The 225,915-nt window shown below is 59.7% G+C and carries 213 protein-coding genes, 8 tRNA genes, 6 rRNA genes and 5 pseudogenes (2 of these 232 cut by a window edge); 89 read left to right on the top strand and 143 right to left on the bottom strand.

Features of this window, described 5'->3' with window-relative positions; all coding sequences use genetic code 11:
• On the bottom strand, positions 1-651 hold the start of the coding sequence (locus ACNQFG_RS05150; protein ID WP_423406235.1) for an elongation factor G. It extends 1,434 nt beyond the left edge of the window; only the first 651 of its 2,085 coding nucleotides appear in the window; it begins with the start codon at positions 649-651; the stop codon falls past the left edge of the window.
• Between the two features lie 332 nt (positions 652-983).
• A tRNA-Val gene (locus ACNQFG_RS05145) sits at positions 984-1,060 on the bottom strand.
• Between the two features lie 157 nt (positions 1,061-1,217).
• On the opposite strand from ACNQFG_RS05145, the gene ACNQFG_RS05140 reads away from it, so the two are divergent.
• On the top strand, positions 1,218-1,385 hold the full coding sequence (locus ACNQFG_RS05140; protein WP_097793070.1) for a FeoB-associated Cys-rich membrane protein: 168 nt from the start codon (positions 1,218-1,220) through the stop codon (positions 1,383-1,385).
• 65 nt (positions 1,386-1,450) lie between these two features.
• Here ACNQFG_RS05140 and ACNQFG_RS05135 read toward each other — a convergent pair whose 3' ends face one another.
• Both ACNQFG_RS05135 and ACNQFG_RS05130 read right to left on the bottom strand, forming a co-directional pair.
• Positions 1,451-1,744, bottom strand: a complete 294-nt coding sequence (locus ACNQFG_RS05135; RefSeq protein WP_423406234.1) for a SqdX protein — start codon at positions 1,742-1,744, stop codon at positions 1,451-1,453.
• A 6-nt stretch (positions 1,745-1,750) separates the two neighbouring features.
• The gene (locus ACNQFG_RS05130) at positions 1,751-1,966 is read right to left on the bottom strand and encodes a helix-turn-helix domain-containing protein (protein WP_207686131.1); all 216 of its coding nucleotides are present in this window, start codon (positions 1,964-1,966) and stop codon (positions 1,751-1,753) included.
• 118 nt (positions 1,967-2,084) lie between these two features.
• On the opposite strand from ACNQFG_RS05130, the gene tsaA reads away from it, so the two are divergent.
• Both tsaA and ACNQFG_RS05120 read left to right on the top strand, forming a co-directional pair.
• On the top strand, positions 2,085-2,786 hold the full coding sequence (tsaA, locus tag ACNQFG_RS05125; RefSeq protein WP_423406233.1) for a tRNA (N6-threonylcarbamoyladenosine(37)-N6)-methyltransferase TrmO: 702 nt from the start codon (positions 2,085-2,087) through the stop codon (positions 2,784-2,786).
• Positions 2,787-2,801: 15 nt separating this feature from the next.
• Positions 2,802-3,686 (top strand): LysR family transcriptional regulator, encoded by an 885-nt coding sequence (locus ACNQFG_RS05120; protein ID WP_423406232.1) that lies wholly within the window; start codon positions 2,802-2,804, stop codon positions 3,684-3,686.
• 56 nt (positions 3,687-3,742) lie between these two features.
• Here the strand turns inward: ACNQFG_RS05120 and ACNQFG_RS05115 are convergent, their stop codons facing one another.
• From ACNQFG_RS05115 to ACNQFG_RS05105, 3 genes are all read right to left on the bottom strand, one after another.
• Positions 3,743-5,059 (bottom strand): HlyC/CorC family transporter, encoded by a 1,317-nt coding sequence (locus ACNQFG_RS05115; RefSeq protein WP_423406231.1) that lies wholly within the window; start codon positions 5,057-5,059, stop codon positions 3,743-3,745.
• 209 nt (positions 5,060-5,268) lie between these two features.
• A complete protein-coding gene (gene clpB, locus ACNQFG_RS05110; RefSeq protein ID WP_423406230.1) occupies positions 5,269-7,881 on the bottom strand; it encodes an ATP-dependent chaperone ClpB in 2,613 nt (870 codons plus the stop codon).
• 323 nt (positions 7,882-8,204) lie between these two features.
• On the bottom strand, positions 8,205-9,074 hold the full coding sequence (locus ACNQFG_RS05105; protein WP_423406229.1) for a phosphoribosylaminoimidazolesuccinocarboxamide synthase: 870 nt from the start codon (positions 9,072-9,074) through the stop codon (positions 8,205-8,207).
• A gap of 441 nt (positions 9,075-9,515) precedes the next feature.
• On the opposite strand from ACNQFG_RS05105, the gene ACNQFG_RS05100 reads away from it, so the two are divergent.
• The 5 genes from ACNQFG_RS05100 to ACNQFG_RS05080 all read left to right on the top strand — a co-directional run bounded on the left by ACNQFG_RS05100 (position 9,516) and on the right by ACNQFG_RS05080 (position 16,380).
• Positions 9,516-10,949, top strand: a complete 1,434-nt coding sequence (locus tag ACNQFG_RS05100) for a 6-phospho-beta-glucosidase (protein ID WP_423406228.1) — start codon at positions 9,516-9,518, stop codon at positions 10,947-10,949.
• Positions 10,933-11,901 carry a glycerophosphodiester phosphodiesterase gene (locus ACNQFG_RS05095; protein WP_423406547.1) on the top strand — a complete coding sequence of 323 codons (969 nt, stop codon included), beginning with the start codon at positions 10,933-10,935 and terminating at the stop codon, positions 11,899-11,901. Before ACNQFG_RS05100 ends, ACNQFG_RS05095 begins: the two co-directional genes overlap by 17 nt.
• 192 nt (positions 11,902-12,093) lie before the next feature.
• Positions 12,094-12,573, top strand: a complete 480-nt coding sequence (locus ACNQFG_RS05090) for a MarR family winged helix-turn-helix transcriptional regulator (protein WP_423406227.1) — start codon at positions 12,094-12,096, stop codon at positions 12,571-12,573.
• A 133-nt stretch (positions 12,574-12,706) separates the two neighbouring features.
• On the top strand, positions 12,707-14,458 hold the full coding sequence (locus ACNQFG_RS05085; RefSeq protein ID WP_423406226.1) for an ABC transporter ATP-binding protein: 1,752 nt from the start codon (positions 12,707-12,709) through the stop codon (positions 14,456-14,458).
• Positions 14,458-16,380: an ABC transporter ATP-binding protein gene (locus tag ACNQFG_RS05080; protein WP_423406225.1), complete on the top strand. Its 1,923-nt coding sequence runs from the start codon at positions 14,458-14,460 to the stop codon at positions 16,378-16,380. The genes ACNQFG_RS05085 and ACNQFG_RS05080 overlap by 1 nt, the downstream gene beginning before the upstream one ends.
• A 53-nt stretch (positions 16,381-16,433) precedes the next feature.
• Here ACNQFG_RS05080 and ACNQFG_RS05075 read toward each other — a convergent pair whose 3' ends face one another.
• From ACNQFG_RS05075 to rsmD, 11 genes and pseudogenes are all read right to left on the bottom strand, one after another.
• On the bottom strand, positions 16,434-17,912 hold the full coding sequence (locus tag ACNQFG_RS05075) for a UDP-N-acetylmuramoyl-L-alanyl-D-glutamate--2,6-diaminopimelate ligase (RefSeq protein WP_423406224.1): 1,479 nt from the start codon (positions 17,910-17,912) through the stop codon (positions 16,434-16,436).
• Between the two features lie 17 nt (positions 17,913-17,929).
• Positions 17,930-19,495 carry an FtsQ-type POTRA domain-containing protein gene (locus tag ACNQFG_RS05070; RefSeq protein ID WP_423406223.1) on the bottom strand — a complete coding sequence of 522 codons (1,566 nt, stop codon included), beginning with the start codon at positions 19,493-19,495 and terminating at the stop codon, positions 17,930-17,932.
• 37 nt (positions 19,496-19,532) lie between these two features.
• Positions 19,533-20,660, bottom strand: coding sequence for an undecaprenyldiphospho-muramoylpentapeptide beta-N-acetylglucosaminyltransferase (gene murG, locus ACNQFG_RS05065; protein WP_423406222.1), 1,128 nt, complete (start codon positions 20,658-20,660; stop codon positions 19,533-19,535).
• Positions 20,661-20,672: 12 nt separating this feature from the next.
• Complete coding sequence (locus ACNQFG_RS05060; protein WP_423406221.1) at positions 20,673-21,965, bottom strand: FtsW/RodA/SpoVE family cell cycle protein; 1,293 nt, start codon at positions 21,963-21,965, stop codon at positions 20,673-20,675.
• Between the two features lie 12 nt (positions 21,966-21,977).
• Positions 21,978-23,030, bottom strand: coding sequence for a glycosyl transferase family 4 (locus tag ACNQFG_RS05055; protein WP_423406220.1), 1,053 nt, complete (start codon positions 23,028-23,030; stop codon positions 21,978-21,980).
• Between the two features lies 1 nt (position 23,031).
• The gene (locus ACNQFG_RS05050) at positions 23,032-24,402 is read right to left on the bottom strand and encodes a UDP-N-acetylmuramoyl-tripeptide--D-alanyl-D-alanine ligase (RefSeq protein ID WP_423406219.1); all 1,371 of its coding nucleotides are present in this window, start codon (positions 24,400-24,402) and stop codon (positions 23,032-23,034) included.
• A 151-nt stretch (positions 24,403-24,553) separates the two neighbouring features.
• The gene (locus ACNQFG_RS05045; protein WP_423406218.1) at positions 24,554-27,040 is read right to left on the bottom strand and encodes a penicillin-binding transpeptidase domain-containing protein; all 2,487 of its coding nucleotides are present in this window, start codon (positions 27,038-27,040) and stop codon (positions 24,554-24,556) included.
• Positions 27,041-27,102: 62 nt separating this feature from the next.
• Positions 27,103-27,591 (bottom strand): cell division protein FtsL, encoded by a 489-nt coding sequence (locus ACNQFG_RS05040; protein WP_423406217.1) that lies wholly within the window; start codon positions 27,589-27,591, stop codon positions 27,103-27,105.
• Positions 27,592-27,626: 35 nt separating this feature from the next.
• Entirely contained in the window at positions 27,627-28,595 is a 969-nt protein-coding gene (gene rsmH, locus ACNQFG_RS05035) for a 16S rRNA (cytosine(1402)-N(4))-methyltransferase RsmH (protein ID WP_423406216.1), read from the bottom strand.
• 263 nt (positions 28,596-28,858) lie between these two features.
• Positions 28,859-29,320 (bottom strand): ATPase, encoded by a 462-nt coding sequence (locus ACNQFG_RS05030; RefSeq protein ID WP_423406215.1) that lies wholly within the window; start codon positions 29,318-29,320, stop codon positions 28,859-28,861.
• Positions 29,317-29,895 (bottom strand): annotated as a pseudogene (gene rsmD, locus ACNQFG_RS05025) (16S rRNA (guanine(966)-N(2))-methyltransferase RsmD); the annotation flags it as partial. The gene ACNQFG_RS05030 and the pseudogene rsmD, both read right to left, overlap by 4 nt.
• Before the next feature lie 152 nt (positions 29,896-30,047).
• Here rsmD and ACNQFG_RS05020 point away from each other — a divergent pair.
• The 5 genes from ACNQFG_RS05020 (at position 30,048) to ACNQFG_RS05000 (ending at position 35,464) form a co-directional block, all read left to right on the top strand.
• A complete protein-coding gene (locus ACNQFG_RS05020) occupies positions 30,048-30,668 on the top strand; it encodes a flavodoxin family protein (RefSeq protein WP_423406214.1) in 621 nt (206 codons plus the stop codon).
• Positions 30,669-30,847: 179 nt separating this feature from the next.
• Positions 30,848-33,235: a glycoside hydrolase family 2 TIM barrel-domain containing protein gene (locus ACNQFG_RS05015; RefSeq protein ID WP_423406213.1), complete on the top strand. Its 2,388-nt coding sequence runs from the start codon at positions 30,848-30,850 to the stop codon at positions 33,233-33,235.
• 139 nt (positions 33,236-33,374) lie between these two features.
• Positions 33,375-33,770, top strand: a complete 396-nt coding sequence (locus ACNQFG_RS05010) for a hypothetical protein (protein WP_423406212.1) — start codon at positions 33,375-33,377, stop codon at positions 33,768-33,770.
• Positions 33,771-33,773: 3 nt separating this feature from the next.
• On the top strand, positions 33,774-34,616 hold the full coding sequence (locus tag ACNQFG_RS05005; protein ID WP_423406211.1) for a DUF5685 family protein: 843 nt from the start codon (positions 33,774-33,776) through the stop codon (positions 34,614-34,616).
• Between the two features lie 101 nt (positions 34,617-34,717).
• Positions 34,718-35,464, top strand: coding sequence for a J domain-containing protein (locus ACNQFG_RS05000; protein ID WP_423406210.1), 747 nt, complete (start codon positions 34,718-34,720; stop codon positions 35,462-35,464).
• Positions 35,465-35,536: 72 nt separating this feature from the next.
• Here the strand turns inward: ACNQFG_RS05000 and ACNQFG_RS04995 are convergent, their stop codons facing one another.
• Together ACNQFG_RS04995 and cysS are read right to left on the bottom strand one after the other, a co-directional pair.
• Positions 35,537-36,478 (bottom strand): hypothetical protein, encoded by a 942-nt coding sequence (locus ACNQFG_RS04995; RefSeq protein WP_423406209.1) that lies wholly within the window; start codon positions 36,476-36,478, stop codon positions 35,537-35,539.
• A gap of 190 nt (positions 36,479-36,668) precedes the next feature.
• Positions 36,669-38,066 (bottom strand): cysteine--tRNA ligase, encoded by a 1,398-nt coding sequence (cysS, locus tag ACNQFG_RS04990; protein WP_423406208.1) that lies wholly within the window; start codon positions 38,064-38,066, stop codon positions 36,669-36,671.
• An 815-nt stretch (positions 38,067-38,881) separates the two neighbouring features.
• Between cysS and asnA the strand changes: the two genes are divergently transcribed.
• The 3 genes from asnA (at position 38,882) to ACNQFG_RS04975 (ending at position 41,425) form a co-directional block, all read left to right on the top strand.
• Entirely contained in the window at positions 38,882-39,895 is a 1,014-nt protein-coding gene (asnA, locus tag ACNQFG_RS04985; RefSeq protein ID WP_005942692.1) for an aspartate--ammonia ligase, read from the top strand.
• Positions 39,896-40,048: 153 nt separating this feature from the next.
• Positions 40,049-40,606 (top strand): TetR/AcrR family transcriptional regulator, encoded by a 558-nt coding sequence (locus ACNQFG_RS04980; RefSeq protein WP_423406207.1) that lies wholly within the window; start codon positions 40,049-40,051, stop codon positions 40,604-40,606.
• A 144-nt stretch (positions 40,607-40,750) separates the two neighbouring features.
• Positions 40,751-41,425 (top strand): hypothetical protein, encoded by a 675-nt coding sequence (locus ACNQFG_RS04975; protein WP_423406206.1) that lies wholly within the window; start codon positions 40,751-40,753, stop codon positions 41,423-41,425.
• A gap of 81 nt (positions 41,426-41,506) precedes the next feature.
• Here ACNQFG_RS04975 and ACNQFG_RS04970 read toward each other — a convergent pair whose 3' ends face one another.
• The 47 genes from ACNQFG_RS04970 to ACNQFG_RS04740 form a co-directional block, all read right to left on the bottom strand.
• Positions 41,507-42,160 (bottom strand): hypothetical protein, encoded by a 654-nt coding sequence (locus tag ACNQFG_RS04970; protein ID WP_423406205.1) that lies wholly within the window; start codon positions 42,158-42,160, stop codon positions 41,507-41,509.
• A 16-nt stretch (positions 42,161-42,176) separates the two neighbouring features.
• The gene (gene pgsA, locus ACNQFG_RS04965; protein WP_423406204.1) at positions 42,177-42,776 is read right to left on the bottom strand and encodes a CDP-diacylglycerol--glycerol-3-phosphate 3-phosphatidyltransferase; all 600 of its coding nucleotides are present in this window, start codon (positions 42,774-42,776) and stop codon (positions 42,177-42,179) included.
• A gap of 18 nt (positions 42,777-42,794) precedes the next feature.
• A complete protein-coding gene (gene rimO / locus ACNQFG_RS04960) occupies positions 42,795-44,120 on the bottom strand; it encodes a 30S ribosomal protein S12 methylthiotransferase RimO (protein ID WP_423406203.1) in 1,326 nt (441 codons plus the stop codon).
• A 38-nt stretch (positions 44,121-44,158) separates the two neighbouring features.
• Entirely contained in the window at positions 44,159-44,668 is a 510-nt protein-coding gene (locus ACNQFG_RS04955) for a regulatory protein RecX (RefSeq protein WP_097774405.1), read from the bottom strand.
• Positions 44,669-45,847 (bottom strand): recombinase RecA, encoded by a 1,179-nt coding sequence (gene recA / locus ACNQFG_RS04950; protein WP_423406202.1) that lies wholly within the window; start codon positions 45,845-45,847, stop codon positions 44,669-44,671.
• 230 nt (positions 45,848-46,077) lie between these two features.
• Positions 46,078-46,935 carry a peptide chain release factor N(5)-glutamine methyltransferase gene (gene prmC / locus ACNQFG_RS04945; RefSeq protein ID WP_423406201.1) on the bottom strand — a complete coding sequence of 286 codons (858 nt, stop codon included), beginning with the start codon at positions 46,933-46,935 and terminating at the stop codon, positions 46,078-46,080.
• A complete protein-coding gene (locus ACNQFG_RS04940) occupies positions 46,929-47,876 on the bottom strand; it encodes a DUF1385 domain-containing protein (protein WP_005937952.1) in 948 nt (315 codons plus the stop codon). Before ACNQFG_RS04940 ends, prmC begins: the two co-directional genes overlap by 7 nt.
• A gap of 62 nt (positions 47,877-47,938) precedes the next feature.
• A complete protein-coding gene (locus tag ACNQFG_RS04935; protein WP_120079784.1) occupies positions 47,939-49,363 on the bottom strand; it encodes a sensor histidine kinase in 1,425 nt (474 codons plus the stop codon).
• Positions 49,360-50,067, bottom strand: coding sequence for a response regulator transcription factor (locus ACNQFG_RS04930; RefSeq protein ID WP_423406200.1), 708 nt, complete (start codon positions 50,065-50,067; stop codon positions 49,360-49,362). The genes ACNQFG_RS04935 and ACNQFG_RS04930 overlap by 4 nt, the downstream gene beginning before the upstream one ends.
• A 95-nt stretch (positions 50,068-50,162) precedes the next feature.
• Entirely contained in the window at positions 50,163-51,467 is a 1,305-nt protein-coding gene (locus ACNQFG_RS04925) for a hypothetical protein (protein WP_423406199.1), read from the bottom strand.
• 144 nt (positions 51,468-51,611) lie between these two features.
• Positions 51,612-51,953 carry a 50S ribosomal protein L17 gene (gene rplQ / locus ACNQFG_RS04920; RefSeq protein WP_005921819.1) on the bottom strand — a complete coding sequence of 114 codons (342 nt, stop codon included), beginning with the start codon at positions 51,951-51,953 and terminating at the stop codon, positions 51,612-51,614.
• 23 nt (positions 51,954-51,976) lie between these two features.
• Complete coding sequence (locus tag ACNQFG_RS04915; protein ID WP_044953267.1) at positions 51,977-52,936, bottom strand: DNA-directed RNA polymerase subunit alpha; 960 nt, start codon at positions 52,934-52,936, stop codon at positions 51,977-51,979.
• Positions 52,937-53,049: 113 nt separating this feature from the next.
• A complete protein-coding gene (rpsD, locus tag ACNQFG_RS04910) occupies positions 53,050-53,652 on the bottom strand; it encodes a 30S ribosomal protein S4 (protein WP_005937973.1) in 603 nt (200 codons plus the stop codon).
• 20 nt (positions 53,653-53,672) lie between these two features.
• Positions 53,673-54,083: a 30S ribosomal protein S11 gene (gene rpsK, locus ACNQFG_RS04905; protein ID WP_005934894.1), complete on the bottom strand. Its 411-nt coding sequence runs from the start codon at positions 54,081-54,083 to the stop codon at positions 53,673-53,675.
• Positions 54,084-54,097: 14 nt separating this feature from the next.
• On the bottom strand, positions 54,098-54,469 hold the full coding sequence (gene rpsM, locus ACNQFG_RS04900) for a 30S ribosomal protein S13 (RefSeq protein WP_005937976.1): 372 nt from the start codon (positions 54,467-54,469) through the stop codon (positions 54,098-54,100).
• An 82-nt stretch (positions 54,470-54,551) separates the two neighbouring features.
• The gene (rpmJ, locus tag ACNQFG_RS04895) at positions 54,552-54,665 is read right to left on the bottom strand and encodes a 50S ribosomal protein L36 (RefSeq protein WP_005921832.1); all 114 of its coding nucleotides are present in this window, start codon (positions 54,663-54,665) and stop codon (positions 54,552-54,554) included.
• Positions 54,666-54,700: 35 nt separating this feature from the next.
• Entirely contained in the window at positions 54,701-54,952 is a 252-nt protein-coding gene (infA, locus tag ACNQFG_RS04890) for a translation initiation factor IF-1 (protein WP_005937979.1), read from the bottom strand.
• A gap of 517 nt (positions 54,953-55,469) precedes the next feature.
• Entirely contained in the window at positions 55,470-56,261 is a 792-nt protein-coding gene (map, locus tag ACNQFG_RS04885) for a type I methionyl aminopeptidase (protein ID WP_097777145.1), read from the bottom strand.
• Positions 56,262-56,263: 2 nt separating this feature from the next.
• Positions 56,264-56,896 carry an adenylate kinase gene (locus ACNQFG_RS04880; RefSeq protein WP_005937991.1) on the bottom strand — a complete coding sequence of 211 codons (633 nt, stop codon included), beginning with the start codon at positions 56,894-56,896 and terminating at the stop codon, positions 56,264-56,266.
• Between the two features lie 119 nt (positions 56,897-57,015).
• The gene (secY, locus tag ACNQFG_RS04875; protein ID WP_005937994.1) at positions 57,016-58,311 is read right to left on the bottom strand and encodes a preprotein translocase subunit SecY; all 1,296 of its coding nucleotides are present in this window, start codon (positions 58,309-58,311) and stop codon (positions 57,016-57,018) included.
• Between the two features lies 1 nt (position 58,312).
• Positions 58,313-58,753 (bottom strand): 50S ribosomal protein L15, encoded by a 441-nt coding sequence (gene rplO / locus ACNQFG_RS04870; RefSeq protein WP_005934902.1) that lies wholly within the window; start codon positions 58,751-58,753, stop codon positions 58,313-58,315.
• 20 nt (positions 58,754-58,773) lie between these two features.
• Complete coding sequence (gene rpmD, locus ACNQFG_RS04865) at positions 58,774-58,959, bottom strand: 50S ribosomal protein L30 (RefSeq protein WP_005934904.1); 186 nt, start codon at positions 58,957-58,959, stop codon at positions 58,774-58,776.
• A gap of 14 nt (positions 58,960-58,973) precedes the next feature.
• Positions 58,974-59,474, bottom strand: a complete 501-nt coding sequence (gene rpsE / locus ACNQFG_RS04860; protein WP_005937997.1) for a 30S ribosomal protein S5 — start codon at positions 59,472-59,474, stop codon at positions 58,974-58,976.
• 19 nt (positions 59,475-59,493) lie between these two features.
• Positions 59,494-59,853 carry a 50S ribosomal protein L18 gene (gene rplR / locus ACNQFG_RS04855; protein ID WP_005938000.1) on the bottom strand — a complete coding sequence of 120 codons (360 nt, stop codon included), beginning with the start codon at positions 59,851-59,853 and terminating at the stop codon, positions 59,494-59,496.
• An 18-nt stretch (positions 59,854-59,871) separates the two neighbouring features.
• Positions 59,872-60,423, bottom strand: a complete 552-nt coding sequence (gene rplF, locus ACNQFG_RS04850; protein ID WP_005938003.1) for a 50S ribosomal protein L6 — start codon at positions 60,421-60,423, stop codon at positions 59,872-59,874.
• 17 nt (positions 60,424-60,440) lie between these two features.
• Complete coding sequence (gene rpsH, locus ACNQFG_RS04845; RefSeq protein WP_005938007.1) at positions 60,441-60,839, bottom strand: 30S ribosomal protein S8; 399 nt, start codon at positions 60,837-60,839, stop codon at positions 60,441-60,443.
• A gap of 110 nt (positions 60,840-60,949) precedes the next feature.
• Positions 60,950-61,135 carry a type Z 30S ribosomal protein S14 gene (locus ACNQFG_RS04840; protein WP_005921866.1) on the bottom strand — a complete coding sequence of 62 codons (186 nt, stop codon included), beginning with the start codon at positions 61,133-61,135 and terminating at the stop codon, positions 60,950-60,952.
• Between the two features lie 17 nt (positions 61,136-61,152).
• Entirely contained in the window at positions 61,153-61,698 is a 546-nt protein-coding gene (gene rplE, locus ACNQFG_RS04835) for a 50S ribosomal protein L5 (RefSeq protein ID WP_005938011.1), read from the bottom strand.
• A 17-nt stretch (positions 61,699-61,715) separates the two neighbouring features.
• Positions 61,716-62,030, bottom strand: a complete 315-nt coding sequence (rplX, locus tag ACNQFG_RS04830) for a 50S ribosomal protein L24 (RefSeq protein WP_005934911.1) — start codon at positions 62,028-62,030, stop codon at positions 61,716-61,718.
• Between the two features lie 13 nt (positions 62,031-62,043).
• Positions 62,044-62,412 (bottom strand): 50S ribosomal protein L14, encoded by a 369-nt coding sequence (gene rplN, locus ACNQFG_RS04825; RefSeq protein WP_005938014.1) that lies wholly within the window; start codon positions 62,410-62,412, stop codon positions 62,044-62,046.
• 41 nt (positions 62,413-62,453) lie between these two features.
• Positions 62,454-62,711 carry a 30S ribosomal protein S17 gene (gene rpsQ / locus ACNQFG_RS04820; RefSeq protein ID WP_005938017.1) on the bottom strand — a complete coding sequence of 86 codons (258 nt, stop codon included), beginning with the start codon at positions 62,709-62,711 and terminating at the stop codon, positions 62,454-62,456.
• A gap of 12 nt (positions 62,712-62,723) precedes the next feature.
• A complete protein-coding gene (rpmC, locus tag ACNQFG_RS04815; RefSeq protein ID WP_005921879.1) occupies positions 62,724-62,909 on the bottom strand; it encodes a 50S ribosomal protein L29 in 186 nt (61 codons plus the stop codon).
• Positions 62,899-63,339 (bottom strand): 50S ribosomal protein L16, encoded by a 441-nt coding sequence (gene rplP, locus ACNQFG_RS04810; protein WP_005938020.1) that lies wholly within the window; start codon positions 63,337-63,339, stop codon positions 62,899-62,901. The genes rpmC and rplP overlap by 11 nt, the downstream gene beginning before the upstream one ends.
• Positions 63,339-64,043: a 30S ribosomal protein S3 gene (rpsC, locus tag ACNQFG_RS04805; RefSeq protein WP_005938023.1), complete on the bottom strand. Its 705-nt coding sequence runs from the start codon at positions 64,041-64,043 to the stop codon at positions 63,339-63,341. Before rpsC ends, rplP begins: the two co-directional genes overlap by 1 nt.
• A 12-nt stretch (positions 64,044-64,055) precedes the next feature.
• The gene (rplV, locus tag ACNQFG_RS04800) at positions 64,056-64,391 is read right to left on the bottom strand and encodes a 50S ribosomal protein L22 (RefSeq protein WP_005921882.1); all 336 of its coding nucleotides are present in this window, start codon (positions 64,389-64,391) and stop codon (positions 64,056-64,058) included.
• Positions 64,392-64,409: 18 nt separating this feature from the next.
• Positions 64,410-64,676, bottom strand: a complete 267-nt coding sequence (gene rpsS, locus ACNQFG_RS04795; protein WP_005921883.1) for a 30S ribosomal protein S19 — start codon at positions 64,674-64,676, stop codon at positions 64,410-64,412.
• 17 nt (positions 64,677-64,693) lie between these two features.
• Positions 64,694-65,524 carry a 50S ribosomal protein L2 gene (gene rplB / locus ACNQFG_RS04790; protein WP_423406198.1) on the bottom strand — a complete coding sequence of 277 codons (831 nt, stop codon included), beginning with the start codon at positions 65,522-65,524 and terminating at the stop codon, positions 64,694-64,696.
• A 78-nt stretch (positions 65,525-65,602) separates the two neighbouring features.
• Positions 65,603-65,899 carry a 50S ribosomal protein L23 gene (gene rplW / locus ACNQFG_RS04785; RefSeq protein WP_005938030.1) on the bottom strand — a complete coding sequence of 99 codons (297 nt, stop codon included), beginning with the start codon at positions 65,897-65,899 and terminating at the stop codon, positions 65,603-65,605.
• Positions 65,899-66,522, bottom strand: coding sequence for a 50S ribosomal protein L4 (rplD, locus tag ACNQFG_RS04780; RefSeq protein ID WP_005938033.1), 624 nt, complete (start codon positions 66,520-66,522; stop codon positions 65,899-65,901). The genes rplW and rplD overlap by 1 nt, the downstream gene beginning before the upstream one ends.
• Before the next feature lie 14 nt (positions 66,523-66,536).
• Complete coding sequence (gene rplC, locus ACNQFG_RS04775; protein WP_005938036.1) at positions 66,537-67,169, bottom strand: 50S ribosomal protein L3; 633 nt, start codon at positions 67,167-67,169, stop codon at positions 66,537-66,539.
• Positions 67,170-67,266: 97 nt separating this feature from the next.
• The gene (gene rpsJ, locus ACNQFG_RS04770) at positions 67,267-67,578 is read right to left on the bottom strand and encodes a 30S ribosomal protein S10 (protein WP_005934923.1); all 312 of its coding nucleotides are present in this window, start codon (positions 67,576-67,578) and stop codon (positions 67,267-67,269) included.
• 693 nt (positions 67,579-68,271) lie between these two features.
• On the bottom strand, positions 68,272-70,026 hold the full coding sequence (locus ACNQFG_RS04765; RefSeq protein WP_423406197.1) for an Rqc2 family fibronectin-binding protein: 1,755 nt from the start codon (positions 70,024-70,026) through the stop codon (positions 68,272-68,274).
• 22 nt (positions 70,027-70,048) lie between these two features.
• Positions 70,049-70,825, bottom strand: a complete 777-nt coding sequence (locus tag ACNQFG_RS04760) for a Nif3-like dinuclear metal center hexameric protein (protein ID WP_423406196.1) — start codon at positions 70,823-70,825, stop codon at positions 70,049-70,051.
• A gap of 89 nt (positions 70,826-70,914) precedes the next feature.
• On the bottom strand, positions 70,915-71,622 hold the full coding sequence (locus ACNQFG_RS04755) for a class I SAM-dependent methyltransferase (protein ID WP_423406195.1): 708 nt from the start codon (positions 71,620-71,622) through the stop codon (positions 70,915-70,917).
• A 1-nt stretch (position 71,623) separates the two neighbouring features.
• Positions 71,624-71,887 (bottom strand): DUF1858 domain-containing protein, encoded by a 264-nt coding sequence (locus tag ACNQFG_RS04750; RefSeq protein ID WP_423406194.1) that lies wholly within the window; start codon positions 71,885-71,887, stop codon positions 71,624-71,626.
• A 194-nt stretch (positions 71,888-72,081) separates the two neighbouring features.
• On the bottom strand, positions 72,082-72,369 hold the full coding sequence (locus ACNQFG_RS04745) for a zinc-ribbon domain containing protein (protein ID WP_005921120.1): 288 nt from the start codon (positions 72,367-72,369) through the stop codon (positions 72,082-72,084).
• Positions 72,370-72,667: 298 nt separating this feature from the next.
• Positions 72,668-73,867, bottom strand: coding sequence for an acetate/propionate family kinase (locus ACNQFG_RS04740; RefSeq protein ID WP_423406193.1), 1,200 nt, complete (start codon positions 73,865-73,867; stop codon positions 72,668-72,670).
• Positions 73,868-74,182: 315 nt separating this feature from the next.
• Between ACNQFG_RS04740 and ACNQFG_RS04735 the strand changes: the two genes are divergently transcribed.
• The 6 genes from ACNQFG_RS04735 to ACNQFG_RS04710 all read left to right on the top strand — a co-directional run bounded on the left by ACNQFG_RS04735 (position 74,183) and on the right by ACNQFG_RS04710 (position 81,255).
• Positions 74,183-75,382: a nucleotidyltransferase family protein gene (locus ACNQFG_RS04735; RefSeq protein ID WP_423406192.1), complete on the top strand. Its 1,200-nt coding sequence runs from the start codon at positions 74,183-74,185 to the stop codon at positions 75,380-75,382.
• Between the two features lie 124 nt (positions 75,383-75,506).
• Positions 75,507-76,826 carry an NAD(P)-dependent oxidoreductase gene (locus tag ACNQFG_RS04730; protein WP_423406191.1) on the top strand — a complete coding sequence of 440 codons (1,320 nt, stop codon included), beginning with the start codon at positions 75,507-75,509 and terminating at the stop codon, positions 76,824-76,826.
• 199 nt (positions 76,827-77,025) lie between these two features.
• Entirely contained in the window at positions 77,026-78,579 is a 1,554-nt protein-coding gene (locus ACNQFG_RS04725; protein WP_423406190.1) for a DUF1538 domain-containing protein, read from the top strand.
• Positions 78,580-78,591: 12 nt separating this feature from the next.
• Positions 78,592-79,269: a P-II family nitrogen regulator gene (locus tag ACNQFG_RS04720; protein ID WP_423406189.1), complete on the top strand. Its 678-nt coding sequence runs from the start codon at positions 78,592-78,594 to the stop codon at positions 79,267-79,269.
• Between the two features lie 120 nt (positions 79,270-79,389).
• Positions 79,390-80,256: a YitT family protein gene (locus ACNQFG_RS04715; RefSeq protein WP_423406188.1), complete on the top strand. Its 867-nt coding sequence runs from the start codon at positions 79,390-79,392 to the stop codon at positions 80,254-80,256.
• A 21-nt stretch (positions 80,257-80,277) separates the two neighbouring features.
• On the top strand, positions 80,278-81,255 hold the full coding sequence (locus tag ACNQFG_RS04710) for an alpha/beta hydrolase (protein WP_423406187.1): 978 nt from the start codon (positions 80,278-80,280) through the stop codon (positions 81,253-81,255).
• A 54-nt stretch (positions 81,256-81,309) separates the two neighbouring features.
• Here the strand turns inward: ACNQFG_RS04710 and ACNQFG_RS04705 are convergent, their stop codons facing one another.
• Both ACNQFG_RS04705 and ACNQFG_RS04700 read right to left on the bottom strand, forming a co-directional pair.
• A complete protein-coding gene (locus ACNQFG_RS04705) occupies positions 81,310-82,929 on the bottom strand; it encodes a phospholipase D-like domain-containing protein (RefSeq protein ID WP_423406186.1) in 1,620 nt (539 codons plus the stop codon).
• A 6-nt stretch (positions 82,930-82,935) separates the two neighbouring features.
• Positions 82,936-83,553 carry a C39 family peptidase gene (locus ACNQFG_RS04700; RefSeq protein WP_423406185.1) on the bottom strand — a complete coding sequence of 206 codons (618 nt, stop codon included), beginning with the start codon at positions 83,551-83,553 and terminating at the stop codon, positions 82,936-82,938.
• A 141-nt stretch (positions 83,554-83,694) separates the two neighbouring features.
• On the opposite strand from ACNQFG_RS04700, the gene udk reads away from it, so the two are divergent.
• Positions 83,695-84,324, top strand: a complete 630-nt coding sequence (gene udk / locus ACNQFG_RS04695; RefSeq protein WP_423406184.1) for a uridine kinase — start codon at positions 83,695-83,697, stop codon at positions 84,322-84,324.
• Positions 84,325-84,388: 64 nt separating this feature from the next.
• Here udk and ACNQFG_RS04690 read toward each other — a convergent pair whose 3' ends face one another.
• The 8 genes from ACNQFG_RS04690 to ACNQFG_RS04655 form a co-directional block, all read right to left on the bottom strand.
• Positions 84,389-85,330: a histidine kinase dimerization/phospho-acceptor domain-containing protein gene (locus tag ACNQFG_RS04690; RefSeq protein ID WP_423406183.1), complete on the bottom strand. Its 942-nt coding sequence runs from the start codon at positions 85,328-85,330 to the stop codon at positions 84,389-84,391.
• Positions 85,312-85,986, bottom strand: coding sequence for a response regulator transcription factor (locus ACNQFG_RS04685; protein WP_423406182.1), 675 nt, complete (start codon positions 85,984-85,986; stop codon positions 85,312-85,314). The genes ACNQFG_RS04690 and ACNQFG_RS04685 overlap by 19 nt, the downstream gene beginning before the upstream one ends.
• A gap of 4 nt (positions 85,987-85,990) precedes the next feature.
• The gene (locus ACNQFG_RS04680) at positions 85,991-86,854 is read right to left on the bottom strand and encodes a TraX family protein (protein WP_423406181.1); all 864 of its coding nucleotides are present in this window, start codon (positions 86,852-86,854) and stop codon (positions 85,991-85,993) included.
• Between the two features lie 140 nt (positions 86,855-86,994).
• Positions 86,995-87,111: ribosomal RNA gene (gene rrf / locus ACNQFG_RS04675) — 5S ribosomal RNA — on the bottom strand.
• Positions 87,112-87,237: 126 nt separating this feature from the next.
• Positions 87,238-90,068 (bottom strand): 23S ribosomal RNA (locus ACNQFG_RS04670).
• Positions 90,069-90,274: 206 nt separating this feature from the next.
• Positions 90,275-90,351, bottom strand: a tRNA-Ile gene (locus ACNQFG_RS04665).
• Positions 90,352-90,354: 3 nt separating this feature from the next.
• Positions 90,355-90,430 (bottom strand) — tRNA-Ala (locus ACNQFG_RS04660).
• Positions 90,431-90,553: 123 nt separating this feature from the next.
• Positions 90,554-92,066 (bottom strand): 16S ribosomal RNA (locus ACNQFG_RS04655).
• Together the 16S, 23S and 5S rRNA genes with 2 tRNA genes alongside form the textbook arrangement of a ribosomal RNA operon.
• Before the next feature lie 737 nt (positions 92,067-92,803).
• Between ACNQFG_RS04655 and aroD the strand changes: the two genes are divergently transcribed.
• Positions 92,804-93,562, top strand: a complete 759-nt coding sequence (gene aroD / locus ACNQFG_RS04650) for a type I 3-dehydroquinate dehydratase (protein WP_423406180.1) — start codon at positions 92,804-92,806, stop codon at positions 93,560-93,562.
• 61 nt (positions 93,563-93,623) lie between these two features.
• On the opposite strand, the gene ACNQFG_RS04645 is transcribed toward aroD, so the two are convergent.
• From ACNQFG_RS04645 to ACNQFG_RS04635, 3 genes are all read right to left on the bottom strand, one after another.
• Positions 93,624-94,523, bottom strand: a complete 900-nt coding sequence (locus tag ACNQFG_RS04645; RefSeq protein WP_423406179.1) for a DegV family protein — start codon at positions 94,521-94,523, stop codon at positions 93,624-93,626.
• 45 nt (positions 94,524-94,568) lie between these two features.
• Positions 94,569-95,861, bottom strand: coding sequence for an adenylosuccinate synthase (locus tag ACNQFG_RS04640; protein ID WP_423406178.1), 1,293 nt, complete (start codon positions 95,859-95,861; stop codon positions 94,569-94,571).
• Between the two features lie 189 nt (positions 95,862-96,050).
• On the bottom strand, positions 96,051-96,254 hold the full coding sequence (locus ACNQFG_RS04635) for a DUF896 domain-containing protein (RefSeq protein ID WP_423406177.1): 204 nt from the start codon (positions 96,252-96,254) through the stop codon (positions 96,051-96,053).
• 241 nt (positions 96,255-96,495) lie between these two features.
• Here ACNQFG_RS04635 and ACNQFG_RS04630 point away from each other — a divergent pair, with 241 nt between their 5' ends.
• Positions 96,496-97,113, top strand: a complete 618-nt coding sequence (locus ACNQFG_RS04630; RefSeq protein WP_423406176.1) for an epoxyqueuosine reductase QueH — start codon at positions 96,496-96,498, stop codon at positions 97,111-97,113.
• Between the two features lie 69 nt (positions 97,114-97,182).
• Here ACNQFG_RS04630 and ACNQFG_RS04625 read toward each other — a convergent pair whose 3' ends face one another.
• A complete protein-coding gene (locus ACNQFG_RS04625) occupies positions 97,183-97,536 on the bottom strand; it encodes a cupin domain-containing protein (protein ID WP_423406175.1) in 354 nt (117 codons plus the stop codon).
• A 142-nt stretch (positions 97,537-97,678) separates the two neighbouring features.
• Between ACNQFG_RS04625 and ACNQFG_RS04620 the strand changes: the two genes are divergently transcribed.
• On the top strand, positions 97,679-98,005 hold the full coding sequence (locus ACNQFG_RS04620; RefSeq protein WP_097791860.1) for a winged helix-turn-helix transcriptional regulator: 327 nt from the start codon (positions 97,679-97,681) through the stop codon (positions 98,003-98,005).
• Positions 98,006-98,036: 31 nt separating this feature from the next.
• On the opposite strand, the gene ACNQFG_RS04615 is transcribed toward ACNQFG_RS04620, so the two are convergent.
• Positions 98,037-99,182, bottom strand: coding sequence for an MFS transporter (locus ACNQFG_RS04615; protein WP_423406174.1), 1,146 nt, complete (start codon positions 99,180-99,182; stop codon positions 98,037-98,039).
• 187 nt (positions 99,183-99,369) lie between these two features.
• Between ACNQFG_RS04615 and ACNQFG_RS04610 the strand changes: the two genes are divergently transcribed.
• Positions 99,370-99,445 (top strand) — tRNA-Pro (locus tag ACNQFG_RS04610).
• A gap of 229 nt (positions 99,446-99,674) precedes the next feature.
• Here the strand turns inward: ACNQFG_RS04610 and ACNQFG_RS04605 are convergent.
• The 3 genes from ACNQFG_RS04605 to ACNQFG_RS04595 all read right to left on the bottom strand — a co-directional run bounded on the left by ACNQFG_RS04605 (position 99,675) and on the right by ACNQFG_RS04595 (position 102,628).
• Positions 99,675-100,604 (bottom strand): alpha/beta fold hydrolase, encoded by a 930-nt coding sequence (locus ACNQFG_RS04605; protein WP_423406173.1) that lies wholly within the window; start codon positions 100,602-100,604, stop codon positions 99,675-99,677.
• Positions 100,605-100,632: 28 nt separating this feature from the next.
• On the bottom strand, positions 100,633-100,884 hold the full coding sequence (locus ACNQFG_RS04600; protein WP_097792916.1) for an AbrB/MazE/SpoVT family DNA-binding domain-containing protein: 252 nt from the start codon (positions 100,882-100,884) through the stop codon (positions 100,633-100,635).
• A gap of 250 nt (positions 100,885-101,134) precedes the next feature.
• Positions 101,135-102,628 (bottom strand): hypothetical protein, encoded by a 1,494-nt coding sequence (locus ACNQFG_RS04595; RefSeq protein WP_423406172.1) that lies wholly within the window; start codon positions 102,626-102,628, stop codon positions 101,135-101,137.
• 268 nt (positions 102,629-102,896) lie between these two features.
• On the opposite strand from ACNQFG_RS04595, the gene gltX reads away from it, so the two are divergent.
• The 4 genes from gltX to ACNQFG_RS04575 all read left to right on the top strand — a co-directional run bounded on the left by gltX (position 102,897) and on the right by ACNQFG_RS04575 (position 108,013).
• Positions 102,897-104,366 carry a glutamate--tRNA ligase gene (gene gltX / locus ACNQFG_RS04590; RefSeq protein ID WP_097774254.1) on the top strand — a complete coding sequence of 490 codons (1,470 nt, stop codon included), beginning with the start codon at positions 102,897-102,899 and terminating at the stop codon, positions 104,364-104,366.
• 183 nt (positions 104,367-104,549) lie between these two features.
• Positions 104,550-106,835, top strand: coding sequence for a SpoIIE family protein phosphatase (locus ACNQFG_RS04585; protein WP_423406171.1), 2,286 nt, complete (start codon positions 104,550-104,552; stop codon positions 106,833-106,835).
• Between the two features lie 57 nt (positions 106,836-106,892).
• Positions 106,893-107,861: a pectinesterase family protein gene (locus ACNQFG_RS04580; RefSeq protein WP_423406170.1), complete on the top strand. Its 969-nt coding sequence runs from the start codon at positions 106,893-106,895 to the stop codon at positions 107,859-107,861.
• A complete protein-coding gene (locus ACNQFG_RS04575) occupies positions 107,858-108,013 on the top strand; it encodes a hypothetical protein (protein ID WP_179859523.1) in 156 nt (51 codons plus the stop codon). The genes ACNQFG_RS04580 and ACNQFG_RS04575 overlap by 4 nt, the downstream gene beginning before the upstream one ends.
• A 35-nt stretch (positions 108,014-108,048) precedes the next feature.
• Here ACNQFG_RS04575 and ACNQFG_RS04570 read toward each other — a convergent pair whose 3' ends face one another.
• Together ACNQFG_RS04570 and ACNQFG_RS04565 are read right to left on the bottom strand one after the other, a co-directional pair.
• The gene (locus ACNQFG_RS04570) at positions 108,049-109,557 is read right to left on the bottom strand and encodes a sensor histidine kinase (RefSeq protein WP_423406169.1); all 1,509 of its coding nucleotides are present in this window, start codon (positions 109,555-109,557) and stop codon (positions 108,049-108,051) included.
• 18 nt (positions 109,558-109,575) lie between these two features.
• Positions 109,576-110,262, bottom strand: a complete 687-nt coding sequence (locus tag ACNQFG_RS04565; RefSeq protein WP_423406168.1) for a response regulator transcription factor — start codon at positions 110,260-110,262, stop codon at positions 109,576-109,578.
• 279 nt (positions 110,263-110,541) lie between these two features.
• Here ACNQFG_RS04565 and ACNQFG_RS04560 point away from each other — a divergent pair, with 279 nt between their 5' ends.
• The 6 genes from ACNQFG_RS04560 to ACNQFG_RS04535 all read left to right on the top strand — a co-directional run bounded on the left by ACNQFG_RS04560 (position 110,542) and on the right by ACNQFG_RS04535 (position 117,523).
• The gene (locus tag ACNQFG_RS04560; RefSeq protein WP_423406167.1) at positions 110,542-112,047 is read left to right on the top strand and encodes a lipopolysaccharide biosynthesis protein; all 1,506 of its coding nucleotides are present in this window, start codon (positions 110,542-110,544) and stop codon (positions 112,045-112,047) included.
• Positions 112,048-112,063: 16 nt separating this feature from the next.
• On the top strand, positions 112,064-112,819 hold the full coding sequence (locus ACNQFG_RS04555) for a glycosyltransferase family 32 protein (RefSeq protein ID WP_423406166.1): 756 nt from the start codon (positions 112,064-112,066) through the stop codon (positions 112,817-112,819).
• A gap of 151 nt (positions 112,820-112,970) precedes the next feature.
• Positions 112,971-114,263, top strand: a complete 1,293-nt coding sequence (locus tag ACNQFG_RS04550) for an SMP-30/gluconolactonase/LRE family protein (protein ID WP_423406165.1) — start codon at positions 112,971-112,973, stop codon at positions 114,261-114,263.
• Positions 114,264-114,375: 112 nt separating this feature from the next.
• Positions 114,376-114,936 carry a TIGR01440 family protein gene (locus ACNQFG_RS04545; protein ID WP_423406164.1) on the top strand — a complete coding sequence of 187 codons (561 nt, stop codon included), beginning with the start codon at positions 114,376-114,378 and terminating at the stop codon, positions 114,934-114,936.
• Between the two features lie 5 nt (positions 114,937-114,941).
• A complete protein-coding gene (locus tag ACNQFG_RS04540) occupies positions 114,942-115,661 on the top strand; it encodes a YggS family pyridoxal phosphate-dependent enzyme (protein WP_423406163.1) in 720 nt (239 codons plus the stop codon).
• A 62-nt stretch (positions 115,662-115,723) separates the two neighbouring features.
• Positions 115,724-117,523: an ABC transporter ATP-binding protein gene (locus ACNQFG_RS04535; protein WP_423406162.1), complete on the top strand. Its 1,800-nt coding sequence runs from the start codon at positions 115,724-115,726 to the stop codon at positions 117,521-117,523.
• A gap of 76 nt (positions 117,524-117,599) precedes the next feature.
• Here ACNQFG_RS04535 and ACNQFG_RS04530 read toward each other — a convergent pair whose 3' ends face one another.
• From ACNQFG_RS04530 to ACNQFG_RS04490, 9 genes are all read right to left on the bottom strand, one after another.
• The gene (locus ACNQFG_RS04530) at positions 117,600-118,550 is read right to left on the bottom strand and encodes an ROK family glucokinase (protein WP_423406161.1); all 951 of its coding nucleotides are present in this window, start codon (positions 118,548-118,550) and stop codon (positions 117,600-117,602) included.
• 209 nt (positions 118,551-118,759) lie between these two features.
• Entirely contained in the window at positions 118,760-119,572 is an 813-nt protein-coding gene (gene tatC / locus ACNQFG_RS04525; RefSeq protein ID WP_423406160.1) for a twin-arginine translocase subunit TatC, read from the bottom strand.
• Positions 119,573-119,574: 2 nt separating this feature from the next.
• Complete coding sequence (locus tag ACNQFG_RS04520; protein WP_097792935.1) at positions 119,575-119,781, bottom strand: Sec-independent protein translocase subunit TatA/TatB; 207 nt, start codon at positions 119,779-119,781, stop codon at positions 119,575-119,577.
• 97 nt (positions 119,782-119,878) lie between these two features.
• Positions 119,879-120,430 (bottom strand): Sec-independent protein translocase subunit TatA/TatB, encoded by a 552-nt coding sequence (locus ACNQFG_RS04515; protein WP_423406159.1) that lies wholly within the window; start codon positions 120,428-120,430, stop codon positions 119,879-119,881.
• Positions 120,431-120,701: 271 nt separating this feature from the next.
• On the bottom strand, positions 120,702-121,586 hold the full coding sequence (locus ACNQFG_RS04510; RefSeq protein ID WP_423406158.1) for a fumarylacetoacetate hydrolase family protein: 885 nt from the start codon (positions 121,584-121,586) through the stop codon (positions 120,702-120,704).
• Between the two features lie 15 nt (positions 121,587-121,601).
• Positions 121,602-122,153: a DJ-1 family glyoxalase III gene (locus ACNQFG_RS04505; RefSeq protein WP_423406157.1), complete on the bottom strand. Its 552-nt coding sequence runs from the start codon at positions 122,151-122,153 to the stop codon at positions 121,602-121,604.
• Between the two features lie 105 nt (positions 122,154-122,258).
• Positions 122,259-122,558 carry a YerC/YecD family TrpR-related protein gene (locus tag ACNQFG_RS04500; protein WP_423406156.1) on the bottom strand — a complete coding sequence of 100 codons (300 nt, stop codon included), beginning with the start codon at positions 122,556-122,558 and terminating at the stop codon, positions 122,259-122,261.
• Between the two features lie 106 nt (positions 122,559-122,664).
• On the bottom strand, positions 122,665-123,156 hold the full coding sequence (locus ACNQFG_RS04495) for a GNAT family N-acetyltransferase (protein WP_423406155.1): 492 nt from the start codon (positions 123,154-123,156) through the stop codon (positions 122,665-122,667).
• 151 nt (positions 123,157-123,307) lie between these two features.
• Entirely contained in the window at positions 123,308-123,490 is a 183-nt protein-coding gene (locus ACNQFG_RS04490) for a hypothetical protein (protein WP_223382546.1), read from the bottom strand.
• A 434-nt stretch (positions 123,491-123,924) separates the two neighbouring features.
• Here ACNQFG_RS04490 and ACNQFG_RS04485 point away from each other — a divergent pair, with 434 nt between their 5' ends.
• The 3 genes from ACNQFG_RS04485 to ACNQFG_RS04475 all read left to right on the top strand — a co-directional run bounded on the left by ACNQFG_RS04485 (position 123,925) and on the right by ACNQFG_RS04475 (position 126,301).
• A complete protein-coding gene (locus ACNQFG_RS04485) occupies positions 123,925-124,896 on the top strand; it encodes a hypothetical protein (protein WP_423406154.1) in 972 nt (323 codons plus the stop codon).
• 82 nt (positions 124,897-124,978) lie between these two features.
• Positions 124,979-125,566: an RICIN domain-containing protein gene (locus ACNQFG_RS04480; RefSeq protein WP_423406153.1), complete on the top strand. Its 588-nt coding sequence runs from the start codon at positions 124,979-124,981 to the stop codon at positions 125,564-125,566.
• Positions 125,567-125,779: 213 nt separating this feature from the next.
• Positions 125,780-126,301 carry an NUDIX hydrolase gene (locus tag ACNQFG_RS04475; protein WP_423406152.1) on the top strand — a complete coding sequence of 174 codons (522 nt, stop codon included), beginning with the start codon at positions 125,780-125,782 and terminating at the stop codon, positions 126,299-126,301.
• Positions 126,302-126,389: 88 nt separating this feature from the next.
• On the opposite strand, the pseudogene ACNQFG_RS04470 reads toward ACNQFG_RS04475, so the two are convergent.
• Positions 126,390-127,444, bottom strand: a pseudogene (locus tag ACNQFG_RS04470) (PTS transporter subunit IIC).
• A gap of 358 nt (positions 127,445-127,802) precedes the next feature.
• On the opposite strand from ACNQFG_RS04470, the gene ACNQFG_RS04465 reads away from it, so the two are divergent.
• Positions 127,803-129,386 (top strand): GH25 family lysozyme, encoded by a 1,584-nt coding sequence (locus ACNQFG_RS04465; protein WP_423406151.1) that lies wholly within the window; start codon positions 127,803-127,805, stop codon positions 129,384-129,386.
• Positions 129,387-129,453: 67 nt separating this feature from the next.
• On the opposite strand, the gene ACNQFG_RS04460 is transcribed toward ACNQFG_RS04465, so the two are convergent.
• The 8 genes from ACNQFG_RS04460 to ACNQFG_RS04425 form a co-directional block, all read right to left on the bottom strand.
• Positions 129,454-130,350 (bottom strand): IS3 family transposase, encoded by an 897-nt coding sequence (locus ACNQFG_RS04460; protein WP_423406546.1) that lies wholly within the window; start codon positions 130,348-130,350, stop codon positions 129,454-129,456.
• The gene (locus tag ACNQFG_RS04455) at positions 130,299-130,655 is read right to left on the bottom strand and encodes a helix-turn-helix domain-containing protein (RefSeq protein ID WP_173016547.1); all 357 of its coding nucleotides are present in this window, start codon (positions 130,653-130,655) and stop codon (positions 130,299-130,301) included. The genes ACNQFG_RS04460 and ACNQFG_RS04455 overlap by 52 nt, the downstream gene beginning before the upstream one ends.
• A gap of 94 nt (positions 130,656-130,749) precedes the next feature.
• Complete coding sequence (dnaJ, locus tag ACNQFG_RS04450; protein WP_423406150.1) at positions 130,750-131,931, bottom strand: molecular chaperone DnaJ; 1,182 nt, start codon at positions 131,929-131,931, stop codon at positions 130,750-130,752.
• Positions 131,932-132,089: 158 nt separating this feature from the next.
• Positions 132,090-133,919, bottom strand: coding sequence for a molecular chaperone DnaK (gene dnaK / locus ACNQFG_RS04445; RefSeq protein WP_005943578.1), 1,830 nt, complete (start codon positions 133,917-133,919; stop codon positions 132,090-132,092).
• Positions 133,920-134,020: 101 nt separating this feature from the next.
• Complete coding sequence (locus ACNQFG_RS04440; RefSeq protein WP_423406149.1) at positions 134,021-134,641, bottom strand: nucleotide exchange factor GrpE; 621 nt, start codon at positions 134,639-134,641, stop codon at positions 134,021-134,023.
• Positions 134,638-135,711 (bottom strand): heat-inducible transcriptional repressor HrcA, encoded by a 1,074-nt coding sequence (gene hrcA, locus ACNQFG_RS04435; protein ID WP_423406148.1) that lies wholly within the window; start codon positions 135,709-135,711, stop codon positions 134,638-134,640. Before hrcA ends, ACNQFG_RS04440 begins: the two co-directional genes overlap by 4 nt.
• A gap of 188 nt (positions 135,712-135,899) precedes the next feature.
• Entirely contained in the window at positions 135,900-136,442 is a 543-nt protein-coding gene (locus ACNQFG_RS04430; protein ID WP_423406147.1) for a stage V sporulation T C-terminal domain-containing protein, read from the bottom strand.
• 85 nt (positions 136,443-136,527) lie between these two features.
• A complete protein-coding gene (locus ACNQFG_RS04425) occupies positions 136,528-137,979 on the bottom strand; it encodes a GGDEF domain-containing protein (RefSeq protein ID WP_423406146.1) in 1,452 nt (483 codons plus the stop codon).
• A 294-nt stretch (positions 137,980-138,273) separates the two neighbouring features.
• On the opposite strand from ACNQFG_RS04425, the gene ACNQFG_RS04420 reads away from it, so the two are divergent.
• Entirely contained in the window at positions 138,274-139,458 is a 1,185-nt protein-coding gene (locus ACNQFG_RS04420) for an aminoacetone oxidase family FAD-binding enzyme (protein ID WP_423406145.1), read from the top strand.
• Positions 139,459-139,597: 139 nt separating this feature from the next.
• Here the strand turns inward: ACNQFG_RS04420 and ACNQFG_RS04415 are convergent, their stop codons facing one another.
• A complete protein-coding gene (locus tag ACNQFG_RS04415; protein WP_423406144.1) occupies positions 139,598-141,103 on the bottom strand; it encodes an alanine/glycine:cation symporter family protein in 1,506 nt (501 codons plus the stop codon).
• A 378-nt stretch (positions 141,104-141,481) separates the two neighbouring features.
• On the opposite strand from ACNQFG_RS04415, the gene ACNQFG_RS04410 reads away from it, so the two are divergent.
• Positions 141,482-142,399 (top strand): hypothetical protein, encoded by a 918-nt coding sequence (locus ACNQFG_RS04410; RefSeq protein ID WP_423406143.1) that lies wholly within the window; start codon positions 141,482-141,484, stop codon positions 142,397-142,399.
• On the opposite strand, the gene ACNQFG_RS04405 is transcribed toward ACNQFG_RS04410, so the two are convergent.
• Positions 142,306-143,748 (bottom strand): PLP-dependent aminotransferase family protein, encoded by a 1,443-nt coding sequence (locus ACNQFG_RS04405; RefSeq protein WP_423406142.1) that lies wholly within the window; start codon positions 143,746-143,748, stop codon positions 142,306-142,308. The two genes, ACNQFG_RS04410 and ACNQFG_RS04405, sit on opposite strands and share 94 nt — an antisense overlap.
• Positions 143,749-143,942: 194 nt before the next feature.
• Between ACNQFG_RS04405 and ACNQFG_RS04400 the strand changes: the two genes are divergently transcribed.
• Positions 143,943-144,599: an ECF transporter S component gene (locus tag ACNQFG_RS04400; RefSeq protein ID WP_423406141.1), complete on the top strand. Its 657-nt coding sequence runs from the start codon at positions 143,943-143,945 to the stop codon at positions 144,597-144,599.
• An 83-nt stretch (positions 144,600-144,682) separates the two neighbouring features.
• Here the strand turns inward: ACNQFG_RS04400 and ACNQFG_RS04395 are convergent, their stop codons facing one another.
• The 10 genes from ACNQFG_RS04395 to ACNQFG_RS04350 form a co-directional block, all read right to left on the bottom strand.
• Entirely contained in the window at positions 144,683-145,537 is an 855-nt protein-coding gene (locus tag ACNQFG_RS04395; RefSeq protein ID WP_423406140.1) for a putative RNA methyltransferase, read from the bottom strand.
• Complete coding sequence (locus ACNQFG_RS04390) at positions 145,512-147,452, bottom strand: DEAD/DEAH box helicase (RefSeq protein ID WP_423406139.1); 1,941 nt, start codon at positions 147,450-147,452, stop codon at positions 145,512-145,514. Before ACNQFG_RS04390 ends, ACNQFG_RS04395 begins: the two co-directional genes overlap by 26 nt.
• A gap of 67 nt (positions 147,453-147,519) precedes the next feature.
• Complete coding sequence (locus ACNQFG_RS04385; RefSeq protein ID WP_423406138.1) at positions 147,520-148,812, bottom strand: DUF1015 domain-containing protein; 1,293 nt, start codon at positions 148,810-148,812, stop codon at positions 147,520-147,522.
• Between the two features lie 44 nt (positions 148,813-148,856).
• Complete coding sequence (locus ACNQFG_RS04380) at positions 148,857-149,978, bottom strand: putative glycoside hydrolase (RefSeq protein WP_423406137.1); 1,122 nt, start codon at positions 149,976-149,978, stop codon at positions 148,857-148,859.
• Between the two features lie 26 nt (positions 149,979-150,004).
• Positions 150,005-150,613 carry an Rnf-Nqr domain containing protein gene (locus ACNQFG_RS04375; protein ID WP_423406136.1) on the bottom strand — a complete coding sequence of 203 codons (609 nt, stop codon included), beginning with the start codon at positions 150,611-150,613 and terminating at the stop codon, positions 150,005-150,007.
• On the bottom strand, positions 150,610-151,335 hold the full coding sequence (locus tag ACNQFG_RS04370; RefSeq protein ID WP_423406135.1) for an Rnf-Nqr domain containing protein: 726 nt from the start codon (positions 151,333-151,335) through the stop codon (positions 150,610-150,612). Before ACNQFG_RS04370 ends, ACNQFG_RS04375 begins: the two co-directional genes overlap by 4 nt.
• The gene (locus ACNQFG_RS04365) at positions 151,332-152,336 is read right to left on the bottom strand and encodes an RnfABCDGE type electron transport complex subunit D (protein ID WP_423406134.1); all 1,005 of its coding nucleotides are present in this window, start codon (positions 152,334-152,336) and stop codon (positions 151,332-151,334) included. Before ACNQFG_RS04365 ends, ACNQFG_RS04370 begins: the two co-directional genes overlap by 4 nt.
• Before the next feature lie 13 nt (positions 152,337-152,349).
• Positions 152,350-153,000, bottom strand: coding sequence for a ribulose-phosphate 3-epimerase (rpe, locus tag ACNQFG_RS04360; protein ID WP_423406133.1), 651 nt, complete (start codon positions 152,998-153,000; stop codon positions 152,350-152,352).
• A 242-nt stretch (positions 153,001-153,242) separates the two neighbouring features.
• Positions 153,243-154,757, bottom strand: coding sequence for a HAMP domain-containing sensor histidine kinase (locus tag ACNQFG_RS04355; RefSeq protein ID WP_423406132.1), 1,515 nt, complete (start codon positions 154,755-154,757; stop codon positions 153,243-153,245).
• Positions 154,757-155,455: a response regulator transcription factor gene (locus ACNQFG_RS04350; RefSeq protein ID WP_005938284.1), complete on the bottom strand. Its 699-nt coding sequence runs from the start codon at positions 155,453-155,455 to the stop codon at positions 154,757-154,759. The genes ACNQFG_RS04355 and ACNQFG_RS04350 overlap by 1 nt, the downstream gene beginning before the upstream one ends.
• A 336-nt stretch (positions 155,456-155,791) precedes the next feature.
• Here ACNQFG_RS04350 and ACNQFG_RS04345 point away from each other — a divergent pair, with 336 nt between their 5' ends.
• From ACNQFG_RS04345 to ACNQFG_RS04285, 13 genes are all read left to right on the top strand, one after another.
• Positions 155,792-156,985 (top strand): hypothetical protein, encoded by a 1,194-nt coding sequence (locus ACNQFG_RS04345; RefSeq protein WP_423406131.1) that lies wholly within the window; start codon positions 155,792-155,794, stop codon positions 156,983-156,985.
• A gap of 127 nt (positions 156,986-157,112) precedes the next feature.
• The gene (locus ACNQFG_RS04340) at positions 157,113-158,003 is read left to right on the top strand and encodes a Fic family protein (RefSeq protein ID WP_097792969.1); all 891 of its coding nucleotides are present in this window, start codon (positions 157,113-157,115) and stop codon (positions 158,001-158,003) included.
• A 296-nt stretch (positions 158,004-158,299) separates the two neighbouring features.
• Positions 158,300-158,812 carry a crossover junction endodeoxyribonuclease RuvC gene (ruvC, locus tag ACNQFG_RS04335; protein WP_005943476.1) on the top strand — a complete coding sequence of 171 codons (513 nt, stop codon included), beginning with the start codon at positions 158,300-158,302 and terminating at the stop codon, positions 158,810-158,812.
• Positions 158,813-158,919: 107 nt separating this feature from the next.
• Positions 158,920-159,531 carry a Holliday junction branch migration protein RuvA gene (ruvA, locus tag ACNQFG_RS04330; protein WP_097774244.1) on the top strand — a complete coding sequence of 204 codons (612 nt, stop codon included), beginning with the start codon at positions 158,920-158,922 and terminating at the stop codon, positions 159,529-159,531.
• A 3-nt stretch (positions 159,532-159,534) separates the two neighbouring features.
• Positions 159,535-160,590: a Holliday junction branch migration DNA helicase RuvB gene (gene ruvB / locus ACNQFG_RS04325; RefSeq protein WP_423406130.1), complete on the top strand. Its 1,056-nt coding sequence runs from the start codon at positions 159,535-159,537 to the stop codon at positions 160,588-160,590.
• A gap of 17 nt (positions 160,591-160,607) precedes the next feature.
• Complete coding sequence (locus ACNQFG_RS04320; protein ID WP_349935760.1) at positions 160,608-161,483, top strand: class I SAM-dependent methyltransferase; 876 nt, start codon at positions 160,608-160,610, stop codon at positions 161,481-161,483.
• 96 nt (positions 161,484-161,579) lie between these two features.
• Positions 161,580-162,419 carry an energy-coupling factor transporter ATPase gene (locus ACNQFG_RS04315; protein WP_423406129.1) on the top strand — a complete coding sequence of 280 codons (840 nt, stop codon included), beginning with the start codon at positions 161,580-161,582 and terminating at the stop codon, positions 162,417-162,419.
• 15 nt (positions 162,420-162,434) lie between these two features.
• Entirely contained in the window at positions 162,435-163,355 is a 921-nt protein-coding gene (locus ACNQFG_RS04310; RefSeq protein ID WP_423406128.1) for an energy-coupling factor transporter ATPase, read from the top strand.
• Positions 163,349-164,164 (top strand): energy-coupling factor transporter transmembrane component T family protein, encoded by an 816-nt coding sequence (locus ACNQFG_RS04305; RefSeq protein ID WP_423406127.1) that lies wholly within the window; start codon positions 163,349-163,351, stop codon positions 164,162-164,164. Before ACNQFG_RS04310 ends, ACNQFG_RS04305 begins: the two co-directional genes overlap by 7 nt.
• 122 nt (positions 164,165-164,286) lie before the next feature.
• Complete coding sequence (gene truA / locus ACNQFG_RS04300; RefSeq protein ID WP_423406126.1) at positions 164,287-165,051, top strand: tRNA pseudouridine(38-40) synthase TruA; 765 nt, start codon at positions 164,287-164,289, stop codon at positions 165,049-165,051.
• Positions 165,044-166,282, top strand: coding sequence for a DUF5711 family protein (locus tag ACNQFG_RS04295; RefSeq protein ID WP_423406125.1), 1,239 nt, complete (start codon positions 165,044-165,046; stop codon positions 166,280-166,282). Before truA ends, ACNQFG_RS04295 begins: the two co-directional genes overlap by 8 nt.
• Positions 166,283-166,363: 81 nt before the next feature.
• Positions 166,364-167,017 (top strand): hypothetical protein, encoded by a 654-nt coding sequence (locus ACNQFG_RS04290; RefSeq protein WP_423406124.1) that lies wholly within the window; start codon positions 166,364-166,366, stop codon positions 167,015-167,017.
• A gap of 25 nt (positions 167,018-167,042) precedes the next feature.
• Positions 167,043-169,349 carry an AAA family ATPase gene (locus tag ACNQFG_RS04285; RefSeq protein WP_423406123.1) on the top strand — a complete coding sequence of 769 codons (2,307 nt, stop codon included), beginning with the start codon at positions 167,043-167,045 and terminating at the stop codon, positions 169,347-169,349.
• Between the two features lie 69 nt (positions 169,350-169,418).
• Here ACNQFG_RS04285 and ACNQFG_RS04280 read toward each other — a convergent pair whose 3' ends face one another.
• A complete protein-coding gene (locus ACNQFG_RS04280) occupies positions 169,419-169,547 on the bottom strand; it encodes a hypothetical protein (protein WP_255535529.1) in 129 nt (42 codons plus the stop codon).
• 328 nt (positions 169,548-169,875) lie between these two features.
• Here ACNQFG_RS04280 and rsxC point away from each other — a divergent pair, with 328 nt between their 5' ends.
• From rsxC to ACNQFG_RS04250, 6 genes are read left to right on the top strand one after another with little or no spacing between them, the layout of a single operon-like run.
• A complete protein-coding gene (gene rsxC, locus ACNQFG_RS04275; RefSeq protein ID WP_423406122.1) occupies positions 169,876-171,192 on the top strand; it encodes an electron transport complex subunit RsxC in 1,317 nt (438 codons plus the stop codon).
• The gene (locus ACNQFG_RS04270; protein ID WP_097774296.1) at positions 171,192-172,151 is read left to right on the top strand and encodes an RnfABCDGE type electron transport complex subunit D; all 960 of its coding nucleotides are present in this window, start codon (positions 171,192-171,194) and stop codon (positions 172,149-172,151) included. The genes rsxC and ACNQFG_RS04270 overlap by 1 nt, the downstream gene beginning before the upstream one ends.
• Complete coding sequence (locus tag ACNQFG_RS04265; RefSeq protein ID WP_097777392.1) at positions 172,148-172,696, top strand: FMN-binding protein; 549 nt, start codon at positions 172,148-172,150, stop codon at positions 172,694-172,696. Before ACNQFG_RS04270 ends, ACNQFG_RS04265 begins: the two co-directional genes overlap by 4 nt.
• 16 nt (positions 172,697-172,712) lie before the next feature.
• Positions 172,713-173,378 (top strand): electron transport complex subunit RsxE, encoded by a 666-nt coding sequence (rsxE, locus tag ACNQFG_RS04260; RefSeq protein ID WP_005943886.1) that lies wholly within the window; start codon positions 172,713-172,715, stop codon positions 173,376-173,378.
• A gap of 1 nt (position 173,379) precedes the next feature.
• Positions 173,380-174,012: an electron transport complex protein RnfA gene (locus ACNQFG_RS04255; protein ID WP_005943888.1), complete on the top strand. Its 633-nt coding sequence runs from the start codon at positions 173,380-173,382 to the stop codon at positions 174,010-174,012.
• 14 nt (positions 174,013-174,026) lie between these two features.
• A complete protein-coding gene (locus ACNQFG_RS04250; protein ID WP_423406121.1) occupies positions 174,027-174,899 on the top strand; it encodes an RnfABCDGE type electron transport complex subunit B in 873 nt (290 codons plus the stop codon).
• Between the two features lie 94 nt (positions 174,900-174,993).
• On the opposite strand, the gene nifU is transcribed toward ACNQFG_RS04250, so the two are convergent.
• From nifU to ACNQFG_RS04230, 4 genes and pseudogenes are all read right to left on the bottom strand, one after another.
• The gene (nifU, locus tag ACNQFG_RS04245) at positions 174,994-175,437 is read right to left on the bottom strand and encodes a Fe-S cluster assembly scaffold protein NifU (protein ID WP_423406120.1); all 444 of its coding nucleotides are present in this window, start codon (positions 175,435-175,437) and stop codon (positions 174,994-174,996) included.
• Between the two features lie 2 nt (positions 175,438-175,439).
• Positions 175,440-176,661, bottom strand: a pseudogene (locus tag ACNQFG_RS04240) (cysteine desulfurase family protein).
• Between the two features lie 130 nt (positions 176,662-176,791).
• A complete protein-coding gene (locus tag ACNQFG_RS04235; RefSeq protein WP_423406119.1) occupies positions 176,792-177,226 on the bottom strand; it encodes a hypothetical protein in 435 nt (144 codons plus the stop codon).
• Between the two features lie 20 nt (positions 177,227-177,246).
• Positions 177,247-177,570, bottom strand: coding sequence for a rhodanese-like domain-containing protein (locus ACNQFG_RS04230; RefSeq protein WP_005937868.1), 324 nt, complete (start codon positions 177,568-177,570; stop codon positions 177,247-177,249).
• Positions 177,571-177,700: 130 nt separating this feature from the next.
• On the opposite strand from ACNQFG_RS04230, the gene ACNQFG_RS04225 reads away from it, so the two are divergent.
• From ACNQFG_RS04225 to ACNQFG_RS04205, 5 genes are all read left to right on the top strand, one after another.
• Positions 177,701-178,150, top strand: coding sequence for an RrF2 family transcriptional regulator (locus ACNQFG_RS04225; RefSeq protein ID WP_423406118.1), 450 nt, complete (start codon positions 177,701-177,703; stop codon positions 178,148-178,150).
• A gap of 71 nt (positions 178,151-178,221) precedes the next feature.
• Positions 178,222-178,297, top strand: a tRNA-Trp gene (locus ACNQFG_RS04220).
• A gap of 184 nt (positions 178,298-178,481) precedes the next feature.
• Positions 178,482-178,558: transfer RNA gene (locus tag ACNQFG_RS04215), tRNA-Asp, on the top strand.
• 3 nt (positions 178,559-178,561) lie between these two features.
• Positions 178,562-178,637: transfer RNA gene (locus ACNQFG_RS04210), tRNA-Thr, on the top strand.
• A gap of 194 nt (positions 178,638-178,831) precedes the next feature.
• Positions 178,832-180,049, top strand: a complete 1,218-nt coding sequence (locus ACNQFG_RS04205) for an iron-containing alcohol dehydrogenase (RefSeq protein ID WP_423406117.1) — start codon at positions 178,832-178,834, stop codon at positions 180,047-180,049.
• Positions 180,050-180,197: 148 nt separating this feature from the next.
• Here the strand turns inward: ACNQFG_RS04205 and ACNQFG_RS04200 are convergent.
• The 6 genes from ACNQFG_RS04200 to ACNQFG_RS04175 form a co-directional block, all read right to left on the bottom strand.
• Positions 180,198-180,273: transfer RNA gene (locus tag ACNQFG_RS04200), tRNA-Thr, on the bottom strand.
• 71 nt (positions 180,274-180,344) lie between these two features.
• Positions 180,345-180,512 (bottom strand): hypothetical protein, encoded by a 168-nt coding sequence (locus ACNQFG_RS04195; RefSeq protein WP_179859525.1) that lies wholly within the window; start codon positions 180,510-180,512, stop codon positions 180,345-180,347.
• Positions 180,513-180,592: 80 nt separating this feature from the next.
• Positions 180,593-181,969: a sigma-70 family RNA polymerase sigma factor gene (locus tag ACNQFG_RS04190; RefSeq protein ID WP_005937878.1), complete on the bottom strand. Its 1,377-nt coding sequence runs from the start codon at positions 181,967-181,969 to the stop codon at positions 180,593-180,595.
• A gap of 70 nt (positions 181,970-182,039) precedes the next feature.
• Positions 182,040-183,011 carry an elongation factor P 5-aminopentanone reductase gene (gene ymfI, locus ACNQFG_RS04185; RefSeq protein WP_423406116.1) on the bottom strand — a complete coding sequence of 324 codons (972 nt, stop codon included), beginning with the start codon at positions 183,009-183,011 and terminating at the stop codon, positions 182,040-182,042.
• Between the two features lie 247 nt (positions 183,012-183,258).
• Complete coding sequence (locus tag ACNQFG_RS04180) at positions 183,259-183,747, bottom strand: nucleoside deaminase (protein ID WP_423406115.1); 489 nt, start codon at positions 183,745-183,747, stop codon at positions 183,259-183,261.
• Positions 183,744-184,163 (bottom strand): CPBP family intramembrane glutamic endopeptidase, encoded by a 420-nt coding sequence (locus tag ACNQFG_RS04175; protein WP_270477808.1) that lies wholly within the window; start codon positions 184,161-184,163, stop codon positions 183,744-183,746. Before ACNQFG_RS04175 ends, ACNQFG_RS04180 begins: the two co-directional genes overlap by 4 nt.
• 192 nt (positions 184,164-184,355) lie before the next feature.
• Here ACNQFG_RS04175 and ACNQFG_RS04170 point away from each other — a divergent pair.
• Together ACNQFG_RS04170 and ACNQFG_RS04165 are read left to right on the top strand one after the other, a co-directional pair.
• Positions 184,356-184,952: pseudogene (locus tag ACNQFG_RS04170) on the top strand (DegV family protein); the annotation flags it as partial.
• Between the two features lie 116 nt (positions 184,953-185,068).
• Complete coding sequence (locus ACNQFG_RS04165; RefSeq protein ID WP_423406114.1) at positions 185,069-185,215, top strand: DegV family protein; 147 nt, start codon at positions 185,069-185,071, stop codon at positions 185,213-185,215.
• Between the two features lie 52 nt (positions 185,216-185,267).
• Here ACNQFG_RS04165 and ACNQFG_RS04160 read toward each other — a convergent pair whose 3' ends face one another.
• The 10 genes from ACNQFG_RS04160 to ACNQFG_RS04115 form a co-directional block, all read right to left on the bottom strand.
• On the bottom strand, positions 185,268-186,047 hold the full coding sequence (locus ACNQFG_RS04160; protein WP_423406113.1) for a TSUP family transporter: 780 nt from the start codon (positions 186,045-186,047) through the stop codon (positions 185,268-185,270).
• Positions 186,048-186,137: 90 nt separating this feature from the next.
• Positions 186,138-186,989 (bottom strand): serine hydrolase, encoded by an 852-nt coding sequence (locus ACNQFG_RS04155; protein WP_423406112.1) that lies wholly within the window; start codon positions 186,987-186,989, stop codon positions 186,138-186,140.
• A 22-nt stretch (positions 186,990-187,011) separates the two neighbouring features.
• Positions 187,012-188,013 carry a dipeptidase gene (locus ACNQFG_RS04150; protein WP_423406111.1) on the bottom strand — a complete coding sequence of 334 codons (1,002 nt, stop codon included), beginning with the start codon at positions 188,011-188,013 and terminating at the stop codon, positions 187,012-187,014.
• Between the two features lie 167 nt (positions 188,014-188,180).
• Entirely contained in the window at positions 188,181-189,164 is a 984-nt protein-coding gene (locus ACNQFG_RS04145) for a C40 family peptidase (protein ID WP_423406110.1), read from the bottom strand.
• On the bottom strand, positions 189,161-192,484 hold the full coding sequence (locus ACNQFG_RS04140) for an SNF2-related protein (RefSeq protein WP_423406109.1): 3,324 nt from the start codon (positions 192,482-192,484) through the stop codon (positions 189,161-189,163). The genes ACNQFG_RS04145 and ACNQFG_RS04140 overlap by 4 nt, the downstream gene beginning before the upstream one ends.
• Positions 192,485-192,609: 125 nt before the next feature.
• Positions 192,610-193,131 (bottom strand): GNAT family N-acetyltransferase, encoded by a 522-nt coding sequence (locus ACNQFG_RS04135; RefSeq protein WP_423406108.1) that lies wholly within the window; start codon positions 193,129-193,131, stop codon positions 192,610-192,612.
• Positions 193,132-193,893 (bottom strand): hypothetical protein, encoded by a 762-nt coding sequence (locus tag ACNQFG_RS04130; protein WP_423406107.1) that lies wholly within the window; start codon positions 193,891-193,893, stop codon positions 193,132-193,134.
• A 100-nt stretch (positions 193,894-193,993) separates the two neighbouring features.
• Positions 193,994-194,110: ribosomal RNA gene (gene rrf, locus ACNQFG_RS04125) — 5S ribosomal RNA — on the bottom strand.
• A 126-nt stretch (positions 194,111-194,236) separates the two neighbouring features.
• Positions 194,237-197,070, bottom strand: a 23S ribosomal RNA gene (locus ACNQFG_RS04120).
• Between the two features lie 269 nt (positions 197,071-197,339).
• A 16S ribosomal RNA gene (locus tag ACNQFG_RS04115) occupies positions 197,340-198,850 on the bottom strand.
• Positions 198,851-199,692: 842 nt separating this feature from the next.
• Here ACNQFG_RS04115 and nrdD point away from each other — a divergent pair.
• Complete coding sequence (gene nrdD, locus ACNQFG_RS04110; protein WP_005938935.1) at positions 199,693-201,864, top strand: anaerobic ribonucleoside-triphosphate reductase; 2,172 nt, start codon at positions 199,693-199,695, stop codon at positions 201,862-201,864.
• Positions 201,865-201,978: 114 nt separating this feature from the next.
• Positions 201,979-202,530 carry an anaerobic ribonucleoside-triphosphate reductase activating protein gene (nrdG, locus tag ACNQFG_RS04105; RefSeq protein WP_423406106.1) on the top strand — a complete coding sequence of 184 codons (552 nt, stop codon included), beginning with the start codon at positions 201,979-201,981 and terminating at the stop codon, positions 202,528-202,530.
• A 53-nt stretch (positions 202,531-202,583) separates the two neighbouring features.
• Here nrdG and ACNQFG_RS04100 read toward each other — a convergent pair whose 3' ends face one another.
• The gene (locus tag ACNQFG_RS04100; RefSeq protein ID WP_423406105.1) at positions 202,584-204,368 is read right to left on the bottom strand and encodes a glycoside hydrolase family 2 protein; all 1,785 of its coding nucleotides are present in this window, start codon (positions 204,366-204,368) and stop codon (positions 202,584-202,586) included.
• A 144-nt stretch (positions 204,369-204,512) separates the two neighbouring features.
• Here ACNQFG_RS04100 and ACNQFG_RS04095 point away from each other — a divergent pair, with 144 nt between their 5' ends.
• From ACNQFG_RS04095 to ACNQFG_RS04060, 8 genes and pseudogenes are all read left to right on the top strand, one after another.
• Positions 204,513-205,313, top strand: a complete 801-nt coding sequence (locus ACNQFG_RS04095) for a DUF4830 domain-containing protein (RefSeq protein WP_423406104.1) — start codon at positions 204,513-204,515, stop codon at positions 205,311-205,313.
• Between the two features lie 198 nt (positions 205,314-205,511).
• The gene (locus ACNQFG_RS04090) at positions 205,512-205,775 is read left to right on the top strand and encodes an HPr family phosphocarrier protein (protein ID WP_005937619.1); all 264 of its coding nucleotides are present in this window, start codon (positions 205,512-205,514) and stop codon (positions 205,773-205,775) included.
• Between the two features lie 106 nt (positions 205,776-205,881).
• Positions 205,882-207,527, top strand: a pseudogene (gene ptsP / locus ACNQFG_RS04085) (phosphoenolpyruvate--protein phosphotransferase).
• Between the two features lie 224 nt (positions 207,528-207,751).
• The gene (locus ACNQFG_RS04080) at positions 207,752-208,942 is read left to right on the top strand and encodes a cation diffusion facilitator family transporter (protein WP_423406103.1); all 1,191 of its coding nucleotides are present in this window, start codon (positions 207,752-207,754) and stop codon (positions 208,940-208,942) included.
• 21 nt (positions 208,943-208,963) lie between these two features.
• Positions 208,964-210,151 carry a pyridoxal phosphate-dependent aminotransferase gene (locus tag ACNQFG_RS04075; RefSeq protein WP_423406102.1) on the top strand — a complete coding sequence of 396 codons (1,188 nt, stop codon included), beginning with the start codon at positions 208,964-208,966 and terminating at the stop codon, positions 210,149-210,151.
• An 85-nt stretch (positions 210,152-210,236) separates the two neighbouring features.
• On the top strand, positions 210,237-211,445 hold the full coding sequence (locus ACNQFG_RS04070) for an NADP-dependent isocitrate dehydrogenase (RefSeq protein ID WP_423406101.1): 1,209 nt from the start codon (positions 210,237-210,239) through the stop codon (positions 211,443-211,445).
• 174 nt (positions 211,446-211,619) lie between these two features.
• The gene (ychF, locus tag ACNQFG_RS04065) at positions 211,620-212,753 is read left to right on the top strand and encodes a redox-regulated ATPase YchF (protein ID WP_097774170.1); all 1,134 of its coding nucleotides are present in this window, start codon (positions 211,620-211,622) and stop codon (positions 212,751-212,753) included.
• A gap of 231 nt (positions 212,754-212,984) precedes the next feature.
• On the top strand, positions 212,985-213,668 hold the full coding sequence (locus tag ACNQFG_RS04060; protein WP_423406100.1) for a 5'-methylthioadenosine/adenosylhomocysteine nucleosidase: 684 nt from the start codon (positions 212,985-212,987) through the stop codon (positions 213,666-213,668).
• A 16-nt stretch (positions 213,669-213,684) separates the two neighbouring features.
• Here ACNQFG_RS04060 and ACNQFG_RS04055 read toward each other — a convergent pair whose 3' ends face one another.
• From ACNQFG_RS04055 to malQ, 3 genes are all read right to left on the bottom strand, one after another.
• Positions 213,685-214,125 (bottom strand): hypothetical protein, encoded by a 441-nt coding sequence (locus tag ACNQFG_RS04055; protein ID WP_423406099.1) that lies wholly within the window; start codon positions 214,123-214,125, stop codon positions 213,685-213,687.
• A gap of 71 nt (positions 214,126-214,196) precedes the next feature.
• Positions 214,197-214,991, bottom strand: coding sequence for a diguanylate cyclase domain-containing protein (locus ACNQFG_RS04050; RefSeq protein ID WP_423406098.1), 795 nt, complete (start codon positions 214,989-214,991; stop codon positions 214,197-214,199).
• A gap of 193 nt (positions 214,992-215,184) precedes the next feature.
• On the bottom strand, positions 215,185-216,726 hold the full coding sequence (gene malQ, locus ACNQFG_RS04045; protein ID WP_423406097.1) for a 4-alpha-glucanotransferase: 1,542 nt from the start codon (positions 216,724-216,726) through the stop codon (positions 215,185-215,187).
• A 246-nt stretch (positions 216,727-216,972) separates the two neighbouring features.
• On the opposite strand from malQ, the gene ACNQFG_RS04040 reads away from it, so the two are divergent.
• The 4 genes from ACNQFG_RS04040 to ACNQFG_RS04025 are packed head-to-tail and all read left to right on the top strand — an operon-like array spanning position 216,973 to position 220,159.
• Positions 216,973-218,160: an alanyl-tRNA editing protein gene (locus ACNQFG_RS04040; protein WP_423406096.1), complete on the top strand. Its 1,188-nt coding sequence runs from the start codon at positions 216,973-216,975 to the stop codon at positions 218,158-218,160.
• On the top strand, positions 218,157-218,927 hold the full coding sequence (trmB, locus tag ACNQFG_RS04035; protein WP_423406095.1) for a tRNA (guanosine(46)-N7)-methyltransferase TrmB: 771 nt from the start codon (positions 218,157-218,159) through the stop codon (positions 218,925-218,927). Before ACNQFG_RS04040 ends, trmB begins: the two co-directional genes overlap by 4 nt.
• Positions 218,920-219,099 carry a DUF6472 family protein gene (locus tag ACNQFG_RS04030; protein WP_423406094.1) on the top strand — a complete coding sequence of 60 codons (180 nt, stop codon included), beginning with the start codon at positions 218,920-218,922 and terminating at the stop codon, positions 219,097-219,099. The genes trmB and ACNQFG_RS04030 overlap by 8 nt, the downstream gene beginning before the upstream one ends.
• A gap of 13 nt (positions 219,100-219,112) precedes the next feature.
• The gene (locus tag ACNQFG_RS04025; RefSeq protein WP_423406093.1) at positions 219,113-220,159 is read left to right on the top strand and encodes a putative ABC transporter permease; all 1,047 of its coding nucleotides are present in this window, start codon (positions 219,113-219,115) and stop codon (positions 220,157-220,159) included.
• A gap of 56 nt (positions 220,160-220,215) precedes the next feature.
• Here ACNQFG_RS04025 and ACNQFG_RS04020 read toward each other — a convergent pair whose 3' ends face one another.
• Entirely contained in the window at positions 220,216-221,136 is a 921-nt protein-coding gene (locus ACNQFG_RS04020; RefSeq protein ID WP_423406092.1) for a nucleotidyltransferase family protein, read from the bottom strand.
• A 165-nt stretch (positions 221,137-221,301) separates the two neighbouring features.
• Between ACNQFG_RS04020 and ACNQFG_RS04015 the strand changes: the two genes are divergently transcribed.
• The 5 genes from ACNQFG_RS04015 to ACNQFG_RS03995 all read left to right on the top strand — a co-directional run.
• Positions 221,302-222,294, top strand: a complete 993-nt coding sequence (locus tag ACNQFG_RS04015; protein ID WP_423406091.1) for an aldo/keto reductase — start codon at positions 221,302-221,304, stop codon at positions 222,292-222,294.
• 15 nt (positions 222,295-222,309) lie between these two features.
• The gene (locus tag ACNQFG_RS04010; protein ID WP_423406090.1) at positions 222,310-223,089 is read left to right on the top strand and encodes an SDR family NAD(P)-dependent oxidoreductase; all 780 of its coding nucleotides are present in this window, start codon (positions 222,310-222,312) and stop codon (positions 223,087-223,089) included.
• Positions 223,090-223,195: 106 nt separating this feature from the next.
• Positions 223,196-223,831, top strand: a complete 636-nt coding sequence (locus ACNQFG_RS04005; RefSeq protein WP_005938339.1) for an RpiB/LacA/LacB family sugar-phosphate isomerase — start codon at positions 223,196-223,198, stop codon at positions 223,829-223,831.
• Between the two features lie 21 nt (positions 223,832-223,852).
• The gene (locus ACNQFG_RS04000) at positions 223,853-224,221 is read left to right on the top strand and encodes a DUF1622 domain-containing protein (protein WP_097793029.1); all 369 of its coding nucleotides are present in this window, start codon (positions 223,853-223,855) and stop codon (positions 224,219-224,221) included.
• 334 nt (positions 224,222-224,555) lie between these two features.
• Positions 224,556-225,915, top strand: the 5' portion of a protein-coding gene (locus tag ACNQFG_RS03995; protein ID WP_423406089.1) for an ammonium transporter. Its footprint extends 386 nt past the window's final position; only the first 1,360 of its 1,746 coding nucleotides appear in the window; it begins with the start codon at positions 224,556-224,558; its stop codon lies beyond the right edge, outside the window.

Genomic DNA, 225,915 nt, shown 5'->3' with positions numbered 1-225,915 from the left:
ATCGTCGGTCTCGGCAATGGCTTCGCTCATGGCCTCGATCAGGCCCTGAAAACGGTGGCCGATGTCCGGCAGGTCCACCTGGATCTGCTTGCCGCCCTCGTACTTGAAGGCCTTCTGGCTGAACAGGTTGATGTACACGGGGGTGCCGTCGTCCAGCTTGGCGGGCACCACGCAGGGGCAGACGGTGGAGCCGAACTTGATCTTCATATCCTCAAGGATCTTGAAGTAGTTGGCATTCTCCAGATCGCACTTGGAGACGAACACCATGGTAGCCTTGCCATTCTTGCGGGCCAGCTGGAACGCCTTCTCCGCACCCACAGTCACGCCGCTGCGGCCGGACACCACCACCAGCACGCTCTCGGCTGCGCGGATGCCCTCGTACTCACCGGCCTCGAAGTCGAACAGGCCCGGCGCATCGATCAGGTTGTACTTGATGCCCTCGTACTCCACGGGGACGACCGATGCAGACAGGCTGGCCTTGCGCTTTGCTTCCTCGGGGTCAAAGTCCGAAACAGTAGTGCCGTCCTCGACCCGGCCCATACGCTCGGCAGCGCCCGAAAAATAGACCAGCGCCTCGGTGAGCGTGGTCTTGCCGCTGCCGGCATGACCGGCAATCAGGATATTGCGGATGTTGTTGCTTGCGTATTTCATATCGGTTTTTCCCTCATTTCCGCCGCACGGAGCATTCTCTCCGCTTTTGTGGCATATTTTACAAAGATAATACCACACTTCAAGCGATTTTCAAATAGATTGCTTGAAAATTTTGTTCCTTGACCCGCCAAACTTGCCGCCCTGCTTTTGTGCATTTTGACCGTCCGGCTCAAAAATCGACTGGAAACCGCGTAGAACGTTCTCGTAAGTGGAGTGCTGCCCGCTCACAACCACCGTGCACATCGACCGGTACACAGCCGTTCGGCTGCGTATGTGTAAATCGCTGGAAAAGAAAAAAGCCGCTTACCCTTGCAGGTAAACGGCCTTGCATTTGGTGGAGAATTAGGGACTCGAACCCCAGACCCCCTGCGTGTGATGCAGGTGCTCTAACCAGCTGAGCTAATCCTCCGAATCGGAACAAGAAGATTATAGCACAGCCTTGGTGGATTTGCAAGCCCCAATTTTCGATTTCGGCAAACTTTTTTGCGCTGCTGCCCGGTTGCTCTTTTGCGGAAAATGGTGTATACTAAAATTGTGCCTGTTGGCGCAAAAGAGAGGTCTTATTGATGCTGTTGTCCATTCGCGGAATCGTTACCGTCCTGGTGCTGGCGGCGTTGTTTACCCTCGCGGTCATCTGGATCTCCAAGCATGACGGCTGGGAAGGCAAAGGCTGCGGCGGAAATTGCTCCGCCTGCCATGAGCGCTGTAACCATCCGGAAAAGAAGAATCAGTGAATGCAGGGCTCCCGGCGTTTCGCATGGGGAGCCTTTTTTCATCGTTTCATGACCAGCTGTCTGCCTCACAGGGCACCGAACCGGGCGGCATAGACTGCCACCGTGCTCAAAAGGTCGCTCTGCGCCTTCTGGTAGGTGCTGCGGCCGATGTGCAGCCGCTCGATGGTGTCATCCTCGGTACGGCGCTCCAGATAGCGCAGCCGCAGCAGATCGGCGCGGAGCGGGTCTTCCTGCTCGTAATATTCGATCGTCCGCTCGATGGCCAGCCGCCAGCCTGCGTTGGCCGGGCAGGCCGCCCACTGGCGGGTGCCGTAGCGCCGCAGGGCGAGCTTGGTCTTTTCCCGCTGTTCCTTTGTCATCCGCGCTCACCTCCGGCCGCCGCAGAAAAAGCAGAGGTCCCGCTGGGGCGGCGTCAGCTCCAGCAGCGAAGAGAGGATGTCCGCCTCGCTGACCTTGAAATCCGTTTTTCCGGTGAGCTTGTTCTTCAATGTGGAGGTGCTGATGCCAAGCACCTGTGCCACATGGTTCATCTTCAGCTTCCGGTCCCAAATGTAGTATTCGATCTGTGCGCCATCTGTCATGCGTACTCTCCTTTCTGTTTTCCACAGGACTCGCGCTTCACAATCTTTAGTTGTATTATATAGCGAAATTCACTCATTGTCAACTACTCTTTTCCATTTTTATAAGGAGATGCCCCCTATGAACCAACCATCCAACGAGGCCATGACCCTGAAGGTCATTGCCCATATCCATACTGCCTTTCCCACCAAGTTCGGCATCCCGCGCCAGAGCGGCCTTGTGGACGAGCTGCGCGGCGAGGTGATCTTTACGCCCGAATACCGCAATGCCGATGCCGTGCGCGGTCTGGAAGATTTCAGTCACATCTGGCTGGTGTGGCAGTTCTCCGGCGCGGTGCGGGACAGCTGGTCCCCCACTGTACGCCCGCCGCGTCTGGGCGGCAACACCCGCATGGGCGTGTTCGCCACCCGGTCGCCCTTCCGTCCCAATCCTCTGGGCCTTTCCAGCGTGAAGCTGGAAGCCATTGAGGTTCGGCCGGAGGTTGGCCCGGTGCTCATCGTGCGCGGTGCCGACCTGATGGATGGCACCCCCATTTACGACATCAAGCCTTACATCCCCTATGCCGACTGCCACCCGGATGCCGCCGAGGGCTTTACCGGCCAGACGCAGTTCCACCATCTCGACGTTGCCTGCCCGGAGACGCTCTGGGCCAGGGTCCCCGCAGACCAGCGGGACGGCCTGCGGGGCGTGCTCGAAAACGACCCGCGCCCCTCCTACCAGCACGACCCGCAGCGGGTGTACGGCATGGAGTTTGCCGGGCTGGAAGTCCACTTCCAGGTGGACGGCAGCACACTGACCGTCACCGGCATCGACCGCCGCTGAGCCAAAGGAGACGCCATGGAACTGCGAACCGTCAACACCTTCCTGCACATCGCCGAGCTGCACAGCTTTTCCCGCACTGCGCGGCAGCTTGGCTATTCCCAGTCGGCGGTGTCCTCCCAGATCGCACAGCTGGAAGCAGAGCTGGGCGCACCGCTGTTCGACCGCGTGGGCAAGACCGTGCGGCTCACCGATGCGGGCCAGACCTTTTTGGGCTATGCACGCACCCTGCTGGCCACGGCCCAGCAGGCCAGAGCCGCGCTCCAGCCAGCACAGCAGGTCCGCGGCACCCTGCGGGTCGCACTGGCAAACTCGCTGTGCAGTGCATTCCTGCCCGGTCTGCTCAAACGCTACCACGCCCTGTGCCCGCAGGTGGAGCTGGTGCTGTGCACCGCCACTGCCGACGGGATGCTGCAGATGCTGGGCACAAATCAGATCGATCTGGCCTATACGCTGGATGAGCCGCTGGTCCAGCCCAGCCTTGTGCTGGCGCTGGATGTGCCGGAAGCCATCTGCTTCGTGGCCCCCGCCGGGCACCCGCTGGCCGCGCAGAAGCGCGTGTCTCTGGAAGAGCTGCCCCGGCAAGAATTTCTGCTCACTGAGCGCGGCATGAGCTACCGCGACGCGCTGGACCAGACCTTTGCCGCCCACCAGCTGGCCGTCAAACCCTATCTCGAACTGGGCAGCGCTGCGCTGCTGTGCCAGATGGTGGAGCAGGGCATGGGTCTTTCCTTCCTGCCGGAGTACATCGTCCGGGACGCCCTCGCCGCCGGGACACTGGCCCGTCTGCTTGTGCCGGACTGCACCGTGACCATGCGGCGGCAGCTCTTCTACCACCGTGACAAATGGCTGACCCCTCAGATGAAAGCCTTTATCGAGCTGGCACAGGAAAAGAACCGATAACAAAGACCCCCGGCCCTGCAATTTCATGCAAGGCCGGGGTCTTTTCTGCGGATGCGTCAGCGGTTCTCCCGCGCGGAAAGCCGGGGAAATCGTTTTTCCTTTTCGTCGTCCTTCTCCTCGGCGTCCACAGGCTCTGCGGGCGTGAGGCGCACCTCGGTCACGCGGCGCTTGGCCGTGCGGGTAACGACACCGTCGTACTCGCCCAGCGTGAACCGGTCGCCCACCTTGGGCAGATGGCAGGTTTTTTCCTGCACCAGACCGTTCACCGTATTGGAATCGATGTCTTCATCTTCGGGCAGCTCCAGCGTCTCGAACAGGTCATCCACGCTGGCGGAACCGGCCACCAGCCAGCTGCCGTCCGACTGCCTGCGGAAGTCCTCGGTCGCTTCGTCGTGCTCATCCCAGATCTCGCCTACCAGCTCTTCCAGAATATCTTCCAGCGTGATGATGCCCTCGGTGCCGCCGTACTCGTCCACCACCACCGCCATGTGATGGTGCTGCTCGCGCAGGGTGCGCAGCAGCTGGGAGATCTGGGTGGAGCCAGTGGTATAAAGGGTGGGGGCCACCAGATCGTCGATCTTGGTCTCCTTTTTCAGGCGGGCAATGTAGAAATCCTTTTCATGTACCACACCGATGATGTTGTCAATGGTGCCGTGGTAGACGGGCAGACGGGAATATCCCGATTCCGCAAAGGTCTGCGCCAGTTCCTCCAGCGGGATATCATCCGCCACCGCCACCACATCCACGCGGGGCGTGAGGATCTCCTCCACCTCCACATCGTCGAACTCAATGGCGCTGCGGATGAGCTGGCTTTCCCGGTCGGTCAGCTCGCCGTCGTTCTCGGCCTCGCTGACCATGGTCATCAGCTCACCCTCAGTGATGGTGTCGCTCTCGCTGCTGTGAACAAAATGGTTCAGCAACCGTTTCCACTGGCTGAACAGCCAGGTCAGCGGGGTAAACACCACCATCAGCAGGCTGAGCACCGGCGCAACTGCGGTGGCAACCGTCTCCGGCATCTCCTTTGCAAGGCTCTTGGGGGTCACCTCGCCAAAGATCAGAACCACAATGGTCAGCACGAAGGTGGACACCGTCGCGCCCCGCTCTGCACCCAGCATCTGGGTGAAAATGATAGTACCGATCGAGGCTGCGGCAATGTTGACGATATTGTTGCCCACCAGAATGGTGGACAGGAGCTTATCGTATTTTTCTGCCATTGCCAGCACACGGGCGGCCGTGCGGTCGCCATCGTCGGCGCGGCTTTTCAGGCGGATCTGGTTCAGGGAAGAAAATGCGGTCTCAGAGGCGGAGAAAAAGGCGGAAAATGCCACCAGAATGATCAGCGCCGCCAAAAGCGTAATACTGCCATCGTCCATAAAAAGGGAAATCACACTCCTATGTTGTCGTGAACCTCTCAGGCATTGCTTCGCAATGCCTGAGAGGTTCTGAATATTAAAAAATGCTTTTCACCGTTGCTCTCGACGATGAAAAGCACTTTGTTCAACGCTTATCATATCATATTCTGCACCCCCGCGCAAGTGTTACTGCTCACACGAAGGTACAGAACTGGTAAAATCAACGTGATTTATCGCAGGATCAGGGCGCTGCCGTCGTAATCCACCGTCAAAGTGGTACCCTCAGCGTAGTCGCCCCGGATGATGGCCTTGGCGATCAGGGTCTCCACGCGGCTCTGGATGAACCGCTTGATGGGACGTGCGCCATAGACGCTGTCGTAAGCAGAATCGATGATGAAGTCCTTGGCAGCGGTGGTGACCTCCAGCTTGAGGTGCTTGCCCTCGTCCATGCGCTTGCGCAGATCCTGCAGCTGCAGATCCACGATCCTGCGCATCTCGTCCTTGGTCAGGCTCTTGTAGTAGACGATCTCATCCAGACGGTTCAGGAACTCCGGACGGAACTTCGACTTGAGCAGCGCGTCGATCTGCTGGCGGGCCTCCGGGCTCAACTCGTTGGAACCGCTGGCGCGGGCACGCTCCAAATCGTTCAGGATGATGTCGCTGCCCAGATTGGAGGTGAGGATGATGACCGTGTTCTTGAAGTCCACGGTGCGGCCCTGACTGTCGGTGATGCGGCCATCGTCCAGCACCTGCAGCAGGATGTTGAACACATCGGGGTGGGCTTTTTCCACCTCATCGAACAGCACCACGCTGTAGGGCTTGCGGCGCACAGCCTCGGTCAGCTGGCCGCCCTCTTCGTAACCGACGTATCCCGGAGGCGCGCCGATCAGACGGCTGACGCTGAACTTCTCCATATACTCGGTCATATCGATTCGCACCATGTTGCGCTCGTCGTCAAACAAGGCCTGTGCCAGTGCCTTGGCCAGCTCAGTCTTGCCCACGCCGGTGGGGCCGAGGAACAGGAAGCTGCCGATGGGGCGGTTGGGGTTGGCGATACCGGCGCGGCTGCGCAGGATGGCCTCGCTCACCTTGGTCACAGCCTCGTCCTGACCGATGACCCGCTGGTGCAGCACATCGTCCAGATGCAGCAGCTTCTCGCGCTCACCCTCCACCAGTTTCTCCACCGGGATGCCGGTCCAGCGGGCCACGATGCGGGCGATCTCCTCATCGGTCACGCGGTCACGCAGCAGGCTGTCCTCCTTCTTGGCGGCGGCGATCTTCTCTTCCTCTTCCAGCTGTTTCTGCAGCTGAGGCAGCTTGCCATATTTCAGCTCAGCGGCCTTGTTCAGGTCGTACTCGCGCTGAGCCTTTTCAATGTCGGCATTGGTCTGCTCGATCTGCTCACGCAGGGATTGCACCTTGCCGATGGCGTTCTTCTCGTTCTCCCACTTTGCCTTCATGCTGCGGAACTTGTCCTGCAGCTCGGCCAGCTCCTTTTCCAGATCCTTCAGGCGGCTCTGGCTCAGGGCATCGGTCTCCTTTTTCAGGCTCACCTGCTCGATCTGCAGCTGGGTGATGCGGTGGGCCAGATCGTCCATCTCGCTGGGCATGCTGTCCATCTCGGTCTTGATCATGGCGCAGGCTTCATCCACAAGGTCGATGGCCTTATCCGGCAGGAAACGATCGGTGATATAGCGGTCGGAAAGGGTGGCAGCGGCGATCAGGGCGCTGTCGTTGATCTTCACGCCGTGGAACACCTCGTAGCGTTCCTTCAGGCCGCGCAGGATGGAGATCGTGTCCTCCACGGTGGGCTCATCCACCTGTACCGGCTGGAAGCGGCGCTCCAGAGCGGGGTCTTTCTCGATATACTGGCGGTACTCGTCCAGCGTGGTGGCACCGATGCAGTGCAACTCGCCCCGGGCCAGCATGGGCTTGAGCAGGTTGCCTGCGTCCATGGCACCATCGGTCTTGCCGGCACCCACGATGGTGTGCAGCTCATCGATGAAGAGGATGATCTTGCCCTCGCTCTTCTTCACCTCGTTCAGCACGCTCTTCAGGCGCTCCTCGAACTCGCCGCGGTACTTTGCACCGGCCACCAGAGCACCCATGTCCAGACTGAACACGATGCGGTCCTTCAGGTTTTCGGGCACATCGCCGCGCACGATCCGCTGTGCAAGACCCTCTGCAATGGCGGTCTTGCCAACGCCGGGCTCACCGATCAGGCAGGGGTTGTTCTTGGTCTTACGGGACAGGATGCGGATCACGTTGCGGATCTCCTGATCACGGCCGATGACGGGGTCCAGCTTCTGCTTGCGGGCAAGGTCTACCAGATCCTGACCATACTTCTGCAGGGCGTTGTAGGTCTCCTCGGGATTGTCGTTGGTGACGCGCTGGTTGCCGCGCACTGCCGTCAGCTGCTGTAAGAAGGCATCCTTCCGGATGTTGAACGCGCGGAACAGGTCTGCGGTGTTCTGGGTCTGCTCGTCCAGCAGACCAAGGAACACATGCTCCACGCTGATATAGTCGTCCTTCATGGCCTTGGCTTCTCGGGCGGCGGCGCTGAGCACCTTATCGGCAGCCTGCGAGATATAGACCTTGTCGGGGTCACGGCCGGAGCCGGAGACCCGGGGCAGAGCCGAAAGCTTTTCGGCCACGGCGGCAGCAAAGCTGCCGGGGTCAACATTCAGCTTCTGCAGCAGCTGCGGGATCAGGCCCTGCTCCTGCGAAGCGAGGGCGTGCAGCAGATGTTCAGGTTCCAATTGATTGTGCTGGTACTCCACAGCCAGCTGCTGCGCTGCCTGCAGAGCCTCCAGCGTTTTCTGCGTATATTGATTGGTATTCATAGAATCGACCTCCATTCGTACCGGATGTTGATTTAGCAGTCGTTCATTCGATATGCTATTTTGTTTTTAGCACTCTATCTGTTCGACTGCTAAAATTATATTCCAAACCCCCTATGATGTCAAGAGCGCAGGCCCCTGCTCCACGGAAATTCACAAAAAGTTTGCAAATATAGCAGTTTGCGTTTTTAATGCACAAGCAACATCCGCAAACTGCATATCGCAAAGATGCCGTGTTGATGGGCACTCTTTTTGAAAATTGCGATAAAAAAGTGCCCTGCCAAAAAAGCAGGGCACCGTTTCCATATTCGATCGAATGTCAGCGATCAGAGCTTTTTGCCCGTCAGCATCTCATAGGCTTCGAGGTATTTCTCGATGGTCTTGTCGATCACGTCCTGCGGCAGGTCGTAGTTGCTGTCGGGGTTGGCCTTGAGCCAGTCGCGCACGAACTGCTTATCGAAGGAAGGCTGGCTGTGGCCCGGCTCGTAGCCTTCCAGCGGCCAGAAGCGGGAGGAATCCGGGGTGAGCATCTCGTCGCCCAGCACCACGTTGCCGTTCTCATCCAGACCAAACTCAAACTTGGTGTCGGCAATGATGATGCCGCGGGAGAGCGCATACTCAGCACACTTCTTATACAGGGCAATGGTGTAGTCGCGCAGCTTGGTGGCGTACTCCTCGCCGTGACCGGGGAACTGCTTTTCCAGCACCTCGATGCTCTTTTCGTAGGAGATATTCTCGTCGTGGTCGCCGATCTCGGCCTTGGTGGAGGGAGTGTAGATAGGCTCGGGCAGCTTGTCGGACTCCTTCAGGCCCTCGGGCAGCTGAATGCCGCACACCTTGCCGGTCTTCTGGTAGCTGGCCCAGCCGCTGCCGGTAATGTAGCCGCGCACGATGCACTCGATGGGCAGCATGGTCAGCTTACGGCACATCATGCTGTTGCCGTCGAACTGGGGCTGCTGGAAGAACTCCGGCATATCCTTCACGTCCACGCTCAGCATGTGGTTGGGCAGCAGATCGCGGGTGTAATCGAACCAGAACTTGCTCATCTGGGTCAGAACGGTGCCCTTTTTGGTGACCTTGTTTTTCAGGATGACATCAAACGCGGAAATGCGGTCGGTAGCAACCATGATGAGGCTGTCACCGTTATCATAGATCTCACGAACCTTGCCTTCTTTGATAGGCTGGAACTCCTTCATCGCAAAACACTCCATTTTCCTTATTTCGATCTTCTACTGTTTCCTTTGTACAACCTCTCAGTCAATGCTACGCATTGCCAGCTCCCCTTGTAGGGGAGCCCTTGGCAGTCCTTGCAGAGTTTCTGGTTTCGCCAGAGTCTCCCCTACCAGGGGAGATGTCGCGTAAGCGACAGAGAGGTTGTACAGAGGAGCCATTCCCCTGTGCGGACAGGCCGAACGGCTTTTTCTTACGTATTCAGTCTATCATATTTTCTGTCCGTTGGGAAGAAACAGAATGGAAGGAAAATCTCCCGGTTTTTCAGATTTTCTCGTGAAAACTGCAAAAAATCACGCTCGATTTTCGTCAAAATGACGGAAATAGTCATACTTTCGTCCTTGAATGCCCGCCCGGAACATGATAAAATGAAGGCAGCAGAATTTTTGTTCAGGAGGTATTTTTTCATGGGCAGATTTCCGAAAAACTTTTTATGGGGCGGTGCCACCGCCGCCAACCAGTGCGAGGGTGCCTACAACGAAGGCGGGCGCGGGCTGGCCAATGTGGATGTCGTTCCCTTTGGCGAGGACCGCTTCCCGGTGATGTTCGGCAAGCTGAAGATGCTGGCATGCGATGACCAGCACTACTACCCCTCGCACGAAGCCATCGACATGTACCACCACTTCAAGGAGGACATCGCCCTCTTTGCCGAGATGGGTTTCAAGTGCTTCCGGCTGTCCATCGCATGGACCCGCATCCTGCCGAACGGTGACGATGCCCAGCCCAATGAAGAGGGGCTGGCTTTCTACGATGCGCTGTTCGATGAGTGCCACAAATACGGCATTGAACCGCTTGTGACCATCTGCCACTTCGATACCCCCATTGCCCTCATAAAAAAGTATGGCGGCTGGAAAGACCGCCGCATGGTGGATGCCTATGTGCACTACTGTGAAGTGCTGTTTGACCGCTACAAGGGGAAGGTGAAATACTGGCTCACCTTCAACGAGATCAACATGCTGCTGCACATGCCCTTCATGGGGGCGGGGCTGCTGTTTGAGCCCGGCGAGAACGTCGAACAGGTCAAGTATCAGGCGGCACATCATGAGCTGGTGGCCAGCGCAAAGGCGGTCAAGCTGGCCCATGAAAAGATGCCCGGTGCCATGGTGGGCTGTATGCTGGCGGCAGGCCAGTATTACCCGCGCACCTGTGCCCCGGCGGATGTGCAGGCCGCTGCCGAAGCGGACCGCGACAACTACTTCTTTACCGATGTGCAGGCCCGGGGAGCCTACCCGGTGTGGGCAAAAAAGCGGATGGAGAAGGCCGGCATCCAGCTGCGCACCGAGCCGGACGATGACCAGACCCTGCGCGAGGGCACCGTGGATTTTGTCTCCTTCAGCTACTATTCCAGCCGCTGCATCACGGTGGACCCGGAGCTGTTGGAGCAGGCCGACGGCAATGCCCTCGGCGCGGCGACCAGAAACCCGTACCTCAAGGCCAGCGAGTGGGGCTGGGCCATCGACCCGGTGGGCCTGCGCGTGACCCTGAACACCATCTACGACCGGTACGAAAAGCCCATGTTCATTGTGGAGAACGGCCTTGGCGCGGTGGATACCGTGGAAGCGGACGGCTCCATCCACGACAGCTACCGCATCGATTATCTGCGCGCCCACATCGAGCAGATGGAAAAGGCCGTCAACGAGGACGGCCTGCCGCTGATGGGCTACACCACATGGGGCCCTATCGACCTTGTGAGCGCATCCACCGGTGAGATGAAAAAGCGCTACGGCTTTATCTATGTGGATAAGGACAACGACGGCAACGGCACACTGGCCCGCAGCCGCAAGGACAGCTTCTACTGGTACAAAAAGGTCATTGCGACCGATGGTGAAGACCTTGCCTGAGATCATTGCACACCGCGGGTCCACCTATCTTGCCCCCGAAAACACCCTGTCCGCCTTCCGCAACGCCATCGACCTCGGTGCCGACGGCGTTGAGATGGACGTCCAGCAGACCCGCGACCATGGCCTCATCATCCACCACGACTACCTCATCGACATCGGCACCGAGCTCTCCGCCAAGATCTACGACCTGACCGTCGGTGAGCTGCGCTCCATCGACCTGACCAAATGGAACGGCGTCAGCCTCACCACCGAGAGACTGGCCACTCTGGACGAAGCGCTGGCCTGCTGCAAAGAAATGGAGGGCTGCACCGTCCAGCTGGAACTGAAGGCCCCCATCCTCCCCGACCCGGACTTCGTGCCCCATGTCGTGGACTGCATCCGTGCTTCCGGCATCGCAGACCGGCTGCTCCTCGTCTCGTTCCGTCACGACCTGCTTCAGCAGGCCAAGGCGCTGATGCCGGAACTGCGCATCGGCGTCCTGACCCTGGGCGACCTGCTCAGCATGATGCTCCCGCCGCCGGTGGTCTGGCAGGACCTGGGCCTTGTCAACAGCATGGACGAGCCGCTGGACGAGGAGAACTGCCCCGCCCTGAAAAAACAGGTGGGCATGGTCTCCAGTGTTATTTCGGACAAGCTGACCCTCATCGCGGCTCTTTACCCGCAGATGTCGGTCCGGCAGATCCTCGCCACCCTGTCCGCGCAGGCAGACCCCGCCGCCTATGTCCGGACGCTGGGTTTCCCGGTGGAGCTGGTCAGCTGCGAGTACCACACCGCCTTCGCCAACCCGGAGGTGGTCAACCAGCTCCACGACGCCGGCTGCAAGGCCGCGTTCTGGACCGTCAACACCGAGGATGTCGTCCGCTCTCTGGTGCCTCTCGGCCCGGACTGCTTTGTCACCGACCGCCCCGACGTCATCCGCGAATGGATCGAAAAAGCACAGACTGAAACGTAACAGAACCCCTCTCCGCTCCTGCCTTGCCATGCAGCTCCCCCTTTGGAAGCGCTGGCGCACGGCGAGACGGAGAGGGGTTTATTTTTTTATAAACGCTCTTGACATTCCGGGATGCAAGGGTTAGAATGGTATCGTATCAAACAGTTTTATTCAAAACAATCATCCATCCAACAATTCAAAGGACGAACCATCATGTGTGACGAAATCAACTCCAGCTGCCCGCCGGTAACGCCCCCCTGGGAGCCGCCGCAGGTCATCCCGGCGCAGATCCGCCGGGTGGACAACCTGATCTTCCGCAAGATCAACCAGTTTCACCGCGAAAATGAGGTCGAGGACGTGACCCCGATGCACGAGTGGATCCTGAGCTACCTGTTCTGGCACAGGGACGAACCCGTCTACCAGCGGGACATTGAGCGGGAGTTCTCTATCACCCGCTCCACCGTGACCAATATTTTGCAGCTCATGGAGCGCAAAGGCTACATCGAGCGTCAGAGCGTACCGCAGGATGCCCGGCTCAAGCAGCTGGTGCTCACCGAAAAGGGAGCCTGCATCCACGAAAAGACCATGCAGTCCCTGCACCAGACCGACGAATTTGTGGAGAGCCTGCTCACCCCGGAGGAGAACGCCGAGCTGCTCCGCCTGCTGAACAAGCTGCGCAAGGGCCTGCAGTGACCCCGCGAATCGTACGATTTTTGAGAGTTTCATAACTTTTTCAGGAACTTTGCAAAAACGCATTGACAATTAAAATGTTTTGTATAAAATTGTTCTTTGTCAAACAAAAAAGTAAAAAAGGGAGGATTACCAGATGATCAAAAAGTTAGTGTCGCATCTGGGCGAGTATAAACGCGCCGCAGTCCTGACACCGCTCTTTGCCGCTCTGGAAGCCGTGATGGATGTGCTTTTGCCCACCATCATGGCCTTTATCATCGATCAGGGCATTGAAAAGGGCGATATGAACGCCATCCTCAAGTACGGCCTGCTCACCTTTCTGGTGGCTGTGGTCGCGCTGGCGCTGGGCGTTCTGGCCGGCAAATACGCCGCCGAGGCATCCACCGGCTTTGCCGGAAATCTGCGCGATGCTATGTATGAGAACATCCAGCATTATTCTTTTTCCAACATTGATAAATTCTCCACCGCAGGCCTTGTCACCCGCATGACCACCGACGTGACCAACGTACAGAACGCATTCCAGATGATCGAGCGCATGTGCGTGCGCGCCCCGGTGCATCTGGTGTTCGCGCTTCTCATGGCTTCCGCCATCAGCGGCGCATTGTCGCTGGTGTTCGTGGTGGCCATCGTCTTTCTGGTGGCGGTGCTGGCAGGCATCATGGTGCCCACCTTCCACATCTTTGACCGGGTGTTCAAAAACTACGATGCCCTGAACGCTTCCGTGCAGGAAAACGTCTCCGCCATCCGCGTAGTGAAGAGCTTCGTGCGCGAGGGCTTTGAAAACGAGAAGTACACCAAAGCCTGCCAGAGCCTGTACGACCAGTTTGTGAACGCTGAGAGCCGCCTGAGCTTCAATAACCCTGCCATGCTCACCGCCGTTTACGGCTGCAACATCGCCCTGAGCTGGCTGGGTGCCAAGTACGTTCTGCACGGTGCCATTACCACCGGCCAGCTGAACGCTCTGTTCGGCTACATCATGAACATCCTCATGGCCCTGATGATGCTGAGCATGGCCTTTGTCATGATCTCCATGTCTGCCGCTTCCGCAAAGCGTATTGTGGAAGTGCTGGACGAGACCACCGACCTGCCCGCCCCCAAGGCTCCGGTGGACACCGTGGCCGACGGCAGCATCGCCTTCGAGCATGTCACCTTCAAGTATAAGCACGGCAGCGGCCAGCCGGTGCTGAATGATATCACCTTCAGCATCAAGCCCGGTGAGACCTTAGGTATCATCGGCGGCACTGGCAGCGCAAAATCCAGCCTTGTGCAGCTGATCCCCCGCCTGTATGATGCCGAGAGCGGCACCGTGCGCGTGGGCGGCGTGGATGTGCGCGACTACAACCTCGACGTGCTGCGCCGCGAGGTGTCCATGGTGCTGCAGAAGAACGTGCTGTTCAGCGGCACCATTCTCGATAACCTGCGCTGGGGCGATGAGAACGCCAGCGAGGAAGAGTGCATCCGTGTGGCAAAGCTTGCCTGCGCCGATGAGTTCATCGAGCGCTTCCCGGACAAATACAATACATGGATCGAGCAGGGCGGCTCCAATGTGTCCGGCGGCCAGAAGCAGCGCCTGACCATCGCCCGCGCCCTGCTGCGCAAGCCCAAGGTTCTGATTTTGGACGACTCCACCAGCGCCGTGGATACCGCTACTGATGCCAAGATCCGCAAGGCATTCCGGGAGGAGATCCCCGGCACCACCAAGATCATCATTGCACAGCGCATTTCCTCGGTGCAGGACGCCGACCGCATCCTTGTGCTGGATAACGGTAAGATCGATGGTCTGGGCACCCACGAAGAGCTGCTCAAGACCAACGCCATCTATCAGGAAGTTTACAACAGCCAGACCCAGGGCAGCGGCGACTTTGACAAACAGGGAGGTGAACAGTAATGGCTCAGGCAAAAGAAGTTCGCGGCCCCGGCCCGCGCGGCGCAGGCCAGCCCCGGCCCAAGGTGGAAAACCCGGGCAAGCTGCTGAAGCGCATCATGGATGAGGTATTCCGGCACTATCTGCCCCATTGCATCCTTGTACTTGTCTGCATCGTGGTCAGCGCGCTGGCAAACGTTCAGGCCAGTCTGTTCTTAAAGACCCTGATGGACGATTACATCGTACCCATGACCCAGCAGGCCACCCCCGATTTCGGCCCGCTGGCCGCAGCACTGGGCCGCATCGGCTGCGTTTACGCCGTCGGCATTCTGGCCGCATGGCTCAACGCCCGCATCATGGTCAACGTGACGCAGGGCACCCTGCGCAACCTGCGCACCCAGCTGTTCACCCACATGGAGAGCCTGCCCATCAAGTATTTTGACCAGCATCCCCACGGCGACATCATGTCCGTGTACACCAACGACGTGGATACCCTGCGCCAGATGCTCAGCCAGAGCATCCCGCAGCTGGTGTCCAGCGCCATTACCATTGTTTCCGTCCTCACCAGCATGGTGCTGATGAGCTGGCAGCTCACGATCGTGACCCTGTGCATGGTGGCTCTGATGCTCTTCTGCACCAAGAAGATCACCTCCATGAGCGGCAAGTACTTCATCGCCCAGCAGAAAGATCTGGGCAAGTTGAACGGCTATATCGAAGAGATGATGGAGGGCCAGAAGGTCGTCAAGGTGTTCACCCACGAACAGAAGGCGCTGGCCGGCTTCCGCCAGCTGAACGACCAGCTGAAGGACAGCGCCAACAAAGCCAACAGCTTTGCCAACATCATGATGCCGGTCAACGCCCAGCTGGGCAACATCAGCTATGCCGTCTGTGCGCTGGCAGGCGCAGCCATGGCCGTCGGCAATGTCGGCGGCATGACGCTGGGCACCGTCATGGCCTTCCTCTCCCTGAACAAGGGCTTCAACATGCCCATCAGTCAGGTGTCCATGCAGGCCAACAGCATCATCATGGCTCTGGCTGGTGCCGAGCGTATCTTCAAGATGATGGACGAAGAGAGCGAGACCGACGAGGGCTATGTCACGCTGGTCAACGCCAAGTACGACCGCAACGACCAGCTGGTGGAGACGGACGAGCGCACCGGCCTGTGGGCATGGAAGCACCCGCACCACGACGGCACTACCACCTACCACAAGCTGGAAGGCAACATCACCTTTACCGATGTAGACTTTGGCTATGTGCCGGAAAAAACCGTCCTGCACGATATCAACCTGTATGGCCGTCCGGGCCAGAAGATCGCCTTTGTCGGCTCTACCGGTGCCGGTAAGACCACCATCACCAACCTCATCAACCGGTTCTACGACATTCAGGACGGCAAGATCCGCTACGACGGCATCAACATCCACAAGATCAAAAAAGCCGATCTGCGCCGTTCTCTGGGCATCGTGCTGCAGGACACCCATCTGTTCACCGGCACGGTGATGGAGAACATCCGCTACGGCCGGCTGGATGCCACCGATGAAGAGTGCATCGCCGCCGCCCGCCTTGCCAACGCGGATGGCTTCATCAAGCGCCTGCCGGAAGGCTACAACACCATGCTCACCGGCGATGGTGCCAACCTCTCGCAGGGCCAGCGCCAGCTGCTGGCCATCGCCCGCGCCGCCGTGGCAGATCCCCCGGTGCTGATCCTGGACGAGGCCACCTCCTCCATCGATACCCGCACCGAAGCGCTGGTGCAGCGCGGCATGGACGGCCTGATGTACGGCCGCACCAGCTTTGTCATTGCGCACCGCCTGTCCACCGTCCGCAATGCAGACTGCATCGTGGTGCTGGAGCAGGGCCGCATCATCGAGCGCGGCAGCCACGACGAGCTGATCGCTAAAAAAGGCAAGTATTACCAGCTGTACACCGGCAATCTGGCCGAGAACTGAGCATAAAAAATACGGAGCATCGCTGCGGCGATGCTCCGTATTTTTTTGTCTGCTTATTCCAGCCCGATCTGCTGTGCATACTCTTCCAGCAGCTCCCGCTCCAGGAACGGGGTCTTGACACCCTCGCGGTCACGGTAGGTCTCGTGGCCCTTGCCAATGACGGCGATCAGGTCGCCCTCCTGCGCGTGATCCACTGCGTAGTGCAGCGCATCCAGACGGTCGGGGATCTCCACGAACTTTGCGTCCGGGTTGCCCTTGTTCATGCCCACGCGGATATCAGCAAGGATGTCCTCCACCTTTTCAAAGCGGTTGTTGTCCTCGGTAAGGATGGAGAAATCGGCCATCTTGGCGCAGATCTCGCCCATGCCGTAGCGGCGCAGCTTGGAGCGGTTGCCGCCGCAGCCGAACACCACCACCAGACGGTGGGGCTTGTAGGCCCGCAGAGTGGTGAGCAGGCTCTCTGTGGACACCTCGTTGTGGGCGTAGTCCAGCAGGATGGTGAACTTCTTGCTGATGGGCACCAGCTCCACCCGGCCCTTGACCACGCACTTGCCAAGGCCGTCGTGGATGGCCTGATCCGGCAGGCCCAGCACCTTGCCCACCGCCAGAGCTGCCAGCGCGTTGTACACGCTGAACTCACCGGGCATGTTCACCTTCACATCCATCTCGTCCTTGCCGGTCACATGGAACTTCACGCCCAGAAAATCGTGGGTGCGCAGCAGTTCAAAGCCGGTCTCGCGGTAGTCCGCCTGCTCAGCGCGGCCATAGGTGACAAGGCGGCAGGTGTGGCCTTCCAGCAGGGCTTCGGTATTCTCATCGTCAATGTTCACCACGCCCACATCGCAGCGCTTGAACAGCTGGCCCTTCCAGCTGCGGTACTCCTCAAAGGTCTTGTGCTCGCCGGGGCCGATGTGATCCGGCGAAAGGTTGGTGAACACGCCCACATTGTAGTGCACACCGGCCACGCGGTCCATCATCAGGCCCTGGCTGGAAACTTCCATCAGCGCGGTGTCGCAGCCTGCATCCAGAAATTCCCGAAAGGTCTTTTGCAGCTCGTAGCTTTCCGGAGTGGTGTTGGCAGTTTCCTTGTGGCGGCCCATATAATAAATGCCGTTGGTGCCGATCATGCCCACCTTGCGGCCTGCAGCTTCCAGCACGCTCTTGATCATGTGGGTGGTAGTGGTCTTGCCCTTGGTGCCGGTCACACCGATCATGGTCATCTGGCGGGACGGGTTGCCGAAGAGGTTCGCGCTCATCAGAGCCATGGCATAGCGGCTGCTTTCCACCTTGACCACGGTCACGCCCGGCATGGCGGAAAGGTCGATGTCGTGCTGGATGACCAGCACGCTCACGCCTTTGGCGGCGCAGTCGGCCGCGAAGGTGTGGCTGTCGCGCTGGGTACCCACGATGCAGACGAAGGCCTTGCCCTCGGCTGCCTTGCGGCTGTCGTAGATGATATCCGAGATCTCGGTGTCCAGACTGCCCTGCGCAAGGGTAAAGGGCACGCCTTCCAGTAACTGTTCCAGTTTCATACATGAACCTCGCTTTTTCAGTTTGCAGCTCCGGTGCCTGCCGTATCCTGTGCGGCGGGGGCCGGGTCTGTCTCTGTGGTCGGAGCCTGGGCATCGTCCGCAGGCTGTGCAGCGGCGTCCGCCGGGGGCGCTGCTTCATCGGCGGCACCCACTGCGGTGCTGTCCGCCGTTTCCTCTGCCGGGGCCTCCTCCGGTGTCGTCGGCTCCGGCACGACATAGCCGGACGGCAGCTCCGGCTCGCCCTGCGCAAAGGTGAACTTGCGGGTGCTGGACATGCTGATGTGGGTGAAGTCCAGCGTACCGGTGTCGGTGGCTGCGCAGCCCTTGCCGTCCTCATTGAGCAGAACATGCCGGGCCAGCTTGAGCTTGTAGTCCAGTTCGTTCAGGGTGCCCAGCCGGACGCTGATGCGGTCCTGATACAGGAACGCCATCTCCTCCGGGTCGGCAAACTCGATGCGGGTGACATCCCCGCGCATCCCGGCGGTATCCAGCGCCGTCAGCAGGGTGCTGAGGGCTTCCAACCGCTTATCGCCCGCCTCCTCTTCCACGGCAGCGGAGGCGCTGGCCGCGTCGGAGGCACTCTCCGAAGCGGTGCTGCTGTCTGCCGGTGTTTCCTCCTCGAAGCACAGCTGCTCGCCGGGGTCCGAGAAGACCGGCTCGCCGCCGTACAGCGTGGGCAGGCCGGTGGGTTGGGCGGAGTCCGCCGCCAGGATCTTCAGCCCGGCCGAGAGGGTCAGCCAGCCCTTTGCCGTCTGCATGGCGTAGGCGGGCTGGGCTTCCGTCACCCGCACGACCACGGTGCTGGGGTAGTCCCGCTCCACCCGGATGTCCTCCAGCATGGGGAAGACCTTTTCCAGCGCGGCGGCTTTGGCGGCGGGGTCAAAGCTGAAAATGTTCTCTTCGGTCTGCACACCCAGTGCCTGCAGGATCTGCTCGCTGGAGTAGCCGCCCGCTTCGCTCACCACGCCGTCCGCCGTCTGCACCTGAATGGTGCCGATCTTAAACAGCATGGTGACCGTCAAATAGATGCCTGCCGCGATGACGCAGAGCAGCATGGCCAGCGCGGTCAGGCGCTGGATGGCTCTGCGGCGTCGGAGGGCCTTGCGGGTCATCTTCCGTTTCTTTTTTCCTTCCCGGCGGGCGGGGTCCCGCAGGTTCGCCTGCGTAGGGCGGAGCCTCTGGCCGCTGGCCGGGCGCCGGGCGTTCGGGTTCTGAGGCCGGGCCTTTCCATTGCGGGGCCGCTGGCTCTGCGGTGCGCTTGTTCTCCGCTGGTTCTGGCGCGGCGCATTTGATGCCCGGTTCCGGGAGGGGTTCTGCTTCTGGACGGGGCGGCCTCCGGTGGGGAACTGGATGCTGTTGTCCGGGTAGCTGCCGGAGCCGGTATCCCGCGCCGCATAGCGGCTGGGCCGGGGCGCATCGGGGTCATAGTTCGGGTTGGTCACCGGGTGTCTGCCGGGCGTCGTGGAGCTTGGATAACCCACATTGCTCCGGTCTGCCGGGCGGCTGGGCCGGGTGTCCCGCGCCTGATCGTAGACCGGGCGGCGCTTCCCATTTTTCTTCCGGTTCTGGGGTCGGTCTGCCATTGGGCCGCACCTCCTTTCCTTTGGATTTCACGTTCTGTTACGGGGTCTTGACCAGCTGGAGCAGGGCATTGGCGATGCGGTCCAGGCTGTCGTCCACCGAGAGCTTCCGGGCGTTCTGGCCCATCTGCGCCAGCTTGCCCGGCTCGGCCAGCAGGTCGGCCACGGTGGCCACGAGTGCTTCGCCGGTCAGGTCTTTTTCCTCGATCACCACAGCGGCATCGGCCTTCTGCAGTTCCATGGCATTGAAGTACTGGTGGTTCTCAGCCACATTGGGGCTGGGGATGAGCACGGCTGCACGGCCAACAGCTTCCAGCTCGGCCAGCGTCAGCGCACCGGCGCGGCTGATGACAAGGTCTGCCGCAGCCAGCAGTTCCGGCATATTGTTGATGTATTCCTTCACCACAAGGCCGTCGCCGGGGGCAAAGCCCTTCTCTTTTTCGAGGTTCTGGAACAGCTGCACACCGTACTGGCCGGTAGCGTGGAGATGCAGCACCGGCTTCTGATTTTTCTGCTCCCAGGCGCAGAGGTCGGCCACGACCTCATTGACCCGCCGTGCTCCCAGACTGCCGCCGAAGGAAAGGATCACCGTGCGGTCGCCCGCGCCCAGCTCAGCGCGGATGGCATCGCGGTTCCCGGCCTGGGCAAACACCTCCGGGCGCACCGGATTGCCCACCACGATGGTCTTATCAGGTGCGCCCAGCTTTTCCACAGCAGCAGGCACGGCGGCAAACACGAGATCCACATCCGGTGCCAGCAGCTTGTTGGTCACGCCGGGGAAGGCGTTCTGCTCATGAATGGCGGTGTGGATGCCCATTTTGGCGGCACAGCGCACCACCGGGCCGGACACATAGCCGCCGCAGCCGATCACAAGATCGGGTTTGACCTCCTTCATAATGGCCTTTGCCTTGGGGCCAGAGAGGGCCAGATTCCACAGCGTAACGATGTTGCGCTTGATGTTGTTCAGCGACAGCCTGCGCTGGAAACCGGTGATCTCGATATGGTGGAAGGGATAGCCCGCCTGTCCTACCAGGCGGTACTCCATGCCCTCCTTGCGGCCGGCAAAGTGGATCTCGGCAGAAGGGTCTGCCTTTTTGATAGCACCTGCAATGGCAAGTGCCGGGTTGATATGGCCGGCAGTGCCGCCGGCAGCGATCAGAACTCGCATCTTGGTTCCTCCTTATGATTCGGTCCGCGCTCTGCGCGCGGTATCCAGCACGATGGTCTTTTCCCGGCGGCGGGCCTCCCGCTCCTCGTGGGCGCGGCAGCGCTCCTGACGGGTGCGCTCTCCGTTGCGCCCAATGTTCACCATCACGCCCATTTCTGCCAGCAGCAAGATCAGACTGGTGCCGCCGGACGAGAAAAACGGCAGGCTGATGCCGGTATTCGGGATGGTGTTGGTGACCACAGCGATGTTGCAGAACACCTGCCAGGCGATCTGCGCCATAATGCCAATCCCCACCATGGTGCAGAACTGGTTCTCGGCGTGGAAGGCCAGCCAGAACCCCTGCACGAGGAAGACCACGAACAGCACGATGACCAGCACGGCCCCCGCAAAGCCCAGCTCCTCGCAGACGACACTGAAGATGAAGTCGTTGGTGCTTTCCGGCAGCCAGAGCTGCTTTTCCACGCTGTTGCCAAGGCCAAGGCCCTTCAGTCCGCCGGAGCCGATGGCGTACAGACTTTGCAGGGTCTGGTCTGTCATCTTGGTCAGGTCCTGCGTCCAGCCGTCCAGACGGCTTTGCAGGTAAGGGATGGAGTCGATGTGCTGCAAGATCGTTTCCAGCAGAAAGATGCCGGCTGCACCGCCCACCCAGGTGATGACGCCGCCGTTGCCGCCCAGCAGCAGGATGGTGCCCACGATGGCGGTGGTCAGCAGGATGCCGGACATGTGCGGCTCCATCACAAGCAGCAGAATGACCGGCAGCAGCGGGAGCAGCGGCAGGAGCAGCTCCCGCACCAGCCGCTGCTGCAGCCAGGGCCCCACCGGCACCCGGCCTCTGCGGCTGGGGTCCAGTTTTTCCAGCCGGGGGGCCTTGGCCGCGATGTGGGCCGTGAGCAGGATCATCTCAAACTTCGCGATCTCCGAGACCTGCACCGTCATACCGGCCACGCGCAGCCAGCGCTTGCAGCCGTTCAGCGGGGTGCTGAACAGCACCAGCACCAGCAGCGCCAGCACAAGGAAATACCCTGGCCAGACCAGCCTGCGGAGCAGCCGGTGGTCTACATAGGAGAACAAAAACATGGCCACAAGGCCCAGCCCCAGGCAGAGCACCTGGGATTTGATGTAGTGCAGGCTGTCGCCCATGCGCAGGTAGCCGGTGGTGTAGCTTGCGCTGTACAGCATTACAAGGCCGAACACCATGATAATGGCCAGCGTTGCCAGCCAGTAAAGCAGAATGGGAGACCAGGGGCCGGGGTCCCGCTGCAGCAGCGCGAACGGCTCCGGCTTTTTTCGGCGGATGGTTGCCATCTGCACACCTCCTCAACTGATTTTTGCCCATTGCAGGGCCAGCGCGGCGCCCAGCAGGGCGAGCACACAGAATGTATAAAAGATCTGCACCGCACTGCTGCCGCGCACCTCCATCCAGCGGTGGAGCGGGGCCGTGCGGAAGAGCTGCTTTTTCCCATGCGTGGTTTGATAGACCACGATCTGCACCGCCACCATGCCGCCCTCCAGCCAGTAGGGCAGCCCCAGCGGGAGCGCAAGGTCCGGCCATCCGATGCACAGCGGCGCACAGCCCAGTGCTCCGGCCAGAAACAGGCTGCCCACGCTGCCCAGCCGCAGCCGGGCGGGCGGGAAGTTCCAGAGCAGGAACGCCATCAGCGCCCCGGCCAGCGCCGCCGGGAAGACGGCCAGCGGGAACCAGCCGAGGATGGTCATGCAGAGCATCAGGCCCAGCTGGGCCGCAAATGCGGTGCCGCAGCACAGGCCGTCGATGCCGTCCGCGATGCGGACGCTCTCGGCCAGCGCCACAAGGCCCGCTTCCCAGACCAGTGGGGCCAGAACGCCCAGCTCCACATAGCCCAGGCCCGGCAGGGCCAGCCCGGTGGCAAGGCAGCGGCTGGCCCCCAGCAGCAAGAGCACCACGGCACCGGCCCCCGCTTCCAGCAGCAGGCGGGTGCCCCGGCGCAGGCCCAGCGGGGCACGGCGGCGGATGCGGGCCAGATCATCGGCCAGGCCGACGCCGCCAAACAGCAGCGCCCCGAACAGGGCGATGAGCAGCCGGGTGGAGAGCAGGCCCTCCGTGCCCAGCAGCTGCGGTTCGGCCACGCAGGCGGCGGTCCAACCCACGCCCACGGCGGCCAGCACCCCCACCATCAGGCACAGCCCGCCCATCGTGGGCGGCTGGGCCGGGCGCTCCGGGTCTTCGTCCGGGTCCAGACCCGGCGCGGCGTCCGGCCGTTCCGGCTCCGGCGGGCGGGTGGGCTGCTGGCGGCTCTGGAAGGCCCGCAGCAGCGGCACCATCAGATTCCCCATCGCCGCCGTGAGGACGAACCCCAGTGTCGATGCGACGATCAAGGCAAAACGGATCATATCACTGCTGCTCCTTGTAGAAGAGTTCCAGCACTTTTTCCAGCGCCATGCCGCGGCTTGCCTTCACCAGCAGGGCATCGCCCGGCTGCATCAGCCGGAGCAGGGCGTCGGCGGCTTCGCGGTAGGTGTTGGCGTGCAGGGTGGTCAGGCCCTTGGCCGCAGCCACCACAGCCGTGCGTCGGGCCTGCTCGCCGTAGGTGATGAGGGTGTCGATGCCGCTTTCCGCCGCCTGACGGCCCACTTCCTCGTGGGCCTCACGGCTCAGGTCTCCCAGCTCCAGCATATCGCCCAGCAGGGCAAAGCGGCGCTTGCAGGGGAATTCCTTGAACATGGCAAGCGCGGCCTTCATGCTGTCGGGGTTTGCATTGTAGCAATCCTCAATGACAGTAACGCCCTTGCTGTGCACCATCTTCTGGCGCATCCCGGTCTGCTCAAAGTTGCTGATGCCCCGCAGCACCTTCCGGGCATTGAGGCCCAGCCGGGTGGCGGCGCAATAGGCGGCCAGCGCATTGGCCACGTTGTGGCGGCCCATCGCAGGGATATGCACCATAAAGGTGCCCTCTTCCTGATCTTCCAGCACAAAGCTCATGCCGTCGGTCTCCTGCTGGATGGACAGGGCGCAGACATCCGCGCCCTCGTCGCCCAGGCTGAACCAGACGGGCCGGACATGCTCCGGCAGCTCTGCCTTCCGCAGGAAGGGGTCGTCGCCGTTCAGCACCAGCGGTGCACCCTCCGGCAGGCCGTTGCAGATCTCCAGCTTTGCCTTGCAGATGTTCTCCTGACTACCCAGATTGCCGATGTGGGACACACCAATGCAGGTAATGATGCCCACATCCGGGCGGGCGCAGCGGCTCAGCCGCTCGATCTCGCCCAGGTGGCTCATGCCCATCTCGACGACGGCATATTCGGTCTCGTTCCCGATGCGGAACATCGTGCGGGGCATGCCCAGTTCATTGTTCTGGTTGCCCTCGGTCTTGATGGTCTCGCCAAAGCCTGCAAGGGCGGCGTAGGTCATCTGCTTGGTGGTGGTCTTGCCCACGCTGCCGGTCACACCCACCATCTTGGGGTGATACTGGCTGCGGTAGTTCGCACCCATCACCATCATGGCGTGGTAGCTGTCCGGGCAGAGGATGGCCTTTTCCGCAGGCACGCCCTCCACCGGGTGGTTCACCACCACACAGAAGGCCCCGGCTTCCAGTGCTTTGGCCGCAAAATCGTGGCCGTCAAATTTTTCACCCGGGAACGCTACAAAAATGCAGCCGGGCCGCACCTCGCGGCTGTCGGTGGTCACAAGGGACACTTCGGCGTCCCCGGCGTCAAAGCCTTCCGGCGCAAGGCCGTTCAGCAGAATGCTTGCTCTGATCTTTTCCATACGATACTCTCCCTTTTCCTGATATCACTCGATCGTCTTCCATACGAGATGCCGTTCCTCTTACCAACAGCCCCCAGCAGATTGGATCCTCACGACCCGGCTGCCAATGGCTCTCCCTTGGGGAGAGCTGGCGCGAAGCGCCTGAGAGGGTTTACCCGCAGGTAATGGTCACGACGGTGCCGCGCTGGACGCTGGCCCCCGCCGCCTCGCTCTGCTCCTGGACCAGGCCGTTCGCATCGCCGGCCACAATGCAGTTGAGCCCGGCTGCTGCCAACATCTGGCGGGCAAAGTCCGCGCTCTTGCCGGTCACATCCGGCACATCGGTATGGCTGCCCTCATAGGTATCGGTATACAGGTACACGGTGGTGCCGTAGGCCACCTTTGCACCCGCGTGCGGATACTGGTAGGTGACAGCTGCTGCCGCCTGACTGGTGGTGCTTTCGGCCAGCTGATGCCTGAGGCCCTTGATGTTCAGCTGCACCTGCGCACTGCTCCACTCGTTGCCGATGAGGTTGGGCACCTTGACGATGGTTCCGCTGCGGTCGGTGCCGTCGGCGGCAATGCCAAGGTAGGGTGCGATCTCGCTGATGATGTTGCCCACAACGGGCGCTGCCAGCAGGGACGAGTAGTCCGTTCTGGCGTTGTTGGGGTCATCCAGCATCACATAGACGATGATCTCCGGGTCGTCGGCGGGCAGGACAGCGGCAAAGGATGCCACCTTCTTGTAGTCGCCGTCGGCACGGCGGTCCATGTTCAACTGTTCGGAAGTGCCGGACTTGCCGCCGATACGGTAGCCGGACACATAGGCGCCGCCGCCGGTGCCGTTGCCCACCTCATATTCCATGATCTGGCGGATCACATTGCTGGTACTCTCGCTGATGACCTGACGGCGCACATTGGCACCGATCTCCTCGATCACGTTGCCATTTGCATCGGTGATCTTATCCACCACATGGGGCGTGACCAGATAGCCGCCGTTGACGGCAGCGGAGATGGCCGTGCAGACCTGCAGCGGCGTGACCGCCATGGCCTGACCGAAGGCCGACGAGGCCAGCTCGACTTCACCCAGGCGGCTCTTGCTGTAATACTGCATGAAGCCCGTCTCACTGGGCAGGTCCACGCCGGTGCGCTCGGTGAAGCCGAAAGCGTCGAAGTAATCATAGAACAGGCTGGAACCGATGCGCTGGCCCAGCTGGATATAGTAGATATTGCAGCTCTGACGCAGAGCTTCGGCCAGATTCTGGACGCCATGGGCCTTTTTGCCGGCGCAGTGATAGGTCTCCTTGGCGACACCGTAGGCACCGGAACAGTTCAGCGTGGTGTTGATGGTCGCCTTGCCGGAGTCCACGCCCATGGCCGAGGTGATCACCTTGAACACACTGCCGGGGTAGTACAACTCGGTGATGGCCTTGTTTTTCCACTGGATATCGCGGAAGTAGCCGGAGTAATCGCCCTCCGGGTCCAGCACCTTGTTGCCGTTCGCATCTGTGACAGAACTGCCGTCCTCATTCTTGAGGTAGATGCCGTAGAGTTCCGGTTCGGCGTGGACCAGCTCGTTGAGATAGGCCTCGTTGGCGGTGTAATCCAGCGCGTTATTGGGGTCAAAATCCGGCTTGGAAGCCATGGCAAGGATGGCACCGGTCTTGACGTTCATCACGATGGCGCAGCCGCGGTTCTCCACCGTGTTGGCTGCAATGGCTTCGTTCAGATACCGTTCCACGATCTCCTGCACATTCACATCCAGCGAAAGCACCAGATTGGAGCCATCCTTGGCTGCAAAGGTGGTGGCATTCTCGTCCGCAATGGCGTTGCCGTAGGCATTGCGCTGGGTAATGGTGCGGCCATCCACACCGGCCAGCGTGGACTGATAGGATTTTTCCAGACCGTAGGTGCCGTAGCCGTCGGCATCGCAGAAGCCCAGCACTGCCGCCGCAAACGCTCCGTAGGGGTAATTGCGCTGGAAGCTCTTGGTGGACGAGATGGAGATGCGGCCCTTGCGGATGCCCTTGTCGGCATCGGCCTTTTTGTGAGCCTTGTTATACGCGGTGACGTATTGTTCAATGGACAGCTTGACAGCGTTGTTCACCTTGGTGGCCAGCGTCTGGTAGGCCGAGTCACTCTTGGACAGAGCATCGTACACCGCCTGATACTGGGTCTGGTAGGCCGCCGAGGAGGTATCCACGCTGTCCAGGCTCTCGCCGTCGCCGGAAAGCAGGCGCAGGGTGATCTGGGTGCTGACCTCCTGCAATGCGGCAGGGTCGGCTGTCCTGGTCACCTCGCCGGTGTCATCGTTCTTGCTGCTGGTGAACAGGGCCGTGCTGTAGCTGGGGTCGGCCCAGATGGTCCACACCACGCTGGTGGAGGCCAGCGTGATGCCGGAGGTATCGTAGATCTCGCCGCGGGTGGCCTTGATGGTGGTATCCAGCAGCTGCTGCTGGGCCGCATACTGGCGGAAGGTCGCGCCGTTCTTGATCTGGATATTGTACAGGCTGTGGATGACGATGCCTGCCGCCGCCACGACGAACACCACCGCTGCGCCAAAACTGAAATGCCGCAGCCGTGCGCTCAGCCGCTCGTGCGGGTCGGCGCGGCGCAGCCGGTAAAGCCCTTTTTTGTTCTTGGAGGATGGTTCCTGCATGTTGGTTTGACTCCTGAGAAACCGAAAAAGCGTGCGCTGCCGCACGCTTTTCCTGTTTTATTTTAGTTTGCGCGGTTCACGCGGCCCATGACCATCATGGCACCGTCGTGCAGCAGGTCAGTCCACTGCCGCACAGCGGACTCCTTGCGGACGAGGACGCTGCCCTCGTCCAGGCGGATGTAGGTGATCTGGCTCTGATCAATTTTCATCAGGCCCAGCCTGCCGGCCGTCTCTTCCACGCTGGTAATGTTGGTGCGGTTGTTCAGTGCACTGTTGTAGTAGGTGTACTGGCTCTGCTCGCTGACGAGTTCCGCCTTGGCGTTCTGGATCTTGCTGTTCAGCTCCACCAGCTTGGACTCACTCCACAGCAGGCTGATGGCAAACCCCACCAGCAGCGCCGCCGAGAGCAGCTGCAATGCGTGCTGCATGGCAGCGCGCACCGGGTTCAGCCGGGGCTTGCCGCCTTTTTCCACCCGCAGCGGAACGTTCCGCTGCGTCTGGGGTGCTCTTCTGCGGCGCACCTCTGTCATATCATATGCTGCCTGACCCATGGTATGCTCTCCTCCTCACTGATACTCCGCGGTGGTTAAATTTTTTCAAGAACGCGGAGATGTGCCGACCGGCTGCGCCGGTTCTCTTCCAATTCCTGACTGTTTGCTTCAATGGGTTTGCGGGTAATCAGCTTCGCTTTGGCTTTGCCGCCGCATACGCACACCGGAAACTCCGGCGGGCAGGTGCACGCGGTGGACCAGCGGCGAAATTTGTTCTTCACCAGCCGGTCCTCCAGCGAGTGGAAGGTGATCACGCACAGCCGGCCGCCCGGCGCAAGGTGATCAAAAATGGTATCCAAGCCTTCTTCCAGCGCATCCAGTTCATGGTTCACTGCAATGCGCAGCGCCTGAAAGGTGCGGCGGGAAGGGTTCTTGTTTTTGCGGCGTTCCGCCGGGGGCATGGCGCTGGCCACGATATCTGCCAGCTGCAGGGTCGTTTCGATGGGAGAATTCTCCCTTGCCTCCACGATCCTGCCCGCGATCTGCCATGCGAAAGGTTCTTCGCCGTAATCCCGCAGAATGCGTGCCAGCTCTTCGCGGCTCTCGGTGTTCACAAGGTCCGCTGCCGTTTCGCCCTGCTGGCTCATCCGCATGTCCAGCGGTGCATCCGCACGGTAGGAAAAGCCGCGGGCCGCATCGTCCAGCTGATGGCTGGAAACGCCCAGATCCAGCAGCGCGCCGTTGACCTTGTCGATGCCAAGGCTTTCCAGAGCTTGTCCGGCATAGCGGAAGTTGATCTGCACCACCGTGGCAGGCAGGCCCGCAAGGCGGGCACGCGCGGTCTGCACCGCGTCCGGGTCCTGATCCAGCGAGATCAGCCTGCCGCCCTTTTCTGCATCCAGCCGCAAGGCGATCTGGCGGGAATGTCCCGCGCCGCCTGCAGTGCCGTCAAGGTAGGTGCCGGCCGGATCAATGGAAAGACCCTCCAGACACTCGTTCAGCAGAACGGGGATATGCTCAAACGAGGCCGGGTCAAAGGCTTGTCCGATCGTTTCACTGCCCATAGGGCCCAGCCTCCTTTCTGTCGTTTCAAGTTGCGTATCATCCGGCGTTTTCACGCTGTTTTTTCCGTTTTTCGCCGTGTTTTTCTGCCCGCAGGGGCACACTGCCCCAAGGCATCTCTCTGATACTGTTTTATTGTAACAAAACCGCCCTGCGAATGCAAGGCTTTTCGGGCTGGTTTTTCTCTCAAAATGTCACAAAAAAAGCCCCTGCAAGCCGTCAATTTTGCTTGCAGGGGCAAATGGGTTTTTCCGACAAATTCCGCTCACTGGGGTTTCCGGGGCGTCTGGCGCAGATTGGCGCGGACGTTCCGGACCTGCGCAGCGTTCTCTGCCATGGTCTCCTCGGTGTTCTTGAGCATGTTGTCGCAATAGTCGGTCACGGTCTGGCGCAGGGTGCGGGCCTCGTTCTGGGCGGCTGAGACGATCTCGGAGGCGCGCTGCTGGGCCGCCTTGACGATCTCCGCCTCGCTGACGAGGATGCGGGCGCGGTCCTCAGCCTTTTTCACAATGGCCTGCGCCTGTGCGTTGGCCGAATCAATGAGCTGGGCGCGGTCGCTGACGATGGACTGCGCCTGCCGCAGCTCGCCGGGCAGGTTTGCGCGGATCTCGTCCAGATAATCCCGGATCTGCTCCACATCCACGATCTTTTTGCCGCCGGAAAGGGGCACATTGGCACCTTCCTCCAGAGCATCCTCAATGGTATCCAAAAGTTCGTTCACGTTCATTCCGCATCTTCCTCTCCGGCAGGCTGCATGGGCTTTGTGTATTTCCACAGCAGCACCCTGCCGTACTTGTACTGTTTTTTCAGGGTCAGGCCGCCTGCCTCGGCCGGCAGCACGATGCCGGTCTCGCTCTCGCACAGCACGATGCCGCCGGGTGCCAGCACCTTTTCCACGCTGGGAAGGATCTTTTCCAGTGTACCATTGCGGAAGGGCGGGTCCAGCAGTACGATGTCGAACTGCTCGCGGCAGGCGGAAAGATACCGCGCAGCCTCACCGATATTGACGCGGCTGCGGTCGAACACGCCGCAGGCCTTGCAGTTGCGCATGATGATGTTCACCGCCTCGCGGTTCTCGTCCAGAAACACACACCGTGCTGCCCCGCGCGAGAGGGCCTCGATGCCAAGCTGGCCGCTGCCCGCATACAGGTCCAGCACCCGTGCGCCGGGCAGGTCGAACTGGACGATGCTGAACATCGCCTCCTTTACCTGGTCGAGGGTGGGGCGGGTGATATCGGTGCCGGGCAGGGCCTCCAGCCGTCTGCCCCGTGCGTCTCCTGCAATGACTCGCATGTGGTTGCCTCCTTTTGCATTCCGTTATATGTATCTTTATATTATTGTCAAGACACCGTACTTTGTCAAGGCCCGCGTTGCACTGCGGCCGCAAGTGTGCTAAAATCAGGGCAGCGCGCCCCCTGTTCCGGGGCGCATGGTCAAAAGGAGAGATTCAACGTATGAAAGTTCTGCTCATCAACGGCAGCCCGCACGAAAAAGGCTGCACCTATACCGCTCTGTCCCTCATCGCGGAGGAGCTGAACCGCGCCCACATCGAGACCGAGATCTTCAACGTCGGCACCCGGCCCGTGGGCGGCTGCATCGGCTGCGGCGGCTGTGCCGCAGGCAACGGCTGCGTGTTTGGCGGCGTGGTCAACGAGGCCATCGAGAAGGCCAAAACTGCCGATGGCTTCGTGTTCGGCAGCCCGGTGCACTATGCATCCGCATCCGGTAACATGACCAGCTTCATGGACCGCCTTGCCTACGCGGGCGGCAGATATCTGGCCTACAAGCCCGCCGCCATCTGCTGCTCGGCCCGCCGTGCAGGCACCACCACCACGCTGGACCAGCTGGTAAAGTACCCGCAGTTCTTCCACATGCCGCTGGTGAACGGCTCCTACTGGGCCATGGTGCACGGCTCCAACGCCGAGCAGGTGCTGCAGGATGCCGAGGGCTGCGCTGTAATGCAGGAGCTGGGCCGCAACATGGCATGGCTGCTGCACTGCATCGAAGCCGGCAAGGCCGCCGGCATCCGGCACCCGGAGAATCCCCGCCGCCCCATGACGAACTTCATCCGATAAGCAGCCACGCCCGCAAAGCCTGACCGGCACTGCCCGGCCGGGCTTTTCTGCTGCCATCCGCCGCTTTTATTCCAGAAAAAGTGAGAAATCCCGCAGAAACAGCGCCTGCATCCTTTTTTCGTTCATAACTTTGTGGTAACATGAAGATAAGTATTTTTTACCATGACGGAGAGCAGGCTATGGAACACTACGATTGGAACGAAGGCTGGACCTTCATCCCGGTATTCGACCCCGCCATCGTGCGGCCGGAATGTCCGGATCTGCCCCTGACCCCGGTGCGCATCCCGCACACAGTCAGGACGCTGCCCTACAATTACTGCAACGAAAATGAATACCAGTGCCTGTGCGGCTACCGGCGGGAGTTTTTTGCACCCAGAGAGTGGGCAGGCCGCACTGTTCTGCTCACCTTTGGTGCCGTTGCCCATGACGCGACCGTGTTCTGCAACGGCCGCCGGGTGTTTCATCATGGCTGCGGCTACACGGCCTTTACCGTGGACCTGACCGAATCCCTCCGCCTGGGGGAGCAGAACGTCGTGGCCGTCCGGTGCGACAGCCGTGAGGATCTGAACATTCCTCCCTTTGGCGGGCAGATCGATCACCTGACCTACGGCGGCATCTACCGTGCCGTCAGTCTGGACATCAAGGAACCCGCCTATCTGCGGGATGTGTTCATCGAGGCAAAGGCCGAGGGCGATTTCCGCATCTATACCTCCACCGTGGGTGAGACGGTAGGCTGCACCCTGCAGGCCGAGATCCGCAGCCCCGCCGGGAGCCGAGCGCTCTACAGCGGCGAGTTGTCGCTGCCCATCGTGGGCACCCTGAACGGTGTGCACCCGTGGAGCATCGAGCATCCCACCCTGTACACCCTCACCGTGCGGCTCATCCGTCCCGGCACCAGCGGCCTGCCCGATCGGGTGCTGGACGAAAAGACCATCCGCTTCGGCTTCCGCACCGTGCAGTTCGTGGCAGGCGGGCTGTACCTGAACGGTCAGCGCGTGGAGCTGCGGGGCCTGAACCGCCACCAGAGCTACGCCTATCAGGGCTATGCCATGCCGGACAGCATCCAGCGGCTGGATGCTCAGATCCTGAAAAAAGACCTTGGCTGCAACGCAGTGCGCACCAGCCATTCCCCCCAGAGCCAAGCCTTCCTCGACGCCTGCGACGAGCTGGGGCTTCTGGTCTTTGTGGAGATGCCCGGCTGGCGGTACATCGGCGACGAGAGCTGGAAGGCGCAGGCCTTGCAGAACTGCCGCGAAATGGTATGCCAGTGCCGCAACCACCCCAGCATCTTTTTGTGGGGTGCCCGTGTGAACGGCAGCGCCGACGACGAAGCGTTTTATAAGCGCACCAACGAGGCCATCCACCGGCTGGACCCCACCCGTCCCACCGGCGGTGCCCACATCCGCCGCAAAGACCAATTGCTGGAGGATGTTTACGCCTACAACGATTACTCCTACACCGGGCGGGGGGCTGGCTGCGAGAACCGCTCCGCCGTCACGCCTGACCTGCGCAAAGGCTACCTCATCAGCGAGTTCGGCGGGCAGCAGCTGCCCACCAAGCCCTTTGACGACGAGACCCACCGGCTGGCCCAGGCCCTCCACCACGCGGCCGTCCTGAACGATGCCATCGCACAGCAGGGTGTGGCCGGCAGCTTTGGCTGGTGCATGGCCGATTACAACACCCACCGGGAATTTGGCAGCGGCGACCGCATCTGCTACCACGGTGTGATGGATATGTTCCGCAACCCGAAGCTTTCGGCGGCGGTATATGCAAGCCAGAAAACGCCGCGTTCCCCCTCGGACATCGTGCTGGAAGTCTCTTCCGGCATGGCACTGGGCGACCTGCCCGGCGGCGTTCCCACAGCCTGCTGGGTGTTCACCAACGCCGAAAGCGTGCGGCTGTACCGCGGCAACGACTACATTGCCGAGTTCAGCCCGGACCGCCGGGGCCGGTTCGCGGCGCTGCCCCATCCGCCCATCGAGGTGCAGGATTTCGTCGGCTCCCTGCTCGAAAAGTATGAGGGGCTGGACCCCGTGGTCGCGCCGCAGGTGGCCGCTATCCTGAACGAGATGCGCCGGGACGCGCTGAGCCTTTCGCCCCTGAGCCGGGCGCGGATGCTTTCGCTGCGGCTGAGCTGGAATGACCTGCTCCGGATGTACTACAAGTACATCGGCGTCCTCGGCTCGCCCTCCAGCGTCTACCGGTTCGAGGCCGTGTGGCATGGCCGCACCGTGCGCACCGTGGTGCGGGAACCGGTGCAGAGCGTCCGGCTGGAATGCACTGTGCACAACCCCATCCTCACCGACGGCCCCACCTGGGACTGCGCCGCTGTCGGCCTGCGCGCCATCGACCAGAACGGCAGCCTGCTGCCCTACTGCGGCGAAGCCGTTCAGCTGAGCGTGGACGGCCCGCTGAAGATCATTGGTCCCAGCGTGGTGCCGCTGCGCGGCGGCATGGCGGGCACCTACCTTGCCACCACCGGCGAAGCGGGCCGCGCCGTGCTGCACTGCCGCATGGAGGGTGCGCTGGATACCGATGCCGTGCTCACAGTGCGCAAGCGTTCTTAAATCCCGTCCCTTCATGATAGATTTGCACTCTGTTCAAAATTTCATCATGGTTGACTGATATTCTATGGGTGTAAAGAGTTTATGGGACGGCTTCGGCCGTCCCCTTTTGAAGAGTTTGAGGACAAAGGACTGTACGATTATGAGAGAAAAACTTCGCCGCTTTATGATCGGCCGCTACGGTACCGATGGCCTGAACCAGTTTTTGAGCATCGCCTCTCTGGTTCTGCTGCTCATCGCCATCGTCAGCCGCATCAGCCTGTTCACATGGCTGGGTCTGGTGCTGCTGGGCTTCTGCTATTACCGCACCTTCAGCCGCAACATCTCGAAGCGGACCGAAGAGAATTACAAGTTCTACACCCTCAAAGACCGGGTGGACAACAAGTTCCGCGGTCTGAAGGATCAGTGGGCCAACCGCAAGCTCTACCACTACTACCGCTGCCCCAAGTGCCGCCAGAAGCTGCGTGTGCCCCGTGGCCGCGGCCGCATCCAGATCTCCTGCCCGCGCTGCGGCACCCAGTTCATCAAAAAGAGCTGAGCCATGTTCGGATATGTGATCCCGAATCAGGCTGCGCTTTCGCCGGAAGCGCAGGCGCGGTACCGCTCAGCCTACTGCGGGCTGTGCCGCCGCATCGACGCACTGCACGGCCTGCGGGGCCGCTTTACGCTGAGCTATGACCTCACCTTCCTGAACCTGCTGCTGTGCAGCCTGTACGAGGGCGAGACCGCGCTGCACACCGGCGCAGACCACTGCCCCATCCACCCCATCCGAAAGGTGGACTGGCGTTCCAGCGGGCCAACCGATTACTGCGCCGACCTGAGCGTTGCGCTCCACTACTACAACGCCGAGGATAAGTGGAAGGACGACCGCAGCCTGCTGGGGCTGGGGTTCGAGGCGCTGCTCGCCGCCCCCACTGCGGCAGCCGCCGAACGCTGGCCCCGTCAGTGCAGCGCCATCCGCACCTGTCTGGACAGGCTGACGCAGTACGAGGCCGAGGGCAGTGAAGACTTGGACGCCGTGTCCGGCTGCTTTGGCGAGCTGATGGCAGAGCTGTTCGACTACCGGCAGGATCACTGGTCGCCGGAGCTGCGCAGCATCGGCTTCCATCTGGGCAAGTTCATCTACCTGCTGGATGCCTATGACGACCTCGACCGCGACCTGAAAAAGGGAGCCTACAACCCGCTGCGCAGCCTGCACCAGCAGCCCGGCTATGAGGAAGAGATGAAAGAGATCTTTGAGCTGCTGCTGGCGCAGTGTGCCCAGAGCTTTGAACGCCTGCCCTGCGTGGAGGACGCAGACCTGCTGCGCAACATCCTTTACTCCGGCGTATGGCTCAAATACAACTGCAAACATGCAAAAAATCCCCCCAGAGCCGCCGAATGAGGCGGTTTCTCTTGATTTTTCAGGCGTTGTCCTGTACACTTAATTTTGTTCGTGCGGCAGCAAGGCCGCGCAAGTTCGTAGAGACGTGAGGAAGTATATCCATGAGAGACCCCTATGAGGTGCTGGGCGTTTCGCGCGGCGCAAGCGATGACGAGATCAAAAAAGCATACCGCGCCAAGTGCAAGCGCTGGCACCCGGACCTGAACCCCAACGATCCTACCGCCGAGGAGCACTTCAAGGAAGTGCAGGCGGCTTACGATGCCATTACCAAGGGCGAGACCGGCCCCCAGAACGGCGGCTACGGCAACCCCTACGGCCAGCAGCAGAGCTATGGTGGCTTCTACAGCGGCGGCTACCAGCAGGGCTACAGCCAGCAGGACGGCGACTGGGACTTCGGGTTCGACCCGTTCGGTTTCGGGTTTGGCTTTGGCGGCTACCAGCAGCAGAGTGGGCCGGGCTTCAGCAGCGCGGACACGCCCGAACTGCAGGCGGCGCGCAACTTCATCGTGAACCGCCGCTATGCGGAGGCCCGCCGCGTGCTGGACGGCATCGCGAACCGCACCGCCCGTTGGTATTACCTCTCGTCGCTGGCGAACCAGGGCCTGGGCAACAGCATCGACGCATTGCAGGACGCCCGCCGCGCCGCCCAGATGGAGCCGGGCAACACCGAATACCAGGTGCATCTGCGCAATCTGCAAAGCTCCGGCCGCACCTACCGCACCCAGACGACCTATGCCCAGCCGGGCGGCCTGATGCAGTGGTGCTGGAGCATGATCCTGCTGAACCTGCTTTGCAACTGCTGCTGCGGCGGCGGCTGGGGCTGGGGCTGGCGGTTCCGGGGCATCTGATGCTGATACACTGATACAAAAGATCCCTGCCATGCAGCTGCACGGCAGGGGTCTTTTCATCATCTGATTTTTTTACTGGATGACGATGGTGCGGGTGATCTTCTCGCAGGAGTAGTTGCCGCCCACGGTCGCGGTCTGGACATACTCGCCCGGCTGGGTGGGCAGGGTGTCGGATCTGCTGCCGAACCAGCCGTCCTTTTTATAGGTGTAGCTGATCTTGCCCTCCGGAACGGGCTGGCCGTCCACTTCCAGCACAGCGCTCAGGTCGTAGTTCTGTGCTTCCTCCACGGTCATCGTTTCGGGCACTTCCTGCGCCCAGTAGGTGCGGACGCCTTCCGTCTTCGGCTTGATGCGGAACATGGCCACACCGGCGGTGTTCACGTCGCCGGATTCCAGCGCCACTGCACCGGCCACATAGCTGCCGGACTCGGTCGGCTGCTCATCCACGTAGATGCGGCTGAAGGCGCCATCCGGCAGGAATTTTCGGATGAGATCCAGCGCCAGCTTCAGGCCGGTGGAAACGTCCTTGATGGTGGGCATATAGAATTGCAGCACATCCATCACCGAAACGACCTCGTCGGCCACCCGCAGCAGTACGCTCACGTCGTTGCCGTCAATGAGCTGCTTGATGTAGGCATAGAGGTTGAATTCTTCCTGCTGATCCGGCGTAGCGGACATCTTGCGCGGCAGCGGGATCAGCTTGAGCAGGGTGCGGATCTTGTCCGAGAGGACCAGCGTCACATAGCCCTTTGCCTCACCCTTGGTGCCGATGACCACGCCGATATACTGGGTGTCGGCGGGTTTGGTCACGACGCTGAGGGTGAACGGCGAACCATAAACCAACTCACCCGACGTGGTCAGGCGGATGGAAACGACATCATTGCTTTCCTCGACATCTGCACTTTCTGCGGCGGGCAGCAGATCCCCCGCCGACGCTGCAAACGCCGGGGTAACGGCCACGCTCAGCGTCAGAAGGACGGCGAGCAGCAGCGAGATCATCCTTTTGGTCTTCATATGGCAGACCTCCTGTTTGCATTTCAAAGGTTGCGGTCGTGCGGCGGGAAACTTCCCGCCGGGCCAAAAATTGCTTTGGACCAACTTTATTTTACCGCATCCTGCCCTTTGGGTCAATAACGGGATTCAAGTAACTCAAAATTTTGATATAAAAACTGCCGCGCAGACGCACGGCAGTTTCTTCCGCTCTTTACAGCTTGCTCAGCTGCGGGCCCTGTGCGGTGTCCTTGACCGCCCAGCCCAGTTCGGTCAGCTGTGCACGGATGGCATCGGCAGTGGCCCAGTCCTTGGCCTTCTTGGCGGCGGCACGCTTCTCTACCAGCTCAGTCACCTCGGCGGGCACCTCGTCCTTCTTGCGGTTGTACAGCAGGCCCAGTACGCCGGTGATCTCGTCGAACGCCTTGGCGGCAGCTTCAAGCGCTTCTTTGGTGGAAGAAGCGGACAGAGTGTTGATCTCCTTGACCAGATCGAACACGGCAGCCAGTGCATCCGGGGTGTTCAGGTCATCGTCCATGGCAGTGCAGAACTTGGTGCGGGCCTCGGCAGCCTTTTCCTTCAGGGTCTCGTCGGTGCCAAAGGTGTCCTTGGTCAGGGCAAAATCCAGATTCTCGCGGCAGGTGTACAGGCGCTCCAGGCTGTTCTTGCAGCTTTCAATGAGGTCCACGGTGTAGTTCAGGGGCATCCGGTAGCCTGCGGTCAGCATGAAATAGCGGATGGGTTCGTAGCCGTAGACATCCGCCACGTCCCGCACGGTGAAGAAGTTGTGCAGGCTCTTGGACATCTTCTGATTGTCCACGTTGATGAAGCCGTTGTGCATCCAGTAGCGGGCAAAGGTGCAGCCGTTGGCGCACTCGCTCTGTGCGATCTCATTCTCGTGGTGGGGGAAGATCAGGTCCTGACCGCCGCAGTGCAGATCAATGGTCTTGCCCAGATGGGTGCGGCTCATGGCGCTGCATTCGATATGCCAGCCCGGACGGCCCATGCCGTAGGGGCTTTCCCATGCAGGTTCACCGGGCTTTGCGGCCTTCCACACGGCAAAGTCTGCGGGGTCCTCCTTCAGGTCGTCGTCCATCTGGCTGCGCAGCTCACGGTTGCCGCTCTCCAAATCGTCCAGCTTCAAATGGCTCAGCTTGCCGTACTCGGGATCGCTCTTCACCCGGAAGTACACATCGCCGTTCTTGGCAACATAAGCGTGGCCGGAGTCGATCAGATCCTTCACGATATCCAGGATCTGCTGGATGTGCTCGGTAGCCCGGGGCTGCACGGTGGGCTTTTTGCAGTTGAGGCCGGCGGCATCCTTGAGGTACTCGGCCTCAAAGCGCTGAGCGACCTCCTTCATGGAGGTGCCCTCTTCCTGTCCCTTCTTAATGAGCTTATCGTCGATATCGGTGATGTTGGAAACATAGAACACCTTGTTGCCGCGGTACTCAAGGTAGCGGCGCAGGGTATCGAACACGATCAGCGGGCGGGCGTTGCCGATGTGGATATAGTTATAAACGGTAGGGCCGCAGACATAGATGCGGTATTCACCGGGCACCTGCGGCACGAATTCTTCTTTCTGGCGGGTCAGCGTATTGAAAATCTGCATAAAAAACTCTCCTTTTGTGTGGCAGACAGAAGCCGCAAAAACAAAAAAGCCCTCCTCGCTGTACCCTGGTACAGCAACGAAGGCGGTTCTCATTCCAAATCGCGGTTCCACTTCTGTTTGTCGCTCAAAGCCGGTAACGGCGGCCGCCGCACTGCGATACTGTCCTTCCCGCAGTGTGCTCTCCGGGCGCACTTCCCACAGTCCTCTGCAAACAGGCTCCCAGCCAACGGCCCGTTCTCTCTGTGCAGACGCTCCCTGCGCTACTCTGCCCGGATCAACGCATTTGTTCTGATACAGATTTATTATATCTGTCCGGCCTACGAAAGTCAAGGCGGCAAATCTTGATTTTATCTTGCGGAGCGTCGAATTTTATGGTATTTTGCTGACCTTGATCGTCACCACGGTACATGTAACATTCGATATCACATTTCGGATGCTGGAATCGCGAAAAGATAAAAACGACAAAAAGAAAAATGACCGCCCAACGTTCCCCAACGCACGGTCATTTTCTCTTTGACGTGTCAGTAAGGAGCTAGCCGTTTTGCCGGGTAGCGCCTTTTGCATCTTTATTATAGAGTTTTTTTATGATTTGTCAATCATTTTACGGAGGTCCTTCATGCAGCTTTTGACCGAACGGCTTTTTCTCATCCTGCTGCAGCCGGATGGGATGTGCACCCTGCCCGCCTGAGCGCAGCTTTTTCGGCATTCCCCTTTACATCTCCCTCAACTTGTGCCATAATTTACTATATTAAAGGGAAGCGTCTCCGGCTCCGGCAATTCGGCCGGTCTGGAGCGCAAGAGAGGGGTAAACTGCCATGAGCAAAACCATCATCCCGGCAAACTATACGCCCGCGCTGAACCTGTACGACACGCAGCGCGCCATTGGTACGGTCAAGCGTCTGTTTGCCGACACCCTGTGCGCCACACTGAACCTGTACCGCGTGTCTGCTCCGCTGTTTCTGGAAGCATCCACCGGTCTGAACGACGACCTGAACGGTGTCGAGCGCAAGGTCACCTTTGATATCAAGGAAAGCGGCATTGAGGCACAGGTGGTGCAGTCACTGGCAAAGTGGAAGCGCAAGGCCCTGAAGGACTACGATTTCCGTGTGGGCAAGGGCCTGTACTGCGATATGAACGCGATCCGCCGCGACGAAGATCTGGACAACCTGCACTCCATCTATGTGGACCAGTGGGACTGGGAAAAGGTGATCCGTCTGGAAGACCGCAACGAGGCTTACCTCAAGAGCGTGGTGCGCTCCATCGTGTCCGCTGTCTGCGCCACCGAGATGAACCTGCACGCCATGTTCCCCCAGCTGCAGGAGCTGCCGCTGCACAGCCCCAACGTCACCTTCATCACCACGCAGGAGCTGGAGGACCAGTACCCGGACCTGACCCCGAAGGAGCGTGAGAACGCCTTTGTGAAGGAGCACGGCACCACCTTCCTGATGAAGATCGGCGCTCCGCTGAAGAGCGGTAAGCCCCATGACGGCCGTGCCCCCGACTATGACGACTGGGATCTGAACGGCGATCTGCTGTTCTGGAACGACCCGCTGCAGTGCAGCTATGAGCTGAGCAGCATGGGCATCCGCGTCAGCCCTGAAAGCATGGACAAGCAGCTGACCATGGCTGGCTGCGACGACCGCCGCGCCCTGCCCTTCCACAAGGCCGTACTGAACGGTGAGCTGCCTTACTCCATCGGCGGCGGCATCGGCCAGAGCCGCCTGTGCATGCTGCTGCTGGGCAGCGCCCACATTGGCGAAGTGCAGGCCAGCGTCTGGGACGCAGCCACCCGCGAAGCCTGCGCCAAGGCAGGCATCCCGCTGCTGTAACGACCAGCGTTCTTTCAAAGGCTGTCCCATGGGTCTTCCCGCGGGGCAGCCTTTTTGCACTGTGCAAAAATTTCCAAAAACTTTTTTGCTTTTCCCCTTGACAGAACGCTGTGTCCTGCCTATAATGAACGCAGTTCATTTTGAGGTGATCGCATGAATCTTACCGCAACCTCCAAAGAGGATATCTTAAAAGCCAGTCGTGCCCTCATCCAGCAAAATGGATGGGCAGCGGTCAACATCCGCGCCGTGGCTGCGGCCTGCGGTGTGTCAGTGGGCTGCATCTACAACTACTTTGCATCCAAGACCGAGCTGGTGAGCGCCACGGTGGAAAGCATCTGGAACGATATCTTCCACCGCCCGGAGGACGCAGCCGTCTTCCGGGACACGCTGGCCTGTGTCCGCTGGATGTATCGGCAGCTGGAATACGGCTGCGCCCAGTATCCCGGCTTTTTCACCCATCACTCCCTTGGCTTTATGCACCAGGGCACGGCGGATGGAAAACAGCAGATGCAGCAGGCGTGGCAGCACATCCTGCGGCAGCTGTGTTTCGTCTTGCAGCAGGACCCCAACGTCCGGCCGGACGCCTTCAACGACCAGTTCACTGCCGAACGGTTTGCCGGGGTCCTGTTTTCCCAGATGCTTTCCGCGCTGGTGCAGCAGGATTTCGACCCGTCCATGGTGCTGGAGATCGTCCGGCGGGCCATCTATTAAAAAATTTCCCACGGTTTCGTGGGGATTTTTTATCCGTCAAAGTGAACATTGTTCAATTAAGGAGGTGAGGTTCCGTTCTCTCAGGCAGGACCCCGCTGCATTCCCCCATTCCACCCATTTCAGACAACAAAGGAGATTTTTACGATGCGTGCGATCTTTGAAACGCTTTTTGACATTTTTTACCTACTCACCGTCCTTTCCGTGGGCATCCGCATGATCCGGAACAGCAAAGGCTCCGCCCAGTTCCAGCTGTTTGGCTGGATGGCTGTGGTGCTGGGTGCCGGTGATTCCTTCCATCTGGTGCCCCGCGCACTGGCCCTGTGCACCACCGGCCTTGACAGTTACGCTTTCCAGCTGGGTCTGGGCAAGTGGATTACCTCGGTCACCATGACGGTATTCTATGTGCTGCTGTACTATGTCTGGCGTGAGCGCTACCACATCCAGGGCCAGAAGGCCGTGACCTGGGCCGTCTACGCGCTGTCGGCTGCCCGTGTTATCCTGTGCATGATGCCGCAGAACCAGTGGCTGAGCGCCGAATCTCCGCTGTCCTGGGGCATTTACCGTAACATTCCTTTTGCACTGATGGGCCTGCTGATCATCGTGTTGTTCTACCGCAGTGCCAAGGAGCATGACGACTCGGCTTTTCGCTGGATGTGGATGACCATCGTGCTGAGCTTCGGGTTCTATATCCCGGTGGTGCTGTGGGGCGATGTGATCCCGGTCATCGGCCTGCTGATGATCCCCAAGACCTGTGCCTATGTGTGGACCGTTCTCATCGGTTATTCTGCTATGAAGGCGGAATACAAGAAAGCAGACTGATCCGTCCCCCCTGCTTCACGCAAAAAGGGCCTGTTTTCCGGCGGCAGCTGCCGTCAGAAAACAGGCTCTTTTGGTTGCAGTTTATCGGCGTTTCCGGCTGTTGCCCCCCAGCCACCAGACCAGCGCTGCACAGATCAGGTTCCCGGCCAGGATGCACGCGCACCACAGCACCGTCTGCCGGGGCGTCTGCTCATACACCAGCAAAAAGGGGTAAGGCCCCGTCCACAGACGCTGGTAGTTGGCCCACAGGGCGATGCTTCCGTAGATCGCCGTCGGCACCAGCGCCAGCGGGATGTTCCGGGCCGGGAGCCGCGGCTCCCGTTCCAGAAAGACGAAGGAGACAAAAACGAGGACCGGGTTCAGCAGGTGGTGGTACAGCATGGAGCTTTCCGTCAGCAGGAACACCACACCGCCCTCATCGGGGTAGTAGGGTGCCAGCACGAAGACCACCGTCAGGAAGGTCAGGGTCAGGCAGCAGGCCGCAATGAACTTCAGCCGCTTGACCCAGCGGGGCAGCGCACGGCCGGACAGCAGCGCCCACAGCTGGCAGACTGCCACCAGCAGGCAGACCGCCGCCGAGAAGAGGTTGGAGTTTTCGGTGTAGAAGGTCAGGGACTGCTCGCCCACCGCTTCCCAGCTCATCCGGATGGCGATGGGCTCCATCCGCACCACGGCCAGGTTCAGCAGAATGGACAACACCCGCCGAAGCTGATCCAAAAGCGAATTTTGTTTCATTTTATTCCAGAATGGATTATTTTGCGGTGTTGATGAAGCTGCGGTTGTCCCACAGGTACTTGATGCCGGAAATGGCCGTCACGGCAGCCACCAGCCAGCACAGCCAGTAGGAGATGAGCCAGACGTTCAGATTGCCGAGGACGGTATTGCCATAGGTCAGCGAGATACCGAAGAAGTAGAAGATGATGCTCAGCATCTGCAGCACGGTCTTCACCTTGCCCCACATATTGGCGGCGATCACCTTGCCGTCCTTGGCACCGGCTGCCACCATGCGCAGACCGGACACCGCGAACTCGCGGGCCAGAATGATGCACAGCACCACCGGGCTGCATACGCCGTCCCGCATCATGTAAATGAAGGCCACCGTGGTGAGCAGTTTGTCGGCCAGCGGGTCGGCAAACTTGCCGAAGTCCGTTACCATGTTCCACTTGCGGGCCAGATGGCCGTCCAGAAAATCAGTAAAGCTGGCGGCAGCAAAGACGATGCCTGCGATCAGGTAATACGTCGGCTGGAAGGAGCCATCCGCAATGCCGTTCAGGCTGGTGAGGGACACAAAGACCATGAACACCGGTACCAGCAGGATGCGGGTCAAAGTGAGTTTATTGGGCAGATTCATACAGATTCCTCCAATTTGTTATTTTGCAACAGTACCATACAGATCGTAAAGGTCGCTGTCGTCCACCAGAACATCGTAGAACTGGCCGGGGTACAGCGGCTCCTCGCTGGAAACGCACACATTGCCGTCCACCTCAGGAGCATCGCCGGTGGTGCGGCACAGATACAGGCCGCTCTCCTCGTCGATGCCGTCGCAAAGTACATGCACGATCTGGCCCACCTTTTCGGCCTGCTTCTGGGCCATGATGCCGGTCTGGATCTGCATCACCAGTTCGGCGCGCTTGTCCTTGGTCTCCTGATCGATCTGGCCGTCCATCTTGGCAGCAACGGTGTTCTCCTCGGCAGAATAGGCAAAGCAGCCCAGACGGTCGAACTTTACTTCCTTGACAAAATTGCACAGATCCTCGAACTGCTCCTCGGTCTCGCCGGGGAAGCCTGCGATCAGAGTGGTGCGCAGGGTGATGCCGGGGATCTCGCGGCGCAGCTTGCCGATCACTTCCAGCAGCTCGGCGCGGTTGGAGCGGCGGTTCATATTCTTGAGGATGGTGTCATTGCAGTGCTGGATGGGCAGATCGAGGTAGGGCACCACCTTCTCATTGCGCTTCATGGCGGCAATGAACTCATCCGTGATGCGCTCCGGGTAAGCGTACATAATGCGGATCCACTCGAGGCCCGGCACCTTGTTCAGCTTATCCAGCAGCTCGCAGATGCTGCCGGGCTTGCCCCAGTCCTCGCCGTAAGCGGTGGGGTCCTGTGCGACCACGATCAGCTCTTTCACGCCCTCACCGGCCAGCCAGCGGGCTTCGGCCACGCAGTCGGCCATATCGCGGCTGTGCAGCGGGCCGCGGATGCCGGGGATGGCGCAGTAGTGGCAGCGGTTGTTGCAGCCTTCAGCGATCTTTAAGTACGCATAGTGGGCAGGCGTGCCGATGACACGCTTGCCGCCCAGCGGAAAGTCCTTTTTGGCACCGTAGCTTTCCAGATGGTCCTCACCATGGAACAGGCGGGCCACGATGGTGTCGATGGCCTTGTTGGAGGCACAGCCCACCACCGCGTCCACCTCAGGGATCTCTTCCTCGATCTGGCTGCGGTAGCGCTCGGCAAGACAGCCGGTGACGATGACCTTCAGCTCCGGGTTCTGCTGCTTGTAGGAGCAGGCTTCCAGAATGTTTTCAATGGCTTCGGTCTTGGCGCTCTCGATGAAGCCGCAGGTGTTCACAAGGATCACATCTGCTTCGGCCAGATCGGCCACGGTCTCGTGGCCGGCAGACAGCAGGATGTGCACCATCACATCCAGATCGACCTGATTCTTGGGGCAGCCAAGGGAAATACACGCAATTTTCATAGGGGATGATACTCTCTTTCTCTTTTGAGGGGTGCTTTTTATTCTTCTTCCGCTCTTTTTATCGCTTCTTTTATGACCGAATACGCAAAGCCGCGGCGCTGCAGGGCGGCCACCACAAGGTCGCGGCGGCCATCGGCCAGCTTTTTCATGTAGCGGCTGCGCACCAGAGCGGCGGCAGCTTCCAGCTCCGGGCTTTCGCCGTCTGCGTCCGGGGCATAGACGCTTTCCAGCGCCTGCTCGATCTGCGCGCCGGAAAGGCCCTTCTGCCGCAGGTTCTGGGCCGCCGCACGGCGGCTCTTGCGGGCGGCAAGCAGGCTGTGTGCCCGGGCTTCGGCATAGCGGTCATCGTTTACGTAATCCAGCTCCACCATCTCAGCCACAGCAGCCGCTGCAGCCTGCTCGGTAAAGCCATAGCACAGCCGTTCATACAGCTGTGCCGAGGACATCTCGCGCGAGGCCAGCGCATCCAGTGCGCGGGCGCGGGCCTTGGCCGGGTCGGCGCACTTTTCTTCTTCCTGCTTCGGGCGGCGGCGTTTATAAAAGGACATTTAGTCCTCCACCATGATATCCAGTTCGCTCTCGCTGCTGCGGGCAGGAGCCTTGACCACCGGCTCCTTGGCATCTGCAGCCTTGGCGGGTTCCTCGGCCTTGGCCGCAGCGCCCTTGCCTGCCGGGCGGCGGGATGCGTACAGCTTATCGGCATTGGCGCGGATCTGGCCCTCGATGTCGTTTGCGATCTCGGGATTGTCCTTCAGAAACTGCTTTGCGTTGTCGCGGCCCTGACCCAGACGGATATCGCCATAGTTGAACCATGCGCCGCTCTTCTGCACGATGCCCAGCTTCACGCCCACATCAATGAGTTCGCTCATCTTGGAAATGCCCTCGCCGAACATGATATCGAACTCTGCCTCACGGAACGGAGGTGCCACCTTATTCTTGACGATCTTGGCGCGGGTGTGGTTGCCGATGAACTGGCCGGAAGAGTCCTTCAGGCCCTCCACGCGGCGGATGTCGATGCGCACCGAGGCGTAATATTTCAGGGCGCGGCCGCCGGTGGTGACCTCCGGGTTGCCGTACATCACGCCCACTTTTTCACGCAGCTGGTTGATGAAGACGCAGACCGTGTTGGTCTTGCCGATGACCGAAGTCAGCTTGCGCATGGCCTGACTCATCAGGCGGGCCTGCAGGCCCACATGGCTGTCGCCCATTTCGCCCTCGATCTCAGCCCTCGGCACCATGGCGGCAACCGAGTCCACCACGATGGCATCGATGGCACCGGAGCGCACCAGTGCTTCGCAGATCTCCATGGCCTGCTCGCCGGTGTCCGGCTGGCTGACCAGCAGATTGTTGATGTCCACGCCCAGCGCTTCGGCATAGGTGGGGTCCAGTGCGTGCTCCACGTCAATGAAGGCTACTTCGCCGCCCTGCTTCTGGGCTTCGGCCAGGATGTGCAGAGCCAGCGTGGTCTTACCACTGGATTCCGGGCCGTACACCTCAATGATGCGGCCGCGGGGCACACCGCCCACGCCCAGAGCCAGATCCAGACCCAGACTGCCGGTGGAAATGGCATCCACCTGCATGGAGGCGTTATCACCCAGCTTCATCACGGCACCCTTGCCGAACTGCTTTTCGATCTGGGCCAGCGCAGTGGCCAGCGCATCCTTTTTGGCCTCCGGCTCGGTCTTCTGGGTCGCGGTGACGACCGTGTTCTGATTCTTTGCTGCCATAGTGTTCTCCTTTGCTGTCCTCTCCCGGCGCGGCTCGTTCCGCCGCCTGCGCGGGGCATTCCGATTCTTTCTCTAATAGTATATCACAAATCCAGAATATTACAACAGGAAGTTGTTTGCTTTTTCGATTATTTTTCCGCTCAAGCTGACCCGCAAGTCGGCGCAAAACCTCGCCCTTTGGCAGGCCGGGCAGGCCCACGCGTCTTGCGGCAGGCAGCCGGGCTTCGCGGTCACTTGCAGGGTTTTCTTGCGGTGACGGCCCGGTCGTTGCCGCCGTAGTCCTTCCGGCAGGCGATCCCGACCCAGCCGTTTGCTTCCAGCAGGGCCGTGACGGCTTCCCGCTGCTGCCAGCCGATCTCCAGCACCAGCGCTCCGCCGGGCCGCAGTGCATTCTGGTAATGCTCTGCAAGGGCACGGTAAAACACAAGGCCGTCCTTTCCTGCTTCCAGCGCCATGGCCGGTTCCTGCGCCACCTCCGGCTGCAGATGCCGCATCTCCTCGGCGGTGAGGTAGGGCGGGTTGGATACGATCAGATCAAGCTGCCCTTCCGGCAGAGTCTCCCAATAAGTGAACAGGTCTCCCTGCACCGGGGTCAGATGCAGCCCATTGGGCAGGCGGGCATTCCGGGTCAGATACGCAAACGCCGCCGGGCTTTTTTCCACGCAGGTCACCTGCGCCGTCGGGCAGAAGCGCTTGATGCCCAGCCCCAAACAGCCGGTCCCCGCGCAGAGATCCAGCACCTTCGGGTGCGGGACGCCCCGCAGCAGTTCAGCGGCGGCCTCGGCCACCACTTCGGTATCGGCACGGGGGCAGAGCACACCGGGCCCCACCGCCAGCTCAAAGTCGAGGAACGGCCAGCTGCCGCAGAGGTATTGCAGCGGCTCACGGTCAGCACGGCGGGCGGTCAGGGCTTCCAGCTGCGCCGCCTGTGCGGCGGTCAGCGGAGCCGTGGCCAGCCGGGCGTCTGCGCCCACCGCCAGCCGGAAGAGTTCGGCGGCATCAAAATCGGCATCGGGGCAGCCCGCCTCGGTGAGCCGGGCCTCCACCTGCCGCAGCGCCGCGCGGGGCAGGATGCCTTCGTTCACCATCTGCCATCCTCCGGGTCCTCGGGCAGCACAGGGGTCACGGCGGCAATAGCCACCTCGATCATGCTGTCGTCCGGTTCAAACACGGTCAGGTGCTGCACCCAGATACCGGGCTGGCGGATGATGCGGGTGGCAATGTTATCGGACCGGCCGCACCACTTGAGCAGCTCATAGCTGATGCCCATGACCAGCGGCAGAAGCAGCAGCTTGAACAGCACCCGCAGACCGATGCTGCCCCACGGCAGCACGCTGTAGAGGAACACGCTGACGATGACCACCAGAATGAGGAAGCTGGTGCCGCAGCGCGGATGGAACCGAGTGTACTTGCGCACATTCTCCACGGTCAGCTCATCACCGGCCTCATAGCAGGCAATGGTCTTGTGCTCGGCACCGTGGTACTCAAACACGCGGTGGATCTCCTTCATCTTGGAGATGGCCACCATATAGGTGAGGAAGATGCCAACTTTCAGCACCGCTTCCAGCACCACCTTGGCCCAGCGGCCCAATGTTACAAAGTGGTTCACGCCGCCCACGATGAGGGTGGGCAGCACGGTGAACAGCAAAATCGCCAGCAGTCCGCCCAGTACGGCGGCACAGGCCAGCAGTGCGTCCTCTGCCTTTTTGCCCAAGTGGTCGCCCACCCATTTTTCAAAGGCAGTCTCTTCCTCTTCGGGGTCGTAGTCGTCACCCATGCTCACCTGAGCCGAGTACATCATGTAGCGGTAGCCCACGATCAGGCTTTCGATCATGGAGATGGCACCGCGCACCAGCGGGATCTTTGTCCAGATGCCGTGGTTCTTCACAGGGTCGATCTTGGTCTCAATGGTGCCGTCCGGCTTGCGCACGGCGCAGCAGATGAGCTTCGGGCCGCGCATCATGATGCCTTCCATCAGCGCCTGCCCGCCGACGCTGGTCTTAAAACGTTCCTTTTTGGGTTGATTCATTGGGTTCTCCTATCGGATCATATTTTTCTCGACCATTTTACCACAGAATTGTGACAAAATCTTCACGCCTTATGGTACAGCGGCAAGCCCAGTGTGACCACTGTGCCGCGGCCCAGCGTGCTCTTGATGTCCATGGTGCCGTCCAGTGCAGTCATGATGGAATCCACCAGCGCAAGGCCGATGCCGCTGCCGCGCACCGAATTGCTGCCCTTGTAGAACTTGGTCTTGACATTCTCAAGGTCTTCCGGCGGGATGCCGCGGCCCTGATCGATGATCTCCGCAAAAGCCTTGTATTCGCCCGCCCACAGCTTGACCGTGATGCGCCCGCCGGGGGCCGAGTACTTGATGGCGTTGTCCATGATGTTGATGAACACCTGCCGCAGACGGTCCGGGTCGGCATAGACCGGGATCATCTCCTCCGGCTCGGTGTAGCTGAGCACAAGGCCCTCGCGCTGGATGCGTGCTTCACAGAACAGCACCGCATCGGTCAGCTCTGCCACAAGGTCCAGCGGGCGGCAGTCCATACGGATGCGGCCGTTCTGCAGACGGCTGAAATCCAGCAGCTCTTCCACCATGTTGTACAGGCGGCCCGTCTCATTGTTGATGATCTCAAGGCCCTTGCGGTAGTTCTCGTCTGCCGGGTCGTCCAGTGTGCGCAGGGTCTCCACCCAGCCCCGGATGGAGGTGAGCGGCGTGCGCAGCTCGTGAGAGACGGAACTGATGAACTCGTTCTTCATCTTCTCGGTCTCTTCCAGCCCTTCGGCCATCTGGTTGATGGTGCCGCGCAGGCGGTCCACCTCGTCGTGTTCGTTGCCGGTGACCGGCAGGCGCACATCCAGCTCACCCCGGGCGATGCTGGCTGCGGTGCGCTCCACCTGCCCCAGCGGCACCACGATGCTGCGGATGAAGTACAGGCCGGACATCACGGTGAAAGCAAGGATCACCGCCGCGATCACAACACTTACCGCGAGGGCGTTCTTGATCTGCGCTCCCACAAGGGTCAGGCTGGTGACAAGACGCATCGCCGCCACATCCTCGGCGGCATAGGGCACCAGATAACAGGCCGCCATCACCAGCTCGCCGGACTGGGTGCGGTAGACCGCCACACCAAGGCCGTCAGAAGCCTCCTGCGCCTGCTCAAAGTCGATGCCGGTCACAATGCCGTCCGCATTTGTGCCGCTGGAGGACGCAATGACCCCGCCATAGCTGTCCAGCAGCATGAACTCGTATTTGTCCTTATCGGCAAACTGCTCCACCATGCGGCGCAGGGCCACGCTGCGGGTAGCCGCCGTGCTCTGCACCGTATCGCCGGTGTACATTTTCAGCTGGCCGGACACCGAAGAGAACCGCCGGTACATGGTCTGCTGCACGCTGTTATAATAGCTGCGTGTGTAGTTGTACAGGAACATGGTTTCGGCCAGCAGCACCAGCAGCACGGTGATGAGCAGGTTGCCCCGCAGCCACCGGCGGGTGATCCCGCTTCTCATTCTTCCCATCTGTAGCCGTAGCCCCACACAGTAAGGATATGGGTGGGATGGCTGGGTTCATCCTCCACCTTCATGCGCAGACGGCGGATGTTCACATCCACGATCTTCACGTCACCAAAATAGTTCTCGCCCCAGACACCCTTCAGGATCTTCTCGCGCACCAGCGCAATGCCGGGGTTGCGGAAGAACAGCTCCATGATCTGGAATTCCACCTGCGTCAGCTCAATCGGCTGGCCTGCCTTGAGCAGCACACGGCGGTTCTCGTCCAGCACAAATTCGCCGCTGGTGAGCATCCCCAGCGGGTTTTCCTTTTCTTTTTCGTCCCCGCCTGCAGTACGGCCGACGCGGCGGCACAGCGCTTTCACACGGGCCAGCAGTTCGCTTACGCTGAAAGGCTTGGTCATATAGTCATCGGCACCAATAGAAAGGCCGCGGATCTTGTCCTGCTCCTGTCCCTTGGCGCTGAGGATGATAATGCCGATCTTCTGATCGGTGCGGCGGATGGTCTCGCACAGGGAGAAGCCGTTCATGCCCGGCAGCATCACATCCAGAATGGCCGCATCGCAGCCCGGCTTCTTCTCCAGCAGCGGCAGAGCCGCCTCGGCGCTTTCGGCCTCCACAGCCTCCATGCCCGCAAGGCGCAGGTTCAGCGCGATCATCTCGCGGATGTTGGCTTCGTCCTCCACAACAAGTACCTTGACCATCTACAACATGCCTCCGTTCTATTCCGCCCCGGTGTGACCGCGGGGCCGGTCTTTTTTCAATCGATTTCTTTTGGATTACATCCAGTCGGCCAGGCTCAGTTCAGCCGATACAGCGAGCGGGACAGCCGATAGGTCTGGTCCTGGATGACGGCATCCTCGCCCAGCTTCGCCTGCATCTGGCGGGATGCCACGATGCCAAGGCGGGTCCAGCCCGCCGCGCTGGCGCTGGACGGCACCAGCCGCAGGGTGAGCACCAGCTTGTTTTCGTCCACCGTGCGCAGCTCCACCGCATCGTCGATGTCGGCGCTGTCGGTGAGCAGCAGGTTGCCCTCCCACTCCATGGGCAGCTCGATATAGCAGTTGGTCTCTTCGTCCAGCAGCCCGAAGCTTTTTTCCGGGTGCGGGCTGGTATAGTCCATCCACACGATAAAATCCATGCGGCGGCTCTGGCTCATGTTCAGCAGGCCCGCTTCGTCCGGCTGGGTGGGGATCTCCACGATGCCGTCGCCGTCCAGGTCGCGGCTGACGAGGTTCGGCACGTTGCGCAGTGAGGCGCTGTAAAGCGCGCTGGCGCTGATCTGCTCGGCCGGGATCATCTGCTGGCTCTCTTCATCGAAGCGCAGGAGCACTGTGGCCAGATTGTTGCCGGAAATGCCGGTCCAGCCATCCAGCACCAGATAATGCCTGCCGTCCGCACCCACACCCGCCGCCACCGAGGCGCAGCCGGCGAACCGATTGGCGGAAAGGCCCATAACAGCCACCTGCTGGAAGCTGCCCTCTTTATCCACGGTCAGCAGTTCGATCTGCACGCCGCCGTCCTCCAGCGTAGACATCAGGATCAGGTCCTGATTGCCGCCGCCGGTGATATCCTCCACCAGATACTGCTCGTAGGACTGCTCCAGAATGGCGTTCACCTCGCCGTGTTCGTAGGAATAGACGGCCAAATAGCTGTCCCCCTGCGCGGCCAGATAGCCCACCACCAGCTGCACGGCGTTTCCGTCCTGCAACTGCGCCAGCCGGACATTGTCCACCGTGTCAGCCAGACCCTCGATGGTCTGCTGCACCTTCCATGCGCCTGCGGCATCCTTCTGCAAAAAGGCGATGCAGACGTTGGAGGACTGGGCCGTCGTGTAAAGCACGGCGGCATCCTGCCTGCCGTCACCGTCCAGATCCTGCAGCAGGAAAGGCGAAAGCAGGTCGCCCTGCATGGGATATTTGAGCTGTGCGCTCTCCCCCAGCCAGTCGTTCAGGGCACTTTGCAGCGCACCGTAATCGCCCGAAAGACGCGGAGCGCGCAGCAGATCCTCGACCTGCATGTTGTCCGTCATGGGGAAGCTGCACCCGGCAGGCAGCCCCAGCAGGCAGCAGGCCGCAAGCGACAGGAAGTGTCGTCGTTTCAACCGCAGTCCCTCCTCTCTGTGGAAAACTCCCGGCTGCGTATACAGTATTCAGTATAGCACGAATCGCGCCTCCGGGCAACAAAAAACGCCCTCTCCCCGAAGGGAAAGAGCGTTTCGTTACACTGTTTCTACAGTCAGAGCAGATCAGACGAGCTCCAGAACTGCCATCTCAGCTGCGTCGCCGCGGCGAGCGCCGATCTTGATGATGCGGGTGTAGCCGCCGTTGCGGTCAGCGTACTTGGGGCTGATCTCATCAAACAGCTTCTTTGCAACATCTTCCTTGGTGATGTAGGCATAAACCTGACGCTTGGTGTGCAGGTCGCTTGCCTTGCCAAGGCTGATCATCTTCTCGGCCATGGAACGAACGTCCTTAGCGCGAGTGACAGTGGTCTCAATCTTGCCATTCTCTAACAGGTAGGTAACCATAGCGCGCATCATAGCGTTGCGGCTGTCGCTGGTTCTACCGAGCTTTCTGGTACCGGGCATCCCGTTTCACTCCTTAATTATTTTTAGTTATCGTCATCCGTGTTCAGCTTGAAGCCCAGAGAATCCAGCTTTGCCATGACCTCTTCCAGGCTCTTGCGACCGAGGTTGCGGACCTTCATCATCTCGTCCTCGCTCTTGCTGACCAGATCTTCCACCGTGTTGATGCCTGCGCGCTTCAGGCAGTTGAAGGAACGCACGCTCAGATCCAGCTCTTCAATGGTCATTTCCAGAGCCTTTTCCTTGTCGTCGTTGGTCTTCTCCACCATGATCTCAGCGCCGGCTGCCTCATCGGACAGGTTGACGAACAGGTTCAGGTGCTCGGTCAGCACACGGGCAGCCAGAGAAACGGCTTCCTGCGCATTGATCGTGCCATCGGTCCAAACCTCAATGGTCAGCTTGTCATAATCGATCGCCTGGCCAACACGGGTGCTCTCGACGTTGTAGTTCACCTTGAGCACAGGGGTGTAAATGCTGTCAACGGGAAGAGTGTTGATATCGTTCTTCTCGATGATAGCCTGTTTGTTGCGCTCTGCGGGCACATAGCCGCGGCCCTTATCGAAGGTCAGCTCCATGACGAGCTTGCCGCCCTCGCCCAGGGTTGCGATGTGCCACTCAGGGTTCAGAATTTCGATGTCGTCGCCCTGCTTGATGTTGTCAGCGGTGACCTCACAGGGGCCGACTGCCTCAACACGCACTGTCTTCGGACCATCGGTGTACAGCTTTGCAGCAATACCCTTCAGGTTCAGGACAATTTCGGTAACGTCTTCCTTGACGCCCTCAATGGTGGAGAACTCGTGAACCACGCCATCAATCTTGACGCTGGTCACGGCGACACCGGGCAGAGAGGAAAGAAGCACACGACGCAGGCTATTGCCCAGTGTGATGCCAAAGCCACGCTCCAGCGGTTCTGCCACGAATTTGCCGTAGCGGCCGTCCGGGGACAGGCTTGCCGTTTCGATTTTGGGACGTTCAATCTCCATCATATCTATGCCCTCCTTGTCAAACCGGCGCTGCCGCCGGCCCATTATTAAATTCTTTCAAAGAAAAGAATGCGAAAGTGAGCCGTCCACGGGGAAGGCCCAGCCTTCTTAATGGATTACTTGGAGTACAGCTCGACGATGAGGTGCTCTGCGACTTCGTAGTCGATATCGCTGCGCTCGGGCAGCTTTGCGACAACACCCTTCAGAGAACCGGTCTCACGGTTCAGCCATGCGGGCAGAGCAACAACGGGAGCCTCGGGGCCGGTCAGCTTTGCAAACTTTGCAGAGCTGCGGCTGGACTCGCGCACTTCGATCACGTCGCCAGCCTTCACCTGGTAAGAAGGAATGTTGACCTTCTTGCCGTTGACGGTGAAGTGAGCGTGGGACACCAGCTGACGAGCGTCGCGGCGGGTCTGAGCAAAGCCCAGACGGAACACGACGTTGTCCAGACGGCACTCCATGATCTGCAGCAGGTTCTCACCAGTCTTGCCGGGGCGGGCCTCAGCACGCAGGTAAGCATTGTGGAACTGCTTTTCCAGAACGCCGTAGATAAACTTGACCTTCTGCTTCTCCTTCAGCTGAGATGCGTACTCAGACTGCTTCTTGCGCATGTTGCCATTGGAGTTGCGGGTGGTATTCTTCTTTGCATAGCCCATGACCGCAGGAGAAATGCCCAGGGCCTTGCAACGCTTTGCGATAGGCTGCGTATTCTTTGCCATAATTCAATTTCCTCCTTCGATCAGACACGACGGCGCTTCGGGGGACGGCAGCCATTGTGGGGGATGGGAGTCACGTCCTTGATCAGGGTGACTTCCAGGCCGGTAGCCTGCAGCGCACGAATAGCGGACTCACGGCCAGCGCCGGGGCCCTTGACGTAGACCTCAACGGTCTTCATGCCATGCTCGATAGCAACCTTGGCTGCGGTCTCAGCAGCAGACTGGGCTGCGAACGGAGTGCTCTTACGGCTGCCGCGGAAGTTCAGGGAGCCGGAGGAGCACCAGGACACTGCATTACCCTGCAGGTCGGTGATGGTGACAACAGTATTGTTGAAGGTAGACTGGATATGAGCCTGACCAGCAGCAATGTTCTTGCGCTCTTTGCGCTTCATGCGGACATTAGCGCCCTTCTTGGCATTATTTGCACTTGCCATTTCTCAAATCCTCCTTACTTCTTCTTGTTAGCGACAGTGCGCTTGGGACCCTTGCAGGTACGTGCATTGGTCTTGGTACGCTGGCCGCGGCAGGGCAGATTCTTGCGATGGCGGGTGCCACGGAAGGACTGGATCTCAACCAGGCGCTTGATGTCCAGAGCAACGTTGCGGCGCAGGTCGCCTTCAACGATGATGTTAGCCTGATCGATGTAGTCACGGATCTTAGCCTCTTCTTCCAGAGTCAGGTCCTTGACGCGGGTATCGGGGTTGATGCCAGTTGCTTCCAGGATCTTGTTAGCAGTGGTCTGGCCGATACCATAAACGTAGGTGAGACCCACCTGAACGCGCTTCTCGCGGGGCAGGTCAACGCCGGCAATACGTGCCATAGTAGTTTCCTCCAAAAATCATCCCATGTCAGTGTCGGGGTCTGCGCCGGGACTCTACGCACTTGACCCCCAGGCGCCCGAATTAGCCCTGGCGCTGCTTATGCTTGGGGTTCTGGCAGATGACCATCACGCGGCCTTTGCGGCGGATGACCTTGCACTTTTCGCAGATGGGTTTCACGGAAGGCTTGACCTTCATGATGTTGAACCTCCTTTTGGTTGATACCCTGGTGCTTATTTGGAGCGCCAGGTGATGCGGCCCTTAGAAAGATCATAGGGCGACATTTCCACGGTAACCTTGTCCCCGGGCAGGATACGGATGAAATTGGTCCGCAGCTTGCCGGAGATGTGCGCTAAGAGGATGTGACCGCTGGGAGTGAGCTTCCCGGTGTTCTTATCCTCGCTCAACATTTCCACCTTAAAGATGGCGTTGGGCATGGCTTCACGCACAATGCCTTCGATCTCGATAACGTCTTCCTTAGACAAGCTATTTGCCTCCTCATTGGATCTGCTCAGTTTGTCGTTGAACCTGAACCGGTGCCTTTGCCTTGGAACCCTGAAAGCGCTACGGTTTTCACGTGCCTGCGCCCGTTTGACCGCAGCTTGCCGCTTCAGCGTTCTCCAGTTCCAGTGCCGGTCCACAGACGGACAGGCGGCGATGATCGCCACATACTTCATCTTTCGCGGCACAAAATCCGCAAAACGGGCAGAAAATCCCTGTCCGCCGAGGAAGTATCTGGCTTCCACAGCCATTTATAGATTATACACCTTTTGTTGTCAATTTGCAAGAGGTTTTTTCCGTATTTCCGATAAAAAATTCTCGAAATTCAAAAGCTGTCCTTTCTCTCCCCGGTCTTGGTTTTTCTCCACCGCAAAGATGAAACTTTTTCACCAAAAGTTGTCATAATTGCACAAACAGCAGGTCTGTCCCTGCAAAAACGCCGCCTGCGGCGGAGCATTTCTGCTCTTCACAGGCGGCGCTTCTCATATTTCAGGGATCAGCTTACTTCAGGCTGAACTTTTCCGGGTCAAAATCCGGGTCATCCCAGAAGCGGGTCATGATCTCAGTGTGATCCTTCAGGATCGCATTGGAGTGCTCAAAGTGCGCAGCCAGACCACCGTCCTTGGTCTTGACGGTCCAGCCGTCCTTGGACTGGGTGATCTTGCAGTCGTACTGGCAGATCATGGGTTCAATGGCAATGGTCATACCGGGCACAAGGCGCGGGCCGCGGCCCTGATGGCCGTAGTTGGGCACTTCCGGGTCCTCGTGCAGCTCACGGCCGGTGCCGTGGCCCACGAACTCGCGGACGACCGAGAAACCGGCATCCTCGCAGTAGCTCTGCACGGCATAGCCAATGTCGCCGATGCGGTTGCCGGCCACAGCCTGCTCGATGCCCTTATACAGAGCAGCCTTGGTCACGTCCAGCAGGCGCTGTGCTTCCAGATCGACCTTACCCACCGCATAGGTGCAGGCATTGTCGCCGTTGAAGCCATCGATCTTTGCGCCGGTGTCGATGCTGACGATATCACCGGGACGAATGACGATGTCATGCGAAGGGATACCATGGATGATGGTATCGTTCAGGCTGATGCAGGCCGTGCCCGGAAAGCCATACAGACCCTTGAAATTGGGGGTGCCGCCGTGCTTCACGATGAAGTCGTAGATCAGCTTATCCAATTCCCATGTGGTCATACCTGCTTCGATATGCTCACCGCCGTACTTCAGGGCAGCTGCGCTCAGGGCATTTGCCTTGCGCATGCCGTCCAGCTCTTTCGCATTTTTGATCTGAATCACGATTATGCCTCCAAAGCTTTCATGACTTCAGCCGTGGTCTCCTCGATGGAGGGGCAGAACTTGATCTCTGCCAGCTTGCCGCGGGTACGGTAGAACTCCACCAGCGGCTCGGTCTGCTCATGATATGCTTTCAGACGATCCAGCACGGTGGCAGGCTGGTCGTCCTTGCGGATGACGGTCTTGCCGCCGCACAGGTCGCATACACCCTCGACCTTGCTCTTCTTGTTGACGATGTGGTAGCTTGCGCCGCACTTCTCGCAGACGCGGCGGCCGCTCATGCGGTCAACGATCACATTGTCCTCGACCTGCAACTCCAGCACCTTGTCGATGCGGATGCCCATGGTCTCGATGGCCTCGGCCTGAGCGATGGTGCGGGGCACACCGTCCAGGATAAAGCCGTTTGCGCAGTCCGGCTGAGCCAGACGCTCTTTCAGGATGCCGATGATGACCTCATCGGGCACCAGAGCGCCAGCGTCCATAAAGCTCTTTGCCTTCAGGCCCATCTCGGTGCCTTCCTTGACAGCAGCGCGCAGAATGTTGCCGGTGCTGATGGAGGGGATGTTCAGCTTGGCGCAGATGATCTCGGCCTGAGTGCCCTTACCAGCACCAGGTGCGCCCAACAGGATCAGATTCATAGGATCATTCCTTTCCTTTGTTAGAGGATGTAAACTCCAAAAAAGTAAAAAAGCACTGAAAAGTTCGAGCGTACTCTCCTTTCCAGTGCTTTCTCACATCTTAATTATTGTATTGTGGATCAACCAAGGAAGCCCTTGTGGTTGCGCATCGTCATGAAGCTGTCGAGGCTGCGGGTGGTATCAAGTGCCACACCAACCACGATCAGCAGGCTGGTACCGCCCAGCTGGATGCTCATACCGGTCAGGTTGCCCAGAATGATCGGCAGCACAGCCACCGCAGCCAGGAAGATGGCACCGATGAGGGTGATCTTGTTCAGGGTGCGGGTGATGAAATCGCTGGTCGGCTTGCCGGGACGGAAGCCGGGGATCGAGCCGTTGTTGCGGCGCAGATTGTTGGCGATCTCAACGGGGTTGTACTGGATGGCCACATAGAAGTAGTTGAATGCCAGAATCAGCAGCAGGTAGATCACAACATACAGCCAGGAGGTGTAGTTGAAGGTGTGGAAGAATGCATACCACACCGGGTGTGCCTGCTGGTCGATCTGCAGGAAGCTGCCGATGGTGCCCGGGATGGACACCAGAGCCGAAGCGAAGATGATGGGCATAACGCCGCTCATGTTCAGCTTCAGGGGCAGATAGCTGTTCTGACCGCCCATCTGCTTGCGGCCTACCACGCGCTTTGCGTACTGAATGGTGATGCGGCGCTCTGCGTTGGTCATGACGACCACGAAGACCACAGCCACCAGTGCCAGCACGATCAGCAGCGGCAGGAAGAAGTAGTACTGGGGCTTGCCGGACGCTGCCTGAGTCAGCAGACCCTTGACAGAGGTGTACAGCGAAGACCAGTTAGAGACGATCGAAGCAAAGATGATGAGCGAGACACCGTTGCCGATGCCCTTGTCATCGATCTGCTCACCGCACCATGTGATCAGCTGTGCGCCAGCCACAAAGGTTGCGATGATGACGATGGCGGCAAAGATGCCGGCACCGCCGGAAACGTACTTCAGTGCGCCCATATTGCGGATCACGAAGTAGTAGCCGATGCTCATGATCAGAGCGACCACAGCACCTGCGTACCGGTTGATCTGCTGCAGCTTCTGCTGGCCGTCGGCTTCCTTTGCCAGATTTTCCAGCGCGGGAATTGCCACGGTGAGCAGCTGCACAATAATGGAGGCGTTGATATAGGGTGTCACACCTAACGCGAAGAGCGTGCAACGGGCCAGAGCACCACCGCTCATCATGTTCAGATAGGAGAGCATGTCGCCGTTTGCGAACATCTGCGTCAGCGCAGAGCCGGAAACGAACGGAACGGGGATGGCACAGCCCAGACGGTACACCACGAGGATCGCCAGCGTGAACAGGAGACGATTTTTAAGCTCGGGGATCTTCCATGCGTTACGGAATGTCTGGAACACCTTACATCACCTCAGCCTTTCCGCCTGCCTTCTCGATTTTCTCTTTGGCAGAAGCGGAATAGGCTGCGGCCTTCACGGTCAGAGCCTTGGTCAGCTCGCCGTTGCCCAGAACCTTAACGCCGTCCAGAGTCTTCTTGACCAGACCCTTTGCCTTCAGAGCCTCGGTATCGACGACATCGCCGGCATTGAAAGCAGCTTCCAGATCAGCCACGTTGACGATGGCGTACTGGGTAGCAAAGATGTTGTTAAAGCCAACCTTGGGCAGGCGGCGTGCCAGAGGCATCTGGCCGCCCTCGAAACCAGCGTGCTTCACGCCGGAACGGGCCTTCTGGCCCTTGCTGCCGAAGCCGGCAGTCTTGCCATTGCCGGAGCCAATGCCGCGGCCCTTGCGGGTCACAGCCTTGTTTGCGCCGGGAATCGCGTGCAATTCATGAAGTTTCATTATGCGTATACCCCCTGCTATTAGGCTTCGGTGACGCTGAGCATAAAGCCGATCTTTGCGATCTTGCCCTGCGTAGCGGCATTGTCAGGCTGAACGGTAACGTCGCCCGGCTTCTTCAGGCCCAGAGCCTCAGCGGTAGCGATCTGCTTAGCGCCGCGGCCAATCAGGCTCTTCTTCAGCTCGATCTTGAGCATCTTATCTGCCATGGTTTGTTACCTCCTTAACCCAGAATTTCTTTCACGGTCTTGCCGCGCTTCTCAGCGACAGACTCAGCGCTGACCAGGCCGCACAGACCTGCGAAGGTAGCAGAAACAACGTTGATGGGGTTGTTGGAACGCATAGACTTCGCACGGATGTCCTTGATGCCAGCAGCCTCAATGACGGCACGCACAGGGCCGCCGGCGATCATACCGGTACCAGGTGCAGCCGGCTTGAGCAGAACGGCGCCTGCGCCGTACTTGCCGACGATCTCGTGGGGGATGGTGGTGCCCTTCAGGGCAACCTTGTGCATGTTCTTCTTAGCAGCAGCTTCGCCCTTGCGGATTGCCTCAGGCACTTCGCCGGACTTGCCGATGCCGTAACCAATGGTGCCCTTGCCGTCGCCCACGACAACCAGAGCGGCAAACTTCATGATGCGGCCGCCCTTGACAGTCTTGGAAACGCGGTTGATGGAGACAACCTTGGTGATCATGCCGTCGTCTTCACGGTTTCTCATAGCCATAATGTGTTTCCTCCTCTCATTACAGCTTCAGGCCGCCCTCACGGGCGCCATCAGCCAGGGCCTTAACACGGCCATGATAAACGTAGCCACCACGGTCGAACACGACCTCGGTGATGCCCTTTTCCAGAGCCTTTGCTGCGATCTTCTTGCCGATCTCAGCAGCGGCCTCGACGTTGCCGCCGTTGCCGTTGAAGTCCTTGTCCATAGTAGAAGCCGACACCAGAGTCACGCCCTGCTCATCATCGATGATCTGAGCGTAAATGTGCTTGGCGGAGCGGAAAACATCCAGGCGAGGACGTGCTGCGGTGCCGCTGATCTTATTACGAACGCGGCGATGACGACGAAGACGAGCTTCGTTCTTGTCGATCTGCTTAACCATTGTCTTTCACTCCTTACCTTATTTCTTGCCCTTGCCGGCCTTGCCTTCTTTGTGCTTGACAACCTCGCCCTCGTAGCGGATGCCCTTGCCCTTGTAAGGCTCGGGCGGCTTCTTGGCGCGGATCTCGGCAGCATACTGGCCGACCTTCTGCTTGTCAATACCGGTAACGGTGAAGTGGTTGGGATCCTGCCACACGATGGTGCAGTCCTCAGTATCAGGAATGTTCACCTGATGAGAGAAGCCCAGGTTCATGACCAGGTTGGAGCCCTGCTTCTGGCAGCGCAGGCCGACGCCCACGATCTCCAGCTTCTTCTCGTAGCCGTTCACAACACCGTTCACCATGTTGGCGATGTTGGTACGGGTCAGGCCGTGCAGGCTGCGGGCCTGGGGTTCGTCATTGGGGCGGGTAACCAGAACTTCATTGCCCTCGACCTTGACGGTCATCAGGGGATGATAGTTGGAATTCAGGCTGCCCTTGGGGCCCTTGACGGCGACGTGATGTGCTGCCTCATCGACAGTGACAGTAACGCCGGCAGGAATGACGATGGGTTTTCTTCCAATTCTCGACATTGTCTTTTACCCCTTTCTTACCACACGTAGGCCAGGACTTCGCCGCCGACGTGTGCAGCACGTGCAGCCTTATCAGTCATGATGCCCTTAGAGGTGGAAATGATTGCGGTGCCCAGGCCCTTCATGACCTTGGGCATATCCTCGCAGTTGGTGTAGATGCGCAGGCCGGGCTTGGACACGCGGCGCAGACCAGCGATAACGGGCTCGCCGTTAGCCTGATACTTCAGGGTGACAACGATGGTGCCCTGAACGGTGTCGTTCTTGACCTGCATGCCCTTGATGTAGCCCTCGTCAACCAGAATCTGGCAGATAGCCTTCTTCATGTTGGAAGCGGGGATCTCCACAGAAGGGTGTTTGGCAGTGCTAGCGTTGCGGATGCGAGTCAGCAGGTCCGCGATAGGATCAGTAATCTGCATTTGCCACTAACCTCCTTAGATTAGCTCTCGTTTGTTTTATAATGATACCGCCCCGAAACATCGTTGCCCCGGGGCGGATATCCGACAAATTATCCGGCCCTCTGGCTTGATTACCAGGAAGCCTTCTTCACGCCCGGGATCTCGCCCTTGTAGGCCAGCTCACGGAAGCACACACGGCACACGCCGTACTTGCGCAGCACGGAGTGGGGACGGCCGCAGATGCGGCAGCGGGTGTATGCACGGGTAGAGAACTTAGCAGGACGAGACTGCTTCAGCTTCATAGACAGTTTAGCCATTGTAGAAATCTCCTCCCTTAGTTGTTCTCTGCGAACGGAGCGCCCAGAGCCTTCAGCAGCTCCTTGCCCTCTTCGTCAGTCTTGGCAGTGGTGACAAAGCAGACATCCATGCCGCGGACTGCATCGACCTTCTCGAAGTCGATCTCGGGGAAGATGATCTGCTCCTTGATGCCGCATGCAAAGTTGCCGCGGCCATCAAAACCGTTGCCGTTGATGCCGCGGAAGTCGCGGACACGGGGCAGTGCGATGTTGAAGAAGCGATCGACAAACTCATACATACGCTCACCGCGCAGGGTGACCTTGCAGCCGATGGGAGTGCCCTGGCGCAGCTTGAAGTTAGCAACGCTCTTCTTGGCACGGCACACAACTGCCTTCTGGCCAGTGATCTGGCCCAGATCCTTCATGACAGCTTCCAGGATCTTCTCGTTGTCCTTGGCTTCGCCGCAGGCAACGTTGATGACGACCTTGTCCAGCTTGGGGATCTGCATAACGCTCTTGTAACCGAACTTGGAGTTCAGAGCAGGAGCAATTTCATTGACATACTGTTCTTTCAAACGAGCCATTGTTCCTTACTCCTTTCTTACAGCTCAGCGCCGCACTTCTTGCAGACGCGAACCATCTTACCGTCCTTCTCGACGTGGCCCACACGCACGGCCTTGCCGCACTTGGGGCAGATGGGCATGACCTTGGATGCGTACATAGCACCCTCAGCCTTGACGATGCCGCCCTGCTCGCCCTGACGACGAGGCTTGACGTGCTTGGTAACCATGTTCTGGCCCTCAACGATGACCTTGTTCTCAGAGGGGCTGACCTGCAGGACCTTACCAGTGTGGCCCTTGTCCTTGCCGCTGATGATCATAACGTTGTCGCCGGTTTTAACATGAAGATTATTCATTTTTAAAACCTCCTTACAGCGATTCCGGAGCCAGGCTCAGGATCTTGGTGTAGCCGGCATCGCGCAGCTCGCGGGCAACGGGTCCAAAGATACGGGTACCCTTGGGGCTCTTGTCGGCCATAACGATAACGGCGGCGTTCTCATCGAAACGGATGTAGGAACCGTCGTCGCGGCGGACGCCATGCTTGCTGCGCACGATGACAGCCTTCACAACGTCGCCCTTCTTAACGGAGCCGCCGGGGGCTGCCTTCTTGACAGAGCAGACCACGACGTCACCAATGTTTGCGTATCTCTTGCGGGTGCCGCCCAGCACGCGGAAGCACATCAGCTCCTTGGCACCGGTGTTGTCGGCAACTTTGAGATAAGTTTGCATCTGAACCATATCAGATATCTCCTTTCAAACTGTTCAAAGCAGCGGGCAAATTACTTTGCCTTCTCAACGATACGGACCAGGCGCCAGCGCACATCCTTGGACAGGGGGCGGCACTCCATGATCTCAACACGGTCACCGATGCCGCACTCGTTCTGCTCATCACGAGCCTTGAACTTGGCGGTACGCTTCAGGATCTTCTTGTACAGGGGGTGCTGCACGCTATCCTTAACGGCAACCACGATGGTCTTATCCATCTTGTCGGACACGACGACGCCGACGCGGGTCTTTCTCAGATTACGTTCTTCCATCGTTTAACCTCCTTACTGCTTCTCAGCCAGAACGGTCATCACGCGGGCGATGTCCTTCTTGACTGCTTCGATGCGGCCGGGGTTCTCCAGCTGGTTGATGGCATGCTGGAAGCGCAGGTTAAACAGCTCGGCCTTCAGGTCTGCCAGCTTGCTGGTCAGCTCTGCGGTCTGCATTTCGCGGAGTTCATTAGCCTTCATTGGTGCCATCCTCCTTCACGGAGTCCTCACGGACAACAAATTTGCACTTGATGGGCAGCTTGTGCATAGCCAGGCGCAGTGCCTCACGAGCAGTTGCCTCATCGACATCTGCCAGCTCGAACAGAACGCGGCCCGGCTTCACAACAGCGACCCAGTATTCGGGAGAGCCTTTACCGGAACCCATGCGGGTCTCAGCGGGCTTTTCAGTCACGGGCTTATCGGGGAAGATCTTGATCCACACCTTGCCGCCACGCTTGATGTAACGAGTCATGGCAACACGAGCAGCCTCGATCTGGGTGGAAGAGATCCATGCCGGCTCCAGAGCAACAAGGCCGTACTGGCCCTGGCACACCACGTTGCCGCGGGTAGCCTTACCGGTCATGCGGCCGCGCTGGACGCGGCGGTACTTAACACGCTTAGGCAGTAACATTACTTGTTGCCTCCTTCCTTCTTCTGAGCGGTCTTAGCGCTCTTCAGGACTTCGCCCTTGTAGACCCACACCTTGACGCCGATGCGGCCGTAGGTGGTAGCAGCCTCTGCAAAGCCGTAGTCAATGTCAGCACGCAGGGTCTGCAGGGGGATGGTGCCCTCGTGATAGCTCTCGGTACGAGCGATATCAGCGCCGCCCAGACGGCCGGAGCACATTGCCTTGATACCCTTTGCGGGAACGGTTGCGCGATCGCGGGGGCTCATGGCATTGCGCATGCACTGCTTCATGGCACGGCGGAAGGTCACGCGGTTCTCCAGCTGACGAGCGATATCCTCAGCAACCAGCTGAGCGTTGGTAGCAGCGCTCTTGACCTCGATGACGTTGACGATGACAGTCTTGCCATACTCCTTGGTCAGCTTGTTCTGCAGAGCAACGCGCTCTTCGCCGCCCTTGCCGATGACCATGCCGGGCTTAGCGCAGTAGATGTTGACAGTTACGCGAGGAGCGGAAGTGGACGGGTCCACAGTACGCTCGATCTCGATCTTGGGCACACCAGCATCCTTCAGCTGAGCCTTCAGCTCAGTGCGGATCTTGTGGTCCTCGACGAGGTTATCGCTGAAATCCTTCTTGGAGGCAAACCAGCGGCTGTCCCAGTCTTTAATAACGCCGACACGAATGCCGTGCGGATTTACTTTCTGGCCCATTGTTTTCCCTCCTTACTCTTTCTCTTTCAGAACAACGGTCATGTGGCTGGTGCGCTTCAGGATGCGGTAGCCGCGGCCCTGTGCACGAGGCATCATGCGCTTCAGCGTCGGGCCGGGGCAGACGTAGCACTCGGCGACGTAGAGGTTGTTCTTGTCCATATTGAAGTTGTTTTCCGCATTAGCGGCTGCAGACTTCACCAGCTTCAGAAGGGGCTCACAAGCTGCCTTCGGGGTGTACTGCAGGATTGCCAGCGCTTCGTCCAGGGGCTTGTTACGGATCAGATCCATAACGATAGACACCTTACGAGGACTAATGCGGGCATAACGAAGAATTGCCCGAGCTTCCATGTTGTGTTCCTCCCTCTATTACTTAGAATTACCAGTGTGGCCCTTGAAGGTACGGGTGGGAACGAACTCACCCAGCTTGTGGCCAACCATGTCCTCAGTCACATACACAGGCACATGCTTGCGGCCGTCGTGGACGGCAAAGGTGTGACCAACGAATTCGGGGAAGATCGTGGAGGCGCGGCTCCAGGTCTTGATGACCTGCTTCTTGCCGGAAGCGTTCATCGCTTCAACGTGCTTCATAAGAGCAGCCTGGACGAAAGGTCCTTTTTTAATGCTTCTACCCATTGTCTTAAACTCCTCTCTTACTTACCTGCACGCTTCACGATCAGCTTATCGGAGCGCTTATGATGCTTGCGAGTCTTGAGACCCAGAGCGGGCTTGCCCCAGGGAGTCATAGGACCGGAGTGACCAACAGGTGCGCGGCCCTCGCCACCACCGTGGGGATGGTCGCAGGGGTTCATGACGGTACCACGGCTGCCGGGACGCACGCCCATGTGGCGCTTGCGGCCAGCCTTGCCCAGGTTGACGTTCTCGTGGTCGATGTTGGAAACCTGACCGATGACTGCGGTGCAGTTCAGGGGCACGTTGCGCATCTCACCGGAGGGCAGACGAACCAGAGCGTAGCCATTCTCCTTAGCCATCAGCTGAGCCATGTTGCCAGCGGAACGAACCAGCTGAGCGCCGCGGCCGGGATACAGCTCGATGTTGTGGATGATGGTACCGACGGGGATGTTCTCGAAGGGCAGGCAGTTGCCGGGCTTGATGTCGGCAGACTTGCTGCTGATGACCACATCGCCCACCTTCAGGCCATCGGGAGCAATGATGTAGCTCTTGATGCCATCGGTGTACTCGACCAGAGCGATGAATGCGCTGCGGTTCGGATCGTACTCGAGAGTCTTGACGGTAGCGGGCATATCGGTCTTCTGACGCTTGAAGTCGATGACACGATACTTGGTGCGGTTGCCGCCGCCCTGATGACGGACGGTGATGCGACCGGTGTTGTTGCGGCCGCTGTGCTTCTTCATGGGCTCCAGCAGGCTGCGCTCGGGAGCGACCTTAGACAGGACGCTGTAATCCGTGACGGTCATGCCGCGGCGGCCCGGAGTAGTGGGGCCATACTTCTTGATAGCCATAGTGCTATTCTCCTTTGTTTATCTTATGAATTATTATCGGGGTCATATCCCCATAGAGGAACCCTCGGCGGGTTCGACTTAGACCATGCTGTTGAAGAACTCGATCTCCTTGGAGTCCTTGGTCAGGGTCACGATAGCCTTCTTGGATGCAGCGGTGTAACCGGCGTGCATACCCTGGCGGCGGAAACGGCCGCGCACAGAGATGGTGTTGACCTTTGCGACCTTAGCGCCCGGGAACAGGACCTCAACGGCCTGAGCGATCTCGACCTTGGTAGCATCGGTAGCGACCTTGAAGGTGTACTTCTTGTCAGCGATGCCAGCCATGGAGTTCTCGGTAATGACCGGCTTCAGGATGATATCATGTGCGGTTTTCATTAGCCAAGCACCTCCTCGAGCTTCTTAGCTGCGTCGACGCTGATGATCAGCTTGTCGGCGTTCAGCACATCGTAGGTGTTCACGCTGCCTGCGAAGGTGGTCTTCACACCGGCAATGTTGCCAGCGCTCTTGACGAACTTTGCATCGACAGTCTCGTTGACCAGCAGGTTCTTCTTGCCGGCACCAACAGCGTTCAGCATTGCAACCACGGTCTTGGTCTTGTACTCATCGCAAGCGAACTTGTCAACAACGACCATGTTGCCATTGGCAGCCTTGTCGGACAACACGCTCAGCAGAGCCAGGCGCTTGACCTTGTTGTTGATGTGGTAGTTGTAGCTGCGGGGCTTGGGGCCCAGAGCGACGCCGCCGTGAGTCCACTGCGGTGCACGGATGGAACCCTGACGAGCGTGGCCGGTGCCCTTCTGACGCCAGGGCTTCTTGCCGCCGCCGGAAACTTCCATGCGGATCTTGGTGTTCTGGGTGCCCTGACGCTGGTTGGCCAGGAAGTTCACCACAGCAATGTGGACAGCCTTCTCGTTCGGGGTGATACCGAACACGGCGTCGGAAAGCTCGATCTCGCTAACATGCTGACCGTTCATATCGACTACGTTAAACTTTGCCATTGTAGCTTTCCTCCTTACGCCTTCACGCTGTTGGCCAGAGTGATGATGGTGCCCTTGGAACCGGGGACCGCACCCTTGACAGCGATCAGATTGTTCTCGGTGTCAACCTTGACAACAGTCAGGTTCTGCACGGTGACGCGCACAAAGCCCATGTGGCCGGGCAGGCGCTTGCCGGGGAACACGCGAGCAGGGGTAGAAGTGGAACCGTTAGAACCTGCATGACGAGCAACAGGACCGGTGCCGTGGCTCTCACGCAGACGGTGCTGACCGTAGCGCTTGATAACGCCCTGGTAGCCCTTGCCCTTGGAAACGCCCACAACGTCCACCTTGTCGCCCTCTGCGAAGACATCAGCCTTCAGCACGTCGCCAACGTTCATTGCGGAAACATCTTCCAGACGGAACTCGCGCAGGGTCTTCTTGGGGGCAACGTTTGCCTTCTTGAAGTGGCCTGCAGCTGCCTTGTTGACCTTCTTGGCGGAAACCTCGCCGAAGCCCAGCTGAACAGCCTGGTAGCCATCGCTCTCGACGGTCTTCTTCTGCACGACGGTGCAGGGACCAGCCTCGATGACGGTGACGGGAACGACCTTGCCGTTCGCGTCGAACAGCTGGGTCATACCGACTTTCTTGCCGATAATGCCTTTAACCATTTTCTTTTCCTCCTGTAAAGGTTATTGGTTGGCAGCGCACGTCACTGCCAACATGACCCCTCGGGAAACGAGGGCATCGAATTTGATCGAGTGTCTTTTACAGCTTGATCTCGATGTCCACGCCAGCGGGGAGCTGGAGGCTCATCAGAGCCTCGACCGTCTTGTTGGACGGCTTCAGAATGTCGATCAGACGCTTATGAGTGCGGCTCTCGAACTGCTCGCGGCTATCCTTGTACTTGTGGGTAGCGCGCAGAACGGTAACGATCTCACGATCGGTGGGCAGGGGGATGGGGCCGGACACGCGTGCACCGGTGTGCTTTGCGGTCTCCACGATCTTCTCTGCTGCGGCATCGATCAGCTGAGCATCATAGCTCTGCAGACGGATTCTGATTTTCTCTTTGACTGCCATTGCTTACGCCTCCTGAAAAAATTGATTTTGCCCTAGGCGAGCCGATAAATTGCTCTACACAGTTCCGGGTGTTCCTCGATTTGGCACTATAAAAACCGGTGAACCGCATGGCAGTTCTCCCGGAAACATATTAGCAAATCAAATCCGAACATTGGTTCCGCCCGTTTCGCAGAGGAGTAACTTCTCTGCCGAGGGAACGTATTCCATCGCTGTCAGTAATTCTTTCGCCCGGTTCTAAGATCGGACATACTCCGCGGAAATAACCCATCGCAGCTATCGCCGGATGACAACCTCCCGCATCTACGCATATCGCTGGCCTGCACGACTTGTATCGCACAAGCCCTTTGCAGCCGAGAGTTATTCTATCACACCTTCGTGCATTTGGCAAGTGTTTTTTCGCGATTTTTCAGAAAAAATCCGATTTTTCTTTTTTATTTTCTTCTTTTGGCCTCCCGGCTCAAATTTTGTGCAGAACGCACAATTTCCGGAAGCCTCTTCCGGTGGAAAACCGGAGCCGCCCTTTCAGGATGCCCCCAAAAAGCTCCTGTTATACAAAACCCTCTCCGTCATCGCTGCGCGATGCCACCTCTCCCGAAGGGCGAGGTTTTGCGCCAACTTGTGGGGCAGCGTGAAAGCTCCCCCTTCGGGGAGCTGGCAAAGCCGCTGGGCTTTGACTGAGAGGGTCTGTTCTATTTACTTCTTCTTCAGCCGCTCCGCCAGATCTTCCCTCGGTGTGATGTAGACCGTGGTGTACACCTCGTACAGCACCATGCCGGGCTTGGCACCGCTGGCTTTCCAGATGTTCTTCACCTCAGTGGTGTCCACCGCCACCTTGGCGCCGGTGCCCGCCTTGTAGGTGCTGGAGTAGATGACTGCCAGCTCCGCGGCTTCCTGCTTGGTGGTGTCCGGGATCTCCTCGCCCCGGCTCATGACCACGACGTGGCTGCCGGGGGCCTTTTGCACATGGAACCACAGGTCTTTGCCCCGGGCGGTGTGCAGGGTGAGCTTGTCGTTCTGGGCGTTGTTGCGGCCTACCAGGATCTCAAAGCCATCGGTGGAAGTGAACCGCAGGAAATCTGCAGGCTTCTGGCGCTTATCCCGCTGCTTGTAGTATTTCAGGTAGCCCTGACTCTTCAGCTCTGCCCGGATCTCGTTGAGGGCCGCCTCACCGGAAGCGGACTCCACCTCGTAGAGCACCGTTTCCAGGTAGGCGATCTCCTTTTCACCCTCTGCCAGCAGATCCACCAGCATCCGGGCGGCGGTCTGCTTCTTTTTATAGTTCTTGAAGAAGTTCTGAGCGTTCTGGCTGGGTGTGAACCGCAGATCCAGCGGGATGGTCACTTCCTTGCCCTCGTCGTACCAGTTGGGCACGGTGATGCTCTTCATGCCCTTCTGGGCCAGATAGAGGTTTGCCGAGAGCAGCTCACCGTACAGACGCAGCTTTTCGCTCTTGCCGCTGGCAGCAAGCTCTTCCTGACGGGCGGCCTGCTTGCGCACGGCGCGCTCGTACATATTGTGCACTGCCTTGTGCAGCTCCTTGCTTTTGGTGCGCAGGCGTTCCGCGCGGTCCTTCTCAGCGTAGTAGCCCTCCAGCATGGCGTTGAAGGAGGGCCATTCCCTGACCGCATAGGTCTCGCCGTACTGCCGGGGCCGGAAGAAGGTAAACTCCACCGGCTTGCCGTCCGGGGCCGTCACACTGCACGGACAGCCGCCGTTGGCGTGGATCTCCTTCAGCTCGTCGATGGCAGCCATAAGCTTGCGCTTCTGTTCCTCGGTCAGCTCATTGGCGGGCAGATGTTCGCCGTCAAAGGCACGCCATGCAGCTTCGCGGCAGACCACCGGGCCAACACCGGCCACGGTCTTGTTGAGGGCATCTGCCACCGGCAGATCTCTCTGGCAGGCTGCTGCCACGATGGAAGCCGAACTCACGGTCAGAAAATCCGGGCGGGCCGGTTTGGGCGGCACGGTATAGGGCAGGCCCGGCAGCAGCTGGCGCACATCGCTGTCCTCAAAATCCACGCGCTTGAGTGCGTCAATGATCTTGCCGTTCTGCACCAGAACCAGATTGGAGTAGCGGCCCATCAATTCGGCACACAGGGTGTTGCGCACAAGGTCGCCCATCTCGTTGGTGCACTGGAAATCAAAATAGACGATGCGGTCTCCCGGCTCCATGTGCACGTCCAGCAGCCTGCCGCCGGTGAGATGCTTGCGCATCAGCATACAGAAGGAGGGCGGCGTTTCCGGGTTTTCAAAGCTTTCTTCGGTCAGGCACACGCGGGCGGAACCGCTGCGGGCCGAAAGCAGCAGCGCATAGGTATCCGTGCGGGTACGCAGGGTGAGCACCAGCTCATCACGGGTGGGTTCAAATAGTTTTGCGATCTTGGCGTCGGTCAGGGTCGTTTTCAGTTCTGCCGCCGTCAACGCCAGCGTTGCAGCATCCAAAGCCATATTCTTCCCTCACTCTCCTTCTTTATATATAAGTATAGGGGTCTCGGTTCGCGGTGCTCACCAGCACCTCCAGTTCCGGGAACGCCGCCCGCAGCCTTTCGGCCACGGCGGCAGTCACCGGAAATTCGGTGGCATAGTGGCCCGCCGCAATGAGCGAAAGGCCCAGCCGCTTGGCATCGATGGCGTGGTGGTGGTTGGCTTCACCGGTCAGCAGGCAGTCCGCGCCCATAGCAATGGCATCTGCAAACAGGCTTCCGCCCGCACCGCTGATGACAGCCAGCCGCCGCACGGGCCTCCCGCTGTCGGTGTATTTCACCTGCACTGCAGGGCCAGTTTCGGGCAGGTTGCACCGCTTGCCCAGCGCGTCCTGCGCCTTTTTCGCCAGTTCCGGCACCGGGATGGGGTCCACTTCGCCCACACGGCCGCAGCCGCCCGCGAAAGGCTCCCAATTCCGCATCCCGAAAATGCCTGCCAGCACTTCGTTCACGCCGCCCTCGGCAGCATCCAGATTGGTGTGCATACAGATGGCAGAAATGCCTGCCTGCACCAGCTGGAAGGGGACGTCCCTCGGTTCCAGCCGCTTGAGCGGGCTGAAGATGACCGGATGGTGGGCCACGATGAGCCCGCAGCCTTTGGCTGCAGCTTCCTGCACCACTTCCGGGGTGATATCCAGCGTGACCAGCACCCGGTCCACCGGTCTGCCGCAGTCCACCAGCAGGCCGGGATTATCCCAGTGTTCCGCCAGCTCCAGCGGCGCGATGCGCTGCATCGCTTCATAAAGTTCGTTGACTGTTCTCATAGTTTCACCCGCTTTCCCCTCTCCGTCATCGCTGCGCGATGCCGCCCCCCCAAAGTGGGAGGTTTTGGCAGTCCACACAGCGCATCTCTTTATGCCAAAGGCTCTCCCTTTGGGAGAGCTGGACGCGAAGCGGCCTGAGAGGGTGAGGATTCTAACAACGTATCGATCTCTTCGGCCAGTGCGGTCCCGTCCGGCACACCCAGCCGGAACCGTGGGAGCTTGGCTTTCTGCCAGGCCGCATAGCCCGCGCCCTCCGGCCACTCGTCGGTCCTGCCGAACAGGCATTCGGTGAAGGAGGCTTCCTTCCGCTCGCCGGTGTACTCCGCCGCCATCACCGCGTACCAGCGGCCCGCCGCCTGCACCGGGCGGTCGGCTGCAAGGGCAAAGCCGTGTGCCCACAGCCAGCGCCGAAGTTCGCTGTGGCGGGTGGCAGGCACCAGGACCAGCCGCGGCCCGCCGGGCTGCATCACCCACGGTGCCTGTTCGATGATCTCCCACGTCGTCTGTGCGGAGACACCCGCCAGCACGATGGTGCCCACTTCCCCCGCCGACAACACAGAAAGACCGTCGCCAAGCCGAAGCTCAGCGCGGTCTTTACAGCCTGCATGTTCCAGCGTCTGCTCTGCCTTTGCCAGCGGGCCGGGCCGCAGGTCGACACCGATCACCTTCGGGTATTTTCCCGAAGCCGCCAGCACCGCCGTCAGCTTGCCGTGGTCGCAGCCGATGTCTGCCACCGGCTCTCCCGGCCGCACAAGCTCTGCGGCGGCAGCCAGACGCGCATCCAGTGTGGGCAGCAATTTATGCCTTCTTTGCGGCCAGATGCTCGTTCAGCTTCTCGATCAGCTCATCGCAGTCCACGCCGTGGACAGCACAGGCCTCCTCGATGCTCTCACCGCGGGATGCAGGGCAGCCCAGACAGTGCATGCCGATCTCCATGAAGTAGGGAGCGGTGGTCTGGTCCATATCCAGGATATCGCCGATGATGGTCTCGCGGGTCACCTGCTTCACGGCAGCCTTCTTTTCGTCCTTGTCCTTCTTGAGCATATTGAAAATATCAAACATGATGGTTTTCCTTTCTGTTTCGGTCATTTCGCCAGCCAGACGGCCGACCATATATACTATACCCTATTACTAGGTTTATTTTCAAGTATTCTTGTAAATTTTAACGTTTTGGCTCTGTACGACCGCTGGCGCAAAAAGCCCCCTCTGCCTTGCGGCAGAGGGGGCCACGCGATTCAAACTTGTAAAATCAGCGCTTAGTTCTGCTTCATGCGAGCGAAGCAGTCAGAGCAGTAGACCGGACGGTCCTCACGGGGCTGGAAGGGAACCTTGCAAGCCTTGCCGCAAGCTGCGCAGACAGCATCGAACATCTGACGCTCACCGCTGTTGCTGCGTGCGCCGCCGTTCTTGCGGGCGTCACGGCAGGGCTTGCAGCGCTGGGGCTGATTCTCGAAGCCGCGAGATGCGTAGAACTCCTGCTCACCAGCAGTCCAAACAAATTCCTTACCGCAGTCCTTGCAGACCAGAGTCTTGTCTTCAAACATAGTAGTATCTCCTCTTTAGTTAGTTCTTGCCCACGGAAGGATTGTAACCATACCTTTGGTTTTGGGACCATCGCGCTGATCAGTAAGCTTACCAGGGGCTTGAATGAATGGACGTCCTCCAATTGAGGACTTTTCTATTGTACCGTTCTTTTTGAAATTTGTCAACCAAAAAACAACCATTCGCCTTCCTTTTTGTGGATTCCGCCCAATAAGACAGACTTTGCATCGTTCAAAACAGCAAAAGAGCCGCGCTCCCCTGCGGAAACGCGGCTCTAGCAATGTGGCTTTGGAGGTTCGATTATTTCTTCTCAATGACTTCCTTGGTGTCGCGGGCGATCATCAGCTCCTCATCGGTAGCAATGACCAGAGTGCGCACCTTTGCGCCCCAGGCAGTGATCTCGCACACATCGCCCACGGGGTGCTTGTTCTTCTCGGTATCGATGCGGATGCCCAGCCAATCCATGTGGTGGCAGACCTTTGCACGGGCAATTGCATCGTGCTCGCCGATGCCGCCGGTGAAGACGATGGCATCCACGCCGCCCATTGCAGCGATGTAAGCGCCAACGGTCTTCTTGATCTGGTAGTTCAGCATGTCGGAAGCCAGCTGTGCGCGCTTGTTGCCGGCAGCAGCTGCCTCTTCCACGTCACGCTTGTCGCTGGAAACACCGGAGATGCCCAGCAGGCCGGACTTCTTGTTCAGGATCTCGTCCAGCTCGTGGCCGGTGATGTTCAGGGTGTACTTCAGGTAGTTGACCACAGAGGGGTCCAGGTCGCCGCAGCGGGTGCCCATCATCAGGCCGGCCAGCGGGGTCATACCCATGGAGGTGTCCACGACCTTGCCCTGATCCACAGCGGCAATGGAGGAACCGTTGCCCAGGTGGCAGGTGATCAGCTTCAGGCGCTCAATGGGCTCTTCCAGATACTCGGCAGCCTTGTGCGCAACGTACTTGTGGCTGGTGCCGTGGAAGCCGTAGCGGCGCACGCCGTACTTCTCGTAGTACTCATACGGAATGGCGTACATATAAGCCTTCGGAGGCATGGTGCTGTGGAAAGCGGTATCGAACACAGCCACCATGGGGATGTTGCCGAACACCTTGCGTGCGGCCTCGATGCCCAGAATGCCGGCGGGGTTGTGCAGGGGAGCCAGAGGGCTCAGCTCGCGGATGGTCTCGATGACCTCGTCGGTGATCAGGCAGCTCTCCTTGAACTTCTCGCCGCCGTGCACGACACGGTGACCGATGGCATCGATCTCGCTGACGTCGTTGATGCACTTGCCTTCGCCGGTGGTCATCTTCTTCACGACCTCGGCAAAAGCCTCGGTGTGGGTGGGGAAGATGGCGGGCGTGGTGGCCTTATGGCCGTTGGCCTCGTGGGTGATCATGCTGCTTTCCATGCCAATGCGCTCGCACAGGCCCTTGCACAGCACCTTCTCGCCGTCCATATCGATCAGCTGATACTTCAGGGAAGAAGAGCCGCAGTTAATAACCAGAACTTTCATCTTCTTGTGCCTCCATATTGTTTTTCCACCCGCCGGAACGGGCAGAATTTTACAGATTCCTAAAAATATTATATAATAGGTCTGCCCCCTTTTCAAGCCGTAAACGAGGCAAAGGGTTCTACAAAGTATCCCGTCTTTTTTGTACATCCTGCCCAGAATCCGCAGTATATTGCCATTTTTTGTTGTTAGTCTGACATATATTTCACAATGTGTCTGTCGATGCGTTTTGATTTGAATCGAACCTCTCAGTCCGCGCTCTGGCGCGGCCAGCTCCTCTGATGAGGGGAGTCCGACCGAGGAATTGAGGTGAACTCTATGAAATTTGCCGGTATCATTGCAGAGTACGACCCCTTTCACAACGGCCATGCATGGCAGCTGGCGCAGGCAAAAGCGCTGGGGGCCGAACGGGTCGCCGTGGCCATGAGCTGCGGGCTGACCCAGCGCGGCGCACTGCCTCTGCTGCCAGAGGCCGTCCGCGTCCGCGCAGCGCTCACCTGCGGGGCTGACTTTGTCTTCGCCCTGCCCGCCCCCTGCGCCGGGACCGGGGCCGAAGCCTTTGCCCGCGCGGGGGTGCGGCTCCTTTCCGCCGCCGGGTGCGACACGCTGGTCTTCGGGGCCGAGACGCCGGACGCCGCCCTCCTGATGCAGGCAGCCCGCGTCCTGCTGTGCGCGGACTACCGCGCCGCCCTCAAGGCCCAGCTGGCCGACGGTGCCAGAAACTTTGCTGCCGCGCGGCAGGCCGCTGTGGAAGCGCTCTGCCCCGGCACTCCGCTGGCTGCTCTACTGGACAAGCCCAACAACAACCTGGCCGTGGAGTACTGCAAGGCCATCCTCGAACTGGCCCCCGCCATGACGCCGGTCCCGCTGCCCCGTCAGGGCGCAGACCACGGGCAGGAACTGGCCCCGGACGCCGTCCGGTTTGCCAGCGCCAGCGCCCTGCGGAAGCTCTGGCAGACCGGCGGGGCGGATGCCGTGGCCCCTTATGTGCCCGAAGCCGTCCTTCCCTTCTACCGGGAGGCCTTCGCCGCCGGTCAATACACCGATTTTGACGCGGCGGGCCGCTGCGAGCTGGCCCTGCTCCGCTCCCGCTGCGTGGGGCAGACGCCGTTTGCTGCCGTGCGGGGCGTTTCGGAGGGTCTGGAACACCGGCTGGAGCGGGCCGTGCGGGCCAGCACCACCCACGAAGAGCTGCTGGACGCGCTGACCACTGTGCGTTACCCCCGGGCCCGGATGCGCCGCCTTGCCATGGATGCGGCACTGGGCTATGACGACGCCCTGCCCGCCTTGCCGCCTTATCTCCACCTGCTGGGGGCCAACCGAGAAGCCCTTTCTTTATTAAAGGAAGCACACCTTCCCGTCTCGCACGCGCTGATGCGCCTGAAGGACGAAAACGACGCCTGCACCCGGATGGTCCCCGCCCAGCTCACGGCCAGCGATTTTTCCGCGCTCTGCCGGAAAACACCGGAGCCTATGGGCGGCGCACTTCGTCAAAAAATTATCTTTTTGACGAATTGACAAAATTTTTCGCAAAAAAATTGGCAGATACGCTCTTGTATCACGAGGGGCATCCGGTGTAGAATAATAGACAGTATTGGATACAACGAAGCGTCCCCAGAATGGGCGCAAGAGGAGGAACTGCATGGCACTTCACGTTCTGGACGAAGCCAACCGCTGTCTGGGCTGCAAAAAGCCGCTGTGCCAGCAGGGCTGCCCCATCCACACCAACATCCCGGAGGTCATTCGGCTGCTCAAGGCAAACCAGATGGACGAAGCTGGCAGAATGCTGTTTGAGAATAACCCGCTGACCACCGTTTGTGCGTTGGTGTGCAACCACGAGAACCAGTGCGAGGGCCACTGCGTGCGCAACCGGATGCCCAGCCACGACCCGGTGCACTTCTCCATTATTGAAGACTACATTTCCACGACCTACGCCAACAAAATGACCGCCGGCCCTGCCCCCAAAAACGGCATGAAGGCGGCAGTCGTTGGCTCCGGCCCGGCGGGCCTGACCATTGCGGTGCTGCTGGCACGCTGGGGCTACGATGTGACCATCTTTGATGCCCGCGATAAAATTGGCGGTGTCATGCGCTACGGCATCCCCAACTATCGCCTGCCGGACAGCGTGCTAGACGATTTCCAGTACCGCCATCTGGAGCTGAAGGGCATCAAGGTGCGGCCCAACACCACCATCGGCAAGACCATCACCATCGATGATCTGTTCCGCGACGGCTACAAGAGCGTATTCATCGGTGCCGGTCTGTGGAAGGCCAACGCCATGCATATCAAGGGCGAAACTTTGGGAAATGTAGCCTTTGGCATCGATTATCTGGCAAACTCCAAGGCGTTCCGTCTGGGCAGCGATGTTGCGGTGATCGGCGTGGGCAACTCTGCCATGGACTGCGCCCGCACCGCCATCCGCAACGGTGCCCGCCACGTCACCTGCTATGCCCGCCGCGACGAGAGCTGCATCAGTGCTTCCGAGTACGAGGTGAGCTATGCAAAGCTGGAGGGCGTGGGCTTCCGCTTCTGCAAAGCACCGGTGGAGATCCGCGAGAACGGCCTGATCTGCCGCGATACCGTCAAGGGCGAAGATGGCAGGTTCACTCAGGTGGAGGGCAGTGAGACTTTCTACCCCCACACCGGCGTGATCGTGTCGGTCAGCCAGGGCTCGGAGAGCAACCTCGTCAAGACCACTACCGGCATCGAGACCAACCAGAAGGGTCTGCTCACCGTCAGCGAGGACGGCAGCACCACCCGCGAGGGCGTATTTGCCGGCGGCGATGCCGTGATGGGCGCACGCACCGTGGTGGAGGCTGTGGCCATCGCCAAGCAGGTGGCGCAGTCCATGGACGAGTATATGAAGAGCCTGCCCGCTGATACCACCCCCGACCCCTACGCCGGCATCCCCACCTTCGAGACGCCCACCTCGGATGTGCTCGGCAAACAGAACATCGAATGAACCCAGCCAGCCCGGCCCCGCCGCCGGGCTGGCTTTTTATGTCGGATCTGTAAATATTCGGAGCCTTTTACATTCTTAGCCAATTCTTAGTTGCCCTGCATCGTCATTTCTTGTATACTAAAGATAAATCGCAGCGCGATTATTCCAAAGAGGATATCTGTTTTTGTCATTCCGACGCAAAACAGGTCCAGAAAGGTCGGTGGACACTATACTTAAAGGTTCGCTTCCCAAACTGCGGGAAAAACTATTGGAAGCGCTGCAGGCAGTGCTGCCCATTGCAGCCATCGTGCTGGTGCTCTGCTTTACCATTGCGCCGGTGTCGCCCAGCATCCTGCTGTGCTTTTTGCTGGGGGCCGCCATGATCGTGGTGGGCATCATGTTCTTCACACTGGGCGCGGAGATGAGCATGACCCCCATGGGCGAGCGCGTGGGTGCGGTGCTGACCCGGAGCCGCAGCGTCCCCCTCATCATCGGGGTGGGCTTTGCGCTGGGCTTCCTCATCACCATTTCGGAGCCGGACCTGCAGGTGCTGGCAAATCAGGTGCCCTCCATCCCCAACATAACGCTCATCCTCTCGGTCGCGGCGGGCGTGGGCTTCTTCCTCGTCGTGGCCTTCCTGCGCATGCTGCTGGGCATCGCGCTGCCCAAGCTCCTCGTCGTGTTCTATGGGCTGATCTTCGTGCTGGCGGCCTTCGTGCCCAAAGAGTTCCTGGCCGTCGCCTTTGACTCCGGCGGTGTGACCACCGGCCCCATGACTGTGCCCTTTATCATGGCGCTGGGCGTGGGTGTTTCGTCCATCCGCGGCGACCGCCACGCGGCGGACGACAGCTTCGGCCTCGTGGCCCTCTGTTCGGTCGGCCCCATCCTGGCCGTTCTGCTGCTGGGCATCCTGTTCCGGGCCAGCAACAGCGCCTACATCCCGCCCATCCTGCCCGATGTGGGCGACTCGGTGGAGCTGTGGCAGCTGTTCCATGTCAGCCTGCCCACCTACTTCAAGGAGATCGCCACCTCGCTGCTGCCCATCGTGCTGATGTTCGGTGTCTTCCAGCTGGTGGCCCTCAAACTCGACCGCCGGACGCTGGGCCGCATCGGCGTGGGCCTGGCCTATACGTACATCGGTCTTGTGCTGTTCCTCACCGGCGCAAATGTGGGCTTTATGCCCGCCGGTAATTATCTGGGTCAGGTGCTGGCCGGGCAGAGCTTCCGCTGGATCATCATTCCTATTGGAATGCTCATCGGTTACTTCATCGTCAAGGCCGAGCCGGCCGTCTATGTGCTGAACAAGCAGGTGGAAGAGGTGACCGACGGTGCCATTTCGGCCAAGGCCATGGGCATGGCACTCTCGGCAGGCGTGTCCATCTCGGTGGGTCTTGCCATGGTGCGGGTGCTCACCGGCGTTTCCATTTTGTGGTTCCTCGTGCCGGGCTATGTGTTTGCCATCGGCATCTCCTTTGTGGTGCCAAAGCTGTTCACCGCCATTGCATTTGACGCGGGCGGCGTGGCATCCGGCCCCATGACAGCCACCTTCCTGCTGCCGCTGGCACAGGGTGCCTGCGTGGCCGTGGGCGGCAATATCGTCACCGACGCTTTCGGCGTGGTGGCCATGGTGGCCATGACCCCGCTCATTACGGTGCAGCTGATGGGCCTGATGGCGCAGCTCAAGCAGCGCCGCGCCCGCAGCGCCCAGCCGGTGCACACCACCCCCGCGCTGGCCTTTGCCGACCTGCCGGATGACGCGATCATCGAGCTGTAAGGAGGTCTTTGCGTGAATTCACTTTACTGGCTGGTCACCATCACCGACCGCCGCTCCACCGATGCCTTTCTGGCTCTGTATGCCGAGTTCGGCGTCACGGTCAGCCTGCGCACCGTCGGCTCCGGCACCGCCGTGCAGGAGACGCTTTCCACCCTCGGCCTGGAAAAGACCGAGAAAGCCGTCCTCCTTGCCATGATCACCGCTGACACCTGGCCCAGGCTCCAGAAGGGCCTGCGCCGCAAGCTGCAGATCGATGTGCCCGGCACCGGCATCGCCTTCATCGTGCCGGTCAGCAGCATCGGCGGCAAACGCGCCCTGCAATTCCTGACCGAACACCAGACCTTCACCGTAGAGGAGGAGAGCACCTTGAAGGATACCCGTTACGAACTGCTGCTGGTAATTGCCAATCAGGGCCACACCGGCACCATTATGGATGCCGCCCGCGCAGCAGGTGCTGGCGGTGGCACGGTGATCCACGCCAAGGGTACCGGCATGGAAGGCGCAGCCCAGTTCCTTGGCGTGGAGCTGGTGAACGAAAAGGAGCTGGTCCTCATCGTCTCCCACACCGCCCAGAAGAACGCGATCATGAAAGCCATCATGCGCAAGGCCGACCCCAAAGCCGGGGCCATCGTCTTCTCCCTGCCCGTCACCGATACGGCGGGCCTGCGGCTTCTGGATGAAGAATCCTAATCATAACAAGAAGAATGGCACCCACCGGGTGCCATTCTTCTTGTTATTGCATCTTATTGCATCGCAGGCGTGGATTTTTTCATATTTATCCTGTATCATAGGAGAAAGGAGGGAGCTTCTATGAACTACACGCATCGCCGCCAGCTCTTCTGGAACAGCCTTGTCATCGTCCTTGGCAACGCGCTCTACGCGCTGGCGGTCGCCTTATTTCTGGAGCCTGCCGGGCTCGTGACCGGCGGTGCCACCGGCATCGCGCTGGCTTTCGGGCGGCTGACGGGCCTGTCCGTCTCCGGCTTTCTGCTGGTGTTCAACCTGGCCATGCTGGTCTGGGGCTGGGCCGTTCTGGGCCGCGCCTTTGCGCTGAACACGCTGGCCAGCAGCATCCTCAGCCCCGTTTTTCTGGCGCTGTGGGAGCGGCTTCTGGCCGACCGCGTCCTCACCGAGGACATCTTCCTGTGCACGGTCTTCGCGGGGCTGGGCATCGGCGTGGCACTGGGGCTGGTCATCCGGGCAGGCGCATCCACCGGCGGCATGGACATCCCTCCGCTGGTGCTTCAAAAATGGTTCCGCCTGCCGGTGTCTCTCACGATGATGGTCTTCGACATTGCCATCCTGCTGGTGCAGGCGCTCTTCAGCCCGCTGGAACAGGTGCTCTATGGCATCGTGATGGTCATCCTGCACACCATCGTCATGGACAAAATGCTCCTTCTGGGCGACAGCCGCACCCAGGTCAAGATCGTCAGCACCCGATCGGACGAGATCCGGGATGCCATTCTGGAGCAGATCGACCGGGGCGTGACCATCCTGCACGGCGAGGGCGGCTACACCCACGAGCCTACTGAGGTGCTGCTCAGCGTCGTTTCCAACCGGGAGCTGCCCAAGCTCGAAAAGCTCGTTCATTCCATCGACCCGGAATGCTTTCTCATCGTCAGCCGCGTCACCGAAGTCAGTGGGCGCGGTTTCTCGCTGGAAAAGCAATATCAATAAATTCAAACGGAGGTACCCACTATGAACCAGTTTACCCATCCCGTCGGACGGCGCAGCGCCACCCTGACCGGCTATGTCCAGCAGACCAGCAGCGCCCTGCCCAACCTGAATGTCTGCCCTGCCGTCCTCATCTGCCCCGGCGGCGGCTATGCCTATTGCACCGACCGCGAAGCCGAGCCAGTGGCGCTGGCCTTTCTGAATGCCGGTTACAACGCCTTCGTGCTGCGGTATACCGTCAGCACCAGCTGCCCCGGTGCCGAGGTGTTCGACAATGCGCTGGCCGAGGCGGAGGAGTCGCTCATCTACCTGCATGACCACGCAGAAGAGCTCCACATCGACCCGGACAAGATCGCCGTGCTGGGCTTTTCCGCCGGTGCCCACCTGACCGGTGCATTGGGCACCATGGGCCGCATCCGCCCCGCCGCCCTGCTGCTGGGCTACGGCGTCTACGCCGCGGACGGTGTCGCCATGGGCGTCCAGATGCCCAATGTGCTGAACCACATCGACGCCCAGACGCCGCCTTCCTTCCTGTTCGCGACCCAGGGCGACCGGCTCGTGCCTGCCTCGAACTCGCTGGACTTTGCCTCCCGCCTGGCGGCGCTGCACACTCCCTATGAGATCCACATCTTCTCTTACGGCGACCACGGCGCTTCGCTGGGCACCCTCAACGTCACCGCGCCCCGCAGCTATGAGAACCCGGATCTCGCCCACTGGTTCCCGATGGCCCTGCGCTTTCTGGAACACATCTTCCGGCATGACGAGCTTGTGCCCCAGCCCGCAGAGGCCACGGAGTACGGCCCGGACATGCGGATCGGCAAGCTGCTGGATGACCCCGCCAGCGCCCCGCTGCTGGCAGAGCATCTGCCGGAGCTGGTCGAACTTGTCCAGACCTATCCCGACTGCCGCGCTCTGACGCTGAAGAAGTTCCAGCTCTTCACCCAGACCCTCCCGCAGGAGCGCTTTGACGCCTGTGTCAAGGCACTGACTGCACTCAACTAAGCAAAAACGAGGCTGCCCGCATCCCGCGGACAGCCTCGTTTTTTTGTTTCTTTTTTACAGCAGCGGTGCCAGCACTTTGAGCAGCATGCCCAGTGCGCGGAACAGCCACCGCCCCTGCCAGATGCTTCTGGGGTCGTTTTCCACGGTGCGGCACTGTTTCAGCGTCGCCTGAAAATCCGCCTCGATGTCCCGGATGCAGGGGGCATCCGTCAGCCAGACTGCATCTTCAAAGTGATGGTACAGGCTGCGGTAGTCCAGATTGATGGTGCCCACCACGGCCTCCCGGTCGTCCACGACGAAGACCTTTGCATGAACAAAGCCCGGCGTCCACTCGCTGATCTTCACACCCGAATCCAGCAGGGACGAATAATGGGTCTTGGCCAGCGAGTTCGCAAACTTTTTGTCCGCGATGCCCGGCAGGATCAGGTGCACATCCACACCGCGCTCTGCCGCAAAGCGCAGGGCCGTTTCCAGCTCGCCGTCTAAAATCAGATACGGCGAGATGATGTGCACATACTTCCGGGCACGGTTGAGCATATCCATGTACACCATTTCGCCCACCCGCTCACCGTCCAGCGGGCAGTCCCCATAGGGAGCCGCCGTGCCTCCGGCATTTTCCGGCACCGGGATGGGCTCGGCCAGAAAGGCGTCGAACTCCGGCTCCTCCAGGATGCACCACATCTGCAAAAACAGCGCCGTCATGGAGCGCACGCCTTCGCCTTCCAGCATCAGGGCCGAGTCCTTCCAGCGGCCATACTTTTCTATGTGGTTGATGTACTCATCTGCCAGATTCACGCCGCCGGTAAAACTCACCTGGCCATCAATGACCAGAATTTTGCGGTGGTCGCGGTAGTTGTAGTGAGTGGAAACGAAGGGCGTGACCGGCGAGAACACCTTGCACTGGATGCCCAGCGCTTCCAGCCGGCTGGGGTAATCCCGCGGCAGGGTGGAGAACTCGCAGGTGCCGTCATACATCACACGCACATCCACCCCCTGCGCCGCCTTGCGGGCCAGCACTTCCAGAATGCGGCCCCACATCAGGCCTTCATCCACGATGAAATATTCCAGAAAGATGTACTTTTTTGCCGTTTCCAGCTGGCGCAGCATTTCATCGAACATGGCCTCGCCGCTGGGGAAATAGGTCATGGCGGTGTTCTCATACACCGGGAAGCCGCCGCCCCGCCCATACAGATAGGTCGCCAGCGACGCCGCGCCGGGTTCGGACGCTTCCAGCTTCTGGACGACCGATTGGTTTTGCGGCAGCTGGGTGCGCAGCACATCTTCCAGTTCCAGCAGCCGTTTGCGCAGGATGTTGTGGCCGAAGTTGCTCTTCACATAGAAGAACAGCGGCACACCCACCACTGGAAAGAGCGCAATGACCACCATCCAGGTGATCTTTGCACTGTTGTCCATCTTGCTGTTCAGCAGGTAGAGAACCATGGCCGCCGTGACGACCACACTGCCGCCGAAGTAGTGGGGCAGCAGATTGCCGAACCAGCGGAAGATGCTGACCAGCAGCCCCACCTGAAGCAGCAGGAGCAGCAGCACCAGCCCGAACCGGCTGAAGATGGCGTGAATGACCCCCTTCTGGCCCTTTTTCAGCAGCCGGAGGCCGCCGTCCTCAAACTTCTGAGCGTAGCTTTTGACATTTTGTTTCAGTTCGTCCTTCTGCATGGCAGCTCACCTCCTGCGCAGGGTCACAGCGAACATCCCCTGCGCGGCATGGCAGGCCTCCACCAGCGCCTTGGGCTGGCAGCAGAGGCCGTGGTTGTGCCATGGGTCATTGAACCAGTAATGCTCGGCATCGTAGCCCACCAGCAGCAGGCAGTGCTCGTTGCACTTCCAGGCAAAGTCGGTGCCGTCGGCCAACAGCCAGTGGTCCCGCTGTTCGGGCACCGGCTGGAAATCCAGCGTCGCCCAGAACACCACCGGCATCCCGGCGTCGACGTACCGGCAGAGTTCCGCCGCCGTCTTGCCGCTCTCGTCCACCACCTCGAACTGCCCGGCCGCGCCCTCGTGTTCCAGCGCACTGTTCAGCGCCCGGACGATGCAGGGCGCATAGCAGCCGTAGCCGGTGTGGTCGTGCGGGTCACCGGGGTAGACCTGCCATGGGTCCGGGCCGTAGAGTTTCCCATCCTGCTCCCAGTAGGGCGCATGGGGCAGGTCCCGCTCGATGAAGGTATCCGGGTCGATCCGGATGCCCATCGCCTGCAGCAGCATCACTGCGCTGATGCTCTCGCAGCCGTTCACCCAGCGGTCTGTCTGGTCAATGTAGGGAGCCAAAACGATTTTTTTCATCAAATTTCCTCCAAGAGCATGGTTTGCTCTGTCAAAAACCGCGTTTTTGTGTTATGATAGGCAGTAAGATACAGTGTTTCTATTATAACTTATTTTGACCGGTTTTTCTACCGAAATCGGCAGGCGGGAGGATTTTGGAGCATGAACAATCTCATCATCGGCATCGCGGGTGGTTCGGGCAGCGGCAAGACCACACTGGCCATCCGGCTCAAGGAACGGTTCGGGGAGGACGAGGTGCGCCTGATCTCCCACGACAGCTATTACAAGCGCCACGACGAGCTGCCCTTTGAGGAGCGCTGCAAGCTGAACTACGACCATCCGGATGCTTTTGACAACGCCTTGCTGATCTACCATCTGCAGGAGCTGAAGGCAGGCCGCGCCATCGACTGCCCGGTGTACGACTACTCCAACCACAACCGCAGCGACAAGGTGCAGCACATCGAGCCCGCACCGGTGCTGATCGTGGAAGGCATCCTGCCCTTTGTGGAGCCGGAGCTGTGCGCCCTGTTCGACTACAAAATCTATGTGGACACCGACGCCGACGAGCGCATCCTGCGCCGTCTGGTGCGGGATGTGAAGGAGCGGGGCCGCAGTCTGGACAGCGTGATCGAGCAGTACCTGACTACCGTCAAGCCCATGCACGAGGCCTTTGTGGAGCCCAGCAAGCGCAACGCAGACATCATTGTACCCAACGGCGGCGAGAACACCACCGCCATTGAAATGCTGGCTCACCACATTCGCAGCCTCATCCAGAAAGCCAACATGCAGTAACATTTTCCGATACCACACAGCCGCCCCGCCGCGTTGTTCTCTCAACGCGGCGGGGCGGCTGTTGTTATGGTCTTCGCTTGTATTTCAGGGGCGTCTGCACCTCAGCGCGGATGCGGGTCAGATAATTCCGCGTCTCTCCGGTGCTGCGAAGGATGGCGTCGAGCTGGGCCTTCTGTTCCCCGGTCATGCCCTCATCCTCGGCCAGAAGCTCGGCATTGCCCTGAATGACAGTCAACGGCGTCTTCAGCTTGTGAGACAGCTGGATGATGCTCTCCCGCTGCCGATGCTCCATTTCCCACTGGGTCTGCAGGCTGTCGGTCAGTTCCTCGCCCATCAGCTGCAACGCGCACAGAGCCTCATCGTACTCCCGCACCTTTGCCCCGGTAAAGTCAATGTCCTCGATGCCCTTTTTTTCGGCCACTTGCCGGGATGCCTCCGTCAGCCGAGCCGTCTCCCGTCTCAGAAACGCGCCGGAACGGTGGGTGCTCCACGCGACCACCCCCACCAGCAGGAAAATGCCCAAGATCAAGTGCATCGTCTGCACATCCGGCAGAATATCGCGCAGAGTTGGGTCTGCATAGGGCACGGCATAGTCAAATTGCAGCAGACAGACCGTTCCGTCCTGCAATCTCGCGCGCAGATAATACTGTTCGTATCCAATCTCCCAGCGAAGATCCCCCGTCCACTCCCGCATTGCTTTTTGCAGATGGGAACTGTCCATGTTGGTGGCAAGCACCGTATTCCCCTCTGCATCAATCAGCACATACCGGCACAGCGGGTCCAGCTCAGCCGGGTCAAATGTTTTCGCCGTCCGGTACGGCAGGATGTTCTGTACGGCCTCGTTCGAGACCCGCGCCGCCCGGTTGGCCGGAAGAAGCCATCCGCTGTCGATGCACAAGAAAAACAGCAGGAACCAAAGTACCGCTGCCACAATGCAGCTCACCGCTGTCTGCACAAGATACCCCAGCAGCACGGCCCGCAGCGAGATCAGTTTTCGCTTTTCCATTGATAGCCCACTCCCCACACCGTCTTCAACAGCGTCTCCGGTGCCCCTGCGGCCCGCAGCTTGACCCGGATGTTTTTGATATGCTGGGTGATAGCGGTGTCGTCTGCTGTTCCATCCACGCCAAACACGGCTTCGTAAATTTGTTCCTTGGTAAAGGTCTGCCCGGCGTGCAGCGCCAGATACTCGCAGATGGCATACTCCGAGCGGGTCAGCGGCAGTTCTTTTTCTGCGTAGGACGCCGATTTGCCCGTCATATCAAAGCTCACCCCGCTACGCACCATCCGGTACACCGGAACACGATTCTGCCGCCGCAGATGTGCCGCAACCCGCGCCCGCAGCTCAGCCACCCGGAAGGGCTTGGTCAGGTAGTCATCTCCTCCAATGCCCAGCCCCTCCAGCACAGCGGCCTCATCGGTGCGGGCCGTCAGGAACAAAATGGGTGCATCCGTCTGCTCCCGGATCCGGCGGCAGACAGCAAAGCCGCTTTCGTTTGGCATCATCACATCCAGCAGAATGCAGTCTGCCCAGCGGCAGAGCGCCTCGGTCAGGTCTGCCCCGGAGCTGCATGTCACCACCCGGTGGCCATCCCGCTCCAAGGCCGTCTTGAGCAGGATGCACAGGTCCGGGTTATCGTCCACCGCCAGAATGTTTGCCACACGATCACCTCATCACATTGTAAAGCAGGCAGGACGCCCCATACAAAAGATAGATATGGGCCGGATAGAACCAGTAAAACAGCTGCTTGTGCCCGCTGCCCCGCCTGCCGTTGTAGAGTCCCATCAGTACCGCTGCCGCCACGCCGAACCACTCGTAATAATCCGTAAACATCTGGGTCCAGACGAAATCTGCCTGAGCGTGAACCATCGCAAAGGGCAGCACCAAATCCCATAGAAGTGCATTCAGCGCCCACACACCCAGCTGCACCGGGCGATGCCCCCGCAGGGCATACAGCAGCACACCGCCCAGCAAAAAGCTCCAGCTACCGTCTGTGACAGCCGTCCACATGGGCAGCGGACTCGTCATCAGGAACGCCACCACCGCAGAGGCAATGGGCATATCCTGCACTTGAGGGAAAAGCAGCAGAAAAGCCATGACCATATAGGGCCAGCAAAGCACAGCTGCAATGGCTGCTGCGCCCTTTGCAATTTTCTTTTCGCGCAGCCAGTCAATGCCCTGCCAGACGATGCACAGCAGCACAAGATCCTGAAAAATAGCATTCTGCGGGTAGAAGCCATCCCCGCGCCGGAAGGCCTTGGCGTAAATCATAAAAAATTCCAGCGCCGCCATGGCTGCGCCGATAGCCCAGATGCGGATAAAATACCGCCTGCGGTCATGGGTATGGGCAAAGCCCTCTACCGTGCAGAACAGAAACAGCGGCGCACTGAGCCGCCCCAGCATACTGAACACCGTCGGGATGCAGCCGGTGAATTCGAAGAAATAATGAATGTGATCCAGTACCATCAGCACCAGTGCAATGGTCTTGAGCTGGGTACCGTCCAGCCCTTTTTTCGTCAATTTTTCCATACAGGCTCTCCTTTCCTTGTGCATTCAGTGTAACAGGAAAATCTGTAGAAAGTATAAGGTTCTGCCTTTATGATACTATTTTTTGCCCCAAAACGCAAACAAAAAAGCCCTAAGATTTCCATCTCAGAGCTTTCTGTTTAAGTCGGCGACTACCTATTTTCACGCGCCGTTTCCAGCGAACTATCTTCGGCACAAGTGAGCTTAACTTCTGTGTTCGGAATGGGAACAGGTGGAACCTCACCGTCATCGACACCGACCATATGACTGGTTCAGTATACCATACGGTCTACTGTTTGTCCAGTGTTTCTTAGAAGGACGTGCCTTCAAAACTGAATAATCACTGCTCACATTTTTTCGTTGACTCTCAGAGTCTCAAGCGAATTGTGGTCAAGCCCTCGACCTATTAGTACACGCTTGCTGAATGGATCGCTCCACTTACACATCGTGCCTATCAACCTTGTAGTCTTCAAGGGGTCTTACCTAATCAAATCAGTGGGATATCTTATCTTTGGGTCGGCTTCACGCTTAGATGCTTTCAGCGTTTATCCGATCCGTACATAGTTGCCCAGCTATGCTCTTGGCAGAACAACTGGTGCGCCAGAGGTACGTCCGCTCCGGTCCTCTCGTACTAGGAACAGCTCCCATCAAATATCCTGCGCCCACGACAGATAGGGACCGAACTGTCTCACGACGTTCTGAACCCAGCTCGCGTACCGCTTTAATTGGCGAACAGCCAAACCCTTGGGACCGAATACAGCCCCAGGATGCGATGAGCCGACATCGAGGTGCCAAACCTCCCCGTCGATGTGGACTCTTGGGGGAGATCAGCCTGTTATCCCCAGGGTAACTTTTATCCGTTGAGCGATGGCATTTCCACTCACATACCACCGGATCACTAACTCCAACTTTCGTTACTGCTCGACCCGTCAGTCTCGCAGTTAGGCTCGCTTCTGCGTTTGCACTCTTTTGCTTGATTTCCGTTCAAGCTGAGCGAACCTTTGAACGCCTCCGTTACTTTTTAGGAGGCGACCGCCCCAGTCAAACTGCCCACCTAACAATGTCCCCCGCCTTGATTCAAAGGCGCAGGTTAGAATTCCAATATCGCAAGGATGGTATCCCAACGGCCACTCCACAAGCGCCAAAGCACTTCCCAGTGTCCCATCTATCCTGTGCATGCAACATCGAAACCCAATATTAGGCTACAGTAAAGCTCCATGGGGTCTTTCCGTCTTGTCGCGGGTAACCGGCATCTTCACCGGTACTACAATTTCGCCGGGCGGGCTGTTGAGACAGTGCCCAAATCATTACGCCTTTCATGCGGGTCAGAACTTACCTGACAAGGAATTTCGCTACCTTAGGACCGTTATAGTTACGGCCGCCGTTCACTGGGGCTTCGATTCAATGCTTGCACATCTCCTCTTAACCTTCCAGCACCGGGCAGGCGTCAGCTCGTATACGTCATCTTTCGATTTAGCACAAACCTGTGTTTTTGGTAAACAGTTGCTTGGGCCGATTCTCTGCGGCTGCATTGCTGCAGCACCCCTTCTCCCGAAGTTACGGGGTCAATTTGCCGAGTTCCTTAACAACCCTTCTCCCGTTGGCCTTAGAATCTTCTTCCTACCTACCTGTGTCGGTTTGCGGTACGGGCACCGCAGAAATACACACAGCTTTTCTCGCCATCTTCCATCTCGGACTTCGGTACTAATTTCCCTCGATCGCTACCGGAACCAACACCCGGCTCCGAGACTTCTTATGTGTCCCTGTGCTTAACTCTTTTGGTGGTGACGGAATCTCTACCGTCTGTGCATCGGCTACGCCGTTAGGCCTCACCTTAGCTCCCGACTGACCTGGAGCGGACGAACCTTCCTCCAGAAACCTGAGGCTTTCGGCCATGCAGATTCTCACTGCATTCGCGCTACTCATTCCGGCATTCTCACTTCTATACACTCCACAGCCGCTTGCGCTACTGTTTCACCGCGTATACAACGCTCCCCTACCCAATCCATTACTGGATTGCCTAAGCTTCGGTGTCAGGTTTAGCCCCGTTAAATTCTCCGCGCAAAGACGCTCGACCAGTGAGCTATTACGCACTCTTTGAATGAGTGGCTGCTTCTGAGCCAACATCCTGGTTGTCTACGTATCTTCACATCGTTTTCCACTTAACCTGACTTTGGGACCTTAGCTGTAGATCTGGGCTGTTTCCCTTTTGACAATGACATTTATCTGACACTGTCTGACTCCCAAGCATCAATACTCTGGCATTCTGAGTTTGATAAGCTTCGCTAACCTCTCGGCCGCTAGGCTATTCAGTGCTTTACCTCCAGGTATCTAACTTGAGGCTAGTCCTAAAACTATTTCGGGGAGAACCAGCTATCTCCGGGTTCGATTGGAATTTCTCCGCTACCCACAGTTCATCCGCCGCCTTTTCAACGGAGGTCGGTTCGGTCCTCCATGGAATTTTACTTCCACTTCAACCTGACCATGGGTAGGTCACCCGGTTTCGGGCCCATTATATGCAACTTAACGCCCTTTTCAAACTCGCTTTCGCTTCGGCTCCAGACCTTAAGTCCTTAACCTTGCTGCATACAATCGCTCGCCGGACCGTTCTACAAAAAGTACCCTATCACACATTGACGTGCTCTAGGTGCTTGTAGGCACAGGGTTTCAGGTTCTTTTTCACTCCCCTCCCGGGGTGCTTTTCACCTTTCCTTCACAGTACTATACGCTATCGGTCACTGGGTAGTATTTAGGGTTGGAGGGTGGTCCCCCCGTATTCCGACCAGGTTTCACGTGTCTGGCCGTACTCTGGATCCTGCGCAGCTCTCTCCGTTTTCACCTACGTGGTTCTCACACTCTCTGACCGGCCTTCCCATGCCGTTCGGTTAACAGATTAAGTCCTAAAAGCAGTCCGTACCCCGAAAGTATTTCTACTCTCGGTTTGCCCTCTTCCGCGTTCGCTCGCCACTACTTACGGAATCTCGTTTGATGTCTCTTCCTCGCCCTACTTAGATGTTTCAGTTCAGGCGGTTCCCTCGATATACCTATTTTGAAGTTCAGTATAACGTACCTGAGTATGAACCCAGGTGAGTTTCCTCATTCAGAAATCTCCGGATCAATGCTTATTTGCAGCTCCCCGAAGCTTATCGCAGCTTATCACGTCTTTCATCGGCTCCCAGTGCCAAGGCATTCGCCCTGCGCCCTTGTTCGCTTGACCTTTCAAACGTTCTTTCAAGAACATTTGGTATCCTCTTGATTCTCTCTTGCCAACGAAGATTATTGTTACCCTTCCTTTTGAAATTGCAATATTTCTTAAAAAGAACTTACTATAATCTTTGTTTCGCAGTTATTATTCAGTTTTCAAGGTACGTCTTGGTGATGTTCTTCAAAGCCCAGTTTCCTGAAACTCCGATTTTCATCACATGGTGGGCCAAAATGGACTCGAACCATCGACCTCACGATTATCAGTCGTGTGCTCTAGCCAGCTGAGCTATTGGCCCATGTGGTGGAGATTAAGGGAATCGAACCCTTGACCCCCTGCTTGCAAAGCAGGTGCTCTCCCAGCTGAGCTAAACCCCCACATTAGGAATTGAGTTCCCTTTTCAGGGCCCTCAAAATCGAACAATATCTACTCTGCTTGTCTCTGTCACCTGTTCCAGAAAGAAATCATCTTCGATGCTTCCTTCCTGTCTGACTCCTTAGAAAGGAGGTGATCCAGCCGCAGGTTCTCCTACGGCTACCTTGTTACGACTTCACCCCAATCACCAGTTTTACCTTCGGCGGCGTCCTCCTTGCGGTTAGACTACCGACTTCGGGTCCCCCCGGCTCTCATGGTGTGACGGGCGGTGTGTACAAGGCCCGGGAACGTATTCACCGTGGCATGCTGATCCACGATTACTAGCAATTCCGACTTCGTGCAGGCGAGTTGCAGCCTGCAGTCCGAACTGGGACGTTGTTTCTGAGTTTTGCTCCACCTCGCGGTCTTGCTTCTCTTTGTTTAACGCCATTGTAGTACGTGTGTAGCCCAAGTCATAAAGGGCATGATGATTTGACGTCATCCCCACCTTCCTCCGTTTTGTCAACGGCAGTCTGGCCAGAGTCCTCTTGCGTAGTAACTGACCATAAGGGTTGCGCTCGTTGCGGGACTTAACCCAACATCTCACGACACGAGCTGACGACAACCATGCACCACCTGTCTCCTCTTGCTCCGAAGAGATTACATATTTCTATGTCTGTCAAGGGATGTCAAGACTTGGTAAGGTTCTTCGCGTTGCGTCGAATTAAACCACATACTCCACTGCTTGTGCGGGCCCCCGTCAATTCCTTTGAGTTTCAACCTTGCGGTCGTACTCCCCAGGTGGATTACTTATTGTGTTAACTGCGGCACTGAAGGGGTCAATCCTCCAACACCTAGTAATCATCGTTTACGGTGTGGACTACCAGGGTATCTAATCCTGTTTGCTACCCACACTTTCGAGCCTCAGCGTCAGTTGGTGCCCAGTAGGCCGCCTTCGCCACTGGTGTTCCTCCCGATATCTACGCATTCCACCGCTACACCGGGAATTCCGCCTACCTCTGCACTACTCAAGAAAAACAGTTTTGAAAGCAGTTTATGGGTTGAGCCCATAGATTTCACTTCCAACTTGTCTTCCCGCCTGCGCTCCCTTTACACCCAGTAATTCCGGACAACGCTTGTGACCTACGTTTTACCGCGGCTGCTGGCACGTAGTTAGCCGTCACTTCCTTGTTGGGTACCGTCATTATCTTCCCCAACAACAGGAGTTTACAATCCGAAGACCTTCTTCCTCCACGCGGCGTCGCTGCATCAGGGTTTCCCCCATTGTGCAATATTCCCCACTGCTGCCTCCCGTAGGAGTCTGGGCCGTGTCTCAGTCCCAATGTGGCCGTTCAACCTCTCAGTCCGGCTACCGATCGTTGCCTTGGTGGGCCATTACCTCACCAACTAGCTAATCGGACGCGAGGCCATCTCAAAGCGGATTGCTCCTTTTCCCCCTGCTCGATGCCGAGCCGTGGGCTTATGCGGTATTAGCAGTCGTTTCCAACTGTTGTCCCCCTCTTTGAGGCAGGTTCCTCACGCGTTACTCACCCGTTCGCCACTCGCTCGAGAAAGCAAGCTCTCTCTCGCTCGTTCGACTTGCATGTGTTAGGCGCGCCGCCAGCGTTCGTCCTGAGCCAGGATCAAACTCTTTATAAATGATATTTATCACTTAAAAGTGTTAAATCTTGTTCGCTCAGCACGCAATCGCTTGCGTCCTGTGTGAATTACTTTTGGAATTGTTTTTAGTGTTTTTCCAAACACTTAAAAGGTTCCTTACAAGTTTTTCGATATTGTTCAATTTTCAAGGTCCTGTGCGCCTCAGCCTTGCGGCTGACGACCTGTTTATTTTACCACCGAAGTGGTTTTTTGTCAAGCACTTTTTTCGAAGCGTTTCGAACATTCTGAACTTGGATCGCTTCAGATTTCTCAGAACAAACCGTGAGCTTGTCGGGGTGAGTCCCCTCCATCTTGCTTTCGCAAGACCGCTCCGTTTGCTTGAACGCCCCACTGGGGCGATTCATTGCTTTCGCAACCGCAAAGCTTTTCAGCGTCTATTGGTTCTTTTCAAGGGCTTCCTGCTGAGGCTTCGGAAGTCATTCTTTTGCCTCAGCGCTTGGCGCTCAAGTATAATACCATACACCCGCCCGTTTGGCAACCCCTTTTTTCAACTTTTTTGCCCTTTTTTCTCGGTTCGGCCTTTTTACCAGTTTTTTGTGCGGAACTTACGCCTCCTTTGACGCAATAAAAGCGTCCATGTGTTTAGGCCGCACAGGCGCTTTCTGCTCTCTCTATTCTATATATACTATAATAAAGAAATCCTTACTCCTTTCGCTGCGGACTTGACAAGTCCCGCCGCGCCCCTCTATTATAAGAAGGAAAGAGAGGGGTCTGCCATGTCATCTATCACCATCCGCGGCTGCTGCATCGGCGAGGGCCGCCCCAAGGTCATCGTCCCCATCGTGGAGCGCACCGAAGCCGCCATCCTGCAAAAAGCCGCTGCGTTTTCCACAAGTTCCGCCGATTGTGTGGAATGGCGGGCCGACTGGTTCGCCGACGCACTGGACGCTGACGCGCTGAGCCGCTGCCTGCGCGGGCTGCGGGCTGCGCTGGGCGAGAAGCTGCTGCTCGTCACCTTCCGCACCCAGGCCGAGGGCGGCGAAGCGGTCCTGACCGCCGACCAGTACGCGGCTTTTTGCGCAGCCGTCTGTGCTTCCGGCTGCGCCGACCTGCTGGACATCGAGTTCTTTTCTGCCGGGGAACGCCTGCCCCAATGGATCGCAGCCGCCCACGCCGCCGGGGTGAAGGTAGTCTGTTCCAGCCACGACTTCCATAAAACGCCGCCGCGCGCCGAACTCGTGGAGCGGATGGTCCGGATGCAGCAGGCCGGGGCTGATCTGCCCAAACTGGCTGTGATGCCCCAGAGCCGTGCCGATGTGCTGGAGCTTCTGGCCGCGACGGCCGAGATGGCCGACCACCACCCCGAAACGCCCGTCATTACCATGAGCATGGGAGCTCTGGGCGCGGTGAGCCGCCTTTGCGGCGAGGCTTTCGGCTCGGTCATGACCTTTGCCAACCCCGGCACCGCCAGCGCCCCCGGTCAGGTGCCGCTGGATGTTGTGGACACCGTGCTGGACAGCCTGCGGCTCTCCTGAACCGCACACAAAAAATCCCCGCCGTTTCGAGATGAAACAGCGGGGATTTCATTTTATCGTTTTATTGCTTTTTCCAGCGGCGCATCACGCCCATGCCCAGCGCATAGGGGCCGGTGTGCACGGCAATGGTGCAGCCGATCTGCAACAGGCCTACTTCGCACTTGCTGGTGGGATATTTGGCGCGGAGCGCAGCGCGGGTCTGCATCCACAGGCGCTTGCCTTCCTCTTCGTCGTAGCCGTAGCCTACGGTGATGCGGTAGTCGTCCGGGGTCGCATTCCGTTCGGTCAGGTAAGCCATCAGCTGTTCCAGCGCTTTTTCAAAGCTCTTCTGTCGGCCGCGTGCCACACCGCCGGAGAAGATCTCGCCATCCTTGAACAGGATCATCGGCTTGATGCCCAGCATATTGGCTGCACGGCCCGTCACCTTGCCAATGCGGCCGCCCTTAATGAGATAGTCCAGATTGCCTACCGTGAAGAAGATCTGGTTCGTCGCACGTTCTGCGCCCAGCCAGTCCACAGTCTGTTCCAGCGTGCAGCCTGCGTCCCGCATGGCCACGGCGTTTTCCACCATGGTGGACTCGGTAACGGTAGCCGCCGCGCTGTCAATGACCTCGATGCGGGCATCGGGGAAATCTTCCAGCACCAGATCCCGGGCATTGCGGGCGCTGCCCACACAGCCGCTCATCTTGCTGGTGAAGCAGAGGCAGAGCACCGGGCGGCCCGCCGCGGCATGGGCGCGGAACGCCGTCTCGAAGTCCTCCAGCGAAGGCAGGCTGGTTTTGGGGTAGGCCGAAGGGTTGTCCACCATGAACTGGTAGAAGTCCCGCACGGCGATCTCCTTGCCTTCTTTGCGGTAGTGCTCGCCGTCCAGCGAGACATAGAAGGGGATGACCTCAACATTCAGCCTGGCCGCCGTTTCGGGGGTCAGGTCGCATGCGCTGTCGGTAATGATATCAAACATCTGTGACGCTTCCTTTTCGATTGCGGTCCGGGAAGGCAGAGCGGATCAGGCGCGATGGATGTATGCCTCGCGCTCTGCGCCGACCGAAATATAAGTGATCTTGCAGCCGACAGCCTTTTCCAGATATTCCACGTAATCGCGTGCTTCCTTGGGCAGGTCTTCCCACTTGCGGGCTGCGGTGATATCACAGTGCCAGCCGGGCAGGTACTCCACCACGGGCTGTGCGGTGTCCAGAGCTTCGCCCATGGGGAAGCGGGTGGTGGTGCTGCCATCGGTCAGCTTGTAGGCAGTGACCATGGGGATCTTTTCCATGTAGTCCAGCACGTCCAGCAGGGTCAGAGCAACTTCATCGCAGCCCTGGCAGAACACGCCGTAGCGGCTTGCCACCAGATCGATGGGGCCAACGCGGCGGGGACGGCCGGTGGCTGCACCGTACTCGTGGCCAGCCTCACGCAGGTCGTGCTTTTCCTCTTCGGTCATAGCCAGCTCGGCAGCGAAGGGGCCGTCACCCACGCAGGAGGAGTAAGCCTTCATCACGCCGATGGAGTTGTGCAGCTTGTGGCCCGGGATGCCTGCGCCGATGGGAGCGTAAGCACCGATGACGTTGGAAGAGGTGGTATAGGGGTAAATGCCGAAATCGATGTCGCGCAGAGCGCCCAGCTGAGCCTCGAACAGGACCTTCTTGCCTGCAGCGTCTGCATCGGCCAGATACTGGCCCACATCGCAGATGTAATCCTTGAAGATGGCGGCATACTTTTCGAGCCATGCCCACATCTCATCCACGCTGATGGGAGCTGCGTTGTAGCTGCCCTCCATGACCAGATTCTTGGAATCTACCATGGTGACCAGGCGCTTCTTCACAGCGTCGTCCAGATGCAGCAGGTCGCCCATGCGCAGGGTCTTCTTCATGTACTTGTCGCCGTAAGCGTAGGCAATGCCGCGCTTGGTGGAGCCGAACTGTGCGCCGGTCTTGGACAAACGTGCTTCTTCCAGACCGTCCTGCTCCACATGGTAGGGCATGGTGATGGTTGCACGGTCGGAGATCTTCAGGTTTGCCGGGCTGATCTCAACGCCCTGCTCCCGCAGCTTGTTGATCTCGCCGTCCAGATGATGCGGGTCGATGACCATGCCGTTGCCCATAACGCAGACCACGTTCGGACGCAGGATGCCGGAGGGCAGCAGATTCAGCACGAACTTGCCGCGCTCGTTCTTGACCGTGTGACCGGCGTTGTTGCCGCCCTGATAACGTGCAACGATGTCATACTCCTGGCTGATGAGGTCGACCATGCGGCCCTTGCCTTCATCGCCCCAGTTGATACCCGTAATTGCAGTAAGCATAATAAATGACCTCTTTATCATTTTTTCAAAAGACAGCCTTTTCCGTGCACCTTGCCCGGGATACGCCACCTTGGGAATCTTGTACCGCACTGTCAAGCAGTCATAACAGTACAAGTATAGTATAGCACGATTCGGCGGGCAAAAAAAGAGGGTCTGCGCAAATTCTTGCACAAACCCGACGTTCCATTTTTAGTTCTTTTTCCCAATCTTGTGGATGGTGCCGTCCGGCTCCTGAATGGAGGTGTTGGCCAGCTGCGCGCGCAGGCTGGCCTTCATGTCGTCGATGTATTCGCGGCGCAGGGCCTGCTGCTCTGCCTTTTCGGCCTCGGTCAGGCCAGTGGTCTTGCTCTTTTTTGCCAGCTCGTTGATGCGGGCGATCTTTTCATTCGTCATCGAAGTTCTCCTCTTTTATTCAAAAGTGTGCTATAATAGATTTAGTTTTCCTCTGTACAACCTCTCAGTCTCGCTCACGCTCGACAGCTCCCCTAGTAGGGGAGCCTCTGGCGAAACTGGGAACTTTGCGAGGACTGCCAAGGCCTCTCCTACAAGGAGAGGTGGCATTGCGAAGCAATGACGGAGAGGTTGTACGAAGATAAGCTTCACGATTTTCTCAGTATATCAAAGGATGCGTTTTATGTCAAAGCAGTTGAATTTTGCACAACAGATGGACGAAGTGTTGAAAACGCTCGGTCCCGCCCGGCCGAAGCTCCTGCTCCACGCCTGCTGCGGCCCCTGCTCCAGCGCAGTGCTGGAACAGCTGTGCCAGTATTTTGAGATCACAGTGCTTTACTATAACCCCAATACATGGCCTGCAGAGGAATACTACCGTCGCGGCGAAGAGCTGAAGAAGTTCGTGGCAGCAGCCCATCCTCTGGGCGTGACCGTGGTGGAGGACCACTACGACCCGCAGGAGTTCTACTCTGCTGTCACCGGCCTTGAAAACGAGCCGGAGCGGGGCAGCCGGTGCACGATCTGCTACCGGCTGCGGATGCGCCGGGCGGCGCAATACGCCAGTGAGAACGGCTTCGACTGGTTCACCACCACACTGTCCATCAGCCCGCATAAAGATGCCAAGCGCATCAATGCCATCGGGCAGGAACTGGAAGCCGAGTTCGGCGTAAAGCATCTGCCTTCGGACTTCAAAAAGCACAACGGCTATCTGCGCAGCCTGCAGCTTTCGGAGGAATACGGCCTGTACCGGCAGGATTACTGTGGGTGCGAGTTCAGCGCCAGAGCAAGAGGCATCGTCTGAACAGAACGCAAAATGTCCCATGTCCTCATCCTTGCGATGCCGGACACGGGACATTTTCATCTACATATCTCAGTACACGACTGCATCCTCTGCCGTGAATCCACCGAGAGAGTTTTCTTTGACCTGAATGCAGAGATAGGTGATGCCGCTGTCCGCTGCTGCGAAGAACTGACGCTTTGCCGCCGGGGCAACCTTCAGCCAGTCACCTACTGCGAGGTCGACTTCCTCGCCGTCAAGGATGGCTTTGCCCTTGCCTGCAAGGATACCGTAGATTTCCTCATTGTTCGTATGAGAGTGCACGAAAGGCACCCCCGCACCGGCCGGAAGCTGGTTGATGCTGACCTCTGCACCAGTCAGTTTCAGCTGATCGTGAAGCTCCACACGTCCTTCGTTTCCAACTGTGATCTTTTCGTAGTTTGTCATAATAGGGACCTCCTGAACAGATTCGCAAGTTTCTTGCTTGTTTCCAGTTTACTGTGCTGCGCATTCAAAAACAAGTACGCACTTTTTTATAACTGTACACTTAAAACAGAGTGTGCTATACTTGACCAGGAGGTGTATGACGATGAAAACAAAAGAGGAACTGCCTGCATGTCCGGTCGCCACAGCGGTCGCTCTGATCGGCGGCAAATGGAAGCTGCTCATCCTGCGTAATCTGAGAACCCGCCCATGGCGGTTCAACGAATTGCAACGGGACCTGGACGGCATTTCGCAGAAAGTTCTGACGGACAGCCTGCGGCAGATGATCGACGACGGCCTCGTTTACCGGCATGACTATCAGGAGCTGCCCCCGCGGGTCGAATACAGACTGACCGACCTGGGGACGAAAATGCTGCCCATCATCGACGCACTGGCTGATTTTGGAACCTACTATAAATCGGTCGTTTCATGAAGCATCTGTTCCGGAAGCTGACGCAGCCGCGTCAGCTTTTTTCAGATTCCTGTTCCGACAGTCTTTCCACCAGGACGGAGAAGATGATAAGCCCCACACACGGCACGATGTTCATCGCCATCCCGGCGGCCAGGCCCGCGCGCTCTGCCACACGGCCGATGACCCAGGGCATGAGGATGGCACCGCTGGACGCCGCCGGCAGCATGATGCCCATGCTGGTCACGCTGGTCATGCGGCCCGCGCTGGCCACAGCGGTGGGGTTCATGCCTGCCATCGCAAACGCGAAGGCGAACAGCAGCAGGATCGCGGCCGGCTGGCTGTCGGCCCGCATCAAGAGCACATAGAACAGGGTGCAGGTCACAGCCATGACCACCATGGCCTTGCGCGGGCTCTTGAACGGGAACACGAATGCGATCAGCAGACGGGCCACCAGCGTGGCACCCCACATGACCGTGACGGTGTAAGCCGCCAGTGTGCCCGCAATGATGCCGCTGCCCTTGAAGTAAGTGACCATCCAGCCGTTGACGCTCTGCTCTGCAGCGTTCTGGAAGAACAAAAGGCCGGTCAGCATCCAGAACCGTGCCGAACGCAGAAAGCTCCAGTCGATGACCGCTTTCCGGTCCTTGACCTTACCTTCCATCGGGGTCTTCCAGTAGACCAGCCAGAGCACCACGCCCAGTGCCGCCAGCAGGAACACCGCCAGCTCAGTGCTCACCTTCGCCGCTGCCGCAATGAGGAAGGGGCACAGCAGCGCACCGCAGGCGTAGCAGCTGTGCATCAGGTTCATGCCGCGGGTGCGGTCGGCAGAGTGATCGCTGACCAGAATGGTGCAGGTGTTGATAACACTGCCCTTGGCAATGCCCACAAGGAAGAATGCCGCCGCCAGCAGGACTTCCGCCCCGGTAAAGCCCATGATCCCGTAGCCGACGGTGTACCCGATGGTCAGCAGCAGGATGCTTGGTTTCAGCCCCAGCACACCCGGCAGCACACCGGTCAGAAAACCCGCCAACAGGTTGCCGATGCTCATCAGCGAGAGCAGGGTGCCGGTCATGCCGTAGGCAAAGCCGTAGCACTCCTGCAGCAGGCTGACCACCACGCCGCTGGAAATGGCGCAGACGCCGCTGAAAAAGAAAGTCACAAAGCCCGCATTCCGCAGGCGCGTTTTCTGCTCGTTCATTCCGGTCTCCTCACTTTGGCAATCGAGCGGCTCCCAGCCGCTTTCTTAACCCCATTATAGACCATCCCTTCCGGCCTTTGCAACCGGATTTTCTTACAAAAATGCGCACAAACAGCGGGAGCGTGAAGTTGCACACTTCAGGATTGACGAACGCCGCAAAAAAGAGTATACTATAATAGTATTTTTTCGGGGTGTTGCGCAGTTGGTAGCGCGCCTGCTTTGGGAGCAGGAGGCCGCGAGTTCGAGTCTCGCCACTCCGACCATGAAGAAAGCCACGATACAGCGTCAGAAACAACGTTTGTATCGTGGCTTTCTTTGTCACATAAATGCTCGGAACATGCTGGAACGTGCGACCGAAATGCAACACATTCAGAAAAACCTGTTTTACCCCTACTGTGAGCTGGATTCGGCATCCATAGCCATCCAGAAAAATAGAGCCGCAGCCCTTTTTTCATCTTCCGAACACCCATCCCGATCCCACGGCAATGCCGCTCAGGGAAGGTGCCGTTCCACAAAATCGCCGATGTCAGCAAAGACTTCGGCGCGGTTCGTTTCCACCAGCAGTTCATGCCGGGCACCGGGGTAGAACTTGACCTGCACGTCCCGCATCCCGGCATCCTTCATGCTCTGCACGGCCCGCCGGACGCCCGCACTGCGCTCGCCCACCGGGTCGGCATCGCCAGCCAAGAACAGCAGCGGCAGGTCTTTGGGCATTTTTGCAAGGAACGCCGGGTCGTGCAGGCGCAGGATGCCGCTGAACATGCTGTAGTAGGCGTTCAGCGTAAAGGTAAAGGTGCAGCGTTCGTCGGCCAGATATTTGTCCACCTCGGCCTGATCGCGGTTGAGCCAGTCGTGGGTGGTGCGGCCCTCCAGCCCTTTGTTGTAGCCCAGGAACGAAAGCTCCGCCACCAGTCGGCTGCGATGCTGCCAGCCGAAAAAGACCGCCAGCACCCGGCAGACCGTGCGGGCAAACGCGACCAGCGCTTTGGGCTGGAAGCCGGTGCCCATGATGATGGCTCCGTCCAGTTCGCTGCCATACTCGCACAAATACTGCCGGGCATAGAACGAACCCATGCTGTGCCCCAGCAGAAAATAAGGCACGCCCGGGTACAGCTCTTTGGTGCGCACGGTCATGGCGTGCAGGTCGGCCAGAACGGCGCGGTTGCCGTCCGGCTCGGCAAAGTAGCCGTAGTCCGCTTTGGTGCGGATGGAGCCGCCGTGGCCCAAATGGTCGTGGCCGGTAACAAGGATGCCCCGCCCGGCCAGATATTCCGCCAGCGGCTTGTAGCGGTCAATAAATTCCACCATGCCGTGCGAGAGCTGCACGATGGCGCGCACTTCACCCTCCGGCACACAGCGGAAGGCATGGAGCATCCGCCCCGGTGCGCTCGACGGCAGCGTAAAATCGATCATCTGGCTCATAGCGTCTTCTCCTTTTTGCGGCCCGTGCTCAGAGGGCGCCGATCTTCTTCCGGCAGGCGGAGCAGATGCAGTAGCCTGCGAACTGCACGGCCTGCTCATCGACGGTCCCGCAGAAGTCACAGCTTCCCTTTGGGCGGTACTTTTTGAGAACGATGGCGTCTCCGTCAACGAAGATTTCGAGCTTTGCATCCGTTTCCAGCTTCATGCTGGTGCGCAGCTCCTTGGGCAGAACGATGCGGCCCAGCGCATCGATGCCGCGGACGATACCGGTACTTTTCATTTTGTGCTTCTCCTTTGCCTAATTCACACTGCTTCTCGTATTTTCCTCATTTTTCCGGGCCACGCTGCCCGGCCACAAATCCGGTGATAGGAAAATTGTTCCAGTGCTTCATTAGTATACAAAATAGTTCCTGCTTCGTCAACGCCTGCGGTCCGTTTCGACAAAAACTTCCCGGATGTTTTTGGAATGGGCACAAAAACGCCCGAAGGCAGTCCGCCTCCGGGCGAAAAGTTCCGGTTCTTTGGATTTTTTAAGATTTTTTGCTGCTCGTCCCACGCTTCGAGCCGTTCCGTCCCGGCACCAGAAACAGGGCATCTTCGTCCGGGATGGGGCACGTTTTGCCGCCGCAGCAGGCAGAGAGCGACACGGCGACCAGGGACACCTTCTCCGTATCCGACAGGTGCCCATAGACCCAGATCTCCGCCGAGGCCCCCGGCTTCAGCACGATGCTCCGGGCCGACGTGACGACGTAGCATGGATATTCGTCCGTCTGCGCTCCGTTCGTCAGATAACAGAGCGAACCGATCCAGCGGCTCTTCGTGCCGTCCTGGTAAAGCCGGTCTTCCCGGAACGTCCCATCCGCAGCATCCGTAAACTGTGCGGCGGTATTTTCCAGGTCCAGCGTCTCCTTTGTGTGGTTCTTCACCCGGAAGTGTACACAGAAACCGGACGGCGTCAGGGTCTGCCCCAGCACGGTAAACTCCGGGAACGCCGCAGACGTATCCGGCTCCTGCACTTCCGACGAAGCAGGCGTCCCGGACGCTGCCGGTGTTTCCGGGGCCGACGGTGCGCTGGATGCAGGCGGCGAGGCCGGTGGCTCGGATGCAGCGGGGTGTTCGGACCCAGCTGACGTCTCCGGCTGCGAGGACGGTTCGGACCCGGCCGGGCTGCCCGGCGATGCCGTGGGCAGCGAAGCTGCGGGCGGCTCCGAGACGGCAGGGCGTTCTGACGCGGCCGGGCGCTCAGAGCTGGCCGGCGGCTCCGGCTTTGCGGACGGTGCCGAAGCGGCGGTACTGCCCGACGGCGCAGCCGACTCCGCAGGGGCCTGCGGCTTTTTCTTCGGCGTCAGGCTGCCGATGGCCTGCTCCTTCCACAGAAAATCCGCCCGTGTCCAGCTGCCTTCGCTGGCCGGGAGGAATACATACCCATACGCCACCGCGCTCTGCCCCGGCTGCAGAGCTTCGGCTGCGCTTTCAAGGGCCGCAACGACCGGCTTTTTCACCACGGTCTCCTGCGTCGTCCGGAGCACCGCCGTCAGATGTTCTGCGGCCTTGCCCGCAGCGACCCGGTCCGCAGACATGCCGTCCACTGCGTTGCCCACCGTCACGTTCCCAAGCGATGCGCTGGTGTTGGACGCATGGACGACCTGTTCCGTCGTATTTTCCACGCGGACTTTGACCACGATAAGGGTGCCCTCCTGCCCGGAGCAGACCGCCGATACGCTGGTGTAGTCCATCGGCTCACAGCGGAGAAAGTCTTCCACCTCCGGTTCCTGTGGCGATTGAGCTTCCGACTCAGACACGGCCGTCGAACTGGACACCGATTCCGGTTCCGAAGGCGCGGGTGCCGCCGGAGAAGAAGCCGTATCCTCGTCCGTTCTGCCCGCCGCCGGAGCAGACGCGGGCGGTTCCGGTGCAGCTGCCCCACCTCCACCACAGCCGGTCAGCAGCAGAACGGCCAGACAGAGCAGCACCGCAAGCGCCCTGCTCTTTTGCCGCACTGCATCGAACGATTTTTGTTTCATTGCCTCTACCTCCGCCCGAATGTGTTGAAATGTGTCGTTTTTATTTGACCGTTTTCTGCGCCGTTTGTCAATCGTTTCGGCAGCGTTTCGCTCCAAAGTTTTTCTCCGAAAATTGGGCAGATTCGACGATTTTGATCGTTTCCGGGAGAGAACGCCCCCTTCCGGCCGTTCTTCGCGTCTCCTCGTTGACAAAATCGCGCTGAACAGTTAAACTAAAGGGTAGCAATTCACAAATTTATTTGCCGATATAGATAAGGAGCGTTTTTCTATGCCGAGCAATAAAGTCCGCACCCGTTTTGCGCCGTCGCCTACGGGTTATATGCACGTTGGTAACCTGCGTACTGCCCTGTACACCTACCTGATGGCAAAGCACGAGGACGGCACCTTCATCCTGCGCATCGAGGATACCGATCAGGGCCGCTATGTGGAGGGCGCTGTGGATGTCATCTACAACACCCTGCGGGAGACCGGTCTGCTGTGGGACGAAGGCCCGGACATCGGCGGCCCCGTGGGCCCCTATGTGCAGAGCGAGCGCATGGGCATGTTCAAACAGTATGCCGAGCAGCTGGTGGCAGAGGGCAAGGCATACTATTGCTTCTGCACCGAGGAGCGTCTGGAGGCCCTGCACGCCGAGCAGCGCGCCAACGGCGAAATGACCCACTATGACGGATGCTGCCGCGACCTGCCCAAGGACGAAGTGGAAAAGCGTCTTGCTGCCGGGGAACCCTATGTTATCCGCCAGAAGATCCCCCGCGAGGGCGTGACCGGCTTCGACGATGTGGTGTACGGCCACATCGAGGTGAACAACAGCGAGATGGACGACCAGATCCTCATCAAGACCGACGGCATGCCCACCTACAACTTTGCAAATGTGGTGGACGATCACCTGATGGGCATCACCCACGTGATCCGCGGCAGCGAGTATCTGTCCTCTACCCCCAAGTACAACCTGCTGTATCAGGCGTTCGGCTGGGAGATCCCCACCTACATCCACTGCCCGCCGGTCATGAAGGATGCGCAGAATAAGCTTTCCAAGCGCAACGGCGATGCCAGCTATCAGGATCTGGTGGCAAAGGGCTACCTGACCGAGGCCGTGCTGAACTACATCTGCCTGCTGGGCTGGAGCCCCAAGGGCGAGTATGCCGAGCAGGAGATCTTCTCCCTGCCGGAGCTGGTCAAGATCTGGTCTCCGGACGGCATCTCCAAGTCTCCGGCCATCTTCGATCCCCTCAAGCTGCGGGCCATCAACGCGGAATATATCCGCCGCCTGTCCCCGGAAGAGTTCCAGAAAAAGGCGGAGCCGTGGATCGACAAGGCCGTGCACACCTCCATCGACAAGAAGCTGCTGTGCGCAAACCTGCAGCCCCGCTGCGAAGTGCTGGGCGAGATCCCGGAGCAGCTGGATTTCTTTGATGCGATGCCCGAGTACGATGTGAGCATGTACGCCAACAAGAAGCAGAAGACCACCCCGGAGACCGCCAAGGAGGCACTGGAAGCCCTGCTGCCTGTGCTCAGCGACGAAGCACTGGATTTTGGCAATCGCGATGCCGTCTTTGATGCCTGCAAGGCCAAGGCTGAGGAGCTGGGCAAGAAGAACGGCTGGCTGCTGTATCCGCTGGGCATTGCCCTTTCTGGCAAGCAGCGCACCCCCGGCGGCGGCACCGACCTTGCCTGCATGATGGGCCGCGAAACCACCCTTGCCCGCGTAAAAGCGGCAATTGAAAAGCTGAACGGCTGAATCTTCTAAAATTTCCAAAAAGCTCTGCGGTTTTTGTACGCCGCAGGGCTTTTTTCTTGGTTTTAGCAAAAGGATGCCGCTTCGCTTCACCCTCCCAAAAACCGCCCGGCGGCCGCGCTACAGTATATGCAGAAAGCGCGGGGAACAGAACCAAAACGCCCCGCCGGAAAGCGGGGAGTTTTTATGCACGATCTTCTCAGGCAGAATACCCTCCATCCCTTTGCGGCGGCGCTGCTGCCGCGCGCAGCCGTCCGCCCGGCTCTGCGGCAGGGTTCGGCTTTTCTGGCCGGGCTGCTCGGCGGCTGGGCGGTGCTGTATGGGGCGCTCATCCCCTTCGGGCTGGGGCTAACGCTCGGCTTTGCAGAGGACTGCTTTGCCCCCTGTGCGGCCGGGGCAGTGCTGGGGCTGCTGCTCCATGGGTTCGGGGCGCTGTCTCTGGACAGCATCTGTTTGCTCTGCGCCATCGGGGCCGCTGTGGCAGCACGGTGGCTCTGGCCGGGCCGGTTCCGGCCCGCCCTGCTGGCGGGCTGCGGAGCTCTGGGGCTGGGGGCCGTCTGCTTTGCCTTCGGACCCACCGGCGGCGGGGTCGACCTGCTGCTCACCTGCGGGGCAGATGCTCTGCTGGCGGGAGCGCTGGGCTTTGCCCTGCGGCGGTTCCCGCCCGAAACGCCCGGCGCGGGGATGCTACTCGTCGGGGCCGCTGCCGCTGCGGCCCTGGGCGGGGTCGCACTGGGGCCGGTCTGCCTTGGCGTCGTGTTCTGCGCGGCGCTGGAAGCCGCCCTCTGCTGCCGGGGCCAGGGGAAAGCCGCCCTTGCCTGCTGTGCCGTGCTGGGTGCGGCCCTCTGCGGGGCAGATGCCTCCCTCGGCCCGGCGGCGGCCGGGCTCTCCTGCGCCAGTGCAGCGGCTGCTCTGCTGGCCCCCGGACGCCGGGTGGAAGCCTTTGCCGCCTATGCGGGCGGCTGTGTGACGGGAGTGCTCTGCGTTCAGCCGCCCGGCAGTGCCTTTGGCTTTGCCTTCAGCGCCGGGGCGGGGCTGGGGCTGGCCGCACTGCTGCCCGGCGGCTGGCTGGCCCCGGTGCCCACAGACGAACCGGACGCACCGGAGGAGCGGCCCCGTTTTTCGGCGGCGGCCACCCGGCTGGAAGCGGTGGCCGAAAGCCTGTCCTCCCTCGCAGAGACCGTCAACGAGGTCTACGACGCCCTGCCCCACCGGTGCGAGACCTTCCGCTGGGTCATCGACAACGCCCATGATGCGCTCTGCTTCAACTGCGGACGGCGGGATACCTGCTGGAAGCAGGAATACACCGCGACGCTGGACGGCATGAACGCCCTGCGGCCCATTCTGGAACGGAACGGCCATCTGGAGACCGGCGATCTCCCAGCCCAGCTGGGGCGCTGCATCCACCCGGCAGCGCTGTGCGCAGCGGCAAACCGCTCCTTTGCGCTGTACCGCAGCCGCAAGGAGGCCCGCCTTCATGCCGAAGCCATGCGCACTGCCCTGACCGAGCAGTACAGCGCCGTGGCCGAAGCGCTGGGCGTGTTGGGAGAACAGCTGGGCCGTCCGGGCGACCCGGAACCCTATAAATCCGGCCGGGTGGCGGACTTTTTTGCGCAGCTTGGCACTCCGCCGCAGGAGTGTGCCGTCACGCTGGATGATCTGGGCCGGACGCGGGCCGCTGTCACCCTGCCCCGCACCCGGTTCTCTGCCCCGGAGCTGGCCGCACTGGCACAGGAGGTCGGGCGGCTCTGCCGCCGCACCTTCGACCCGCCCCAGGTGCTTTCCTGCAAGGGAATGACCACCTTGCTGTTCAGCGAAAAGCCTGTGCTGCGGGCCGTGTTCGGGTCTGCCGGGAGCGCCGCGCGGGGCAGTATTTCCGGCGATGCGGTGCAGCAGTTCTGCAGCCCCACCGCCGCACAGATGATCCTCTGTGACGGCATGGGCACCGGACGCCCGGCCGCTGTGGACGGCAACCTGGCCGCAGAATTGACGGCCCGCCTGCTCAAGGCAGGCTTCACCGCCGAGCTGGCCGCACGGCTGGTCAATGTAGCACTGGCCCTCAAGAGCGATGAGGAGAGCGGCGCGACCCTCGATCTCATCAGCGTGGATCTTTACACCGGCACGGCAAGGCTGTTCAAGGCCGGTGCGGCACCGGGCTTCCTTGTGCACGGCGGGCGGGCACGTCCTGTGGGGGATGCCAGCCTGCCCATCGGCATTCTGGGCGGAGTGAACGGCCAGAGCCGGGTGGTGCATTTGACGGTGGGCGATTATGCGGTGCTGGTCTCGGACGGGCTGCTGGTGGACGGCCCGGGCTGGGTGCTCAAGCAGCTGGAACTCTCTGCTGCCGCAGCCGACCCGCCCGAAGTGCTGGCCAAAACGCTGGTGGAAACGGCCCGCGCCCGCGCCGAGGCGACCGGCCGACCCGACGACATCACCGCAGCCGTGCTCCGGCTGGAAGCCTGCGGGCGTTGACTTATTCACAAATAGGGACTATAATAACACTATCTTTTTTGTGGGAGGTCCCTTTCTATGCTACATCTTACCGTAGCGCAGGATGGCAGCGGCGATTTTGCTTCGGTGTCCGAAGCGGTGCTGGCCGTGCCTTATGAACTGGAAGCCGAGATCGTCATCGGACCCGGCGTCTACCGGGAAAAGCTGGTCTGCGAAAAGCGCTGCATCACCCTGCGGGGTGCCGGTGCCGACCAGACCATCCTCGTCTGGGCCGACGGCGGCAGGTTGCCGCACCCGGACGGCAGGCCCACCCACACCTTCCGCAGCTACACGGCCTTCTTCAGCGGGGAGAGCCTCACCGTGGAGGACCTGACTATCGCCAACGATGCCGGGCCGGGCAGTCTGGTGGGGCAAGCCATCGCAGCCTATGTGGACAGTGCGCGGGCCGTGTTCCGCCGGGTGAAGCTGCTAGGCAATCAGGATACGCTGTTCTGCGCCCCTCTGCCGGAGAAGGAGCGGGAGAAGGACGGTTTCCTCGGCCCTCGCACCTTTGCGCCCCGGCGGGCCTCCGCGCAGTATTACCAGAACTGTGAGATCGCGGGCGACATCGACTTCATCTTCGGCGGGGCAGACGCCCTGTTCGAGCAGTGCACTCTGCGCACCGTGAATAACCATATCCCCCGCAGCTTCGTCACGGCGCCGTCCGGCCCGGCGGACGGGCTGGGCTTTGTTCTCTGGGACTGCGATCTCGTCTCGGACTGTCCGGCCGGGACGGTCTATCTGGGCCGGCCCTGGCGCCCTACCGGCAAGACCACCGTGCTGGACTGCCGCCTCGGTGCCCACATCGCCCCCGACGGCTTCTCGCCCTGGAACGACCGCACCGACACCGGCCTTGCCTCCTTTGCGGAGGAGGGCAGTTCCGGCGCAGGGGCTGCGCCCCGCCCGGCCTGGGTGAACGAGCCTTCCGCTGCCGATGCGGCCGCACTGCTGGCCCGTGCCCGGAAGCGCTGCCGCCCGGAAGTTCAAGAAAAAGGAACGTCACGATGAAAAAGCTCCCCAACGCCGTCAAATGGCTCATCATTCTGGCCGTGCTGGCCCTCATGGGCTGGATGCTGGTCCAGGTCAACGACCGCGCCTCCCGTGTCAAGATGCCCGACCCGGATAACAGCCTGGGCATCTACCGTTCTGCCGACTCGTAACAAAAAATCCTGCGCTTTCGCGCAGGATTTTTTTGTTACTCTGAAGTCATGATGAACCAGAACGTCGTTCCTTTGCCCACGGTGCTCTGCACACCAAAGCGGAAGCCGTGCTGCTGGAAGATGGCCTTGGTGATGGAAAGGCCCAGACCGGTGCCCTGCTTGCCGGCATCCGAACGGGAGCGGTAGTACCGATCAAAGATATAGGGCAGGTCGTCGGCAGAGATGCCGGGGCCGTGGTCCTCCACCTCGATCCGCACGCCCTCGGCAGATGGTGCAGCCCGCAGCACGAAGATGCCATCCGCTCCCATGTGGTGCATGGCGTTGCCCAGCAGGTTATGCAGTGCGCGCTGCATCATGTTGGGGTCTGCGTAAACGGGCAGTTCCTCGTCCGGCAGCTCCAGCTGGAGCTGCCAGCCGTTCTGGGCGCAGATGGCATCGTACCGTTCGCTCACCTCGTCGCACAGCTGGCCCATATCAAAGTGCACGCGCTCGCATTTGTCGGCACCGCTGGTCACCTTGCTCAGCTCCATCACGCTGGAGACCAGTGCGGTCAGGCGGTCGGTCTCGTCCACGATAATGTTCATCTGCTCATCGCGGTGGGCCTTGTCGTCGCCGGTAATGTCGCGCACCGTCTCGGCATAGCCCTTGATAAGGGTCAGCGGGGTGCGCAGGTCGTGGGAGACGTTGGCCAGCAGGTCGCGCTGCATCTGGGAGGCCCGCTGGACTTCCTTCGCCATGTGGTTGAAATCCTCGGCCAGGTCGCCAAGTTCATCGTTCCGGCTCGTTTCCACATGGACGGCATAATCGCCCTGGGCCACCTGCCGCGCCGCACCGGAGAGCTGGCGCAGCGGCTTTGTGAACCACTCACTGAACAGCCATGCCGCCGTCATGGCAAAGGCAAAGATCAGCGCCGCTGCCATGGGCAGCACGGTGCTCATCACCTCGCCCGCCTCGGACACGTGCATCAGGGTGGTGCTCACCAGCACCGTATAGGCCCCATCGGCGGTCATCCGGCCCACGACCAGCTGATTGTAGGCCGACGGCTTGGCCGCCGGGAGCACACGGGCGAAGGCCCCGTTCTCGCGGCAGTACTGCCGCACCTGCCGGGCGGTGGAATAAACGATGTCGTCATCCAGCGTATCGGGGAACGACTTCTGGTGCAGGCTGCAATAGGAGAGGTTCTCGTATTTTTTGATGGTGCGGAGCGTTGCGTCCGAAATGTCCACGCAAAAGCTGCTCAGTTCCCCGTTGGAATAGATGTCACTGCCCAGCTGGCTGAAGAAGTCGTCGTTCGTCACCTTAATGCCGCCGAACGCCCAGTACGAGAGGATCTCCCCCTTTGCGATGGCGTCGTCCATCTCGGCCACGATCATCTCGGCCTCTGCCGTCAGCTGCTTCTGGATGTGCTTGGTGTACAGCGGTTCCAGCAGCTGGGTGGACAGAAACCAGAACAACCCCAGCAGCAGCAGGCAGATCAGGCACAAGAACCACATCATCTGCCCGCGGATGCCGATGGAACGTCGCTTTTTTCCCAGTTGCCGCATCAACTGCGCTCCTCCGTTTTATCGTGCCGCATCGGGGTCGAATTTGTAGCCGATGCCCCACACGGTAGCAATGTAGCTGCGGCACTTGCCCAGATGGCCCCGCAGCATTTTGACATGGGTGTCCACGGTGCGGTCCTCGCCAAAGTAGTCGTAGTTCCACACCTTCTGCAGGATCTTTTCACGGCTGAGGGCGATGCCCTTGTTGGAAGCAAGGAACACCAGCAGGTCGAACTCCTTGGGGGTCAGGGCCACCTCCTCGCCGGAAACGCGCACCGTGTGGCTGGCCGTGTCGATGGTCAGCTCACCAAAGGTCATGGTGCCGTCGGAAGCCTCGCTCCGGGGCATGGTGCGGTTCAGCACGGCCTTGACGCGGGCTACCAGCTCACGGGGAGAGAAGGGCTTGACAACGTAGTCGTCGGCACCGCTCTCCAGGCCGGCCAGCTTGTCGTATTCCTCGCCGCGGGCGGTCAGGATGATGACCGGCGTGTTGATGTGGCGGGCGCGCATCTCCCGCAGGCAGGTCATACCGTCCATGAACGGCATCATCACATCCAGGATCACCAGATCGTATCCGCCGCCGCTCAGCAGCGAAAGCGCCGCCGAGCCGTCGCCTGCCTCCTCGCAGACATAGCCCGCATATTGCAGATGCTCCCGGATCAGCTCGCGGATACGCGGCTCATCGTCAACGATCAGAATTTTTGCCATCTATGGCTCCCTCCTCACTCAAAAGTGTCTGGTATTCTGAGGTTATCATACCGCGAAGTTTGGAAATTTCTGTGAAGTTTGGGTGAATGCTTTGGAAAACCCGAACACATTCAGTATACCACACCTGACCGGTGCAATCCAAACGAATTTCCGTCCCTGCCGCGAAAACGCGCAGGTCGTTTGTTTTTTCGTCCAGATTTCTTGACAAGGCGGGCCGCACCCTTTATAGTAAAAAATAGAATGAAAAATGTATGCCTTCCCGGAGGCGTTGGAGTTTCTATGAAATTTAAGAACCTTTCCCGCGTGGAGCGGAACATGCTCACCGGCCTGTTCTGCCAGTTTGTGACCATCCTGCTGGGCTTTCTCATGCCCCGGCTCTATCTGACCTATTACGGTTCCGGCGTCAACGGTGAGCTGAACACCATCAAGCAGCTGTTCGCCTACCTCTACCTGCTCGAAGCGGGAGTCGGTCTGGCCACCACCCAGGCGCTCTACCGCCCGGTGGCGATGGAAGAGCATCAGACCGTGAGCGAGATCCTGGCCGCCACCGACCACTATTACCGCCGCACCGGCACACTGTATGCCCTCATCGTGGTGGCCATCGGCATCGTGTACCCCATGGTGGTGCACTTCACCCTGCCGCGCGGCGTCGTTTTACTGTACACCATCCTGTACGGACTGCCCTCCGTCACCAGCTTTTTTGTGCAGGGCAAGTACCGGCTGCTGATGGATGTGGACGGCCGCCGCTATGTGCTCAGCAACCTGGAGACTGCCACCAACCTGATCTCCGGCATCGGCAAGGTGCTGGTGCTGATGCTCACCCGGAACATTCTGGCCATGCAGCTGCTGTACTGCCTGTGCTCCATGCTGCCCATCCCGGTCATCCTGTGGTACACCCACAAGAACTACCCCTGGATCGACCACCACGCCAAACCGGATTACTCCGCCGTCGCCCAGAAGAACTCGGTGCTGATGCACCAGCTGTCCGGCGTTATCTTCAACAACACGGACATGGTGCTGCTGTCCTACTTCTGCAATTTCCAGCTCGTCAGCGTCTACAGCATCTACAACATGTTCTTCGTCCAGATCGTCTTCGTGATGAGCCTGTTCCTCAACAGCATCTCGTTCCGGATGGGCCAGATCTTCCACACCGACCGGGAGCGGTTCCTCGGCCTGTTCGACCTGTGCGAGACGCTGTATCTGGCCTTTGTCGCATTCTGCTACACCATGACGGCGGCTTTCCTGCTGCCGGTCATCCGCATCTACACCAGCGGCATTCAGGACACCAACTACATCGACGCCTTCCTGCTGCTGCTCTTCGCCCTCAAGGCCGTGCTGGACAGCGGCAAGGGCATCTACCACCATGTCGTCCAGTACGAAGGAGCGTTCCAGCAGACCCGCTGGCATGCTCTGGCCGAGATGACCATCAATCTGGCCATCACCCTCTTTGGCATCCAGTTCTTCGGCATCTACGGTTGCCTGTTCGGCACTCTGGCCGCGCTGCTCTGCCGCCTGGTGCTCATCTTCCGCTACACCTACCGAAACATCCTGCACCAGAGCATGGCCCGCCCGGCGCTGAAATGGGGCTGTTATCTGGGCTTGATGGCCCTCATCCTGCGCATCGTGGGCATCCAGAGCCGCCCGGAGCTCAGCCTGCCGGGCGTCATCGGCGTAGCCCTGCTGCATATGATCTGGATCGGCGCTGCCTTCGCGGGCGCTGCCTTCCTGTTTGACCACGACCTGCTGCGCAAGCTCCGCGCTCTGCGCAGCAGCATCCGCTCCTGAGCCGGAGGTTTTGTTTATGAGCATCCCGAAAGTTCTCCACTACTGCTGGTTTGGCGGCGCACCAAAACCCAAAAACATCCAGAACTGCATCCGCAGCTGGAAAAAATACTGCCCGGACTATGAGATCATCGAGTGGAACGAGCAGAACTTCGACGTTTCCCAGTCGCTTTACACCCAGCAGGCCTACGATGCCCGCCGCTGGGCCTTTGTGGCCGACTATGCCCGCCTGAAGATCCTGTACGAGCAGGGCGGCATCTACATGGACACCGACGTCGAGCTGCTCCGCCCGCTGGACGACCTGCTGGCGTATCCGGCCTTCTTCGGCTTCCAGCACAACAACGAGGTCGCCACCGGCCTTGGCTTCGGGGCCGAGGCCCGCAGCCCGGTGGTGAAAGCCCTGCTGGATGATTACGACAGCCTGCCCTTCCTGCTGCCGGACGGCAGCTGCGACCTGACCCCTTGCCCGAAACGAAATCTTCCCGTCTTTGCCCGGTTCGGCATCCGGGCCGACGGCACCCGCCAGTCCACCCCGGAGATGGAAGTTTTTCCGGTGGAGTATTTCTGCCCGGTGGCCTATGCCGGTTCCACCTGCGACATCACCTCCAATACCTACTCCATCCACCATTACCATTCCAGCTGGAAGGAGAAGAGCCGGGCCATGCGGTTCGACGAAGAGGTGATGGAGCCGCTCCTCGGCGCAAAGTTCTATTACCGGTACTATCGTCCGTTCCGCCGCGCTCTGGGTGCGCGGCGGAAAAAATGGCGCACCTGAACCCTCCCGTAAGCGGCTCTGTTCCGGGCCGCTTGCTTTTTGTTTGCCCCGTTTGCCCCGCCGGGGCGCGCTTGCACTTTCCGGCACAGTTGTGCTATACTGAAACGATACGAATACCCATCTGTTTTTGACCAGAGGAAGGGAGTCCTCCATGCGGATCGGACTTGTTGAATTGCTGCTCATCCTGCTCATCGCATCGCTGACCATCGGCCCCAGTGCGGCGCTCTGGGTGGACCGCTGGATGCGCCGCGCCCAGAAGACCAGCGCCGCAGCGGCCCGCCGCCGGGCAGCGCAGGAGGCCCAGCGCGCCGCCGAGCGGGAAGAGGTGCTGCAGCGGTTCCAGAAGCTGAGCATCGTCTTTGTGCTCTGCGCTGCGGTGGCCCTCATCTGGGGGCTGGTGCTGCGGCCCATCGAGGCCGCGCCCACGCCCTACACTGCCCCGGACGTCCGACAGGAGACCGGGGCGCAGACCGCCGCCGAAGGCGGCGTTCTGGAACTGGCCCCCTACACGGAGATCTCCGCCCTGCGGGAGAACAACGGCTGGCTCTACGCCGCTGCCAAATCCGGTAAGAATGGCTGCCTGCTGCGGATGCAGCCGGACGGCACCGGTCGGACCGAAGTGCTGACAACGGCCGGCGAGATCACCGATTTCGCCTTTGCACCGGACGGCACCATCTGGATGACGACGCTGGAATCGGAGGGCGGGCGGCTCTACCGGGTGAACAGCGACCAGTGGGGCGTGACAGTGGAGCTCATCGTGAGCCAGATCGACGGCTGCGCCCTCTCCTGCCCCACGGCAGTGGCTGCCGCATCGGACGGCGTGGTCTACTTCACCGACCTTGCCGCCACCCGCGCCCGGCACGGCGTGGAGAGCGCCCTGCGCACCGAACTGACTGCCCACACCGGCACCGGAAGCGTCTACGTCTACGACCCCGCCGCCCGCACGGTGGAGACTGTCCTGACCGGCATCGCCGGGGCCTCCGGCCTTGCGCTGGATGAGGCAGCGGAGACGCTCTATGTCTCCGACCTGGGAAGCCGCTGCGTCTGGGCGGTGGACACCGCCGCCCGCGACCGGACGGCCGGGGGCAAAGGCTGCTCGACCCATCTGTACGGCCTGCCCGGCTACCCCGGTGCCCTGTCGCTGGATGCGGACGGCACGCTCTACATCAGCTACCGCTGGGCCAGGTCCGGCTGGCTGGAAGACCACGCCGGGCGCACTCTGCTGCGGGGCATGGCCCTGCGGCTGAGCCAGACGATGCAGGAGGGTCTGTTCTCCCTCTCGGCCAGCGACATCCGCGCCGAGGCGGTCGCACCCGCCAGCGGCAGCTGGCAGCGGACGATTCCCGGCGGCAGCTCCGGCAGCACCACGGCGCTCTGCCCGGTGGGCAGCCGGGTCTATCTGGCTATTTCCGGGGAAACAAAACTGCACTGGGTCAGGGTGTAAACCCTCTCCGTCCCGCTTTGCGGGCCGGGCCGATCTTTTACAAAACGCGCAGGCCCACCATGCCAAGAAGCGGCGGGCCCTGCGCACAAGGGTAGATATGAGGTGAATCCATATGACGGAAGCATTCAAACAGCAGATCGAAACCGAGGCACGGCAGGCCGTGACCGAACTTCTGGCGCAGGCCGGACTGCGCAAAGGTGATGTCTTTGTCGTGGGCTGTTCCTCCAGCGAGATCGTGGGCGGGCACATCGGCAAGGATTCCAGTCTGGAAGCCGCGCAGGCCGTGTACGCGGGCATTGCCCCAGTGCTGGCCGAAAACGGCATCTGGCTGGCCGCACAGTGCTGTGAGCATCTGAACCGCGCTATTATCATCGAGCGCGAAGCCGCCGAAAAATACGGCTGGGAAGAGGTGTGCGTGGTGCCGCGCCCCCACGCAGGCGGCAGCTGGGCCACTACCTGCTGGAAGAAGTTCCGGGAGCCGGTGGCCGTGGAAGAGATCCGTGCCCATGCAGGCATTGATATCGGCGGCACCCTGATCGGGATGCACCTGAAGCGGGTGGCGGTGCCGGTGCGGCTGAGCCTTTCCAAAATTGGTGAAGCGAACATTCTGTGCGCCCGCACCCGCCCGAAGCTCATCGGCGGCGAACGCGCCAAGTATACCGAGGAGGACTGAGTTGTATGGCTGAAAAAACGCTGGAAGAGATGCGGGAGGCCGTTGCCGCCATCCGGGAGACCATGGCCGCTGCGGCCCGCGAGGCCGGGCGCGACCCCGCCGAGGTGCAGCTGTGCGCCGCCTGCAAGACCCGCACGGCGCAGACCGTGGCTGCAAGCGCAGCCCTGCCCATTGATGTGTTCGGTGAGAACCATGTGCAGGAGCTGTGCGCAAACTTTGACGCAGGTGCTTACTGCGGCAAGCCCAGCCACTTTATCGGCCATCTGCAGACGAACAAAATTAAAAAAGTGCTGGGCCGTGCCAGCCTCATCCAAAGCGTGGACAGCGAGCATCTGCTGAACGCCATCGAGAAGGAAGCAGCCAAGGCCGGCATCGTGCAGAACGTGCTGCTGGAGGTGAACATCGGCGGCGAGGCGTCAAAGTCCGGCGTTTCGCCGGAACAGCTCTGGCCCCTGCTGGATGCCGCTGCTGCACAGGAGCACATCCGGGTCAAGGGGTTGATGGCCATTCCGCCCGTGAACGACGACGATGCCCGCAACCGCCGCTATCTGGCCGAGGTGTACAAGCTGTTTGTGCAGGCCGGAGAGCGCGGCTATTCCAACGTGTCCATGGAGACCCTCTCCATGGGCATGAGCGGCGACTTTGAAAACGCCATCCGGGAGGGTGCTACCCTTGTGCGCATCGGCACCGCCATCTACGGTGAACGGGATTACAGTAAAAAGTAACGTTACGACCCTCTCCGTCAGCGCTGGCGCGCTGCCTAAGAGGGTCAAAAATAGGAGAAACCATGCCAAAAACACAGATCCGATCCACCCAGGACCCCGCCGCACACCACACCAGCAGCCGTGCCCTCATCCGGCGCTTTCTGCCGTATCTGGCCAGGTACAAGGGCGTCCTCTTCTTTGACCTGTTCTGTGCAGCGCTGACCACCCTGTGTGACATCGTGCTGCCCAAGATCATGAGCACTATCACCAACGCCGCCATGGGCGTGGGCATCACTCTGACGGCGGGCATCGTGCTCAAGCTGGCGGGCATCTACTTCGTGCTCCGCATCATTGATGGAGCGGCACAGTATTTCATGTCCAGCATCGGTCATATCATGGGCGTGCACATCGAGACGGATATGCGCCGCGATGCCTTTGACCACCTGCTCAAGCTGGACCACACCTACTACAACAACACCAAGGTAGGCACCATCATGGGCCGCATCACCAACGACCTGTTCGATGTGACCGAGTTCGCCCACCACTGCCCGGAGGAATTTTTCATTGCGGCCATCAAGATCGTGGTGTCCTTTATTATCCTGTGCCGGGCCAGTGTGCCGCTGACGCTGGCGGTGTTCGCCTGCGTGCCGCTGATGGGAGTCGTCTCGGTCAAGCTGAACCAGAAGCTCCGCGCCCGGTTCCGCCAGCAGCGCGTGCAGATCGGCGAGCTGAACTCCACCATCGAGGACAGCCTGCTGGGGCAGGGTGTCGTGAAGGCCTTTGCCGCCGAGGATGAGGAACGCGAGAAGTTTGCAAAGGGCAACAGGGATTTTGAGCAGATCAAGACCCTCGGCTACTACGCCATGGGTGCCTTCAACACCTCCACCCGCCTGTTCGACGGCCTGATGTATCTGGTGGTCATTCTGGCAGGCGGCCTCTCGCTGGTGTACGGCAGGATCACCGCCGGTGACATGGTGGCCTATATGCTGTACGTCACCACCCTTATTGCCACCATCCGCCGCATCGTGGAGTTTGCCGAGCAGTTCCAGCGCGGCATGACCGGCATCGAGCGCTTTGCCGAGATCATGGACACCCCTGTGACCATCGGCGATGTCCCGGATGCGGTACCGCTGCAGCCCGGCCCCGGTGACATCCGGTTTGAAAACGTCAGCTTTGAGTACCCGGACGACCACAACAAGGTGCTGCACAACGTCAGTCTGGATATCCGGCCGGGCGAACGGCTGGCGCTGGTCGGCCCTTCGGGCGGAGGCAAGACCACCCTGTGCAACCTCATCCCCCGTTTCTACGAAGTGACCAGCGGCCGCATCCTGATCGATGGACAGGACATCCGCCATGTCACCCTGAAAAGCCTGCGGCAGGATATCGGCATCGTGCAGCAGGACGTGTATCTGTTCAGCGGCACGGTGGCCCAGAACATCGCCTACGGCAAGCCCGGCGCCACCCGCGAAGAGATCATGGAAGCGGCGCGTCTGGCCGGGGCCGAAAAGTTCATTCTGGCCCTGAAGGATGGCTTTGATACCTATGTGGGTGAGCGCGGTGTCAAGCTCTCCGGCGGACAGAAGCAGCGCATCGCCATTGCGCGGGTGTTCCTGAAGAACCCGCCCATCCTCATTCTGGACGAGGCCACCAGCGCACTGGACAACGAAAGCGAGATCCTGGTGGGCCAGAGCCTTGAAAAGCTGGCCCATGGCCGCACCACCCTGACCATCGCCCACCGCCTGACCACCATCAAGGATTACGACCGCATCCTTGTGCTGGGCGAAGAGGGCATCGTAGAATCCGGCACCCACGACCAGCTGCTGGCAAAGCAGGGCGTCTACTACCGCCTGTGGAATCAGCTGCCGGGGGAAGATACGCTGTAACCCGAAATCTCTGTACGAAAAAAGCGAAGCCGCTGAACATTCAACGGCTTCGCTTTTTGTTGTGGAGAAGTTCGGCTTATTCGCCCACGATGAGACGGACGGCACCATAGATGCCGGCGTCATTGCCGAGGCTTGCGGCCTTGATGGGGGTCTCGCGGCAGGAGCGGAAGGCGTATTCCTTGAAGTGCTTGACCAGCGGGTCGAACAGGACATCGCCTGCGCGGGCCACGCCGCCGCCGACGAGGAACATTTCGGGGTCGGTTGTGGAGGCGATGCTGGCCAGCGCCATGCCCAGCGTGTTGGACATATCCTCGACCTCGCGGGCGGCAAGGGCGTCGCCATTGCGGGCGGCATCAAACACGTCCTTGGCGGCAAACTCGGTGCCGCGCAGGGTGCAGGGGGTATCCGGGTTCTCGTCCAGCAGCTTCTTCATGCAGCGCACAACGCCCGTAGCACTGGAATACTGCTCCAGACATCCGTGCTTGCCGCAGCCGCAGGCGGCGGTCTCGTGGCGGTCCACCGTGATGTGGCCGATCTCGCCGCCGGCACCGTGGGTGCCATCGATGACCTTGCCGTTGACGATGACGCCGCCGCCCACGCCGGTGCCCAGCGTGACCATGACTGCGCTGCGGCAGCCCTTGGCTGCACCCATCCAGATCTCGCCCAGAGCAGCCACGTTGGCGTCATTGCCCACAAGGACCTTCAGGCCGTCCAGCAGGCCGGACAGCTGGGCGGAAACGTTCCGCTCGCCCCAGCCGCCGAGGTTTGCGCAGATGATGGGCACGACGCTGGAGTTCAAAACCGGGCCGGGCACACCGATGCCCACGCCCTCGACCTGCTCTGCGGCGATCTCCTTCTCGATCATCTTGCCGTGAATGGCGTCGGCCAGATTTTCCAGAATGTGTTCACCGGCGTTGGAGGTGTCGGTGGGAACTTCCCACTTTTCCAGCAGCTCGCCGGTGGTCTTGAACAGGCCGATCTTGGCGGTGGTACCGCCCAGATCGATGCCGAATGCGTATTCCTTCATAGTTCATTTACCCCTTTTCCACAGCGGTCGCCCGCTGATCGTTTTACCTTGTTGCCATTATAACATATTCTGCCGCAGATGGGGAGCCATTTTTTCGGATTTTTCCAGTCTCGTGCGCGGCGCGGCTGTGTTCTGTGGGCCGCAGGGCACAAAAAACGCGCCCGCCGCAAGGCAGAGCGCGTTTTCGTTGCAATGAAAGGCCAGAAGGCTTATTCCTCGTCGGGTTCGTCCTCTTCCTCGTCATCCTCTTCGTCATCATCGTCCTCTTTCGGCTTATAGAAGATGCCGCTCAGGAAGATGCTGATGAAGTACAGCAGGCACATGGGCACTGCCACGAAGCACTGGGACACGATGTCCGGCGGGGTGATGATGGCTGCGACCAGGAAGATGAGCACAATGGCAACGCCGCGGCCCTTCTTCATGATCTCCGGGTTTGCGATGCCCATCTTGGACAGGATGATGGTGATCAGAGGCATCTCAAACACGCAGCCAAAAATGATGAACATGGTCAAGCAGAGGTTGACATAGCTCTCGATGCTGATGGACGCCGTGATGTAATCGGTGCCTTCCAGAGTGACCAGGAAGTTCAGCATAAAGGGCAGGGTGACCTTATAGGCGAACAGGATGCCGACGCAGAACAGCATCAGGCCGAGCAGCAGCACCAGCTTGAAGAAGAAGCTCTCGCTCCGCTTCAGGCCCGGCTTTGCAAAGGCGTAGATCTGATACAGCGCCACCGGCACGGTGATGACCACCGCCGCGATCAGCGAGACGCGGAAATACTGCATCAGCTTTTCCTGCGGGGCCAGGAAGACGAAGGTATAGTTCGCATTCCGGGCCATGGCCGTCAGCAGATCGATCAGTTTGTCCGAAACTGCCAGAAAACCGATCACACCCACCACGAACACCACCGCGCAGATGATCAGCCTGTTCCGCAGTTCTTTCAGATGGCCGGTCAGCGTCATGCTGCCGTCCTCTGCCATGACTTCGGCTTTTTTCTTTTTGCGCTTAACGTTCGTAGCCACAATTACTCCTCGTCCTTCTTCTCAGCCTTGTCCTCAGACTGGGTCTCGGTCTTCTTGACTTCGCCGTTGTCATCGACGTCGTCCATGCCTTCCTTGAAGTTCTTCATGGTCTTGCCGAACATCTTGCCCAGCTTCGGCAGGTTCTTGGGTCCAAAGATGACCAGAACGATGATCAGAACGATGATAAGCTCCTGAGGTCCGATTCTCATAATAAAATCTCCTTTTTACTCTTGCCGCGCCGTGCGGGCGGGCTGATTTACAATGTATCGTACAACCGCGGGCGCGGGTGCATCCAAATAGGGGCTGTTATGCCTTGGCCTCTTCCGCCGGGGCCGCGGCCTCGGCTTCATGGGCGGGGGCAGCTTCCGCAGCCGGGGCGGGCGCTTCCGTTTCGGCGGGCTTTTCTGCGGCCTTCACGGGTTCCGCAGCCTCAGCCGGTGCTTCCTCCGCCTTCGCAGACTCTTCTGCGGGAGCAGCCTCGGCCTTGGCAGGCTCTTCGGGCAGCTCCTCCACGGCATCTTCCAGCTCGGTGACCTCTTCGGCCTCCTCGGCCTTCTTGGCCTCTTCCTTGCTGGTCTTGCCGATACCGGTAAAGCTCTTGGTCACATCCTTGACGCTGTTGTCGATATCCTTCTTGATATCGGTCAGCGGGGCAACAGCTTCCTTCAAGGGAGCTTGGATCTCATTCAGCGGCTCCACAACGTTCTTCTGGATCTCCTCAGAAGCAGCGCCGGTGTACTTTTTCAGTTCACGCAGCATCTTGCCGATCTTCTTTGCGTAGACAGGCAGCTGATCCGGGCCGATGAACACGAACGCCACGATCACGACAAGGATCAGCTCTGTAAAACCAATTTTCATAGCGTTCCAATTCCTTTCCTCAAACACAGGCCGTTCTTTTTGGGGTCTGCATTGCTGTACGGTTCTGGGGTTTGGCGCAGCAGTGCGCCTTTCGTTGCCCTATGTATACCGGATGTCAATGAACTGTATATGAATTTATTTTGAACAGTTTATGAACAAGACAGGTTTGCCCCTCTTTTTCTAAACAAAGTCAAAATTTCAGCGATTATATTACAGTTCGGAAATCAGAAAACAGCCCCGGCGTCATGTCCGGGGCCGTCGTTCTCACCGTTCAACGGACTGGGTTCGTCAGGGTGCCGATGCCGTCGATCTCGCACCGCACGACATCGCCGGGGACGAGGAACTGCGGCGGGTCCATGCCCATGCCCACGCCTGCCGGGGTGCCGGTGGCAATGATGGTGCCGGCCTTCAGGGTCATGCCCTGAGTCAGCTCGTGGATCACGTGGTCGATATCAAAGATCTGCAGGCCGGTGTTCGAGTCCTGCCGCTTTTCGCCGTTGACGAAGCTTCGGATGCCGAGCTTGGGCGGGTAGGTGTCGAATTCGTCTGCGGTAACGATGCAGGGGCCGATGGGCGTGAAGCCGTCCAGACTTTTGCCGAAATACCACTGCTTGTGGGCGGTCTGCACATCGCGGGCGGAAACATCGTTCAGGATGGTGTAGCCGAACACATAGTCTTTTGTCTGCCCGGCGGGCACATCCCTGGCATCTTTGCCCAGAACCACAGCCAGCTCGCATTCGTAGTCCAGCTTCTGCACAAGGTCAGCGTGAGCTTCAATAAAGCCGCCGTCCGGCACCGCCCGCGTGACCCGCTTGGAAAAATAAATGGCATCCTGATGTTTGGTTGCAAAGGCATCGGCAGAGTATTTCTCCGCTTCGTCCGAGTGGGCCATGTAGTTGATGCCAAGGCACACCACATCCTGCGCCGGGCAGGGAATAGGGCTTTGCAGCTGCACGGCATCCACGGGCAGGGCCGGGATGCCCGCAATGGCAAGCTGCAGGCCTGCCCGCACCTGCGGGGTCAGAAAGGGGATGGCATCGGACAAGGTTTCATAGGAAAGGCCCAGCCAGCTCAGCGGCCAGATCTGTGTGCCGTCCGGCGAAAGAATGGCCGGATCTTCTACGCCGTCCGGCAGGCGGCAGGTGACAAAACGCATAGGGAAAGCCTCCTCTCAGTGGCGGTAGGCGATGGCGTTCTGGATGCGGTCGGCCTCAGCCTGCCCGGCCAGCTGGCGCACCAACTCCAGCGCAAAGGGGATGGCACCGCCCAGACCGTAGCTGGTGGTGATGCTGCCATCCACCACGACCTCTTCGTCGTGGACGACGGCACCGGCCAGCTTGTCCTGGAACCCAGCGTGGGCGGTGGCGTTCCGACCCTCCAGCAGGCCCAGCGAAGCCAGGATGCTGGGGGCCGCGCAGATGGCTGCCACCTTCCGGCCTGCCCTGGCAAAGGCGGTGCAGGTGTCGGTGACGGTCTTGTTGGCGGCAAGGTTCGGGGTGCCGGGGATGCCGCCGGGCAGCACCACCATGTCCACATCCGAATAATCCACCTCTTCGGCCAGTGCGTCGGCGGTCAGGTGGATGTTATGGCTGCTGACCAGCTCTCTGCGGCCCATGGCAGACGCCACGATGACCTCGACTTTGGCGCGGCGGAGAAGGTCCACCACCAGCAATGCCTCGCACTCTTCTGTGCCATCGGCGAAAAAGACAACTGCTTTGCTCATTGTATCTGCTCCTTCCTGCGGCCCTGCTGTGCGCTGTGCGCAGCAGGGGATAAAAAGCGCACCGCGGGCGGAGTGCTCCCCTGCCCCGCCGTGCGCGGTCCTGCATTATTCCTCGGTGGGTGCCTCGGCCTTTTCTTCCAACAGGCGGCGCAGCACGCTGTCCTCCCTGCTGATGACCCGGCTTACCCGGCTGATGATGGCGCTGGACGCGCCGATGTTGCCCATGATGCTGGTGTAGCTCTGCTTGCTGACCAGCTTTTCTGCAATGTTGTAGCGCTGCTCCATTGCGCTCAGCTCGGAATAGCTGCACACATCCTGTAAAAAGCGATAGCATTCTTCCGGCGTTTTCAGTTCCAGCAGTGCCGAATACAGACCGGACTGGCCGGTAGGATGATCTTTTGCCATGGCTCGTTTCCTCCCTTGTCGTTTTGGTAGGGGTCTGGCCCGCGATGGGCACTTCATTGCACTACATTAGTGTAGTACAAACGCAGGAAAATTGCAATGGGAAATTTCAGAGCATCTTTTCCATTTCGGTCAGCTGCATGGAGATGCCGCCCACCGCGTTCTCCACGGGCTTGAGCAGCCGGTAGCCCCGCGCCTTGAAGAACTGCTGCACCGGCAGGGCCTTGGCGTGCACGGTGCACCACACACGGCCCTTGCCCTCGCCGCGGGCCAGCCGCTCGCAGGAGAGCACGATGTCCCGGCCCAGTGCCTTGCCGCGGTATTCGGGCCTGAGGTACAGGTGCATCAGATGCAGGGCGGTGTTCTCCATCTTCCACGCAAAGTAGCCGATGGTCTTGCCGCCCAGAACCACGAGGAAGTAGTTCACATCGTTGTCGATGTCCTCCTCAATGGCATCGGCGCTCTGCAGCTCTTCCACAAGGGTGTCCAGCTGTTTTGCGGGGTAATAGCGCTTGTACACCTCATGCCAGAGTTCACTGGCAAGGTCGGCGGTGGCGTGGATATATTTGGCCTTGGCGACCAGCTTGTAATCAGGCTTCATAGTTCTCCTATTCGTTGTTCAGGGTGAGCCCGCCGGGCGGGGTTTTTCTTATTGTACCATACGCCGCGCCAAAGTGCAAAACAAAAAGGCGGCTGCGCCTTCCAAAAAAGCGCAGCCGCCTGATTGTCGTTTTACCTGGGAACGAGATGTTTTACAGCGCGGTCTTGATGTTGTGATGAGTGGAGCTGTAACGAACAACTGCTTCCATCAGGGCGAGAGGCCACAGAATGACCTTGCCCAGGATCTCGGCCGGCTTGACACATACCGTGTCCATGCTGTTGATGCCGAACAGGATCAGACATGCGATACCACAGCCCAGAATGTAATAGTACATAATCAAACCTCCTATATCTTTCTACGGGTCTTGGACCCGAAGTTCAGTACACAGCGGGGCGTTTTCCGCTCTCCGCATCCTTACTATACCGCAATTTCAATCTAAAGTCAATATCCGAAATCATGAAACAATTGAAAGCTTTTGTTGAAATTCGTTTTACTCATCGAAGTAAAGTGTAAAAGTTCGCTTTGCTTTATAAATGTGAAGTCAGTGTTCTGAATTGGCCGTGAGCCGGAAACAATTTGTTCATATTTGGGGTCAAAACGCCCCGGAAACCGGCGTTTTGTTTTCCTTGCAAGTACAGAAAATACTGCACAAAAGTCCTGTTTGAAGTTTATGCAGAATGCCATGCAATAACAGCTGTTCCTCCCTCGTTTACAAGTTAAGGAAAGTCGTGTCGAAATTTTTGTTTTCGAAAGCCGGAGGGCCCCATCATGAAAGAAAAACTCTGCAAAAAGATCTTGGGTTTTCTACTCGCCTCCCTGCTCCTGCTGACCGTTTCGCCGCCTGCCTTCGCGGATATGGGGCCGAAACCGTCGGTCACGCTCAGGCTCTACATCTACAACGACCAGAATTACGCCGTGACTCTGCTGGGCAATACAGAATCCACCGGCCCATGGAGCGCCCCCAGCGCATACGGGGACTGGATGGGTTCCCGCGAGGTGTGGGAAGCCTTTCAGGCTTACGATGCGCCGGAGGGGTACTACTTCCTCGGCTACTTCGAGGAATACTTCGGCGACACCGAACAGACCTTCACCTGGGGGTACTACCCGCCCCAGAAATTCTATGTGCTCCTTTATAATATGGACACCGGGGTCTTTTCCATTAGCAAAGATCCGGTCCAGCGGTATGCGTTCGACAGCGAATGGCAGGTGCTGTTCGACCCGGAGGACGGCTGGATGCACGTCTACACCAACCGGACCGACAGCGACCAGATTTCCCTGTTCACCTCCCGGTTACTCATCACGCTGATTCTGGAGCTAGCGCTGGGTGCCCTGGTGTTCGGCCTGCGCGAAAAAGCCCAGCAGAACCTCATCGGCGGGATCAATCTGGCCACGCAGCTTGCACTGAACCTTGTTCTCCACTACGGGCTGTTTTATCTCGGCCCCTGGGCGGGCTTTGCGCTCTACGCCGGAATGGAAGTGCTGGTCTTCGCGGTGGAAGCCTCCGCCTACTGCCGCTGGCTGCCCTGGCCGGAGGGCAAAACGCCCCGCCCGGTGCTCTACGCCCTGACGGCCAACCTGCTCTCGTTCGGCGTCGGCTGGCTTTTGAACGAGCACCTGACGAACGCCCAGATCCGGTGGCTCAGCCTTGCGGCCCTGTTCCTGTGGTACACGGTGCCCAAGTTGGCGGGAAAAACGTGTCTTTTTAAGCAAAACGCACAAGAAAATGACAAAAGATTGTGATTTTCCATCCTTGTTGCCAGAGAGGAAATGCGTTATAATAGAACCATCAAATCGGCGGATACCGGAAAGGAGAACATGCTCTATGGCAAAAGCATCGCAGGTCGTTTTAATGGAAAATGAATTTTATATCATCAAAGCCCCCAATGGAAAGGTACTGGAAGTAAAGAACTTCAACACCGAGAACGGCGCGGCCATCCAGCTGTGGAGCTATGCAGGCCATCCGTGGCAGCAGTGGCAGTTCGTGGATGCAGGCGAGGGCCGCTGGCGCATCTGCAACCGCTTTACCGGCAAGATGATGGATCTGGCCCTTGGCGGTGTGGTGGAGGGCACATGGCTGCACCAGTGGGACCGCACCAGCGGGCTGAGTCAGTGCTGGGCGCTGGAGCCCACCCGCAGCGGGCGCACCCGCATCCGCAATGTGCTGGCGGATAAATACATCGACCTTGTGGGTATGAACACCTCCAACGGCGCACAGGCCCAGATCTGGAACTTTGTGGCCGGCGGCAATCAGGAGTGGAACCTTGTCCGCGTGGACCCCACTTCCACCCAGATCAACGCGCGCGGCAACGAGGCGCACGACCCGGAACCCACCCCCTCGCAGCGCAAGCATCAGAACGACCTTGTGCGCAAGCTGAACAATGCGGGCAAGGGCCGCGCTGCACGGAAATAAAAAAGAACGAAAAGACCCTCTCAGACTCGCATCCGCTCGCCAGCTCCCCCGTCGGGGAAGCTTTGATGCTGACAGAACTCAACATCAAAACCTCGCCCTTTGATAGACTCCCCCGGCCGGGGGAGGTGGCACGCTAGTGCCAGAAGGGGACAAGGCGGCATTGCGGAGCAATGACGGAGAGGGTCTCTTTTATTATCAGAAGGAGAACGCTTCATGAACCCTGAACTTCCCATGCGGAACACGACGCTGTGCTATCTGGAGCAGGACGGCAAGTGGCTGATGATCCACCGCGTCACCAAGAAAAACGACATGAACCACGACAAATGGATCGGTGTAGGCGGAAAGTTTGAGCGGTTTGAAAGCCCGGAGGACTGCCTGCTGCGCGAGGTGCGGGAAGAGACCGGCCTTCAGCTGACCCGCTTCCGCTGCCGGGGCATCGTGACCTTCATTCTGGGCCGTCTGACCGAGTACATGCACCTTTACACCGCAGACGGCTGGACCGGTGAACTGATCCGGGACCCCGCCCGCAACGAAGGCGTGCTGGAATGGGTGCCGACGGACACCGTCGAAACGCTGCCCATCTGGGAGGGCGACAAAATCTTCTTCCGGCTGCTCAAAGAGGACCGCCCGTTCTTCTCCCTCAAGCTGACCTATGAGGGGGATACGCTGACGCAGGCCGTGTTGGACGGGAAGGAACTCCCTTCGGCATCCTGCGGATGCCACCTCCCTCAGTGAGGGAGGCTTTGCAGCAATACCGCTGCGTCAAGGCCCCCTCCCAGAGGGGGCTGGCACAGCGAAGCTGTGACGGAGGGAATTCTGCCTTTTAATTCAGTTTCAGGTCTCCCTCTTTGATCCAGCCCAGCTTGCGCTCGATCTCGCAGAAGATCACACTCAGCACGGCGGGCAGAACAAAGCACAGCAGCACCATGGCAGCCCAGTCCATCGGGGTGATGGCGGCTTTAGTACCGGCGGCAATATCGCTGACCCAGCCGGTGTACACGCCGATCTGGCCCACCAGACCGCAGGTGCCCATGCCGGAGGACACGGCGGCACCGTTCATCTCAAAGTGGAACACGCAGGTGGCCAGCGGGCCGGTGATGGCACTGGCCAGTGTGGGCGCGATCCAGATACGGGGGTTCTTGACGATGTTGCCCATCTGCAGCATGCTGGTGCCAAGGCCCTGACTGACCAGACCGCCCACGCCGTTCTCCTTGTAGCTCATCACGGCAAAGCCGATCATCTGGGCGCAGCAGCCTGCCACGGCGGCACCGCCGGCAAGGCCGGTCAGACCCAGCGCGGCGCAGATGGCGGCAGAGGAAATGGGCAGGGTCAGCGCCACGCCCACAATGACGGATACCAGAATGCCCATGACCAGCGGAGCCTGTTCGGTGGCCCACATGATCAGGGTGCCCACCTGACTTGCAGCAGCGCCAATGGGTGCGGCGATCAGCATGGAAAGGCCCACGCCGGAAAAAATGGTCACCAGCGGGGTCACGAGGATGTCCACGTCTCCTTGCTCACGGCCTTGCCCAGTTCGGAAGCCACGATGGCAATGATGAGCACGGCCAGCGGGCCGCCTGCGCCGCCCAGAGCATTGGCCGAGTAGCCTACGGTGATCAGGCTGAACAGCACCAGCGGCGGGCAGTGCAGTGCCCAGCCAATGGCGCAGGCCATGGCCGGGCCGCTCATGGCCGTGGCGTAGCCGCCAAGGTCTACCAGCACGTCAAGGCCGGTCTGCTGGCCCAGCGTCTTGATGATGGTGCCGATCAGCAGGCTGGCAAACAGGCCCTGCGCCATGGCACCCAGCGCTTCAATGAGATAGCGCTGCGGGGTGATGACGATATCTTTTCGTTTCAAAAACTCCTTGAAGCTTGCCATAGAATTTTCCTCTTTTCTTCTCCGGTCATTTCTGCAACCGGACTGCATGTCCATCATCATACCATACACCTGTCAAGACAGCAAGAGAAAAACGCTTTTTTCGTGAAAAGAACCAAATTTTGAAGCGCTGGATGCAATTTTTCCGCAGGCTGAACCGTATTGCCTGTGGAGCGATTTTTCTCTTTTCCGTTCGCTGTTTTTCCTTCGCACCGCCGCAAAGAAGATTGACGGATACCGGGGTTGGGTGTATACTGGAAGAGTGAAATCAGGATTTCTGGATCGGTCCCGATTCTACCGGGCTTTGCGGGCCGCACGGCGGCTGCACGTCCGATCTTATTTGGAGGCAAAAGCAAACGGCATGAAACACAAATTTCCATCGGTTCCGGATCGTACATCCGATCAAAACACCCGCCGCAATGCGGGGCAGGCCATTGCCGCCTTTGTCATGGCGCTGGCTCTGACCGTGGGCGGCGCGAGCACCACCATCCTGCTGGCTACCCAGCCTGCGGGTCTGACCGTCGCGCCTGCGGCGGTGGAGTGGGAGGCCCCCGCCATCAGCCTTCAGCCGGAGAAGAGTGCCTCCACGGAGGCCGCTTCGGAAAGCACGGCGGAAGCGTCTGCTTCCAGCACGGCTGCGGAGGAGACCGCACCGGCACAGGCCCCTGCTTCCTCTGCCGCTGTGCCTGTGGCCCCGACGGAGGCTGAGGTGCCTGCTTCCAGCACCGAACCTGCGGCGGAAGCCCCCGTTGAAGAAGCCCCCGCCGCTGTGCCGGACGAGACCCCTGCGGAGCCGTCCGCTGGGACTCCCGCCGCCGACCCGATGGCCGGTCCTGCCGAGGAAAACGACCACGAAAACGCCCTCTTCCCCCACTTCGTGCAGGAGACTGCGGAACTGGCCGCAGAAGACCCGCTGAGCGCCCCGGTGGAAACGCTGGAAGCGGAGGCCGCCGAGACCCCCGCCGCCTCTGAGAACGGCGAGGCTGTCGCTTCTGCCGGGATCTCCGATACCAACGGCACCATCCTGCTGACGCCGGAAGAGATCCGCGCCGCGCTGGACGCCGGAACGCTGGACGAAAGCAGCGTCTCCGCCCAGTGCCTTGACAGCGAGAACGGCTTCCTGAAATGGCTGTGGAACCTGCTGTTCGGCAAGAAGGAGGAAGACAAGCCCTCCACCTCCACACCTGCTGCACCTGCACCGCGCCCCACCTACTCCGGCTGGCGGACCGTGAACGGCAAGACCTATTATTATGAGCAAAACACCACCGACCCCGTCACCGGCATCCGCTCCATCGACAACAAGCTCTATTACTTTGATGCCAATGGCGTCCAGCAGAACGCCACCTTCGGCATCGATGTCTCCAAATACCAGTCCAGCATCAACTTTGAGCAGGCCAAGCAGGCCGGCGTCGAGTTCGTCATCATCCGCATCGGCTACCGCGGCTATGGTGCTTCCGGCACGCTGGTGCTGGACCCCATGTTCGAGGAGCATTTCACCAATGCCCGGAACGCCGGTCTGCGGGTGGGCGTCTACTGCTTCACCCAGGCCGTCAATGAGAACGAAGCCCGCGAGGAAGCGCAGGCCTGCGTGTATGTGCTGAACGGACGCAAGCTGGATTACCCCATCTTCTTTGACACCGAAGCATCCGGCGCTTCCAATGGTTCCGGCCGCGCCGACGGTCTGGGTATGGAGGACCGCACCAAGTGCGCGGTTGCCTTCTGCGAAGAGATCAAGGCTCTGGGCTATCAGCCCGGCGTCTACGCCTCCACCACCTGGTTCCGCAAGCGCCTGGACATGAGCAGGCTGACCCAGTACAACATCTGGAATGCCCACTACAACGTCGCCAGCAGCCCCATTGCCTGCAACATGTGGCAGGGCAGCTGCACCGCCCGCATCCCTGGCTACGGCGGCCAGATCGACGTGAACATCAGCTACATGGGCTGAGTTCAGAAGACACAAAAGACCCTCCCGGAACATTGAAATGAACCCAAAAAGTTAGACAAAAATTGAATTAAGCAGCTCCAACGGTCTGAATCCTGTACTGTACAGGGCTCAGACCGTTTAGTTTTAATTTGATTCGGCGATTGTTGTAATAGTCGATGTAATCGACAATAGCCTTTTTGAGCTGGTCAATGGAATCAAATTTTTCCAGATAGAACAGCTCCGTCTTGAGCAGTCCGAAGAAGTTCTCGGCAACAGCATTGTCCAGACAAGTGGCTTTCCGAGACATACTTTGCGTAATTCCTTTTGCTTTCAGTAGATTCTGGTAGGACTTCATCTGGTATTGCCAGCCCTGATCCGAATGCAGAGTCAGATTGTCAACCTTGTCCGGCAGCTTTTGAAAAGCACCTTCCAGCATATCCGTGATTTGCTTAAAGTTCGGATGGCGGCTCAGATTGTAGCTGACAACTTCGCCATTGAACAAATCAAGAATTGGAGACAGGTAGAGTTGCTGGTCGTTCACTTTGAACTCGGTAACATCTGTGACCCATTTCCGATTCGGCTGGTCTGTCTTGAAATGCCGTTCCAGCAGGTTTGGAGCTACTTCTCCAACTTCGCCTTTGTAAGAACTGTACTTCCTTTTTGCACGAATCTGACAGACTAAACCAAGCTGCTTCATGAGTTTCCGAACCGTCTTGTGGTTCACACAAATATCGTTGTTATGCAGTTCTTTTGTGATTCTGCGGTATCCGTATCGTTTTTTGTTCTCGTTGAAGATTATAACAATCTGTTCCTTTACCATCTGGTATTTGGCAGGATTCTGAGACTGGTGCAGATAGTAGTAGAACGTGCTGCGAGGAAGTCCGGCAAGTTGCAGCAGTGCTTTCAGAGGGTATTTCTGCCTTAGTTCCTGAACTACTTGTGCTTTCTGTTTTGGCGTTCCTCTTCCAGCACCAAGGCATTCAATTTTTTTAAGTAGTCGATTTCCATCCGAAGCCGCTGATTTTCTGCAATAAGATCTTCTTCTACTTGCTTATCCAGCTTTGGCTTCCGACCTTTCTGCGTCCCACTGGCGGCACAGGCTCGTCCTCGACGCTCTAACAGAAGTGCTTCTTCTCCTTCCTCCCAATAAATGCGCTCCCAGTCCCTGAGTGTACGGTCCGAAATGCCATATTCTCTGGACGCTCCCTTAAAGCTCAGGTTTTCTCTGTGGATTCGTTTAATGATTTCTACCTTCTGCGTTCCGTTGTACTTTCGTTGTCCCTTTGGCATACAAAAACACCCCATTTCCTAAACAGTATACCATACTGTCTAACAAATGGGGTGCAGTTCAACATTTCCGGGAGGGTCTTTCTGTTTCTGGAGATCAGTTGAACATGTCCTTCAGCTTTTTGAAGAAGCCCTTGCGCTTTTCGTAGTTTTCTTCTTTCAGGGTGCCCTCGAACTTCTTCAGGGCCTCCCGCTGGGTCTTGTTCAGCTTCTTGGGGATCTCCACCTCGCACTTGACGTACATATCACCGCGGCCGCGGCCATTCAGGTACTGGATGCCCTTGCCGCGCAGGCGGAAGGTGGTGCCGCTCTGGGTGCCCTCGGGCACGGTGTACTCCACCTTGCCGTCAATGGAAGGCACCTGCACGGTGTCGCCCAGCACGGCCTGACTGTAAGTGATGGGCACGGTGACCCACACATCGTAGCCGTCGCGCTGGAACACCTCGCTGGGGCGCACCGTGACCATGACGATCACATCACCGGAGGGACCGCCGTTTGCACCGGCATCGCCCATGCCGCGCAGTGCAAAGCTCTGGTCGTCGTCGATGCCCATGGGGATGGACACCTCCAGCGTCTTTTTAGCAGCCACCTTGCCGCTGCCATGGCAGACCTTGCAGGGATTCTTGACCAGCTTGCCCTTGCCGCCACAGCGGGAGCAGGGCTGCTGGGTCTGCATCACACCAAAGGGGGTGCGCTGCTGACGGATCACGAAGCCGCGGCCGCCGCAGTCCGGGCAGGTCTCGGGGCTGGAACCGGCGGCACAGCCGCTGCCGTGGCACTCGGTGCACTCCTGCTGGCGGGTGATGGTGATGTTCTTCTTGCAGCCGTGCACGGCCTCGTCAAAGCTCAGGGTGATGCGCACGCGGATATCCTGACCCTTGCGCGGTGCGTTGGGGTTTGCCTGACGGGACGAACCGCCAAAGCCGCCGAAGCCGCCGCCAAAGATATCGCCGAAAATGTCGCCCAGATCCACGCCGTCGCCGCCAAAACCGCCAAAGCCACCCGCACCGGGGCCGGGGCCGCCGCCGTTCTGTGCTGCATAGGCAGGGTCAACACCTGCAAAGCCGTACTGGTCGTACAGCTGGCGCTTCTTCGGGTCCGAAAGCACCTCGTTTGCTTCGTTTACTTCCTTGAACTTTTCCTCGGCATCCTTATCGCCGGGGTTATAGTCCGGGTGGTATTTCATTGCAAGCTTGCGGTATGCCTTTTTGATCTCGGCATCGGTCGCAGTCTTGGATACCCCCAGCACTTCGTAGTAATCACGCTTTTCCTGTGCCATATCCACTCACCTCTCCGGGAACGTTTGATCCGGGAAACGCCCCGGTTGGTTCCTCGCTCTATAACCAGCAAGAGCCGCTCCGGCAAAACCGGAGCGGCTTTTGCTATTCCACGCGTGCGTCCGCCGGTTTGGCCGGGCACACACTGCTGTGTTTTTTATCAGACTTCCTTGAAGTCGGCATCCACAACGCCGTCATCACCCGGCTTCTGCTGGTTGTTTGCACCTGCGTCGGGGCCGGGCTGTGCACCGGCGGCCTGCTGTGCGGCAGCGGCTGCCTGATACATCTTCTCGAACACCTGGCTCAGAGCTTCCTGCTTTGCCTTGATGTCGTCCACGTTGCCGGACTGAACAGCGGTCTTCAGGTCGGCCAGCTTGCTCTCGGCCTCGCTCTTCACGTCGGCGGGCAGCTTGTCGCCGTTCTCCTTCAGCATCTTCTCAGTCTGGAACACCATCTGGTCGGCACCGTTGCGGATATCGACCTCTTCACGCTTCTTCTTATCGTCGGCAGCAAACTGCTCAGCTTCCTTCACAGCCTTGTCGATGTCCTCCTTGGACATGTTGGTGGAAGCGGTAATGGTGATGTTCTGCTCCTTGCCGGTGCCCAGATCCTTTGCGCTGACCTTCACGATGCCGTTTGCATCGATATCGAAGGTAACTTCGATCTGAGGCACACCACGGGGAGCCGGAGCGATGCCGTCCAGATGGAAGACACCCAGGCTCTTGTTGTCGCGTGCGAACTCACGCTCGCCCTGCAGAACGTTGACCTCAACAGAGGGCTGGTTGTCTGCAGCGGTGGAGAACACCTGACTCTTGTGGGTGGGGATGGTGGTATTGCGGTCGATGATCTTGGTGCACACGCCGCCCAGAGTTTCAATGCCCAGGCTCAGCGGGGTGACATCCAGCAGCAGCAGGCCCTTCACATCGCCCTGCAGCACGCCGCCCTGAATAGCAGCGCCCACAGCCACGCACTCATCGGGGTTGATGCCCTTGAAGGGCTCGCAGTTCAGTTCCTTCTTGACTGCATCGTAGACAGCGGGGATACGGGTGGAACCACCGACCATCAGGACCTTCTTCAGGTCAGAGGGACGCAGGCCTGCATCCTGCAGAGCCTTGCGGACGGGGCCCATGGTGCGATCGACCAGATCAGCGGTCAGCTCGTTGAACTTTGCGCGGGTCAGGGTCATATCCAAGTGCTTCGGGCCGGTAGCATCGGCGGTGATGAAGGGCAGGTTGATCTGGCTGCTCATTGCGCTGGACAGCTCGATCTTTGCCTTCTCGGCAGCTTCCTTCAAACGCTGCGCAGCCATCTTGTCCTTGCGCAGGTCGATGCCGTTCTCGGTCTGGAAGGCATCTGCCATCCAGTTGATGATGCGCTCATCGAAGTCATCGCCGCCCAGATGGGTATCACCGTTGGTGGCCAGAACCTCGGTAACGCCGTCGCCCATCTCGATGATGGACACATCGAAGGTGCCGCCGCCCAGATCGTAGACCATGATCTTCTGGTCTTCTTCCTTATCGATGCCATATGCCAGAGAAGCGGCAGTAGGCTCGTTGATGATACGCTTGACGTTCAGGCCTGCAATGGTGCCTGCGTCCTTGGTAGCCTGACGCTGGCTGTCGTTGAAGTATGCAGGAACGGTAATGACAGCCTCAGTAACAGGCTCGCCCAGATAAGCCTCGGCATCCGCCTTCAGCTTCTGCAGGATCATAGCGCTGACCTGCTGGGGAGTGTACTCCTTGCCGTTCAGGGTCACCTTGTGGTCGGTGCCCATGAAGCGCTTGATGGAAGCAACGGTGTTCTCAGGGTTAGTGATGGCCTGACGCTTTGCCACCTGACCCACCAGACGGTCGCCGGTCTTGGTGAAGCCCACCACAGACGGGGTGGTGCGTGCACCCTCAGAGTTTGCGATAACAACGGGCTCGCCGCCCTCCATGACAGCCACGCAGCTGTTGGTAGTACCAAGGTCGATACCAATGATCTTACTCATAATGAAAACTCCTCTCGAAAGAACAAATCGTATTGTTTATGTGATGCTCAAATGTTTGTAAGCGGATGTTATATTCAAAACCCTTTCGGGTTTCTGCTTTGTTATTCGGCCACTACAACGGTCGCATGGCGGACGATCTTATCGCCCAGCTTGTAGCCCTTCTGGTAGACCGTGATGACGGTGCCGCTCTCCTGTCCGTCCGGGGCGGGGATCTGCTGCACTGCATTCATGAAGTTGGGATCAAAGGGCTTGCCCAGCGCCTCGATCTCCTCCACATGGAGGGCATCCAGCGCCTTGGCGGCCTTGTCCAGCGTCATGGTCACGCCCTTTTTGTAGTTCTCGTCGGTGGTGGGGGCGTTGGCTGCCATCTCCAGCGTATCCAGAATGGGAATGATCTGGTTTACCGCAAAGGAAACGCCATCGTTAAACTTCTGGTCGGCTTCGCGGGTGGAGCGCTTGCGGTAGTTCTCGTACTCCGCTGCCATGCGCAGCAGCTTTTCTTTGGTCTGGGCCGCTTCCTGCTCGGCTGCTTCCAGCTTTGCCTTTGCAGCTTCCAGGTCGCGGTTTTTCTTGAACCAGCCGTCCTTCTTCGCATCCTTGGGTTCCGCTGTCTCGGATGCGGGCGCAGCCTGTTCAGCGGCTGCTTCGGGTGCGGCCTGCTCAGCGGTCTTTGGCTCTGCGGCGGGTTCCGCCTGCGGGGTCTTCTTGGTTTCTTCGCTCATTCCAGATCCTCCTTATAGATCACAGTCCGCCGGGGTACGGCAGCCTGTGGGGTGTCTTTTCGTTTGCCGCTCATGCCCTCGCCCAGCTGGTCTGCAAAGTAATGCAGCAGCGGCATCAGCTTCTGGAAGGGCATCCGGGTGGGGCCGATCAATGCAATGGAGCCCCACAGGCCTCCGCCCACCAGATACCGGTCGCTCACGATGCACAGGCCCGGGATCTGCGGTTCCAGATCCTCGCCCAGCAGGATGCTCTCGCTCTGCTCTGTGGGCGGGGCGATGAGCCGGGCGGCCGCTTCCTCATCGCTCAGCAGGCTGAGGATGGAACCGACCTTGCCTTCCAGCTGGGGCCAGTCCAGCAGATACTGCTCGCCGCCCAGATAGACATGCGGTTTGGTGGAATCCTGCAGGATGGCCGCTGCCGCCGACACCACCGGCACCAGCTCCGGGTCGATCTGGCTGCACAGCTCTGCCAGCAGCCGGGTGGAAAGATCCACCGGCGCTACAAAGGTAAGGTTGCGGTTGAGCAGTGCGGCAAGTGCTGCCGCATTCTCGCGGGAGAGGCCGGTGCGCACCCGTGCCACACGGGTACGAACGTAACCGGCCGTGGTAACGGCCAGCACAGCCGCTGCGCTGCGGCCCACCTGAACCACTTCATAGTGGGCGATGCACAGATCCTCGGCGCACGGGGTGCTGATGGCGGCGGTGCAGCCGCTGATGGCGGCCAGCGCCTTGGCGGCACCTGCGGCCAGCTTTTCCGGCTCATGGTCGAGGCTTGCGAACACCGCATCCACACGGGCGCGGCTCACACGATCCAGCGGCTGATCGTCGGTCAGCAGATTATCAAGGTAGTAACGGTAGCCCTTGGCGCTGGGCACACGGCCCGCGCTGGTGTGGGGCTGCTCCAGCAGGCCCAGCTTTGTCAGCGCCGCCATCTCATTGCGGAGCGTTGCGCTGGAAACTGCCATGTCAAAGTAGTTTGCCAGCACGCTGCTGCCAACGGGCTCGCCTTCGAGACCATACAGCGCCACGATCGCCTGCAAGACTCGCTGCTTGCGTGCATCCATCGTCATAGCGCCTGCCCCCTTTTTGCGTTTGCTTTGTTCGTTTAGCACTCCTTGTTCCTGAGTGCTAAGACCATTATAGCCAATTTTTCCGCGCTGTCAATAGGTTCGCAGAAAAGTTTTGAAAGATTCACAAATTGGTCATAAGCAAACGGCCCACGCCGAGGCGCAGGCCGTTTGTTTCTATTATAAGGTATTCACTCTTCCATCTGCCTTGCCAGAAATGCCGCTGCCACAGCTGCGGCCTTTTCCTGTGCGGCATCCGGCTGTGCCGCCCGGTCCTCGGTCAGAAAGCCTACGGCACCGGTCACATCTCCCGCCGCGATGATGGGGCAGACGCAGAGCAGAGCGCGCTGCGCCCCCTCGCAGGGCAGGAGGGCCTTTTCCGGGTCGCCGCTGCTGACGTAGAGCTTCCGGCTGTCCATCAGCTTTTCCAGCGGCTGGCTGATGCTGCGGTCCACAAGGTCCCGCCGCCCGGCACCGGACGCCGCCAGGATGCGGTCCCGGTCACAGACGAAGGCTGTCAGTGCGAAGCTCTTGCTCAACGCATCCACATACTGCGTCGTCACGCTGCTCAGCTCCCCCACTGGCGAATACTTTTTAAAGATCACCTCGCCGTCGCCCGTGGTGAAGATCTCCAGCGGGTCGCCGCGGCGGATGCGCTGGGTGCGGCGGATCTCCTTGGGGATCACCACCCGGCCCAGCTCGTCGATGCGGCGCACGATTCCTGTTGCTTTCATAACACATTCTCCCTTTCTCGGTCCCACGTTTCCTTGGTTCCCAGATTTCGTTTCCTGTGGTTATTTTGTGGTAGAGAAAGGAGAATTATTCAAGCGCGAAGCTCTGCCTGCGGGAGCTGCCCTGTTTTTGCTTGTCCTCATACATCCGGTGGTCTGCCAGGATGCGGATGTTGCGGACGTCGGCCCGGTCGGCCGGGTAGCAGGCCGAACCGCAGCTGGTGCCAATGCCGATGGTCCGGCCGTCCAGCACATAGGGCTGCCGGATGACCGATTTGATGGTCTCGACCCGCTGGGCGCACCCGTCTGCATCGACTTCGCCGTTCACGATCAGGGCAAACTCATCGCCGCCGATGCGGAACGCAAAGTCGCTGCTCCGCACACAGCTCCGCAGCCGGTCGGCCACGGCCCGGAGCAGCTGGTCGCCCACATCGTGGCCGTAGGTGTCGTTGACCGGCTTGAACCGGTCCAGATCCAGATAGAACAGAGCAAAGGGCTGGCGCGCCTCTTCCTTCTGCTTCAGGGTACTGTTGAAGCACCGCTCGTTGAACAGGCCGGTCAGGCCGTCGGTGTTGGCCAACCCCTCCAGTTTCCGGCGTTCCAGCGCTTCGGTGCGGAGGGCGTTTTCTTTTTCTTCCATTTCCAGTGCCGCATCCAGCTTGACCGACCGCACCATCGCCACGGCCACGCTGCCCATCAAAAAAAGCAGCAGCAGGATGGTGACCTTCTGGATCTTCCGCATCCCGGCATCGACGACATCGCGCTCCACGATGCCCACGATGGTCAGGTCCTGAAAGCCCACCGGCTGATAGACCAGATAATAGCCCTTGCCGCCGTACCGATACCCGGTGCTGCCGCTGCCGCCGCTGCGCACGTTCTCCCGCATGGCGGCAAAGCCGTCGGCATCGACCTCGGCATTTTTCTCCAGAAAATCGAACAGGTTCGTCATCCAGGATTCGATCTCACTCTTCGGCTCCTCGGACAGCATCACGCTGCCGTCCGGGTAGATGATGTAGCAGTCGCTCTGGCCGTTGTAGGCATGGCCGCCGATCATCTCTTCCAGCATTGCATTGTTGTAGCTGACGGCAATGCAGGTGTAGGTCACACCAGAGACCTCGACCGGCCGGATGGGCACGGTGAACACGACCCGGCGCTCGCCCGTGCCTATGACATAGCTGCTCACGCTGGACCGGCCGGTCGCATACGTCGCCGCAAACGCGCCCCACAGTTCCTGCGCCTCTCCGCTCTCTCCGGTGGCTTTCAGATACTGGCTGGACTCATTGAACAGGTACAGCTCGCTGTACCGCCAGGTCGTTTTTTCGCGGTTGAAGTGGCGCAGACTGGCCCGGATGGCCGTTTCGTCTGCCTCCTGCAAGCTGTTGCCCCACTCGCTCAGCACGTTCCAGTTGCGCTGCGCAAACATGGTAAAAGTCTTGTTCACCTGCTCGTAGGTCTCCAGCAGGTTTTGGGTGCTCTCCCGATAGAACTGGCGCTGCACATACACCAGATAGCCCACAATGTTGAAAAGGCACACCACCACCAGGAGCGTAAGCGCAGCCGCTCGCCGTCTGCTTCTCCCCATCCTATGATCCCATGACATATTCATCGTACCCCCGAATTTTTTCGAGAGAAGTTAAAATTTCTTAGCCGCATCTTTGCTGCATCATTTCAAACTTACCATATTCTTCCTCTTCTGTCAATGCTCTTCCGTAGTTTTTTACGTTTGAACTCTGGCCGTTTTTTCCGGTTTATGCTATACTGGGTCTGTTCTTCAGGCCCTGCGCCGCACGGGAGGGTTCCGGCGGCTTTTTCTCTTTTCAGAAAGGATCGTTTCATGCAACAGATCGTGATCTTAGGCGGCGGTGCGGCCGGGATGGCGGCGGCGCTGGCCGCAGCACAGGCGGCCCCCGCCGGGGCAGTGCGCGTCACCGTGCTGGACCGCAACCCCCGCTGCGGCAAAAAACTGCTGGCCACCGGCAACGGCCGGTGCAACCTCAGCAACACCGGCATCGCACCGGCGTGCTATTTCACCGCAGACCCAAAGGCGCTGGCCCCGCTGCTGAACGCCGTGAACACCGCCGCGCCGCTGGAATGGTTCCGTGCGCTGGGGCTTTACACCCGCACCGACGAGGCGGGCCGGGTGTATCCGTACTCCAATCAGGCGGCGGACGTGCTGGCCCTGCTGGAGGGCCACATGGCCCGGCTGGGGGTGGAGGTGCGCACCGGCTGCACCGTGCGCACCCTGAGCCAGAGCCGCAGCGGCTACGCCGTCCTCTTTGACAGTGCCGAGCGCAGCAACGAGACGCTCCATGCCGATGCCGTCATCTGCGCCATGGGCGGCGAGGCAGGGCCGCAGTTCGGCACCGACGGCTTTGGCACCCGGTTCGCCGCCCAGTGCGGCGGCAGGGTGGAGCCGCTGTACCCCTGCCTGACCGCCCTGCAGACGGCCCGGCCCAACAAAGCGCTGGCCGGCATCCGGGTCAAGGCCCGCGCCGCGCTGCTCGACCTGGACCGCCACACCCTGCTGGCCGAGGAGACGGGCGAGGTACAGTTCACCGATTACGGCCTTTCCGGCATCTGCATCATGCAGCTGTCCGGCCTGCTGGCCCCGGGCCGCGGCCCCAAGGCTCCTGCTGTGGAGCTGGACCTCTTCCCCGCGCTGGACGAGGCCGCGCTGACGGCCCTGTTCGCTGCGCGGGTGCCCCTGCTGCCGGGCCGAACGCCCGCTGATTTCTGGACGGGGCTGCTCAACCCCAAACTGGGCCGCGCCCTCTGGGCAGCGGCCCGCCTGCCGGACACACCGCTGGACACCCTGCCCGATGCCGCCTGGCAGGTGCTGGCCCACACCGCCAAGCACTGGCGCTTTGAGGGGCTGACCCCCTGCAGCTGGAAGCAGGCCCAGACCACCGGCGGCGGGCTGGCCCTGCGGGAGGTGGATCAGCTTCCAGTTCAAGGGCTGTCCGGGCCTTTACTTTGTGGGCGAAACGCTGGACTGCGCAGGCAGCTGCGGCGGTTTTAACCTGCACTGGGCGTTCGGCAGCGGCATCACCGCCGGGCGGGACGCCGTGCGCACCCTGCGCCGCCCGCACAAAAAGAGATGACAAGACCCGGCCCTCTCCTGCACATCTGCCGGAGAGGGCCGGGTCTTTTTGCGTTCTTTATTCGTTTGCAGCTTTGTCCAGCGGGGCTTCCTCCGCTTCTTCCTCCTTCTGGTACTCCGCAAAGGCCGACCACATGGGTTCGACCCACTTGCCGTGGAACTTGCGGTCCACATAGTTCCGGGTAATGGCCGCGACCGTTCCCGACAGGCTCAGCACGCCGATCAGGTTCGGGATCATCATCAGACCGTTGAACGTGTCGGAAAGATCCCACGCAAGGCCCAGCTTCATGGTGGCACCCACCAGCACCATAGCCACGAAGACCACCTGATAGCCCATGCTGGCCTTGGTGCCGAAGAGATACTCCACGGCCTTGGTGCCGTAGTGGCTCCAGCCCAGCGTAGTGGAGTAGGCAAACAGCAGAATGGAAACAGCAATGAACTTGGGGCCAAAACTGCCGAACACGGTGGAGAAGGCTTCGCCCACCAGCGCAGAGCCCTGCACCTCGGTGAGCATCCGGCCGGTGTTCAGGTCCACGAAGCCGGACGTCAGGATGACCAGAGCAGTGAGCGTGCAGACCACGATGGTATCGGCAAACACCTCAAACACGCCCCACATACCCTGATGCACCGGCTCCTTGACGTTGGAAGCGGAGTTGACCATGACGGCAGAGCCGAGACCGGCTTCGTTGGAGAAGGCACCGCGCTTGAAGCCCCAGGTGATGGCGCGGGACACACCGTAGCCCAGCGCACCGCCGCCTGCCGCCTGCATAGCGAAAGCTCCTTTGAAGATGGCCGCGAACGCAGCCGGGATCGCCGTGACATGGGTCAGCACGACCGTCAGCGCACCCAGGATGTAGAACAGCGCCATCAGCGGAACGACCTTTTCCGTCACGGCCGCCACCCGCTTCAAGCCGCCCAGGATGACCAGTGCGGACAGCACCGCCAACAGGATGCCGGTGAGGAGATTCGGCACCTGGAAGGCCGCATTCATGTTGCCCGCGATGGAATTGATCTGGCTCATGTTGCCAATGCCGAAGGAAGCCAGAATGCAGAAGCAGGCAAACAGCACTGCCAGCACCTTGCCCAGCTGTTTGCAGCCCTTCTTGCTGCCCAGACCGTCGGCCAGGTAGTACATCGCGCCGCCGGACCACTCGCCGTCGGCGTTCTTGCGGCGGTAAAAGATGCCCAGAACGTTTTCCGAGTAGTTGGTCATCATGCCAAGCAATGCCATGACCCACATCCAGAAGATGGCACCCGGCCCACCGGAAACGATGGCCGTTGCCACACCCACGATGTTGCCGGTGCCGATGGTGCCCGCCAGCGCCGTGCACATGCTTTGGAACTGGCTGATGGCCTTATCGTTCTTTTCGGTATGGGCCGTGATGTCCCGGTCGGTGAAGATGGCACCGATGGTGTTCCGCAGCCAGTACCGGAAATGCCCGAACTGGAAAAAACCGGTGCGCACCGACATCACAAAGCCGGTGCCGAACAGCAGCGCCAGCCCCACCGGCCCCCAGACGATGCCGTTGACAACTCCATTCACGCTCGTAATGGTCTCTAACATGATCGTTCCCCCTCTGCAAAACAAAAAGCGGACAGAACGCCAAAGGCTCTGCCCGCAAAACGCAGCTTCCCGCACAGGGGTCTCCTGCTGCTGACAGACACACCCCTTTGTGCGCAACAGACGGCGGCTCCGCCGTCTCCCCTCATTCTGTTCCCGTGTGATGCACAGTTCCGTTTGTCTGTGCGTGATAGAAGAACTGTATCATAGTTTCCCGCCGCTGGCAAGCTTTTTGTTTCAATTTATTCTGAGGTTTCATCTTTGATGCAAAGTGGATGAATTTTATTTTCGTATGACTTTTCCGCACAGCCCGCGTTTTTTGTATAATCCGCAGGCAGCGGGGCCATCCTTTCCGTAACACCGGCAAAGGAGGAGTCAGGAATGCACAAAGGCGGGTGGAAGCCGTTCTGGGCCGCACTGGGGGCGGCGCTTCTGGTGCTGCTGCCGCTGGTAGGCGGCACTGTCCTGCTCACCCGGCAGATGCTGCGCCAGCAATGGCTGATGCAGACCGCCGAGCCGCAGCGGGGTGTGCCCATCGACCTGCCCAAAGCCGACGACCGGATGACGCTGCTGCTCTGCACCGCCGGGGAGCAGCCCGGCTTCGTGCTGTTCTACCTGAACGCGTCCCAGAACGCCGCCCATCTGCTGGCGGTGCCGGGGCAGCTGACGGTGCCGTTCGGCGGCGGCGAAGCCTCGCTGGCCCAATGCTATGCAGCAGCCGGCCCGGCGCGGTGCCGTCAGGCCCTGTTGGAAACGCTGGCCCTGCCGGAGGATACCCTGTATCTGGCCCTCTCGCCCGCCGTGCTGGAAATGCTGGCAGCGCGGTATGGGGCCGTGCGGGTCAGCCTTTCGGGCGCACTGACCGCCGAGGAACTGGACGCCCTCGGCCAGAGTTCCAGCGTCCAGACCTTCCGCGCACGGGAGGCATCGGATCTTCTGACCGGGCTGGACGCCGACGGCCTTCTGCCGCCCAGCCGCCGGGCCGCAGCCCGCGCCGCCGTGTGGGACGCCTTTTTCCGCCAGAACTTCGAGCTGCTGCCCTCCACCCTGCCGGAGGCCCTGCGCAGCCAGAGTTCCTCCCTGCTGACCGACTTTGCAGCCCAGGACTACACCCTGCTGGGTGACATCCTCGAATTTCTCGTGAACCGCGCGGCGGTGTTCCAGTCGGACGCCCTGCCCGGCGCGTGGGACCGCAAGGCGGGCACTTACACCGTCACCGAGGCATCCCGCGCAGCGGTGCAGACCTTCCTCAACGTCTCCCCCACCGAGGCGCAGGCCTCGTCCTTCAGCGAGCCATAACCCAGCACCAGCGTGCCCGCAAGGCCGCGGGCGCTTCCGGTCAGGTCGTAATCACTCAGCAGGCTCAGCCGGACGCCCTCGGCCTCGGCAGCAGCCCGGAGTGCCGCATCCGGCGGGGCATCCCGGAGTGCCGCCAGCAGATGCAGACCGGTGTGCAGGCCGGAAAAACGAAGCTCTCCCGGCGCGAAGGCTGCATTCAGCGCCCGGACCAGCGCATCCCGCCGGGCCTTGTAGGCCACACGTTCCCGGGCCAGATGCCGGGTGAAGTAGCCCTCGGTGATAAAGCGGGCCAGCGTCTGCTGCTCAAACCGGCTGACCGGGCTGGAATAGAGCCGATACGCTGCCCGCCACGCCGGGAGCAGCTGAACCGGGAGCACCATATAGGCGATACGGATGCTGGGAGCCAGACTGCGGGAGCAGGTGGAGAGGTACACCACCGGGCCGTCTGCACCCGCCATGCCCTGCAGGCTGGGCAGAGGCCGGGTATCAAAACGGAACTCCGAATCGTAATCGTCCTCGATGATGTAGCGCTCCCCCGGCCTGCGGGAAGCCCAGTGGAGCAGCTCGGCCCGGCGTCCGGCGGGCATGGTGGCCCCGGTGGGGAACTGGTGGCTGGGGGTCACATAGCAGACCGCCGCACCGGAGCGGGACAGCGCCTCGATGGACAGGCCGTCCGCATCCACGGGCAGGCAGCAGCAGGAGACGCCGTTGTTCTCCAGCACCCGCCGGGCGCGGGGGTAGCCGGGGTTCTCCACCGCTGCAGGGCCGGGCAGCAGCGGTGCCAGCAGGCCCAGCAGATATTCCAGACCTGCCCCCACGACGACCTGCTCCGCCCGGCACCGCACGCCCCGGTATTCTTCCAGATATTCCGCCAGCGCCTGCCGCAGGGCCGGGTCGCCCTGCGCATCGCCGTGGGTGAGCAGCTGGGGCGAAGAATAGAGCAGCTCCTTTTGCAGCCGCGCCCATGTGCGGAACGGGAACAGCTCCGGGTCTACCCCGCGGGTGGAAAGGTCGTACCGCACCGGCAGCACAGGCGGTCCCGCCTCCGGCTGGGGTAGGAGCGCGGCGGGCGGCGGCGCGGCCGGGCGGATGGGCAGGGCCAGATATTCCTGTACATAAAAGCCGCTGCGCTCCCGCGATTCCAGATACCCCTCTGCCGCCAGCATCTGATAGGCGGCATCCACCGTATTCACCGAGACGGACAGTTCTGCCGCCAGCCGCCGCTTGCCGGGCATCCGGGTGCCCGCCGGGATGGCCCCGGTGCGCATCTCCTCGGCCAGGCTCTCATAGAGCTGCTCGTACAGCGGCACCGCCGAGGCCGCATCCAGTGCTGTCGTCAAATGGAACACAAAACCCCTCCTCTTTTTGGGCATTCCCTCAAACTGACCCCATTAAAAAACTTTATTCTGGGTATTTTCATGGTGTCAGTTCTGCGTATAATAGGAGCATACCCGCTGGACACCCAAATGTCAAGTAGTTTTATGGGTAATTTGGAGTATTTCGGTCTCCCGGCAGGTCTTTGTGAAAATTGGAGGGAATCATCATGTCAACCACCGCAATGTGGCTGCTTCTGGCAGTCGTTGTCATCGTCATTCTGTTTGCAAGTGTGCTGTACAAGCGCACCTTCACCACCAAGGAGCTGGCCATGACCGGTGTCATGGCCGCTTTAAGCCTTGTGGCCTATCTGTTCTTCCGTGTGCCGTTCTACGGCGGCTCTTCGTTCCATCTGGGCAACACCTTCACCGCCCTGACCGCCCTGCTGCTGGACGGTGTGTCCGGCGGTCTGGCCGGTGCCATTGGTCTGGCGCTGGCCGATATTCTGGCCGGTGACCCGGGCTACGCCGTCACCACCTTTGTGCTCAAGTTCATCATCGGCATCACCTGCGGTGCCGTGGCGCACAAGGCATTCAAGCTGCGCGACCTCGACAAGCACAGCTCCGGCTATCTCGTCAAGGTGATCGTTTCTGCCGGTTCCGGCCTGCTGCTGAACGTGCTGACCGACCCGTTCCTGGGCTACTTCCGCAATGTGTACATCTTTGGTCAGGAATACACCGTGGCACAGGCGCTGACCAAAATTGCAGGCGGCGTCACCTTTGTAAACAGCGTGGCCTCCACCGTGTGTGCGGTCATCCTGTACCTCGCCCTGCGTCCGGCCCTGGAGCGTGCCGGTCTGCTGCCCAAGGGGGAGAAGAAGAACTAAGCCTTTCCCCTACCTCTCCACAGGTCTCTACACAAAAGCCCGCCCCGGTGCCGCACATCTGCGCAGCACCGGGGGCGGGTCATTTATTGCTCTTTTTCAAATACGAGGAAGCGGAACGCGATGTCGGTGGTCAGCTCCGGCAGAGCGGCCAGACGGGCCGCGCCGTCGCGGGGCGTTTTCCAGTAATAGGGTGTCATGGCGAACAGCGCTTCCAGCTGGGCGGCGGGCACCGTGATGGTCCCGGAGACCTCCCGCTCCCCGATGGGGCGGAAGCCTTCATACGCCACCTGCTGCACCGGGTTTTTATAGGGCTTTTCGTAGAGCACGGCCTTCATCTGGTACAGATGTTCGGCACCGGGCACCACATAAATCATCCGTCCGCCCGGGCGCAGCACCCGCAGGAATTCCTCCTGTGCAAAGGGCGAAAAGCAGTTCAGCAGCAGGTCGGCCCAGCCGGTGCGCACCGGCTGGCTGAAGCTGGATGCCACCGCATACTGTGCCGTGGGCAGGGCCTTGGCCGCCAGTCGGACTGCCGGTTTGGCGATGTCGAACCCCGCCAGCTCCAGCGGTTGCCCAGCCGCATCAAACTGCCGGGCGATGCAGCGGTCGTACCAGCCCTCGCCGCAGCCTGCATCCAGCAGATGCAGCAGGGCCTCCGGCCCGGCCGGGAGCCCGTATTCCAGACACAGCTCCCCCACCGCTTTGCCAAAGATGCCGTAGTATCCGGCATTCAGGAACGCGCGGCGGGCGGCCACCATCTCCTTGCTGTCGCCGGGGGCCTTGGTGCGCATGCTCTGCACCGGCAGCAGATGCCAGTAGCCCTCCTTGGCGCGGTCAAAGCAGTGGCCGGAGGGGCATTTCAGATCCTGCTCCCCGGTCAGCGGCCCGCCGCACAGCGGGCACTGCCATGGCTCATACTTCGTCGCTGTGGTCCTCAATGGGTGCAGTTGCACCGCCGTGGGCGTTCATATACTCCTCAAAGTTCGTGAACTTCTGCTGCGGCGGACGACGGCTGATGAGCATAAGGCCCGGGTCTTCGTCCCGGCTGGGCGCACTGTTCCGGCTGCGGCTGCGGGAGGCCTCCTGCTTCGGGGCACGGGGTGCGCGGGCGGGCTGGCCCGCATTGCTGCGCTCCGTGCGGCCCTTGCCGGTGTTGGCACTGCCTGCGGCGTTCTGTGCCGGGCGGGCCGGGCGCTCCGTCCGCTCGGTGCGGCCCCCGCGAGCCGGGCGGCTGGCGCTGCCCGGCTGGGCATTGCGGCGGCTCTGGCTGTTCGGGGCGGTCTGGGCGTTCTCGCCTTTGGCGCTGCCGACCGGGGCTGCCGTTTTTGCGGCGGGCTGGGCTGCGGGCGCATTGGGCTTTTTGGCCGGGCGCAGCGGAGTGGCCTCCGGGGCGCTCACAAAATGCGGGTCAAACTTGGGCTGCGCATTGCTGCCGCGGTTCGGGGCGGCATTGCTGCCCTCGCGGCGGGGGCGGCTGTTGTTGGAGCGGCGGTTTTCGCTGCGCCCGCCGGGGGTGCGCTTCTGGTTTTCATCCATGGATGGTTCCTCTTTCGGTTGAGATTTCATCGGCTCTGCCTTGGCAGGCAGCCGTTTTTTCTTTTTGGGCCGAGCCGGTTTTGCCGCTTTGGCGGGCTTTTCCGGCTGGGCGGCAGGCGCTTCGGCCTCCGCCTTGGGCTTTTTGCCGCGCACCGGCGGCTCCGGGCGCACCGGCGCGGGCACGCCGTCCCACGGGTGGCCGCTCACCACGGGAATTTTGCGGCGGTTCAGCTTTTCGATGCCTGCCAGATACTCCTGCTCCTCAGGTGCACAGAAGCTGACCGCCGTACCGTCGGCACCAGCGCGGGCCGTGCGGCCGATGCGGTGCACGTAAGTCTCCGGTACCTCGGGCAGGTCGTAGTTGAACACATGGGACAGCTCGCTGATATCGATGCCGCGGGCGGCGATATCGGTGGCTACCAGCACCTTGGTCTTACCGGCCTTGAAGTTTTCCAGCGCGGTCACGCGGGCGGTCTGGCTCTTGTTGCCATGGATGGCCGCCGCCGGGATGCCCTGCTTGGTGAGGTCTTTTGCAATTTTATCCGCGCCGTGCTTGGTGCGGCTGAACACCAGCGCGTTCACCACCGGGGGCTGCAGGTTCTTGATGAGCCACGGCAGCAGGAATTTCTTGTTGCCCTTTTCCACATGGTACAGGCTCTGCTGGATGCGGTCCACGGTGCTGGACACCGGGTCCACCTTGACGAAGGCGGGCTTGCGCAGGATGCCGGCGGCCAGCTGTTCGATCTCGGTGGGCATGGTGGCGCTGAACATCAGGTTCTGACGCTCCCCGGGCAGCTTTGCGATCACCTTCTTCACATCGTGCACAAAGCCCATATCCAGCATCCGGTCGGCTTCGTCCAGCACAAAGATCTCGATGTGGGAGAGGTCGATGAGGCCCTGCCCCACCAGGTCGTTCAGGCGGCCGGGGCAGGCGACGAGGATATCGACGCCCTTCTTGAGGGCCGCGACCTGCGGTGCCTGGCCCACGCCGCCAAAAATGACGGTGCTGCGCAGCTTGAGATACTTGCCGTAGGCATCAAAGCTTTCGCCGATCTGCAAAGCAAGCTCACGGGTAGGGGTCAGGATCAGGGCGCGGACGGCCCCTTTCTTTTTGGCCGGGGCCGCCGTCAGGCGGTCCAGCATGGGCAGCGCAAAAGCAGCCGTCTTGCCGGTACCGGTCTGGGCGCAGCCCATCAGATCCCGGCCGGACAGCACCGGCGGGATCGCCGCCGCCTGAATGGGCGACGGGGTCTCATAGCCTGCCTCCTGCACAGCGCGCAGAAGCGGGGCGGACAGATTCAATTCTTTAAATGTCATGGTTCTCCTATTGTCCATGAAATGCTTCCGCCTCGCCCTGCCGAGGAGGCCTTTGCATTTCATTCTGTTACTCTTTGATTTTCCGGCACTCGATGTAATACCGTTTTTCCTCTGCGTGGCCCATGCTGAAGGTCTTGCGCGGCAGCACGCCGCCCATCACAACGCCTTTGAACAGGTCACTCTTGGCAAACGGCGGCATCAGGAATGCCACGCCGCCCTGCTTGCACAAAGCGCGGACCGCAGGCTCATCGTGGACGTAATCCACGCGGGCCTCAATGTGGCGGGCCATGAAGTATTCGATGAAGGCGTCGATGGTGCCGACGGTCAGCGGGGCCACGGGGTGCTCGAAGCTGAGCACATTGGCGACGTGGGGGCCTGCCAGCGTGAAGGACTGCTGCCGGGCATCGCCGAAGCAGATGCCTGCATTGTGGGAGTCGCTCCACGCGATGAGGGCCAGCAGCACCGCTGCGCAGTCCACATTGAACAGCACGCGGTGGATCGGCTCGATCTCGATCGCAGGCGAGTGCACATTGCACACCTCGGCCAGACACCAGCGGGCCGGATGGTTTGCTGCCTGCTCCGGTGTGAGTGTCTTTTTCAGCTCCTCCCAGCAGGCCTTTGCAGTGGCCAGCGAGTGGTTGCCGTCGCCCACGGCCAGTGTCAGCGGGGCTGCGCCCCTGGCCTGCGGATACCGGGCATCAAAGACTTCCTGACGGCCCAGCCCCTGCAGGGCCGCATCGATCTGGGCCAGCAGAGCCGGGTCTTCCACAGCCCAGCCCGCAATGTGGCCGCCGCCCAGCATCAATTCGCCCTCGTATACCTTGGGCAGTTCGGCTTTATGCGCCGCCACCGGCTCGATGAGGGTACAGCCGGGGTCGTCCGCCAGCATCATGATGTGGGGTGTTTCTAGGCTGGCCCCGCGCCGGACAGCCATCCGGGGCGGGATGCGGCTCTCGACCGTGTGTTCGCTGGGGCGCACCTCCGGCTGGGCACCCTCGGCGTAGCTGTAGGCTTCAAGGTCGATCTTCCCCACCAGCCCCTGCCGGATGCGGCCGCTCTGCTCGGTGCGCTCCACGTAAACAAAGCCGTCCACCGCGCGGGTCAGCACCGTGCGGAGATAGTCGTCCATGGTCTCATGGATCTTCTGGATGCGGCCGGTCACGCCGCTCTCTTCCAGATAGACCTCCGGCAGGATCATGTTCAGGGTGCTGGGCGAACCTGCCGCCGTCCGGGCCGCTTTTTCCCAATAGGAGCGGTCGCTCGTAAACTGATCGCAGGCAATGCAGCCCCACTTTTCCAGCGGGATATTCTCCGCCGGGAGCAGGATGTGTGCCGGAGAAAAGCACGATGTTTTGTTCATATCACATTCCTCCCTCTCGCGTTATTGAAAGGAAACCGTAGTTTTTATTCGTAGGATCCGGCCGCATTGTCCCGCACGACCACATGCTCGACGCCCGCTTCGGTCTGCGCCTGCACCAGAGCAGCGCGCTCCTCGGCGGTCATGGTGGAGGCCGAAGGCACCCGCACCACAAGGTTCTTCACGCCCAGCTGTGCGGCCGGGACGCCCAGTGTGCTGGAGGTGTCGGCCACCTCGGCCAGCGTATAGCTGTACCACAGGGTCACACCGTTGCCGAAGCGCTGCTCCCAGACCGCCATATCGGCCCGCAGCTGGTCGGCACGGCTCACGCCGTTGGTGGTGCCATAGTCCTGCTTGCTGCTGGTGGAGGCCGGGAACTGGACGTTCTCCAGCACCATCTGCTCAAACCCGGCAGTGTGCAGCTCGTCGATGAGGTCGCCGATGTACTGGACGGCTGCGTCCGCATAGGGGTTCAGCCAAGGCTTGCCGTCGGCAGACGCCTTGTTGTCCAGCCAGAGGTAGGCCTGCCCCTTATATCCAATGGCCATGGCGTGGTCGGCGCGGGCACCGGCCGGGTCGCGGAAGGCGGCGAGCTTCGCCACCGGGATGAGGCCCTCTTCCCGGAAGATGGCGGCCACTCTGGCCGGGTCCACAGTCACGCTGGCCGGGCTGGCCGCAGCGGCGGGCACCTGAGACGCATAATAGACCACGCCGGTGGCGTCCTTCAGGGTCACGACGGCATATTTCACGCCCTGCGAGGCCAGCTGCTGCGCCGCAGCGCGGATGGAGGCATCCTCGGTCAGGGCCGTGATGTCGGCCTCGGCCCAGCTGCCCTCCACGATGGCGGTGCCGTCCACAGCGGGCGTCACCACCTCCGGCTGCACCTCCGAAGAAGCGGCCGGTTCACTCGCCGCAGAGGACGCCGGGCTCTCCGCCACGGACGATGCGCTCGCGCTGGCGGGGGAGGAGGCGGAAAGATCCCGGTTGCGCACCACGGTGTACCAGGTATGCGTTGCCCAGTCCAGCACGTGGGGTGCTGCCAGCCAGGCTGCGCCCAGCACCGCCAGCACCAGCACCACGATGCCGATGCCTTTTTTGATGCGTGTGCCGCGGCTGTAGAAGCTGCGGCGGTAGCGCTTGACCTTCTGACGTTTCGGATATTTTGCCATAATCAACCACCCTCCCTTGGGGTCTTTTACAGGATCACAGAATGTCCGGTGAAACCATAGATCGCCAGTGCCAGCACGCCGATATACACCAGCGTGATGGGCAGGCCGCGGAATGCTTCCGGGATGGCCTTGCTGCGCAGACGGTTCTGTGCTTCCGTCACCAGCATGACGGCCAGCAGATAGCCCAAGCCGCTGCCCAGGCCGAAGCCGAGGGATTGTTCCAGCGTGAAGCTCTGGGTGCGCTCGACCAGCACTGTGCCCAGCACACCGCTGTTGACGGCGGCCACGGGCAAGATGCGGATGAGCTGGCCGCTGCGGGGGCCTTTTGCCAGCTTGAGGACCAGCAGCTCAAACAGGCAGACCGCCGCGATGCAGGTCAGGTACATCACCGGGCGCAGCTGGGCGCGGTTGGGCAGCGGGGCAATGAAACTGCCCGCAAAATAGGCCAGCGGAGCCACCAGCACCTGCGTGATGCAGAGCATCAGGGCAAACCACCAGCTGCTCGTCCGCTCGTCGCCGACGAGCTGGACCAGCCGGGACACGCCCAGGCTGCGGGTGAAAACGGCGTTCTGGGCAAAGATGGCCAGAACGGCATAGCTGAAGAAGACGCCTACCAGGTGCAGCACGTCGCTCATTGTTCTGCCTCCTTCCGGTTCTCCTGCGGATGCACGGCCAGATAGCCGCGCGCCTCATTTTTCAGGTATTTCTGCCGCTTGCGGGCCAGTGCACGCCATACGGCGCACAGCACACCCAGCACGATAAAGCCGCCTGCCGGCATCCCGGCCATGGGCAGGACGGAGCGGCTGAGCGGGATGCCGAACACGCTGCCGAGGGCCAGCCACTCGCGCACACAGCCCAACAGCAGCAGGATCAGCGCATAGCCCACCGTGATGCGCAGGCCCTTGGAGACAGCCTTGCGCACCGTCTCCTGCACGCGGCCAAAGCGGTAGGTCAGCAGCGGCTCCACCGTGAGCAGGGGCAGGTAGATGCCAAGGCTCAGCAGGCTGGTGCTGAACAGCATATTCAGGATGGGATACACCGCCAGATACACCACGGCGGCGCTGCCGCTGTAGACAAAGGCGCGGGGCAGCAGTTTCTTTTCCAGCTCTTCGGGGGCCGGGCGCTCGTCCCGCAGGGGGCACAGACGGCTGAGCAGGCAGGCCAGCACGCGGGAGGGCACCAGCAGCAGCGCCACCGCCACCGCCAGCATCACCGCATTCTGGCCGCTGGTGGCAAGCACCACCAGCGGGGCAAGGCCCATGCCCTGCATGACCACCGGGTTGTTTTTGAAGATGCGGTCATGGTGTGCGAACTTTTCGGGGTCGCGGGTGATCATTTCTGCAACGTGACGTTTCATTCCGCATCCTCCTTCCAGCCCAGCAGACGGTACAGGCGGGTCTCGGTGCGGTCCAGCCAGCCGGAAATGCTGTTGACCGCCAGCAGCGCAAAGCACACACCGGTCTCATACACGCCATAGTAGCGGAAGCCCATGGTCGCGGCACCCACCAGCACACCGTACAAAATGCGGCCGATGCGGTGATGGGCACAGGTATAGGGCTCGTTCAGCAGAAAGACCGCGCTGAACAGGATCGCGCCAGTCAGCAGCTCATCCCGCACACACTGCAAACGGGGGAGCAGGCTGGCCGCAAAGGAAGTGTCCAGCAGGCCCACCTGCCGGGGGAACAGAAACGCGATGAGAGCGCTCGTCACCAGAAAGCTGACGGCTGCGCTCAGGCGGGTATCCTTCTGATACCACAGGAACAGGCCGCAGGCAAGGATCACCAGCGCAGCGCCAGTGCCCATGGGAGCAGCATATTCGCCCAGACCCAGCGCCAGCGAGCCGATGTTCAGCATGCCGCCGCTGCGCAGGGTCCGGGAGATGGTATCCGACACCGGCACAGCCGACGCATCCCACAGGGGGATGGCGGTATACGGCTGGGGGTACTGGAACACCTGTTCCGGCCATGACACTGCCGCCACCACATAGCCCACAGCAGCCGGGTTGAAGGGGTAGCTGCCGTAGCCGCCAAAGATCTCCTTGCCGATGAAGACACCGGCCAGGACCGCCGCGATGAGGACGTACCAGTCCACCGTGACGGGCATGAGCAGCGCGATGAGGAGTGCGAAGCTCTCGCTGGAAAAATCGTTGGACTGGTAGACGCGGCGGCGCAGCAGCGAAACGAGACGGTCGCACAGGTTGCCGGCGATCACCGCCGCGCCGCAGAGCAGCAGCGGCCGCAGCCCGTAGAAGTAGCAGGACATGCACAGCAGCGGGACGGCCATCCAGCAGACATGCCGGTAGTAGCGGCCCGTCCGGGTCAGTTCCCGCTGCTGCGCCCGGATCAATGTTTCATCCATGGCTCAGCACCTCTCACAGGGCAGCCAGACGGCGCACAGCCGCCGCCGGGTCTGCCGCACCAAAGACGGCGCTGCCCGCCACCAGAATGTCCGCACCGGCCTCCACGCAGAGCGGAGCCGTGGCGTCGTCCACGCCGCCGTCCACTTCCAGCAGGTAGTGTGCGCCGCGCGCTTCGCGCTCCGCCTTGAGCCAGCGCAGCTTGTCCAGCGCCGAGGGCATGAACTTCTGTCCGCCGAAGCCGGGCTCCACGCTCATCACCAGCACAAGATCCAGCTGGTCAAGATACGGTGCCAGCGCCTGCGGCTCGGTGCCGGGCTTGATGGTCAGCCCCACCTTGCACCCCTGCGCCTTGATGGCGTCGATGGTCTGCTGGATGTCGTCCTCACATTCCAGATGGAAATTCTGCAGCGTGGCCCCCGCCTTTGCAAACGGCTCGGCATAAGCCAGCGGATGGCTGATCATCAGGTGCACATCATAAAAGGCATCCGGCAGATTTTTGTGCAGGCTCTTGAGCACCGGCACGCCAAAGCTGATGTTGGGCACAAAGTGGCCGTCCATTACGTCGTAATGCAGCATCTGTGCACCGGCATCCAGCACCATGCGGCAGTCTGCACCCAGCTTCGTGAAATCGGCTGAAAGGATCGAAGGACTTACAATCGTCATGTTCGTTTGTACTCTCCGTTATTTTTTCAAAAAGTTTTGCCATGCGTCCTGTTTTTGTGCTCCGTACAGGGACAGAATTCAGGGTAGACATAGCTATTCTTAGTTTACATGAAAACGCAGAAAAAATCAAATCCGCAGCCGTGTTTTTCACGGAAAAGTCGCAAAAATCCCTTTTGCGGCCCCCATCATGCAAAAAACAGCCAAGCCGTTCCACGCTACGGAACAGCCTGGCTGTGCAGGATTCAGTTGACCGGCTTCATGCTGGCGGGGTCTTCCACCGGCACCGGACGGCCTGCTTCGTCGGGCAGGCGCTTGATCTCGCCGGGGTTGGGCGGGCAGGTGGGCAGGGTGAACACGAACCGGCACCACTCGCCCTGCTGGCTCTCCACCCGGATCTGCCCGCCGGAAAGGTTCACCAGCACCTTGCAGATGTTCAGGCCAAGGCCAGCGCCCCGGGCGTGCAGGCCGCGGGAGCGGTCCTCCTTGTAGAACCGCTGGAACACGTAGGGCAGCGCCTCCGGGCTGATGCCCTGACCGGAATTCCAGATGGAGATCTCGGCTTCCGGGCCAAGCTTTTCCACCCCGAAGCGGATGGTGCCGCCCGCAGGCGTAAACTTGATGGCGTTGTCCAGCAGGTTATACACCACCTGATGGATCAGGTCGGGGTCGGCGTAGACCAGCACCTTTTCGTCCATGGTCAGGCCGTCGATGTCGATCATGCCGTCGTTGATGCGCTGCTCTGCCGAGAGCGCTACGCCGGTGATTGTCTCCCAGATGTTGAACATCCGGGCATTCACCTGATATTCGCCGCTTTCCAGCTTGGAAAGATCCAGCATGTTCTGGATGAGCCGTGCCAGACGGCCCGTTTCCTCACTGACCAGCTGCAGGTAGTGGTTCTGCATATCCGGCGGGATGGTGCCATCCAGAATGCCGTCCACAAAGCCCTTGATCGTGGTCATGGGGGTGCGCAGCTCGTGGGCAATGTTGCCCATGAACTGACCGCGGGAGTTGTCGTTCATCTGGATGTTGTCTGCCATGCGGTTGAAGGTGTGGGCCAGGTCCACGACCTCGCCTTCACCCTCGACCCCCTCGACGCGGACCGAGAGATCCCCTCCGCCGAACCGCTGCGCGGCCTCGGTGATCTTTTGCAGCGGGTCGGTGAGCTGGCGCATCAGGACGCTTGTCAGCACACTGGCGCAGAGCAGCATGATACAGGCCGAGAAGAAGAAGTTCGACCAGAACTCCTCCTTGAAATCGGTCAGCCGTGCACCGGACGAGCACAGGAAGAGATAGCCGCTGCAAGCGCCGTTGTCGTCCATCATTTTCCGCACGGAAACGTAGCTTTTTTCGGTCAGGACGCCATCCAGCGTGCTCAGGACATGGTAGGGCTTCTCATCCCCCACCCTGGCCATCAGGGCTTGCGGCACGGCATCCTCCGCCAGCTGCGCCGGGTTGGAGGTGATGAGGACATGGCCGTCCTCATCGGTCAGGAACAGATAGGCCTCTGCGCTCTCGCCGATGATCTCCAGCTTGGTGTTCAGTGCGTCCAATTCCTCGCCCTTGGGCAGGGCCGCCTGCTGGACCACGTAGTCTGCCGCCCGCCGGGTGACCTCGGCCACGCTGTCCAGCGCTTCGTACCGCTCCTGCGCAAAGTAGCGGTTGAACAGGACCCACTCCGAGCAGCCCATCACCGCCGTGCCCAGCACCAGAAGGGTCGCCACCACCGAAAAGAAGGTGACGGAAATACTTTTGCGCATTACTGACGCACCTCGAACTTATAGCCCACGCCCCATACGGTCTTCAGCTCCCATTTGTCGGAAGCACCGGCCAGCTTCTCGCGCAGGCGCTTGACATGCACATCGATGGTGCGGCTGTCTCCGTAATACTCAAAGCCCCACACCTCGTCCAGCAGCTGGTCACGGGTGTAGACGCGGTTCGGATGGGAGGCCAGACAGTTCAGCAGTTCCAGCTCCTTGGGGGGAGCCTCCACCACCTTGCCCTTGACCCGCAGCTCATAGCTGTTCATGTCCAGACGCAGGTTGTCGAATTCGATCACGCCCTCGGTGCTCTCGGCAGCAGCCGTGGTGGTCTGGCAGCGGCGCAGCACCGCCTTGATGCGGGCCACCACTTCCTTGGCATCAAAGGGCTTTACCATGTAATCGTCTGCACCCAGCTCCAAGCCCAGCACCTTATCAAAGGTCTCGCCCTTGGCCGTGAGCATCATCACCGGGGTGTTGCCCGCCTTGCGGATGCGGCGGCACACTTCCAAACCGTCCATCTTGGGCATCATCACGTCCAGCAGCACCATATCGGGCTTGACCTGATTGAACTTTTCCAGACCTTCTTCGCCATCGTTTGCCACCGTGACCTGATAGCCCTCCTTGGTCAGGTACAGCCGCAGCAGCTCGCAGATATTGGTATCGTCGTCCACAACGAGGATCTTTTCGTTGGCCATGAGTGTTCCTCCTGTATCCATGTAGCGTTCTTAAAAATCGTCCCACAGCCTGGGACGGGTGTTTCCAAAGAGTCCCTATCTTCTATTATACGGAAGAGTTATGACAAAATAAAGAAGGATTTGTATGATTTTTGGGATTTGGGTGAAAATGGGCTTCTTCAAAATTGGAAACCCTTTTCTCAAGTTTTTTTATTTTTCGTCAGACCCTCTTAATTTTCTCTAAGAAAGCGTCCCATCTTCGTTCATTTATGCCATTGGAATTTCTTTCAAGATGCAGTATCATCTATCCATCCACTTCCGATCCACTTATTTCTACGTTATACGGAGGTTTATTTTATGTTGACGCTTTTACATTCTTTTCTCGAAAGCTACATCGACCCTTACTTTGCCGAGATTGTTTACAATTGGAATGAACTTGTATTGAGCATCATCGGCGGAGTTTCAACCATCGTTTCTTACTATTTCCCTATTAATTCCAATTCAAAGCACAACACTCACTTCGCCGCTGTCGTGTTTCTTCTGTTTTTAACAGTTACAGGTTACACCTATTACTGTAATCAGACCTATACCCGCCTCCCGACTGTCACCTATATGGCAGATTCTTACGAAACGGTTCGTCAGAAACTGCCATATAGTTCCCCTCGTCTTAAAATCGATTCGAATTCTCAAAAACAATACCAGAATGACCCAAATTTATCTTCTTCTTGTTTTCGAGTGCTCTTTATGTCGCCTGCGCCTGGAACTTTCCAAAAGAAAGATGCCCCGGTCACACTTTATCTCACCTGGTCCGATAAAATTTATGACACGGAATTTTCTACACCTTCGGGGCTATTCTCGAATCAGCAGTTGGAAAACATGCCGACATTCCATGCAAATCAGTTTACCCTCTATACACATGCAATGGGTGCCCTTCTTCTGTCTCATAAGGAGAGCCCGTTATTTAACTACTCTTATCTTGGTGCGGACCAGGTTGGCCGAGTATCTGTTACCATTTCTCTGTTCAACTATGAAAGTAAGCAGTGTGTTCAATCTTTCCAGATTTCTCTGGGAGATTCTGTAACCTTTTCCGACCTTCCTTCTGGTACATACTATTACACTGCCGTTGCTGATGGATATCGTTCCGTTATCTCCGACCATCCGTTTCATCTTGATGCTTCGTTGGATCAGCTTTCCGATCCATGTACCTGGGGACTCAACATGGAACCCATTTCTTCGGATTATTCTCCCGAATCTAAGGTCCGGCTTGTTGATGCACAAAATCAGCCGCTGGCAAACGTCTCCGCTGAACTTCGTCTTGACATGCAGGATGGTTCCCTGATTGATTTTTACGACTCTCTTCCTGTTTATACCGATGAAAACGGCATTGCTATGATGGCTGACTCTATCAATTCGATTCCCGCATCCTATCCTCTTACGGTTTCGTTGTCTAACCAGTATACATTGTCTGCTTCCTTACTTGAGCAAAATTCGTTCCACCTTGGCTCTTTTGATGCCGCCACTCAGACCTGGACCATCCGAATCGATTCCTAAGAAAACGCAAGACGATTCGCCAACTTTGTCCATTATATATTTATCGGCAAATTCGAACATTCGCAGATGTTCACTATTTGCCTTCTTGCCGATAAAATGGTATAATCATCTCATGGGAGGTGTTCAGATGAACTATCAATCTGTCGCTGATACGGCAAAAGCATGGAATCTTTCCGAGCGCACGGTCCGTAACTACTGTGCTTCCGGCAAGATTCCGGGGGCAGTTCTTACCGGCAAGACATGGAACATTCCGCAGGACGCAAAACGTCCAGAGCGCATCAACAAAAAGCAGCAAGCGCCCCGCGCCCTGCTCGATATTTTGCAGGACGAGATGACCGGACACGTGAAAGGCGGGATCTACCACAAAATTCAGATCGATCTCACCTACAATTCCAACCACATTGAGGGAAGCCGTCTGACCCACGACCAGACGCGGTATATCTACGAAACCAATACCATCGGCATGGAACATGGTGTCGTCAACGTCGATGATGTGGTGGAAACCGCCAATCATTTCAAGTGCATTGATCTGATCATCCGGGATGCCAAGAAGCCCATCCGCGAAGCACTGATCAAAAAGCTGCACTTTACACTGAAAAGCGGCACCAGCGATTCCCGCAAAGACTGGTTTGCTGTTGGCGAATATAAAAAACTCCCGAACGAGGTCGGCGGCAGAAGCACCACTGCCCCTGAACTGGTTGCCCCGCAGATGAAAGAACTTTTAGCCGCATACGGCAGCTCCTCTCAAAAAAACTTGGAGGATCTGTTGGAATTTCACTATGCCTTTGAATCCATCCATCCGTTTCAGGATGGAAACGGACGGGTCGGGCGGCTTCTTCTCTTCAAAGAGTGTCTGCGGAACAACATCGTGCCGTTCATTATCACGGATGACCTCAAGATGTTCTACTACCGCGGTCTCCATGAGTGGAAGTCAGAACGCGGGTACCTGCTGGATACCTGCCTGACCGCACAAGATCAGTTCAAATCTGTCATGGAGTACTTCAGGATCCCCTATTGACAAGATGACCGTGGATGATGAGGCCCTTCTCAACGTGTAAGGAGCACATCTCACATAACATCGTGCATTCTGCGAATATGTGTTCTCCTCTATCCGGCCCACACGGCCAGCTAAGGCATCTCTACGGAGATGTCTTTTTGTTGCAGAAATTCCTCTTGCGCACTCTTCCATAAGCAGGCAGGGTGCTTGTGCGACCTGACAGAAAATGGATTTCCGCAAACTGGTTGTGTTCTCCGTTGCTCTGGCCCATGGATTGTGGTATAATAGATTGATTATAATAGGAAAGGTATCGCAGAATGAGAGTTTTGGGCATCGACCCCGGCTACGCCATCGTGGGCTGGGGCGTGGTGGATTACGCAGGCAACCGGTTTGCGCCGGTGGACTTCGGTGCGGTGTGCACCGACGCGGGCGTGCCGTTCGAGCGCCGTCTGGACGAGGTGTATGCAGGCATCAAAGAGGTGATCGAGCGCACCCGGCCCGAGGTGCTTGCCATCGAAAAGCTGTTCTACCAGCACAATCAGACCACGGTCATCGGCGTGGCAGAAGCCCGCGGCGTGATCCTGCTGGCGGCAGCGCAGGCAGGCCTGCCCATCTACGAGTACACCCCCATGCAGGTCAAGCAGGCTGTTACCGGTTACGGCAAGGCCGTGAAAAAGCAGGTGCAGGAGATGACCCGCGTGCTGCTGCATCTGCCCGCCGTGCCAAAGCCGGACGATACCGCCGATGCACTGGCAATGGCCATCACCTTCTGCCACACCAACGGCAACCAGCTCAACCGCTTTGTCCGCCGTGTGGCCGGGCCGATCTGACCCTCTCACCGGTTCCGTCCGCCTGCAGCGGCGCGGCACCGGAGCTCTCCCGAAGGGCGAACTGAACAGAGGAAAATTGGCCGACACAGAAACTGAGAGGGCTTTAAATGATCTACTGTCTGACAGGAAAAATCGTCAAAAAAAGCATGAACGCGGTGGTGCTCAGCTGCGGCGGTGTAGGCTACTATGCCCAGTGCCCGGCCAGCGTGGCCGGGGCCTTGCCCGGCGTGGGCAAGGAAGCCACCATTTATACCGTGATGAGCGTCACCGAGAACGACGTGAGCCTTTACGGCTTTGCCACCGAGCAGCAGCAGGCCTGCTTTGAGATGCTGACCGCCGTGTCCGGCGTGGGGCCTAAGGTGGGTCTTGCCATCCTGAGTGTGATGGAGCCGGACCGCGTGGCACTGGCGATCTCGGCGGGGGACCACAAGGCGTTCAAGGCGGCTTCCGGCGTGGGGCCGAAGCTTGCACAGCGCATCGTGCTGGAGCTGAAGGATAAGGTCGCCAAGGGCTTTGTGGACGGCATCTCGCTGGAGGATGTGGCAGGTGCTTCCGCCGACACACAGGCTTCTCAGGGCAGCAGTCAGGCCATTGCGGCGCTGGTGTCGCTGGGGTACAGCCAGAGCGAAGCAGCGCTTGCCGTTTCCAAGATCGACGCGGCATTGCCCGTGGAAGAGATCATCAAACTGGCCTTGCGCAGCATGGCAGGCAGGAGGTAAAGAATGCAGGACGAAACTGCGCTGTACGGCGCAAAAATGATGCAGCCCGGCATGACGGCGGCGGACAGCGAGGAAAACAACCTCCGCCCGCAGCATCTGGAAGACTATATCGGGCAGGAAAAGGTCAAGCAGAACCTGAAAATTTACTTGGAAGCTGCCAAGCGGCGCGGCGAACCGATGGACCACATCCTGCTCTACGGCCCGCCGGGCCTTGGCAAGACCACACTGGCAGGCATCATTGCCAACGAAATGGGCGTACAGATCCGTATTACCAGCGGCCCGGCCATTGAAAAGCCCGGCGACCTTGCTGCCCTGCTCACCAATCTGCAGGAGGGCGATGTACTGTTCATCGACGAGATCCACCGCCTGTCCCGTCAGGTGGAAGAGGTGCTGTATCCGGCGCTGGAAGACTATGCGCTGGATATCATGATCGGCAAAGGCCCCAGCGCCCAGAGCATCCGCATCAACCTGCCGCGGTTCACGCTGGTGGGTGCCACCACCCGTGCAGGCCAGATTACCGGCCCCCTGCGCGACCGCTTTGGCGTGCTGCTCAAGCTGGAGCTGTACAGCCCGGATGAACTGAGCAAGATCATCCAGCGTTCGGCAGGCATCCTCGACCAGCCCATCACGCCGGAAGGTGCTTACGAGCTGGCCAAGCGCAGCCGCGGCACGCCCCGCGTGGCAAACCGCTTTTTGAAGCGCATCCGCGACTTTGCCACCGTGCTGGGCGACGGCATCATTGACCGGGATGTGGCCCTGATGGGCCTCAAGCGGATGGACGTGGACGCACTGGGTCTGGACGAACTGGACCGCAGTATGCTGCGTGCGATCATTGAAATGTACAACGGCGGCCCGGTGGGTCTGGAAACGCTGGCGGCGGCCCTCGGCGAGGAATCCGTCACGCTGGAAGACCTGTGTGAGCCGTATCTGATGCAGATGGGCTTTCTGACCCGGACACCCCGGGGCCGCTGCGCAACGCGGCTGGCCTACGAACATCTGGGCCTGAAGGCCCCGGAGAGCGCCTCCCCGGAGGACAACGGCCAGCAGAGCCTGTTTTAAGAGGAAAGGAGGACGCTATGCGCCCTGCAGATACCTGGAAAGACTATGAACTGCTGGATGCCACCGACGGCAACCGTCTGGAGCGCTGGGGTGAGACCATCCTCATCCGCCCGGACCCGCAGGTGGTGTGGAAAACGCCCAAGCAGAGCCCCCTGTGGGCAAAGGCAGATGCTGTTTATCACCGCTCCAATCAGGGCGGCGGCGAGTGGGAGTACAAGCGCCGTCTGCCCGAAAAGTGGAAGATCAGCTGCGGCGAGGGCGAGGATAAGCTCACCCTCATCGTCAGCCCCACCGGCTTCAAGCACACCGGCGTGTTCCCGGAGCAGGCTGTCAACTGGGCATGGTACGCCAAAAAGATCCGTGCCGCAGGCCGCCCGGTAAAGGTGCTGAACCTGTTCGGCTACACCGGCGGTGCCACGCTGGCCTGTGCGGCGGCAGGTGCCACCGTCTGCCATGTGGATGCCTCCAAGGGCATCGTGGCGTGGGGCAAGGACAATGCCGTGGCAAGCGGCCTTGCCGACCGACCCATCCGCTGGCTGGTGGACGACTGTGCCAAGTTCGTTGCCCGCGAAAAACGCCGCGGCAACACCTACGACGGCATCATCATGGACCCGCCCAGCTACGGGCGCGGCCCCGGCGGTGAAATCTGGAAGCTGGAGGACTGCATCTACGACCTCATCAGCCAGTGCGAAGAGGTGCTGAGCGATACACCGCTGTTTTTTGCGGTGAACAGCTACACCACAGGCCTGTCCCCGGCGGTCATGGAATATATGCTCAAGACCACGCTGGTGCCCCGCTTTGGCGGCGAGACCTCCTGCGACGAGATCGGCCTGCCGGTCTCTGCCACCGGCGGCGTGGTGCCCTGCGGCGCAACCGCCATCTGGGAAGAATAAAAGGTTGTACGAAGACTCACCTTTTTGCAAAAAAGATATCGTATAGAATGGGGTACAGCCTTTTGAGAAGGCGCACCACCAGAAAGAGAAACACAAATGGAAGAGACGATCCTGACAGCGAATGCGCTGAAATTCCGCTACGACCCGGAGCAGCCGGTCTACGCCCTGAACGGCGTGTCGGTGGGGGTCCAGCGCGGCGAATTCGTGGCCGTGCTGGGTGCCAACGGCTGCGGCAAGTCCACGCTGGCAAAGCACTTCAACGCCATCCTGCTGCCGGAGAGCGGCACTGTGCTGGTGGAGGGGATGGATACCAGAGACGAAGAGAAGATCTATGATATCCGCCAGACCGTGGGCATGGTGTTCCAGAACCCGGACAATCAGATCGTTGCCACCGTGGTGGAGGAAGACGTTGCCTTTGCACTGGAAAACCTCGGTGTGCCGCCCGAAGAGATGCGCCGCCGCGTGGACGACTCCATGAAGATGGCTGGCATCTATGAGTACCGCGAGCGCGCACCCCACAACCTTTCCGGCGGCCAGAAGCAGCGCGTTGCCATTGCAGGCGTTGTTGCCATGCGGCCGGACTGCCTGATATTAGACGAAGCCACCGCCATGCTGGACCCCCGGGGCCGTGAGCAGGTGATGCAGACCATCCACTACCTGAACAGGAACATGGGCATCACCGTGGTGTCCATCACCCACTACATGGAGGAAGCTGCGCAGGCAGACCGTGTGCTGGTGATGAGCAAGGGCCATGTGGTGATGGAGGGCACCCCCAAAGAGGTGTTCAGCCAGACCGAGAAGGTGCGCTCCCTGCATCTGGATGTGCCGCAGGCTGCAGAGCTGAGGGACGAGCTGGTGAAGGCCGGCATCCCGATGCCGGAGGGCATCATCGACACCGGCGAATGCGCACAGGCTCTGTACGAGCTTTTGCAGTAAGGGGGGCAGACGCAAATGGCAGATATCATCAAAGTAGAACATCTGAGCTACGTCTACAACCCCGGCATGCCCAATGCGGTCACTGCGCTGGACGACGTGAGCTTTACGGTGGAAGAGGGCGACTTTGTGGGCATCATCGGGGCCACCGGCTCCGGCAAGAGCACCCTCATCACCCACATGAACGGCCTGAACAAGCCTACCAGCGGCAAAATTTATATCGATGGCCGCGACCTGTGGGAAGATCCGGAGAAGATCCGGGACTTCCGCTTCCTCACCGGTCTGGTGTTCCAGTACCCGGAATACCAGCTGTTCGAGGAGACCTGTTATAAAGATATCGCGTTCGGCCCCAAGAACATGGGTCTGGACGAAGCCGAGATCGACCGCCGCGTGCATGAAGCCGCCGATTTCGTGGGCCTTGACCCGGCCCTGCTGGAGCGCAGTCCCTTTGAGCTTTCCGGCGGCCAGAAGCGCCGGGTGGCCGTGGCGGGCGTTATGGCCATGAAGCCCCGCATTCTGGTGCTGGACGAGCCTGCTGCGGGCCTTGACCCGGAGGGACGGGACGACATCCTCAGCGAGGTGAAGGAGTACCACAAAAAGACCGGCACCACTGTGCTGCTGGTGTCCCACAGCATGGAGGACATTGCCAAGTACGCCAACCGCGTTCTGGTGATGAGCAACAAGAAAATTGCCATGTACGACACCGTGGAAAAAGTGTTTGCCCGCGCTCCGGAGCTGCTGGAGCTGGGGCTTTCCGTGCCGCAGGTGACGAAGATCTTCCTCAAGCTGCGGGAGATGGGCGTGGATGTGCCCGCTGATGTGTACACCATCCCCTATGCGGTCAAGATGATCCTGGAGGCCAAACAGCGGCGGGATGCGGGCGAAAGCCTCGTCCTGCCCCGTGAGCAGAGCCGGAAAGGGGGCGTGTCCGAATGCTGAGAGATATCACCATTGGCCAGCATTTTCCGGGCAGCAGCCTTGTGCACAAATTTGACCCCCGGCTCAAGCTGGTGCTGACCATCGCCTATATCGTGCTGCTGTTTGCAGCTTCCAATCCGCTGGGTCTGACGCTGTCCATCCTCTTCCTCGTGGCGATGTATGCCGTGGCGAAGATCCCCTTCAAGCTGATCTTGAAAAGCCTGAAGCCCATCCTGCCCATCATCCTTTTTACGGCTGTGCTGAACCTGTTCTTTGTGTCAGGCGAGGGCGAACCGCTGGTGCAGTTCTGGATCTTCAAGATCTACGCCGAGGGTGTGCGCTATGCTGTGCTGATGGCAGTGCGCGTCATGGCACTCATCGCGGGCACCAGCCTGCTCACCTACACCACCAGCCCCATCGTGCTCACGGATGCCATCGAGCAGCTGCTCAAGCCCTTGGGCAAACTGCACTTCCCGGTGCACGAGCTGGCGATGATGATGAGCATTGCCCTGCGCTTCATCCCCACCCTCATTGAGGAGACGGATAAAATTATGAACGCCCAGAAGGCCCGCGGTGCCCAGCTGGACACCGGCAAGATGACCGACCGGGTAAAAGCCTTGGTGCCGGTGCTCATCCCGCTGTTCATTTCGGCCTTCCGCCGCGCGGACGAGCTGGCCATGGCCATGGAATGCCGCTGCTACCGGGGCGGCGACGGCCGCACCCGCCTGAAGGTGCTGCGCTGCGAAAAGCAGGATTATATCGACCTTGCCGTGTGCATCGCCTGCTTTGCAGTGATCCTTGCCTCCCGGCTGGTGTTCCCGAATTTCTAACCACTCCCTCAGTCTGCGTTGCAGACAGCTCCCTCGGAGAGGGAGCCTGAATGCGCGACGGGCGGCAAAGCCTCCCTCAACGAGGGAGGTGGCATCGCGTAGCGATGACGGAAGGAGTATCTATGAACTTTTTACTTACCCTTGCTTACGACGGCACCAATTACTGCGGCTTTCAGGTGCAGCCCAATGGCCGCAGCGTGGCCCAAACCTTTCAGGATGCGCTGCAGGCCGTGCTGGGCAGCCGCCCCGATATCAAGGGCTGCAGCCGCACCGATGCAGGGGTGCACGCGCTGGGCTTCAAGCTCAACTTCCACGCCGATACCCGCATCCCGGCGGCAAAGCTCCCGCTGGCGCTCAACCAGCATCTGCCGCCGGACATCCGGGTGCTGGACGCGCAGGTGGTGCCGGAGGATTTCCATGCCCGGTACGCGGCCCATACCAAAACCTACCTCTACCGCATCCACAACCACCCCATCGACTCGCCCTTCGACGCGAAGTACCACACCCGCGTCCCCCGGCGGCTGGATGAGACCAAGATGCAGCAGGCGGCGCGGAAGTTTGTGGGAACGCACGATTTTCTCGCCCTCTGTGCGGCGGGCAGCTCGGCAGCGGCCCACGGCGACACCATCCGCACCATTACGGATTGCAGCGTTGTGCGAAACGGCGACGACCTGGAGATCACCGTGACGGCAGACGGCTACTTATATAATATGGTGCGCATCCTGGCGGGGACCCTGTGCGAGGCCGGTGCCGGGCGGCTGGACCCGGACGCCGTACCGGGCATCCTGGCCAGCCGTGACCGCAGCCGCGCCGGGCCGACCCTGCCCGCGCAGGGCTTGTTCCTGAAATGCGTAGATTACAAGGGAGAGGGCGAAGCGAATGCGTAAGATTTCCCGCGGCCGTTCGGAAAACGACGAGCCGCTCTCGGCGGGGCGTGTCGAATATCTGGAGCAGGCCCGCCAGCGGGTGCGCACCCGGCGCATCCGGCGGACGGCCGTCCTGCTGGTGCTGCTGACGGCGGTGGTGCTGTTTGCCACCGGCGTGGTGGGCAGCTCGGTGACGATGGCAAAGGACTTCATCGACACGGCCCGCATCGCGCTGCTGCCCGGTTCCGGCTGGCCGCAGCAGACCGGCGTTTCCGAGGTGACGCAGGTGGAGCCGCTGACCGGCAGTTTTGTGGAGCTGGGCAAGGAGGGCTGCGTCGTCTACTCCCGCAGCGGCAAGAAGCTGAACAGCATCCAGAGCGGCTATGCCCGCCCGGCCATTGCTGCAGGCAAGACCCGCTTTGTGCTGTACAACCGCTCCGGCAATGAGCTTCAGGTGGAAAGCCGCACCCAGAATCTCTATACCAAACAGATGGAAAACAGCATCTTCCTCTGCGCGGTGGCCGACAACGGCAATCTGGCCGTGGTCACAGAGGACATCAGTGCCATGGCGAAGCTGCTGGTCTACAACGCCAACATGGAAGAAGTGCTGCGCTGGAGCATGAGCTCCAACGACGGCACCCCGCTGCGGATGGCTTTCTCACCCGACAGCCGGAAGCTGGCGGCGGCCGCCGTCACAGCCAGCGGCGGCCAGATGATGACGAACCTTTACCTCATCAATCTGGCATCGGGGGACCCTGTGAGCATCGCGAACCAGAGCGGTGTGCCCCAGTGGCTGGGCTGGACCTCGGCGTCTACCCTCCTGGCCGTGTACGACACCCGCGTCGTGCTCTACAACGCGGGCGGCGGCGAGCGCGCAGCCTACGAGTTCGCCGGGAACACCCTGAAGGACGTCTCGGTGGATGCAGACGGGCAATATCGCCCTGCTGCTGGGGTCCGGCCAGCTGCATCAGACCGTGCTGCTGGACAAAAACCTGAACGTCCAGTTCAGCGGCTCAGTGGCATCGGCCAACGCCATCGTCCGGGCGGGCAGCCTGTTCTATCTGCTGTCCGACAGCGGGGTGGAGTGCTGCAATGTCTCCGGCGAGCGGCAGTGGAGCCAGACCCTTGCGGCCAAGCCCCAGGCACTTCTGGCCGACGCCAAAGAGCTGCTGCTGTTCAGCGGCAATACGGCGCAGGTGCTGGAGCCGCCGCAGGAGTAAGGGCTTTGGAGCGAGGGGAGAATGCGATTTGATTGGCACTCTGCGGCAGAAAGTAACAAGGATCATGTTGTATGTTCAAGAATCCGTCATTTCTTTTTGATATCCTATGTACGGTGGTCTGGCTCGTTCTGGCCATCCGCTACGCCCGCAAGGGCTTTCTGGCGGGGGTCGTGCAGCTGACGGGCAATCTCATCAGCCTGTTCGGGGCCCGGCAGTTTTCCGGCTGGGCCGCCGGGCAGGTGTTCGAGCGGTTCTTTGCCGGCAGCTTCCGGGACCAGATCGCCGCCAGCATCTCGGCAGAAGGAGCTGTCAGCCTCTCCGGCATCGCGGCCCGGTACGCGGGGTTTCTGCCGGAGAGCTTCCGGGCTTCCATCGTGGCAGCCTGCGAGCGCTCCATCTCCGCCGTGCTCAACGACAACGCCGTCCTTCTGGCCGATGTCATCGTCCAGAAGGTGCTGGCCCCGCTGCTCACACCGGTGATCACGCTGGTGCTGTTCTTCGTGGCATTCGCCCTGCTGCGGATGCTCGTCAGCCTGCTGGTCACGGTGCTGGGCCTTGTGAACAAGCTGCCGGTCATTGGCACGGTAAACCGCGGGCTGGGCTATACGGTGGGCGCACTGGCCAGCCTGGTGGACATCTATCTGGTGCTCTGCGTGGTCTGGGCCATCATCGTCATTACCGGCGGCAATCTCACGGTGCTCAACGATACGGTGATGAGCAGCAGTCTTTACTATAAAGCATTCAATTTGTTCAACCCGTTCCTGTAAACGGGTGGGACCTGAAGGAGGAACTATGGTCTGTATTCGATGCCAGAAACGTCCGGCGATCATCTTCATCCAGCGGATGGACAATGGTCAGATGAAGCAGGAGGGCTACTGCCTGCACTGTGCCCGTGAGCTTCACATCAAGCCGGTGGACGATCTGATGAAGCAGTTCGGCATGTCGGACGAGGACATGGACAACATGGAAGACCGGATGGAAAACATGATGCAGGAGCTGGGCGACGGCTCCGGCAATCCGTTCTCTATGATGATGAACATGGGGCAGCCGCAGAGCGGTGAGGATGGGGACGAAGACCTCATGCCCGGCTCCAGTGCAACGTTCCCGCTGAGCATGAACGGCGGGGAGCAGGACGCCCCCAAGGGGGACAAAAAGCCCGGCAAGAGCGGCAAAAAGCCGCCCCGCCGCAAATTTTTGGATACCTATTGCGAGAATCTGACCCGCAAGGCCCGGGAAGGCAAGCTGGACGATATCATTGGCCGCGACCGCGAAATTTACCGCACCATCCAGATTTTGAGCCGCCGCCAGAAGAACAACCCCTGCCTCATCGGCGAAGCCGGTGTGGGCAAGACCGCCATTGCCGAGGGCATTGCGGAGCGCATTGCCAAGGGGGATGTGCCCATCGGCCTGAAGGATAAGGAGATCTATCTGCTGGACCTCACCAGCCTTGTGGCAGGCACCCAGTTCCGCGGCCAGTTCGAGCAGCGGGTCAAGGGCCTGCTGAGCGAGGTGAAGGCCGCAGGCAATGTGATCCTGTTCATCGATGAGATCCACACCATCACCTCTGCCGGTGAGAGCGAGGGTGCCATGAACGCGGGCAATATCCTGAAGCCCGCCCTCTCCCGTGGTGAAATTCAGGTCATCGGTGCCACCACCTTCAACGAGTACCGCAAGTATATCGAGAAGGATCAGGCGCTGGAACGCCGTTTCCAGCCCGTGCGGGTGGAAGAACCCAGCGTGGCCGATACGTTGGCCGTGATGAACGGCATCAAGCACTACTACGAGCAGCACCATCATGTGCAGGTGCCTGCCGATGTGCTTTCTGCCACTGTCACCCTGAGTGAGCGCTATATCACCGACCGCTTCCTGCCCGATAAGGCCATCGACCTGCTGGACGAAGCCTGCGCCTGCTGCAATCTGGCCCACCCGGTCATTTCCGAGTATCTTGGGATGCAGAAGGAGCTGGATGCCCTCAAGCAGGAAGAAGCCGAGATGGAGAATGCGGATGTGAACGAGCCCATCGACTACGAGCGTGTGGCAGAGCGCAAGACCCGCATTGCAAAGCTCGAAGCCGACCTGCCCGCAAAGCAGGCTGCTGCCAGCGAGATCCAGGTGACCATGGACGATGTGGCCAAGGTCATCGAGCTGTGGACTGGCATTCCGGCGGTCAAAATTCGGGAGACCGAGTTCGCAAAGCTGGCAAACCTTGAGGGCGAGCTGAAAAAGAAGATCATCGGGCAGGACGAGGCCGTGCATCTGGTAGCGCAGGCCATCAAGCGCAGCCGCGCCGACCTTTCCGGCCGCCGCCGTCCCGCAAGCTTTATCTTTGTGGGCCCCACCGGCGTGGGCAAGACCGAGCTGGTCAAGCAGCTGGCAAATCAGCTGTTCGACGGCCCGGACCCGCTCATCCGTCTGGACATGAGCGAGTATATGGAAAAATACGCGGTGTCCCGCATGATCGGTTCGCCTCCGGGCTATGTGGGCTACGAGGAGGCCGGTCAGCTCACCGAGAAGGTACGCCGCCGCCCCTACAGCGTGGTGCTGTTCGATGAGATCGAAAAGGCGCACCCGGACGTGATGAACATTCTGCTGCAGATTCTGGACGAGGGCAAGATCAACGATGCGCAGGGCCGCACGGTGGATTTTTCCAACACGGTCATCTGCATGACCTCCAACGCCGGCAGCAGCGACCAGAGCACCGGTGGGCTTGGCTTCAATAAGAGCGAGGAACAGCTCAGCGAGGAAAAGACCCGCAAAGCACTGGCCCAGTTCCTGCGCCCGGAGTTCCTTGGCCGCGTGGATGAAGTGATCGCCTTCAAGCCGCTGAGCCAGCAGACGCTGGAGGGCATCGCGGCCCTGATGCTGGACGAGTACAAGCCCGGCATGGAGGCCAAGGGCATCGCATACAGCTATACCCCGGCAGCCCTCAAGGCTCTGGTGCAAAAGCGTCAGGGCGGCAAGTTTGGTGCGCGCGATTTGCGCCGCGTCATTCGCAAAGCCGTGGAAGACCCCGCCGCCGAGAAGATCATCGACGGCACCCTCGCTTCGGGCAGCAGCCTGACCGTGGACGCCGAGAACGACGAGATCGTTCTGCGATAAGCGTATAAGATGAAACAGCCGCCGTGCAGTTTTTCACTGCACGGCGGCTGTTGTTGTTTGATCGGCGGCTCAGTCGTGCTCGCCGGTATAGATCTGGATATAACGGGGAGCATGTTTTTCCTGCACAAAGAGCAATGCGCAGGTCAGTGCGGCAGCTAAGAACGTGAACACAGCAAGCAGAGCTTTGAGAACTTTCATCGTTTGATCCTCCTTGGCGGGTATGGCATCCGTGGGAGCAAGACCAGCCCCACAGAAGTTATTATAGGTAGTATATCATATTCGATGCCGAAACGCAAACGTCCGTATTTTGGAAGAACGTTACAAAAATGTCAAAGGTTAGTCTTGCCTAATTGGCAAAACCGGCAAAGAAAATTCAGGAATTTGCATCATTTTGGCTCAGTTGTCGTTGAACTTCGGGATGCAACATGATACAATAAACATGTTAAGCAGCTGCTGTCCCTGGCCCCCGTGCGCCCGCACGAAAGCCGGGGAAGGCAATTCAAGCAGAATGGGGGATTTGAATTCCATGTTGAACAAGCTGAAACGTGCGGCGCTTGGCGCGCATACGCCGCATGACAAGGCAACTGCTGCAAGCAAACCGATCCCGATGCCTCTGCCCGCGCAGGTACGCATCCTCATGAGCCAGCATATCGGCGCTCCCGCCAAAGCTCTGGTCAAAAAGGGCGACGAGGTGTTCGTTGGCACAAAGATCGGCGAGGCTGGCGGCTTCGTCTCTGCAAACATCCACTCCAGTGTCTCCGGCACGGTTGCCGCAGTGGAGCCCTTCCGTCTGTCCAATGGCCGCATGTGCGACTCTGTCGTCATCAAGACCGATGGCAAACAGACCGTGGACCCGGCTGTCAAGGCACCGGAAGTGACCGATAAGGCCAGCTTCCTCAAGGCTGTGCGTGAGTGCGGTCTGGTCGGTCTGGGCGGCGCAGGCTTCCCGACCGACGTAAAGCTGCAGCCCAAGCAGCAGGTGGATACCCTGCTGATCAACGCTTCCGAGTGCGAAGTGTGGCTGACCAGCGATACGCAGGAGATGCTGAACTGCAGCGATGATATCATCCGCGGCATCAAGGCCGTGCTGCAGTACACCGGCATCCCGAAGTGCGTCATCGGCATTGAGAACAACAAGCCCGAGTGCATCGACCTGCTGTGCAAAAAGACCAATGGCGACAGCACCATCGAGGTCAAGCCCCTGCCCAGTGTCTACGGCACCGGCGCAGAGCTGATCCTTATTGAAAAGTGTCTGGGCCGCGAAGTGCCCCACGGCGGCCTGCCCGCAGATGCCGGCGCGATCGTCATGAACGTGACCAGCGTCTCCACCCTTGGCAAGTATCTGGCTACCGGTATGCCGGTGGTCGAGCGCACCATCACCGTGGACGGCGACGCCTGCGCAAAGCCCCAGAACATCGTTGTCCCCGTGGGCACTGCCTATCAGGACATCATCGATTTTGCGGGCGTCAAGGGCGAGCTGGGCAAGGTGGTTGCCGGCGGTGCCATGATGGGCCCCGCTGTGGAGAACCTGAGCTACCCCACCACCAAGACCACCTCCGGCCTGATCTTCCTGAGCAAGGCCGCTGCAGAGCCTGCACCGGTGAATCCCTGCATCCGCTGCGGCCGCTGCGTGGAGTACTGCCCCATGGGTCTGGAGCCTGTGGAGGTCAATCAGGCATACGCTGCACGCGATGTGCAGGAGCTGGGCAAGCTGCATGCAGACTACTGCTTCAACTGCGGCAGCTGCTCGTTCGTCTGCCCGGCAAAGCGCCCTGCTACCCAGATGATGAGTCTGGCAAAGGCGTTCTACCTTGGTGAAATCAAAAAAGGAGGCAATAAGTAATGGATACGAAGCTTATTGTTTCGGCTTCCCCGCATGTGCGCAGCGAAGAGACCACCCAGAGCCTGATGGCCAACGTGATCGTCGCCCTGTGCCCCTGCGTGGTGGCCTCTGCCATCATTTTTGGTATGCGTGCACTGCTGGTAACAGCCGTGTCCGTGGTGGCCTGCGTGGCCTTTGAGTGGCTGTACTGCAAGCTGCTCAAGAAGCCCAACCCCATCAGCGACCTGTCCGCCGTCGTCACCGGCATCATTCTGGCCATGAACGTGCCCGTGGGCATGCCCATCGGCCAGCTCATCATCGGTGATCTGGTGGCCATCGTCATCGTCAAGCAGCTGTTCGGCGGCATCGGCATGAACTTTGCCAACCCCGCTCTGGTGGGCCGTATCGTGCTGTTCATCAGCTTTGCCGGTTCCATGAACAAGTGGGTGTTCCCGGATGCAGCGGTGGATCAGCTGTCCAGCGCTACCCCGCTGGCTGTGGCCGATAAGTCCAAGCTGAGCCTGCTGGATCTGTTCATGGGCATCCACGGCGGTGTGCTGGGCGAGACCTGCGCACTGGCCATCGTGCTGGGCCTGATTTATCTGGTGGCCACCAAGACCATCAGCATCGCCATCCCGGCTTCTTATGTCGGCAGCATGTTCGTGTTCTACCTCATTGCTACCCACAGTGTGCACGAGGCTCTGGTTGCCGTGCTGAGCGGCGGCCTGCTGTTCGGTGCCGTGTTCATGGCTACCGACTACGTTACCAGCCCCTTCACCCTGAAGGGCAAGCTGGTGTACGGCGTGGCACTGGGCATCGTCACCTTTGCCATCCGTTACTGGGGCAGCTACACCGAGGGCGTGTCCTTCGCACTGCTGTTCATGAACCTGTGGGTCCCCTACATCAACGATCTGACCCGTCAGACCCCGTATGGCTACATCAAGCCTGCAAAGAAAGCAAAGGAGGGTGCTGGCAAATGAGTAAGTCTTCCAACTGGGAGAGCACCATCAAGCCCATCGTTGTGCTGAGCGTTATCTCCCTGATCGCCAGCCTGCTGCTGGCACTGGTGAACGGTATGACCGCCCCGGTCATTGCCGAGAACACCAAGCGCACCACTCTGGCCGCTTATGTCGGTGTGCTGCCCTCCGTTTCGGATGCCAGCGAGCTGGAAGAAGTGACCGATTACACCACCGCCGGCATCACCGGCGTGGTCAAAGCTCCGGACGGCAGCACTGCCATCAAGGCCGAGGAAAAGGGCTTTGACGGCGGCATCCTGACCGTCATCATGGGCTTCGACGCCAACGGCGCCGAGACCGGCATCTGGGTGGACGCTTCCACCCAGACCAAGGGCATCGGCTCCAACGTGAGCAGTGACGACTTCCTGGCGCAGTTCGACGGCATGGACGGCACCCAGAACATTGTGATGAATCAGGATTACGACGCCTACAGCGGCGCAACCATCTCCTCCACCGCACTGTTTGCTGCCATCAATGACTGTGTCAACTGCTACAACGAGCTGGCGTAAAGGAGGTTGGTAAGAAATGGCACAAGAAAATAAGTCCAAGGTAAGCATCCTTACCAACGGCATTATCAAAGAAAACCCCGTTCTGCGTCTGGTTCTGGGTACCTGCTCCATTCTGGCAGTTACCACTGCAGTTTCCAGCGCTCTGGGCATGGGTGCCGCCTTCACCTTCGTGCTGGTGTGCTCCAATATCATGATCTCCCTGCTGCGCAAGGTGATCCCCGGCAAGGTGCATCTGCCCTGCTACATCGTCATTATCGCAAGCTTCGTGACCATCGTTCAGATGTTCATGCAGGCTTACATGGAAAGCCTGTACAACGCTCTGGGCGTGTTCCTGCCCCTGATCGTTGTCAACTGTATCATTCTGGGCCGTGCCGAGATGTTCGCCTGCAAGAACAGCATCGTGGACTCCGCACTGGACGGCGTGGGCATGGGCGTTGGCTACACCCTCACCGCTACCCTGATGGCATCCATCCGTGAGATCCTGGGCAGCGGCACATGGCTGGGCTTCCAGGTGATCCCGGAAAGCGTTGCCAAGGTCTCCATCATGACGCAGGCTCCCGGCGCATTCTTCTGCTTTGGCCTGTTGATGGCCGGCTGTGTGTGGCTGGAAGGCAAGCTGGATGCCCGCATCGAGCGCAAGAGCTGCTGCGACCTTGATAACCTGAAGAAGGAGGCAGAATAAGATGTTAGTAAAACTCGCTGCGATCTTCTTCAGCATGATCCTGGTCAACAACTACGTGCTGGTGAAGTTCTACGGTATCTGCCCGTTCCTGGGCGTTTCCAAAAAGCTGGATTCTGCGGTTGGTATGTCCGGTGCCGTCATCTTCGTCATGTTCATGGCAACGGCCGTTACCTTCCCCATCCAGATCTTCATTCTGGACCCGGCTGGTCTGAGCTACCTGCAGACCATCGTGTTCATTCTGGTCATTGCTGTTCTGGTGCAGTTCATCGAGATCTTCCTCAAGAAGTACGTGGTTGCACTGTATAACTCTCTGGGCGTTTATCTGCCCCTGATCACCACCAACTGCTGTGTTCTGGCTGTCACCATTCTGGTCGTGGGCGACTACGGCGCAGATGTGGCTGCTATGGGCTTCGGTGTTGCTTACATTGAGGCTCTGGTCTGTGCCATCGGCGCAGGCTGCGGCTTCATGCTGGCCATGGTCATGTTCAGCGGCGTGCGCAAGCGCGTGGAAGCCTGCGATCCCCCGGCACCCTTCAAGGGCCTGCCCATCACCCTGATCGCAGCAGCAATCACCAGCCTGTCCTTCATGGGCTTCGGCGGCATCGTCGAAAACCTGTTCAATGTCACGCTGTAAGGGAGGACAGGATTATGAATATTGTATCTGCTGTTATCCTGTGTACCATCGTGGGCGCAGTCGGCGCGATCGTTCTGGTCGCAGCGTCCAAGTTCATGGCGGTGGAGGAAGACCCCCGCATTGAAGAAGTTACCAACTGCCTTGCCGGTGCAAACTGCGGCGGCTGCGGCTACGCAGGCTGTGCGGACTACGCAAAGGCTGTGGTCATGGACGGCGTGCCCTGCGACAAGTGCGCACCTGGCGGCCCCAAGGCTGCCGCTGCCATTGCCAAGATCATGGGCGGCACGGCCAGCGCTGTGGAAAAGAAGGCGGTTGTCCAGTGCCAGGGCAATTCCGAGCACTGCAAGCCTGCTTACGATTACAAGGGCATCCAGACCTGTGCAGCCGCTGCTGCCCTGTACGGCGGCCCCAAGACCTGCTCCTTTGCCTGTGTTGGTCTGGGCGACTGCACCAAGGTGTGTAAGTTCGATGCTATCCACATTGTGGACGGTGTTGCCAAGGTGGACAAGGACAAGTGCACCGGCTGCGGTGCCTGCGCAAACATCTGCCCCAAGCAGGTCATCATGATCGACGTGGGCGGCCCGCGCAAGCCGGTGGTCATGTGCTCCAACAAGGACAAGGGTCCTGTGGCCATGAAGGCCTGCACCACCTCCTGCATTGCCTGCGGTATGTGCGAGCGCACCTGTAAGTTCGACGCTATCCACGTGGTGGACGGCGTGGCCCGCATCGACTATGACAAGTGCAAGGGCTGCGGCATGTGTGCCCAGAAGTGCCCCAAGCACATCATCCTCTTCCCGCTGAAGGATGACCCCAATCCCCCGAAGCCCGTGGTGAAGCCCGCAGCACCTGCGGCTGCAAAGCCTGCTGAGGCTCCCAAGGCTGAGTAACTCAAACGTGATAAACAAACAAAAGCTGGACTGCAAACGCAGTCCAGCTTTTGTTGTTTTCTCTCTTCGCAGGCGTTTCAGGATGCAGGGTGTGTTACTTCCCGCAGCTCTCGCAGTGGTCGCAGTCCTCTTCGAGCTTACCCACGATGGGTTCCGGATCGATGCCCTGACGGCGGTAGTAGTCGGACAGAGCAGCCTTGACGGCCTGCTCGGCCAGAACAGAGCAGTGCACCTTGATGGGAGGCAGACCTTCCAGAGCTTCCACAACGGCCTTGTTGGTCAGCTTGAGCGCCTCGTCGATGGTCTTGCCCTTGATGAGGTCGGTGGCCATGCTGCTGGTGGCGATGGCGGCACCGCAGCCGAAGGTGAGGAACTTGACATCCACGATCACGTTGTTCTCGATCTTCAGGTACATGCGCATGATATCGCCGCACTTGGGGTTGCCCACTTCACCCACGCCGTTTGCGTCGGGGATCTCACCCACATTGTGCGGATTTGCAAAATGCTCCATGACCTTTGCGCTATACATGCTTGCCATAATTACTGCTCTCCCTTCAGGCTGAACTGGCGGGCCGTGTTCTGGCCCTGCAGCCACATACAACTCATAGCACGGCGGCGGGGGATCACTTCCTCCAGCACGTCGCACAGATATTTTGCTTCTTCCATGGTGTTCTGCGGGCCAAAGGTGAACCGCATGGAGCCGTGGCCGATCTCCTCAGGCACGCCGATGCTCAGCAGGACGTGGCTGGGGTCCAGACTGTCGGAGTTGCAGGCAGAGCCGGTGGAGGCGCAGATGCCGTGCATATCCAGATCCAGCAGGATGGTCTCGCCTTCCAGACCCGGGAAGCTGATGTTCACATTGTTGGGCAGACGGGGGCGGGCTGCGGCCGCCGTTCAGGCGGGCTTCCGGGATGTTCTTGAGGACGCGGTCGATGACATAATCGCGCAGCTCGCTCTCGTGGGCCATGCGCTCATCCAGATGCGCCGTGGCGATCTCCAGCGCCTTGCCCATGGCAGCAATGCCGGCCACGTTCTCGGTACCTGCACGGTGGCGGGCCTCCTGACTGCCGCCATCGATCAGGTTCTGGGGCCATACGCCCTTGCGGCAGTACAGGGCACCCATGCCCTTGGGGCCGTTGAACTTGTGGGCGCTCATGGACAGCATATCCACGCCCAGTTCCTTCACATCCACGGGGATGGCACCCACAGCCTGCACCGCGTCGGTGTGCATCCACACACCGTGCTTGTGAGCGACCTCGGCGATCTCCTTGATGGGCTGGATGGTGCCGATCTCGTTGTTGGCCATCATGATGCTGACCAGCGCGGTATCGGGACGGATGGCAGCTTCCACGTCCTCGGGACGGATGTAGCCCTCGGCGGTGGGCTTGATATAGGTCACTTCAAAGCCCATGCGCTCCAGTGCAGCCATGCTGTGCATGATGGCATGATGCTCAAAAGCGCTGGTGATGAGGTGCTTTTTGTTCTGGCGTGCCTTGGTGAAGGCGGTGCCCTTTACGGCCCAGTTGTCAGCCTCGGAGCCGCAGCTGGTAAAGAAGAGCTCAGCCGGACTTGCATTGATGGCCTTTGCCACCTGCGCACGACCGGTGTCCACGAATTCCTTAGCCTCATAGCCCACACTGTAATGGCTGCTGGGGTTGCCGCAGGCACCGCTCAGCGCCTTGGTCATCACAGCCAGCACTTCGGGAGCGCAGGCCGTGGTCGCAGCGTTGTCCAGATAGACAACTTTTTCAGAAATTTCCATAGGGATCCTGTCCTTTCCTCGGATAACATCGGGCCAGTTTTCGCCCGAATGAATACTTCGCTCTCTATTTATACCCTAGTATTCCCACTATGTCAATATGAATTGCAGAAATTCCGGATTTTTTTACAATTCAGCCTTTTCCTTTGCCGGTCAGCCTGCCCAGCAGCACCTTCCAGCGGGGATGGCCCCAGCGCTTGTCTTCCTCAAAATCATCTGCAAGCTTCCACGGAAATTTCGAGCCATCGAAGTAGAGGTTTCCGGCTTCGTCCACGCGGTCCAGCTTTTTGGGCAGATACTCCTCGTCGTAGTAGCTCTTGCGGCGGTCGGGCAGCACCCAGTGCAGGGTGCCGTCCTCGTCCATGCCGGATGCCCATACGCCGAACACGAAGGTTGCGGCTTCGCCGTAGCAGTGCTGCTCAAAGCGGATGGCACCATCGTAATAGAACTTGATGACCTCCAGCGTGCCGGATTCCTTTTTGCCGTCGCGGCCCAAGGTGGGGCGGTAGTCCTGCTGGTAGCGGCAGCCGCAGTGACTGCCGGCAAAATCTTTTGCGTGGAACGACATGGAGTTATCCTTCTTTCTTTTTAAAAATGCCCTTCAAAGTCGCCCTCGATCTCATAGGGCCAGCTCAGGATGCCGCCCAGATCGTACAGACGGGTGTAGCCAAGGCTTTCCAGCTTGCGCACGGCATCGGCACTGCGGCGGCCGGTGCGGCAGTAGACCAGCCATACAGCGTTCTTATCCGGCAGCACCTCAGCCGCACGGCTCAGCACCTGACCCAGCGGCAGCAGCTTTGCGCCGGGGATGTGGCCCACGGCAAACTCGTCCGGCTCCCGGACATCTACAGCAGCCGCCTCGTGTGCATCCAGCAGACGGATGGCATCGGCAGCCGTGATCTTCTCACTCATACTCTCACTCCTTATAATATCCTCTTACCCATCCTATGATAACAGACCTTTTTTGTTTGCACAAGAGGATACCTTTGCAAAATCCGAGCAACGTGCTATACTATAGGAAGCAATAAGGAGAGAAATCGCCATGAAATTTTCGACCAAAAGCCGTTATGCCCTGCGCCTGATGGCCGAGCTGGCACGTTATGCGCCGGGCACCACCGTGAGCCTGAAGGAGATCAGTGAGCGGCAGAACCTGAGCCTGAAATATTTGGAGCAGATCGTGACCCCGCTGGCCCGTGTGGGCCTTGTAAAAAGCGAGCGCGGCAGTCAGGGCGGCTACCGCCTGACCAAAGCCCCTGCCGACTACACCGCCGGCGAGATCCTGCGCGCCATTGAGGGCAGCGTGGCACCCATTCCCTGCCTTGGCAGCGAGACCAACGAGTGCCCCATGTGGGAGCAGTGCTTCACCCTGCCCTTCTGGACCGGCCTTGATGAGGTGATCAACCAGTATATCGACAGCGTAACGCTGGAACAGCTGGCCCGGAGCCTGCCCTCTGCCAGCGACGGCTGCTGCGGCTGCAATTCAAAAAATTGAAAAAATGTGCTTGACATTTTACGCTGAATCTTATATAATAATCAAGCATTCAGAAAATGCAGCACAGATCTAGGGGTATAGCTCAGCTGGTAGAGCAGCGGTCTCCAAAACCGCGTGCCGTGAGTTCGAAACTTACTACCCCTGCCATAAACGTCCGGAGCAATCGTTCCGGACGTTTTGTTTTGCCCATTTTCGGCCTGCGGGCGGCTTTTTCTGTTCTCCCGAAAAGTTTTTTGCGGTTTTTGTAGATTTCTGCTTGACAAGAAGTCATTCTTCGGGTATAATAAAGCACGTTCCGGCGGTAAGCGCCGCGCGAAACTTGAGCGATCATGGCCCGGTAGCTCAGTTGGTTAGAGCACCAGCCTGTCACGCTGGGGGTCGTCGGTTCGAGCCCGATCCGGGTCGCCATTTGCTGCTATAGCTCAGTTGGTAGAGCGCATCCTTGGTAAGGATGAGGTCTCCAGTTCGAATCTGGATAGCAGCTCCACAGCGAAGCCACTTGAATCCTTGGGATTCAGGTGGCTTTTTTGTTTTCCCCAGTTCATCAAAATGCCCAAAACACGGCGCTTCTTTCTCCATTCCGCTCATTGAAGTTTTCAACAGTTTGCGGTATAATTTGTTTAAGCAAATTGGTTATTTTCGTAACGATTTCAGAGCAAAATGATTTGGAGGTAGGTTCCTATGGCACGTTTTACTCTTCCCCGCGATCTGTACCACGGCAAGGGCGCGCTGGAAGCCCTGAAGTCCTTCACCGGCAAAAAGGCCATGATCTGTGTGGGCGGCGGCTCCATGAAGCGGTTCGGTTTCCTGGACCGTGCGGTCAGCTACCTGAAGGAAGCCGGCATGGAAGTCGAGCTGTTTGAAGGCATCGAGCCGGACCCCTCGGTCGAGACCGTCATGCGCGGTGCTGAGGCCATGCTGAAGTTCGAGCCGGACTGGATCATCGCCATGGGCGGCGGTTCCCCCATTGACGCCGCAAAGGCCATGTGGATCAAGTACGAGTACCCTGATATCACCTTTGAGGAGATGTGCAAGGTCTTCGGCATCCCGCCGCTGCGCCGCAAGGCACACTTCTGCGCCATCTCTTCCACCTCCGGCACCGCCACCGAGGTGACCGCATTCTCCATCATCACCGATTACCAGAAGGGCATCAAGTACCCCATCGCCGACTTCGAGATCACTCCGGACGTCGCCATCGTCGATTCCGACCTGGCTGAGACCATGCCCAAGAAGCTGGTCGCACACACCGGCATGGACGCCATGACCCACGCGATTGAGGCTTATGTCTCCACCGCACACTGCGATTATACCGACCCGCTGGCCATCTTTGCCATCCGGATGATCCAGGGCGATCTGGTGGACAGCTACAACGGCGACATGGCCAAGCGTGATTCGATGCACAACGCACAGTGCCTGGCCGGCATGGCCTTCTCCAATGCGCTGCTGGGCATCGTCCACTCCATGGCCCACAAGACTGGCGCTGCCTTTGCAGACTACGGCGCACACATCATCCATGGTGCAGCCAATGCCATGTATCTGCCCAAGGTCATCGCGTTCAACGCCAAAGACCCCGAAGCCAAAAAGCGCTATGGCGTCATTGCCGACGAGATGAAGCTCGGCGGTGCCAATGACGACGAGAAGGTCCAGCTGCTCATCGCACACCTGCGCGGCATGAACGATGCGCTGAACATCCCCCACTGCATCCAGCACTACGGCCCGGATTCCTATCCCACTGAGCAGGGCTTCGTTCCGGAGGAAGTCTTCCTGGAGCGTCTGCCGGAGATCGCCAAAAACGCCATCGGCGACGCCTGCACCGGTTCCAATCCCCGCCAGCCCAGCCAGGAGGAGATGGAGAAGCTGCTCAAGTGCTGCTACTACGATACCGACGTTGATTTCTGATCCCGATCTTTTCTGAGATTCCTCTTTCCCATAAACGCAGAGCCGCAGACCCTCACCGGGCCTGCGGCTCTTGCGTTTCAGGCGTTCCGTCTGCTCTGGGAGCAAAAAAAGACACCCCAGAGCCAAACGGCTTCGAGGTGTCCTGAGCTGGAGCTGCTATCCAGATTCGAACTGGAGACCTCATCCTTACCAAGGATGCGCTCTACCAACTGAGCTATAGCAGCGCAATCACAGCTCAATTAGTTTATCATAAAACGCACCGTTTGGCAAGAGGTTTTTGCAAAAAAAGCGCAAATTATTTTGTTTGTCCGCTGTCTTTGATATATTTCATCACACAGCACCCCATCACGATGACAGGGAGCACAACGTGCAGGCCGATATCTCCCCAATTCAAAGCGCTCTCAAACAACAGACCCACAAGCCATGCGCCCAGCGTAAAGAGCGCTGCCCAACCGTAACTCATCCAAAGCACCTCCATTTGTCAGATGCAAAACGCGCCATACCAGATCAAAAACAGGGTCTGGCATGGCGCATTCATTTTTATCACTCGATCAGGCCGTTCAGCAGGGACAGGCACTTGCGGCTGTGCAGCTTGCGGATCGCCTTTGCCTCGATCTGGCGCACACGCTCACGGGTAACGCCAAAGTCACGGCCAACCTCTTCCAGCGTACGGGGACGGCCATCGTCCAGACCAAAGCGCAGGCGGATGACCTTCTCTTCACGAGGGGTCAGGCTCTTGAGAGCCAGATTGATCTGCTGTGCCACCATGGCGCGGTCTGCGGCCTTGCCGGGGGCTTCGGCGTTTTCGTCTGCGACGAAATCGCCCAGAGAGGAATCCTCTTCCTCACCCACGGGGCTTTCCAGACTTGCCGGCTCCTGTGCCATGCGCTGGATCTCGCGCACACGCTCCACGCTCATATCCATGGCCTTTGCCAGCTCTTCCGGGGTCGGCTCGTGGCCGTTCTGGTACACCAGCTGGTTGGTGGCCTGACGCATCCGGTTGATGGTCTCCACCATGTGCACCGGAATGCGGATGGTACGGGCCTGATCCGCAATGGCACGGGTGATGGCCTGACGGATCCACCAGGTTGCATAGGTGGAGAAGCGGAAGCCGCGGTCGCAGTCGAACTTCTCGGCAGCCTTGATCAGGCCGATGTTGCCCTCCTGGATCAGATCCAGGAATGCCAGATTGTGGCCCACATGCTTTTTGGCAATGGACACCACCAGACGCAGGTTCGCTTCGCTCAGGCTGCGGCGGGCGTTCAGGCCATCGCGGCGGGTCTTGAGCAGCTCAGCGCGCTTTTCGTCGCTCAGGGGGCCGTTCTCCACAGCCTCCATAGCTTCCTCTTCGGCAGCCTTTTCCTCGGCATCCTCGCTGGGCTTCTCGTTGCCCTCCTCGTCCAGATCTTCGGTATAGCTGCGGCTGTTCTCATCCTCTTCAAACGAGAAGCGGGCGCTGTTCTTTTTGATGTACTCCGGCCCGCCGTATTTCTGGCGGTCGGCCTGCAGGATGTGCGCCGCCTCGGCACCGGCATGGATGCGGCGGCTCAGCTCCACCTCCTGCTCCGCGCTCAGCAGCGGGATCTGGCCGATCTGCTTGAGGTAGTTCTTAACGGGGTCATCCAGCAGTTCGTCCATGGCAGCCTTCAGGTCTGCAGGGTTCTCCTCGCTCTGCTCTTCCTCGTCCTCGCTGATGCCCATATCATCGTTGTTGTTCTCGGCATTCTCGACCTCGGCCATGATGCTGTCCACATCCAGCGTAGGCTCTGCATCCTCTTCCAGAACCTTGATGCCGCGTTCTTCCAGAAGGGTGTAGAGCGTTTCCTCATCCATTCTGCACTGTGCAGCCAGCGCCTTGGCCTCCTTGGCCGAAATGGTGCCTTCGCCTTTCGTCAACAGTTCCTTTAAAGTCATGCCCATTTTGCTCTCTCCTTCTTGCTCCGGGGATGCTCCCGCCGGGGGAAATCCTGTAATAAAGTGTTCCTGCGCATCAGATCACAAGTCCTCCGTTCACGCCGAACACCTGACCGGTGATGTAGCCCGCACCCTCGCCGGCAAGGAACACCAGCAGCTGCGCCACTTCGTCTGCGCTGCCAAGACGGCCCACAGGGGTCTCTTCGGCCAGCGCGGCCTTATCCTCGGCGGTGAATGCTGCCATCATATCGGTATCAATGACCCCGGGCGCAACACAGTTCACTGTGATGCCGCTTGGGCCTTCTTCTTTGGCCAAAGCCTTGGTCAGGCCGATCAGGCCTGCCTTTGCTGCAGAGTAATGCACCTCGCAGCTGCCGCCGGTCTGGCCCCACATGCTGCTCACGGTCAGGATGCGTCCGGCCTTGCGGCGGATCATACCCGGCAGCGCCAGCTGACACAGGTGGAACGCACCGGTCAGGTTCACGTCCAGCATATGCTGCCACTCTTCCGGGGTGATGTCGGTGAACAGCTTCTGCTGGGCGATGCCCGCATTGCTCACCAGCACATCCACACGGCCCAGTGCCTGTTCTGCGGTGCGGAACGCAAGCTCGCAGCTGGCGCGGGACGCCACATCGCACTGGATGGCGATGCAGCCGGGCAGCTCCTGTTCCAGAGCCGCCGCCGCGTCGGCGTTGGTGTGGTAGAACACCGCCACGCGGTAGCCCGCCGCATAGAACGCCCGGGCCGCAGCGGCACCAATGCCGCGGTCACCGCCGGAGATCAGCACACACCGCCCGTTGGCAGGCCGGGGCGGTGCCTCCGGCTGCGGTTCGGGCGCTTCCGGCTGCGGCATGTCCGGCGCTGCCGCTTCTGCGGCTGGCTCCGGCCTGCGGTCCGGCAGCACGATGGTCGGTTCCTCATCGGCTACGGGTTCCCGCGTTTCAGCCGGGGCTTCCGGTCCGGCCTCTTCCGCCGCCTTGGGCAGCTCCACCGGTGCGGCGTCCTCGTCCTGCAGATTGAACGTCAGTTCAAATTCATCTTCGTACAAGAGTCAGCCCTCCTGTCGCTTGTTCTCTGCCCATACAAAAATCCGCACAGGCAGGAGGAACTGCCGTTCCACGCTCCCCAGAACAGCGCTCTGCTCACTTCTTCCGGTCAAGTCCGGTCCTGCGGCGTGCCTGGGAACGATTGTGTGTGGTTTCGACAAGTTTCCATTAAATAATATAGCACAATTTGCCGAAAAAAGAAAGTGGAAGCCGCCTACTTTTTCACGCAGCTTCCACTTTTTTCAATTTTCACTTCGTCACGGGCGGTCTCCAGCGGGGTTTGCCGGCCCGCTCCTCCCGCAGCCGGAGGAAAAACGCCTGCAGCAGCTCCTGTGCTTCCTCTGCGCGCAGCCCCTGCTCCACCGCCGGGTGGTGGTTGAAGGGCATTGCAAACAGGTCGGTCACACTGCCGCAGCAGCCCGCCTTGGTGTCTGCCGCGCCGTATACCACCCGCCGGATGCGGCTGTTGATGATGGCCCCGGCGCACATGGGGCACGGCTCCAGCGTGACGAACAGCTCGCACTCCCACAGCCGCCAGCCGCCCAGCTTTTTGCAGGCGGCATCAATGGCCAGCAGCTCGGCATGGTGGAGGGCATTTTTCTCGGTCTCCCGCGTATTGTGGGCCGACGCGATGATCTCGCCGTCCTTCGCGATGACGGCCCCCACCGGCACTTCGCCCAGTGCAGCGGCCTGTTCGGCTTCGGCCAGTGCCGCGCCCATCAATTCATAATCGGTCATGGTGTTCCCCTTTCTGCCAGGCAGCGGGCCAGCACGGCCCCATTGTTCAGGATATGCAGCAGGATGCCGGGCAGAAGGCTTCCCGACCGGTCTGCCGCCCAGCCGAAGAGCAGCCCCATCCCCAGCGCGTACGCTTTGGCCTGCAGACTGCCGTGCAGCGCAGCAAACAGCACCGCCTGCCCCAGGATGGCCGCATTCCGCCCCAGCGGACGCAGCAGCCGCAGCGCGGCCCCGCGAAAGACCAGTTCCTCCGCCACCGGCAGCACCAGACAGCTGCGCAGGAGGCCTGCCGCCCCCGCCGGGGCCGCAGCCGACGACGGAAACAGCAGTTCAGACCCCGCTGCCAGTGCAGCCCAGAGCAGCGCCGCCAGACCGAACGTTTTCCAGAACGCGGCCGTTTCCTGTTTTTCTTTCACGCACAGCCCTCCCATCGGCGGACATTGTACCACATCCGCCCCCATTTGCGCAAGCCGCGGATCTGTTTTGCGAAAATGCGAAGAAATTTTGCTCAAACAATTGACTTTTTCCCTCTGCATCTGGTATAATTCCCACGACTTTTCTGATGAATTGGTCGTTTTACGGCCACGACCCTCGGAGGTATTGTATTTATGATCCGTATTCTCACCGATTCTGCGTCCGACATCCTGCCCGCTGAAGCCGAGCAGCTGGGCGTGACCGTGATCCCTCTGAACGTGACGCTGGAGGATGGCAGCATCCTGCGGGATGGCATCGACATGACCCCCACCGAGTACTATGCCCATCTGGCCAGCTGCCGCAAGCTGCCCACCACCAGCCAGCCCAGCCCAGAGCTGTTCGAGAAGTTCTATCTGGAAGCCGCTGCCGCCGGGGACGAAGTGCTGGGCATCTTCCTGTCCCACGAGCTGTCCGGTACATGGCAGTGCGCAAAGCTGGCCGCAGACCTCGCCAATGTAGACAACGTGCTGTTTGTGGACAGCGGACACGTCTGCCTGAGCGAAGCCCTGCTCGTCCGCCTGGCCGTCCAGCTGCGGGATTCCGGCAAAACGGCCGGTCAGATCGCCGCCATTCTGGAGCACGCCAAGGAGCATCTGCATCTGGTTGCCGCAATCGACGATCTGAAGTATCTACGCAAGGGCGGCCGTCTGCCTGCCGCTGTGGCCGTCGCGGGCGGGATGCTGGGCATCAAGCCCCTCATCACCATCAAGGACGGTAAGGTAGCCATGGCCGGTAAGGCCCGCGGCCTGCCCGGTGCCTATGTGGCCCTGTTCAAGAAGATCGAAGAGCTGGGCGGCATCAATCCCGCCTTCCCGGCGCTGGCCGGTTACACCGTCTCCCCCGTGAGGTGGCGCCCATCCAGACCTACCTGCGCGACAACCTGCAGCAGGAAGACCTGCTGGTGCGCCAGATCGGCTGCGTTATCGGCACCCACGCAGGCCCCGGCGCTTTCGGCATCGCCTTCTTCGACAAGACCCTGACGCTGGATCTGTAACCCCCAGACGCAAAAACGAGGAACTGTTTTGTGCAGTTCCTCGTTTTTTTGTTTACAGCACTGCGTCCGAGATGAGCTTGCCCAGCAGCAGCACCAGCACCACCAGCATCATGGGACGGATGAAGCGGGCCCCCTTTTTCAGGGCGAAATGGGACCCCAGCAGGTTGCCCAGAATGTTGCTGACGGCGCAGGGGATGCCGATGTGGAACACCACCAGACCGTTCATCAGATAGGTGAACAGGCTGGCGTAGTTGCTGGCAAGATTCAGCACCTTGCCGTTGCCGTTGGCGGTGCGCAGGTCAAAGCCCATCAGGGTGGTAAAGGCAATGATGGCAAAGGTGCCGGTGCCCGGGCCCACGATGCCGTCGTACAGGCCGATGCCCAAGCCGATGCCCAGCGCCAGCAGGATCTTTTTCAGGTTCAGGGTGCCGTCGTCCCGGTTCTGGTCCGGCAGGTCGCGCTGCCACAAAATGACCACCGCCGCCACTGGCAGGATGAGGAACATCATGGTGCGCAGCAGCTCATCGCTGAGCAGCAGCACGATGTGGGAGCCAAGGGCACTGCCCACAAAGCTGCCTGCTGCTGCCAGCAGGCCCACTTTGATGTTCATGGCACCCTTTTGGAAAAACTGCGCCGTGGCAAAAGTGGTGCCGCAGGCGGCGCTGAATTTATTGGTAGCATAGGTGTAGTGGGGCGGCAGCCCGGCAAACAGATAGGCCGGCAGGCTGATAAGACCGCCGCCTCCGGCTGCCGAATCCACAAAGCCTGCAAAGCCCGTCATGCACATCAGGAAGACCAGCATCAGCGGAGAGATCGTTATACTTTCTGTCATGTTTCCCTCTATTTTTCACGTTATTGTATATTTTTTCGATTTTTCACGGCCGGTTTCTCCGGGAGGAGCCGACGGGGCACTGCGAATGGGTCAGTCCAGATACAGTCGGCCCTCACAGGCCAGCACCTGATCCAGGATCATCCGCGAGACGCGGGCACCGTACACCATGGCGGGGTGTTCATTGTACTCGATGATATCGTGAAAGTCCTTGTTCATCAGCACGATGACATACTCGCCGTAGGGGGTGTGGACGATGCCGCCGTCGTTGCGGCAGGCGTTCATGCTGCCGCTCTTGCTGGCCACCCAGATCAGCTCCGGCGCTCCGGTCTCCTCGCAGTCGAGGTAATACTGCGGGAAGTCGTGGGTCAGCATGGTGTTGTAGTGCTGCTGGCGCAGGATGGCAAGCATCTCCGCGCTGGCTTCTTTGCTGACGAGGGTGCCCTTTGCCACCTGCGCGAACAGCGCCGCGTAGTTGCGCGGCGTGGTGGTGCCAAGCCGGCGGTAGCGGTCAAAGTGCAGCGGATTGTGCAGCACAGTATGCGCAAAGCCCAGCTCCCGGATGCAGGCGTTGATGGTATCCAGTCCCAGATAGTCGATGATCATATTGGTGGCGATGTTGTCCGAGCAAATGATCATCATGGTGGCGGTGTCCTTCACCTTGAGCTTTGCGCCCACGCCCAGCGCGCGCAGCATACCGCTGCCGTCCACGAACTGGCTCTGCTCATAGGTGATGCGCTCGTCCAGGCTGGCCTTGCCTCGGCTGACCTGCAGATACAGCGCCGCCAGGATGAATGCCTTGATGGTCGAGGCCGTCTCGAATGCTTCATCGGCCCCGATCTCGACCGTGCGGCCCTGCAGGTCGTCCACGAACACGCTCATTTTGCCCTGATAGCAGTACAGCTCCGCAGCAATGCGCTTTTCCAGCGTCATGTTTTTATCCATTTCGGAATTTTTCCCTTTCTATTTACAGATTTTCCTCGAAGAAGCGCTGGGCGTTGCGGAAGAAGATCTGCTCCACCTCGTCCTCGGTGAAGCCTTCCTTCCGCAGCGCGTCGGCCAGCAGCGGAAGTTTGGAGCAATCGCCCATTTCCAGCTTGCCGCCGATGCCGTCAAAGTCGCTGCCCAGGCCGATGATCTCAATGCCGCCCACCTGCTTGAAATGGGCTGCGTGCCGGGCCATCAGGGCCGTGGTGCTGCGGCAGAGTTCCGGGCGCGGCTGGTCATCCAGGAAGCCGGAGCAGTAGTTCAGGCCTACAAGACCGCCCTTTTCGGCCATGACGCGGATCATCTCATCGGTCAGGTTGCGGGTGTGGGGTGCCAGTGCGCGGCAGTTGGAGTGGCTGGCCGCAAAAGGCCGGGTGCCGTGCTCCACGATATCCCAGAAGCCCTTGTCCGAAAGGTGGCTCACATCCACGATCATGTGCATCCGTTCCATCTCGGCCAGAAATTCAAACCCGCGCTCCTTCAGGCCGGTCTCGGTGTTGGGCTTGCAGGGCCAGATGTCCCCGCCCCCGCCGGGCACCACATTGGGGCTTGCCAGCTCGTTTTCGTGGTTCCATGTCAGGGTCATCATGCGCACGCCCAGCTCATACATCCGGCGCAGCACCCCCACGCTGCCCTTGCAGCAGGCGCCTTCCTCGATGGTGAGCATCCCGCTGATCTTTCCGGCCTGCGCGTTGCGGCGGATGTCCTCCGGGCGGTAGACCGGCGCGATCTGGTCGGAATACTTCGCCATGATCCGCTTGAACACATCCACCTCTTCCAGCGCCGTCACCAGCGGGTCTGCGCCGGGGGTCGGGTCGCTCAGGTTCACAAAAGCGGCAAAGCATTGCAGCATGTAGTCGCCCTTGTGCAGCTTTTCCAGATCAATGTGCAAATCATTGGTTGCAAAGCTCTTGGCTTCGCCCCGCCGCTCGGCATAGCGCAGCTCGCTCAGGGTATCACAATGGAGATCAAAGACTTTCATAACGTGTCGTCCTTTCTGCTATCGTTCCTTCGTACAACCTCTCCGTCATTGCTTCGCAATGCCGCCTCTCCTTGTAGGAGAGGCCTTGGCAGTCCGTGCAGCATTCCCGGCTTTGCCCAAAGCGCCCCCTTCGGGGGAGCTGACAGGCGGAGCGAGACGGAGCGGGTTCAAAACAAACTTCCCACCGCATACAGGCTCTTCACCAGATCTTCCCGGTAGAGCGGGTCGTCCGGGTCCAGGCTGTTGAGCACCACGCCGCCGCTCCCTGCGGCACCGGTGGAGTGGATGTACCGCCCCTCGCCCAGATAGAGCGCGATGTGGCCGGGGAAGTAGAGCGCATCGCCGCGCCGGACCTGTTCCTTCGGGATCTCGTGCATGGGCCAGCCCTCCACGAGTCGGGCGTCCCGGTAGATGAGGACGCCGCACTGCATGTAGGCGCTGCTCACGAGGCCGGAGCAGTCGATGCCCCGGCCCGACTTGCCACCCCAGCGGTACTCTGTGCCCAGATACCGTTTGGCCTGTTCGGCCAGCGCATTCCGGAACGCTTCCTCGCTGCCGCCGTACCAGCGGTCAAGGGCGCGGGGCACAAGCTCTTCGGGCCTGCACCCCTCGGCCAGCGCCAGTGCCTCGTCGAAGCGGCGGCCTGCCTGCTGGGTGAACACCGCCGTCATCGGCCAGCGCACCGGCTCCAGCGCCACAGCCCGGACATAGCCGGTCCGGCCATCCACGAGCCGGACCAGCGCCCAGCCGTCATGAGGGGTCTCTTCGGGCAGGCGGCGCAGCAGCGCCCCGCGCTCCAGCTCCAGCAGCCGGACGCCCTGCACCTTGGGCAGGGTCAGCACATCGGTCGCGCGGCCCGCCATCACCCATTCGGCAGCAAGGTAGCTCCGCAGTTCCGCTTCCCCGCAGAACTGCAGCTCCGATGCGAACACATAGCCGTGATAGCCGTAAAAGCTGACCACCTCGGCCATCTCCTCCGGCAGCGGTACGCCCTCTGCCGTCACGCCGCCGGGAGCCGTGCGCACCTGGCAGACCTGCCCATACAGACCCTCGTCCCCGATGGTGGAGACGACCCCTGCGTCGCTTTCCTTCGTCGTTTCGGTCAGGTCGTAAATGGTCACGACCGGCCGTGCAAAAATCGCAAAGTTCATGGTTCCGGCACCTCCAACAATTCCAGCAGCTCTTCCGGCTTCATCGACAGGATCGCGCCGTCGGCGCTGCCCGTCACCGTGTCGGCCAGCGACTGCTTGGCCTGCTGCAGCTCCACGATCTTTTCTTCAATGGTGTCCTGCGCAATGAGCTTGTACACCTGCACCGGATTGCGCTGGCCGATGCGGTAGGCGCGGTCGGTGGCCTGATTCTGCGCAGCCACGTTCCACCACGGGTCGTAGTGGATGACGATATCTGCCGCCGTCAGGTTCAGGCCGGTGCCGCCCGCCCGCAGCGAGATGAGGAACACGTCCGCTTCGCCGCTGTTGAACCGGCGCACAAGCTCTGCACGCACCGGCTTTGGGGTGGAGCCCTGCAGGGTAAAGTGGCTCACGCCCGCTTCGTCCAGCCGTTTTGCCAGCAGTTCCAGCATGGAGGTGAACTGGCTGAACAGCAGGATGCGGTGTCCGCCCTCCACAGCAGCCGTCACCAGCTCCATGCAGGCATCCAGCTTGGCACTGCCGCCGTCCCAGTTGTCTGCCACAAGGCGCGGGTCGCAGCAGATCTCCCGCAGGCGCATGAGCACTGCAAACACGGCCATCTTGTCTTCGGGTTTGGCCGCCTTGAGCTTTTCGCGGGCATCCAGCACTGCCGCCAGATAGAGCTTGCGCTGTTCTTCTTCCAGCTCGATACGGTGGAGATTCTCGGTCTTGGGGGGCAGCTCTTTGAGCACCTCGGACTTCATGCGCCGCAGGATGAACGGCCCGGTGAGCTGGTTCAGCCGCCGCACCGCCGTCGGGTCGTCCTCCTGCACGATAGGCTTTTCAAACCGGGCGCAGAAGGTCTTGTAGGGCGGCAGATACCCCGGCATCAGGAAGGAGAAGATGCTCCACAATTCGCCCAAGCGGTTCTCCACCGGGGTGCCGGTAAGGGCAAACCTCACTTTGCTGTTCACCCCGCACACCGCCTTGTACTTTTGGGTAGTGTGGTTCTTGATGGCCTGCGCTTCGTCCAGAATGCAGGCGTAGAATTTCTGGTCTGCATACAGCGCCTCGTCGCGGCGGAGCAGGTCGTAGCTCGTCACCACAAGGTCTACCCCCTCCCACTGTTCGGCCAGGGCCGCGCGGTGGGCCGCGCCGCCGTCCACAACGATGCAGCGCAGCTCCGGCGTGAACTTCTGGCATTCCTCCTGCCAGTTGAGCACCAGCGATGCCGGGCAGACGATGAGGCTGGGCAGGCGCTGGCCGCTTTCCTTCATGGCCAGCAGGTAACTGAGCACCTGCACAGTCTTGCCAAGGCCCATATCGTCGGCCAGAATGCCGCCCATGCCGTAGCCGTCCAGCGTGCGCAGCCAGCGGTAGCCATCCCGCTGGTACTTGCGCAGCACATTGTGCAGGCTTTCCGGCGGAGTATACTCGCTGTCCTTCACGGCGTGAAAGCTGCGGCTGATGCGGCGGAACGCATCGTCGCGGTTGAAGTGGATCCCGCTCTGCCCCGACAGCGCCCGATCCAGACTCGGTGCCCGGTAAAGAGGCAGCTCCGCGTGGTTCTTGCTCAACTTGACCCCGGAGAGCTCCAGCGTCTCGTTCAGCTCGTCCAGCCCTTCGAACTCCTCGTCCAGCTTGAGCAGACGGCCGTCCCGCAGGCGGTGGTAGCGCTTTTTCTGGTGGAGCGACTTCAGCAGGGCCTTCAGCTCCCCCACCGGAAACGCACCGGTGTCCACTTCCAGGTCGAGGACGCTTCCATGCACCGACACCCCCACCGAGATCTTCGGCGGCGCGGCCTGCAGGCTGCGGAAGGCATCCGTCAGGTATACTTCACCCTCGTTCATCAGAACCGGGACCCCCTCGTCCAGAAAGCGGTAGACTGCTTCCTCCTCGGATGCGCTGTACTGCATCGGCCCCACGCCCGGCTGCAAATACCGGCCCAGCAGGCGGGCAGCGCGGTCCTCAGCGCGGGCATCCCGCAGAAGGCCCTGCGGCGGCGGAGCAAAGGGCGTCACGCGATCCTCGCCGTACAAAAATTCCAGATGGGCGCTCACGGTCCCCATCTGCGGCGCATCCAGATAGAACTGCACCACCGGTTCCAGCGGGATCTGGTTCAGCAGCAGACGTTCCGGGTCCACGATGTTCAGCTTGCTGCCCAGCTCCGGCAGCACATAGCTGCAAAAGGCCGTGGCATCTGCGCTGGTAAAGAACAGATTTCTTCCGCTCAGCCCCCGGAACGCAGGCAGCATCCGGGCGGTGGCTGCACGATCCAGCCGCCAGATGGTATCCTCGCTGTAAAGGTAATCAAAATCCAGCCCTTTGATCGAACCCAGCGACGGCCGCACGTTGATCTGCACACCGCCGCGCCGCCGTTCCACCTGAATCGTCAGAGAGGGGATGCCTTCCTTTAAGGCATAGCCGCCCAGCTCGTGCCGGTCGGCATACAGGTTCACAAGGGCGTCGAAGGACTCTCCCGTCAGCGTGATGCCGCCGGCCGGGCCGGTCTCCGCATAGCGGCTCGTGGTATAGCCCCGCGTTTCCAGCTGCTGCCGGTTGATGATCTCCCGCCGCAGCAGGTTCAGCAGCTGCCGGGCCTCCGGCGTAAAGGCATCCCACCGGTGCTGGAACGCCAGCGATTTTCCGTAGCTGACAACCTGGTTGTTTTCAATATGCGACAGCAGTTCCTCCAGGCTCTTGACCACATAGGACCGTCCGCCGTCCGAGATGCGCAGCCGCAGCCAGGGTGTGCCGCCCTGCAGCACGGTCAGTTCCGGTTCCAGCTCCACAAAGCCGGTGCGCTGGGGCAGGATGTTGTCCTCCACTTCGGAGAGCTCCCCTTCCCGATAGGTGCGCAGCAGGGCGCGGGCCTCCGGGTCCGATTCCGGCTCATCGCCCCGCCATTTCCGCCCGAACAGCATTTCCAGCCCGGAGGCATAGCTGTCCCGCCGGGCCGGTTCCGGCTCTTCGGGCAGGTTGGCTGTGCCCCGCACGACGCCGGGGATCGCGGTGAGGCCGATCTTAGAAGGACACGATTTCTGCGTCTGCGCCGTTTCTTTTTGGTCATACAGCAGAAGCGCCCCGATATGTTTGCAGAACAGGCCGTTGCCATTGTCGTTATAGGGGCAAGTACAGCTCGCGCTGACAAAGCTGCCGTTCTCCCGCAGCCATGCCTCAGTCTCATACAGATTGTCTCCGCTGCCCTCCACCTCTGCGCTCAGATGCCGGACCCCATTCTCTTCGGTCTTGCATTCATACGATTCGATGCGATTCACATATTTTTTTGCCCGCGCAAAGATCGCGCTGCCCAGCAGATACTGGATCTCTTCCATATCCATCCCGGTTTCCCTCCCCCTGCGAGCTCTATTGGTTAAGCATACCGCACCGGTGGGCCAGATGCAAGGCTTTTGCATAAAAAAATCCGCCGCCTCTTGAAGAAGAGACAGCGGAAATCGCTCGGCATTCATTCTTTTTCCAGGAAATAGCACACCAGGTCAGTCGGGCCGCGTTCGGCATGGCGCATCGCCTTGTGCTCCACACCCTCACAGACGAACCCCAGCTGTTTCAGCAGCGCACCGGACGCCGTATTATAAGCATAGTGTCCTCCAGTGAACAGCACGGTATCCGTCTGTTCAAAATAGGTCCGCACCACCGCGGCCAATGCTTCACGTGCGTATCCCTTCCGGCGGGCATCCGGTGCAACTTCAATGCCCAGGTCCCAGCCCGGAACAGCCCGTCCGGCGTCCATCATCGAAATCACTGCAACGACCCGCCCGGTCTTCTTTTCCACCACACTGTATCGGGTCTGCCCCGCAAATTTCTGCATCAAGCGGCCATATTCCTCATCCATCGCATCAAAGGCATGGTAGCCTCCGCAGTCCAGCGTGGTCTGCTCGTCCGAAAAAATTGCAAATACATCTTCGGCATCCTCTACCGCAAACTGCCGGAGCAGCAAGCGAGGTGTTTCAATAGGTAAAATGTCCATTTATTTCTCCCAATAGATCTTATAAATATGCGCAAACTGACTGGGGGCGCTCAGCAGAGCCGTGCCATCCGAAAGCACGGTCAGCGTATCGCCTGCCGAAAGCGCCTTGACGTCCACCTGCTCTTCGTCCCGCGTCCGCAGCTTTTCTGAGATGCCGTGGATCACATACTCTTTTCCCTCTGTATCCGAAGCCGTCAGCTGGTCGTTTGCCGCATCCAGTGCCGTGATGGTCACAGTGGTCTGTACGCTGTCCGAGGCCAGGATCGCTTCGATCTTCTGGTAAGCGGCCGTTCCACCTGGAAAAACATAGGCCTTTTTTCCGTTCACGAGGCAGATTCTGCGGTCGGGATAGAACGCCAGCCAGAGTTTTACCTCTTCCTCCGTTCCGAATTGCAGGATCACATCCTGAGTACCCGCATCAAATGTGTCCTGGTTGATGCAGGGCAGATAGACCAGGCTGTTCAGATAGTGTCCCAGCGCACCATACAGTTCGGTCAGGCGGTCGGTCTGGAAATCGTTCAGCTCTGCATCCCCCAGGAACGCGTCCAGACGCAGTTCTGCCACTGCGAGCAGCTCACTGTCTCGGATGGGCTTCGTGATCTTTTGATTCCGGTAAACGGCCAGCGAGCCGAACGCAGCCGCCAGAAACAGCACGACTCCGGCCGCAGCCAGAATCCGCTTTTTCTTTTTCGTCACCTTCGCGGCGGCAAGAAAGCCCACAAAACACACGGCAAAGGGCAGCAGACACATGACCCAATCCATTTCCGGCACCTCCCTTACAGTCGTTTCTTTCATTCTACCAGAGCGGGTCCCAAAGTGCAACAAAAAACGCCCTAAGATTTCTCTTAGAGCGTTTCGATCAAGTCGGCGACTACCTATTTTCACGCGCCGTTTCCAGCGAACTATCTTGGGCACGAGTGAGCTTAACTACTGTGTTCGGAATGGGAACAGGTGGGACCTCACCGTCATCGTCACCGACCATATGACTGGTTCAGTATACCATACGGTCTACTGTTTGTCCAGTGTTTCTTAGAAGGACGTGCCTTCAAAACTGAATAATCACTGCTCACATTTTTTCGTTGACTCTCAGAGTCTCAAGCGAATTGTGGTCAAGCCCTCGACCTATTAGTACACGCTTGCTGAATGGATCGCTCCACTTACACATCGTGCCTATCAACCTTGTAGTCTTCAAGGGGTCTTACTTGTTTGAAACAATGGGATATCTTATCTTTGGGTCGGCTTCACGCTTAGATGCTTTCAGCGTTTATCCGATCCGTACATAGTTGCCCAGCTATGCTCTTGGCAGAACAACTGGTGCGCCAGAGGTACGTCCGCTCCGGTCCTCTCGTACTAGGAACAGCTCCCATCAAATATCCTGCGCCCACGACAGATAGGGACCGAACTGTCTCACGACGTTCTGAACCCAGCTCGCGTACCGCTTTAATTGGCGAACAGCCAAACCCTTGGGACCGAATACAGCCCCAGGATGCGATGAGCCGACATCGAGGTGCCAAACCTCCCCGTCGATGTGGACTCTTGGGGGAGATCAGCCTGTTATCCCCAGGGTAACTTTTATCCGTTGAGCGATGGCATTTCCACTCACATACCACCGGATCACTAACTCCAACTTTCGTTACTGCTCGACCCGTCAGTCTCGCAGTTAGGCTCGCTTCTGCGTTTGCACTCTTTTGCTTGATTTCCGTTCAAGCTGAGCGAACCTTTGAACGCCTCCGTTACTCTTTAGGAGGCGACCGCCCCAGTCAAACTGCCCACCTAACAATGTCCCCCGCCTTGATTCAAAGGCGCAGGTTAGAATTCCAATATCGCAAGGATGGTATCCCAACGGCCACTCCACAAGCGCCAAAGCACCTGCTTCCCAGTGTCCCATCTATCCTGTGCATGCAACATCGAAACCCAATATTAGGCTACAGTAAAGCTCCATGGGGTCTTTCCGTCTTGTCGCGGGTAACCGGCATCTTCACCGGTACTACAATTTCGCCGGGCGGGCTGTTGAGACAGTGCCCAAATCATTACGCCTTTCATGCGGGTCAGAACTTACCTGACAAGGAATTTCGCTACCTTAGGACCGTTATAGTTACGGCCGCCGTTCACTGGGGCTTCGATTCAATGCTTGCACATCTCCTCTTAACCTTCCAGCACCGGGCAGGCGTCAGCTCGTATACGTCATCTTTCGATTTAGCACAAACCTGTGTTTTTGGTAAACAGTTGCTTGGGCCGATTCTCTGCGGCTCCATCTTGGAGCACCCCTTCTCCCGAAGTTACGGGGTCAATTTGCCGAGTTCCTTAACAACCCTTCTCCCGTTGGCCTTAGAATCTTCTTCCTACCTACCTGTGTCGGTTTGCGGTACGGGCACCGCAGAAATACACACAGCTTTTCTCGCCATCTTCCATCCCGGACTTCGGTACTAATTTCCCTCGATCGCTACCGGAACCAACACCCGGCTCCGAGACTTCATATGTGTCCCTGTGTTTAACTCTTTTGGTGGTGACGGAATCTCTACCGTCTGTGCATCGGCTACGCCGTTAGGCCTCACCTTAGCTCCCGACTGACCTGGAGCGGACGAACCTTCCTCCAGAAACCTGAGGCTTTCGGCCATGCAGATTCTCACTGCATTCGCGCTACTCATTCCGGCATTCTCACTTCTATACACTCCACAGCCGCTTGCGCTACTGTTTCACCGCGTATACAACGCTCCCCTACCCAATACATTGCTGTATTGCCTAAGCTTCGGTGTCAGGTTTAGCCCCGTTAAATTCTCCGCGCAAAGACGCTCGACCAGTGAGCTATTACGCACTCTTTGAATGAGTGGCTGCTTCTGAGCCAACATCCTGGTTGTCTACGTATCTTCACATCGTTTTCCACTTAACCTGACTTTGGGACCTTAGCTGTAGATCTGGGCTGTTTCCCTTTTGACAATGACATTTATCTGACACTGTCTGACTCCCAAGCATCAATACTCTGGCATTCTGAGTTTGATAAGCTTCGCTAACCTCTCGGCCGCTAGGCTATTCAGTGCTTTACCTCCAGGTATCTAACTTGAGGCTAGTCCTAAAACTATTTCGGGGAGAACCAGCTATCTCCGGGTTCGATTGGAATTTCTCCGCTACCCACAGTTCATCCGCCGCCTTTTCAACGGAGGTCGGTTCGGTCCTCCATGGAATTTTACTTCCACTTCAACCTGACCATGGGTAGGTCACCCGGTTTCGGGCCCATTATATGCAACTTAACGCCCTTTTCAAACTCGCTTTCGCTTCGGCTCCAGACCTTAAGTCCTTAACCTTGCTGCATACAATCGCTCGCCGGACCGTTCTACAAAAAGTACCCTATCACACATTGACGTGCTCTAGGTGCTTGTAGGCACAGGGTTTCAGGTTCTTTTTCACTCCCCTCCCGGGGTGCTTTTCACCTTTCCTTCACAGTACTATACGCTATCGGTCACTGGGTAGTATTTAGGGTTAGAGGGTGGTCCCCCCGTATTCCGACCAGGTTTCACGTGTCTGGCCGTACTCTGGAATTCGCTCGGCTCTTGTCGTTTTCACCTACGTGGTTCTCACACTCTCTGACCGGCCTTCCCATGCCGTTCGGTTAACAACTTAAGTCCTAAATGCGCTCCGTACCCCGAAAGTATTTCTACTCTCGGTTTGCCCTCTTCCGCGTTCGCTCGCCACTACTTACGGAATCTCGTTTGATGTCTCTTCCTCGCCCTACTTAGATGTTTCAGTTCAGGCGGTTCCCTCGATCTACCTATTTTGAAGTTCAGCAGATCGTACCTGAGTATGAACCCAGGTGAGTTTCCTCATTCAGAGATCTCCGGATCAATGCTTATTTGCAGCTCCCCGAAGCTTATCGTAGCTTATCACGTCTTTCATCGGCTCCCAGTGCCAAGGCATTCGCCCTGCGCCCTTGTTCGCTTGACCTTTCAAACGTTCTCTTGGAACATTTGGTATCCTCTTGATTCTCTCTTGCCAACGAAGATTATTGTTACCCTTCCTTTTGAAATTGCAATATTTCTTAAAAAGAACTTACTATAATCTTTGTTTCGCAGTTATTATTCAGTTTTCAAGGTACGTCTTTGAGTGTCCTTTTCAGGGCCCTCAAAATCGAACAATATCTACTCTACTTGTTTATGTTACCTGTCCGAAAGATCTCCATCTTCGATGTCGCTCTTTCCTGCCTGACTCCTTAGAAAGGAGGTGATCCAGCCGCAGGTTCTCCTACGGCTACCTTGTTACGACTTCACCCCAATCACCAGTTTTACCTTCGGCGGCGTCCTCCTTGCGGTTAGACTACCGACTTCGGGTCCCCCCGGCTCTCATGGTGTGACGGGCGGTGTGTACAAGGCCCGGGAACGTATTCACCGTGGCATGCTGATCCACGATTACTAGCAATTCCGACTTCGTGCAGGCGAGTTGCAGCCTGCAGTCCGAACTGGGACGTTGTTTCTGAGTTTTGCTCCACCTCGCGGTCTTGCTTCTCTTTGTTTAACGCCATTGTAGTACGTGTGTAGCCCAAGTCATAAAGGGCATGATGATTTGACGTCATCCCCACCTTCCTCCGTTTTGTCAACGGCAGTCTGGCCAGAGTCCTCTTGCGTAGTAACTGACCATAAGGGTTGCGCTCGTTGCGGGACTTAACCCAACATCTCACGACACGAGCTGACGACAACCATGCACCACCTGTCTCCTTGCTCCGAAGAGAAAACATATTTCTATGCCTGTCAAGGGATGTCAAGACTTGGTAAGGTTCTTCGCGTTGCGTCGAATTAAACCACATACTCCACTGCTTGTGCGGGCCCCCGTCAATTCCTTTGAGTTTCAACCTTGCGGTCGTACTCCCCAGGTGGATTACTTATTGTGTTAACTGCGGCACTGAAGGGGTCAATCCTCCAACACCTAGTAATCATCGTTTACGGTGTGGACTACCAGGGTATCTAATCCTGTTTGCTACCCACACTTTCGAGCCTCAGCGTCAGTTGGTGCCCAGTAGGCCGCCTTCGCCACTGGTGTTCCTCCCGATATCTACGCATTCCACCGCTACACCGGGAATTCCGCCTACCTCTGCACTACTCAAGAAAAACAGTTTTGAAAGCAGTTTATGGGTTGAGCCCATAGATTTCACTTCCAACTTGTCTTCCCGCCTGCGCTCCCTTTACACCCAGTAATTCCGGACAACGCTTGTGACCTACGTTTTACCGCGGCTGCTGGCACGTAGTTAGCCGTCACTTCCTTGTTGGGTACCGTCATTATCTTCCCCAACAACAGGAGTTTACAATCCGAAGACCTTCTTCCTCCACGCGGCGTCGCTGCATCAGGGTTTCCCCCATTGTGCAATATTCCCCACTGCTGCCTCCCGTAGGAGTCTGGGCCGTGTCTCAGTCCCAATGTGGCCGTTCAACCTCTCAGTCCGGCTACCGATCGTTGCCTTGGTGGGCCATTACCTCACCAACTAGCTAATCGGACGCGAGGCCATCTCAAAGCGGATTGCTCCTTTTCCCCCTGCTCGATGCCGAGCCGTGGGCTTATGCGGTATTAGCAGTCGTTTCCAACTGTTGTCCCCCTCTTTGAGGCAGGTTCCTCACGCGTTACTCACCCGTTCGCCACTCGCTCGAGAAAGCAAGCTCCTTCTCTCTCGTTCAACTTGCATGTGTTAGGCGCGCCGCCAGCGTTCGTCCTGAGCCAGGATCAAACTCTTTATAAATGATATTTATCACTTAAAAGTGTTAAATCTTGTTCGCTCAGCACGCAATCGCTTGCGTCCTGTGTGAATTACTTTTGGAATTGTTTTTAGTGTTTTTCCAAACACTTAAAAGGTTCCTTACAAGTTTTTCGATATTGTTCAATTTTCAAGGTCCTGTAGCGCCTCAGCCTTGCGGCTGACGACCTGTTTATTTTACCACCGAAGTGGTTTTTTGTCAAGCACTTTTTTCGAAGCATTTCGAACGTTTTGAACTTGGATCGCTTCCGATTTCTCAGAACTGACTGGAATCTTTCAGCGCCTATTGGTTCTTTTCTCTCGCTTCTCAGCTGGGACTTCAGAAGTCATTCTTTTGTCTCAGCGCTTGACGCTCAAGTATAATACCATACACCCGCCCGTTTGGCAACCCCTTTTTTCAACTTTTTTGCCCTTTTTTCTCGGTTCGGCCTTTTTACCAGTTTTTTGCGTGGAACTTGCATCTCCTTTGACACGATGGATGCAACAGTTTATTTTTCTGCTTTCTCTCCCTATATAATGTAATAATATAAGGCCTGCGTATAGATACAGGCGGATATTACGGCCCGGAATGCAGATACTTTTCTTGTGCGATTTGTCAAGCCCTCCGGCCTCAAATTTTGCTCTGAAAATCTTCCCGGATTTTTGGCGAAAGCGACGAAGCACAAAATGTAGTGGTTTTTCCATTGACATATCACTAAATAGTGATATCATAGAATTACATTCCAATGAACGCATTTCAGAAGATCTGCGGGCGGCTCCTGTTCCAGGAGACGCCCGTTTGAACTGCGGCAGAAAACCACAACGCGACAGAAAGATGGAGGAACGCCATGAAGATCATCAAACGCAACGGTGCAGAAGTCCCCTTTGATATCACCAAGATCATCACCGCTGTTACTAAGGCCAGCGATTCTGTGAGCGGCCAGAGCCGTCTAACCAAGGACCAGATCACCCAGATCGCCGCTGCTGTTACCGACCAGTGTCAGGCGCTGAACCGCGCCGTCAGCGTGGAAGAAGTGCAGGATATGGTGGAGAACCAGCTCATGGACATCAAGGCACATGATGTGGCCCGGCACTACATCACCTACCGCTATGTGCAGAGCCTGAAGCGCCAGACCAACACCACCGATGAGCGCATCCTGAGCCTGATCGAGTGCCAGAACGAAGAGGTCAAGCAGGAGAACGCCAACAAGAACCCCACCGTGAACAGCGTGCAGCGCGACTATATGGCCGGTGAGATCTCCAAAGATCTGACCGCCCGTCTGCTGCTGGACCCGGAGATCGTCAAGGCCCATCAGGAGGGTCTGATTCACTTCCACGATTCCGACTACTTTGCCCAGCACATGCACAACTGCGATCTGGTGAATCTGGAGGACATGCTGCAGAACGGCACCGTCATTTCCGGCACCTATATTGAAAAGCCTCACAGCTTCTCCACCGCCTGCAACATCGCCACCCAGATCATTGCACAGGTAGCATCCAACCAGTACGGCGGCCAGAGCATCAGCCTGACCCACCTCGCCCCCTTTGTGGATGTCTCCCGCAAGAAGATCGCCGCTGAGGTAGAAGTGGAAATGGCCGGTCTGGATGTTTCTGCCGAGCGCAAGAAGGAAATCGTGGAGCGCCGCCTGCGCAGCGAGATCAACCGCGGTGTGCAGACCATCCAGTATCAGGTGGTCACGCTGATGACCACCAATGGTCAGGCCCCCTTTATCACCGTGTTCATGTATCTGGGTGAGGCGCGCAATCCGCAGGAGAAGGCAGACCTTGCCATCATCATTGAGGAGACCATCCGCCAGCGCTATCAGGGCGTGAAGAACGAGGCCGGTGTGTGGATCACCCCCGCCTTCCCCAAGCTGATCTATGTGCTGGAAGAGGACAACATCCGTCCCGGCACTCCTTATTACTACCTGACCGAGCTGGCCGCCAAGTGCACTGCAAAGCGCATGGTGCCCGACTATATCTCCGAAAAGAAGATGCTGGAGCTCAAGGTGGACAAAAACGGCGAAGGCCACTGCTACACCTGCATGGGCTGCCGCAGCTTCCTGACCCCCTATGTGGACCCCGAGACCGGCAAGCCCAAATACTACGGTCGGTTCAATCAGGGCGTTGTCACCATCAATCTGGTGGATGTGGCACTCTCCTCCAAGGGCAACTTTGAGAAGTTCTGGAAGATCTTCGACGAGCGTCTGGCCCTGTGCCACCGCGCACTGCAGGCACGGCACAAGCGGCTGCTGGGCACTCCCAGCGATGCCGCTCCCATTCTGTGGCAGTATGGTGCACTGGCTCGCCTGAAAAAGGGAGAAAAGATCGACAAGCTGCTGTTCGGCGGCTACTCCACCATCAGTCTGGGCTATGCCGGTCTGTATGAGTGCGTGAAGTATATGACCGGCAAGAGCCACACCGATGCCGGTGCAAAGCCCTTTGCTCTGAGCGTGATGCAGCACATGAACGACAAGTGCAACGCCTGGAAAAAGGCCGAGAACATCGACTACTCCCTCTACGGCACCCCGCTGGAATCCACCACCTACAAGTTCGCCAAGTGCCTGCAGAAGCGCTTTGGCATCGTGCCCGGCATTACCGACAAGAACTATATCACCAACAGCTATCATGTGCATGTGTCGGAGCAGATTGATGCCTTCACCAAGCTGAAGTTCGAGAGCGACTTCCAGCGCCTGTCCCCGGGCGGTGCCATCAGCTATGTGGAAGTGCCCAACATGCAGGACAATCTGGAAGCCGTCATAAGTGTGCTGCAGTTCATCTATGACAACATCATGTATGCGGAGCTGAACACCAAGTCGGATTACTGTCAGGTGTGCGGCTATGACGGCGAGATCAAGATCGTGGAGGATGACGGCAAGCTGGTGTGGGAGTGCCCCAAGTGCGGCAACCGCGACCAGAACAAGCTGAACGTTGCCCGCCGCACCTGTGGCTATATCGGCACCCAGTTCTGGAATCAGGGCCGCACGCAGGAGATCAAGGATCGGGTCCTGCACCTGTAACCCTCTCAGGCGCTTTGCGCCAGCTCCCCAAAAGGGGAGCCATTGGCAACCGACAAAAAGCATCATCAAATGGAAAAGCAAAGCCGCGCGCTCTGCTTTCAGGTTTCATCCGTCATGAACTACGCAACCATCAAATACTATGACATTGCCAACGGCCCGGGGGTGCGCACCAGCGTGTTCGTGTCCGGCTGCCGCCACCACTGCCCGGGGTGCTTCAACGCCGTGGCGTGGGACTTTGACTATGGCCAGCCCTTCGACAAACCCACCCGCAACGAAGTGTTTGCATCCTGCCAGCCGGACTATATCGCGGGTCTTTCTCTGCTGGGCGGCGAACCCATGGAGCCGGAAAATCAGCGGGAGCTGCTGCCCTTCGTGCGCAACTTCAAGGCCTTGTACCCGAACAAAACGGTATGGTGCTATTCCGGCTACACCTGGGAACAGCTGACCGGCAAAGAGCCCTGCGCCGCCCGGTGTGAAGCCACCGACGAGCTGCTGAGCCTGCTGGATGTGCTGGTGGACGGCGAGTTCGTGCAGGCAAAGCACGATATCTCCCTGCGGTTCCGCGGCAGCAGCAACCAGCGTCTGCTGGATGTAAAAAAGACCCTTGCCGCCGGTCAGCCCGTGTGGTGGGAGGACGAACAGGTCTTTGCGACCCACACGATGTGATTTTACAAAAAAGCAGACATGCCGCCGTTTCCGGTGTTGCATGTCTGCTTTTTCTATGCCTGTTTCAGGACCTTTTCAAACTCTGCTTCCAGTGCTTCGTTCACCGCGCGGACGGCGGCCGGGTCGGGCTTGATTGCCTGTCGGTCATAGGTGAACAGACCGTTCACCTCATCTTCCACATCCGTCAGCTGGGTGTACACCAGCGCCGACAGCCCGTTCCGGAGCTGCGGGAGCACCGTTTCCAATTGCAGTTTCCGGTAGCGCCCGGTCAGGTCTGCGCGGCTCTTGGCCGTGCCGTAGCCGTAGGTCCTGCGGGGCGGCTCGTGGCCGGGCATCGGCCAGGCGATGCCGCCGTATTCGCTGAGGGCAACGGTGCGGCGGCCGGGCCGGAGATGGAGCGGATAGAAATAGTTGTGGATGGAGCACACATCTCCGCCGCCCTGATCATACCAACCGCTGGCCTCGTCCACCAGACGGTCGGGGTCGAGGGCGCGGAGCGTTTCGACTGCCTGCGCGGCATCAAACTGGCCCCAGCCTTCGTTGAAGGGCACCCAGCAGCCGATGCACGGATGCCCCCGCAGAGCCTCCACCGTTGCTTCCAGCTCCCGGCCGTATTCTTCCCGGCTGGCCTCGCTGCGGCGGCTCAACAGACCCCGGAGGGCCGCTGTGTCGGGCAGTTTCCGCAGCAGCGGCTGCAGCACATTGGTCAGGTAGGTGACGAACCACAGGTTGTATCTGCTGCCGCCGTTCACCATGTCCTGCCAGACCACAAGGCCCAGCCTGTCGCAGTGGTAGTACCAGCGCTGCGGCTCGATCTTGGCGTGCTTGCGCAGCAGGTTGAATCCCAGTTCCTTGATGGTCTGCAATTCATGCACCACCGCCGCATCGGAAGGCGGGGTATACAGGCCCTGCGGCCAGTAGCCCTGGTCCAGCAGGCCGTTGAGCAGGATGAGCTTTCCGTTCAGGCAGAAGCGCAGCACGCCCCGCGCATCCGGCTCACAGCTCCACTTGCGCAGGGCAAAGTAGCTGTGCACGGTGTCGAAGCTCTCTTCCTCCCCCTGGGTCGTACCGACGGTCAGGTCGTAGAGGAAGGGGCTGTCCGGGCTCCACGGAAAGAAATGTTCCTCCGGGATGTTCAGCGTCACCTCGCCGTCCCGGTCCGCTTCGTCGCTGCCCCAGTCCTCGGCAATGGTCACGCCCCCGGCCCGCACCACGGCCCACAGGTTCACTGCACCGCCGGGCTTTGCCGTGCGGGCCCGGACGGTCACGGTGCGGGCATCGTAATCCGGCGTGACCGTGAGCGACTGGATGTAGTTTTCCGGCACACGCTCCAGCCAGACCGTCTGCCAGATGCCGCTCTGGGCCGGATAGAACATGCCGCCGGGCCGGAGCGTCTGTTTGCCCCGCGCCTGCACCCCGGCCCCGGTGGGGTCCTGCACAGCCACCCACAGGCGGTTGTGGTCGGCGTTCAGGGCCTCGGTGATGTCAAACGTAAAGGGCCAGTAGCCGCCCCGATGGCCGCCCACCAGATGGCCGTTCACCTGCACCGCACAGGCATCGTCCACCGCGCCGAAGTGCAGCAGCACCCGGCCCCCGGAACCGGCAGGCGGGGCAAAGGTGCAGTGGTAGTGCAGCCACTGGCCGGGCTGCAGGGTGCGGCCCACGCCGGAAGCCCGCGTCTCCGGGGAATAGGGCACGAGGATGTCGCCCTCCCACTGCCGGGGCAGCTGCGCCGACTTCGTGATGGCGAACTGCCACAGACCGTTCAGGGATTCGAAGCTGTCCCGCCGCAGGGCAGGGCGCGGGTATTCCGGCAGAGGATGCTGCATTTTGGTCATCGTGGTCACCGCTTTCTGGCGTTTTGGCCTGTTCTGTCCCCATTCTAGCACAGAAAAATAGACTTGTATAGCGGCTTGTCGTATATCCCGCCGCCGCAGCGCATACAATGCTTCCAGAACCAAACAAGGGTGGGAGGCATGGGCATGTTTGTGGTAACGCTGAACAAGGCAAGTCTGAAGAAGGTCGGCATCGGGGCCATGTGCTGCGCACTGGTGGTGGGCAGTGCTCTGCTGGGCCGGTTCATCAGCAACCGCACCGTTGCGGTCTCGGCGGCGGAGAACAAAATTGAGAGTGCACAGGACATCCAGACATGGTTCACCGGCTACGGTCTGGATGTGGACGGCGCATCCATCACGGCAGACAAGGTCAAGATCCCCCGCAAGTGGGATGACAGCTTTTCGGCCTTCAACGGGGTGGTGCAGCAGAGCGGCATGGACCTTGCACGCTACAAGGGCAAGACCGTGGAAAAATGGACGGCGCTGATCCCCGCCGCCAGCAAGGGCGACCTGAGCCAGTACGGTGTGCTGCTGGTCTACCGGAAAAAGGCCATCGGAGCCTACCTGCTCGAAAAGCCCTCCGGCACCGTGACCGGCCTCAAGGACGCCCAGAGCGCCGCCCTGGCCGAGGAGCAGCAGGCCGAGCAGGTCTCCGGTGAGGATTACAGCGGCGACTGGGGCGAACGCCACGACGAAGAGCTGGGCGCTTCCGACCAGGCCCAGCAGACCTCCGGCGAGGACTACAGCGGCGATTGGGGCGAACGCCATGACGAAGAGCTGGGCGCTTCCGACCAGGCCCAGCAGACCTCCGGCGAGGACTACAGCGGCGATTGGGGCGAACGCCATGACGAGGAGCTGGGGGCTTCCGGGCAGGCGCAGCAGACTTCCGGCGAGGACTACACCTACACCGACCTTCCGCTGGATGCCGAGGGGTATCCCGTCGAATAACCTGCGTTGAAAATTTTCCACCAAAAATTCTGTGGAACTATACCAAAAAAGTTGCATGAAAATCAGCGAAATGGGATAATGAAAAAACAGCGAATGAGGTTTATAATATAGGTAGTGTATCCCGCAGCAGGATTGGGCTGCCTCCGGCGCGGCCGATGGCCCCGGAGCATGATGAAGGGGATACCCAGTAAGGAGAAAATGATTATGAAGGAATTCCAGTATACCGTTAAGGATGCATGCGGCATCCACGCTCGTCCCGCCGGCCTGCTCGTCAAGACCGTCAAGGGCTTTGCCAGCAGCGCTACCCTGGAAAAGGACGGCAAGAGCTGCGATATGCGCAAGCTGATGGCTCTGATGGGCATGGGCGTCAAGCAGGGTGAGACCGTTACCGTCAAGGTCGAGGGCGACGACGAGGAAGCTGCTGCAGCAGCCATCCAGAAGTTCCTGACCGAGAACGTCTGATTCCGCAGTTAAGATGAGGAAGGCCCTCGCGGGTGAGCTGCGGGGGCTTTTTTTGGACTGTCGGAGCAGTACGGCCCCGGCACAGATGAAGAAGGAGTAGTGTGCAATGCAGGTAGGCACCGGTAAGAGCGTCCTGAATGGCATCGCCATCGGCAAGCTCAAGATCTACAAGAAAAAGGATACTGCCATTTCTGCCGCAGAGGTAGCGGATACCGCAGCGGAAGTGGCGCGTTTTGAAGAAGCGCAGCAGAAGGCCATTGAGCAGCAGACTGCGCTGTATGAAAAGGCACTGGCAGAGGCTGGCGAGGACATCGCCGAGGTGTTCAACATCCACGCCATGATGTTGGAAGACGACGACTTTGTGGATGCCATCAAGGAGATCATCAACAGCCAGAAAAAGTGTGCCGAGTACGCCGTCAAGACGGCAGGCAACAATCAGGCTGCGGTGTTCGCCGCCATGGATGACCCGTATCTGCAGGCCCGCAGTGCAGATGTCATCGATATCGCACAGGCCATTCTGGACATCCTGCAGGGGGTGGACAACGCCAGCCTGCAGGGCACCGAGCCCAGCATTCTGGTCGCGGAGGATCTGGCCCCGTCTGAGACCGTCCGCATGGAAAGAGCCTGCTGCTGGGCTTTATCACCCGTGAGGGCAGCTCCAACAGCCACACCGCCATTCTGGCCCGCAGCATGAACATCCCTGCCCTGATCCAGTGCAAGGATATTCAGGACGACTGGGACGGCAAGATGGCGGTCATCGATGGCTACAATGCCTGCGTTTACGTTGAACCCACCCCCGACCTGCTCAAGAGCCTGAAGAAGCGCCAGCAGGAAGATCAGAAGAAGCAGGCCCTGCTGCAGGAGCTGAAGGGCAAGCCCAACACCACGCTGGACGGCAAGACCATCAATGTCTTTGCCAACATCGGCGGCATGAGCGATGTGGGTGCTGTGCAGCAGAACGATGCCGGCGGCGTAGGCCTGTTCCGCACTGAGTTCGTCTACCTGAACTGCAAGGACTTCCCCACCGAGGACTACCAGTTCGAGGCCTACAAGCAGGTGGTGGAGAGTCTGGCTCCCCGCAAGGTGGTCGTCCGTACCTGTGACATCGGTGCCGATAAGACCGTCGATTACATGAAGCTGGATCACGAGGAGAACCCCGCTCTGGGCTACCGCGCCATCCGCATCTGCCTGACCCGCAGGGACTTCTTCAAGACCCAGCTGCGCGCTCTGCTGCGTGCTTCTGCCTACGGCAACATGAGCATCATGTTCCCCATGATCACCAGCCTGCGGGAGCTGCAGGATGCCAAGGCTGTTCTGGAAGAGTGCAAGAAGGAGCTGACCGCTGAGGGCAAAAAGTTCAGCAGCAGCATCGAGGTAGGCACCATGATCGAGACCCCCGCCGCTGTGCTGATCGCGGACGAGCTGGCTGCCGAGTGCGACTTCTTCTCCATCGGCACCAACGACCTGACCCAGTACACCTGTGCGCTGGACCGCCAGAATGCAAAGCTGGAGCCGTTCTTCAACCCGCACCATCCCGCTGTGCTGCGCGCCATCAAGATGACTATTGAGGCGGGCCACCGCCACGGCATCTGGGTGGGCATCTGCGGTGAGCTGGGTGCCGACACCGCCCTCACCGAGACCTTCCTGCGCATGGGCGTGGACGAGCTGTCCATGAATGCCAAGAGCATCCTGCCGGTGCGCAAGATCATCCGCAGCGTGGACCTGAGCAAGCCCTCCGCCAAGAACATCTGAGTCCCGCGTTTTCCTGCATCCACAGCCCCCTCTGCGGCCCCTTTCCGCCGCCCTGGGGGCTGTTTTCTATCCCATCGTTTCCGGGCAGACACGACCGAATTTCATGTTTTGCCGCCGCAACAAGCCGCGCTTTCATCCCGAAACGCTTCCCAACACGAAAGCAACATGCTATACTAGGTGCAAGTCATTCTGCCGCCAAATTTATCGTATCAGGAGAGATTGGCATGACCCAATTATTGATCCGTTTGTTTATCCGGGACCCGGACGACACCCGCAATCCCGCCGTCCGCACCGCCTACGGCAACCTGGCCAGCCTGGTCGGCATGGCCTGCAATCTGCTGCTCTGCATCGGCAAACTGGTTGCCGGCACCCTGTTCGGCTCCATCGCCATCATGGCAGATGCTCTGAACAACCTGTCGGACGCTTCGTCCAACATCGTCAGCCTCATCGGCTTCCGGCTGGCCGCCAAGGCCCCGGACGCCGAACACCCCTACGGCCACGCCCGGTACGAATACCTTGCCGGGCTGGTGGTCAGCGTCACCATCCTGGCCATCGGGCTTTCGCTGGGCAAGGAATCGGTGGTGAAAGTCCTCCATCCCACACCCGTCATCTTCAGCTGGCTCAGCATCGGTGTGCTGGCCGCTTCCATCGCCGTCAAGCTGTGGATGAGCGGCTTCAACCGCACCGTAGGGCAACGCATCGCCTCCGAGACGCTGCTCGCCACTGCTGCGGACAGCCGCAACGATGTGCTGACCACGAGCGCCGTCCTGCTCTCCACCATCCTGTGCAGTGCCACGGGCTGGAACATCCTCGACGGCCTCATGGGCGTGGCGGTGGCCGCGTTCATCCTCTGGTCCGGCTGGGGCCTTGTGATGGATACGCTCAGCCCGCTGCTGGGCGAAACGCCCTCGCCGGAGCTGGTGGCGCACATCGAGCGGACCGTCATGTCCTACCCCGGTGTGCTGGGCGTACACGACCTCATGGTCCATGATTACGGCCCCGGCCACCAGTTCGCTTCGCTCCACGTCGAGTTCCCGGCCGAAAGCGACCCGCTGACGGCCCATGACGTCATCGACAACATCGAGCGCGATTTCCTGAAAAAAGACAACCTGCAGGTCACCATCCACTACGACCCCATCGTTACCTCGGACGCCAAAGTCGGTGTGCTGCGCACCCGCCTGACGGAGCACCTCCGCCAGCTGGACCCGCAGCTCTCCATCCACGACCTGCGCATCGTCCCCGGCGACACCCACACCAACGTGCTGTTCGATCTGGCTTTCCCCGCCGGGTACACCGGCGATACGGACGCCGTCATGGCCGAGATGTGCCGTTTCGTCACCGGGCAGGACCCGAACTACAGCTGCATCATCAAGGTGGAGCAGAGCTATGCCGCTGTGCCCCAAAGCCCGAAATAACATCATCAGGGGGAAGTATTTATGTTGAACGAGACCTACCGCGGGATGCTGGCGCACAAGAGCGTCATCCGCGAGACCTTCATGTACGGCAAGCAGCGTGCTGCCGAGATCGGATATGAGAACGTGTTCGATTACTCGCTGGGCAACCCCAGCGTGCCCTGCCCGCAGGAGTTCACTGCCGCTATGCAGGATCTGCTGACCAACGAAGAGCCGGTAAACCTGCACGGCTACTGCCCCAGTCAGGGTGACCCGGGCTTCCGCACCGATGTGGCAGCGCACCTGACAAAGACCTTTGGCCTGCCCTATGAGCAGAAGCACATCTTCCCCACCACCGGTGCGGCGGGTGCCATTGCCCATGCCATCCGTGCGGTCACGCAGCCCGGCGACGAGGTGCTCACCTTTGCGCCCTACTTCCCGGAGTACGGCCCCTATGTGGCGGGCACCGGGGCAGTCCTCAAGGTGGTGCCGCCGCAGGCCCCGGCCTTTCAGCCGAACCTCGACGCCTTTGAGGAGATGCTGACCGAGCAGGTCGCCTGCGTCCTCATCAACACTCCCAACAACCCCACCGGCGTGGTCTACTCTGCCGGGACACTCACCCGCATGGCAGAGATCCTGACCGAGAAGAGCAAGGCGTTCGGCCACAATATCTTCCTCGTCAGCGATGAGCCCTACCGGGATATCGCATTCGACGGCAAAAAGGTGCCCTACCCGGCGGCGTTCTACCCCCACACTCTCACCTGCTTCTCCTATTCCAAGAGCCTGAGCCTGCCCGGCGAGCGCCTTGGCTATGTGGCGGTGCGTCCGGGCTGTGAGGGCGAGGATGTGCTGGTGGACATGATGGCCCAGATCTCCCGCTTCACCGGCCACAACTGCCCGCCCAGCATCATCCAGCGGGCCGTAAGCCGCTGTCAGGATGTGACCAGTGATCTGAGTGTGTATGAGACCAACATGAACCTGCTGTACGATAAGCTCACCGCGCTGGGTTTTGAGGTGGAGCGCCCCGGCGGTACCTTCTACATCTTCCCCAAGGCTCTGGAAGAGGATGCCAACGCTTTCTGCATGAAGGCCCGGGAGTTTGACCTGCTGCTGGTGCCCAGCGACAGCTTCGGTGTCAAGGGCTATGTGCGCCTTGCCTACTGCATCGATACCGAAAAGGTCAAGCGCAGCCTGCCGGCCCTTGAAAAGCTGGCGGCATCCTACCGCAAATGAACCGACTTTCCCCGGCGTACAGCTGGCAATGCCGCCGGGGTCGAAGATATCCGTCTGTTATGATCGAGAGGAAAGGGAAAGAACTATGGAAAAGATCAAAATGACCACGCCCCTCGTCGAGATGGACGGCGACGAAATGACCCGCATTCTGTGGAAGATGATCAAGGACGAACTGATCCTTCCGTTTGTGGACCTCAAGACCGAATATTACGATCTGGGCCTGCCCAACCGCGACGCTACCGCCGACAAGGTGACCATGGATGCCGCCCTTGCCAACAAGAAGTACGGCGTTTCGGTCAAGTGCGCCACCATCACCCCCAATGCCCAGCGCATGGACGAGTATAAGCTGCATGAGATGTGGAAAAGCCCCAACGGCACCATCCGCGCGGTGCTGGACGGCACCGTGTTCCGCGCACCCATCATGATCGACAGCATCAAGCCGGTGGTCAAGAACTGGAAAAAGCCCATCACCATTGCCCGCCACGCCTACGGCGATGTGTACAAGTGCACTGAGTTCCGCATCCCCGGCCCCGGCAAAGCGGAGCTGCGCTTCACCGGCGCGGACGGCACCCAGCAGTCCGCCACCGTCTACGACTTCGAGTGCGGCGGTGTCCTGCAGGGCCAGTACAACAAGGATGATTCCATCCGCAGCTTTGCCCGCAGCTGTTTCAACTACGCACTGGATGTGAAGCAGGACCTGTGGTTCGGCGCAAAGGATACCATCTCCAAGAAGTACGACCACACCTTCAAGGATATCTTCCAGGAAGTGTACGATGCCGAGTATAAGGCAAAGTTCGAGGCCGCAGGCATCACCTACTTCTACAGCCTCATTGACGATATCGTTGCCCGCGTCATTCGCAGCGAGGGCGGCTTTGTCTGGGCCTGCAAGAACTACGACGGTGACGTGATGAGCGATATGGTCTCCACTGCCTTTGGCTCTCTGGCTATGATGACCAGCGTGCTGGTCAGTCCGGACGGCAAGTACGAGTTCGAGGCCGCCCACGGCACCGTCACCCGCCATTACTATAAGTACCTGAAGGGCGAGGCCACTTCCACCAACCCCATGGCCACCATCTTCGCCTGGAGCGGTGCTCTGAAAAAGCGCGGCGAGCTCGACAGCCTGCCCGACCTCGTCCACTTCGGCGAGGCCCTGGAAGCCGCCAGCCTGCAGACCCTGAACGACGGCATCATGACGAAAGACCTGTGCGGTCTGGCCGAGGGCATCACCCCCACCGCCGTGGACAGCCTCGGCTTCATCCGCGCCATCCGCGAGCGGCTGGAGAAGAAGTTCTGAGCCGCAGGAAGACTTGCATAAACAGAGCTTACATGCTACAATTAGAGTTAGCCATGTAAGCTCTGTTTTTTTGTGAATGGAGCCTGGTCTGCGAAAAAGAGACCTGCAAAAACAACTGACATCCGCTCAATCGAGCTGTTTATCATCGACATCATAAAAGGAGAAATCATAACTATGAAATTAGGTATCGTCGGCCTGCCGAACGTCGGCAAGTCCACTCTGTTCAATGCCATCACCTCCACCAAGAACGCAGAAGCCGCAAACTATCCCTTCTGCACCATCGAGCCGAACAGCGGCATCGTAGCCGTGCCGGACAAGCGTCTGGACAAGCTGGCCGAGATCTGGCAGACCAATAAAAAGACCCCTGCCATCGTGGAGTTCGTGGATATCGCGGGCCTTGTGAAGGGTGCCAGCCAGGGTGCAGGCCTTGGCAACAAGTTCCTGGGCCACATCCGCGAGTGCGATGCCATTGTGCATGTAGTGCGCTGCTTTGACGATGACAACATTATCCATGTGGTGGAGGATGTTTCCAAGGCTGAGGCCGTGGACCCCATTGCCGACATCGATGCCATCGACTACGAGCTGATCCTGTCCGACCTTGAGGTGGTGCAGAACCGCGCAGGCCGCATGGCAAAGGCTGCCAAGAGCGGCAACAACAAGGGTGCTGCCGCCGAAGCCGCATGGCTGCAGCAGCTGGCCGACCACCTGAGCGCCGGCAAGCCTGCCCGCAGCTTCGATTTTGACGAGGGCGATGCCGAGCAGCAAGCTGTTCTGCACGAGATGGGTCTGCTGAGCGCAAAGCCGGTGCTGTACGCCTGCAACGTGGGCGAGGACGACCTGATGGAGGGCATCGAAAACAACAAGTATGTCCCGCTGGTGGCCGCACGCGCCAAGGAAGAGGGCGCACGCTACATTCCCATCTGCGCCAAGACCGAGGAGGATATCGCCGACTACTCTCCCGAGGAAAAGAAGGCTTTTCTGGCTGAAATGGGCATTGAAGCCAGCGGTCTGGACAACCTCATCACTGCCAGCTATGATCTGCTGGGCCTGATCTCCTTCCTGACCGACGGCAAGAAGGAGTGCCGCGCATGGACCATCCGCAAGGGCACCAAGGCACCGCAGGCTGCCGGCAAGATCCACAGCGATTTCGAGCGCGGCTTCATCCGTGCCAGCGTCATTGGCTACAGCGATCTGGAAGCCAACAACTTCGATTACGCCGCCGTCAAGGCCAAGGGTCTGCAGCGCACCGAGGGCAAGGAATACGTTGTCAACGATGGCGATGTGATCGAGTTCCTGTTCAACGTTTAAAGGGAAACCCTCTCAGTCAAAACCCGACGGTTTTGACAGCTCCCCCGAGGGGGGAGCTCGATTGCAGCGAACCGGAAGAGCCATAAAAGCTCTCCCTTTGGGAGAGCTGGCATCGCGCAGCGATGACTGAGAGGGTTCGTTCCCCAGCCTTCCTGAATTAAAAAGAGTCATTCCCCTGAATATGGCCAGAGCGCACGCGTCGGCCATTTAAAATCGTAAAAGAGGTTTCCTATGATTTTCGGTATTATGGGCGCAATGCCCGATGAAGTCGATCAGCTGTGTGCAAAGCTGGAGAATGTCACCGTGGAGCCCTACGGCGGCGTGGATTACCACAAGGGCACGCTGGCCGGCAAACAGGTGGTGGTGTGCTGTGCCGGCATGGGCAAGGCCAATGCCGCCGCCACCACGCAGGTGCTCATCACAAAATTCGGCGCGGAGAAGATCATCTTTTCCGGCATCGCAGGCAATATGACCTCGAAGATCGGCATTGGCGATGTGGTCATCGGCAAGACCGTGCTGTACCACGACGCACAGCTGGACATGATCTGCCAGAACCCGCCGTTCCTCAAGGAATACACCGGCGACCCGGTCCTCATTGCCGCCGCCGAAGCCGCCTGCAAGGCCGCAGGCGTCAAGGCGCTGACCGGCAGGATCGCCACCGGCGACCTGTTTGTAGGCGACAGTGAAACCAAGGCTGCCATTGAAGCCAAATGCGCCCCCGACTGCGTGGAGATGGAGGGTGCCGCTGTGAGCCAGATCGCCGCCAAGAACGGTGTGCCCTGCGTCATCCTGCGCGCTATGAGCGACAACGCTGACGAGGACGGCCACGAGGTGCTGGTGGTGAAAAAGTTCAGCATTGCGGAATATGTAGCCACCGCCACCAGGATCGTGGCAGCAATGGTGGAAGCGCTCTGATCAGAGCGCCTTCCCTTTACAGAAAGCGTTCCAGCCGGATGCGGTTGTCCTCTTCAAAATCCTGCACTTTCTGCATCAGGCGCTTTGCGCCGGGCGCGGCATTGGGGTAATCCTTCTGGGCCTTTACGCAGTCCACCACCCCCATGCCGCTGCCCTGTGTGAGCATCTCGGCCAGATTGCGGGTGGACTTGTCCGTGAGGGTCTTCATACTGATGCCCATTTTTGTGTTCAGCTTTGCCATGGCGCTCTGCCCCTGCGCGGTGCCGCCGCAGGCCTCGATGGCGGTGTGGGCCTCCTGGTTCAGTTCACGGTAGATGTTCCGTTCCCGCAGCAGTTCTGCTTTGAACTGCACATCGTCGGTCATCGGCACGATCTGTTCCAAGGTGTTCTTGCCCATCTCGGTATTCTGCACCACGGCTTCCAGCAGGTTCAGGTTGTCGTTTTTCTGGTTTTCCATACAAAAAATCCCCCTTCTGGCTCTTAGGATGTCCAGAAGGGGGATCTTTTATCCATAGGTCTTATCAGGTCTTATCCGGCGCAGACCTGGCTGCCGCCAGCTTCCTGCGCGGCCTTGAGCCGTGCTGCACAAAGCTCGTACAGTGCGTCCCAGTTTTTGCCCCGCACCTCGCAGGTGCAGGCGCAGCCGATGGACTGGGTGAACGGCACCCGGCGCATCAGACCCACCGAAGCCACATAGGCACGGGGCATCTCCGCGTAGATGCTCCGCAGCTCCTCGGCCAGTTCGTCGCAGGTCTTGTCTGCACAGCCGATGGCGAACAGCGTATCGGTCAGGCGGCAGACCACCCGCTCGTCCGGGCGGTCATAGTGCTTCTTCCACTGGTTTGCCACAAAGCAGACCAGCTGATTCATGACGGCATCGCCCTGCTCGGCCTGCATCTGCTCGACGCGGTCCAGCTCCACCAGCGCCAGCGAGGCGCAACGGTGGGCGTCGGTCCAATCATCCAGGCGGGTGCAGAACTCGGTCTCAAAATAGCGGCGGTTGAACACGCCCGACAAAAAGTCGTGGTTCATGTCGTCGCGGCACATCTCCCGCTCGCGCGGGGACATCCGGTCCTCCGGCAGGTCGTTGCCCGCCAGCGGCGCAGTCATCTGCAGTTTCCATACCTTGTCGTCCGCAACGATCTGGCGGCGCAGTACGCAGTCTACCTGCCCATTGCGCAGCTCATAGTCCACCATCAGGCCGTCATCCTGCCAGCTGCGGACTGCTTCTTCGTCCGCTTCGGTCAGGGTCACGTCCTCAAAGGCGGCCTGTGCGCTGCGCACAAATTCGCGCAGGTCCTGCTCGGTCCATTCTTTCTTCATGCGTTTTTCCCCATCATTGTGGTGCCAGATCTCCCTCCCGGCACACCTTGCCACGAAAAACACTTTGAAAATGTTTTTCAGATTACAAAGATTATACCACTTCTGCGGAAGACTTGCCAGCAAAACGCACAAATTTCAACCAATTTTTTTGCAGATCCGTCAATCTGCTAACGTTCTCCCGGTTTTTCCGGTTTTATGCACGGCAGACTGCCTCGCACTCGCCCAGGATCTCTTTGGCCAGCTTCTTTGTGCCGAAGCCCTCGGCAGCGCGCCAGGTCCAGTTGCCGCCCAGACGGCCAGGCGTGTTCAGGTGGCCTTCCTCGCCCAGGCCAAGCCAGTCGGCCATGGGAATGATGGCGCGTTCGGAGGCCGAACCCAGCGCTGCGCGCAGCAGGGCCACGCGGGCCGCATCGGTCTTGACGGCGGCGACCTCTTTGGCCGTGGGGTGGCTGGGGGTCAGATGCAGGTAGGCACAAGCCATGGCCTTTTCCTTCTCAGCCGCACCGATCTCCCACCAGTCGGTCAGGGTGGTGTTATCGTGGGTGCCGGGATACACTACGCTGTTCTTGATGTAGTTGTGGGGCAGATACTCGTTGTCCCCGCCGCTAAAGGCGAACTGCAGCACCTTCATGCCGGGGAAGCCGCTCTCCGCCAGCAGCTCGCGGACGCTGTCCACGATGTCGCCCAGATCCTCGGCAATGATGGGCAGCTTGCCAAGGGCAGCTTCCAGCGCATCGAACAGCTCCATTCCGGGGCCGTTCTCCCACTTGCCGGTGCGGGCGGTGGTGCTGTCCGCCGGGATGGCCCAGTAGGTATCGAAGCCGCGGAAGTGGTCGATGCGCAGCAGGTCGTAGATGCCCAGTGCGTGGCGCACCCGCTCGATCCACCAGGCATAGCCGGTCTCGCGGTGATACGGCCAGTTGTACAGCGGGTTGCCCCACAGCTGACCGTCTGCAGAGAAGTAATCCGGCGGGCAGCCCGCCACACGGGCAAAGCCGCCGTCGGCGTCCAGCTCAAACAGCGCGCCGCCCACCCATGCATCCACCGAGTCGGCAGAGACGTAGATGGGGATGTCGCCCAGGATTTGGATGCCCTTGGCGTTGGCATAGGCTTTCAGCTTCTTCCACTGGATGGCGAACTCATACTGCAAAAACTTCCAGAAGCCGATCTCTTCCTCGTGCTCCGCACGGAACTCGGCCAGTGCATGGCCATCCCGCATCCGGTACGCACGGGGCCACTCGGTCCAGCTCTTCATCTGGTTGGCGGTCTTCAGAGCCATGTACAGTGCATAGTCCTCCAGCCAGCTCTCGTTTTCCAGCGTGAAGGCATAGTAGGCATCCGGGTAGTAGTGGGCACAGCCGTGCAGCCCTTCGCACTGCCTGCGCCAGGCCGCGTAGGCCGCGCGCAGGATCTTGTAGCGGCTGGTGTACAGGGTGCCGTAATCCACCTGAAGCGGGTCTTCGCCCCAGGATTCCGCCTTGAGCTGGGCGGCGGTGAGCAGGCCCTCTTCCTTCAAAGCGTCGAGGTCGATAAAATAGGGGTTGCCCGCAAAGGCCGAGCAGCTCTGATAGGGGCTGTCACCGTAGCCGGTGGGACTGAGCGGCAGGATCTGCCAGATCTTCTGGCCCGCTTGTGCCAGAAAATCCACAAACTTGAATGCTTCCTTGCCAAAGCAGCCAATACCGTAAGGGCCGGGCAGGCTGGACACCGGCATCAGGATTCCACTTTCACGCATGCTATTACCTTCCTCATTTCGTTCGGATTTCGGTTATTTCCTATCATAACATATCCGCAGACTATTTTCCACAGGCAAAAAACGTGGTATACTTGTTTCTATCAAATAAAACCCTCTCCGTCAGCGCTCACGCGCTGCCACCTCTCCCGAAGGGCGAGGTCTTGGCATAATCTCAAAAACGGCCAAAAGCTCCCCCTTTGGGGGAGCTGGCGAGCGAAGCGAGACTGAGAGGGTCAGGAGGACACCATGCAATCCACTCAAAAATATTACGAGGCCGATGCCTACCGCACCGAGGCGGCAGGGCGCATCCTCGCGGCCGAGCCAGACGGCAGCGGCGGCGGAAAGATCGCGCTGGACGGCACGGTGTTCTACCCGGAGGGCGGCGGTCAGCCTGCCGACCGGGGCACCCTGACCCTGCCGGATGGCACGGTGCTGCACGTCACCGACGTCCACGAGCAGGGCGGCGTCATCTGGCACACCATAGATGATCTGCCCGAAGCCGCCGCCCCCGGCACCGAAGTGCAGGAGGCCCTTGACTGGGCCTGGCGGTTTGACAAAATGCAGCAGCACACCGGTGAGCACATCCTTTCCGGCATCCTGCACCAGATGTTCGGGGCCGAGAACGTGGGCTTCCACATCGGTTCCGAGGCTGTGCGCATGGACACCAGCGTGCCCATTTCTGCCGAGGGCCTGCAGGCAGCCGAGCTTGCCGCCAACCGCATCGTGTGGCAGGATGTGCCGGTGCTGGTCAGCTACCCCACCCGGGAGGAGCTTGCCGCCCTTGTCTACCGCTCCAAAAAGGAGATCGAAGGGCAGGTGCGCATCGTGACCATTCCCGGTGCGGATGTCTGCGCCTGCTGCGGCACCCACACCCGCACCACCGGACAGGTGGGGCAGATCAAAATTCTGGCCAGCGAGAACTACAAGGGCGGCGTGCGGCTGAGCGTGGTGTGCGGCCAGCGGGCATTGCTTGCTGCACAGGCTATGCGCCAGCGGCAGGCAGAGATCGGTGCCCTGCTCAGCGCCAAGCCCAGCGAGACGGCCCACGCCGTCCACCGCGTCTTCGACGAGTACACGGCCCTGAAATTTGCCCACTTCGGGCTTTGCAGCCAGCTCTTTGAGGCGCTGGCCGCACAGACCGCCCCCGGCGAAGACGCCATCCGCACAGTGCCCGGCCTTGACCCGGACGGCCTGCACCGGCTGGCGGTGCGCCTGACCGAAGCCACCACCGGTCTCTGCGCCGCCCTGACCCCCACCGAAAAGGGCACCGGCTACTGCATTGCGCAGGCAGACGGCGATGTGCGCGCCCTGACCAAAGCCCTGAACGCCGCCCTGAACGGACGCGGCGGCGGCAAGCCCGGCATCTGTCAGGGCAGCTGCGCCGCTGCACCGGAACAAGTTGAACGATTTTTGAAGGAGAACAACAAACTATGAGAATGCGTTTCAAACCCTATGCCCACGACGAGCTGATGGCAGCCGACTTCCATGTGCACGAGCCGCTGATCTGGGGCGGCAGGTGGCACGCCCAGTACGCCCGCCCGGAGCAGCCCTTTGTGCTGGAACTGGGCTGCGGCAAGGGCGGCTTCATCTCCCAGTTGGCCTGCGCCCACCCGGAAAACAACTATCTGGGCATCGATATCACCGATAAGGTGCTCATCCTCGCCAAGCGCAAGATCGAAGCCGCCTATCAGGCTGCAGGCCGCCCCATCGACAACGTGAAGATCATGAGCACCGACATCGAGCGCATCAAAGGGGTCATTACCGCCGAGGATACGGTCAGCCGCATCTACATCAACTTCTGCAATCCGTGGAGCAAGAACGGCTCTTCCCACAAGCACCGCCTCACCTACCCGCGCCAGCTCATCAACTACCGTGAGTTCCTCAAGGACGGCGGCGAGATCTACTTCAAGACCGACGACGATGATCTGTTCCGCGACAGTCTGGAATACTTCCCCGCTTCCGGCTACGACATCGAGTGGATGACCTTTGACCTCCATGAGAACGAGCCGGAGTGGAACATCCGCACCGAACACGAGGGCATGTTCACCGAAATGGGCATCAAGATCAAGGCCCTGATCGCCCGGAAGCTGCCCGGCGACGAGACCGTGACCTGGATCGAGCCGAAGGTGCTCAAAAAGATGGCGGCTGCCGAAGCCGCTGCCGCCGAGGCCGCTGCCCACGGGGAGACCGCCGATGCGTGACCCCTGTGAGCTGTGCGTGAACAATGTCCCGGACGAATACGGCACCTGTTATTGTGCACAGGGCGCCGCACTCGACGAGGACGAGATGGCCCGCTATCTTTCCCGCAGCACGGCCGCCTGCCCATTCTTTGAGCCGGGCGATGAATACAGCATCGTCCGGAAACAGAATTAACGGAGGTGTTCCCTTGCTTTCTTTTTTCGTTGATACCACCGTCTGCGGCTTTTCGCTGTATCAGATCTTTGCTTACTTTCTCATCTACTCCTGCCTCGGCTGGTGTCTGGAGGTCATCTTTGCCGCCGCCACCACCGGTCAGCTGGTGAACCGCGGCTTTCTCAACGGCCCGGTGTGCCCCATTTACGGCTTCGGCATGGTCATCGTGCTGTTCGCCCTGACCCCTTTGCAGAACAGCGTCCTGCTGCTGTACATCGGCGGTGTCATCCTGCCCAGTGCGCTGGAACTGGTAGGCGGCTGGGCACTGTATAAGCTTTATCACACCCGCTGGTGGGACTACAGCGACTTTCCCTTCAACATTGGCGGCTACATCTGTCTGGAATTCAGCCTGCTGTGGGGCGTGGGCACCCTCATCGTGATGAAGCTCGTCCACCCCATCATCGCCGATACGGTGGCCCTCATCCCGCCGCTGGTAGGCCTCATCCTGATGTTCCTGCTCTACGCCATCTATGCCGCTGACACCATCGCCACCGCCTTTGCTGCGTCCGACCTGGCCCGCGACCTGGATGCGCTGGAAAAGGTGGCCGACAGTATCCATGCCGTCAGCGATGCCATGACCCAGCTGCTGGGCACCAACGCCATGGCCATGGACCAGAAGATGGACGAGAGCCGTTTGCAGCTCAAGCTTGCTGCCGCCGAGGCCCGCGACAATGCAGCCAAGCTGAACGCCCGCGAGGCAGTCGCTGCCATGCGCGCCAAGGCCGACGAGGCCATGGAGGCCGCGAAGCGGGCCTCGCAGGACGCGAAACTCAACGCCAGCGAAGCTGCCAATGCCGTCAAGCTGGCGGCCAAAGGCAGAGCCGAGCGCACGGCCGAACTGTTCCGGCTGGAACAGCTGGCCGAGGAGCTGCAGGCCCGCAGCGAGGAGCTTCGCTCCCGCACCCAGCGCGCCACCCCGCACTTCGGCAAGCACCGTATGCTCCGCGCCTTCCCCAAGCTGAAGCACGGCGAGCAGAACCGCTCGCTGGACACGCTGCGGGAACAGCTGAAGCGAAAATAAACCAAAAAATGGAGCGTTCCCCGCAAAAGGGAGCGCTCCATTTTTCATAGTCCGATTCAGTTCCAGAGGTCTTCCGGGTACAGGCCGTCCTGCGTCTTCTGCGCGATGGCGGCCACAACGGTGGGCTTGTCCTCGCGGTAGGTCACGCCGAACCACTTGTCGCGGCTGTGCAGGATCTTCACGGTCGCCTTGCCCTCGTCGATGAGCTCGCTGATGACCAGCGGCAGGAAATACTCACACTTGAGCGGGTTCTGTTCCAGATTCTCGGTCAGCCAGCCCGCAAAACGGCGCTCGGCCTCATCGAGAAAGCTCCGGCCGAAGCCCCACAGATTCATGCTGACGGGAGCGTCCAGCGGCAGGTCGGTCCAGCTTGCGCCGCCGTCCTCGGTGTAGTGGATGCCACCCTCGTATGTCTCGATGCGGGTGCGCTCGGTGACGCTGTGCAGGGTGCCGTCCGCGTTCGCGACGCATACGCCGCGGGCCACGCTGCCATTCTCGGAGACAGTGTTCCGGAGCAGATAGCTTACCATGCAGTAGTCGTAATAGCTGCCGTCCTCGTGGGTGGACAGGTAATCATACATCACCCGGAAGGCCTCCGGGCCGTAATAATCATCGGCATTGATGACTGCAAACGGGCCGTCGATGAGGTCCTTTGCCGCCAGAACGGCGTGGCAGGTGCCCCAGGGCTTGACACGGCCCTCCGGCACGGCAAAGCCTGCGGGCAGCTCATCCAGCTGCTGGAAGGCGTATTTCACGTTCATGGCCTTGGATACACGCTCGCCGATGGCTGCCTTGAAAGCATCCTCGATCTCATGCTTGATAACAAAGATCACCGTCTCAAAGCCTGCGCGGCGGGCATCGTAAAGGGAATAATCCACGATCACCTGACCGTTCGGCCCCACCGGGTCGATCTGCTTCATGCCGCCGTAGCGGCTGCCCATGCCAGCCGCCATGACCACCAGTACCGGTTTGTTCATGTTCTGATACCTCCTGCGCAGTGCGCGTTTTCTGCCTTTATTATACTCCAAACGGCAGGCGTCAACAAGTGCCGTTCTGCATCGTGCGGGAACCCATGGATTCTGCCGCTCCAATGTGTTAAAATAATGGCAGATCAGATCACGAATCGGAAGGGAGTTTTGTTCATGTACACTGCATCCTCCGCCCGCTATTCCACCCTGCCCTACCACCGCTGCGGTCAGAGCGGCCTGCTGCTGCCCGCCGTGTCGCTGGGGTTCTGGCACAACTTCGGCGATACCGCCCATTTCGAGACCATGAAGCAACTCTGTTTCACGGCGTTCGACCACGGCATCACCCACTTTGACCTCGCCAACAACTACGGCCCCGCACCCGGCAGCGCCGAAAAAAATCTGGGCCGCATCCTGAAGGATAACTTCCGCCCCTACCGCGATGAGCTTATCATCAGCACCAAGGCCGGCTATGAGATGTGGGACGGCCCCTACGGCAACTGGGGCAGCCGGAAGTATCTGCTGGCCAGCCTGGACCAGAGCCTGGAGCGGCTGGGGCTGGACTATGTGGACATTTTCTACCACCACCGCATGGACCCCAACACCCCGCTGGAAGAGACCATGGGTGCGCTGGAACAGGCCGTGCGCAGCGGCAAGGCACTGTATGCGGGCCTGTCGAACTACGACGGCCCCACGCTGGAAAAGGCCTGCGCCATTCTCACCGAGCGGCATGTGCCCTTCGTCCTCAACCAGAACCGCTACTCCATCTTTGACCGCACCATCGAGAAGAACGGCCTGAAGGAGACGGCCAACCGTCTGGGCAAGGGCATCATCGCGTTCAGCCCGCTGGCACAAGGCCTGCTGACCGACCGCTACCTGCACGGCATCCCCGAAGACAGCCGCATCCGCACCGACGGCCGCTTTCTGAAGGAATCCACCCTCACCGAGGAGAAGCTGGAGCAGATCCGTGCCCTGAACGCCATCGCCGCTGCCCGCGGCCAGACGCTGGCCGAAATGGCACTGGCCTGGATTCTGAAGGACGGCCAGGTCACAAGTGTGCTCATCGGCGCATCCCGCCCGGAGCAGATCTTAGACGACCTCAAGGCGCTGGACAACACCACCTTCACCCCCGACGAGCTGCGCGCCATCGACGCAGCTTCGGGCTTCTGAGAAAGGACAAGTCCTATGAACAAGAAAACAGTCTGGATCACCGGCGCTTCTTCCGGCATCGGGCAGGAGTTCGCCCGCCAGTACGCGCGGCTGGGCTGCCGGCTCATCCTGACCGCCCGCCGCACCGACCGGCTGGAAGCGCTGGCCGAGGAGCTGCAAAACCGCTATCATGTGCCCTGCCGCGTCCTCCCCGCCGACCTGGAACGCGACGTTGACTGCGAGGCCCTGTGCACCGTACTGGCCGCTGAGCGCATCGACCTCTTCATCAACAACGCGGGCTTCGGCACCTGCGGTTGCTTCCTCGACACCGACCCGGAAAAGGAGCTTTCCATGCTGCGGGTCAACGTTCTCGCCATGCACCGGCTGTTCAAGTTCGTGCTCAAGAAGATGGACCGGCAGGGTTCCGGCACCATCCTGAACGTGGCATCCTCGGCGGGGCTGCTGCCCGGCGGGCCCTATATGGCGGGCTACTATGCCAGCAAGGCCTATGTGGTCAGCCTGACCCGGGGCGTTGCCCGGGAGCTGCAGGAGCTGCACAGCCCGGTCTACGTGTGTGCGCTCTGCCCGGGGCCGGTGGATACCGAGTTCAACGACCGGGCGGGGGTGGTGTTTGCCCTCAAGGGCATCACGCCGGAGTTCTGCGTACAGGAAGCCATGCACGGCATGATGCACCGCAGGACCATCATCGTGCCCTCGGCCCTGATGCGGGCCGCCACCACGGCCCAGAAGCTCGTGCCCGCCCCGCTGCTCATGCCCATCCTCGCCCGGCAGCAGAAGCGGAAGCTGGGCCGGTGATTGACTTTTATCCGCCAGCACGATACACTAACGTCAGACACGCACCGCCTTCCGCATATTTTTGGACGGCGGTGGAACATCATGCTATTGCAGGAGGAATTTTTCCATGAAGATCGCACTCATCAACGAGAACAGTCAGGCCGCCAAGAACGGCATCATTGAAACTGCCCTGAAAAAGGTGGTGGAGCCCATGGGCCACGAGGTGGTCAACTACGGCATGTACGCTGCCGACGATGCTGCCCAGCTGACCTATGTGCAGTGTGGCATTCTGGCTGCCATCCTGCTGAACAGCGGCGCAGCCGATTACGTCATCACCGGCTGCGGCACCGGCGAGGGTGCCATGCTGGCACTGAACAGCTTCCCCGGCGTGATCTGCGGCCATGTGGAGGACCCTGTGGATGCCTACACCTTTGCCCACGTGAACGACGGCAACGCCGTTGCCATGCCGTTTGCCAAGGGCTTCGGCTGGGGCGGTGAGCTGAACCTTGAGTACTGCTTCGAGAAACTGTTCGGCTTCGGCCACGGTCAGGGCTACCCCAAGGAGCGCGTGGAGCCTGAGCAGCGCAACAAGAAGATCCTGGACGGCGTGCGTGCCGCTACCTTCAAGCCGCTGATCGAGTGCCTGAAGAGCATCGATCAGGACCTGCTGAAGGGCGCTGTGGCCGGTGCAAAGTTCAGTGAGCTGTTCTTCGCCTCCTGCAAGGACGAGGAGCTGGCAGCATACGTCAAGACGCTGCTGTAATTTTTGCCAAGGAGACGCACGATGAGCGCTTTGTATCACTTCAACGCAGCCGCTTCGGAGGTCCTGGAGCTGTTTCTGGAATCCGCCGTGCCCATGATCGCCGGGCTGGCGGAGGTCATCGGTCTGTTCATCATCGTCACCAGTCTGGTGCGGGCGACCTACCATTACATCCGCGCCTTCTTCTTCCACGACCGGTACGATTTCCACCACGAGATGAGCAGCGGCCTGACCACGGCGCTGGAATTCCTGATGTCGGCGGAGATCGCAAAGACCTTCCTTTTGCAGAATCTGGAGTCGGTGGTGCCGCTGGCTGCCACCTTCGCGCTGCGGGCTTTGATGAGCCTGCTGCTGCACGTCGAGATGCGGGGCCAGCATAAGACGGAGGAATGACCCACCCGCCGCCGGGCCGCGGCTTCGTCCAAACTTTTCCGGTCCATTTCCCACCCGGATTGTGAAAAACGTAAAAAATACGGTCTGACACTTGACACTTTGACCAAAACGCTCTATACTCTTGCCATCGAAAGCAAAGGCGCTGACGGAATTGATTCCGCCAGCGCCTTTTGTGTTTTCGGCAGAAGTTCGGACTTCTGTGCTTCCGGGGGAAGATCGAGGGCCTCCGGAGGGGAAGATCCGCGCTGCCGCGCAGATAGAGGGGCGCAGCAGCCGGAGTACGCAAGGCCGGTTCTGGTGGCCGGCCGCACAACAAATGGGGAGGTATCCAGTTATGTTCCGTTCCGTAGACACCTGCTGGGTGTTGGTGGCCGCGTTCCTCGTCTACTTTATGCAGGCGGGCTTCGCCTTGTGCGAAGCCGGTTTCACCCGTGCCAAGAACACCGGTAATATTCTGATGAAGAATATGATGGACTTCTGCATCGGCACCCCGTGTTACTGGATCATCGGCTTTGGCCTGATGTTCGGCGGCACCGGCGCACTGATCGGCGGCTTCGACCCGTTCATTCAGGGCGATTACAGCCATCTGGGCCTGGATATCCCGCTGTGGGTCTACATCGTGTTCCAGACCGTGTTCTGCGCAACGGCTGCCACCATCGTTTCCGGCTCCATGGCCGAGCGCACCAACTTCAAGGCTTACTGCGTTTATTCTGCTGCGATCTCGCTGGTGGTCTATCCCATCTGCGGCCACTGGATGTGGGGCGGCGGCTGGCTGCAGAGCATGGGCTTTCATGACTTTGCAGGCTCTGCAGCAGTCCACAATGTGGGCGGTGTCATCGCTCTGCTGGGCGCATGGATGCTGGGTCCCCGCATCGGCAAGTACGACAAGAACGGCAAGCCTCACGCCATTCCCGGCCACAACCTGACCGCCGGTGCTCTGGGCGTGTTCATCCTGTGGTTCTGCTGGTTCGGCTTCAACGGCGGCTCCTCTCTGAGCCTTGCCACCGACGAGGCCATGACCATGACCGGTCTGGTCTGCTTCAACACCAACCTTGCTGCAGCCGTTGCCACCTGTGTGACCATGATTTTCACCTGGCTGCGCTACGGCAAGCCCGATGTCTCCATGACCCTGAACGGTTCTCTGGCCGGTCTGGTGGCGATCACTGCAGGCTGCGATACCGTTTCTCCCTTCGGCGCATTCTTCATCGGCTTTGTGGCCGGCTTGCTCGTTGTTCTGAGCGTTGAGTTCTTCGATAACATCGCCAAGGTGGATGACCCTGTTGGTGCAGTTTCCGTCCACTTTGCAAACGGCGTGTGGGGCACCATTGCGGTGGGCCTGTTCTCCACCGGTGCCAACACTGAGCACGCAGGTCTCTTCTACGGCGGCGGTCTGGCACAGCTGGGCACCCAGCTGCTGGGCCTCGTTACCGTTGACATCTACGTTGTCGTTGTGATGTTCATTATCTTCAAGCTCATCGATAAGTTCATCGGCCTGCGCGTTCCCGCAGAGGTGGAGATCGACGGTCTGGATATCCACGAGCATGGTCTGGCATCCGCTTACGCTGGTTTCTCCATCTCCGATGCAAACTCTGCTGCCATGGTGCCCAACGAGAACACCGACCTCGGCGAGGACGATGTGACCAAGGCCACCGACAAGCAGATCAGCGCTGCCGTTCCTGTGGTGCGCGAGCCTT

It is taken from the genome of Faecalibacterium prausnitzii (assembly GCF_049532945.1).
Lineage (GTDB): Bacteria > Bacillota > Clostridia > Oscillospirales > Ruminococcaceae > Faecalibacterium > Faecalibacterium prausnitzii_N.
This window is presented reverse-complemented; position numbering and strand designations above follow the sequence as displayed.

Excerpts from the sequence above, each read along its gene's own strand:
- ACNQFG_RS05140 (WP_097793070.1), top strand. The coding sequence starts at position 1,218 with ATGCTGTTGTCCATTCGCGGAATCGTTACCGTCCTGGTGCTGGCGGCG.
- ACNQFG_RS05135 (WP_423406234.1), bottom strand. The coding sequence starts at position 1,744 with ATGACAAAGGAACAGCGGGAAAAGACCAAGCTCGCCCTGCGGCGCTAC.
- ACNQFG_RS05130 (WP_207686131.1), bottom strand. The coding sequence starts at position 1,966 with ATGACAGATGGCGCACAGATCGAATACTACATTTGGGACCGGAAGCTG.
- tsaA (WP_423406233.1), top strand. The coding sequence starts at position 2,085 with ATGAACCAACCATCCAACGAGGCCATGACCCTGAAGGTCATTGCCCAT.
- ACNQFG_RS05120 (WP_423406232.1), top strand. The coding sequence starts at position 2,802 with ATGGAACTGCGAACCGTCAACACCTTCCTGCACATCGCCGAGCTGCAC.
- ACNQFG_RS05115 (WP_423406231.1), bottom strand. The coding sequence starts at position 5,059 with ATGGACGATGGCAGTATTACGCTTTTGGCGGCGCTGATCATTCTGGTG.
- clpB (WP_423406230.1), bottom strand. The coding sequence starts at position 7,881 with ATGAATACCAATCAATATACGCAGAAAACGCTGGAGGCTCTGCAGGCA.
- ACNQFG_RS05105 (WP_423406229.1), bottom strand. The coding sequence starts at position 9,074 with ATGAAGGAGTTCCAGCCTATCAAAGAAGGCAAGGTTCGTGAGATCTAT.
- ACNQFG_RS05100 (WP_423406228.1), top strand. The coding sequence starts at position 9,516 with ATGGGCAGATTTCCGAAAAACTTTTTATGGGGCGGTGCCACCGCCGCC.
- ACNQFG_RS05090 (WP_423406227.1), top strand. The coding sequence starts at position 12,094 with ATGTGTGACGAAATCAACTCCAGCTGCCCGCCGGTAACGCCCCCCTGG.
- ACNQFG_RS05085 (WP_423406226.1), top strand. The coding sequence starts at position 12,707 with ATGATCAAAAAGTTAGTGTCGCATCTGGGCGAGTATAAACGCGCCGCA.
- ACNQFG_RS05080 (WP_423406225.1), top strand. The coding sequence starts at position 14,458 with ATGGCTCAGGCAAAAGAAGTTCGCGGCCCCGGCCCGCGCGGCGCAGGC.
- ACNQFG_RS05075 (WP_423406224.1), bottom strand. The coding sequence starts at position 17,912 with ATGAAACTGGAACAGTTACTGGAAGGCGTGCCCTTTACCCTTGCGCAG.
- ACNQFG_RS05070 (WP_423406223.1), bottom strand. The coding sequence starts at position 19,495 with ATGGCAGACCGACCCCAGAACCGGAAGAAAAATGGGAAGCGCCGCCCG.
- murG (WP_423406222.1), bottom strand. The coding sequence starts at position 20,660 with ATGCGAGTTCTGATCGCTGCCGGCGGCACTGCCGGCCATATCAACCCG.
- ACNQFG_RS05060 (WP_423406221.1), bottom strand. The coding sequence starts at position 21,965 with ATGGCAACCATCCGCCGAAAAAAGCCGGAGCCGTTCGCGCTGCTGCAG.
- ACNQFG_RS05055 (WP_423406220.1), bottom strand. The coding sequence starts at position 23,030 with ATGATCCGTTTTGCCTTGATCGTCGCATCGACACTGGGGTTCGTCCTC.
- ACNQFG_RS05050 (WP_423406219.1), bottom strand. The coding sequence starts at position 24,402 with ATGGAAAAGATCAGAGCAAGCATTCTGCTGAACGGCCTTGCGCCGGAA.
- ACNQFG_RS05045 (WP_423406218.1), bottom strand. The coding sequence starts at position 27,040 with ATGCAGGAACCATCCTCCAAGAACAAAAAAGGGCTTTACCGGCTGCGC.
- ACNQFG_RS05040 (WP_423406217.1), bottom strand. The coding sequence starts at position 27,591 with ATGGGTCAGGCAGCATATGATATGACAGAGGTGCGCCGCAGAAGAGCA.
- rsmH (WP_423406216.1), bottom strand. The coding sequence starts at position 28,595 with ATGGGCAGTGAAACGATCGGACAAGCCTTTGACCCGGCCTCGTTTGAG.
- ACNQFG_RS05030 (WP_423406215.1), bottom strand. The coding sequence starts at position 29,320 with ATGAACGTGAACGAACTTTTGGATACCATTGAGGATGCTCTGGAGGAA.
- ACNQFG_RS05020 (WP_423406214.1), top strand. The coding sequence starts at position 30,048 with ATGAAAGTTCTGCTCATCAACGGCAGCCCGCACGAAAAAGGCTGCACC.
- ACNQFG_RS05015 (WP_423406213.1), top strand. The coding sequence starts at position 30,848 with ATGGAACACTACGATTGGAACGAAGGCTGGACCTTCATCCCGGTATTC.
- ACNQFG_RS05010 (WP_423406212.1), top strand. The coding sequence starts at position 33,375 with ATGAGAGAAAAACTTCGCCGCTTTATGATCGGCCGCTACGGTACCGAT.
- ACNQFG_RS05005 (WP_423406211.1), top strand. The coding sequence starts at position 33,774 with ATGTTCGGATATGTGATCCCGAATCAGGCTGCGCTTTCGCCGGAAGCG.
- ACNQFG_RS05000 (WP_423406210.1), top strand. The coding sequence starts at position 34,718 with ATGAGAGACCCCTATGAGGTGCTGGGCGTTTCGCGCGGCGCAAGCGAT.
- ACNQFG_RS04995 (WP_423406209.1), bottom strand. The coding sequence starts at position 36,478 with ATGAAGACCAAAAGGATGATCTCGCTGCTGCTCGCCGTCCTTCTGACG.
- cysS (WP_423406208.1), bottom strand. The coding sequence starts at position 38,066 with ATGCAGATTTTCAATACGCTGACCCGCCAGAAAGAAGAATTCGTGCCG.
- asnA (WP_005942692.1), top strand. The coding sequence starts at position 38,882 with ATGAGCAAAACCATCATCCCGGCAAACTATACGCCCGCGCTGAACCTG.
- ACNQFG_RS04980 (WP_423406207.1), top strand. The coding sequence starts at position 40,049 with ATGAATCTTACCGCAACCTCCAAAGAGGATATCTTAAAAGCCAGTCGT.
- ACNQFG_RS04975 (WP_423406206.1), top strand. The coding sequence starts at position 40,751 with ATGCGTGCGATCTTTGAAACGCTTTTTGACATTTTTTACCTACTCACC.
- ACNQFG_RS04970 (WP_423406205.1), bottom strand. The coding sequence starts at position 42,160 with ATGAAACAAAATTCGCTTTTGGATCAGCTTCGGCGGGTGTTGTCCATT.
- pgsA (WP_423406204.1), bottom strand. The coding sequence starts at position 42,776 with ATGAATCTGCCCAATAAACTCACTTTGACCCGCATCCTGCTGGTACCG.
- rimO (WP_423406203.1), bottom strand. The coding sequence starts at position 44,120 with ATGAAAATTGCGTGTATTTCCCTTGGCTGCCCCAAGAATCAGGTCGAT.
- ACNQFG_RS04955 (WP_097774405.1), bottom strand. The coding sequence starts at position 44,668 with ATGTCCTTTTATAAACGCCGCCGCCCGAAGCAGGAAGAAGAAAAGTGC.
- recA (WP_423406202.1), bottom strand. The coding sequence starts at position 45,847 with ATGGCAGCAAAGAATCAGAACACGGTCGTCACCGCGACCCAGAAGACC.
- prmC (WP_423406201.1), bottom strand. The coding sequence starts at position 46,935 with ATGGTGAACGAAGGCATCCTGCCCCGCGCGGCGCTGCGGCAGGTGGAG.
- ACNQFG_RS04940 (WP_005937952.1), bottom strand. The coding sequence starts at position 47,876 with ATGAATCAACCCAAAAAGGAACGTTTTAAGACCAGCGTCGGCGGGCAG.
- ACNQFG_RS04935 (WP_120079784.1), bottom strand. The coding sequence starts at position 49,363 with ATGAGAAGCGGGATCACCCGCCGGTGGCTGCGGGGCAACCTGCTCATC.
- ACNQFG_RS04930 (WP_423406200.1), bottom strand. The coding sequence starts at position 50,067 with ATGGTCAAGGTACTTGTTGTGGAGGACGAAGCCAACATCCGCGAGATG.
- rplQ (WP_005921819.1), bottom strand. The coding sequence starts at position 51,953 with ATGCCCGGTACCAGAAAGCTCGGTAGAACCAGCGACAGCCGCAACGCT.
- ACNQFG_RS04915 (WP_044953267.1), bottom strand. The coding sequence starts at position 52,936 with ATGATGGAGATTGAACGTCCCAAAATCGAAACGGCAAGCCTGTCCCCG.
- rpsD (WP_005937973.1), bottom strand. The coding sequence starts at position 53,652 with ATGGCAAAGAATACGCAGCCTATCGCAAAGCGTTGCAAGGCCCTGGGC.
- rpsK (WP_005934894.1), bottom strand. The coding sequence starts at position 54,083 with ATGGCAAGTGCAAATAATGCCAAGAAGGGCGCTAATGTCCGCATGAAG.
- rpsM (WP_005937976.1), bottom strand. The coding sequence starts at position 54,469 with ATGGCACGTATTGCCGGCGTTGACCTGCCCCGCGAGAAGCGCGTTCAG.
- rpmJ (WP_005921832.1), bottom strand. The coding sequence starts at position 54,665 with ATGAAGGTCAAGCCTTCCGTGAAACCCATCTGCGAAAAGTGCAAGGTC.
- ACNQFG_RS04880 (WP_005937991.1), bottom strand. The coding sequence starts at position 56,896 with ATGAATCTGATCCTGTTGGGCGCACCTGGTGCTGGTAAGGGCACTCAG.
- rplO (WP_005934902.1), bottom strand. The coding sequence starts at position 58,753 with ATGAAACTTCATGAATTGCACGCGATTCCCGGCGCAAACAAGGCTGTG.
- rpmD (WP_005934904.1), bottom strand. The coding sequence starts at position 58,959 with ATGGCAGATAAGATGCTCAAGATCGAGCTGAAGAAGAGCCTGATTGGC.
- rpsE (WP_005937997.1), bottom strand. The coding sequence starts at position 59,474 with ATGGCTATGAGAAACCGTGAAGACGACGGCATGATCACCAAGGTTGTC.
- rplR (WP_005938000.1), bottom strand. The coding sequence starts at position 59,853 with ATGGTTAAGCAGATCGACAAGAACGAAGCTCGTCTTCGTCGTCATCGC.
- rplF (WP_005938003.1), bottom strand. The coding sequence starts at position 60,423 with ATGTCGAGAATTGGAAGAAAACCCATCGTCATTCCTGCCGGCGTTACT.
- rpsH (WP_005938007.1), bottom strand. The coding sequence starts at position 60,839 with ATGCAGATTACTGATCCTATCGCGGACCTGCTGACTCGCATCCGCAAC.
- ACNQFG_RS04840 (WP_005921866.1), bottom strand. The coding sequence starts at position 61,135 with ATGGCTAAACTGTCTATGAAGCTGAAGCAGTCTCGTCCTGCTAAGTTC.
- rplE (WP_005938011.1), bottom strand. The coding sequence starts at position 61,698 with ATGGCTCGTTTGAAAGAACAGTATGTCAATGAAATTGCTCCTGCTCTG.
- rplX (WP_005934911.1), bottom strand. The coding sequence starts at position 62,030 with ATGAATAATCTTCATGTTAAAACCGGCGACAACGTTATGATCATCAGC.
- rplN (WP_005938014.1), bottom strand. The coding sequence starts at position 62,412 with ATGGTTCAGATGCAAACTTATCTCAAAGTTGCCGACAACACCGGTGCC.
- rpsQ (WP_005938017.1), bottom strand. The coding sequence starts at position 62,711 with ATGGAAGAACGTAATCTGAGAAAGACCCGCGTCGGCGTCGTCGTGTCC.
- rpmC (WP_005921879.1), bottom strand. The coding sequence starts at position 62,909 with ATGAAGGCTAATGAACTCCGCGAAATGCAGACCGCAGAGCTGACCAGC.
- rplP (WP_005938020.1), bottom strand. The coding sequence starts at position 63,339 with ATGTTACTGCCTAAGCGTGTTAAGTACCGCCGCGTCCAGCGCGGCCGC.
- rpsC (WP_005938023.1), bottom strand. The coding sequence starts at position 64,043 with ATGGGCCAGAAAGTAAATCCGCACGGCATTCGTGTCGGCGTTATTAAA.
- rplV (WP_005921882.1), bottom strand. The coding sequence starts at position 64,391 with ATGGAAGCTCGGGCAATTCTTCGTTATGCCCGCATTAGTCCTCGTAAG.
- rpsS (WP_005921883.1), bottom strand. The coding sequence starts at position 64,676 with ATGGGTAGAAGCATTAAAAAAGGACCTTTCGTCCAGGCTGCTCTTATG.
- rplB (WP_423406198.1), bottom strand. The coding sequence starts at position 65,524 with ATGGCTATCAAGAAGTATGGCCCCACTACTCCGGGCCGCCGCGGCATG.
- rplW (WP_005938030.1), bottom strand. The coding sequence starts at position 65,899 with ATGAAAACCGCACATGATATCATCCTGAAGCCGGTCATTACCGAGAAC.
- rplD (WP_005938033.1), bottom strand. The coding sequence starts at position 66,522 with ATGGCAAAGTTTAACGTAGTCGATATGAACGGTCAGCATGTTAGCGAG.
- rplC (WP_005938036.1), bottom strand. The coding sequence starts at position 67,169 with ATGGTTAAAGGCATTATCGGCAAGAAAGTCGGTATGACCCAGCTGTTC.
- rpsJ (WP_005934923.1), bottom strand. The coding sequence starts at position 67,578 with ATGGCAGTCAAAGAGAAAATCAGAATCCGTCTGCAGAGCTATGATGCT.
- ACNQFG_RS04765 (WP_423406197.1), bottom strand. The coding sequence starts at position 70,026 with ATGGCTTTGGATGCTGCAACGCTGGCGTTGACGGCGGCAGAACTGAAA.
- ACNQFG_RS04760 (WP_423406196.1), bottom strand. The coding sequence starts at position 70,825 with ATGAGAACAGTCAACGAACTTTATGAAGCGATGCAGCGCATCGCGCCG.
- ACNQFG_RS04750 (WP_423406194.1), bottom strand. The coding sequence starts at position 71,887 with ATGTTTGATATTTTCAATATGCTCAAGAAGGACAAGGACGAAAAGAAG.
- ACNQFG_RS04745 (WP_005921120.1), bottom strand. The coding sequence starts at position 72,369 with ATGTTTGAAGACAAGACTCTGGTCTGCAAGGACTGCGGTAAGGAATTT.
- ACNQFG_RS04740 (WP_423406193.1), bottom strand. The coding sequence starts at position 73,867 with ATGAAAGTTCTGGTTATTAACTGCGGCTCTTCTTCCCTGAAGTATCAG.
- ACNQFG_RS04735 (WP_423406192.1), top strand. The coding sequence starts at position 74,183 with ATGAAATTTGCCGGTATCATTGCAGAGTACGACCCCTTTCACAACGGC.
- ACNQFG_RS04730 (WP_423406191.1), top strand. The coding sequence starts at position 75,507 with ATGGCACTTCACGTTCTGGACGAAGCCAACCGCTGTCTGGGCTGCAAA.
- ACNQFG_RS04715 (WP_423406188.1), top strand. The coding sequence starts at position 79,390 with ATGAACTACACGCATCGCCGCCAGCTCTTCTGGAACAGCCTTGTCATC.
- ACNQFG_RS04710 (WP_423406187.1), top strand. The coding sequence starts at position 80,278 with ATGAACCAGTTTACCCATCCCGTCGGACGGCGCAGCGCCACCCTGACC.
- ACNQFG_RS04705 (WP_423406186.1), bottom strand. The coding sequence starts at position 82,929 with ATGCAGAAGGACGAACTGAAACAAAATGTCAAAAGCTACGCTCAGAAG.
- ACNQFG_RS04700 (WP_423406185.1), bottom strand. The coding sequence starts at position 83,553 with ATGAAAAAAATCGTTTTGGCTCCCTACATTGACCAGACAGACCGCTGG.
- udk (WP_423406184.1), top strand. The coding sequence starts at position 83,695 with ATGAACAATCTCATCATCGGCATCGCGGGTGGTTCGGGCAGCGGCAAG.
- ACNQFG_RS04690 (WP_423406183.1), bottom strand. The coding sequence starts at position 85,330 with ATGGAAAAGCGAAAACTGATCTCGCTGCGGGCCGTGCTGCTGGGGTAT.
- ACNQFG_RS04680 (WP_423406181.1), bottom strand. The coding sequence starts at position 86,854 with ATGGAAAAATTGACGAAAAAAGGGCTGGACGGTACCCAGCTCAAGACC.
- aroD (WP_423406180.1), top strand. The coding sequence starts at position 92,804 with ATGTCATCTATCACCATCCGCGGCTGCTGCATCGGCGAGGGCCGCCCC.
- ACNQFG_RS04645 (WP_423406179.1), bottom strand. The coding sequence starts at position 94,523 with ATGTTTGATATCATTACCGACAGCGCATGCGACCTGACCCCCGAAACG.
- ACNQFG_RS04640 (WP_423406178.1), bottom strand. The coding sequence starts at position 95,861 with ATGCTTACTGCAATTACGGGTATCAACTGGGGCGATGAAGGCAAGGGC.
- ACNQFG_RS04635 (WP_423406177.1), bottom strand. The coding sequence starts at position 96,254 with ATGACGAATGAAAAGATCGCCCGCATCAACGAGCTGGCAAAAAAGAGC.
- ACNQFG_RS04630 (WP_423406176.1), top strand. The coding sequence starts at position 96,496 with ATGTCAAAGCAGTTGAATTTTGCACAACAGATGGACGAAGTGTTGAAA.
- ACNQFG_RS04625 (WP_423406175.1), bottom strand. The coding sequence starts at position 97,536 with ATGACAAACTACGAAAAGATCACAGTTGGAAACGAAGGACGTGTGGAG.
- ACNQFG_RS04620 (WP_097791860.1), top strand. The coding sequence starts at position 97,679 with ATGAAAACAAAAGAGGAACTGCCTGCATGTCCGGTCGCCACAGCGGTC.
- ACNQFG_RS04615 (WP_423406174.1), bottom strand. The coding sequence starts at position 99,182 with ATGAACGAGCAGAAAACGCGCCTGCGGAATGCGGGCTTTGTGACTTTC.
- ACNQFG_RS04605 (WP_423406173.1), bottom strand. The coding sequence starts at position 100,604 with ATGAGCCAGATGATCGATTTTACGCTGCCGTCGAGCGCACCGGGGCGG.
- ACNQFG_RS04600 (WP_097792916.1), bottom strand. The coding sequence starts at position 100,884 with ATGAAAAGTACCGGTATCGTCCGCGGCATCGATGCGCTGGGCCGCATC.
- ACNQFG_RS04595 (WP_423406172.1), bottom strand. The coding sequence starts at position 102,628 with ATGAAACAAAAATCGTTCGATGCAGTGCGGCAAAAGAGCAGGGCGCTT.
- gltX (WP_097774254.1), top strand. The coding sequence starts at position 102,897 with ATGCCGAGCAATAAAGTCCGCACCCGTTTTGCGCCGTCGCCTACGGGT.
- ACNQFG_RS04585 (WP_423406171.1), top strand. The coding sequence starts at position 104,550 with ATGCACGATCTTCTCAGGCAGAATACCCTCCATCCCTTTGCGGCGGCG.
- ACNQFG_RS04580 (WP_423406170.1), top strand. The coding sequence starts at position 106,893 with ATGCTACATCTTACCGTAGCGCAGGATGGCAGCGGCGATTTTGCTTCG.
- ACNQFG_RS04575 (WP_179859523.1), top strand. The coding sequence starts at position 107,858 with ATGAAAAAGCTCCCCAACGCCGTCAAATGGCTCATCATTCTGGCCGTG.
- ACNQFG_RS04570 (WP_423406169.1), bottom strand. The coding sequence starts at position 109,557 with ATGCGGCAACTGGGAAAAAAGCGACGTTCCATCGGCATCCGCGGGCAG.
- ACNQFG_RS04565 (WP_423406168.1), bottom strand. The coding sequence starts at position 110,262 with ATGGCAAAAATTCTGATCGTTGACGATGAGCCGCGTATCCGCGAGCTG.
- ACNQFG_RS04560 (WP_423406167.1), top strand. The coding sequence starts at position 110,542 with ATGAAATTTAAGAACCTTTCCCGCGTGGAGCGGAACATGCTCACCGGC.
- ACNQFG_RS04555 (WP_423406166.1), top strand. The coding sequence starts at position 112,064 with ATGAGCATCCCGAAAGTTCTCCACTACTGCTGGTTTGGCGGCGCACCA.
- ACNQFG_RS04550 (WP_423406165.1), top strand. The coding sequence starts at position 112,971 with ATGCGGATCGGACTTGTTGAATTGCTGCTCATCCTGCTCATCGCATCG.
- ACNQFG_RS04545 (WP_423406164.1), top strand. The coding sequence starts at position 114,376 with ATGACGGAAGCATTCAAACAGCAGATCGAAACCGAGGCACGGCAGGCC.
- ACNQFG_RS04540 (WP_423406163.1), top strand. The coding sequence starts at position 114,942 with ATGGCTGAAAAAACGCTGGAAGAGATGCGGGAGGCCGTTGCCGCCATC.
- ACNQFG_RS04535 (WP_423406162.1), top strand. The coding sequence starts at position 115,724 with ATGCCAAAAACACAGATCCGATCCACCCAGGACCCCGCCGCACACCAC.
- ACNQFG_RS04530 (WP_423406161.1), bottom strand. The coding sequence starts at position 118,550 with ATGAAGGAATACGCATTCGGCATCGATCTGGGCGGTACCACCGCCAAG.
- ACNQFG_RS04520 (WP_097792935.1), bottom strand. The coding sequence starts at position 119,781 with ATGAGAATCGGACCTCAGGAGCTTATCATCGTTCTGATCATCGTTCTG.
- ACNQFG_RS04515 (WP_423406159.1), bottom strand. The coding sequence starts at position 120,430 with ATGAAAATTGGTTTTACAGAGCTGATCCTTGTCGTGATCGTGGCGTTC.
- ACNQFG_RS04510 (WP_423406158.1), bottom strand. The coding sequence starts at position 121,586 with ATGCGTTTTGTCACCTGCCGCCTGCCGGACGGCGTAGAAGATCCGGCC.
- ACNQFG_RS04505 (WP_423406157.1), bottom strand. The coding sequence starts at position 122,153 with ATGAGCAAAGCAGTTGTCTTTTTCGCCGATGGCACAGAAGAGTGCGAG.
- ACNQFG_RS04500 (WP_423406156.1), bottom strand. The coding sequence starts at position 122,558 with ATGGCAAAAGATCATCCTACCGGCCAGTCCGGTCTGTATTCGGCACTG.
- ACNQFG_RS04495 (WP_423406155.1), bottom strand. The coding sequence starts at position 123,156 with ATGAAGCCTGATTACAAGCTGGTCGCCAAGGCCAAATATATCCACGCC.
- ACNQFG_RS04490 (WP_223382546.1), bottom strand. The coding sequence starts at position 123,490 with ATGTACTATTACATTCTGGGCTGTGGTATCGCATGTCTGATCCTGTTC.
- ACNQFG_RS04485 (WP_423406154.1), top strand. The coding sequence starts at position 123,925 with ATGAAAGAAAAACTCTGCAAAAAGATCTTGGGTTTTCTACTCGCCTCC.
- ACNQFG_RS04480 (WP_423406153.1), top strand. The coding sequence starts at position 124,979 with ATGGCAAAAGCATCGCAGGTCGTTTTAATGGAAAATGAATTTTATATC.
- ACNQFG_RS04475 (WP_423406152.1), top strand. The coding sequence starts at position 125,780 with ATGAACCCTGAACTTCCCATGCGGAACACGACGCTGTGCTATCTGGAG.
- ACNQFG_RS04465 (WP_423406151.1), top strand. The coding sequence starts at position 127,803 with ATGAAACACAAATTTCCATCGGTTCCGGATCGTACATCCGATCAAAAC.
- ACNQFG_RS04455 (WP_173016547.1), bottom strand. The coding sequence starts at position 130,655 with ATGCCAAAGGGACAACGAAAGTACAACGGAACGCAGAAGGTAGAAATC.
- dnaJ (WP_423406150.1), bottom strand. The coding sequence starts at position 131,931 with ATGGCACAGGAAAAGCGTGATTACTACGAAGTGCTGGGGGTATCCAAG.
- dnaK (WP_005943578.1), bottom strand. The coding sequence starts at position 133,919 with ATGAGTAAGATCATTGGTATCGACCTTGGTACTACCAACAGCTGCGTG.
- ACNQFG_RS04440 (WP_423406149.1), bottom strand. The coding sequence starts at position 134,641 with ATGAGCGAAGAAACCAAGAAGACCCCGCAGGCGGAACCCGCCGCAGAG.
- hrcA (WP_423406148.1), bottom strand. The coding sequence starts at position 135,711 with ATGACGATGGATGCACGCAAGCAGCGAGTCTTGCAGGCGATCGTGGCG.
- ACNQFG_RS04430 (WP_423406147.1), bottom strand. The coding sequence starts at position 136,442 with ATGAAAGCAACAGGAATCGTGCGCCGCATCGACGAGCTGGGCCGGGTG.
- ACNQFG_RS04420 (WP_423406145.1), top strand. The coding sequence starts at position 138,274 with ATGCAACAGATCGTGATCTTAGGCGGCGGTGCGGCCGGGATGGCGGCG.
- ACNQFG_RS04415 (WP_423406144.1), bottom strand. The coding sequence starts at position 141,103 with ATGTTAGAGACCATTACGAGCGTGAATGGAGTTGTCAACGGCATCGTC.
- ACNQFG_RS04410 (WP_423406143.1), top strand. The coding sequence starts at position 141,482 with ATGCACAAAGGCGGGTGGAAGCCGTTCTGGGCCGCACTGGGGGCGGCG.
- ACNQFG_RS04400 (WP_423406141.1), top strand. The coding sequence starts at position 143,943 with ATGTCAACCACCGCAATGTGGCTGCTTCTGGCAGTCGTTGTCATCGTC.
- ACNQFG_RS04390 (WP_423406139.1), bottom strand. The coding sequence starts at position 147,452 with ATGACATTTAAAGAATTGAATCTGTCCGCCCCGCTTCTGCGCGCTGTG.
- ACNQFG_RS04385 (WP_423406138.1), bottom strand. The coding sequence starts at position 148,812 with ATGAACAAAACATCGTGCTTTTCTCCGGCACACATCCTGCTCCCGGCG.
- ACNQFG_RS04380 (WP_423406137.1), bottom strand. The coding sequence starts at position 149,978 with ATGGCAAAATATCCGAAACGTCAGAAGGTCAAGCGCTACCGCCGCAGC.
- ACNQFG_RS04375 (WP_423406136.1), bottom strand. The coding sequence starts at position 150,613 with ATGAGCGACGTGCTGCACCTGGTAGGCGTCTTCTTCAGCTATGCCGTT.
- ACNQFG_RS04370 (WP_423406135.1), bottom strand. The coding sequence starts at position 151,335 with ATGAAACGTCACGTTGCAGAAATGATCACCCGCGACCCCGAAAAGTTC.
- ACNQFG_RS04365 (WP_423406134.1), bottom strand. The coding sequence starts at position 152,336 with ATGGATGAAACATTGATCCGGGCGCAGCAGCGGGAACTGACCCGGACG.
- rpe (WP_423406133.1), bottom strand. The coding sequence starts at position 153,000 with ATGACGATTGTAAGTCCTTCGATCCTTTCAGCCGATTTCACGAAGCTG.
- ACNQFG_RS04355 (WP_423406132.1), bottom strand. The coding sequence starts at position 154,757 with ATGCGCAAAAGTATTTCCGTCACCTTCTTTTCGGTGGTGGCGACCCTT.
- ACNQFG_RS04350 (WP_005938284.1), bottom strand. The coding sequence starts at position 155,455 with ATGGCCAACGAAAAGATCCTCGTTGTGGACGACGATACCAATATCTGC.
- ACNQFG_RS04345 (WP_423406131.1), top strand. The coding sequence starts at position 155,792 with ATGTTGACGCTTTTACATTCTTTTCTCGAAAGCTACATCGACCCTTAC.
- ACNQFG_RS04340 (WP_097792969.1), top strand. The coding sequence starts at position 157,113 with ATGAACTATCAATCTGTCGCTGATACGGCAAAAGCATGGAATCTTTCC.
- ruvC (WP_005943476.1), top strand. The coding sequence starts at position 158,300 with ATGAGAGTTTTGGGCATCGACCCCGGCTACGCCATCGTGGGCTGGGGC.
- ruvA (WP_097774244.1), top strand. The coding sequence starts at position 158,920 with ATGATCTACTGTCTGACAGGAAAAATCGTCAAAAAAAGCATGAACGCG.
- ruvB (WP_423406130.1), top strand. The coding sequence starts at position 159,535 with ATGCAGGACGAAACTGCGCTGTACGGCGCAAAAATGATGCAGCCCGGC.
- ACNQFG_RS04320 (WP_349935760.1), top strand. The coding sequence starts at position 160,608 with ATGCGCCCTGCAGATACCTGGAAAGACTATGAACTGCTGGATGCCACC.
- ACNQFG_RS04315 (WP_423406129.1), top strand. The coding sequence starts at position 161,580 with ATGGAAGAGACGATCCTGACAGCGAATGCGCTGAAATTCCGCTACGAC.
- ACNQFG_RS04310 (WP_423406128.1), top strand. The coding sequence starts at position 162,435 with ATGGCAGATATCATCAAAGTAGAACATCTGAGCTACGTCTACAACCCC.
- ACNQFG_RS04305 (WP_423406127.1), top strand. The coding sequence starts at position 163,349 with ATGCTGAGAGATATCACCATTGGCCAGCATTTTCCGGGCAGCAGCCTT.
- truA (WP_423406126.1), top strand. The coding sequence starts at position 164,287 with ATGAACTTTTTACTTACCCTTGCTTACGACGGCACCAATTACTGCGGC.
- ACNQFG_RS04295 (WP_423406125.1), top strand. The coding sequence starts at position 165,044 with ATGCGTAAGATTTCCCGCGGCCGTTCGGAAAACGACGAGCCGCTCTCG.
- ACNQFG_RS04285 (WP_423406123.1), top strand. The coding sequence starts at position 167,043 with ATGGTCTGTATTCGATGCCAGAAACGTCCGGCGATCATCTTCATCCAG.
- ACNQFG_RS04280 (WP_255535529.1), bottom strand. The coding sequence starts at position 169,547 with ATGAAAGTTCTCAAAGCTCTGCTTGCTGTGTTCACGTTCTTAGCTGCC.
- rsxC (WP_423406122.1), top strand. The coding sequence starts at position 169,876 with ATGTTGAACAAGCTGAAACGTGCGGCGCTTGGCGCGCATACGCCGCAT.
- ACNQFG_RS04270 (WP_097774296.1), top strand. The coding sequence starts at position 171,192 with ATGGATACGAAGCTTATTGTTTCGGCTTCCCCGCATGTGCGCAGCGAA.
- ACNQFG_RS04265 (WP_097777392.1), top strand. The coding sequence starts at position 172,148 with ATGAGTAAGTCTTCCAACTGGGAGAGCACCATCAAGCCCATCGTTGTG.
- rsxE (WP_005943886.1), top strand. The coding sequence starts at position 172,713 with ATGGCACAAGAAAATAAGTCCAAGGTAAGCATCCTTACCAACGGCATT.
- ACNQFG_RS04255 (WP_005943888.1), top strand. The coding sequence starts at position 173,380 with ATGTTAGTAAAACTCGCTGCGATCTTCTTCAGCATGATCCTGGTCAAC.
- ACNQFG_RS04250 (WP_423406121.1), top strand. The coding sequence starts at position 174,027 with ATGAATATTGTATCTGCTGTTATCCTGTGTACCATCGTGGGCGCAGTC.
- nifU (WP_423406120.1), bottom strand. The coding sequence starts at position 175,437 with ATGGCAAGCATGTATAGCGCAAAGGTCATGGAGCATTTTGCAAATCCG.
- ACNQFG_RS04235 (WP_423406119.1), bottom strand. The coding sequence starts at position 177,226 with ATGTCGTTCCACGCAAAAGATTTTGCCGGCAGTCACTGCGGCTGCCGC.
- ACNQFG_RS04230 (WP_005937868.1), bottom strand. The coding sequence starts at position 177,570 with ATGAGTGAGAAGATCACGGCTGCCGATGCCATCCGTCTGCTGGATGCA.
- ACNQFG_RS04225 (WP_423406118.1), top strand. The coding sequence starts at position 177,701 with ATGAAATTTTCGACCAAAAGCCGTTATGCCCTGCGCCTGATGGCCGAG.
- ACNQFG_RS04205 (WP_423406117.1), top strand. The coding sequence starts at position 178,832 with ATGGCACGTTTTACTCTTCCCCGCGATCTGTACCACGGCAAGGGCGCG.
- ACNQFG_RS04195 (WP_179859525.1), bottom strand. The coding sequence starts at position 180,512 with ATGAGTTACGGTTGGGCAGCGCTCTTTACGCTGGGCGCATGGCTTGTG.
- ACNQFG_RS04190 (WP_005937878.1), bottom strand. The coding sequence starts at position 181,969 with ATGGGCATGACTTTAAAGGAACTGTTGACGAAAGGCGAAGGCACCATT.
- ACNQFG_RS04180 (WP_423406115.1), bottom strand. The coding sequence starts at position 183,747 with ATGACCGATTATGAATTGATGGGCGCGGCACTGGCCGAAGCCGAACAG.
- ACNQFG_RS04160 (WP_423406113.1), bottom strand. The coding sequence starts at position 186,047 with ATGACAGAAAGTATAACGATCTCTCCGCTGATGCTGGTCTTCCTGATG.
- ACNQFG_RS04155 (WP_423406112.1), bottom strand. The coding sequence starts at position 186,989 with ATGGATAAAAACATGACGCTGGAAAAGCGCATTGCTGCGGAGCTGTAC.
- ACNQFG_RS04150 (WP_423406111.1), bottom strand. The coding sequence starts at position 188,013 with ATGAAAGTCTTTGATCTCCATTGTGATACCCTGAGCGAGCTGCGCTAT.
- ACNQFG_RS04145 (WP_423406110.1), bottom strand. The coding sequence starts at position 189,164 with ATGAACTTTGCGATTTTTGCACGGCCGGTCGTGACCATTTACGACCTG.
- ACNQFG_RS04140 (WP_423406109.1), bottom strand. The coding sequence starts at position 192,484 with ATGGATATGGAAGAGATCCAGTATCTGCTGGGCAGCGCGATCTTTGCG.
- ACNQFG_RS04135 (WP_423406108.1), bottom strand. The coding sequence starts at position 193,131 with ATGGACATTTTACCTATTGAAACACCTCGCTTGCTGCTCCGGCAGTTT.
- ACNQFG_RS04130 (WP_423406107.1), bottom strand. The coding sequence starts at position 193,893 with ATGGATTGGGTCATGTGTCTGCTGCCCTTTGCCGTGTGTTTTGTGGGC.
- nrdD (WP_005938935.1), top strand. The coding sequence starts at position 199,693 with ATGAAGATCATCAAACGCAACGGTGCAGAAGTCCCCTTTGATATCACC.
- nrdG (WP_423406106.1), top strand. The coding sequence starts at position 201,979 with ATGAACTACGCAACCATCAAATACTATGACATTGCCAACGGCCCGGGG.
- ACNQFG_RS04100 (WP_423406105.1), bottom strand. The coding sequence starts at position 204,368 with ATGACCAAAATGCAGCATCCTCTGCCGGAATACCCGCGCCCTGCCCTG.
- ACNQFG_RS04095 (WP_423406104.1), top strand. The coding sequence starts at position 204,513 with ATGTTTGTGGTAACGCTGAACAAGGCAAGTCTGAAGAAGGTCGGCATC.
- ACNQFG_RS04090 (WP_005937619.1), top strand. The coding sequence starts at position 205,512 with ATGATTATGAAGGAATTCCAGTATACCGTTAAGGATGCATGCGGCATC.
- ACNQFG_RS04080 (WP_423406103.1), top strand. The coding sequence starts at position 207,752 with ATGACCCAATTATTGATCCGTTTGTTTATCCGGGACCCGGACGACACC.
- ACNQFG_RS04075 (WP_423406102.1), top strand. The coding sequence starts at position 208,964 with ATGTTGAACGAGACCTACCGCGGGATGCTGGCGCACAAGAGCGTCATC.
- ACNQFG_RS04070 (WP_423406101.1), top strand. The coding sequence starts at position 210,237 with ATGGAAAAGATCAAAATGACCACGCCCCTCGTCGAGATGGACGGCGAC.
- ychF (WP_097774170.1), top strand. The coding sequence starts at position 211,620 with ATGAAATTAGGTATCGTCGGCCTGCCGAACGTCGGCAAGTCCACTCTG.
- ACNQFG_RS04060 (WP_423406100.1), top strand. The coding sequence starts at position 212,985 with ATGATTTTCGGTATTATGGGCGCAATGCCCGATGAAGTCGATCAGCTG.
- ACNQFG_RS04055 (WP_423406099.1), bottom strand. The coding sequence starts at position 214,125 with ATGGAAAACCAGAAAAACGACAACCTGAACCTGCTGGAAGCCGTGGTG.
- ACNQFG_RS04050 (WP_423406098.1), bottom strand. The coding sequence starts at position 214,991 with ATGAAGAAAGAATGGACCGAGCAGGACCTGCGCGAATTTGTGCGCAGC.
- malQ (WP_423406097.1), bottom strand. The coding sequence starts at position 216,726 with ATGCGTGAAAGTGGAATCCTGATGCCGGTGTCCAGCCTGCCCGGCCCT.
- ACNQFG_RS04040 (WP_423406096.1), top strand. The coding sequence starts at position 216,973 with ATGCAATCCACTCAAAAATATTACGAGGCCGATGCCTACCGCACCGAG.
- trmB (WP_423406095.1), top strand. The coding sequence starts at position 218,157 with ATGAGAATGCGTTTCAAACCCTATGCCCACGACGAGCTGATGGCAGCC.
- ACNQFG_RS04030 (WP_423406094.1), top strand. The coding sequence starts at position 218,920 with ATGCGTGACCCCTGTGAGCTGTGCGTGAACAATGTCCCGGACGAATAC.
- ACNQFG_RS04020 (WP_423406092.1), bottom strand. The coding sequence starts at position 221,136 with ATGAACAAACCGGTACTGGTGGTCATGGCGGCTGGCATGGGCAGCCGC.
- ACNQFG_RS04015 (WP_423406091.1), top strand. The coding sequence starts at position 221,302 with ATGTACACTGCATCCTCCGCCCGCTATTCCACCCTGCCCTACCACCGC.
- ACNQFG_RS04010 (WP_423406090.1), top strand. The coding sequence starts at position 222,310 with ATGAACAAGAAAACAGTCTGGATCACCGGCGCTTCTTCCGGCATCGGG.
- ACNQFG_RS04005 (WP_005938339.1), top strand. The coding sequence starts at position 223,196 with ATGAAGATCGCACTCATCAACGAGAACAGTCAGGCCGCCAAGAACGGC.
- ACNQFG_RS04000 (WP_097793029.1), top strand. The coding sequence starts at position 223,853 with ATGAGCGCTTTGTATCACTTCAACGCAGCCGCTTCGGAGGTCCTGGAG.